Below are 230,686 nucleotides of genomic sequence, written 5' to 3'. Positions count from 1 at the left end.
TCAAGGGCAACCGCAACTGGATGCGCGCCCGCGAGGCCATGTTGAAGACCGCCGCGCTCCCCGGTGACCTGTCGCGCCTGTTCCCGATCTGCGACCCGGACGGCTCCGACACCGCCTCCTTCGACGAGACGCTGGAGCTCCTCCACCTCGCCGGGCGCAAGCTGCCCCACGCCGTGCTGATGATGATCCCCGAGGCGTGGGAGAACAACACCGAGATGGACCCCGCGCGCCGGGCGTTCTACGAGTTCCACTCCACGCTCATGGAGGCCTGGGACGGCCCCGCCTCGATCACCTTCTCCGACGGCACCCTCGTCGGCGCGGTCCTCGACCGCAACGGCCTGCGCCCGGGCCGGTTCTGGGTCACCGCCGACGGCCTCGTCGTGCTCGCCTCCGAGGCGGGCGTCCTCGACATCGCCCCGCAGGACGTGGTCCGCAAGGGCCGCCTCCAGCCCGGCAGGATGTTCCTGATCGACACCGAACGCGGCAAGATCATCGAGGACGACGAGATCAAGGCCGAGCTCGCCGCCGAGCTGCCCTACGCCGACTGGCTGCACGCCGGGCTGGTCCGCTTCGAGGAACTGCCCGCCCGCTCGCGCGAGATCCCGACCCACGAGGCCCTGATCAAGCGGCAGCAGACCTTCGGCTACACCGAGGAGGAGCTGCGGATCATCCTGTCGCCGATGGCGGCCACCGGAGCCGAGCCGATCGGCTCCATGGGCACCGACACCCCGGTCGCGGTGCTCAGCGACAAGCCCCGGCTGCTGTTCGACTACTTCAGCCAGCTGTTCGCGCAGGTCACCAACCCGCCGCTGGACGCCATCCGTGAGGAGCTCGTCACCTCCCTGGCCAGCACGCTCGGCCCCGAGGGCAACCTGCTCGACCCGGGTCCCGCCTCCTGCCGCCAGCTCGTGCTGCCCTACCCGGTGATCGACAACGAAGAGCTCGCCAAGATCATCCACATCAACGACGAGGGCGCGCTGCCGGGCTTCCACCCGTACGTCGTCTCCGGCCTCTACGAAGTGCGCGGCGGCGGCGAGGCCCTGCTCCACCGCCTCGAGGAGATCCGCGCCGAGGTCTCCGAGGCGATCCGGGGCGGGGCGCGGATCATCGTGCTCTCCGACCGGGGCTCCTCCGACGTCCTGGCGCCGATCCCGTCGCTGATGCTCACCGGCGCGGTCCACCACCACCTCATCGCCGAGAAGACCCGCACCCGGGTCGGCCTGGTCATCGAGACCGGCGAGGCCCGCGAGGCCCACCACATGGCCCTGCTCATCGGCTACGGCGCGGGCGCGATCAACCCCTACCTCGCCATCGAGACCGTCGAGGACATGGTCGACTCCGGCGTCCTGGGGACCGACAGGCGCAAGGCCGTACGCAACCTCATCAAGGCGTACGGCAAGGGCGTCCTGAAGGTCATGTCCAAGATGGGCGTGTCCACCGTCGCCTCCTACACCGGCGCGCAGATCTTCGAGGCCCTCGGCCTCGACGACGACGTCATCGGCGCCTGCTTCGCCGGAACCACCTCCCGCCTGGGCGGCGTCGGCTTCGACGTCCTCGCCAGGGAGGTCGCGCTCCGCCACGAGCGCGCCTACCCCCGCGCCGAGAACGCCCACCGGCGCCTGGAGGTCGGCGGCGAGTACCAGTGGCGCCGCGAGGGCGAACCGCACCTGTTCAACCCCGAGACGGTCTTCAAGCTGCAGCACGCCACCCGCTCGCGCCGCTACGAGATCTTCAAGGAGTACACCTCCCTCGTCGACTCCCAGGCCGAGAGGCTCATGACGCTGCGCGGCCTGTTCACGCTGCGCGAGGGAGTCCGCGAGCCGGTCCCGATCGACGAGGTCGAACCGGTCGGCGAGATCGTCAAGCGCTTCTCGACCGGCGCCATGTCCTACGGCTCCATCTCGATGGAGGCGCACGAGACCCTCGCCGTCGCGATGAACCGGATCGGCGGCAAGTCCAACACCGGCGAGGGCGGCGAGGACCCCGAGCGGCTCTACGACCCCGCCCGCCGCTCGGCCATCAAGCAGGTGGCCTCCGGCCGCTTCGGCGTCACCTCCGAGTACCTCGTCAACGCCGACGACCTGCAGATCAAGATGGCCCAGGGCGCCAAGCCCGGCGAAGGCGGCCAGCTGCCCGGCCACAAGGTCTACCCGTGGATCGCCAAGACCCGGCACTCCACCCCGGGCGTCGGCCTCATCTCGCCGCCGCCGCACCACGACATCTACTCCATCGAGGACCTCGCCCAGCTCATCCACGACCTGAAGAACGCCAACCCCGCCGCCCGCGTGCACGTCAAGCTCGTGGCCGAGGTCGGCGTCGGCACGGTCGCGGCGGGCGTGTCCAAGGCCCACGCCGACGTCGTGCTCATCTCCGGCCACGACGGCGGCACCGGCGCCTCCCCGCTGACCTCGCTCAAGCACGCGGGCGCGCCCTGGGAGCTCGGCCTGGCCGAGACCCAGCAGACGCTGCTGCTCAACGGCCTGCGCGACCGGATCGTCGTACAGGTCGACGGCCAGCTCAAGACCGGCCGCGACGTGATCGTCGCCGCGCTGCTCGGCGCCGAGGAGTACGGCTTCGCCACCGCCCCGCTGGTCGTCTCCGGCTGCGTGATGATGCGCGTCTGCCACCTGGACACCTGCCCGGTCGGCGTCGCCACCCAGAACCCCGAGCTGCGCAAGCGGTTCAGCGGCAAGCCCGAATTCGTGGTCAACTTCTTCGAGTTCATCGCCGAGGAGATCCGCGAGTACCTCGCCGCCCTGGGCTTCCGCAGCCTGGAGGAGGCCATCGGCCACGCCGAGCTGCTGGACACCGCCCCGGCCGAGCAGCACTGGAAGGCCTCGGGCCTGGACCTGGCGCCGATCCTGCACCGGCCCGAGCTGCCCGAGGGCACCGCGCTGCGCCGTACCCGGGAGCAGGACCACGGGCTGGAGGCGGCGCTGGACCACACGCTGATCCAGCTCGCCGAGGGAGCGCTCGAGAACGGCCGGCGCGTCACGCTCGAACTGCCCATCCGCAACGTCAACCGCACGGTCGGCACCATGCTCGGTCATGCGGTGACCAGGCGGTACGGCGGCGCGGGCCTGCCCGACAACACCATCGACGTACGCTTCACCGGTTCGGCGGGCAACTCCTTCGGCGCCTTCGTGCCGAAGGGCGTCACGCTGCGCCTGACCGGCGACGCCAACGACTACCTCGGCAAGGGCCTGTCCGGCGGCCGGATCACGGTCCAGCCGTACGACGAGGCCCCGCTGGACGGCCACATCATCGCGGGCAACGTCGGCCTGTACGGCGCGACCTCCGGTGAGGCGTTCATCCGCGGCGTCGTCGGTGAGCGCTTCTGCGTCCGCAACTCCGGCGCGACCGCCGTCGTCGAGGGCGTCGGCGACCACGGCTGCGAGTACATGACCGGCGGCAGGGCCGTCGTCCTCGGCCCGACGGGCCGCAACTTCGCCGCGGGCATGTCCGGCGGCGTCGCCTACCTGCTCGACCTCGACGCCGCGCGGGTCAACCGCGAGATGGTGGAGATCGAGGAGCTGGACGAGGCCGACTCCGAGGAACTGCGGGAGCTCGTCGAGACGCACCTGACGGAGACCGGCTCCACGGTCGCCAAGGCGCTCCTGACCGACTGGGACCCGTCCCGCTTCCGCAAGATCATGCCGACCGACTACAGGCGGGTACTGCGCGCCGCCGAAGCCGCGCGACTCGAAGGCCGCGACATCGACGAGGCGGTCATGGCCGCCGCCGTCCAGGGGTGACGCCGATGCCGACAAACCGAGGCGACCAAGGTCGGCTGCGCCGTTCGGGCGGTCCGATGACGCAGCTGCCGACGCACGTCCACGCGGTCACCGCCGACCGCGCTCACCAGGCCGTTCACCAGGCTGTTCAGGGATAAGGGGGGTACACCGATGGCTGACCCGAAGGGTTTTCTCACTCACGGCCGCGAGCTGCCGGCACGCCGCCCCGTGGACGTGCGCATCCGCGACTGGCGGGAGGTCTACGAGGACTTCCCCAGGCCCGCCCTGACCAAGCAGGCCTCGCGCTGCATGGACTGCGGCATCCCGTTCTGCCACAACGGCTGCCCGCTGGGCAACCTCATCCCCGAGTGGAACGACCTGGTCTACCGCGACGACTGGCGGGAGGCCGTCGAGCGCCTGCACGCCACCAACAACTTCCCGGAGTTCACCGGACGCCTGTGCCCGGCGCCCTGTGAGGCGGCGTGCGTGCTCGGCATCAACTCCGACCCGGTGGCGATCAAGCGGGTCGAGGTCGAGATCATCGACCGCGCCTTCGACGAGGGCTGGGTCACCCCCCAGATCCCCGCGTCGAAGACCGGAAAGCGGGTCGCGGTCGTCGGCTCGGGCCCCGCGGGCCTGGCCGCCGCCCAGCAGCTCACCAGGGCCGGGCACGACGTGGTGGTGTTCGAACGCGCCGACCGGATCGGCGGCCTGCTCCGCTACGGCATCCCCGAGTTCAAGATGGAGAAGCGGCACATCGACCGCAGGCTCGCGCAGATGCGGGCCGAGGGCACCGAGTTCCGCACCGGAGTCAACGTCGGCGTCGACATCACCGGCGCCCGGCTCCGCGAGGAGTTCGACGCGGTCGTCCTGGCCGGCGGCGCGACCCAGTGGCGGGAACTGCCCGTCGCCGGACGCGACCTGAAGGGCGTCCACCAGGCGATGGAGTACCTCCCGCCGGCCAACAAGGTCCAGGAGGGCGACCACCCGGTCTCGCCGATCAACGCCGAGGGCAAGCACGTCGTCGTGATCGGCGGTGGCGACACCGGTGCCGACTGCATCGGCACCGCGATCCGCCAGGGCGCCGCGTCGGTCACCCAGCTGGAGATCATGCCCCAGCCCCCGGCGGAGCGTCCCGGCAGCCAGCCGTGGCCCACGTTCCCCATCCTGTTCAAGACGGAGAGCGCCCACGAGGAACTGGCCGGGGGCGGCGGCGACCGTGTCTACGCGGTCTCGACCACCGAGTTCGTCGGGGACGCCGACGGCAACGTCAGGGCGCTGCGCCTGGTCGAGGTCGAGGGCCCGGCGACCGGCTTCAAGCCGATCCCCGGAACCGAGCGGGAGATCCCCGCCGACCTGATCACCCTGTCGATGGGCTTCGTCGGCCCCGAGAAGGCCGGTCTGCTGGAGGAGCTGGCCTCGGTCGCCGACGGCGAGTTCTTCGACGCGCGGGGCAACGTCGCCAGGGACAAGGGCTACATGTCGTCGCTCGACGGCGTCTTCGTCGCCGGTGACGTGGGCCGGGGCCAGTCGCTGATCGTCTGGGCGATCGCCGAGGGCCGCTCGGCCGCCTCCGCGGCCGACCGTTACCTCACCGGCCGGACGGCGCTGCCGGTGGCGATCCCGCCGACGGCCCGGCCGCTGGTCTGAGTGTCGAGCCGGGTTTTCCGGTACGGCTTCCGCCTGCCGTACCGGAAAACCCGGTCAAAGTATGATCAGGTTGCTTTGACGGTTTTATGGCTGAAAGATGATCCTCCTGGTCTGGACAGGTATGGAGGATCAATGAATCGCTGGAGCAGACGCCTGGCAGGGATGGCGACCGCAGCCGCCCTGACCGCCGGCCTCACCGCGGGAACCCCCGGCGGGGCGGCGGCCGACAGCGGAACGCTCCGCGACTACCTCGTCTTCTACGCCCCCGGCGCCCAGGCCCGCGCCGTGGACGCCGTCAGGGCGGGCGGGGGCACCCCGCTGTCCACCGAGACCAAACTCGGCTACGTCGTCGCCAGGGGGCCGGAGAACGGCTTCGCCGAAACCCTGGCGGCCGACGCCGCCGTCGCGGGAATCTCCTCCGACCGCAGGATCGGCTACGCGACCGCCGCCCAGGCCGCTCCCGCGGCCCTGGCCGCCGTCCCCCGTACCACCGTCACCCGTACCGCCGCCGCCCGCACCGGCACCTCCGACATCCGCGCCCTCACCGTCGAGGGCGAGGAACCCCTCGCCGGTCGGCAGTGGGACATGAAGATGATCGGTGCCACCGCGACCGGCTCCCACACCACCGCCCCCGGCAGCCGCAAGGTGCTGGTCGGCGTCATCGACACCGGCATCGACGGGAAACACCCCGACATCGCGCCGAACTTCAACCGCGAGCTCAGCCGCAACTTCGTGACCGACCGGCCGAAGGACTCCAGGGGCCGGGAACTCGACGGTCCCTGCGAGTTCAAGAGCTGCAAGGACCCCGTCGACTGGGACGACGACGGTCACGGCACCCACGTCGCCAGCACCATCGCCTCCCCGATCAACGGCCTGGGCGTCGCCGGCGTCGCCCCCGGGGTGTCCCTGGTCAACCTGCGCGCCGGCCAGGACGCGGGCCTGTTCTTCCTCAAGCCCAGCCTCGACGCCCTCACCTACGCCGCGGACCACGGCATCGACGTGGTCAACATGAGCTACTACGTCGACCCGTGGCTGTTCAACTGCACCGCCAACCCGCGCGACTCCAAGGCCGAGCAGCTCGAACAGCGCGGCGTCATCGTCGGCATGCAGCGCGCCCTGGACTACGCCCGCAAACACGGCGTCACCCTGATCAGCGCCATAGGCAACGACTCGATCGACCTCGGCAAGCCCAAAGTCGACATCACCAGCCCCGACTACCCCCTCGATTCGCAGCGCGTGCGCAGGATCGACAACTCCTGCCTCAGCGTCCCCTCCGAGTCGAAGGGCGTCATCTCGGTCTCGGCCCTCGGGCCCAGCGGGCGCAAGGCCGCCTACTCCGACTACGGCATCGAGCAGACCGACCTGTCGGCCCCCGGCGGCGACCCGGAGGACGGCGACGGAGCCGAGATCACCAGGGCCGTCCTGGCCGCGGCCCCCGAACACATGCTCCGCGCCAAAGGCCTGATCAACGCCGACGGCGAGCCGCAGAGCGCCTCCGTCGTCCGTGACTGCCAGGCCGGGACCTGCGCCTACTACCAGTACCTCGCGGGCACCTCCATGGCGGCTCCGCACGCCGCCGGCGTCGCCGCCATCCTCATCAGCCGCTTCGGCAAGCGCTCCAAGGACGGCGTCACCATGCCGCCCGCCGACGTCGAACGCCTGCTCTACGCCACCGCGACCCGCAAACCCTGCCCCGCCCCGCGCGCGTACGTCTACCGCTCCACGGAGGGCAAGAGCGTCCACGTCTGCGAGGGGTCCAAGTCGCGCAACGGCTTCTACGGCAGGGGCGTCGTCAACGCCGCCAAGGCCGCCACGACCCCCCGCTGACCCCGGGAACCCACCGGCGCGACCGCCCCGCCTCCTCACCGTGCATCGTGCTCACCTCCTGCCCGTGGCACCGGTACGGCGAGCGGCGGGGCGGGTGCGACCGGCGCCGGTGTGCGGCGCGTGACCCCCGGGTGCCCGTGGCGTCGCACTACGTGCCGCAGCGGCGCAGGTCTGTGACGCCCTCCAGGGGGACGAGGGAGCAGTTCGCCTCGATCCAGGCCAGGCGGGGATCGGAGTCCGCTCCCTGACCGGTGAAACCCGACAGCTGGACGAACCGCAGCTCGCCCGCCCCGACCAGGCGTTTCAGTTCTTCCAGGCTCACCGCCTGGTCCGTCGCGTTGTACCCGCCCATCGCGATCACATCCTCGCCCGTCGCGATGATGTACGGCGCGGCGCCCGTCGCCGACAGCGTCGCGAGCAGGATCCGGGCTCCGTCTCGCCGGGCGATCACATAGTCCAGCACGCCGCGCTGCCCGGCCGTCAACGTCCCGGTCGCCACACCCCACGTCGACAGACCGCCACCGCCACCGCCACCGGAATCGCCGTCGCCCGCCCGGCGGCCTCCGCCCGAACGGCTGTCCTGCCCCGGAGTGCCTTGCCGGAGACCGTCCTGTCCGGAATTCCCCGGCGGGGGAGCGCCCCACCCGGAGCCGTCCTGTCCCCGGCCGTCCGCCCCGGGACCGCCGCCCTGTCCCGGAGCGCCCATCCGGAAAAGGCCACCGGACGTGTTCCCGCCGCCGGGACCACGCCCGCCGCGCCCCTGGCCGCCGAACCCCGAATCCGGCCCGGCCGCCGGGTTCACCCCGCCCGTGCCGCCGGGCCCGTCGAGGGGCTCCGCCGCCGACCACGCCGCGGGCGCGGCCATCACCGCCACCGCCGCCGTCGCCACCGCCACCATGGAGAACACCGATACGGATGAGGGAGCCCGCAGCCGCCGTACCCCGCCCCGCGAGGCGCGCAACGGTAGCCGCCCCGCCGACAACCCGGCCACTCCCAGCGTCCCCGTGATCCCGATCATCGGAGACAGCCACGGCAGCCAGTCCGGTGTCCGCTCCACCACGATCACGGCCCACACCGCAGACGCCGCCAGGGCCACCGGCAGCAGTGCCCACGACCACCCCGTCGGCCGCAGGTACAGCCGCCACATCGTCACCGCCCCCGCCCCCGTCACCGCGGCCACCGCGGGAGCGAGCTGCGTCGTGTAGTACGGGTGGAAGATCCCCTCGGAGAAGCTGAAGACCGCCCAGCACAGCACCAGCCAGCCGCCCCACAGCACCCAGCCCGCCACGTCCCACCGCTCGGCCCCTGCCGCCGCACCGTGCCATGCCCGGCCACGACGCGCGTTCCGCCGTCCGCGGACGGTGACCGTGACGGCCGCCGCGACCATCGCCACCACGCAGAACGGCAACAGCCAGCTGATCTGCCCCGCCACCTGCTCGTTGAACAGCCGGCCCAGGCCCGGATCCCCGCCCATGCTCGGCCCCGCGTTGCCCAGCCCCGTCCCGGCCCCGTCACGCGTCCCCAGCAACCGCCCGAAACCGTTGTAGCCGACCACCAGGTCCCACGCGCCGCCGTCCCTGCTGCCTCCCACGTACGGCTTGGCCCCCGGCCACACGTCGACCGCGACCACCCACGCCAGCGACGTCACCAGCATCACCGCCCCCGAGGCCACGGCCACCCACAGCCGCCGCCACGAGAGACCGGCCACCAGCCACGCCCCCAGCATCGCCGGGACCACCACCCAGGCCTGCAGCATCTTCACCGTGAAGGCCATCCCCACGAAGGCCGCGGCCAGCACCGGCCAGCGCGCCCGGCCGCCGCGCACCGCCCGCGTCATCGCGTAGGCCGCGCACACCAGCAACAGCACCAGCAAGGTGTCGGGATTGTCGTTCCGGTTCACCGCCACCGTGATCGGCGTCAACGCCAGCACCGCGGCGGAGAGCGACGCCGCGGCCGGACCCGCCCACCGCAGCACCGCCCGGTGCAGCACGGCGACGGCCAGCACCCCCTCGACCACCTGCGGCACGATCAGGGCCCAGCCGTGATACCCGAAGACCCGCACCGACAGCGCCTGCACCCACAGCGCGCCGGGCGGCTTGTCCACCGTGGAGACCCCCAGCGGATCGAACGCCCCGAAGAAGAAGTTCGACCAGCTCAGGCTCATCGAGCGGACCGCCGCCGCGTAGTAGGAGTTGCCGTAGCCCACCGAGTCGAGCGCCCAGCCGTACAGCACTCCGGCCACCCCGCAGGCGGCGGCCAGAGTCCACCTCGACCATCGCGGTTCCCTGCGCACATCCATGCGCCACACCCTCGAACCGCCGCCTCAACACCCTCTTGGCGCTCCATGAAGATCTGATGAGAAGGCCTCGGCCAAGGGCGTCCCCGCCCGCGCGCGCAACACCGCGCAACCGCCCGTGTGCCGGCCACCCGAGCCGCGTACCTGGCGAAGCGCGCGATTCACGCCGAGCCGGACGGCGGCGGTAGCGTGATGTCACCGAGTTTTTCATCCCCGCTCCGGTCAACGTAACGACCAAGTGGTCTGTACCAATTAGGGTGGGACCCGTGACTCGTCGCGCGAAAATCGTCTGCACTCTAGGCCCCGCCACCTCCTCCCCTGAACGCCTCCGCGAGCTCATCGCCGCAGGCATGGATGTGGCTCGTTTCAACCTCAGCCACGGCAGCCACGAGCTGCACAAGGAGGTTTACGACAGGGTGAGGGAGGTAGCCGCCGAGCTCGGCCGCGGTGTGGGCGTGCTCGCCGACCTGCAGGGTCCCAAGATCCGCGTCGGCAAGTTCGAGGAAGGCCCCGTCCGGCTGGGCTTCGGCGACGTCTTCACCATCACCACCGAGGACGTTCCCGGCGACCGGGAGCAGGTCTCGACCACCTACCTCGGCCTCCACAAGGACGTCCGCCCCGGCGACAGCATCCTCGTCGACGACGGCAGGGTCCACCTCGAGGTCACCCGCATCGACGGCCCCCGCGTCACCACCCGCGTGATCATCGGCGGCATGATCTCCGACAACAAGGGCCTCAACCTGCCCGGCGTCAACGTCAGTGCCCCGGCCCTCACGGACAAGGACGAGACCGATCTCCGCTGGGCCCTGCGCACGGGGTTCGACCTCATCGCCCTCTCCTTCGTCCGCCGCCCCTCCGACGCCGACGTCGTGCGCAACATCATGGAGCAGGAGGCCGTCCGCCTCCCGCTGCTCGCCAAGATCGAAAAGCCCCAGGCGGTCGAGCGGCTCCCCGAGATCATCGAGGCCTTCGACGGCGTCATGGTCGCCCGCGGCGACCTCGGCGTCGAGTTGCCCCTCGAAGACGTGCCGATCGTCCAGAAGCGGGCCATCGAGCTCTGCCGTGAGAAGGCCCGCCCCGTCATCGTCGCCACCCAGATGCTCGACTCGATGATCTCCGCTCCGCGGCCCACCCGCGCCGAGGCCTCCGACGTCGCCTACGCCGTCATGGACGGTGCCGACGCCGTCATGCTCTCCGGCGAGACCTCGGTCGGCAGCTACCCCGTCGAGGCCGTCCAGACCATGAGCCGCATCGCGGGCGCGGCCGAGAAGACCTCGCTGCAGGCCACCCACAGCCTCGACCGGCTGCCGGAGACCACCGGCGGCGCCATCGCCCGCGCCGCCGCCGAGGTGGGCGCCATCGTCGGAGCCAAGGCCCTCGTCGCCTTCACCATGTCCGGTGAGACCGCCCGCCGTCTGGCCCGCTACCGCTCGCCGATCCCGCTGCTGGCCTTCACCTCCTCCCCCCACGTCCGCAACCAGCTCGCGCTCACCTGGGGCGTGGAGACCTTCGAGGTGCCGTTCGTGCACCACACCGACGACATGGTCCGCCAGGTCGAGGCCTCCCTGCTGGCCAACGCACGTCTGGAGAAGGGCGACAAGGTCGTCATCGTCGCCGGGTCCCCGCCCGGAACCGCGGGCTCGACCAACGCCCTGCGCGTCCACACCATCGGCGCGGCCGTCTCGCACCCCGCCTGACCCCGCCTTCTCCATCCGGCTCCGGGCCCACCCGCCCGGTCTCGGTCTCCGTGGATACGGCCGGCGCCCTCCGGTGCCGGCCGTACCGGCGTTCCGGGCACTCCTCGGGTACGGCTCACCTCACCGGTGGATGCCTCCGGCGGCCTCCACACGCCGGCCGCTCACCGGGTCGTTTCCCCCGCTCCCGGCTCGACCTCCAAGCCTTCGAGCGCTCGCCGCTCACCGGGCCGTTTCCCAGGCTCCCGGCTCGACCTCCAAGCCTTCGAGCGCTCGCCGCTCACCGGGCCGTTTCCCAGGCTCCCGGCTCGGCCTTCCAAGCCTCGGCGCCGGTCACCGGGCTGTTTCCCCCGCTCCCTGCTCGACCTCCGAGCCTCGGCGCCGGTCACCGGGCCGTTTCCACCACCGTCGGCGGCCTCTCCGGCTCCCGGACGCGCTCGGGACGGGAAGGGGCCTCCTCCTCGGCCTGCGAGTTCCGTGTCGGCCTACGATCCTCCGTACTCCCACGTGCGCAGCGACAGCGTCCTGCCCTTCTCCTCAGTCAAGATCGGCGGAGCGTCCGTCAGGTAATAGCCCGCCGCCCCCGCGACCGTGGCGCTCGCCGTGTTCTCCGCCTCGATCTCCAGCAGCAACCGTTTGATCCCCAGCGCGCCGCGCGCGAACTCGGTCATCACCCGCACCGCCCGGGCCGCCAGTCCCCGGCCACGGTAGGCCGCGCCCACGCTGTAGCCGATCTCCGCCACCTCCAGGCCGGACCCGCTGCGCATCAGCAGCACCTCTCCCATCGCCTCGCCCCCGTCCACGGTGATCGCCAGCTGGATCCGCTGCTCCGCCGCCCGCCTCTCCCGCGCCCGTTTCAGGTAGAGCCTCGCGGCCTCCAGGTCGAACGGTGAGACCAGCGGCGTCCAGTAGGCCACCTTCGGGTCGTCGAACAGGGCGGCCATCGTGGCAAGATCGTCGTCCTCCCACTCCCGCAACACCACTCCGTGCCCGCTCAGCCGGAGCTCGGCGGGGACGATGTCACAAGTCATGGCTGCCTCTCACTTCGAAGGACCCGAACGGGCCGGGTGCCGCCGACTCTTCCGGATCCCACCCTCCGGGGGCAACCCGCCCCGTCATCCGGCGCTCCGCCCCCATCCCGGCCCCTCACGCTCCGTCCCCCGGCCCCTCATGCCCCGTCCCTCTCGACTCCTCCCACTCCTTCCGTCCTTCGCCGCTCCGGCCCTTCTCAGTGCTTCGGTCCGACGAACTCGTCCAGCCGCGCGACGGCCTCCCGCCGCGCGACGGAGATGGTGTTGGGCTGCGCGTAGCGCCACTCGACGCCGAGCATGTCGAGGGCTTGACCGCACAGCTCAAGAATGTCCTTCGACTCGTTCTTGAAGAGATAGCGCGGATACTCGTACCAATGATCACTTCCGTTGAAGCGGCGGCGTACCCGGTTCGTCCCGCGATAGCCATCGGAATGGATCAAACCCTGGACGAAGAGGCCCGGATGTTCTTCGGTGATCTCACGCTGCCACTCGGCCAACGCGATCTTTCGCTCGTGTTTCCGTCCGGGACCGTGCTGTGGGAACAGACAGGTCCAGTGTTTGGAGTAGCTCTTGATCTCCACGCACCCCCGTAGTTGACGGCGGCTGACCGATGAGGTCGGCATGACCGTCGCCATGGCTTCGGCTGCGGCCTCCATCAGGCCGGGCCAGTCGTCGCAGCACGCCAGGGAGAGCTGATAGACGCCTTTTCTGCACAGCACGATGTGGCCGTCGCCCAGATAGAGCCCGAGCAGGTAGGCGTAGGCACTGTGGTCCAGCGTCCGGCCATGACATCGGGGACAGGAATGAAAATGCCGACGATCTTGCTCCTCGTGGACTCTGCGCGTTCCGGTGCGCCATTTCTGGACCGCACTGAGGGAAACGCCGCAGAGTTCCGCCACCTGACGGTCGAGGAGCCCTTGAGCGGAGAGTCGGAGTGCGCGCTCAACGGTTTCGCGGGGGTGCATGGGGTGACCATGTCATGGGTCACCGACAGTTTTCGGATGACTACTCAATGTGTGCCGGAAGCGGGACTCGAACCCGCACGCCCTTTCGGGCAGACGCTTTTGAGGCGTCCGTGTATGCCATTTCACCATTCCGGCTTATATTTCCGGACTTGTCCGGATTGTGTGCCGGGGTCGAGCTTACCCAGAACTGGATCAGCTGTGGACACCGGCGTGGTCCTAATCTAGCGGACATCGGTACTCTCTTGCTCGTGAGTACGCAGCGGCGAGTGGTGATCGCGGAAGACGAGGCCCTGATTCGCCTCGATCTCAAGGAGATGCTGGAAGAGGACGGATACGCGGTCGTCGCGGAGGCCGGAGACGGGGAGGCGGCGGTCAAGCTGGCCGCCGAGCATCGGCCCGATCTGGTGATCCTGGACGTGAAGATGCCCATCCTGGACGGGATCTCGGCCGCCGAGCAGATCGTGTCGCAGCGGATCGCGCCGTGTCTCATTCTCACCGCCTTCTCGCAGCGTGACCTGGTCGAACGTGCGCGGGACGCCGGGGCGATGGCGTATCTCGTGAAGCCGTTCACGAAGTCGGATCTGGTGCCCGCGATCGAGATGGCGGTGAGCAGGCACGAGGAGATCGCGGCGCTGGAGCGGGAGGTGGGAACGCTTTCCGAGCGGCTGGAGACTCGCAAGCTGGTCGAGCGGGCGAAGGGGCTGCTGATGTCGGAGCACGGCTGGAGTGAGCCGCAGGCGTTCCGGTGGATCCAGAAGGCGTCGATGGACCGTCGGCTGAGCATGCGCCAGGTGGCGCAGGTCGTGGTCGACGGGGTGTCCGCTCCGGGGGGGCTGGAAGGGGCCGGTGGGTGAGGTCCGGCGCTTCCAGCCCGGTGATCGCTTAGGAAGGTTTCCTGTTTGTGAAGCTCGCGCGGCCCCGTGTCAAGGGGGTTCGCGCGAGCTTTCGTGCGTCTTCGGGTGATCTACGTGATGGGGGTGATGCTGCCGGTGACCATGGCTTTTGTCGCTTATAGCCGAAAAGGATCGGTGTAATAACGAAACGGTTACGGTGGCCTGTCCTGTATCGACCCGTGACATCCGCTGGCTGTACTAACCGACACAACCCCCTGGCCACTCCCGCCAGGGAGTGCATCTGTGAACCCGCTCCCTTGTGAGGGGTCGGGCGAAAGGAAGGCAACCTTGCGGCCTAAGACTGCTCGCCTGGGTGGAGTGTTCGCCGCCGGTGTGGCGCTCACCCTCGGTCTCGCTGCCTGTGGTAACGGTGGTGGCACCGAGGCCAAGCCGACGGACGGCGGCTCCAGCGCTGCCGCCCCGGGAACCGTCAAGATCGGCTTCATGGGTGACCTGACCGGCCAGAACTCCGGTATCATCATCCCCCCGCGCAACGGTGCGAAGCTCGTCTTCGACGAGTACAACAAGACCAACCCGCCGGTGAAGATCGAGTTTGTTCCCTACGACACTCAGGGTGACGCTTCCAAGGCCGTCGCGCTGGCCCAGCAGGCCATCAAGAGCGACAAGATCGTCGGTCTGATCGGACCGGCCTTCTCGGGCGAGTCCGCCCAGGTTTCTCCGGTGCTGGAGGAGGCGGGGATCCCCAGCGTCACCGCCTCGGCCACGAACACCAAGCTCGCCGAGAACGGCTGGAAGTTCTGGCACCGTGTGCTGCCGAACGACGGCGTGCAGGGCCCCGGCATCGCCGACTTCATCGCGGGCGCCGCCGCCGCGAAGAACGTGTTCGTGATCGACGACAAGTCGGAGTACGGCAAGCCGCTGGCCGACGCCGTCCGGGGCCAGCTGGCCACCAAGGGCGTGAAGGTCACCGACGACTCGCTGGACCCGAACGAGAGCGACTTCTCCTCGGTGGTGAACAAGGTCGCGGCCGCCAAGCCGGACGCGATCTTCTTCGGCGGTTACTACGCGGCGGCCGGCAACCTGCTCAAGCAGCTGCGTGACAAGGGCGTGAAGGACGCGAAGTTCTTCTCCGGCGACGGTTCGCTGGACAAGGGCCTGATCGACGGCGCCGGTGCCGCCAACGCCGAGGGCGCCCTGATCGGCTGCCCGTGCTACATCGCCACGCCGGACGTCACCGACGCCAAGGTGAAGGGCTTCGCCGACGCCTACAAGGCCGCCTACAGCACCGACCCGGCGATCTACGCGGCCGAGGGCTACGACGCGGCGACGGTCTTCGTCGAGGCGATCAAGGCGGGCAACACCACCACGGACAAGATCAACGAGTTCATGAAGACCGTTGACTTCGCGGGTGTCTCCAAGCAGGTGAAGTTCGCCGCCAACGGTGAGGTCGAGGCGAAGGACATCTACATCTACCAGGTCAAGGGCGGCGCCATCACTTTGCTGGGCAAGGCTGCCGAGGCCAAGCTGGGCTAGGTCACGAGCGCGAGAAGAGAAGGTAGTTGGCGCGCGAGGAGCGGGGTCGCCAGGGTGCGGTCCCGCTTTCCGCGTACTTCCACCAGAGTCCACGAGGTTCTGCTGGAAGCGGTGTGCTACCGGCAGTGCAGGCGACCCCCGCTAGAAGTGGTAAACCCTAGTGCTCAATGACTTCGTCAATCAGTTCTGGCCGGCCACGATCGACGGCCTGGCCTTCGGATCGATCTATGCCTTGATCGCGCTCGGTTACACCATGGTGTACGGCGTGCTCCGGCTGATCAACTTCGCCCATTCCGAAGTGTTCATGATCGGAACCTTCGGTGCGATGTTCGTCCCTTTCGTGTTCGGCATCAACTCGCCGTTGACCGGCATCGCGCTGGTCGGCGTGATCGCGCTGATGATCCTGGCCGGGGTGCTGGCCTCGGCGGGCACGGCGGTGGCGCTGGAGCGGATCGCCTACCGGCCGCTGCGTAAGCGTGGCGCGTCCAGGCTGGCGGCGCTCATCTCGGCGATCGGTGCCTCGATCTTCCTGCAGGAGTTGTTCGCGCTCCTGGTGATCCCGAACGTCTTCAACCGTCCGCAGCAGGGCCGCATCCAGATGGCCCTGCCCCGGCTGATGGAGAAGAGTGAGCTCTTCTCGCTCTTCGGCTACTCGGTCCGGGCGGATCAGGTGCTCGTCATTGTGGCGGCGATCGGCATGATGATCGTGCTCGATGCTCTCGTGAACCGCACGAAGATCGGCCGGGGTATTCGCGCTACCGCGCAGAACCCCGAGGCGGCCGTTCTCATGGGCGTCGACATCAACAAGATCGTCCGCATGACCTTCCTGATCGGCGGCGGCATGGCCGGTGTGGCCGGAGCGCTGTACCTCATCTCGTATGAGAACACGAATTACTATCTCGGCTTCCTCTTCGGGATCAAGGCGTTCACCGCGGCGGTTCTGGGAGGCATCGGCAACCTGCGTGGCGCCCTGGTCGGTGGTATCGCGCTGGGTCTGGCGGAGAACTACGGAGCGATCTTCGCGGGCTCCGACTGGAAGCACGTGATCTCCTTCAGCATCCTCGTCTTGGTCCTGATGTTCCGTCCCACCGGAATCCTCGGTGAATCACTCCAGCAGGCGCGCGCATGAACGAGAAGAATTCCCTGGCAGCTTTCCGCCATGGCCTCAGCCGGTACGGCGACGCCCTGCACGACCGCTGGCTGAACACGCCCGGCTGGCAGCGCTGGATCGTCTACGCGCTCCTCGTCGTCGGGGCACTGCTGCTGCCCTCGGAGAGCATCGGCTCCTTCATGTCGCCCTACACCGACTGGGCGAGCATCCTGTTCTTCCCGATCGGCGCCTACGTGGTGCTGGCCATCGGCCTGAACGTGGTGGTCGGCCAGGCGGGCCTGCTCGACCTGGGCTTCGTCGCGTTCTACGCGGTGGGCGGCTACGCGATGGCGTTGATCGGCACCAGGCTCGGCTGGAACTTCTGGCTGATCCTGTTGGTGGGCATCGGCCTGTGCGCGCTGTCGGGCATCACGCTGGGCGCTCCGACGCTGCGGCTGCGCGGTGACTACCTGGCGATCGTCACGCTGGGCTTCGGTGAGATCATCCGCATCACGGCGCGCAACACCGACTCGATCGGCGGCCCGAACGGCATCCGCGGCATTCCGCACCCGCCGAGCCTGCCGGACGTCGAGCTGTTCGGCGTGCAGATCTTCAAGTACGGCGTGCTGGACCCGCGGCCCTACTACTACCTGCTGGTGGCGCTGGCCGTCATCGTGATCATCCTGGTGAAGCGCTGGGAGAAGAGCAGGGTGGGACGGGCGTGGGCGGCGATCCGCGAGGACGAGGACGCCGCCGAGGTCATGGGTGTGCCGACGTTCCGCTTCAAGATGCTCGCCTTCGCGATCGGCGCCTCCATCGGCGGCGCGATGGGCGTGCTGTGGGCGGCGAAGGCCATCTCGATCAACCCGAACGACTTCCAGTTCCTGCTGTCGGCGACGATCCTGGCCGCGGTGGTCATGGGCGGCGCGGGCAACCTGCCGGGCGTCATGCTGGGCGCGTTCGTGGTGGCGTGGCTGCCGGAGCGGTTCCGCGGCCTGCAGGAGTACCGCATGCTGATCTTCGGCGCGGTGCTCGTCGCGCTGATGATCTTCCGTCCGGAGGGCCTGCTGCCGTCGAGACAGCGCAAGGCCGAGTTGCAAGAGGGATCCGGCGGGATGGGGACGCTCGGGGCCGAGGTTCCCGGTCCCGAGTCGCAGGGTGAGGAGGTGGCCTCCAAGTGAGCACCGAGGTGAGCGGGGCGGTCCGGGAGCAGGGTGCCCGGCCGTTGCTGGAGCTGCAGGGTCTCGTCATGAGGTTCGGCGGCGTCACGGCGCTGCGCGAGGTCGACCTGACCGTCAACGAGGGGGAGATCTTCGCCCTCATCGGCCCGAACGGCGCTGGCAAGACCACGGTCTTCAACGTGGTGACCGGTGTCTACCAGCCGACGGAGGGCCAGGTCCGCTTCGAGGGCGAGAAGATCAGCGGCATCAAGCGCTTCAAGATCACCAAGCGCGGTGTCGCCCGTACCTTCCAGAACATCCGGCTGTTCCACAACATGACGGCCATCGAGAACGTCATGGTCGGCGCGGACGCCCACCACAAGTCCGGCATGTTGAGCGTGGCCCTGGGGCTCCCGTTGCACCGCAGGGCCGAGCGTGACGGCCGCGCGCTGGCGATGGAGTTGCTCGACTTCGTCGGCATCTCGCACCGGGCCAACGACCACGCCAAGAACCTGCCCTACGGTGACCAGCGCAGGCTGGAGATCGCCCGCGCGCTGGCGACCAGGCCGAAGCTGCTGCTGCTGGACGAGCCGGCCGCCGGTATGAACCCGGCGGAGAAGGTCGCCCTGCAGCAGCTGATCCGCGACATCCGCGACGCGGGCCGGACGATTCTCATCATCGAGCACGACATGAGCCTCATCATGGGCATCAGCGACCGCATCGCGGTGCTGGACTTCGGCCAGAAGATCGCCGACGGTCTGCCGGACGAGGTGCGGAACGACCCCCGGGTCGTCGAGGCGTATTTGGGGGCTCCCGCAGATGCTTCTTGAGGTCAAGGACATCCACGTCCACTACGGCAAGATCGCGGCGATCAAGGGCATCTCGGTCGAGGTGGACGAAGGCGAGATCGTCACACTCATCGGGGCGAACGGGGCGGGTAAGACCACGACCCTGAAGACGATCTCCGGCCTGCGCGGCCTGACGTCGGGGAGCATCGTCTTCGACGGCCGGGACATCAGCAAGATGCCGGGGCACCAGCGGGTCATCGCGGGCCTGGGGCAGGCACCGGAGGGCCGTGGGGTCTTCCCCGGCATGACGGTGCACGACAACCTGCTCATGGGTGCCTACACCCGCTCCGGTGACTTCAGCGCCGAGCTGGCGGAGGCCTACGAGCTGTTCCCCAGGCTGGCCGAGCGCAGGACCCAGGCGGCCGGCACGATGTCCGGCGGCGAGCAGCAGATGCTCGCGATCGGGCGCGCGCTGATGGCCAAGCCGAAGGTGCTGCTGCTGGACGAGCCGTCGATGGGCCTGGCGCCGCTGATGGTCCAGCAGATCTTCTCGATCATCGAGGAGATCAACCGGCGCGGCACCACGGTGCTGTTGGTCGAGCAGAACGCCCAGCAGGCGCTGAAGCTGGCCCACCGGGCCTACGTCCTGGAGACCGGCAAGGTGGTCAAGAGCGCTCCCGCCGCGGAGCTGCTCAACGACCCCGCCGTGCAGGCCGCCTACCTCGGTGGCGATCTCGGGCACGACGTGCCGGAGGGGCAGGCGTAGGCCGTCTCCGGAAAGTCCTCCGCGTCCCCGTCGCGCCCGTGTGCGGCGGGGACGCGTGTTCCCTGGCCCGATGCCGGGGCGACGCCGCCGGGCGGGTGCCGGGACGAGGCTGGGCGGTGCCGCTGGGCCGGTGCCGGGAGCGGGGCCGTTTCAGGGCAGGGGGACCGTGGCGCCGTCCGTGGTGCCGCCGACGCCGAGCGGCGGGTCGCCGTACAGCCGGATCGCGGTGACCTTCGCCGTCTTGGGGATGTCGAACCACAGGTCCATCTCGATCCTGACCTCGGCGCCGAGCGGGAGGGTGTCCGGCTGGCGCTTGATGGCCTGGGCGAACCTGTCGACGCCGTACGCCGTGCCGTCGGCGGTGAGGAGCCTCTGCCGCTTGGCGTCGAACCGGGAGTTGGTGCGGCCGGGGTTGTCGGCGACGATCCGCACGACCACGTACTGGCCCTTGGCCTGCCACTCGCCGTGGCTGCCGACGAACTCGCTCAGGCCCGTCCGCAGGCCGATCACCTGGAAGCGGGTGTCGCCGTCCGTCACCGGCGCGGCGTCGATCGGGCGCTCGCCGGGGCGCACCGGGCGCGGTGTCAGCCGGTAGGTCGGCGTGGAGGAGGAGGCGGCAGCCGGTCCGGCCGGGGCGTTCACCGAGCAGCCGGTGAGGAATGTCCCGGCCAGGACGGCACCGGTGAACCGTAATAGGGGGTTGCGCACATCGGGCAACGTAACCGAGGCGGGGGATCGGGCTCAATGCCTTTCGCCGCGCCTTTCCGCGTGTTCTTCGCCAGATTTCCGTCCGGCTCCTCGCCGTTTTACGGCCGGCTCGGCTCCCGGTCCGTCCGGGGCGGCCCCGGCGGTTTTCGAGGGGGCGGGTGTCCGGGGGGTGCGGGCGTTCGCCGGACGCCGCCGTGGGTATGTTGCCGATCACCTTCGGGCGGCAGCCGGCCCGCCCGGTTGGCGAGGTCACCCCACTTGAAGTGCATATATAGAATATTTTCACCGTTTCGGTGTCAGACTGTGCCGGTCCGTGACCCGTGAAGGTCTCCGGCGAACCGAGGCGTTGACCGTCCGATGAGCGGGGGTGTCAGATTTTACGCCGAGGCAGGATAGCGATCCAGCAACTCCGAAAGCGGTTGTTGTCCGAATTGTGTCGTAGCGGTGATCTGCATCGCCATGCGGGCGGGGCAGCATACCCAGCACTGAGGTAACTGTCCGAGATGCGACATTGACTGTAAGGAGGCCTTTGTGGGCCTGAGTTTTGTTTCCCGCCGTACGCTCGCGGCGGGCGCGGTGGTGATCGCCGGAACGCTCGGTCTCGCGGCCTGTGGCGGCGGCGACACCGGCGCGAGCACGAGTGACGGTGCCTCGTCCAACGCGCCGGCCGCCGCGGGCGGTGCCAAGCTGGTCCATCCCGGAAAGCTGACCACCTGCACGAACGTGCCCTACGAGCCCTTCCAGTTCAAGGAGGGCGACAAGGTCGTCGGGTTCGACGTCGACATCGTCGACCTGGCGGCCAAGAAGCTCGGTGTGACGCAGGACGTCGTCGACATCGACTTCGCCGTCATCAAGAGCGGTGCGGCGATGGCCGCGGGCAAGTGCGACGTGGCGGCCGCGGGCATGACCATCACACCCGAGCGCCAGGCCAACATCGACTTCTCCGTGCCCTACTTCGACGCCACCCAGGCGCTGCTGGTCAAGAAGGGCCTGGGCGTCAAGTCGCTGGAGGACGTCAAGGCCAAGGGGCTCAAACTCGGCGCCCAGGCCTCCACCACGGGCCTCGACTACGTCAAGAAGCAGGGATTCAACCCCAAGGAGTTCGCCGACTCTCCCAAGGAGCTCCTGGGACTGCAGTCCGGCCAGGCCGACGTGATCGTCCAGGACCTGCCCGTCGTCCTGACCTGGCTGAAGAAGCCGGAGATCGCTGAGAAGTTCGAGCTCGCCGCCAGCCTCGACACCGGCGAGCAGTACGGCATCGGCCTGAAGAAGAACGCCGATCCCGTCCTGCTCAAGGCCATCAACGACACGATCACGACGGCGAAGGCCGACGGGACCTACGAGCAGATCTACGTCAAGTGGTTCGGCAAGAAGCCCGGCGAGCTCGGCTGATCCATGACCGATCAGTCAACGACGATCAAGCCGCCCGGCCCCGTCGGAGCCCCTCCGGGCCGGGCCAGGTTCAGTCCTCGAAAGAGACAGCGGATCAGCCGGGCCATCCAGTACGTCGTGCTGGTGGCCGTCGCGGTCTTCCTCGTGCTGCGCATCGACTGGGGGGCTCTCGGGCAGAACTTCGCCAAGTCGGAGGTCGCGGCGGAGGCGTGGCCCGAGGTGATCACGGTCGCCCTGAAGAACACGATCATCTACTCGGTCGGCGGCTTCGTCTTCGCGTTCCTGTTCGGCCTGTTGTTCGCCCTGATGCGGATGTCGTCCGTGCTGCCGTACCGGTGGATCGCGACCGCCTACATCGAGATCTTCCGGGGTCTGCCCGCGCTGCTCATCTTCCTGCTCATCCTGTTCCTGCCACAGGCCCTGCCGGGCTTCCAGGTACCGGGCGACACCTACGGGCAGGGCATCCTGGGCCTGACCGTCGTCGGGTCCGCCTACATGGCCGAAACGCTCCGCGCCGGCCTGCAGGCGGTTCCGAAGGGGCAGATGGAGGCGGCGCGCTCGCTGGGCATGTCGTATTCGCGGGCCATGGTCAGCATCGTCATCCCGCAGGCGATCCGCATCGTCATCCCGCCGACGACCAACCAGTTCGTCGCCCTGCTCAAGGACTCCTCGCTGGTGCTGTTCCTCGGCGTCACCAGTGAGTACGTCGAGCTCACCAAGTTCGGCAACGACCTGGCGTCCACGCACGCCAACGCCACGCCCATCCTGGTCGTCGGCGTGACCTATCTGCTCGTCACGATCCCGCTGGGCTACCTCGCGAACCGGCTGGAGAAAAGCCAGGGGAGGGGGCGGTGATGGCGACCTCGGAGACTCCAGAGACCTCGGAGGCCCCGGAGACCTCGGAGACCTCGGAGGCCCCGGAGGCCCCGGAGGCCCCGAAGACCGCGGCGATGGAGGCGGCTCCGAGAGTCCACGCGGTCGAGATCAGGGACCTGCACAAGTACTTCGGCAGGCTCGAGGTGCTCAAGGGCATCGACTTCGCGGTCGACCCCGGCCAGGTGGTGTGCGTCATCGGCCCCTCGGGATCGGGTAAGTCGACGCTGCTGCGCTGCGTGAACCTGCTGGAGCAGCCGACCTCGGGCAAGGTGATCCTGGAGGGCGTCGAGCTGACCGACCCCGACGTCGACATCGACGCGGCCCGCCGCCGCGTCGGCATGGTCTTCCAGCAGTTCAACCTCTTCCCGCACATGACCGTGCTGCAGAACGTGGTCATCGCCCAGCGGAGGGTGCTGAAGCGGGGCGCGGCGGAGGCCGCGCGGATCGCCAGGGAGAACCTGGAGAGGGTCGGCGTCGCGGAGAAGGCGGACTCCTATCCCGCGCAGCTGTCCGGAGGTCAGCAGCAGCGCGTCGCCATCGCCAGGGCGCTCGCCATGAACCCGGCGCTGATGCTCTTCGACGAGCCCACCTCGGCGCTCGACCCCGAACTGGTCGGCGACGTGCTCGCGGTCATGCGCAAGCTGGCCGAGGAGGGCATGACCATGCTCGTGGTCACCCACGAGATGGCCTTCGCCCGCGACGTGGCCGACCGGGTGGTCTTCATGGACGGCGGCGTGATCGTCGAGGACGGCCCGGCCGCCCAGGTGATCGGCGCGCCGCGGCACGAGCGCACCAGGAGTTTCCTGCGCCGGGTGCTCGACCCGACGCACACCGACGTCTGAGGCGCTCCGGGCCCCGCCGCCCGGTCTCAGGGCTCCCGCCGTCCGGCGCGGTCCGGTGTCCAGGCCTCCGCCGTCCGATGTACGGCGGAGGCCCGTCGCCGCTGGGCAGGGGGCGCATGTCGTACGACCGGGCGGCGGCGTTTCACGCCGGGGACCCGGCGCCCTCTCCCCGCGGGCCGGGCGGGGCCGTCGGTGGAGGCCGGGCCGAGCCGCTCAGCGCGCCTGAGAGGGGCCGGCCTGTCGACGCGGAACCCTTGTGCGCCCGCGTGCCGAGCGCGGCGGAGAGGGCGGCTGAGGAGTCCGCGGGGGGCCTTCCGGGCGAACGCCTCCCGCGCCGCGGCGAGGCGGCCGGGAGGGGCGTGAGTGAGGCGGAGCCGGAGGGCACGAGCCCGGGGGAGACCTTTGGCGCCGCACAGAGCTTCCCCGACCCTGTGCGTTTTCTACTCGGTCCCCCCGCGGGCGTCGATGTCACCCACCGTAGCGACTCGTGTGGCACGAGTGCAAAAGCCCCTGTGGCAAGAGTGCAGAAAGGGGAGGTCCGAATATGATCGAATGCGTGAGAGGCGGGGGCGGGTGAGAGGTCAGCGGTCGCGCAGCATGCAGGTCAGGCGCGAGGTGCACACCCTGCGGCCCTGCTCGTCGGTGATCTCGATCTCGTAGGTCGCGACCGTCCTGCCGCCGTGCACCCGGGTGGCCACGCCGGTGACGTGGCCGGAGGTGGCCGAGCGGTGGTGGGTGGCGTTGATCTCGATGCCGACGGCCAGGCGCCCGGGCCCGGCGTGGACGGCCGCGCCGATCGAGCCGAGCGTCTCGGCGAGCACGCAGGAGGCGCCGCCGTGCAGCAGGCCGTACGGCTGGGTGTTGCCCTCGACCGGCATCCGCCCGACCACGCGCTCCGGGGTCGCTTCGGTGATCTCGATGCCCATCCGCTCGGCGAGCGTGCCGTGGTGGCTCACGCCGAGCCGCTCCTCGATGACGCGGGCGACTTCCTCGGGGTCTGTCATGGTCAAGGGGACGTCTCCTACTCGTGCGGTACCAGCTTTTCTGTCGCACCAGGAGACTAGGCTTCCGTTGTGCCGAAGAACGAAGCGACCCCCTCGCGTCCGTGCCTGCTCCTGCTGGACGGCCACTCCTTGGCCTACCGGGCTTTCTACGCCCTGCCCGAGGAGAACTTCTCCACGACGACGGGTCAGACGACAAACGCGGTCTTCGGGTTCACCTCGATGCTGGTCAACGTGCTCCGTGACGAGCGGCCCACGCACGTGGCGGTCTGCTTCGACCGGTCCGAGCCGACGTTCCGGCACGAGGAGTACCCCGAGTACAAGGCCAACCGCAGCGCGAGTCCCGACAGCTTCCGCAGCCAGATGAGCCTGATCCACGAGATGCTCGACGTCCTGCGCGTCCCGCACCTGTCGCTGGCGGGCTACGAGGCCGACGACCTGATCGCCACGCTCGCCACCCGCGCCGCAGCCCAGGGCATGGACGTGCTGGTCGTCACCGGCGACCGCGACGCGCTGCAGCTTGTCGACGAGAACGTCACGGTGCTGATGACCAGGGTCGGCATCAGCAACATGACCAGGTTCACCCCCGCGGAGGTGATGGAGAAGTACGAGCTCACCCCCGCCCAGTACCCCGACTTCGCGGCCATCAGGGGCGACAGCAGCGACAACCTCAAGAACATCCCGGGCGTCGGGGAGAAGACGGCGGCCAAGTGGATCCGCGAGTTCGGCTCGCTGGAGGAGCTGGTCAACCGGGTCGGCGAGGTCAAGGGCAAGGTCGGGGACAAGCTGCGCGACCACCTCGGCCAGGTGCTGATGAACCGCCGTCTCACCCAGCTCACCCGTGACGTCCCGCTGGAGCAGGAGATCTCCGCGCTGACGATCGGCCAGAGCGAGCGCCACGAGATCGACAAGATCCTCGACACGCTGGAGTTCAGGGGCGAGCTGCGCGACCGGCTGTTCAAGACGCTCGCCTCGGCCGAGCCGGAGACGGGGGAGGGCTTCGAGGTCGAGGCCGTCGTGCTCGGCCCCGACGAGGTGGGCCCGTGGCTGCGGAGCCTGCCCGAGGGCCGGGCCGGTCTCGCCTTCAGGGGCGCCTACGGCAGCGGCACGGGCCGGATCGACAGCATCGCGATCGCCGCGCCGGACGCCGGTGCGGGCACGGACGGCGGGGGCGGAGCCGCCTTCGTCGACCCGGCCACGCTGACCGAGGCCGACGAGGCGGCACTGCGCGAGTGGCTGTGCGACGCCTCCAGGGCCAAGGCGGTGCACGACGCCAAGGGGCCGATGCTGGCGCTGTGGGCGCAGGGGATGGACCTGCGCGGCCTGACCTGCGACACCGCGCTGGCGGCCTACCTGGCGATGCCGGGGCAGCGTTCCTTCCCGCTGGAGGACCTCGTCCGGGTCTACCTCCAGCGGGAGCTGCGCGGCGAGGCGGAGACCGGCGGCCAGGCAAGCCTCTTCGACGACGAGGAGACCGACGTCGCCCGCGACCTCGGGCTGCGGGCGATGGCGGTGCGGGAGCTGGCCGACGCCCTGGAGGCCTTCCTGGAGCCGCGCGGCGGCACCCACCTGATGGGCGACGTCGAGCTGCCGCTGGTGACCGTCCTGGCCGAGATGGAGCGGGCCGGGATCGCCGTGGACGCCGAATACCTCAGCGGCCTCGAGGCCGAGTTCGGCGCCGCGGTGAAGCAGGCGGTCGAGGCGGCGCACGCCGCCGTCGGGGAGCAGTTCAACCTGGGCTCGCCCAAGCAGCTGCAGGAGATCCTGTTCGTCAGGCTCGGGCTGCCCAAGACCAAGAAGACCAAGACCGGCTACACCACCGACGCCGACGCGCTGGCCTGGCTGGCCGCGCAGACCGAGCACGAGCTGCCGGTCATCATGCTCAGGCACCGTGACCAGGCCAAGCTGCGCACCACGGTCGAGGGGCTGATCAAGGAGGTCGGCGACGACGGGCGCATCCACACCACGTTCAACCAGATCGTGGCGGCCACCGGGCGGCTCAGCTCGGAGAAGCCCAACCTGCAGAACATCCCGATCCGCACCGCCGAGGGCCGCCGGATCCGGCAGGGCTTCGTGGTCGGCCCGGGTTACGAGACCCTGCTGACCGCCGACTACAGCCAGATCGAGCTGCGGATCATGGCGCACCTGTCCGGAGACGCGTCGCTCATCGCGGCCTTCGAGTCGGGGCACGACTTCCACCAGGCCACCGCCGCCCGGGTCTTCGACATCGAGCCCGGTCAGGTCACCGGGGAGATGCGGGCCAAGATCAAGGCGATGAACTACGGCCTGGCCTACGGCCTGTCCGACTTCGGGCTCTCGGGGCAGCTCGGCATCCCCGTGCAGGAGGCCAGGGCGCTCAAGGAGGAATACTTCGAGGAGTTCGGCGGGGTCCGCGACTTCCTCAACGCCATCGTCACGCAGGCCCGGCAGGACGGTTACACCGAGACCATCATGGGCCGCCGCCGCTACCTGCCCGACCTCAACAGCGACAACCGCCAGCGCCGCGAGATGGCCGAGCGGATGGCGCTCAACGCGCCGATCCAGGGGTCGGCGGCCGACATCATCAAGGTCGCCATGCTCAACGTGCAGGGCGCGCTCAAGGAGGCGGCGCTGGGTTCCCGGATGCTCCTGCAGGTCCACGACGAACTCGTCTTCGAGGTGGCGCCGGGAGAGCTGGAGACCCTGCGTGAGCTGGTCGTCGACCGGATGAACGCCGCCCACTCGCTGCGGGTCCCGCTTGAGGTGTCCGTGGGCGTCGGCCGTACGTGGGAGGACGCCGGTCACTGAGGGGTCACCGAGGGGTCATCGAATCGGCAACTGGTTGATTGCCCGGCCTGCCCAAGTCTGTTCTAGGGTTGGTAATCCAGCGGATATCTCGATGGATACGGGAGTTTTGTGCGGAGCTCGGCCCCACTCACGCAGGTCATCATGCTTACCAACGTGGTGGTTGTGATCACCGCGGTGACGGTGCTTCTGGTGCGCCCCGGTGCCGCACCACCGACCTCCGCCCTGCTGGCGGGGACGGCGCAGGTGCCCCCCGCCGGGGGTGCGGCGCCACCGTCCCCGCCACCGCTCTCCCCATCGGCCTCGCCGACCTCGTCCCCGTCCCCGGGGTCGCCGTCGGCTTCGCCGTCCCCGGTGGCCCTGCCCTCGGCCGACCTGCCGCCGCCGGTCGTGGCCTCCCCGGAGTTCGCGCGCCAGGTCAAGGCGAACGAGGCGGGACTGGTCCCGGTGCTGATGTACCACCGGATCATGAAGAAGAGGCTGGCCTCCATCGACCGCACCCCCGCCCAGGTGCGCCAGGAGCTGGAGAGACTGGCCCGGGACGGTTACGTGCCGATCACCGCGCGCGAGTTCGTCACCGGCAGGATCGACATCCCCGCGGGCAAGCACCCGGTGGTGCTGACCTTCGACGACGGTCATCCGAGCCACTTCGCGCTGGACGGCGCCGGCATGCCAGCCAAGGACACCGCCGTCGGGATCATCTACGACGTGGCGAAGAGGTATCCGGACTTCCGCCCGGTCGCCACCTTCTGGGTCAACCGGCAGCCGTTCGGGCTGCGCGCCGAGCGGGACCAGGAGAACGCCGTGCGGTGGCTGACCTCGCACGGCTTCGAGGTGGCCAACCACACCTGGGACCACCCCTACCTGCCGGGCCTGTCGAAGAAGAAGGTCGCCGAGCAGATCGTCAGGGTCGAGCGGCTGCTGACGAAGTTCGGCGCGGGCCCTTCCGAGACGCTCGCGCTGCCCTTCGGCGCGATGCCGCGCAAGAGGTCCACCGTGCAGAGCGGCAAGTGGGACGGCGACCGCTTCGCGTTCAAGGGCGTCTTCCTGGCGGGCGCCCAGTCGTCGGTCTCGCCTTTTACCAAGGATTACGACTGGCGGGCCATCCAGCGGATCCAGAGCAACGGCAAGAAGGGCGAGTGCCGCAAATGGTGCTCGCAGTACTGGCTGGAGTGGCTGAACAAGCATCCGGGCCGGCGATACACGGCGGACGGAGATCCCGAACGTATCTCCGTTCCGCAGGCACTTCGCGGTACTATCAGCGCCCAGTGGAGGCAGCGGATCAACGCCTACTGAGGAAGTTGATCTGCAGCCTTACGTCGGCGTGTCGCGCTACCGGATTGACCAGGCTCGTCTGGTCTCATATGCTGATCGCTGCGCTGTGGGCTCGCGTGTGTCTCGGACGGAGTGGGCTCGCGCTCGATCAAGCCGGTGTAATCGCTTCCTGATGTGGTCGCTCCGGCTGGACGATAAGGGGCCTGCTGCGTGTTCGCCACATCGACATCTGTCCGCGTTCGGAGCAATTCCACACATGACGAGCAGCACTGAGGCCACCTCGAGCACCCCGCAGGTAGCGGTCAACGACATCGGCTCCGAGGAAGAGTTCCTCGCAGCGATCGACCTGACCATCAAGTACTTCAACGACGGCGACATCGTCGAGGGCACCGTCGTCAAGGTCGATCGAGACGAAGTTTTGCTCGACATCGGCTACAAGACCGAGGGCGTCATCCCCTCGCGTGAGCTCTCGATCAAGCACGATGTCGACCCGGCGGACGTCGTCGAGGTTGGCGAGCACGTCGAGGCCCTGGTTCTCCAGAAGGAGGACAAGGAAGGTCGCCTCATCCTGTCCAAGAAGCGCGCCCAGTACGAGCGCGCCTGGGGCACGATCGAGAAGATCAAGGACGAGGACGGCATCGTCACCGGCACCGTCATCGAGGTCGTCAAGGGCGGTCTCATCCTCGACATCGGCCTGCGCGGCTTCCTGCCGGCGTCGCTGGTCGAGATGCGCCGTGTCCGCGACCTGCAGCCCTACGTGGGCCGTGAGCTCGAGGCCAAGATCATAGAGCTCGACAAGAACCGCAACAACGTGGTTCTCTCCCGTCGCGCCTGGCTCGAGCAGACCCAGTCCGAGGTTCGCCAGACGTTCCTCAACACCCTGCAGAAGGGTCAGGTCCGCAAGGGCGTCGTCTCCTCGATCGTCAACTTCGGTGCGTTCGTGGACCTCGGCGGCGTCGACGGACTGGTTCACGTCTCCGAGCTGTCCTGGAAGCACATCGACCACCCCTCCGAGGTCGTCGAGGTCGGCCAGGAGGTCACCGTCGAGGTTCTCGACGTCGACATGGAGCGCGAGCGGGTCTCGCTGTCGCTCAAGGCGACGCAGGAGGACCCCTGGCAGCAGTTCGCCCGCACCCACCAGATCGGTCAGGTCGTCCCGGGTCGCGTCACCAAGCTGGTGCCGTTCGGTGCGTTCGTCCGCGTCGAGGAGGGCATCGAGGGCCTGGTCCACATCTCCGAGCTGGCCGAGCGCCACGTCGAGATCCCCGAGCAGGTCGTCCAGGTCGGCGACGAGATCTTCGTGAAGATCATCGACATCGACCTCGACCGTCGCCGGATCTCGCTGTCGCTCAAGCAGGCGAACGAGGGTGCGATGGGCGCCGACGTCGAGTTCGACCCCACGCTGTACGGCATGGCGGCGACCTACGACGAGTCGGGCAACTACATCTACCCCGAGGGCTTCGACTCCGAGACCGGCGAGTGGCTCGAGGGCTTCGACCGCCAGCGCGAGGAGTGGGAGCGGCAGTACGCCGAGGCCCAGACCCGCTTCGAGGCGCACAAGAAGCAGGTCGAGGAGGCCCGCAAGGCCGAGGCCGAGGCCGGCGAGGCGGCTCCCACCTCCTACTCCGGTGAGACCGCGACGTCCAGCTCCAGCGGCTCCTCCGCTCCGGCGGGTGGCGCCCTCGCCTCGGACGAGGCGCTGGCGGCCCTGCGTGAGAAGCTGGCCGGAGGCCAGAGCTGACGCTTCGGCGGTGAATGTGGCGATCTGAGATCCAGAAAAGGGCCCCGCTCCGGCGGGGCCCTTTTTCGTGGTCGCATGCCGGTTTTTTCACGGTCCCTTGCCGATCCTGTGCCGGGTTTTTATCGTCGTGTGTCTGGCTCACGCCTTCCGTGTCCGGTCTCGCGTCCGGGTCCACGGGGCAGTGCCCTCGGTGCCCTCGGTGCCCGGCGGTCCGGCGTCCTTCGGACCCGGTCCGTCTCGTTCTCGGTTCACGCGGCCACGCGTCGTAGGCGCGGCGTTCACGCGTTAGGGTTACGGCGTGGCGGTGATCGAATGGGCGGAGCCCGAGGACGCGGGCGAGATCCTGACCGTGCAGCGGGCCGCCTACGTGAGCGAGGCGCAGCTCTACGGAGACCCGTTCATCCCGCCGCTGGTGGAGTCGGCGGGGCAGGTCCGCAAGGCGGTGGAGACGGGTGCCGTGCTCCTTGCCCGCGAGGGGACGCGCGTCGTCGGCGCGGTCCGGGGCCGCATGTCCGGCACCACCTGCCTGGTCGGCCGCCTGGTGGTCGCGCCGGACGCGCAGGGCAGGGGGACCGGCGGCGCGCTGCTGGCGGCCCTGCACGACGAGATGGCCTCCGCCCTGGCGTTCGACCTGTTCACCGGACACCTGTCGGAGGGCAACCTGCGTCTGTACCGGCGTCACGGCTATCGGGAGACCCACAGGGAGCGGATGAGCGATCACCTGACCCTGGTCCACATGCGCAGACAGGTGTAGCCGGGGCCGGGACCGCGGTACGGGCGGGATCGTGGACGCCCGCACCGGGGAGGGGGCGGTGGAGAACGAGGTGACCTCCGATCCGGGGCCTTGGGCGGTGAGCCGTACCGCGTATGCTGCGGATCATGTTGAAAGTGGGCCTTACCGGCGGGATCGGTTCCGGCAAGAGCGAGGTGTCGCGACGGCTGACGGCCAGGGGCGCCGTGGTGATCGACGCGGACAAGATCGCCCGTGAGGTGGTCGAGCCCGGGACCGGGGGACTGGCGCGGATCGTCGCGCTGTTCGGGAGCGGAGTGCTGCACGAGGACGGCTCGCTCAACAGGGAGAGGCTCGGCTCGATCGTCTTCACCGACTCCGAGAAACTGGCCTCGCTCAACGCCATCGTGCACCCGCTGGTCGGGGCCCGGGTCGCCGAACTGCAGAGCCAGGCGGACGAGGACGCGATCGTCGTCTACGACGTGCCGCTGCTCGCGGAGAACAACCTGGCCCCCATGTACGACGTGATCGTGGTCGTCGACGCGGCCGACGAGACGCGCCTCGACCGGCTGGTCCGGCTGCGGGGCATGAGCGAGCAGGACGCCAGAGCCAGGCTCGCCGCGCAGGCGAGCCGCGAGGACCGGCTGAAGATCGCCGACATCGTGGTGCCGAACGAGGGCTCCCTGGAGGAACTGGAGACCCGGGTGGAGGAGGTCTGGGCCGAGCTGGTGGCCCGCGCCGGTGCCTGAGATCCGGCCTCCGGAACGCGGTCTCTGAGATCCGATGCCGGGGTCCGGAGTGGGACCCGGTTTTCGGGCGCCGGTGTCCGGGATCCAGTGTGTGGGACCTGGTTCGCGGGGTTCGGCCTCCGAAGGGTGTTCGGGAGGGGCACAGAGTCTGGCGAGGCGGATCCGGGACCGTGGGGGTCGGAGAGAGGCCCGGTGGGGGCCGCCGTCATGGCTCCGCCGGGCACGGCAGGGGGACGATGGTCGTATTCCGCTATCCGCCTCGCGGATGACCTCACCCTGCTAAAGATCATCCGATCAGTCGTTTGATCGGGCAATCCCGCCATCTACTGTCGAGGTAAATCTCGACATCGGCGGGGGTCGGCATGCGAGGCGTGCGAAGCATGGGCGCGGTCGTGGCTGTGGCGACCATCGCGACCGTCGTTCTTCCGCTGGTGCTGCCACTGGCCCGCATTCCCGGCCCCGGGACACTGCTGGCGGGCGGGGTTCCCGCGGGGCTGTACCTCCAGGTGGCCGCCCATCCCGACGACGATCTGCTGTTCATGAGCCCCGACCTGCTGAAGCTGATCGCCCGCGGCGCGAGCACCGTCACGGTCTACCTCACGGCGGGAGAGTCGGTCGCGGGGATGCGCGACGACCACCCGCCGAGGGGTTACGCCATCGACCGGCAGCGGGGCATCAGAGCCGCCTACGCCTGGGTCGCCGGGGCCCGCGACCGGTGGCGGCGCAAACTGATGGTCGCGGGCCGGATACCGGTCGAGGTGGACACCCTGACCGACGCGCCGCGCGTCCAGCTGATCTTCGCCGGGCTGCCCGACGGAGGCGACCCCCGGGCGGACGGCGGACGCGGTGCGCTGACCCGGCTGTGGGCCGACAGCACGGGCCGGGCCTGCGTGCACGCCTTCCTACGCCGTGACGCCTGCCTGTCACACGACGACGTGCTGGACATGCTGCGCACGCTGATGCGCACCTTCCGGCCGACCGTGCTGCACATCCTCGACCCGGCCCCGCCACCGGCCGGCCCGGACCATCCCGACCACGTCGCCGCCGCCCGGTTCGCGGCCGAGGCCGCGGCCGTATCCGCGGACGTCGAGGTGATCGCCTACCGGGGATACACGATCCAGCCCCTCCCGCCCAACCTGGGACCCGCGGAGCGCGAGGTCAAACGCAAGGCTTTCGCCATCTACCGGCAGCATGACTACCGGGCGGGCTCCGGCTACCGCTACGACGCCTGGATCGAGCGGATGTATCGCCGCTGGCCGGATAAATCCATGGCTTCGAATCAGCTGATCGCGAGATCATGAGCCATGGCCGTGACGCGAGAACTCCTCGCCTACTACGAGCGGGGCGGTGAGCACGACCGGCTCCGCCGGGGCCGGGGCAGGCTGGAATTCTGGCGGACCCAGGACGTGCTGCGCAGGGTGCTGCCGGAGGCTCCCGCCCGGGTGCTGGACGTGGGCGGCGGGACCGGGGTACACGCCGAGTGGCTGGCGGCCGACGGCTACCTGAATGCGGGCCAGTGCTCCTGCCTTCAGGCCGGGGGTGAAGGCCCGCGAGAGGGCCATCGGACCCGGGCGTGATCCGGGCCGGACGGCTTTCCGGAGGGGGCCGGTGAACACCCGATGCCGATGTCCGGTGACGAAGACCAAACGGGCGTGCAGGACAAAAGCGCCATGCCTGCCGGTTTCGGCGTCTCCGTGATCCAGCCGTGACCCAGCGTTAGAGTCATGGTGTGCAGTTGCGGTACAACGTCCGTCTCTATCCGATCTATCCGACGCCGGGTCAGTGTCAGGCGCTGGCGCGGGCGTTCGGGTGTGCGCGGACGGTGTTCAACGACGCCCTTCGCGCCCGGGTCGAGGCTCGCGAGCGGGGGTTGCCGTACCTGTCGGACGGGGAGTTGTCCAAGCGGGTCATCACCCGGGCCAAGACGACGCCGGAGCGCGCCTGGCTGGGCGAGGTGTCGGCCGTGGTGCTGCAGCAGGCGCTGGCCGACCTGAACGCCGCCTACCGCAACTTCTTCGCCTCGATCACCGGCAGGCGCAAGGGGCCGAAGATCGCCGCTCCCCGGTTCCGGTCCCGCAAGGATGCCCGGCAGGCGATCCGCTTCACCCGCAACGCCCGCTTCGCGATCACAGCGGGCGGAAGGCTGCGGCTGCCGAAGATCGGGGAGGTGCCGGTCCGCTGGTCCCGTCCCCTGCCGTCCGAGCCTTCCAGCGTGACGGTGATCAAGGACGCGGCCGGGCGGTACTTCGCCTCCTTCGTGGTCGAGACCACCGACGCGCCGCTGCCTGAGACGATCGGCGAGATCGGCGTCGATCTGGGGCTGACGCATTTCGCGGTCACCTCCGACGGCCGCAAGATCGACAATCCGCGGTTCCTGCGCCGGGCGGCCAAGAAGCTGCGCAAGGCGCAGCGGTCGCTGTCTCGTAAGGCGAAGGGGTCGAACAATCGCAGGAAGGCCGTGGTGAGGGTCGCCCGGGCGCACGCCCAGGTGGCCGACACGCGCCGGGACCACGCCCACAAGCTCTCCACGAGCATCATCCGCGACAACCAAGCGGTGTACGTGGAGAACCTGTGCGTGTCCGGCCTGGGCCGCACCAGCCTGGCCCGGAGCGTGCACGACGCCGGGTGGTCGCAGTTCACCGCGATGCTGGAGTACAAGGCCGCCCGGTACGGCCGCACCTTCGCCAGGGTGGACCGCTTCTTTCCATCGTCGAAGCTGTGCTCGGCCTGCGGGACGGTCACCGCGTCGCTGCCGTTGAGCGTCCGATCGTGGAGTTGCCTCTGCGGGGCCGTCCACGACCGGGACGTGAACGCGGCGAAGAACATCCTGGCCGCCGGACGGGCGGACAGGCTAAACGCCCGTGGAGGGACGGTAAGACCGGGGCCTGCCCCGGCGCGGCCCGGTGAAGCAGGAACCCCCTCCAAGCTGCCTGCCACGCTGGCGGTGTAGCAGGGGAGAATCCCCGCCCTTCGGGGCTGGGAGGACGTCAAGAGGTCGGGCTCTTCGACCCGGTCCCCGCCCACGTGGAGCGCGCCGGCGAACTGGCCGGGGTGACCGCCCGGCCCGGCGACGCCAGGGCGCTTCCCGTGCGGGACGCGGGGGCGGACGCCGTCCTGCTTCTGGGGCCGCTGTACCACCTGGCCGAACACGCCGACCGGATCCGCGCGCTGAGCGAGGCCCGGCGTGCCCTCGAATCGGTACCCGCACTGCTGGGGGTGAGCGGCCACATGCTCACCGTCGCCCACCGGGCCGGATAGGCCGCGAACCCCGCGGCCATGTGCGGCAGTGCGTCACGGCAGACGTCGGAGCGGGGCGTCGCAGTGGGACGTCACGGTGGGGCGTCACGGTGGGGAGTGGCGGGCCCGGGGGGCGTGGGGAACGAGGGGCCGCCCCGGTCGGCGGGTGGCGACGACCGGGGCGCAGCCGTACGGCGGGGGCGGTCAGAACCAGCCGCGGCGCTGGGCCATCGCTTGGAGAGCGGCGCGCAGCGACTGCTCCACCTGGCCCGGGTGGTCGTTGTAGCGGACCGTGAACCGGTTGTAGGTGTCGTGGCTGGAGCTCAGGAAGCCGCCGCGCTTGTCGGCCTCCAGGACGACGTCCATCGCCTGCGGGCCCGAGATGAAGGTCAGTTCCAGCTCGTTGAAGTGCCGGGCGTACTCGTGGCCCGCGTAGTACTCGATCTCCTGGAAGAACGGCATCTGCGAGCCGTGCAGGGTGCCGCGCTCCAGGTCGGCCTTCTTGAAGCGGAAGCCCATGTGGTCCAGCGCGCCCAGCACGTGGTCCTGGGCGGGCAGCGGGTTGACGAACAGCGGGTCGAGGTCGCCCTTGTCCAGCGCGCCCGCCAGGGACAGCTCGGTGGCCACGCCCAGCTGCATGCCGCGCAGCGGGTGACCGCCGATGGCGCTGATCGGGGTCTCCCACGGGACGGGGATCTCGAAGGGGGCCGACTGCGGGGCGCCCGCCGCGAGGTGGAACGGGCCGGTGATCTGCCTGCGCAGGAAGCTGTAGGTCGACTTGTACTCGTTGTCGCCGCTCTCGACCTCGACGACCGCGGTGAAGTCGATGAAGATGCCCTCGACCCTGTAGTCGGAGCCGCCGCCGCGGAAGTTGACCTGCCCGCGCAGGATCTCGCCGGGGCGGACGTTGGAGTTCTGCAGCACCGTGTCGACCTCGACACCGGCGCCGAAGGCGGCCATGAGTTTACGGAACACCATAGGGGGACTCCCGGGTTGGAAAGGTTTCAGTTGGGTTCAACGGGCGGTCTGACCTGGCCGTTCCCGGCGCTGAGCTGCGGCAGGAGGTGGGCGAGGAGCATGGTCGACAGGGGGGAGGCCTCACCGGACGCGCCGCCGGTGCGCACGACGACGGGACGGGGCGCGTTCTCCGCCAGTCTGGCACCCACGTCGAGACGGCGGCGGGCCAGTTCGTACTGGAGCACGGCGCGGTTGTCACGGTAGGAGTCGGCCAGCCTGCGCAGGCCCCTGGCCTCGTTCTCCGCGGAGGTGAGCTCGGCGCGGCCCTTGGCCTCGATCTCCCAGCGCACCCGCTGCGCCTCGGTCTCGTGCTCCTCCAGCATGCGGGCGACGTCCTTGCGCGCGGTGTTGGCGGCGGCCCTGACCTCGACGATGCGGGCGTCCCTCGTCTTCTTGGCACGCTCGATCTCCATCAGCAGGGTGTCGATCCGCCGCTTGCGGGTCAGCTCCCACTCGCGCTCGAAGGCCGACAGCTCCTTGGCGACCTTCTCACGGGTGGCCAGGTGCTGCTGGTACTGGTCGGGCAGCTGGACGTCGGGGATGTTGGCGCCGGTGATGCGCACGCCGTAGCGGCCGAGCTGGCGGGTCAGCAGCTCCTGCATGTCACCCACGTCGGAGCCGCGCAGGTCGTAGGCCCGCTCGGTGTTGACCCTGCGGCTGCGCTGGCGGATGGCGTCCTGTACGGCACTGCTGAGCACGAGGTCGAAGTTGCCCGCGCCGATCGTCCTGACGAAGGCGACCGGGTCGACGATGCGGAACTTCAGGAAGAACTCGATCGACTTCAGCGGCACGTTCTCCGCGGTCGGGCAGGCCGCGATCGGGGCGGAGTAGGGGATCTCGGTCGAGGTGTCCACCACCGCGTCCACCCGGTCCCACGGCAGCCACAGGTAGTGGCGTCCGGGGGACAGGATGCCGGTGATCGCGCCCCACCGGCTGCGCACGCCGGTCGTCCCCTCCTCGATCTCGACGATGGCCCGGCGCCACAGCCAGACCAGCGCCGTGAGCAGGGACAGCAGCGCCCCCGCGGCCGCCAGGGCGGAGAGGATCCCGCCGCCCAGCAGGGCCGTGCCGGTGAGATAGAGCGACAGGAACAGCAGCGCGACCCAGGTGAAGCCCCGGCGGTCCTTGGGGATGACGACCGGGACGAGCTGCCCGGACTCGCCGCCGCGCAGCAGCTGGCGGATCTCCGACCAGGAGGCCAGGGATTCCTTGATCTTGGAGAACTCTCGGCTCATCTCAGATGTCTTCCTGCGCGGTGGGCACGACGGGCTGTGCGGTGGCTCCCGTGACCGCCGAAACCTCCGCGGCCGGGTTGAGCAGGGCGGCGATCTCGGCCTCCCGGCCCTCGACGCGCAGGCCGATCTCGGCGATCCGCGCCCTGATCGCCGCCATGTCCGCCTCGGAGAACAGCTGCGTCTCGCGGCCGCCGACGAGCTGCGTGGCCAGGGTGAGCAGGTCGACGTCCGTCGTCTCGCCGACCTGCACCACACGGGGCAGGTGGGAGGCCACGGCCTCCAGCTTGTCGAGCAGGTCCTGCTGGAAGCGGTACTCCAGGATCTCCGGCGCCTCGGCGGCGCTCAGCGCCCGGATGTCGAGTGCCTGGGCCTCCAGCAGGGCCGCGTTGGCCCTGGCGGTCGACTCCGCCTCGACCAGCCGCTGGCTCGCCTGGGCCTTGGCCTGGTGGGAGGCGCGTTCCAGCGCCGTGTCCATCCGCGCCTGGTATCCGGCGATCTCGGCGTGGATGGCCGACAGCTGCTCCTGGAGCCCGGCGAGCTCCTTGACCAGGTCGCCCTCGTTCTGCTCCTTGCGCAGCTGGAGCTCGTACCCGTAGGTGTAGGCCTCCTTGGCGACCCTGATCATCTCCGGGGCGGCCAGGTCCATCCGATACTCCTGGCTGGACGGCTCGGCGTGGGTGATGTTCACGTCGGTGAGCCGTACGGCCGGCAGGAACTGCTGGTTGAGGTTGTCCAGCATGCCCAGGGTGCTCTCCCCGACCAGGTCGTAGATGTCCTCGGCGCGCTGGGCGTAGATGAGGGAGCGGGTGACCTCGCTGATCGCGTTCTGCAGTTTGGCCTGGAAACCGCCGACCGAGCCGAGGACGAAGATGAACTCGGCCGGGTCCTCGATCCGGAACTGCAGGAACAGGTCGACGCTGGCCTTGACGCCCTGCTGGGTCGGGGCCTCGCGGATGGGCGCGTTGAAGGGATACTCGCGGGTGGTGTTGACGATGTAGCTCACCCGCTTCCACGGGTTCAGCAGCGTCACCCGGCCGGGCTCGGCGATCTGCACGAGCTTGCCGAACTTGGTGATCAGCGCCTTGCAGCCCTCGGGCACCATGACCACGCTCCGCCGCCACCACAGGAACGCGGCGGCCAGCACCAGCACGGCCCAGTAGTGCGGGCCGAAGAGCACCCGCGCGCCCTCGGGCAGGCCGGTCGCGACCAGGCCGACCAGGCCCAGCGCCGCCAGCACCACCAGGGGGAGGACGATCCGCGCCGTGGTGCCCTTGGGGATGACCACGGGCGAGATCACATGAACCGTCTCGCCGTTCTGGCCGTTGCCGGTGAAGCTGCGGCTGACGATCTCTCCGGCCTCGTTCAGCGAGGCGGTCCGGGCCTCGATCAGCGTGCCGACGGACGCGCCCTGCTCGCGTGCGGCGAGGAAGTCGCCGGGGTTGAGCGCGAACCCCTTCTCGGCCGTCTGGCCGGACACCTGCCCGGCGATCTGGCCCGCGACCTGCCCCGCGACCTGGCGTAGGTCGGCCCCCTGGCTGTATGCCTGGGCGGCCGCCATCGCCGACTGGATGGCCTCTCTTGGCCGGGACATCACACCTCCGGTGGATCCGTTTATCGAAAGCCCCGTATATCACGCTTGGTGACCGCACGCACGAGTGAAAGTAAAGGACATGTGGCTTGCGATCGGCTTGACAGACAGTTGAACGACGTGCTGACGGGCGGGTGACGGGGGTGGCGGGTGAGGAAGAACGAAGAGGGCGGTGGTCCGGCGATCGGGAGCGGGAATGTCGGTGGCGCCGCCTACAGTGGTCAGGGTGAGGCCGGTAACAGATTTGCAGCGCAAGGTGGCCCCCTTCGAGGTCGTCACCGCCATGACCCCGTCGGGCGACCAGCCGACCGCGATCGCCGAGCTCGAGCGCCGTGTGAAGGCGGGTGACAAGGACAACGTCCTGCTGGGCGCGACGGGCACGGGCAAGACGGCCACGGTCGCGTGGCTGATCGAGCGACTGCAGCGGCCGACCCTGGTCATCCAGCCCAACAAGACGCTCGCCGCCCAGTTCGCCAACGAGCTGCGCGAGATGCTGCCCAACAACGCGGTCGAATACTTCGTCTCCTATTACGACTACTACCAGCCCGAGGCATACGTCCCGCAGAGTGACACCTACATCGAGAAGGACTCCTCGATCAACGAGGAGGTCGAGCGGCTGCGCCACTCGGCGACCAACTCGCTGCTGACCCGCCGTGACACGGTCGTGGTCGCGTCGGTCTCGTGCATCTACGGCCTGGGCACCCCCCAGGAATACGTCGACCGAATGGTCGCGCTGAAGGTCGGCCAGGAGATCGAGCGCGACACGCTGCTGCGCCGCCTGGTCGACATGCAGTACACCCGCAACGACCTGGCCTTCACCCGGGGCACCTTCCGGGTGCGCGGCGACACGATCGAGATCATCCCGAAGTACGAAGAGCTCGCCGTGCGGATCGAGATGTTCGGCGACGAGATCGAGAAGCTCGCCACCATGCACCCGCTGACCGGTGAGGTGATCTCGGAGGACGAGGAGCTCTACATCTTCCCGGCATCCCACTACGTCGCGGGCGCCGAGCGGATGGAGAAGGCCATCCGGGGCATCGAGGCCGAGCTCGCCGAGAGCCTGCAGACGATGGAGCGGCAGGGCAAGCTGCTCGAGGCCCAGCGGCTGCGCATGCGCACCACCTACGACCTTGAGATGATGCGCCAGATCGGCACCTGCTCCGGCATCGAGAACTACTCCCGCCACATGGACGGCCGTGCCCCGGGAAGCGCGCCCAACACCCTGCTCGACTACTTCCCCGAAGACTTCCTGCTGGTTCTGGACGAGTCGCACCAGACGGTCCCGCAGATCGGCGCGATGTACGAAGGAGACGCCTCCCGCAAGCGCACGCTCGTCGACCACGGCTTCCGCCTGCCCTCGGCCCTGGACAACCGCCCGCTGAAGTGGGAGGAGTTCCTGGAGCGGATCGGCCAGACCGTCTACCTGTCGGCCACCCCCGGCTCCTACGAGCTGGGCCGCTCGGGGGGCGACGTCGTCGAGCAGGTGATCCGGCCGACCGGCCTGGTCGACCCCGAGGTGATCGTCAAGCCCACGAAGTCCCAGATCGACGACCTGGTCCACGAGATCAGGACCCGGACCGAGAAGGACGAGCGGGTCCTGGTCACCACGCTGACCAAGAAGATGTCGGAGGACCTCACCGACTATCTCCTGGAGCTGGGCATCCGGGTCCGATACCTCCACAGCGAGGTCGACACGCTGCGCCGCATCGAGCTCCTGCGCGAGCTGCGGATGGGCGAGTTCGACGTCCTGGTCGGCATCAACCTGCTCCGTGAGGGCCTGGACCTGCCCGAGGTGTCGCTGGTCGCCATCCTCGACGCCGACAAGGAGGGCTTCCTGCGCTCGGAGACCTCGCTGATCCAGACCATCGGCCGCGCGGCCCGCAACGTCTCCGGTCAGGTGCACATGTACGCCGACCGGATCACCCCCTCCATGGAGCGGGCGATCGAGGAGACCAACCGGCGGCGGGCCAAGCAGACGGCCTACAACGAGGCCAACGGCATCGACCCCCAGCCGCTCCGCAAGAAGATCGCCGACATCCTCGACTCGCTCACCCGCGAGGACGCCGACACCGCCCAGCTCCTCGGCGGCAGCGGCCGCCAGCAGTCACGCGGCAAGGCCCCGGTTCCCGGGTTCGCGGTCAAGCAGGTCGGCCAGCACGCCAAGGCGATCGCGGGGGAGATGCCCAGAGCCCAGCTGGAGGCGCTGGTCGAGTCGCTCACCGAGCAGATGCACCAGGCCGCCGCCGACCTCCAGTTCGAGGTGGCCGCCCGGCTGCGCGACGAGATCAAGGAGCTCAAGCGGGAGGTCCGCGACATGCGCGAGGCCGGAGTCTCCTGAGCGCGATGCCCCCGGCGGAAGTCCCGCCGGGGGTGTCATGGGACGCTCAGCCGGGGAAGTCGTCTTCTCCGGTCCGGCTCTCCCCGCCGATCAGCGTTCACCGTTCTCCGCGCCGACGGTCCGCGTGATCCGGTGAACGCGACCTGCTCCCGATCGCGGTACGGGCGGAGCGGAAGCTCGATCACGGGACGGGCGAGGGCGACCGTACGGGCGGGGTGTGCGCCTGCCCGCTCGGTCGTGCTTTCGGGGAAGGGGCGGTCAGCGGATGAACGCGCCCAGATCGAGGTCGATGTCGACGTCGAAGCCGATGTTCGTCCACAGGCGGTTCCGGTGGATGCCGGTGGGGACGTAGGCCTTGACGGAGGGCTCCAGCTCGAAGGTGTAGACGACGGGCCGTGAGTCCTCCTGCTCGACACGCCAGAAATGTTTGATTCCTGCGTTCGAGTATTTGATCGGCTTGGTGGTGCGGTCTCTGTCGAGGGATTCGGCGGACACCACTTCGACCGCCAGGTGCACATCCTCGGGTTTGAAGGACGTCGTCTTCATGTTCACCAGGGCGGAGCTGTTCACCAGCATGATGTCGGGTTCGGGCCGTTGCCTGAGTCCGAGGGTCACCGTCATCTCCCGGACGACGGCGAGGTGGGCGGGGGGAAGCAGTTGCTGTTCGAACCGTCTCAGGACGAACATATGGAACGCCGTCTGCGGCGACATCATGACAAGTGACCCGTCGATCAGCTCGACGTGCCTGGGCGCGTCGGCGGGGAGATGATCGAGCATGTCGGCGGTCCACCCGCCGGGCGGTCCCGGATAGAACCACTCGGGAAGCGCGGTGCTCATCAGGAGACCTCCTTCGGAAACACGTTCCGGTGCTCACATGGCATGACCATCTTGCCACTTTCCGTAGTCGATCCGTGTGCGGAGATGGATTTTTCGATGGGCTGCATCCGCCGGACCCCGCGATGGACGGCCGCGTGCCGGGAACCGTGGGCGGAACCGGAGCCGATACGGTGGCGGCTGCCCGGACCGCCTCCGGAGTTCCCTGGGGCGCCGGGGCGGCCGAGGGGAGTGACGGTGGTTTCGGGGGAGGCCGGTGTGGCGACCGGCGTGTCCGTGCCGAGGCGTCCGGGATTTTCTATGCTGCCGCTGCCGGTGTCGGTGCGGCGGGGAGCCGGGGGCGGTTCAGCGGAGGTCGTCGCGGTGTGAGCGGTGAACCGTCGTGCGCTTGTAGAGCTCGTCGATCTCGTCCAGCGGGTCCGGGGCGCGGCGGCGCGCCTCGATCTCCAGGTCGGTCCGGTTCTGGATGTCGGCGATCCCGGTCGCCGAATGCGTCATCTGGTCGTTGAGAAGGTCGGCGCGGATCCGGGCGCACGACGTGGTCAGCTTGGAGTGGTGCTCGCGCAGCCGGTGCAGGGAGGCGTGGTCGACGTAGGCGGAGATCCGGCTGTGCTGGGCGTAGAGGGTGAGATGGCCGTCCAGTTGCTCGGCGTGCGCGCCGATCTCGGCCATCAGCTGGGGCAGGTCGCCCAGCCCCCATCCGTCGCGCAGCGCCTGGTCGACGGCCTGCCGGGTCAGGGAGACCTCCCGGCGCAGGTCGAGGCGCATGCGTTCGGTCTCGCCGGCCTCACCGGGGTTCATCGCCGCGACGTGGGAGGCCACCCTGTCGGTCACCTTGCGCGCCTTCTTCGTGGCCTTCTTACCGACCTTGACCAGGAGATAGATGCCCGCGGCGCCCGCGAGGAGGAAGAACAGCAGGATCACCAGCACGATGGTGAGGAAAGTGCCGATCGGAACCACCTCCCGACGGGAAAAACAGGGTGTTTTGAGCATAGCCCGCGTGCCCGGGGGGCGCGGGCCGCCGGTCGGAGAGTACCCGCCGGACGGGGCGGACGCCGCCTCGGCGGGCGCGGGCGCCGGTCAGGCCGGACTTCGCCGGAGCGCGCGGCGGCGCCGTACTCTGCGGAGGGCCCACCAGGCGAACAGCGCCAGCGCGGCCACCGCGACCACGACCAGGAGCGGGAGGAAGATCGCGATCAGGCTCATCCCGAGCGCCCCCGCGTCCTCCATGGTGCTGACCACGGGGGCGCCGATCCCGGCCGTCGTCGCGTTGACCACGGGCCTGGCGGTCGTCTTCATCAGGTGTACGGCCAGCGCGATGCCGATGCCCAGCACCCAGCCGACCCAGGGGTTGTGGCTCATCCAGCTCGAACCGTCGAGGCGGGCGGCCGCCTCGGTGGCGCTGAAGACCACGCCGCCCGAGGCGGGGCGGACGACGGTCTGGATCATGTCGTTGACGCTGTCGACCACCGGGACCTTGTCGAGCACGATCTCCGCGAGCAGCAGCACGCCGATGATGACGAGCACCCAGCCGTTGGACAGCCAGGCGAACTCCTGCGGCAGCCGTATCTGGTCGGTGAGGTTGGCCAGCACCCCGACGACGAGCAGGGGGATGTAGGCGTTCAGCCCCGCCGCGGTGGAGAGTCCCAGGCCTGTCAGTGCCGCGAGCATCGCACCTCCGTTGTGTCTCGCCCCTTCTCCAACGGTTTCCCGTCGCCGATGGATCCCACCATGCCGCGTCGATTCCGCGATGTGGTCTCGCGAAGGCGTTTTTCTGGAGATACGAGTCGCCGGACATGAAAAAACGAGGGGCGCACTCCGCAACACGGTGCGCCCCTCGTCGTTCCCCGGGGGGTTACTCCGGGACGGGGACCCGGAGCACCTCCCCCTTTCCGGGCGCCATGGCCTTGTCGGCCACGTAGACGGCGCCGTCGGGGCCCACGGCCACGCCGAGCGGGGTGGTCAGCGTGCCGGGCTTGAGAAGCTCGGTGCGGGTGCCGTCGCTCTCGACCCGGTAGACGGTGCTCTTGCTCATGCCCTCCGCGGGAAGCGGTCCCACCGAGCCGAGGACGATCAGCCTGCCCTTGGCGTCGAAGGCCACGTCGGCGACCGTGGTGAAGCCGCTCGCCGCGGTGGTGACCTTGCCGTTCTTGAGACGGAACACCCGGGCGAAGCCCTCAGGGTTGGGGAAGCCGCCGTGCTCGGCGACGTAGTAGGCGCCGTCCGGACCTCGGGTGATGCCCATGGGCACCGACTGCATCGGGATCTTGCTGCCCTTGGGCATCTTGAGCGCCGGCGGGGCGGCGACGGACCTGGCGTGGAAGACCGCCTCGGTGCTGACCTTGCCCTTCTTGCTCACCCGCAGCACGGAGTTGCCTCCGGTGTCCGCGACCAGCGCGCCGCCACCGGGCAGCGGGGCGACCCCGAACGGGTAGGAGTCGACGGCACTGCCCTTGTCCTTGCGGTCGGGGTTGTGCTTGGTCTCGTACGCGACCAGGTCGGCGATCGAGATCCGCCTGCCGTTCTTGGAGAGCGTCAGCAGCGTGCCCAGGGTGCGGGCCTTGGGGCCGAGTTTGGCGCGGAAGGCGGTGTCGCCGGAGAAGCCGATGGTCACCAGCAGGTCGCCCTTGTCATTGCGCGCCACGTCGTGCGGACCGAGTGCGAACGGGCCGCTGGCGGCCGAGGGCAGGCCGTCGATCAGCACCTTGGTCTTGCCGTCCTTGAGTGTGCTGATCCGGCCGGTGAGGCCCAGGCACATCTTCTCCGCCTTCTCACCGTTCTGCGCGGGAGGCGTGGCGCACTTGATCTTGCCGCCGTGGCCCGACTCGGCGATGTACAGCGTGCCGTCGGGACCGAAGGACAGCCCGCGCGGGCTGTCGAGCCCCTTGGCGACGACCGTGGGCCCCTCGGCGTCGGCGTGCGCCGTCGCGGCCGGACCCGCCGCCACGGCCAGCACCGCGACTCCTCCCGTGGCAGCCGCGAGCAACCGGCGACCGATACGAACTCCGCTCAACGTAATCCCCTCCACAACCTCCCGCCGTATCCGTCGGCGGAAGCGAACATGGGAAAGGTATGAGCGGGACTTGGCCCCTCACAAGGGAAAACGTTCGCAATCCACCCTGGTCGGCGACGATTTCCGTCCAGCGGGTGACCGCGCGTCCGTCCCCAGGCGGACGACGGGCCGACCGGATCACCTGCGTCGAGCCCGTCCGGGGCCGGGGGCGGAACCGTCTCCGCCGTCCGCTGCTCCGAGCCTCCTGGACGGCTCCCTGAACCGGGGGCTTCATATTTATCTCGTATTAAGAGCTAATATTTCTGTATGAGCACCAAGGACCTTCCCGAGGCCCTGGCGGACGTCCTGGCCGGGGTCCAGCGGCTCATCCGGCGCAGGCTGCGTCAGGGCCTGACCGAGCCGAGGCTGCGCGGTGCCCAGGTCGAGCTGTTGCGGCTGGTCTCCGCCAATCCCGGCATCGGCGTCTCGGCGGCGGCCAAGGAGCTCTACCTGGCGGGGAACTCGGTCTCCACGCTGGTCAACCAGCTCACGGCGGCCGGCCTGCTGCGCCGCGAGACCGATCCGGCCGACCGCAGATCCGCGCTGCTGCTGCCCACCGCCGAGGCGGAGGCGCGGCTGCGCGCCTGGCAGGAACGGCGCGCCGTGCTCGTCCGACGGCACGTGGAACGGCTCGGCGAGGACGATCGGGCGGCGCTGGCAGCCGCGCTCCCCGTGCTGCGCAGGCTCGCCGAGGGGCTGCGCGAGGAGGCGGAGGACACGCTCGGGGAGGCCGGGACCGCGCGTGCGGAACGGGAGAGATCACATGAGTGAGGACGCGTGGACGACCGCCGGCTCGCGGGCGCCGGTGGACGGTACCGCCCGGGACGCGCTCCGGAGGCTGTCCGGGAACCGTGAGGACCACGGGAGCCACGGGAGCGACCACGGGAGCCGTGAGGACCACGGGGACACCGGTGGCGCCGGTGGCGCGATCACGGACGCCGTCACCTGCAGCGGGCTCCACTACTCCTTCGGGCAGACGAAGGCCGTGGACGGCCTGGACCTGTCGGTCGTCTCCGGGGAGGTGTTCGGCCTGCTGGGCCCGAACGGCGCGGGCAAGACCACCGTCATCCGCTGCGTGACCACGCTGCTGCCGGTACCGCCCGGCACTGTACGGGTCTTCGGCCATGACGCGGCCAGGGAGCGGATGGCGGTGCGCCGCCTGCTGGGCTACGTGCCCCAGCAGCTCTCCGCGGACGCGAGCCTCACGGGGCGGGAGAACGTCGCCCTGTTCGCCCGCGTGTTCGACGTCCCGCGCCGCGAGCGGCGGGCCCGTGTCGCCCAGGCCCTGGAGGCGGTCGGACTCGCCGACGCCGCCGACCGGATGGCGGGGACCTACTCCGGCGGCATGGTGCGCCGCCTCGAACTCGCGCAGGCGCTGGTCAGCGCGCCACGCCTGCTGATGCTCGACGAGCCGACGATCGGCCTCGACCCCATCGCCCGCACCGGCGTGTGGGAGCAGATCATGGCTGTGCGGGCCGCCACCGGGATGACGGTCCTGGTGACCACGCACTACATGGACGAGGCGGACCAGCACTGCGACCGGGTCGCGCTGATGCACCAGGGGCGGATCCGGGCGATCGGCGCGCCGGAACAGCTCAAGACCGACCTGCGCGCCCGCCGCGACGACGGCTCGGAGCCAACGCTCGAAGACGTCTTCCGGGACGTCGCGGGCAGCGGCCTGCACGAGGAAGGGGGAGAGTTCCGCGATGTCCGCCGTACCCGCAGCACCGCCTCCCGCGTCGGCTGACGGCGCGGCAGTCACGGGGCTCGGCCTGCTGTCGACCCCGCCGCGCGTCCGCCCGGGATGGCGCCTGCTGCCCGCCAGAGTCGCCGCGATGTGCGTCGTGGAGCTGCAGAAGCTGCGCCACGACCGCACCGAGCTGTACACGCGCGCCATCCAGCCCGCCCTGTGGCTGCTGATCTTCGGGGAGACCTTCACCCGCATCAGGGCGATCCCGACCGGGGGCATCCCGTACCTGGACTACCTGGCCCCCGGGATCATCGCCCAGTCGGCGATGTTCATCGCCATCTTCTACGGCATCATGATCATCTGGGAGCGCGACTCCGGAGTCCTCACCAAGCTGCTGGTCACGCCGACCCCCCGTGCCGCGCTGGTCACCGGCAAGGCGTTCGCGGCCGGGGTCAAGGCGCTGATCCAGGCGGTCGTCGTCGTCCTCATCGCCGCGGTGCTGGGCGTGTCCATGACCTGGAACCCGCTGCGCCTGCTCGGCGTGGCCGCGGTGGTGATCCTCGGCTCGGCGTTCTTCTCGTGCCTGTCGGTGACGATCGCCGGGATCGTGCTGACCCGTGACCGCCTGATGGGCATCGGCCAGGCCATCACCATGCCGCTCTTCTTCGGCTCGAACGCGCTCTACCCGGTCGCCGTGATGCCCGGCTGGCTCCAGGCGATCAGCGCGGTCAACCCTCTCAGCTACCAGGTCGACGCCCTGCGAGGGCTGCTGCTCGGCACACCCTCCCACCTGGCGCTGGACTTCGCGGTCCTGGCCGCGGCCGCGGTGATTGGCATCACGGCGGCCTCGCTCCTGCTGGGAAGGCTGGCGCGGTGACGGCTCACCGGACGCGGGCCTGACCCGGCCGCCAGGCCCTCAGGCGGGCTCAGGCGGGCTCAGCCGGGCTCAGCCGGGCTCAGGCGGTGCCGCCGGACCCGGCGGGCTCGGCGGGTACGGCACCCGCCCCCGGAACGCCGGGGGGCTCCTCCCCGGAAACCGGGACGGCGGCCGGGGCGGGCCGGCCTCCCCCGGAGCCCGCGGCCGGATCGACGCGGGCGCCGCCGAGGTGCGGCGGCAGCCACCCCTCCCCGGGCACGTAGTGGCGCACGACCCGCGCGGGCACACCGGCGATCACGCTGTGGTCCGGGAACTCGCCGCGGACCACGGCCCCGCCCGCGACCACGCACTGCCTGCCGATCCGGGTGCCCGGCAGGATGATCGCGCCGGTGCCGAGCCAGGAGCCCGAGCCGATGACGACGGGGTTGTTGCGCGGCCACTGCCGGCCGATCGGCGTCTCCGGGTCGTCGTAGACGTGGTTCTGGTCGGTGATGTAGACGTACGGGCCGGTGAACACGTGGTCGCCGATGTCGATCGACTGGTGTCCGACGATGTGGCTGCCCCTGCCGATCGAGCAGCTTCCGCCGATCCGCACGATCGAGTCGGGGCCCAGGTCGACCCCCGGCCCCATGCCCGCGGAGATGGACACCCGCTCGCCGATCAGGGTGTGCGAGCCGATCTCGATCCACGCCTCGCCGAATACGGCTCCGCCGGGAAACGCCAGGCAGGCGCCCTCTCCGAGGTGGCGGAACCGGTAGCCGGCGGGACTGGCGGAGCTCACGGTGCCGGCGGCGCGGACCGCGGCCCAGACACGGTGTACGAGGCTGCCCACGGCACGCCGTACCACACCACGAAGTGACATAACGGCCCAAGTTACCGCCTGGTCATATCCCGGCGAAATGCGGGTCAGGGGATGTACGGGCAGATCGTGGTAACCGTTTGATATTCTGAGAGCCCGTGGACATGTGGGCCGCCATCAGGGTGCGCCTACTGATCTATGACGACCACGGGAGACTTCTTGCGCAGCGCCGCACACACCAAGCATCTGTTCGTCACCGGCGGCGTCGCCTCCAGTCTCGGCAAGGGACTGACGGCCTCCAGCCTCGGGCGCCTTCTGAAACTGCGGGGCCTGCGGGTCACCATGCAGAAGCTCGACCCCTACCTCAACGTCGACCCCGGGACGATGAACCCGTTCCAGCACGGTGAGGTCTTCGTCACCGACGACGGCGCGGAGACCGACCTCGACGTCGGCCACTACGAGCGCTTCCTCGACACGGAGCTGCACGGCTCGGCCAACGTGACCACCGGACAGGTCTACTCCAACGTCATCGCCAAGGAGCGCCGCGGGGAGTACCTCGGCGACACCGTGCAGGTCATCCCGCACATCACCAACGAGATCAAGGACCGCATCCGCTCCATGGCGGGCCCCGACGTCGACGTGGTCATCACCGAGGTCGGCGGGACCGTCGGCGACATCGAGTCGCTGCCCTTCCTGGAGGCCGTCCGCCAGGTCCGCCACGAGGTCGGCCGTGACAACGTCTTCTTCCTGCACGTCTCGCTGCTGCCGTACATCGGGCCCAGCGGCGAGCTGAAGACCAAGCCGACCCAGCACTCGGTCGCCGCGCTGCGCAGCATCGGCATCCAGCCCGACGCGATCGTGTGCCGCTCGGACCGGCCGATCACCAACTCGCTCAAGCGCAAGATCAGCCTCATGTGCGACGTCGACGAGGACGCGGTCGTCTCGGCCATCGACGCGGCGAGCATCTACGACATTCCCCGGGTGCTGCACTCGGAGGGCCTGGACGCCTACGTGGTGCGCCGTCTCGGCCTGCCCTTCCGCGACGTGGACTGGAAGGAGTGGGAGCAGCTCCTGCGCCGGGTGCACCGCCCGGCCAAGGAGGTCACGATCGCGCTCGTCGGCAAGTACATCGACCTGCCCGACGCCTACCTGTCGGTCACCGAGGCGCTGCGCGCGGGCGGCTTCGCCAACGACACCCGCGTCAACATCCGCTGGGTGAAGAGCGACGACTGCGAGACCCCCGAGGGCGCGGCCCGCGAGCTGGACGGCGTGGACGGCGTGCTCATCCCCGGCGGCTTCGGGGTGCGCGGCATCGAGGGCAAGCTCGGTGCCGTCCGGCACGCCCGCGAGACCAAGATCCCGCTGCTCGGCATCTGCCTGGGCATGCAGTGCATGGTCATCGAGGCCGCCCGCAACCTGGCGGGCATCGAGGACGCGGGCAGCACCGAGTTCGACCCCGAGACCACGCACCCGGTCATCTCCACCATGGCCGACCAGGAGGACGTCGTCTCCGGCGAGCGCGACATGGGCGGCACCATGCGCCTGGGCCTGTACCCCGCCAAGCTCACCGAGGGCTCCCTCGCCCGCCAGCTGTACGGCACGGCCAAGGTGGACGAGCGTCACCGCCACCGCTACGAGGTCAACAACTCCTACCGCGACCAGCTGGAGAAGATCGGCATGGTCTTCTCCGGGCTGTCGCCGGACGGCCGTCTCGTGGAGTACGCCGAGCTGCCCGTCGACGTCCACCCGTTCTTCATCGGAACCCAGGCGCACCCCGAGTTCCGCTCCCGGCCGACCCGCTCGCACCCGCTGTTCAAGGGCCTGATCGGGGCGGCCCTCACCTACGCCGACATCCGCGGCAACGCGGCCAAGGCGGGCCGGGGAAAGTGAGCGCCTCCGAGCAGGTCCCCGCGTCCGCCGGGCCCGCCGAGTCCGAGTCCGCCGGGCCCGCCGGGCCCGGCGGCCCCGGCCCCGGCCCCGGCTCGGACTCCGGTTCCGTGCCCGACGTCGTCGACGTCCCCGAGCGCTGGGAGGTCGTCTCCTCCGCCGAGCACTTCAGCGGGCGTGTCATCCGCGTGGTGACCGACGCCGTCGTCATGCCGGACGGGGAGGTCGTCAACCGCGACTACGTGGCCCACCCCGGATCGGTCTCCGTGGTCGCGCTCGACGACCGGGACCGGGTGCTCATGATCCGGCAGTACCGCCACCCGGCCGGGCGTCTGCTCTGGGAGCTGCCCGCGGGGCTGCGGGACGTCGAGGACGAGCCGCTCCACCTCGCCGCCGCCCGCGAGCTGGCCGAGGAGGCGGGTTACCGGGCGGCCACCTGGCACACCCTGGTCGACGCCCTCACCTCGCCCGGCATGACCGACGAGCGGACCCGGATCTTCCTCGCCAGGGACCTCACCCCCATCCCCGAGGGGGAGCTGGACTTCGTCCGGCGACACGAGGAGTCCGACATGCCGGTGGTCTGGATTCCCCTGTCCGACGCGGTTCGGCGTGCCCTGGAGGGAATGATCCACAATTTCCAAGCCGTGGCCGGTATTCTCGCCGCATACGCCGCTTCGGCGGATGCTTTCGCCTCACTGCGGCCCGCCGACGCACCGGAGGCATGATCAGGAGGAGACCCTGAGCGAGACGGAGGCCGTCCTGTCCAGCTACCTCGCCCATCTGGCGGTGGAGCGGGGCCTGGCCGCCAACACACTGGCCTCCTATCGCCGTGACCTCCTGCGGTACGTGGAGCACCTGAAGAGCCGTGGCCGCGTCACCTTCGCCGAGGTCGTCGAGACCGACGTCACCGCCTTCCTCGCCGCGCTCAGGGAAGGGGACGGCGAGCACCGGGCCCTCGGGGCCGGCTCGGCGGCGCGCGCCGTCTCCGCGGTGCGCGGCCTGCACCGCTTCGCCCTGCGGGAGGGCGTCTGCGGCCACGACCCCACCCGCCAGGTGCGTCCGCCGCGCCAGCTCAGGCGGCTGCCCAAGGCGATCAGCGTGGACGACGTGGAACGGTTGATCGCCGCCTCGGGCCCGGAGGGCTCGCCGCTGACGATGCGCAACCGCGCGCTGCTCGAACTGCTGTACGGCACGGGCGCCCGCATCTCCGAGGCGGTGGGGCTCGCGGTCGACGACGTCGATCTGGGCCCGAGGCGGCAGCAGGTGAGGCTGCGCGGCAAGGGCGGGCGTTCCCGCCTCGTGCCGCTGGGCCGCTTCGCCCGGGAGGCGCTCGGGGTCTATCTCACCCGGGCCCGCCCCGGCATCGCCGCCCAGGGGCGGGGCAGCTCGGGGCTGTTCCTCAACGCCAGGGGCGGGCGGCTCACCCGCCAGGGAGCCTGGGAGGTCCTCCAGGCCGCGGCCGAGCGAGGGGGACTGGCCGGAATCTCGCCGCATATCTTGCGACATTCGTTCGCAACGCACCTCCTGGACGGGGGTGCGGACGTTAGGGTGGTTCAGGAACTACTCGGCCACGCCTCGGTGACCACCACCCAGGTGTACACCCTGGTCACGGTCGACAAACTTCGCGAGGCCTGTGCCGCCGCGCATCTGCGCGTGCGTCATTGACCTCGCCGTGTCCGGGCGTGCCGCCTTGCCGCATACGTGTTGACGCCATAGTGTCCGTCCGGACGGTCCGGTTCGAGGCCGTCAGGGAGGTTCGACTGGTGACTGTGACCGCCGACGGTTCTGTCCGGGGGACGACCCCCGGAAACCCCGAGAATCCCTGGGGGGACACCAAGACCGCCGGGACCCCTCGCAGTGGGGGGGCTCTCGGCCCGACCGGGCGACCCCGCCCGGTGTTCCCCGACCCGCCCCCGCGAACCGTGCACGGACCGGCCCGCGTCGTGGCCATGGTCAACCAGAAGGGCGGCGTCGGCAAGACGACCACGACCATCAACCTGGGCGCGGCTCTGGCCGAGGCCGGGCTGAAGGTCCTGCTGGTCGACTTCGACCCGCAGGGCGCCCTGTCCGTGGGCCTGGGCATCAATCCCCACCAGCTCGATCTGACGGTCTACAACCTCCTGATGGAGCCGCAGATCACCGCCAGAGAAGTGCTGATGGAGACCGGCGTCGAGGGCATGGACCTGCTGCCCAGCAACATCGACCTGTCGGCGGCCGAGGTCCAGCTCGTCACGGAGGTCGCCCGCGAGCAGGTGCTCGGCCGGGTGATCAAGCCCCTCCTTCCCGAGTACGACGTCTGCCTGATCGACTGCCAGCCCTCCCTGGGCCTGCTCACGATCAACGCGCTGGCCTGCGCGCACGGCGTCATGGTGCCGCTGGAGTGCGAGTTTTTCGCGCTGCGCGGGGTCGCGCTGCTCATGGACACGATCATCAAGGTTCAGCAGCGCATCAACGAGGACCTGGTGATCGAGGGTCTGCTGGCCACCATGTACGACGCGCGCACCCTGCACGGCCGTGAGGTGCTCGCCCGGGTGGTCGAGGCGTTCGACGACAAGGTGTACCACACGGTGATCAACCGGACGGTCCGCTTCCCCGACGCCACCGTGGCCGGAGAGCCCATCACCAGCTTCGACTCCTCCTCACTCGGCGCCAGCGCCTACCGGGAGCTGGCCCGCGAGGTCCTGGCCAGGTGGAACGCCGAACAGTCCTGACGCGTCAGCCGTGACCACGGTCCCCGGTGCGGGACAATGGCGGGATGACCGAGCAGCCGCAGACGGCCGACGACACCTTCAGAGTGCACCTGGAGGTCTTCGAGGGCCCTTTCGATCTGCTGCTCGGTCTGATCTCCAAGCACAAGCTGGACATCACCGAGGTCTCGCTCAGCCAGGTCACCGACGAGTTCATCGCCTACATCCGGGCCAGGGGCCCGCAGTGGGACCTGGACCAGACGAGCCATTTCCTGCTCGTCGCGGCCACCCTGCTCGATCTCAAGGCGGCCCGGCTGCTGCCGTCGGGAGAGGTCGACGACGAGGAGGACCTCGCCCTCCTGGAGGCCCGTGACCTGTTGTTCGCCCGCCTCCTGCAGTACCGGGCCTACAAGGAGGTCGTGAAGGTCTTCTCGGCGAGGATGGCGGAGGAGGCGCTGCGCTTCCCCCGGATCGTGCCGATGGAGGCCCGGTTCGCCAACCTGCTGCCCACGCTGATCCTGGGCATCGGTCCCGAACGCCTCGCCGAGCTCGCCCGCCGCGCCTTCGCGCCCAAGATCCCTCCCTCGGTCTCCGTCGCCCACATCTACCAACCGCTCGCCAATGTCCGCGACCAGGCGGCTATCCTTGTCCAGCGGCTGCGGCGGATGCGCCGGGCGACCTTCCGGGCCCTCACCGCCGACTGCGCCGGCACCTTCGAGGTCGTCGCGCGCTTCCTGGCGGTTCTGGAGCTCTACCGGGAGGCGGCCGTCTCCTTCGAGCAACTGGAGCCCCTCGGAGAGCTGCACGTGATCTGGACCGGCAGCGACGACGGCGACGTCACCGTCGCCGACGACTACGACGAGAGCATGGGGAAAGAGCCTTCCGATGACTGACGTGGCATCCGCGCCGGACCTCCGCGCCGGCCTCGAGGCCATCCTGCTCGTGGTCGACGAGCCGGTCACCGAGATGGCCCTCGCCCAGGTGCTGGAGCGGCCCGTCCACGAGATCGCCGGAGCGCTCCGCGAGCTGTCGGCGGAATATACCGGTGAGGGCCGGGGTTTTGACCTCAGAGAGGTGGCGGGCGGCTGGCGGTTCTACACGCGGGCCGAGTGCGCGGCCCTCGTGGAGCGGTTCGTTCGCGACGGCCAGCAGGCGCGGCTCACCCAGGCGGCGCTGGAGACCCTGGCCGTGGTCGCCTACCGGCAACCGGTCAGCCGGGCCCGGGTGGCGGCCATCCGAGGCGTCAACAGCGACGGCGTCATGCGCACGCTGGTGGCGAGGGGGCTGGTCGAGGAGGCCGGCACCGACCCGGAGAGCCAGGCGCTGCTCTACCGGACAAGTTCGTATTTTCTTGAGCGGATGGGCCTGCGGGATCTCGACGAGCTTCCCGAGCTGGCACCGTTCCTTCCCGATGTGGAAAACCTAGAGGAGCAGAAGTAGTGAACAGCAGGCGTAGCACCCCGTCCGGTGATGGACGCGGTCGAGGCCGTGGCGGCGCCCCGCGCGGTGGTACCTCTCGCGGGGGCGGTAACTCCGGAAACGGGCCTCGCGGCGGGTCGCGGGGCGGCTTCCGCTCCGAGGGACCGCGTCGTGACGACCGCGGCGGCTTCCGCGCCGACCGTGACGGTTCGCGTGCCCGGTTCGGCGGGCCGGAGGGCGGGTCGCGGGACGACTCCCGCTCCGAGCGGCCGCGCCGGGACGATCGTGACGGTTTCCGGTCCGAGCGGTCGCGTGACGATCGCGGTTTCCGTTCCGAGGGGCGTTCCGAGGGGCCGCGTCGTGACGACCGCGGTGGTTCCCGGTCGGAGGGGCCGCGTCGTGATGACCGCGGCGGTTTCCGCTCCGAGGGGTTCCGTGCAGACCGTGGCGGTTCGCGCGGGGACGAGCGCGGTGGTTCGCGGGGCGGTTTCCGTGCCGAGGGGCCGCGTCGTGACGAGCGGGGCGGTTTCCGTGCCGAGGGGCCGCGTCGTGATGACCGCGGTGGTTTCCGGTCGGAGGGGCCGCGCCGTGACGAGCGGGGCGGTTTCCGTGCCGAGGGGCCGCGCCGTGATGACCGCGGTGGCTTCCGTGCCGAGGGGCCGCGCCGGGACGACCGTGACGGTTTCCGGTCCGAGCGGTCGCGTGACGATCGCGGTTTCCGTTCCGAGGGACCGCGCCGCGATGACCGCGGCGGTTCCCGGTCCGAGGGGCCGCGCCGCGATGACCGCGGCGGTTTCCGGTCCGAGGGGCCGCGCCGGGACGGGGGTGGTTTCCGTTCCGAGGGGTTCCGTGCAGACCGTGGTGGTTCGCGCGGGGACGAGCGCGGTGGTTCGCGCGGGCGTCATGGTGCCGACCGCGGCCGGGGAGAGGCACCGGGCGGCGGTTCGCGCGCCCGGTACGGCAAGACGGGCAGGCGTGACGCGGTCCAGACGATCGGCGGCGGCCGAGCCGGCTCCTACGGCGAGCGCCGTGCCCCCGCCGGCCGCGGCCCCGCGGCGAAGGCCGACCTCAGGCCGGGCGCGATCGAGAACGACCGTTTCAAGACCGCCCGTCAGCCCCGTCGTGACTCCGACTTCTACGACAACGACTACGTCGACGAGCGTGACACCACCGAGGTCCCGGACGGTGTCCGGCTGCAGAAGGTCCTCGCCCAGGCGGGCGTGGCCAGCCGCCGGGCCTGCGAGGAGATGATCGGCGCCGGCAGGGTGACGGTCGACGGCCAGGTGGTCCGCCGCTTCGGCGCCCGGGTCGACCCCGCCAAGCAGGTCATCCACGTGGACGGCAAGCGCCTGCCCACGATGCCCGACCTCGTCTACCTCGCCATCAACAAGCCCATCGGCGTCGTCAGCACCATGTCCGACCCCGAGGGCCGTCCCTCGCTGGCCGACTACGTGGCCGATCGCACCGAGCGGCTGTTCCACGTGGGCCGCCTGGACACCGAGACCGAGGGGCTCATCCTGCTCACCAACGACGGCGAGCTGGCCAACAGGCTCACCCACCCGAGCTACGGTGTGCAGAAGAAGTACTGGGCCAAGGTGCCCGGGAAGATCGAGCGTGACCTGGGCCGCCGCCTGAAGAAGGGCATCGAGCTGGAGGACGGCATCGCCAAGGCCGACTCCTTCACCCTCGTCCAGGAGCACGGCCAGCAGGCCCTGGTGGAGATCGTCCTGCACGAGGGACGCAAGCACATCGTCCGTCGCATGCTGGAGGAGGTCGGGCACCCGGTGATCGACCTGGCCCGCATCGAGTTCGGTCCGGTGAAGCTCGGCCGTCTCAAGCCGGGGACGGTCCGCGCGCTGACCCTCAAGGAAGTCGGCGACCTCTACGCCGCCGTCGGCCTGTAACCTTCCTGGACATATACGTTCAGGACACGCCGGACCGCCTCATGAGCGGTCCGGCGTGAACGATACGGAGGAACGACAATGGTGCGGGCGATCCGCGGTGCGATCCAGGTCGAGGGCAACGACAGGGACGCAATCCTGGCCGGGGTGACCGAGCTGGTCACCGAGGTGATGGGGCGCAACAGGCTCACCACCGACGACGTGATCAGCGTGATCTTCACGGCGACGCCCGACCTGACCGCCGAGTTTCCGGCCCTGGCCGCCCGCAAGCTCGGCTTCCACGACGTTCCACTGATCTGCGCGTCCGAGATCGACGTCCCGGGCGCCCTGCCCCACGTCGTTCGGCTGATGGCCCACGTGGAGACCGACCGGCCGCGCGAGGAGATCCAGCACGTCTACCTGCGGGGTGCGACGGCTTTGCGCGTGGACATCGCCCAGTGAGCCCGTCATGTGCCGCGTCAGCCGTCATGTCCGAGGAGCGGGTGTGAGCCATCCCGAGAGCGTTCTCGTCGTCGGTACCGGCCTGATCGGCACCTCGGTCGCCCTGGCCCTGCGCGGGCACGGGGTGACCGTCTATCTGTCCGACCGTGACGCGGGGGCCGTACGGCTGGCGCGGGAACTGGGCGCGGGCACCGAGTGGACCGAGGGGCGGACCGCGGAGATCGCGGTCATCGCGGTCCCGCCGCACCTGGTCGCCGACCGGCTCGCCGCGCTCCAGCGGGCCGGCGCGGCCCGGTTCTACACCGACGTGGCGAGCGTCAAGGCGCTCCCGCTGCGGCTGGCCGCCGCCCTCGGCTGCGACCTGACCACCTACGTCGCCGGGCACCCCCTGGCGGGCCGGGAGCGCTCGGGGCCGGCGGCGGCCCGGGCGGACCTGTTCCTGGGCAGGCCGTGGGCGCTGTGCCCGACCGAGGAGACCTCGCCGGACGCGGTCGAGGCCCTGCTCGGCCTGATCAAACTCTGCGGCGGCGAGGCCGTCACGGTCGACGCGGCCGAGCACGACAGGGCCGTCGCGGTCGTCTCGCACGCCCCGCACGTGGCGGCCTCGGCGGTCGCCGCCCGGCTCGCCGAGGCCCCGGCCACCGCGCTCGGCCTGGCCGGTCAGGGAGTCCGCGACGTCACCCGCATCGCGGCCGGAGACCCGGACCTGTGGACCGGGATCCTGTCGGGCAACGCGCTGCCGGTCGCCGACGTGCTGGAGGCGGTGGCGGCGGACCTGGCCGCCGCGGCCGCCGCGCTGCGCGCCTCCGCCGACCCGGACGCCCTGGACGACGTCACCGCGCTCCTGCGGCGCGGTGTCACGGGCACGGGCAGGATCCCCGGCAAGCACGGCGGTCCCGCGCGCGCCTACGCGACCGTCCAGGTCATCATCGGCGACCGTCCCGGCGAGCTGGCGCGGCTGTTCCAGGTCGCCCAGGCGGCGGGTGTCAACATCGAGGACGTCCGCCTCGAGCACGCCCCCGGCCTGCCGCTGGGCGCCGCAGACCTGCTGGTCCAGCCCGAGGCCGTGCCGGCGCTGGCGGAGGCGCTGCGGGCCCACGGCTGGCAGCTGCCCTGAGAACGCGGCGGTGGCGGCCCGCTCCGGCGGGCCGTCCGGCCGTTCGATGCGTGACTCCCTCGTCGTTCCCGGTAGCCTCGTACGGACAACTGAAGCGGGCTGCAAGGGAGAGGCTTCGTGACCGGACTGGTCGTCGCCATGGACGGTCCTTCGGGGTCGGGTAAGTCGAGCGCGTCGCGCGGGGTCGCGCGGGCGCTGGGGCTGCGTTATCTCGACACCGGGGCGATGTACCGCGCGATCACGTGGTGGATGCTCCAGCGGGGCGTCGATCTCTCCGATCCCGAGGCGATCGCCGCCCGGGCTCTCGACCCCGTGCTCGTCATCGGCACCGACCCCGACGCCCCGTCGGTGTCGGTGGACGGCGCCGACGCCGTCGCCCCCATCCGCACCGCGGAGGTCACCGCCGCGGTCTCCGCCGTCAGCGCGGTGGCCGAGGTCAGGCGCAGGCTGGTGGCCGAACAGCGTGAGATCGTCGGCGCGGGCGACATCGTCGTCGAGGGGCGGGACATCGGCACGGTCGTCGTGCCCGACGCCCCGGTCAAGATCTATCTCACCGCGAGCGCGGACGCCAGGGCGCTGCGCCGTACGGCGGAGCTGACCGGCACCACGGTGCAGGTGCAGAAGGCCGCGATGGCCAGGCGCGACACCCTGGACTCGACGCGCAAGGCCGATCCGCTGGCGATGGCGGCCGACGCCGTCGAACTGGACACCACGGCGCTCAACCTCGAAGAGGTCATCGCCGAGATACTGCGTTTGATTAAGGAAAAGGCGTGACGGAGGAATACGCGGAAGACAGCGGCTGGATCGAGGCTGAGCTGGCCGATCTGGGTACCGAAGACAGCTCTTACGAGGGGGAGGCCGACGCGGGCCCCCAGCCGGTCGTGGCCGTGGTGGGCCGCCCGAACGTGGGCAAGTCCACACTGGTCAACCGGATCATCGGCCGCCGGGAGGCGGTCGTCGAGGACGTGCCGGGCGTGACCCGCGACCGGGTCACCTACGACGCCACCTGGCGCGGGCGGCGGTTCACGGTCGTCGACACCGGAGGCTGGGACCCCGACGCGACCGGCATGGCCCTGAAGATCGCCGAGCAGGCGCAGGTGGCGGCCGAGCTGGCCGACGTGATCCTGTTCGTCGTGGACGCGATCGTGGGCGTCACCGACGCCGACGAGATCGTCGGGCACGTGCTGCGCAACTCCGGCAAGCCGGTCATCCTCGCGGCCAACAAGGTCGACAACCAGCAGATGGAGCTGGAGGCCGCCGGGCTGTGGTCGCTCGGCCTGGGCGAGCCCCAGCCGGTCTCCGCGCTGCACGGCCGCTCCAGCGGCGACCTGCTCGACGTGATCCTCGAAAAGCTGCCGGAGACGCCGCCGCAGCGCTTCGGCGCCGAGCGGGGGCCGCGCAGGGTCGCCCTGCTCGGCAAGCCGAACGTGGGCAAGTCCTCGCTGCTGAACAGGCTGGCGGGCGAGGAACGCGTCCTGGTCGACCCGATGGCGGGCACCACCAGGGACCCGGTCGACGAGCTGATCCAGCTCGGCGGCAAGACCTGGCGTTTCGTGGACACCGCGGGCATCCGCAGGCGCGACCGCGAGCTGAAGGGCGCCGACTTCTACGCCAGCATGCGCACCCGGGCCGCCCTGGAGCGCTCGGAGATCGCGGTCGTGCTCATCGACGCCAGCGAGGTGCTGACCGAGCAGGACCTGCGGATCATCTCCCTGGTGATCGAGTCGGGCCGTGCCATGGTGGTGGCGTTCAACAAGTGGGACCTCCTCGACGAGGACCGCCGCTACTACCTGGAGAAGGAGATCGACCGCCAGCTCGTCCGCGTGCCGTGGGCGCTGCGGGTCAACATCTCCGCCAAGACCGGCTGGCACGTGGAAAGGCTCGTCCCGGCGCTGGAGAAGGCCCTCGACTCCTGGGCGACCCGGGTCCCCACCTCCCGCCTCAACGCCTTCCTCACCGAGCTGGTCGCGGCCACCCCGCCCCCGGTCAGGGGCGGCAAGCAGCCCAAGATCCTGTTCGCCACCCAGGCGACGACCGAGCCGCCCCGGTTCGTACTGTTCACCTCGGGCTTCCTCGAGGAGACCTACCGCCGCTTCATCGAGCGCCGGATCCGCGAGGAGTTCGGCTTCGCGGGCTCTCCGATCGAGGTCACGATGAAGATCCGCGAGAAGCGGCAGGCACAGAAGAAGAAGTGACCGGCGCCGCGGCCCGGCCGGGACGGAGGCCCGATCCGGACGCCCGGTTCGGGCGTTCCGGTCAGGAGTCCAGGCCGGGCGTCCGGGGCGGGAGCCCGGATCAGGAGTCCGGGCCGGGCCCTTCGGTCAGCGGCTCGGCCCGGGCGGCGGGTGCGTTCTCGGGGCGGTGCGGCAGCAGCAGCGCCGGCAGCGCCCCGGCCGCGCACAGCACCGCGGTGAGCAGGAAGATCTCGCCGTACTCGGTGTGCAGCGCCGCCCGCACCGCGCTCTCGTAGCCGGCCAGGCGCCGGGCGTACTCGGCGGGATCGACGCCGAACGGCAGCGGTGTGTCGAGATGCGCGGTCAGCATCTGGAAACGGTGGAAACCCCACGCCGACAGTCCCGCGACGCCCAGCAGCATGCCCATCATCCGGGCCACGACCACCGCCGCCGAGATCACGCCGTGCCGCGCCGCCGGGGTCACGCGCAGTGCGGCGGACGAGACGGGCGCGATCACCGCGCCGAGGCCGAGCCCCGCGACGACCAGGTCGACGTCCAGCCGGTACCCGGCCGTGCCGAGATCGAGGGGCCACTGTCCGATGCGGACGTAGCCGGCCGCGGCGACCACCAGCCCGGTCACCGCCACCGCCCGCTCGCCGTACCTGCGGGCGGCGACCCCGCCCAGCAGCGCGGCCACCGAGAGCGCGAGCAGGAAGCGGGAGAGCACCAGCGCGCCGTCCAGGGCACCGAGGCCGAGTAGCGTCTGCGCGGACAGCTGCACGTCGACCAGGGTGACCAGCAGCGCCGCGCCGCTCACCAGGCTCACCCCGAGAGCGGCGAGGAACGGGCCGCGCCGTACTCCGGTCATGTCGATCAGCCGGGTCTTCGCCCGTGACTCCCACACCGCGAACGCCACGCACGCCGCCGCCCCGGCCGCCACCGTCGGCGGGCCCCACGAGGGCAGGACGGAGGCACCGGGATCGGGGTTGTGGAGCCCGGCGACCAGCAGGCCCAGCGCGAGGGCCAGTAGCAGGCCGCCCACCACGTCGACGGGGGGCCGCCCGCCCGTCTCGCCGCCCGCGCCGCGCCCCGGAGGCACGGAGCGCTGTACGGCGACCGCCGCGGCGGCGACCAGGGGGACGTTCAGCCAGAAGATCGACCGCCAGCCGCCCAGCTGGACGCCGCCCACCTGCAGGGTGACGGGGACCAGGGTGGCCAGGGCGGCGCCGTACAGGGGGCCGATCACGCTGCCGAGCTCCTGGGCCGCGCCGACCGCGCCGAGCACGACCGGGCGGTCGCGCCCGTCCCACAGGTCCCTGACCAGGGCCATGGTGATGGGCAGCAGCGCGCCTCCCGCGACGCCCTGCAGGGCGCGCCCCGCGACCAGCCAGGCGACCGTCTGGCCCAGGGCGGTGACGACCGAGCCGGCCGCGAAACCCGCCAGGCAGAGGTGGATCAGGGGGCGCCTGCCGTACCGGTCGGAGAGCCGGCCCAGCAGCGGCATGGCCGCGATGTAGCCCAGCAGGAAGCCGGTGACGATCGGGGTGGCCCGTTCCAGGTGGTTCAGCGGGACGTCGACGTCCCTGGCGATGTCGACGAGGACGGTGACCACGACGTAGGCGTCCAGGGCCGCCAGCAGCACCGCGGTGCCACCGGCTCCGAGGACGATCCGCCGCCGGGCCGCCCGGCCGTGCCCGGCCGAGGGGCCGCTCTCAGGGGCCGGAACGGTCACCGGGTCACTCCGCGGGGGCGGTGATCTGGACCGGCGCGTCGTAGTCGTGGAAGGCGACGATCACCTTGCCGCCGGTCAGCGGCAGATCGGCCTTGAGCAGGCGGCTCGTGGCCCTGTCGATCCAGAGCCTGCCGTCGACGTTCTCCTTGAGACCGGGGACCACCGTGGACAGGACCTCCTGGGGGAGCGTGGCCGCGACCCGGTAGGCGTCGGTGCCGTCGATCTTCTCCGCGGCCTCGGTCCTGGGGTTCAGCGCGCTGCCCAGGAGCCGGACGACGCCCTTGTCGGGGTCGAGGACGGCCGACGGATCGTAGATCGCGGCCAGCTGGCCGCGCGACATCTTCTGGAAGCCGCCGGTCACGCCCTTGAAGTGGACGGTCTCCCCGATCAGGACGAAGCTGATCTCCTGCAGGCTGCCCATCACGTCGAGCTGGATGGTGCCGTCGGCGTCGCCGGTCCCGCTCAGGCGGCCGGAGGCCTTCCTGACCGGTACCGGCGGAGTGCCCTCGGTCTCCAGGCCGAAGGTCACGGTCTTGACCGTCCGCATCGCCTCGGCGGCCTTCCTGACCAGCTCGGCGCCCGCGGGCGGGGCCGCCCCGTCCGAGGCGTCACCGCCGCCGCACGCGGTGATCAGGAAGAGCGTGGCGGCGACCGCCGCTGTGAGGATCCGGCGAGGAGACATGGGCGGATCGTAGCGATCGCCCGGTCACCCGAGGGGGATCCGCCGGTATCGGTTTCGCTTCAGCGCAGGCTCTTGAGATGGTTCACCACGGGGGCGTAGGCGGCCTCGAGCTCGTGGAGCTGGTCGTCGGTCAGCAGGTCGATGAAGTGCTGCCGGACGCTGGCCACGTGGTACGGCGCGACTCGCTGGATCGTGGCCCAGCCGTGCTCGGTGAGCACCGCGTAGGTGCCGCGCCGGTCGTCCACGCAGGTCTCCCTGGCCACCAGCCCGGCCGCCTCCATCCGGGAGATCTGGTGGGACAGGCGGCTGCGGGACTGGATCGTGGCGTCGGCGAGGTCGCTCATGCGCATGCGGTGCTCTGAGCTCTCCGAGAGGTTGACCAGGATCTCGTAGTCGTTGACCGACAGCCCGAAGGTCTGCAGATCACGGTCGAGACGGTGCTCCAGGAGTTTGTGGGCGGCCAGGTGGGCACGCCAGGCCCGCTGCTCCATCGAAGTGAGCCAGCGGGGCTCCTCGTCGTCCACCGGTCGTATCACCTGTTTCCTGTTCGCTCTGTGAGAGGTTCTCGCCGGTCGGCCACTTCGCTCGCTGTGTCGCGTTCGCTCCCGGCTCATAGAGCAGAACCTACCTCAGACGGTGGTCACGACCTCTTCGTAGGTCAGCCGGGGGAGGCGGTCGAACCACGCGTCCTCGCCGGGCCTGCCGATGTTGACGACGGCCAGCACGGTGTGGGCGTCGTCGAGGAACTCCTTGTCGATGCCGTCCGCGTCGTAACCGGCCATCGGGCCCGCGGCCAGACCGGCGGCGCGGACGCCCAGGATGAAGTAGCCGACCTGCAGGGTCGCGTTGAACCTGGCGCTGTGGGCGCGCAGGGCCTCGTTCTCGGCGAACATCTCCCTGGCCCCGGCGCTGTGCGGGAAGACCTTGGGAAGCTCCTCGTGGAAGTCCAGGTCGGCGGCGAGAACGGCGACCAGCGGGGCGGCGGCGGTCTTGGCCCGGTTGCCCGGCGCCATGAGGCCGAGCAGGCGCTCGCGGGCCTCGGGGGAGCACACCAGGACGACCCGCAGCGGCTGCTGGTTCATCGCGGTCGGGGCGTACTTGACCAGGTCGTAGATGGCTCGCACCTGTTCGTCGCCGACCGGCTCGTCGGTGAAGGTGTTGGCGGTCCGGGCCTCCCGGAAGAGCAGGTCCTGGGCGGCGGAGGAGAGTGTGAGAGCCATTTTCATCCTTTATGGGTGATATGTGCGGTTTGTCGGTGACTTTCGTTCCCAACATGAGTGAAGATTCAACTATTCCGGGAGGGGAAGGAGACGTGGGTCACGGCCGGGTGAGGTGAATCGCCGGCCTGCTCAGCGGTTCGTCGGCGATGCTGTCGGAGTCCATGCACTCGGCGGCGGACACGGTCACCGAGGCCCTGCTGCTCCTCGGCGTCGCGCTCGACCTCATCCGCGCCAACGCGTCCCTGCTGATCGGTCAGGCCGCGCCGGTGCGGATCGCGCAGGAGATCAGGACCGAACTGCTCGCCCAGCCCGAGGTCGAGGCGATCGTGGAACTGCTGACCATGATGCTGGGGCCCGACGAGATCCTGGTCGCCGCCCGCGTCGACTTCGTGGACGAGACCACGGGGGCGGCACTCGAGCGGGCCGCCGACCGGGTCGAGCGCAGGCTCGTCGAACGCCTCCCGGCGATCTCACAGGTCTTCCTCGGCCCGACTCCCCGCGGACCGGCCCAGCCTGGCCGGGTGGTCGGTGACGACGCCGACCACGACGCCTGAGCCGGTCCGCCACTCCATCAGGTGCCGTCCCTCCCACTGGAGGCGGCGCGGCTCGTCCTCCCCGTGGGATCCGCCGAGGGGGAGCGCGGACAGGTCCGTCGTGCGCAGGCCGTCCATGGTGAGCTCGCCGCGCTTGATGAGCGCCTCCTTGCGGACCCAGAAGCGGATCAGCGTCTCGTTGTCGGGGACGAGGGGCCGTTCGGCGGGGGAGAGGGCCTGCGCGGCAAGGGACTCGTCCAGCGGGCCCGGGGGAATGTGCTCGGCGTCCACGCCGACCCGCCCCGGGCCCGCCGCCGCGCACACGTAGCCCCTGCTGTGGGTGAGGCTGACGCCGAGCCTGGGGATCTCCGCGATGGACGGCCTGCCGTGTCCGGGGCCGCACCGGTCGCAGTACTGCAGCAGCGTCAGCCGCTCCTCGGGGACGCCGGTGACCCGGGCCGCGCAGCGCCGCGCCAGCAGGTGCGCGGCGACGAAGTCGCGCCGGTGACTCTCGTGGCGGAACCTCGCCGCACGCTCTCGCTCCACGTCGGTGAGCAGGTCCAGCGCGGCGGGGGAGTAGATCTCGTCGGTGGGGCCGGCCAACACCAGGCAATCGGGCATTTGTCTAGATTAAGTGGATTGAGTGCTTCCGGAGGGGAAGTGGCACCCCTTTCCGGGGGCGAGAATGATCTTCTGGGGGCTTCTCCGGGGGAGGAGACCCGGGTGCGCTCTCCGGAGGGCCGAGGTGCCCTCCCCGGGCGTGGGTGTCCTCGGAGAGCGCGGGTGGTCTCGGGAGTACGTGTCCTGGGGAAGGCCGGGGACCTCCGAGAGACGGGGCCGGTGAGGGGCCCTCGTCTCCCGGAGGTGTGCGGCCTTCCGGCGGTCAGGTGGCGATCGCCTCCATCCAGCCCTCGACCTCGTCGGGGTGGCGGGGCAGCCCGGCCGACATCAGGCGGGCGCCGTCCGCGGTGATGACGAGGTCGTCCTCGATGCGCACGCCGATGCCGCGCAGTTCGGGAGGGAGCGTCAGGTCGTCGGGCTGGAGATAGAGGCCGGGCTCGACGGTGAGCACCTGGCCCTCCTCCAGCACGCCGTCCAGGTAGACCTCCGCGCGGGCACGGGCGCAGTCGTGCACGTCCAGGCCGAGCATGTGGCCGCTGCTGCACAGCGTGTAGCGGCGGTACAGGCCGTTGCCGGCCTCCATGGCCTCGTCGGCGCCGATCTTCAGCACGCCCCAGTCGTGCAGTCCCTCGGCGATGACCCGCATGGCCGCCCGGTGGAAGTCACGGAACCTCGCGCCGGGCCGCAGGGTGGCGATCGCCGCGTTCTGGGCCTCGTAGACCAGCTCGTAGACCTGGCGCTGGATCGGGCTGAAACGTCCCGACAGCGGCAGGGTCCTGGTGATGTCGGCGGTGTAGAGGTTGTCGGTCTCCACGCCGGCGTCGAGCAGCAGCAGCTCCTGGCGGTTCAGCCGGCCGTCGTTGCGGATCCAGTGCAGGACGCACGCGTGCGCGCCGGAGGCCACGATGCTCTCGTAGCCGACGGCGTTGCCCTCGAGACGGGAGCGCAGGCCGAAGACCCCCTCCAGGTAGCGCTCGCCGCGCCGGTGGGCCAGGGCCGCCGGCAGGGCCCGCACCACGTCCTCGAACCCGCGGACGGTCGCGTCCACGGAGAACTGGAGCTCGGCGACCTCCCACTCGTCCTTGATCAGCCGCATCTCGGACAGAAACATCTCCAGCTCGCCGTCGCCGTCGTGCGGCGCGACCCGGGCGTCCACCGAGGCGTCCACCCCGCGCAGCACCCTGGCGGGTCCCGTGAACACGTCGTCGAGCCGGTCGATCGGCGCGCAGTCGATCAGGTAGAGCGACTCGGCCTCGGCCAGGTCGGGGCGGCGGCCCACCCAGAACTCGCCGTAGCGGCGGTCCCGGTAGAACTCCTGCCCCGCGGTCCCGGGGGCCGAGCGCGGCGAACGGGGGCGCATGAACAGCGTGGCCGCGCCCGAGGGATCGACGACCAGGACGTCGTCCGGCTCCTGGTCGCCGGTGAGGTAGGTGAACGCGCTGTGGGCGCGGAACCGGTAGTCGGCGTCGTTGCTGCGGACCTTGAGCGTGCCGGACGGGATGATCAGCCGCTCGCCCGGGAAACGCGCGGCGAGGGCGGCGCGGCGCTTGGCGGTGTAGACGGCCAGCGGCAGGGAGGTCAGGTCGTCGCGATGGGTGTCGGCCCAGCCGGTGCGCATGAACGCGGCCAGGGCGTCGGAGACCGGCAGGTCGTGGCTGCCGGTGTTGAGTTTGTCGGTCATCGTGTCCCCGGAGGCGGAGGGCAATGGCATTTCACACACTACTTTTGATCGGTGTGACGCGCAGCCCGGAGTCCCCACTCCTCCCCTCGGTCGCCTTCCGTGATTTTGCGGTCACGGGACCCGCCGTCACCCGTGCTTAGAGACCTACCCCGCGGGGCAGAACCTAGGGATACCCCAGCCAGGCTGAACTGAGGTGGTATCGATGCTGATCGGGGCGATTCTGCAGGCCAAAGGGTCGAACGTGGCGACCGTGCATCCCGGGGCGACGGTGACCGAGCTGCTGGCCGTACTCGCCGGGAACAACATCGGCGCCGCGGTGGTCTCCGAGGACGGCTTCTCGATCGTCGGCATCGTCTCCGAACGCGACGTCGTGCGGCGGCTGCACGACCGCGGCGCGGGCGTGCTGGGCGCCTCGGTGGCCTCCATCATGACGACCGAGGTCCGCACCTGCGCGCCCGACGCCCAGGTCGAGGACCTGCGCCAGACGATGACGACGCACCGCATCCGGCATGTCCCCGTCGTCGCCGAGGGGCGGCTGGTGGGCATCGTGAGCATCGGCGACGTGGTCAAGAGCGCCATCGAGACGCTGGAGACCGAGAAGGCCTACCTGGTCGACTACCTGCACCGCTGATCACGCACTGCTGATCACGCACCGCCGGCCGCGCGGGCTCCCGCGGGGAACACGTGGGCGTCCGCCCGGTGCCCGGGGGCCTTCCGCCCGGCAGCCGGGGTCCGCGTGACGCCCGCGTGGGCCCGGCACCGGCCGGGCCCACGGGGTCTTGTCTCCTCCGCGGTTTCTTCCGCGGTCTTCCGTGTCTCCGTCGGGGCGCGGGGCGCCGCCTACTGCACGGTCACCTTGTCGGCCTCGATGGTGATGCCCTTGACCTGCGGTGTCGACGTCCCCGTCGTCACCGTGCCGACCCCGGGGCTGACCCCCTTGACCTTCAGCGTGTAGGTCAGGGTGCCGCCGGGAGTGCCGGGCGTGCTGGCCACCCGCAGGTCCCCGGCCGGGGCCCCGGTGATCTGTCCGCCCGCGGTGCCCTCGTCGTTCTCGGCGCCGACGGTCAGGCCGTAGCTCGCCGGCGGAGTGCCGGGCAGCCTGGCCGGGTCGTAGGTGTAGGTGATGTCCTCCTCACCGTTGAGGCCGATCCACTGCTGGAACACCTTGGTGTCCGAGGTGTTGTAGAGGTTGAGCCGCCACTCGACGACCAGCCACCTGTTCACGCCGTCGGTCAGCGTGCCGACGTAGACGCCCGGCGCGCCGGTGCCGTCCAGGTCGGTCCAGTAGGGGGCGAGCACGTTGTTCGGGGGCGACGGATCGGGCAGGGACTGCGGCCTGGGATTGATGTCGGCCGAGCCCGAGGTGCCTCCCGCGACCGTGTAGCCGTCGGAGACGACTCCGATCCGGGTGTAGGTCTTGCCCGCGTACTTGAAGGCGGGCACGGTGAAGTTCAGCGCCTGCTCGTCGCCGATGGCCGTCGGCGTGAGGCCGAAGGCGTCCAGCGGCAGGTACGGCGCGGGCCCGCTGCCAGGGGTGATGCCCGGCCTGTCCGGCTGCCTGGCGGCGAGGGTGGTCTTCACGGTCGCGATCTGCGAGCCGACCTTCGTGGCGCCGGTCACGGAGTTCAGCCGCAGCCTGCCGTCCAGCGTGGTGACCGCGGTCACCTCGGCGTCCTTGAAGGTGGTGTTCTGCACGCTGACCGTACAGGTGGACTCACCGGTGTTCCGCGGGATCGTGGCGGGCACGCAGGTCTGCTCGACCGGCACGGCGCCCTCCCTGCGGAAGAACGCCACGGGCAGGTGCAGGTCGCGGTCGCCGCCCACCTGCTTGAGGTTCACCTGGCCGAAGTACTGCCCGTCGGGCAGCTCCGGCGCGGTGATCACCACGCTGACGGTCACACTCTTGCCCGGCTTGACGGTGAACAGCGGCGGCAGCACCGCGATGTTCGCGCCGCTCACCGTCGTGCCACCGGCCTGGTAGGTGAGCGTCTTGCCGGTGACGTTGGTGAACGTCCGCTTGGCCGTGATGAGACCCGGCATGGTCGGGGCGTTCACCGACGGCAGGTTGAGGTCGATGCGGTTCAGCTCGTCGTTCGCCGAGGCGGCGAAGTTCTGCGCGGTCTCGTTCAGGGTGAGACCGGGGTCACCGGCCTTGGTCAGGTCGATGCGGCCGCCGCCGAGGTCGAAGGGGTCGGCGGGGGTGACACGGTCCTGCTTGGTGACCGAGGTCTTGGCCGTGGTCTCCAGCGCGGACTTGACCTGGCCGGGGGTCCAGTCGGGGTGCAGCGCGAACACCAGGGCGGCGGCGCCCGTGACGTGCGGCGCCGCCATCGAGGTGCCCGCGATGACCTGGTACAGGTTGCCCGGCGGGCCGCCCGCCGGGCTTTCCAGAGTCGGCGTCTGCCCCGCCAGGATGTGCAGGCCGGGCGCGGCGACGTCGGGCTTGAGGAAGTCGCCGCGGGGGCCGCGCGAGGAGAACGTGGTGATCACGTCGCCCTGCCAGGTGGCCTTGGTGCCCTGGGTGAAGCGCGCGGTCGCGTCCGGGTTGGCGGCAAGGAAGGCCAGCAGCGCGTCGCTCTCCGGCTTGTCGATGTGGACCGTGGGGAGCCAGTGGTTGTCGGTCATCACGTCGAGCGGCGTGGTGTTGTAGAGGATCATGCCCGCGGCGCCGCCCTGGCGCACGTTGAAGCCCTTGAGCACCCGGTCAGGTCCGCGCTGGCAGGCGACGATCTTGCCGGAGAACAGGCCGGCGGGCGCCGGGGTCGTGCACAGCGGGTTCGAGTACGGCGGCGCGGAGGCGAGCACCACCCGCTGCGGGGAGGCGACGCCCCCCGTGACGGAGGCGCCCTTCAGCGTCGCGGTGGCGGTGCCCGTACCGGCCAGCGTGATCGTCGACTGGAACGTCCGGTTCTGCGTGGAGGCCGCGACCGTGGTCACCCACGGGCTGACGTGGTCGACGGTCGCGGCGCCCGGTCCCGAGTTGCCCGCGGAGGCGGAGACGAGCACGCCGGCCGCGTAGGCGTCGAGGAAGGCCAGCTCCACCGGGTCGCTGTAGGGGGAGCTGCCTCCTGAGATGGAGAAGTTGATCACGCGGACGCCGTCGAGGATCGCCCGGCCGACCGCCTGCGCGGAGTCGGACGGGAAGCAGCCCTGCTGGCCGCAGACCTTGTAGACCGACACGTGCGCCGCGGGGGCGATGCCGTGGATCGGGCCGCGGCTGATGCCGAGCGGGTTGGCGTCGGCCACCGGGCCGCCGGCCGAGGTGGTCGCGGTGTGCGTGCCGTGGCCGTTGGAGTCACGGGCGCTGTCCGGATACACCTCTCCCGGATAGACGGAGTTGTAGGTGTCCATGAACGGCGCCCCGCCGATCAGCTTGCGGTTGCAGACGAACGGGTCGGCCGCCGGGGTCAGCGGGTTGTCCCCGAAGTTGCAGACACGCGGGGTGCCGTCCTTGGTCGGGGGGACGGCGGGCAGCGTGCCGGGGTCGGCGAACTGGGGGTGCTCGGGCCAGGCACCGGAGTCCAGGACGCCGACGATGACGCCCTTTCCGGAGGAGGAGCTGCCGCCCAGCTTGCTGTAGATCGCGGGCGCCCCGATGAAGGAGGCGCTGGAGTCGGTCTGGAGCTGCTCGGGCTTGTCCTCCTGGACGGCGGCCACCCCCGGCAGCTTCAGCACCGTGGCCGCCTTGTCGGCGGGAATCCTCAGTGCGATGCCGCCGTAGACGGTCCGCAGTCTCTGACCCGCCTTGGCGCCCGGCACGTTCTTGGCCAGCGCGGAGAGGAAGGTGTTCTCGACGTCCTCGATGTGCTTTTCGTATTTCCGGGCGTCAGGGCTTTTGATATCGAGAGCTCTGCCGGTTTTGGCGGGGCTCGTGGCGGGGAGGCCGTCAAGCTCACCCTGATACGCGGAGTAGGAGTCGTAGTCGAGTTTGACCATCACGCTGACGGTCGCGCCGGAGGTGGACTTCAGCAGCGCCTGGTCGCTCTGCGCGAGTTTGCCGGTCTGTGACTTGGCGCCCTGCACCAGTTCCCCACCGGTCAGCGGAGTCGCCGTCCACTTCTCCCCCGAGGCCGGGGTCGGGGCCGGATCCGCGCTCGCCGGCGGCGCCATCGCCGCGACGAGTCCAGCGGTCGCGGCGATCGCCGCCGCGCGCCGAGCCCTCGATAAGTAGGACTTACCTGACAAATGGACCTCCCTGTAGGACGCATGACCGTGTCACGCCGTCAGGAGGTGCCAGGTCACCCGCGCACGCCCGAGTCAGGGCATGGCTGAGGAGGACTCGGCCCTCCCCGTTGGGTGACGAGAGAACGGCCGCCCGAAGGGCGGCCGATCATGATTGGGAGCCTAACCAGAGGCCATTTATTTGCCTAGATCCGGAAATTGCCACAATCAACATGGGAATTGGTCAAATCTAATTACCTGAGCCGCCCGCCGGGCCGCCAGGTCCGTCTCCCTCTTCCGTGGTTCCGCCGTCCCGGCTTCCGCGGTTCCGCCGTCCCGGGCCGCCCGCCGTCTCGCGGGGCCGTCCGGCCGTCCGGCCGTCCGGCGGTCCGCGGGACACGGGGCTCGCCCGCGGCGGCGGAGGATGAGAGGCTTGGACACGTGAAACTGAAGCTGGATCTCCATCCGATCTTCAATCGCGGCGGTGAGATCGACAAGGCGCTGCGGGACATCATCGACGAAGCCATCAGGAAGAAGGCCACCGAGGTCGAGATCATCCCGGGGAAGGGCTCCGGCCAGCTCAAGAAGAAGGTGCTGCGCTTCCTCGACCAGAAGGAGATCAAGGCGCTTTACCACCGCATCGACAAGGACTCCAAGAACCACGGCCGCCTGTTCGTCTACTTCCGGCACAAGTGAGAAGGGCGGGTTTCCTGTCTGCGGAAACCCGTCAAAACCCCTTCCGAGCTGGGGTTTTTCGTCTCGCTATATCTCGTTAGACCTCATCCCGTCCCGGCGTGATGTGCCCTGAGTGTGCCCTGGGATAGGGCGCAACTATCTTCCTGCTTCACCTCGCGGCTTCACCTCGCGGCTTCACCTCGCGGCTTCGCCTTGATTCCGTTCTCTCTCGCGAGCTTGCGTACGTACGCGTCAGTGAACGGCGAGTGCGCCACAACGTCTGTGGGCCGCTCTCCTGCCCTCAGTGCTTCGAGCACGCTGGCGACCACCGCTTTGCGCGACTCCTCGTGTGCGGCTTCTGTCTCTCGATACCGGCGCGTGCTCTCGTCGAGTGTGCCCAGCGGATCGATGTCTCTCGTCATGCGAAACAGGCTAGCGCAACTCACTTGCGCTATCCACTGGCGATCGCTACCGTTGACCGCAACAGACAACCGCAACAGAGATGCGCTAGGGAAGGCTGACCCCCGCGACTGTCTGAAAGCAAAACGGGCCTGCCCGGTGCAGCAACACCGGAACAGGCCCTAAATCGCCCCACCTGCACAACCAGGAGGACCGACCTATGGGTCACCCTATCCAGCCGTGCCTGCGTAACGACAGGTCCGGAATCGTCCACCGCGCCATTGACGGCGTCCCCGCCTGCCCGGCCCGCACCCGTACCGGCGCCTACACCGCCACTGACGCGCCGGTCACCTGTAAGCACTGTCTCAAGGCCAGCGCCGAACCGCAGGCCGACATCATCGCCCTGTCCGACGCCCAGCTCGACGGGATCGCGTGCGTCCGCTGCGGCGACACCGGCGCCCCCATGGTGCCCGCCGGCCACGCCGAGCGGGGCCAGTTGTTCGAATGCACTCGCCACCGTGAGCCGGCCGCCCCGGTCGAGGCGCCCAGCCCCCGTGAGCTGTCCGACAGCGAACTCATGGTCGGCTACTACGCCGGTTACTTGTCGGCCGTGACGATCTTGAGGGACGTCATTGCCGAGATCGGCCTTAACCCCGATGAGTGGGCGCTCGACGCACGGCAGGGGCTCACCTCCGACGAACACGACGAGATCGCGCACGCTGCCAGGCTCGTGCTGTGGCGTCGCCGCGGCGTCAAGGTGCCCGCCGACCCGATGAGCGAGGCGGCCATGTCCGCCGGGGTCCTGCTCGGCGTCGAGCTCGCCGAGCGGTACGGCGTGGTCGAGGCGAGGCGCCGGGCGACGCGCGGCGCCGATGGCCTGACCCGCCTGCAGACGGAGAAGACGGTGCGGTTCGTGCGGGGCCTGGTCAGGCCGTCCTACGTCGAGGATCCAGAGGGTTCGCCGTGCGGGGATCTGCGGTGCGGCATCTGCTACATCACGGCGGTGGCGGCATGAGCATCTGCCCCACCTGGTGCGAGTCGACGCACACCCCGGGCGGCGTTCCCGGGCACTCCAAGGTCGTGTTCGCCGGTCCGCCGTCCGCGATCCTGCTGCAGGACGGCGACGAAGCGCCGTTCATCAGGTTCGTCTACCCGGTGGGCGACCGGTCGCGTCTGCTGGACACCACGGTGCAGCTGTCCGCGGACTTCGGCGACGTCATCGACACGTTGACGATCCACAACGCCGGCGACTTCGCCGCGGCACTGCGCAACGCCTACCGGCTGACCGGAGGTGAGGTGTGAGCCAGCGCCGAGACTGGACTGTCCTTGCCTGTGTTGCCCTGGTCGCCGTCGCTACCGTCGTGGCGTCGTTCACCGCTCAGGCCGGGCTCGGCGAGCTCGCCGGGTGGGTGAAGAATCTGCACCTCTTCGGCGTCGAGGTGTCGATGTCGTGGCTGTTGCCGGTCACGGTCGACGCCTACGGAATCGCCGCTACGAGGATCGCGACGAACAAGCGCCGGTATTCGGCGGAGGTGCGCGCCCACGCGTTCGGGCATGCTCTCGCCGCGGTGGTGGTGTCGGTGCTGGGCAACGCCATGTACCACCTGCTTGAGGCGCGCGTGATCGTGCTGGGGTCCGCGGCGTGGGTGTTGGTGGTTGCCGTGTCGGTGGTTCCGCCGATCGCTCTCGGCGGTCTGGCGCATCTGCTGGGCATCGCCGCCCGGGACGAGGTCGAGGCGGTCGCCGTACCCGCAAATCCGGCACATGTGTCGGATTTGGTCGAGGTCGAGCCGGTAGCCGTACCTGCAAATCGCGCACATGTGCGCGATTTGGTCGAGGGGTCCGGGGCCGAGGTCGTCGAGGAGGTCGAGCCGGGGACGCCGAATCGTTTTCACGGGAACGATTTGCCTGCCGACGTACCCGACGTACCCGCCTCGTCACCTGCACCGACACCGGTTCTCACACCCGCCCCTGATGAGCTGTTCCCGGTCGCCGCCGAGAGGTACGCCGACGCTCTCGCCGAGGGCCAGGTGCCCGCGCTGACCCGCATCAAGAAGGAGTTGCGGGTCGGTCAGCCGAGAGCCGCACGGATCCGCGGCTATCTGCTCCAACTCGCTCAGCCCTGACCCCGTTCCGCCCCGGGCGCGGTGTTCGCGCCCGGGGCCACACCACGAAGGAGACCCCCATGGTTCAGCTCAGGCTGATGCACACGACCGACGCGGCCCGGGTCGCCGAGGTGCTCGACATCCTGTTGCCGTGGATCGCCCAGTGCCCCGACCTCATCGTCGGCGACCCGGTCGAGCTCGGCACCCGCGGCGGCACCGGGTCACGGGTCGCCGTCGAGGTCATCCCCGCTTCCCGGGCGGCCCGGCCGGAACCGGTGCGGGTGCGTGCCGAGCGAGTCGACGGCGACGAGCGGAGTCCGGCCCGGCGCCGTACCGGTAGCCGTCGAGCGCTACCGCCCGGCCGGTAGGTTCCCGGCGCTGGAAGCCGTTCCCTGCACACCCAGGGCGGACAAATCGGACAGCGACTATGGAACAATTTCCACAGTCGCTGTCCGTTATGTTCCGTTCGCTCCCCACGTCCCGGGGTGGACCACCTCGGCCAAGTCAAGACGTAAATTTGCGTCTTGACCTTCGCTCCCGCGCACCCGGGGCGGACGCGCCGCTGTCATGAATTGTCGAAATTTCGACATTTCGTTCCCCGCACGCCCCGGGCGGACCGGCAGCGGGAAACTGCTCGGGATCCCGAGCAGTTTCGTTCCCCGCACGCCCGGGGCGGACAGGCGTTCAACTGTCGGATTTCCGACAGTTGCCGTCTCGCTCCCGCACGCCCGGGGCGGACTCTCGGTGACCTGCTACGCCTTGTCGGCCGGCCAGTTCTCCCGGTCGGCGACGAAACTTCCTCTTTGCGGCAACGTGATCACAAGGCCCTCTTCTCGCAGCAGGGCGACGGCCGCCCGCGCGGTGTCCCTGGCCACGCCGTGATCAGCGACCATCGACGACTCGGACGGGATCGGATCGCGCGGCTGGAGCTCACCGGACAGGATCCGGTCGCGGATCACCTTGGCCACCTGGCGATAGATCGGCTCCGGGTCGAAACGGTCAATGGTCATCATGCGCTGACCGTACGGACGTCTCCCACGCTGCTCATATGGGCAACGTGGTAGACGAGCTAGACAAGGGCAACGTATGGTCAGAGCATGACCACCCCCACCAGCGAAAACGACACGTCCACTCCGCCGACGGACGCCCCATATGTCGGCCCTCTCGACTGGCGCACCGGTCACCCCGACTCACCGGAAATCCGGGCCGCGGTGGTCATGGGCGCCCTCGCCATATGGCACAGGACCTGGACGCCATGAGCGGTGACGGTCTGCCCACTGACCCGTTTTGGCAGGCAATCATGGGCATCCACGACAACGCCTACCTGACTCCCCGGGCACAAGCGGCGGTCGAGCACGACGACCTCACCCGCTGCGCTCACTGCAGGCAGATCATCTACCAGGTAGAAGACACACCGGATGCGCCATGGATGGCGCGCAGCAGGAGTAGAGCCTGCCGTAAGGGTCCTGACGGCGTACACGCCCCCTGAGACTTCCCGGCCGCGCGTCGCCTGCGTTACCAGGCTGGCCGGGACGGTGGCCCCGTCTCTTCTGGAGGGGAGAGGACGGGGCCACCATTGATCACCCCCGCGACCGTAGACCGGTCCCCATGACGAACCGCAACTCCCGCGCAATCGCATACGGCGACTGCTCCGGGGTGGTGTGGAACCCGCCGTTGATCGTGACCAGCGAACCATCGCCGCCCGACGTGTTGCGGGAGACGTTCTGCCACTGCCGGTCCGTCAACACCGGTTCGGGCCTGCCGGTGCCGTTGTGCACCAGCGAGGTTCCGGGCATCAGGTAGCCGCCGGAATCGTAGGCGGGCGGCTTACCGATGACCTGAGCGGCGCGGGCGGCCACCTCCCGCACCTTCAACCCGGTCTGCGGCGCCTCGATGATGGTTTTCGGTCCCGAGTACATCCACACGTGGCCGCTGTGGGGGAAGCCGAGATAGCCGGGCTGCGGCTTGTCGACCCGGTCCACCCAGTTGATTTGGTCCTGCGTCACCCGGGGCACGTTCGTGTAGCCAGCGGCCTGCAAGGCGCGCATCACCAGGCCGGAACAGTCGAACGAGTCAGGGCCGGTGGCCCCCCACTTGTAGGGCTTGCCGATCTGGGCGCGGGCGTAGGCGACCGCCTTACCGCCGGACAGTCCGCCGGTCTTGGCGTCCTGGGCGGTCAAGAAGTTCACCACGTCGGCGACCATCTTCTTGGGGACGCCGACAAGGAGTTTCGCCCACTGGCTGTTGCCCATCGCCGCGGCGGCCTGGTCGAGCAGCGGGTTGAGGAACTGCTCGGCGCCGGCCTTGACGCCCTTGGCGAGCAGGTCGCCGATAATGCCGCCGTCAGCGTAGCCGCCCACGAACTTCGCCGCACCGGCCACCCCGCCCGACCTGGCGGCGGCGTTGGCGCCGTGCACGTAGTCGGCCCCAACCGCCCGCGTCCACTCCGGCCTCATGATGGCCTCACCGCCCGACACCGCGGCCAGGCTCACGTCACGGCCCGGCGTGTAGCCGGGCATGATGCCGCCCGTGGCGAGCTCGGGAATCTTGTCCAGCTTCAAATCAAGGCCGAGGGCGTCGGCGACCGTGTTCCACAGCTTCACAATGCCGCCGTTATAAACGGTGCCGATAATGAAATTGACCGGCTTCTTGGCGTACTCCTTGACCTTTTCCCACGCGTCCCGGATCAGGCCGACGCCCTTATCGAACGCGGTCGGGATCGTGTCGGTGATGAACGTCTTCAACGAGTCGAACGCGGGCTTGATGACCTTCGTCCACGCCGTGTCGATCGCCTCGCCGATGCCCTTCCAAGCAGGCTTGATGACGTTCTCCCACAGCCAAGAGATCTTCGGCGCCAGGGTCTCGGTGATGAACGTCCACAGCGCCTTCAACGCGGGCAGGATGACCGTGTCCCACGCCGTCTTGACCGCTGCTGAAATGCCCTTCCACGCGGGAACGATGACGTTCTCCCACAGCCACGAAATCGCCGGTGCCAGCACGGTTTTGATGAAATTCCACAGCGCTTTCAGCGCGGGCTGAATCACGTTGGTCCACGCCCACGACACGACTTCGCTGATGCGTTTGAACGCTTCGTCGACGACCCGCCGGAAGTCCTCGCTGTTGGTGTAGGCCGTGACGAACGCCGTCACCAGCAGCCCGATCGCCGCGACGATCAACCCGACCGGGTTCTCCGACATGGCCACGTTCAAGACCTGCTGGGCGATGCCCCAGGCTCGGACGGCCAACACAATCGAGCCGATCGCGCCGGCGATAGCGGCCAGGACCGGCGGCGGAAGCTGGGCGATCAGCGACGCCAGACCGGCCAGACCCGTCAACGCGGTCGGCCCGAACGGCGCCAAGGCGGAGATGATGGATCCGACCGCCTTACCGACGTTCTTCAACGCCTCGATCAGCAGCGGCGCGTTGGCCTTGGCGTAGGCGATGAACGACTGGAACGCCTGGCTCTTGCCGAACCCCTGGCCCCACTGGGCGAACGCACCCGCGGCCTTCTGCAGGCCACCGACGATCGTCGGGACGAACGGCAGAAACGCCTTGATCAGACCGGCCACACCGGTACCGACCCCGCCCAGCGCCTTACCCAGACCAGTGATCGCGGTCGGGGCCTGCTTGGACAGGTCAGCGAAGAACGACGTCCAGAACTTGCCGCCGAGGGCCTTGGAGGCGGCCTTCTCCAGCCCCACGATGGCCTTCGCCGACCCGGTGATCAGCGGCTCAAGCGGCTTGAACACCCCCTGTAGGACCTTCAAGGCGCCCGTCACCGCGGGAAGCACCGCGGGCTCCAGCCGTTCCTGCCAGGCGGTGTAAGCGTTCTTGAACGCGTCGATCTGCCGGGCGGCCTTCGAGGCGGCCGGCGACAGCTTCACCATCTGCGACGTGACGCCGCCGGTTGAGGACGCCTGCTGTTTCGCCGCGGCGGCCTGCTGCAGCTGCACCGTCTTGAGTTGCCGCTCGGCGTCCTCGACCTGCTTGTTCGCCGCCGTGATCTTGTCCTTGGCGGCCTTGACCTGAGCCGACCCCTCAATACCGGCCTTGTCGGCGGCCTTCTGTTCCTGGCGCAGCTTCTTCGTCCGGGAAACCGACTCCTCATAGCGCTGCTCGGCTTCCCGCACCGACAGATCAGCCCGGCGCAGCTCCAGATCAGTCACCCCTGAACCGGGCTTCTGAGACTCGGCTTGGAGCTTGGCCAGGCGGTCGCGGGCCTCCTCGACCGACAACGCCGCCGACTCCTCGCCCAGCGCCGCGTTCTCCACCGACCTGGCCAGGTCGTCAACGGCCTGTTTCGCCGCCCGCCTCGCCTCTGTCAGGCCTTCCTCGGCGAGCTTCGCCGCCGCTTTGGCATCCGTGATGCGCCGCTCGGCGTCCTCCAGCTGCATGGCCTGTAGCGCAGCCTGAGCAGCAGCGGCCCCCGCCGACGTCGTGGCGCCCGCCGACGACTTCACCGCCTGCTCCTGCTGCTTGGCAGCCTCAGAGATGCGCTGCAAGCTCGGCACCGCCACCGCGGCCAGACCGGCAAACCCGGCGCCAGCCGCAACCGCAGCGCCCGCCACACCAGCAACCCCCAGCGACACAGCCGCGGCGGCCGGCAACGCCGCCAAGGCCGCCGTCACCATGGCGATACCGGTAAGAGCGCCGGCCACATCCGCATCCACCCGGACCCGGGCCGTACGGCCATCGACCCTTGACGCTTCGGCGTCCACCACACCCAGACGCGCCAAAGCCGACGCCACATCGGCCCGCACATCCACCGACACCGCGTCACCATCGATCGCCGACAGCTCACGCTGCACCGCGGCGAGCTCCGCCTGAGCCGGGCCGGCGTCGATGTCGATCCCGATCGTCTTGGCTGACAGCGTCTCCAGCCGAGTACGCAACTCCTGAATCCGCGTCTGAGCAGGCGAGGTGTCCGCGTCCACGTCGACCTTCGGGAGCGACTTCAACGCCGCGTCCACCGTCCGCTTAAACCCCTGAGCGAACGCTCCGCCGACCTGCTCGCCGTCCCGTGGCGCCTGCTGACGCTGACGGCGCGTCTGCTCCTGCAACGGGTCATAGACCCCGGTCAAAGCGGACTTGATGCCGCGCTGAATGTCCTTGCCGAGTTCCTGCCCCAGTGCGTAGGCCCCAGGCAGCAACTGCCTCTTGAGGGTCTTGATGAAATCATCCGCTGATGGGACGACTGGAACGACAACAGTGCCCGCTACGAATTCCGCCATGCCCTACCCCCTCCCGGGTGACCCCTGATCGATGCCAAAAGGCACCCGATTCCGTTTAGCGCCGGGCACCTTGTACGGGCTACGACGAGTTTCACGACCCCCAAACCCGTACAGAGGGTCAGGTGCTAAACGGAATCGGGTGCCATAGAAACGGACAAAGGGGGCATCCGCCACACATATGGGACAAATGACCTGCTTTTCGTGACCTGAGCACCTAGGAGAAGCGCCAGGCGTAGGCACGGAACGGGTGCCAGAGTTACGCGCGGCGCGATTCGCTATACGAGATCGGGTGCCTTTTCTCCGCGAGGCGGGGTCACTCGGGAGGGGGCCTGTCACAGCAACCCCGGGTGCTTCTCGGATGGCCGCCTCTTGGGGATCCGCTTGGCTGCTGATGCCTGGCCTGCTTCGGTCGCGGTCTTGTGCCGTTCGTGCGGGTCACACAGCAGCCAGAGGTTGGTGTCGTCGTCGGTGCCACCGAGGTGAGCAGGCACCTTGTGGTCGACGTTGCGGCCAGGCGTGCCGCACATGTGGCCGGTGTGGTCGATCCACTGGCATACGCCGTTGTCGCGTCTGATGATCCGCTCTCGGATCTTCTTCCACCCCTTGGGCCGGGGTGCGCTGCGCCGAGAGGTCTTGTCCTGCCAGTAGGCGTTACTCACTGCTGTTCCTGCCTCTCGGCTAGCTGCTGACGCTGGAGCTCTTCGAACTCGGCACGCCATATGCGGTTGGTGTGGCCCCACGCGTCTTGGGCCTGGCGCCATTTCTCGCGTGCTCGGAGGATGGGGATACAGATGCCGTCCTCGACCAGGGGCATCCATCGGGCCTCCTCGAAGATGAGGAGGTGATCAGGGATCGTCGGCATGGGTCCTCGCTTGGTGTGTGGCCCCGGCCCGGCCCGACGCCGGGCCGGGGCCGTACGGTGCCGCTGCTGCCCGGGTAGGAGTGACCACTGACAGCGGCGCCGAGTTCATCGGATGCTGTCCCACCATTCGCGGATGGGGTCTTGCGGTTCTGCGTCGGCGATCGGGAGCGCTCCGGGGTGGAGTGACTCGACCGGGGCGGCCGGCTCGTCGAGCTCGTCGCCGGGGCCGGTTTCCGCGTCGGACCATGCCTGGTTGAGTCCGCGGAGTCGGGCGGCATTTTGCGTGAGGCGCTCAGTGTGGGCCAGGCGGACAGGGTCGGGGCTCACTGGGCTTTCTCCTGCCGTGGCCGGGCTTTGCCGTGAACGTGGATGAGGGGGGCGAGGTAGCCGCGCTGTACACCTGCGTCGGCGAGTGCTCCGGCGAGTGCGTCGGCGATGGCGGGGCCGGGGGGCAGAATGCCGAGACGGCGGCCGTCGAGAATGACGGCGTCACTGGTGCCCATTCCTGCGTTTCGCCACTGGGCGCCGGCGACTTCTTCGCTCTCGGCAAGGCGGAGTCTGCGGAGGTTCGCCATGCCGTAGTTGATGGCGGACTGGCGCCCTTTGGCGCGGGTGATGAGGCGTGCGGCGGCCTGGCGGATGAGGTCGGCGTCCGCGGCGTCGTCGTCGAGGTCGCCGTACTGGGCGAGAACGTCGGCTTTGATGCGTTCGACTTCGGCGAGCCGGTTGGCTTCTGCCTGCCGGGCGGCGGCCTGGGCGTCGGCGAGCTTCTGCAACTCGTCGAGCTCGGCGAGGGTGCGCGCTTTGGCGTACTCGTCGGGGGTGACGTCCTGGCCGTCGAGGATGCGCTGTCGCAGCTCCTCAAGGGTGGGCGCTGTCTCCTGCCCTGTGGTCTTCCCCATCGGTCCTCTCCACGGTGATCAGCCAGTCACGGCCTGCCCGGCGGGCGGCGAGTCGACCGGTCCGGCATAGGCGCCGGATGTGCCGCACGGTGTAGCCGGTTCGTTCGGCCATTTCGGTGCTGCTGATTTCCATGGTTTCAGGCGATTCGAACATATGTCCGCTAGAGGGCGTGGGCGCGGGGTTGAGGAGGTCGCGGAGGTAGGTGGTGAGCCAGGTGGGGACTGGGCGCCCACGGTCGGCGTCCTCGCGGGCATGGGACAGCAGCCAGGCCGCCAACTCCGGTGGCGGGTTGACGGCCTGGCCGTGGTGCTGGGTGGTCACGGGCTACTCGGCGGCCTGCTCGGCGAGCCAGTCGAACAGCTCCTTCTGGTTGGGCATGTAGCCGAGACGGGCGGCGGCTTCCCGGTGAACGCGCCGGATGTTGCGTGTCCAGTCGGCTGGCGGTTCGGTACGTCCGCGGGCCTGGGCGCGTACCTGCTCGACGGTGGCGCCGAGAAGAGCGGCGGTGCCTGCGGTGGTGACGACGAACTCGCCGTCGAGGTACCGGTAGTAGCCGGCCTGCCAGCCGGGGCCGTAGGGGTCTAGTTCCATCGGGCGGCCCACTGCTTGGCTATCTCGGCGGCGTCCTGGTCGAACTCGGCGAGGTGTCCCGGACAGTAGTAGTGGCACTGCTCGGGAACCTCGCACACGTGATCGCACCCGCACCCATAGCAGCCCTGCTCCATGAAGTCTTCGGCGTTCACTTGGCCCCCTTCTTGCTCGCTCGGCTGGCGTTCTGTCGGCAGTTTTTAGAGCAGTAGGCGGCGTTGCGGGCGGGCGTGAATGCCTTCTTGCACCATCCACAGCGGGGCCTGACGTTCCTGGTTCGCTTGATCGGGACGACATCGGCGACCGGCTCGGGTGAGTCGTTAAGTGGCTCGGGATCGAGAGGCAGACCGCCAGACCGCCAAAGTTCCGACGCGTCGGTCTGGTTGGCGGTCTGGCGGTCTGCCCTGGTCAGAGAAGTGACCGTGGCGGTCTGCTCCTCGCTTTGTGACTCAGTGGCGGTCTGCTTCTTTGGCTTAGGCAGGGTGGCGACCTGCTCGGGCAGGGTGATCCACCACTCGTTCTTGCCGCGCGGATCGGTGGGGAACTGGTCGGCGTGAACGGCGACAGCCCTACGTGCCCGCTCCAGGGTGCGAGCGCTGATCCCGTGGACCTCTCGGGCTTCCTCCTTGATCTCGTTGCTGCGTCGCCAGCGGCCAGCTAGAGCCTTACGGAGGTAGTCCGCAGCGTCCGCCTTGTCCTGCAGCTGGTCTCCTTCGCTGCTGCCAGCGGACAGGATGTCCTGGACCGAGCGGGGAGATTCACCGCAGAAAACGAACTTGCCGACCTCGGCGTACTCTCCGGTGTCGGTGAGGATCTTCGCGGACTCAATGTTGTAGGCCAGCGACGGCAGATCCAGGCGACCGAGAGAGTTCTTCGTCTGGGTCATGACCCGTGACCCATCCTCAGGGTCCACGGCAAAGCCGAAGATCGCCCGGGGGACGTTCTTGAAGGCGCCTGACGCTGTGATCAACGATGACGGGTCGCTACCCGCCCCCTTGTTGAAGTGGGCGATACCCAGCATCGTGCATCTGGTCCGGTCGGCCATCCGTGCGAGCGGGTCGAGGACCGTCCGCACCGATCGTTCCTTGTGGGTGTCGATGCTCGCCCCGATGGTCGAGATCAGCGGGTCGAGGACGACGAGCTTCACGTCGTACTCGACGATCACTTCTTCGAGGATGTCGAAGTCGTAGGGCAGGTTGATCGTGCTGAACTCGTCTTCGCTTACCTCGACGTCGAGGCGCCACACGCGGTTAAGGTCAGCGCCCGCGGCCTTGAGGCGGCCAGCGATGGTGTGCTCCCAGCTGTCTTCCACCGCGACATAGATCACGTCGTAGGGCTTGCCGTACAGCGTCCCCGGCAGAGTGCCCGTGGTGACCCCTGCTGTCTGCCAGATGCCAAAGCTCGACTTGCCGGTTCCTTCGCGGCCAGCGGCGACAACGAGGGATCCGGAGGGGATACGGCCGGCTCCTTCCTCCTCCCACATCCACACAACCGGCTTGATCGTGATCTCCGACGCACGGGTGAGCTTGCGGCGACGCGTGAACGGCTCGGCGGGGACGGTCTTCTCGCTGGGCTCACACGTGCAGTGCTCAGGCTTCTTGCTGCACCCGGCGCACGCGTCGAAGGAGCCGTACCCCTCGACCTTGTAGGACAGGGAGATGATGCGGGCACCGCAGCGCGGGCAGGATGTCACGCGGCCTCCCCGCGGTTCTTGAGGATCTCGACCCACGTGCGCATGCGGGCGTGGTTCTTGACGTGCTCGGCGAGATCGGCCCACATCTGGGCTTCCTCAGCGCAGCGGCGCCCGTAGCCGATCTCTTCGCCGTCGTGGAAGCCGATCTTGAACCCCTCGGCGAATGCCTGCTGTTCGCGGCGGTGCTGGGCGTTGAGATCGGCCAGCAGTTGCTGCATCTGGGTGAGGTGAGCGAGGTGGTCGCACATCAGGCGGCCACCTCGCCCCGGTAGGTGCGGGCCACGACGAGCCAGACGAGTCGGCCGCACCCGGAACGGCGGATGCCCTCGACGGACTCTTCGCTGTGGACCCTGCCGAAGTGCCCGAAGTTGCACCAGGGGCACCGGTAGGCAACCCACCACATGCGGCGGCGGCCGTACGGGCTGTAGAGGCTGACGTACGCGGCCGGGTGACGGAGCGGAAGCTCAGTCTGCCCGACTACGTGACGCGAGCTCGTACGGCGGTTACCCTTGGGCGTGACGTGGGCGCCCTTCTGGGTGACCTCGGCCCCGCTGGGAGCGCCAACTCCCACGGGGCCATTCTGCTTTTCGGGGGTCATCAGGCCGCACCGCCGTGGGCCTGCTGGTCGAACCAGGCTTCGACGTCACGCCAGTCGTAACGGACGAAGCGTCCAACCTTTCCGTAGCGCGGCCCCTTCCGGAGGTAGCGCCACTGGGTGAGCGTCTTCTCAGGTACGCCCAGGAACTCCGCGACTTCGGACGGCTCGGCGAGGCTTCGCCTGGCCTGTCCGCTCCACTTAATAGTCACCGATCTCTCCCAATTAGGGGATGTTCTCATCTTGTCTGGGAGGGTCTCAGGGTGTCTTGCTTCTGTCAACTAGGTATGCAACGCTCCCTATATGGAAGAAGTGGAGAAGGTTAGGCGACGGACCAACGAAGTTGGCCCCATCGGCGCCCGGGTAGCTGAGAACGTGCGACGCCTGCGGGCCAACAGGGGGCTGTCGACGACCCAGATATCCAGGCTCTTGGGAGAGGTTGGCCGGCCGATTCAGCCAACAGGCATTACCAAGATTGAGAAGCAGGAGAGGAAGGTCGACGCCGACGATCTCATTGCTTTGGCAGTTGTTCTAGGCGTGAATCCGAACGCCTTGTTGTTGCCGCCCGTGGCAGACATGACCGAGGTTGAGGTGACGGCCGCAGGCGTCTTCCCGGCGGAGAAGGTGTGGAACTGGGTAGACGGGCGTGAGCCACTCAAGGCCGCGTTTGACGAAGACGACTTGGCGGACTTCCAGATCCATGCACGCCCCAAGGGTCGGCGACGCTATTACCTTCCGGGTGAGCGCAGCGAGGAGGAGCTGGCGAAGAAGCGGGCGGCTGATCGGGAGATCGCTCGCCGGATGAACCCGGGTGATCCCGAGGGCGAGGCGGCGTCACTCGCTGTGTTTCGCAGGCTTGATCGTGAGGCGTGGGCGGAGGGGGAGTGATGGCGGTTGCGGATCGTTGGCACAAGTCCCGACCGAAGCCGGGCGAGGAGAGGTGCTCGTGTCGGCCTGCGAAGGTGCCGACCGCCGAGCACGGCCAGGGTGACCGCTGGCAGGTCCGATACCGTGACGATGCCGGCAGACAGCGCAAGCTCAACTTCGAGCGGCTGCCCGATGCGCAACGCAAGGACGCCGAGATCAAAGCCAGTTTGGATCGGGGCGACTACATCGACCCGACCGCCGGTCAGGTCACCCTCGCCGAGCAGGCGAAGGAGTGGCGCAAGGGGCTGACATCGGACCCGGGCACGCTGATGCAGCTCGACAGCCGCCTGTCGAAGTGGGTGTACGGCAAGTCGATCGGTGGACGCGCTATGGCCAGCCTCGCCAAGCGCCCGTCCATCGTGCAGCAGTGGATCAAGGATATGGAGACGTCCGGTCTCCAGCCATCCACGATCAAAGGCATCGTCGGGGACGTCTCGGCTATCTTCGACGCGGCGGTGGATGACCAGATCGTTGCCCGGAACCCGTGCATGTCGAGGTCTGTCAAGGCTCCACCGCCCGCGCCGCGTAAGGCGGTGCCGTGGACACTCGACCAGGTGACCGCGATGAGTGCAGCGTTACCAGAGCGGTGCGCGGTTGTGCCGTACCTGGGCGCTGGTTGCGGGCATCGCCAGGGTGAGCTGTTCGGTATTGCACTCGATGACATCGACTTCCTCGGCCGCGAGGTGCATGTCCGTCGACAGGTCCGGTTCATCAAACAGGATGGGGCGTACCGGCTGGTCTTCTCCCCGCCGAAGAGGCGGAAGACGCGTACGGTCCCGCTTCCGGAGTCGGTCGGGTTGAAGTTGAGTGCGCACATCGCCAACTTCCCGCCGGTCGAGGTGACGTTGCCGTGGGTCGAGCGTGGAAAGGTCGAGGAGCCGCACACGGCGGAACTGTTGTTCGTCACAGCGCGCGGCGTGGCGATGAACCGCAACTCTTTCAACGACATCTGGCGTCAAGGGTTGAAGACGGCGGGGATCGTGCCGCCGCTGGCGGAAGGGGAGCGGCGCCGGTCGTACCGGGAGCATGGATGCCATGTGCTGAGGCACACCGCGGCGTCGGCGTGGCTGGCGGCTGGCGTGGACATCCGTACGGTGGCCGACTACCTCGGCCACAGCGACCCGGGGTTCACGCTCCGGACGTACACCCATCTGATGCCGGACGCAGCGGATCGGGCGCGGAGGGCAATGGATGCGTTCTTCGCGGCCAAGATCGAAAATGTGTCGAGTGCCCTGGTTGTGCCCTGACGAAGATCGTTATGGGCGTTGAGCCTGGTTAACGCGTTCCCACCTTAATACCGGCACAAGTAGACCGCGTACGTTCCGTCCAGGTGGACCGTGCACGTCGACCGGTGTGGGCGGCCCTCAAGGGCATACCGGGGCGCACCGGGGGTGTACCGGCCCGTCCCGATGGGGCCGGTGCCGTTCCGGGCCGGGGCGGCTTCCGTGAAGGTCCGCCAGGGGGCGACCCGGCCGCCCGATCCGGCCGCTCTCTCCGGGGGATCCGCCGACGTCGCAGGGGGGATCCACGGCGGATCCTCCCTGTCAGCGAGATGTACCTCTCCGAAACCGTGCCTGCTTGTGTAATGAGAGGAGCGGCCCAACCGAAGAGGAAATATGTTCAGTACCCCCCATGTACGCAAAATGAACGCGGTGATCTTCACCGGAATGCTAGCCGTCTCCCTGGTCGCCTGCGGGAGTGAGCCGACCACCAGCCTGGACGCCGCCGGCGTGGTTCAGACGCTCGCCAAGCAGGGCATGCCCGTCACCCTCACCGTGACCTTTGACCAGTCAAGCGACCCGGAGAAACTGCTCGGCAGAGCGAACGGTTACAGCTCGAAGGCCTCCTTCACCGACCAGCGCGTCGACACCTCCAAGGTGTCCGGAGCCAAACAGGGCGATGTGAACCTCGGCGGCACCGTCGAGGTCTTCGGCAGCGCCGGCGAGGCGGAGGTGAGAGCCGCCCAGCTCAAGGAGCTGAGTAAGAAACCCCCGGCGCTCGGTGAGTACAACTACGTGAAGGGCCCGGTCGTGGTCCGTGTGTCGAAGGAGTTGATGCCGGGAGAGGCCCTGGAGTACGAAGGGGCGCTCGGCAAGATCGTGAAGTGATCCACCTGTCCGATATGGCCCCCGTTCTTCCGGGCGGGGGCCTTTCGGTGCCGGGAACCGGGGGCGGGGGCGGGCGCCGGGGGACCGGGGATTGTGCCGAGGGAGCCGGGGACGAGTGGCGGGGGCTTCGGCGCGGGAGGCGGTTTTCCAGGGAGGGGCCGCGCTGCGCGCGGGCCGTCAGGCGTGCGCGGGCGCCGGGGACGCGCAGGGGCTGAGCGTCACCGGGACCCCGTTGAACACGGCGTTCCCCGAGGGGAGGTCGAGCACGGAGTCGTCCGTCAGGACGTTGGCGTTGACCCCCGCGTGCCTGGCCGCGACCGGTTGCCGGGTTCCGGCGTGTCCCCACCCGTGGGGCAGGCTCACCACCCCCGGCATGATCGTGTCGGTCTGCTCCAGCGGGACGGTCAGCTCACCGGCGGCCGAGCGGATCACGGCGTGGTCCCCGAGCCCGAGCCTGGCCGCGTCCGCGGGGTTGATCTGCAGGGTGCACCGGTTGCTCCCGCCGACCAGCGGCGCCACGTTGTGCAGCCAGCTGTTGTTGGAGCGCATGTGACGCCGCCCGATCAGCACGATCTCCGCGGGCGGTACGGCCAGCCGCTCGCGCAGCCGTGCGACGTCCTCGACCAGCCGCGGCGGCGCCAGTTCCATCCGCCCCGAGGCCGTGCACACCAGGTCCTCCAGCCGGGGCTCCAGCGCGCCCAGGTCGATGCCGTGCGGGGCGGCCAGGAGATCGGGCAGCGACAGTCCGTAGGGGCCGAGCCTGAGCATGGCGTCCAGCATCAGCTCGGGGCCGCTGTCGCCCCGCAGCGAGGCGCGCAGCTCCGCCGGGTCGCGGCCCTCGACCGGTGAGCCCGGTGTTCCCACGGCGGTGCCGATCACCTGTCCGATGATCATTTCGTCGAGGGCGGCCGGGTCGGCGTCGGCCCCGTACCCGGAGGCGATCATCGTCAGCCGCGCCATGATCTCGGCCTCGGAGCGCTGTCCCGGCTCCAGGGGCAGCAGCGGCGGGGAGAACCTGGTGTAGTTGCGCACCGCGATGGTCAGGATCAGGAAGTCGTAGTGCGGCATCTGCAGCATGCGGGGCGGCGGCAGGATGACGTTCGCGTGCCTGGTCGTCTCGTTCAGGTAGGGGTCCACGCAGACCATGAACTCCAGGTCGCGCAGGGCCCTCTCCAGGCGGATCCCGTTCGGCGCCGACAGCGCGGGGTTGCCGGCCACCGTCACCAGCGCCCTGACCCGCCCCTCGCCCGGGGTCTCGATCTCGTCGGCGAGGGTGGCGACCGGCAGCTCGCCGAGCGCCTCGGGCAGCCCCCGGACACGGCTGTGCCAGCGTCCCGTGGTGTACGGCTCGCCCGTGCGGAAGATCTCCAGGGCGGCGGTCCTGGTGAACATGACCCCGCCCGGCCGGTCGAAGTTGCCGGTCAGGACGTTGATCACGTCCACCAGCCACTGCGCGACGGTGCCGAACGCGGCGGTGCAGGTGCCGATGCGGGCGTAGACGGCGGCGGTCGGCGCGGCGGCCAGCTCGCGGGCCAGCCGTACGATCGTCCCGGCGGGCACCCCGCACACCCCCGCCACGACCTCGGGGGCGAAGTCCCCGGCCAGCCGCCGGACCTCCTCCAGCCCGTTCAGCGGGATGTCGATCTTCGTGAGGTCCTCGGCGAGGAGGGTGTGGACGATGCCGAACAGCAGGTAGGCGTCGGTGCCGGGCCGTACGAACAGGTGCTCGTCGGCGATCGCGGCGGTGCGGGTGCGGCGCGGGTCGACGACCACCAGCCTGCCGCCGCGCTCGCGCAGAGCCCTGAGCCGGCCGGGGAAGTCGGGGGCGACGCAGAGCGAGCCGTTGGACTCCAGCGGGTTGGCGCCGAGGATCAGCAGGTGGTCGGTGCGGTCCAGGTCGGGCACCGCGACCGCCATCGGGTCGCCGGACATCAGCCCGGAGGCGACGTGCTTCGGCATCTGGTCGACGGTGCTGGCGGAGAAGACGTTGCGGGTGCCGAGCGCCAGGGTGAGCGGCGTCCGGTACATGAAACCGGCCATGGTGTGGAAGGTCGGATTGCCGAAGTAGACGGCCAAAGCCTGGCGGCCGTGGGCGGCGGCCACGCCCGTCAGGCCCTCGTCGACCGCCTGGAAGGCCTCCTCCCAGGAGACCTCCCGCCACTCGTCGCCCTTGCGGATCATCGGAACGCGCAACCGGTCGGGGTCCTCGTCCAGGCGGCCGAGGCTCGCGCCCTTGGGGCAGAGGTATCCCCTGGAGAACGGGTCGGCCGAGTCGCCCTTGACCGATGTGACGTGCCCGGTCTCGTCAAGGGTGAGCCGCAGGCCGCAGACGGCCTCGCAGAGGGGACAGGTCCGGTGCGCGGTTCTCATCGGTACTCCCGGGTTCGGCGAGACCTCATCATGACCCGCGGGCGACAAGGGGGTGATCTCCTAAAATGCTGACATCCGCCCCGCCGTCCCGGCACGGGCCCGAGCCCGTCGGCCGGAGCCCACGGTTCAGGCACGGGCCGGAGCCCGCCGTCCCGGCACGGGCCGGAGTCCGCCGGCGGGGGCCGGTCAGAACTTGCGGAAGCCCCTGGACTCCTCGGCTGCGGCGAGCACCGCCTCCAGCGACGCCCCCGCGCCGGCCGAGATCACGGCCGCGATCGTGCCCTCCACGAACGGCACGTCGGCGACCACCACCTTCGGCGCCTCGAACAGCCGTGCCGTCAGCACCGAACCCCCCAGGTCGGGGATCAGGATCACCCCGTCCCCCTGGTTCACCCGCTGGATCATCGCGGCCACCAGTTCCGGGCTGCTGCCCAGGTCGCCGTCCTCGGTGCCGCCTGCGGGCGCCAGCGGGACGTCGACCTCGCAGATCCGCGAGGCCAGGGCGACGACCTCGGTGGCCAGCGGCCCGCTGTGGGAGATGAGGACGATGCCCACCACGGCCTACTCCGTCCCCTCGGGCCCCGCGTCCCCGGCGGGCCCGCCCGGCGACGCCGCGGCCGCGCACAGGGCGGTGAGGATGAGCGCGGTCGAGGCGGCGCCGGGATCCTCGTGGCCCACGCTGCGGGGGCCGAGATAGCTGGCCCGTCCCCGGCGGGCCTGCATCGGGATCGTGGCCTCCGCCCCGGCGCGGGCCGCCGACGCCGCCGCGCCGAGAGCCTCCGGCCGCCCGCCCCCCTCCCGTACGGCCCGCGCCAGCGCCCGGACCGCCGGGGCGAGCGCGTCCACCATGGTCTTGTCGCCCTCGACGGCCGCCCCCAGCCGCTGAACCCCCGCCAGCCCCGCCTCCAGCGCCTTCGCCAGATCGGCCAGGGACACCTCGGGGGCGTCGCCGAGCACCTTGCCCGCCTCCCGGAACGCCGTGCCGTACAGCGGTCCCGACGCCCCGCCGACCTTGCGGATCAGCGTGCTCCCCACCAGGCCGAGCAGGGCCCCGGGACTGCCGGGCGGGCCGTCCGCCAGCGCGCGGGAGACGGCCTCGAAACCCCGGTCGAGGTTGGCCCCGTGGTCGGCGTCGCCGATCGCGGTGTCCAGCCGGGTGAGCCACTCCCTGCCGGCGTGGACGGCCGTGACGACCTCGCCGATCCAGCGGGAGAAGACGGCGGTGTCCATCTCGACGGCGGTGTCCATCTCAGCGGCCCCAGCGCAGCGCGGGGGTCTCCACAGGGGCGTCCCACAGGCGCAGGAGCTCCTCGTTCAGCAGGCAGACCGTGACCGAGAAACCCCGCATGTCGAGGCTGGTGACGTAGCCGCCGACCAGGCTCCGCGTCACCCGCGCCCCCCGGCCCCGCAGATACTCCGCGACCTCCCCGAAAACGACGTAGAGCTCGATGAGCGGCGTCGCGCCCATGCCGTTCACCAGGACCAGGGTGTCGCCGGAGACCGGCATGTCGTCGTGCACGGCGTCCATCGCGACGGCGACCAGCTCGCGAGCCCCGCGCATCGTCGAGCGGGTCCGCCCGGCTTCGCCGTGGATGCCGATGCCCAGCTCGATCTCGGTCTCGCCCAGCTCGAAGGTCGGCCTGCCGGAGGCGGGCGTGGTGCAGGCGCTCAGCGCGATGCCGAAGGACCGGCTCCGGGCGTTGACCTCCTCTGCCACCCGCAGGACCTCCGGCAGCGGCGCACCGCCCTCGGCCGCGGCCCCGGCGATCTTCTCGACGAAGAGCGTGGCCCCCGTGCCCCTGCGCCCCGCGGTGTGCAGGGAGTCGCGCACGGCCACGTCGTCGTCGACGAGGACGCTCCTCACCTCCACCCCCTCCTCGGCGCAGAGGTCGGCGGCCAGCTCGAAGTTCAGGACGTCGCCGGTGTAGTTCTTCACCACGAACAGCACGCCCGCGCCGCCGTCCGCCCCCGTGGCGGCCGTGACCACCTGGCCGGGCACCGGGGAGGTGAAGATCTCGCCGGGGCAGGCCGCGTCGAGCATGCCGTACCCGACGAAACCGGCGTGCAGCGGCTCGTGACCGGAGCCCCCGCCGGAGACCAGGCCGACCTTGCCGGCGCGGGGTCCCGACGCGCGTGACACGACACGGTTCTCCTCGTCCACCCGGAGCCCGGGGTACGCGGCCGCCATCCCGCGCAGCGCGTCCGTGACGACGGAGCCGGCGCTGTTGATGAGCTTCTTCACAATTGCTAGCCTTTCCCGTTCGCGCGGCGGCAAGCACCGCCCCCGGGAACCTCTCGTCCCGCCCGCCCGGCGAATCCGGGGCGGGGGGATGGCGGGGGCCGACACCGTGTAGGAGGATCTGACCAGGTCTTTCCGGTGATGTTGGAGGCGTCGTGTCGGTGCTGCGGAACCTGGTCGACAGTGTGCGGAACGGCGGGATCGAGGTGGTCGACCTGACCGCGCCACTGTCGTCGCGGACGCCGACCCTGCGGTTGCCCGAGCCGTTCGGCAACACCGCCCCGTTCACGCTCAAGGAGATCAGCCGCTACGACGACCGGGGACCCGCCTGGTACTGGAACGACATCTCGACCGGCGAGCACACCGGGACCCACTTCGACGCGCCCGTCCACTGGGTCACCGGCAGGGACGGCGAGGACGTCTCGCAGGTGCCGCTCGACCGGCTGATCGCCCCGGCCGCGGTGCTCGACCTCACCGCCGAGACGGCCGAGAACCCCGACTTCCTGCTGGAGGTCGACCACGTCAAGGCCTGGCAGGCGGCCAACGGGCCGCTGCCGGAGGGCGGCTGGCTGCTCTACCGGACCGGCTGGGACACCCGCTCCCATGACCAGGAGACCTTCCTCAATGCCGACGAGAACGGCCCGCACACCCCCGGAGTCTCGGTCGAGTGCGCCAGGTGGCTGGCCGAGGAGACACCGATCGCCGGGCTCGGCGTCGAGACGGTCGGCACGGACGCGGGCGCGGCGCACGGCTTCGACCCGGCCTTCCCCTGCCACTCCTTCCTGCTCGGCGCGGGCAAGTACGGCCTGACGCAGCTGCGCAACCTCGACCGGCTGCCGGTCACCGGCGCGGTGGTCATCGCGCCGCCGCTGCCGATCGTCGGCGGCTCGGGCAGCCCGCTGCGTGTGCTGGCGCTGGTCGAGCGGTGAACGTCGCCCAGGCCGTCGGAACGGTCCTCGCCTCGCTCGGAGTGGACGCCGCCTTCGGGGTGGTCGGGAGCGGCAACTTCCACGTGACCAACGCGCTGATCGAGCACGGCGTGCGGTTCGTCGCCGCGCGCCACGAGGGCGGCGCGGCGACCATGGCCGACGCGTACGCGCGCACCGCGGGGCGCGTCGCGGTGCTCAGCGTGCACCAGGGGCCGGGCCTCACCAACGCGATGACGGGTATCACCGAGGCGGCCAAGAGCCGTACGCCGCTCATCGTGCTGGCCGGCGAGGTGACCGCGCCGAACTCCAACTTCTTCGTCGACCAGGCGGCCCTGGCCACCGCCGTCGGTGCGGTCCCGATGCGGATCTCCTCGGCCGGCACCGCCGTCGCGCAGGCGGCCGAGGCCTTCCGCGTGGCCCGCGACGAGCGGCGCACGGTCCTGCTCAACCTCCCGCTCGAGGTGCAGGGGCAGGCCGTCCCCGCCCCACCCCCGGCGCCCACGTCCACACCCACGCCCACACCCACGCCCACACCCACGCCCACACCCACGTCCACGTCCACGCCCGCGGACACGGACACCGACCGGCCGGACGCCTCCCCCCGAGGCGGCGAGCCCGCCGCACGGGAGGTCGCGAGGCTGGCGGAGCTCCTGGCCCAGGCGCGGCGCCCGGTGTTCGTGGCGGGCAGGGGAGCGCGTACGGCCCGGCGCGAGCTGGAGGAGCTGGCCGGGGCCACCGGGGCGCTGCTGGCCACCTCGGCGGTCGCCAAGGGGCTCTTCCGGGGCAGTCCGTGGGACCTGGACGTGAGCGGCGGCTTCGCCTCCCCGCTCACCGCCGAGCTCGTCCGCGACGCCGACGTGATCGTCGGCTGGGGCTGCACGCTCAACATGTGGACCATGCGCCACGGCACGCTCATCGGCCCGGACGCCAAGGTGGTCCAGGTGGACCTGGACCCCGGAGCGCTCGGCCTGCACCGCCCGATCCACCTCGGCGTGACCGGCGACGTCGCCCGCACCGCCCGCGCCGTCACGGGGCTGCTCGCCGGGGCCGGGCCCGACCACGCCGGATACCGCTCCGAGGAGCTGGCCCGGCGGATCGCCGGGGAGAACCGCTGGCGGGACCTGCCCTACGACGACGAGGGCGGAGACGGCCGCATCGACCCCCGGACCCTGACGATCGCGCTGGACGACCTGCTCCCCGCCGAGCGGGTCGTCTCCATCGATTCGGGGAACTTCATGGGCTACCCGTCGATGTTCCTCGACGTCCCCGACGAACGCGGTTTCTGCTTCACCCAGGCGTTCCAGTCGATCGGCCTGGGCCTGGCCACCGCGATCGGCGCCGCTCTGGCGCAGCCGCACCGGCTCCCCGTGGCCGCGCTCGGCGACGGGGGCGCGCTGATGGGCGTGTCCGAGCTGGAGACCGTCGTGCGCCTCGGCCTGCCCATGCTGGTCGTGGTCTACGACGACGAGGGCTACGGCGCCGAGGTGCACCACTTCGGCCCGGACGGCCACCCCCTCGGCACGGTCACCTTCCCGCCGGTCGACATCGCCGCGATCGCCAGGGGTTTCGGTTGCGAGGCGGTGACCGTACGGGATCGGCGCGACCTGGCGGCGGTGGCCGGCTGGCTGACGGGGGCGCGGGAGCGGCCGATGCTGGTCGACGCCAAGGTCAGCCGCGCACGGGGCTCGTGGTGGCTGGAGGAGGCCTTCCGCGGGCACTGACGACGGGCCCCGGACGCGGGCGAGGCGCGGGCGGCTCCGTTCCGGCCCTGTCCGTCCTCGTCCGTCCTCATCCGTCCTCGTTCAACCTTGTCCGACCTCACGGTCGGGGCTGAGAGATACGGGCGGCTGATGTACGGTTCAGCCTATGGCTGAGATCGTGTACCCCCCGGTCATCGGGGTGGCAAGGACCCTGTTCCGCGCGCTGGACCTTCAGATCCGCGTCGAGGGCGCGGAGCGGATCCCGCGGACCGGTGGCGCGGTGCTCGCCAGCAACCACATCAGCTATCTGGACTTCATCTTCGCCGGGCTAGCCGCCCTGCCCGCCAAGCGCCTGGTGCGCTTCATGGCCAAGAAGGAGGTCTTCGACCACCGCGTCTCCGGCCCGCTGATGCGCGGCATGCACCACATCCCGGTCGACCGCGCCGCGGGCGCCGCGGCGTTCGGCGCGGCGCTGAAGTCGCTCAAGGGCGGTGAGGTGGTCGGCGTGTTCGCCGAGGCCACGATCAGCCAGTCCTTCACGGTCAAGGAGATCAAGAACGGCGCCGTCAGGATGGCCGTCGGCGCCAAGGTGCCGCTGGTCCCGATGGCGCTGTGGGGCACCCAGCGGCTGTGGACCAAGGGGCACCCCAAGAAGCTCTTCCAGCGGCACGTCCCCATCACCATCCTGGTCGGCGAGCCGCTGCACCCCAAGCGCGGCGACGACTACGACGCGGTCACCGCCGAGCTGCGCGGCCGCATGGCCGAGCTGCTGGACCGGGCCCAGCGGACCTACCCGGAGATCCCGCCGGGCGCCTGGTGGCAGCCCCGCCATCTCGGCGGCAGCGCCCCCACCCCGGAGGAGGCCGCCAAGCTGGACGCCGCCGAGGCCGAGGAGAGGGCGGCCCGCCACAAGTCGTGAGCAGGTGAGCCGCAAGTGACGTGGTCCACGCTGGCGGCATGAGCGACGCACTTGAGAACCTCGTAGGGGCCTTCCAGCCGACCCCGACCCCGGGCCCGGGACGCACGCCGGGCCCCGTCGGCATGACCATCCTGATGATCTGCTGGCTGGTCACGGGCCTGCTGCCCTTCGTCTTCTCGACGTCGGATCTCAAGCTCGCGACCGGCGAGATCGGCTCTCCGGGCACCCTGGAGATCGTCTCGTGCAAGTCGCTGGGGCAGGGACGCTACGACTGCAAGGGCAGGTTCACCTTCGACCGCGACGGCGAGGTGGTGATGGTGGACGCCTCTCCCGACTCCACGGTGGGAGACGTCAAACGGGCCCAGCTCACCCCCCAGGGCGACCGTGCCGTCCCGACCGGCGCCACCGGTGTCCTCGCCGCGCTCACCCTGCCCTTCCTGGGCGTCGGGGTCCTGGCCTTCCTGCCGTACGTCCTCCTCTACGTCCTGAGGGTACGGCGAGGGCGCCGCGTCGCGGTGATCGCCGGGGCCGTGCTCACGGTCGTCTCGCTCTCGGGCGTCGTCGTCGGCATGGTCGCCGCCTACTCCTGACGGCCCGCCCCTGACGGCCCGTTCCTCGGTTTGCTCCACGGCCCGTTTCTCGGCCTGCTCCATGGTCCGCTCCGTGCCCTGGTTCGCGGCACGGTCCCGGCGGTGCGCGGCCGTGCCCGTCACAGCCGGTCGGCCAGGCGCTCCAGCAGCGGAAGCGCCTCGGCCGGCCTGCGCCGCTCCCCGGCGTCGAGGGTCTCGCCGAGCGCTCGCTCCAACTGCTCGGTGACGGCCTGGGTCCGGTCACCGAGGGCGCGCCGCCCGGCCTCGGTGAGGGAGGTGACGACCCGGCACCCGTCGTCGGGGTCCGCGGCGCGGACGACCAGGCCGCGCCGTACGCGCCTCCCGAGGGGCGGGGCACGCCCCCGGCCCGCGGGAGCGGCGCGGTCATCCGCGAGGCGCCACGGTCAGGTGCGGCTCAGCGCGACCTTCAGGGCGCCGCTGCGCGCGGGGTCGGCGAACACCTCGTAGGCGTGTTCGATGTCGTCGAGCGCGAAGCGATGAGTGATCATGTGTCCGGTGTCGAGCTGCCCGTTGCCCAGCATGGTGAGCAGGGTCGGGGTGGAGAAGGTGTCGACCAGCCCGGTGGTGATGGTGACGTCGCGGATCCACAGGTCCTCCAGGTGGAGCGTGGCGGGCCGCCCGTGGACGCCGATGTTGGCCACGTGCCCGCAGGGGCGGATCAGGGAGGCGCACAGCTCGAAGCTCTCCGGCACGCCGACGGCCTCGATCGCCACGTCGGCGCCCAGGCCGCCGGTCACCGACCGCACCACCTCCAGCGGGTCGTCAGCGGGGGCGACGGTGATGTCGGCGCCGAACCGTTCGGCGGCCCGCAGACGGGGTTCGGCCTTGTCGATCGCGATGACGCGCACCGGTGAGTACAGCCGGGCGGTGAGGATCGCGGCCAGCCCGATCGGCCCCATTCCGACGATGACCACCGTGTCACCGGGCCGGACGCGGCCGTTCAGCACCCCCACCTCGTAGGAGGTGGGCATGATGTCGGCGAGCATGACGACCGCCTCGTCGCCGATCGTCGGGGGAAGCATGTGGGTGGACAGGTCGGCGAACGGCAGCCGGGCGTACTGCGCCTGCACGCCGTCGACGAGGCGGCCGAGGATCCAGCCGCCGCCGCCCAGGCACTGGCCGTACCGTGACCGTCTGCAGTAGAGGCACCTGCCGCAGGCCGAGACGCAGGAGGCCAGCACGCGGTCGCCCGGCCGCAGCTCACTGATGGCGTCGCCCACCTCGACCACGGTGCCCACCGCCTCGTGGCCGAGGATCCGCCCGGGTTCCACCTCCGGGACGTCTCCGCCGAGGATGTGCAGGTCCGTTCCGCATATCGTCACGGTGTCGACCTGGATGATCGCGTCCCACGGGTCCATGATCGTCGGATCGGGCACCTCGGTCCAGGTCTTCCGGCCGGGGCCTTCGTACACCAGAGCCTTCATGTCCTCCTCCAAGCCTCGCTTCCGGGTGAGAACGCGGGACGACGCGGACGGCCGCCGCTCCGGTGGCACTCCGGGCGCGTCGCCCCCTTCCTCCAGCCTGCACGGGGGAGGTGAACGGCCGACAGGCGGGGGACCAAGGTCGGTGGCATCCGGGCCGAAGGGCACTCCCACGGCGGGGACGTTCGCTGGTGGACTGGCAGTGGGGCCGACGGGCCGACGCCGGGAAGGGGGCTCCGTGATGAAGGTGCTGGTGGCCTACGGGTCCAAGCGTGGTTCCACCCGTGAGATCGCCGAGTGGATCGGCCGGGTCCTCACCGAGGAGGGGCTCGACGCGGAGGTCAGGCCCGCCGCCGGAGTACGGGACGTCGACGCCTACGACGCGGTCGTCCTGGGCGGCGCGGTCTATTTCGGCCGCTGGCACCGGCACGCCCGCGCCCTGGCCCGGCGCTGCGCTCGGCAGCTGGCCGAACGTCCCGTCTGGCTGTTCAGCAGCGGGCCGTTACAGGCGATCGGCGGTCGGGACGTGCCCCCGCCGGCCGCCGCGGAGCGGGCCAGACGCAGGATCGGCGCCCGCGAGAACGTCACCTTCGGCGGCTGCCTGCGGGCCGACGCCAGGGGTTTTCCCGCCGCGACCATGGCCAAGACCGCGGCGGGTGACTTCCGCGAGCCGGAGCGGGTGCGCGCCTGGGCGCGCGACATCGCCTACGACCTGAAGGCCGCGGGCTTGGCGCGGTGACCGCCCGCCCGCGAAGCCGTGGTGAGGCTCCAGAGGTCACGGTGAGGCTCTAGAGGTCACACGGTGAGGCCAGAGGTCACGGTGGGGCTCCAGAGGTCACGGTGAGGCCAGAGGTCACGGTGAGGATCGGTGAGGATTCACGAGGCCGCGGTGAGGATTCACGGACGGGCCTCAGTGGCGGATGCGGCGGCCTGACACCTGTTCGGCCTGGACGACGATGAAGTGGTTGCGTTCTCCGGGGGCCCAGGCCGTCCCGACAGCCGGGCGATCTCCGCGGGGGCGGAGACCGCGCGGGCGCGGCCCACGGCGGTGACCGACCAGCCGGTGCGGGCGTGGGGGTTGAAGTCGTCGACCTCGAACGCCACCACGGTGTGGCGGGTGGCGGCGGCCAGTGGACCCAGTGGACCCAGTGGACCCAGTGGACACCGTCGGCGGCCCGCCGTTCAGCCCTCCTGCCCGCGGGTGGTGTCCTCCTGGTCGCAGGCAAGCTCGTCGATCACGTCGACGACCCCGTTGACCTGCTGGATCATCCGTACGGCGATCCAGGCCTCCTTGCGCAGGGTCATCCGCCCGCTCAGCGTGACCACGCCGTCCACGACGGAGACGCGGACACGCGCGGTGTCCATCCACAGGGACCGCGTCAGGACGTCCCGGCGGACCTCGCGCTCGATGTCGGCGTCGGAGCGGACGAACACCTTCAGCAGGTCATGCCGGCTGACGATGCCCGTCAGCCGCCCCCGCCCGTCCAGCACCGGCAGTCGCTTGACGCCGTGGCGCTCCATCAGACGGCCGGCGGCCACCACGGAGGCGTCCATCGGGACGGTGACGGCCGGAGCGGTCATCAGCTCCCTGGCCACCTCCCCCCTGATCCTGTCCGCGATCTTTCCCGGCCCCGGCGGGGAATCCCCGCCGCGGAACCGCTCCCCGCACTCCTCCGTGCGCAACAGGTCGGCCTCCGAGACGACGCCGACCACGTGGCCGTCGCCGTCCAGGACCGGTACGGCACTGACCGCGTGGGCGAGGAGCGTCCCGGCGATGTCCTTGAAGCAGGTCTCCTCGCCGACCGAGACCACTCGCCGGGTCATGACGTCCTTGACGGTGACGTGCATCTTCACCTCCGAACGGGCCGAGGACGGGACGGGCCGGTTCGCCCGCCGGGATCGGTCTCTCGCCGGATCGGCGTCACGGCCGGCGGGCCGGTCCGCCCCACACCTGCAGCGTCGGTCACCGCCGGGCCGCTCGATAGGGTCCAAATGCCCTCCCGGGCAGGGACTGTCGCCTCTAACAGGGCCGCCGGGCCCGGTGTGGGAGCGACGGGAGGGTCGGAAGTCCCTGCCGGTCGGGTCCTTCGGCCGATGCGGAACGGGCCCGGGAGACGGTCGGATGGAGAACAGGGAACCGAGGAGGACGACATGACAGCACATGTGGTGGTGGGCGTCGACGGCTCACCTTCCTCACTGGCGGCGGTGGAGTGGGCCGCGGGCGACGCGGTGCGGCGCGGGTGCGGGCTGCGGATCGTGCACGTGTGCGCGCCGTGGATCCACGACATCCCGCTGCAGACCCCGCCGGGGTTCCGTGACTCCATGAGCGCCTACTGCGGAGAGGTGCTGGAGACCGCGGCCGCCCTGGCCCGTGACCGCGCCCCGCAGCTGCGGGTGGAGGCGGTGCTGGAGACGGGGAAGGCGGCCGAGGTACTGCGGCGCGAGGCCGAGGACGCCGAGCAGCTGGTGCTGGGCGGGCGGGGGCTGGGCGGGTTCACCGGGCTGCTGCTGGGCTCGGTCTGCCTGGCGCTGGCCGGGCGGGTGGCCACCCCGGTGGTGGTGGTGCGGAACATGCCGCGGCACGTCTTCGACGAGATCGTGGTGGGGTTCGACGGTTCGCCCGGATCGGAGGCCGCGCTGGAGTACGCCTTCGAGGAGGCGGTGCTGCGCAAGGCACGGCTGCGGGCGGTGCACGCGCTGGCGGCGCCGGTGCTGGGGCCGTACGCGGCGGCCTACACCTCGCTGATCGACGACGCCTTCGAGATGGCCAAGCGGCTGACGGCCGAGGGGCTCGCGGGCTGGCGGGAGCGGTATCCGCAGGTGGAGGTGGAGCAGACCGTGGTCATCGGGCATCCGGTGGAGGTGATGCGCGAGGCCTCGGAGGCGGCCGATCTGGTCGTCGTCGGTTCGCGGGGGCTGGGCGGGCTGGGGGCGGTGGTGCTGGGGTCGATCGGTCACGGGGTGCTGCACCACGCCCGGTGCCCGGTGGCCGTGATACGCCCCGCGGGACAGGCGTGACCGACGTGCCGCCGATGACGGCCGGCCGGACTTCCCTGCGGTGGAGGGGAGCCGGACCGGTGCCTTCCCGGCACGGTGAAGATCTTGTGAGGGAGACGGTGACGGAGGTGACGTCATGAACGCGCACGCGACCGAGGAGATCACCTCGGCGGTCCACGCGGCGGTCCAGGCCGCGGTGTGGGCGCCGTCGGTGCACAACACCCAGCCGTGGTCGTTCGTCGTCGACGGCGAGGAGATCGCCCTGCGGGCCGACAGCGACAGGGGGCTGCGGACGGGTGACATCATGGGCAGGGAGCGGCTGGTCAGCTGCGGTGCCGCCCTGATGAACATACGGCTCGTGCTGCGCGGTCTCGGCCACGAGGCACGGGTGCGCGTGCTGCCCGACCCCGACCGTCCCGCCCTGCTGGCGACCGTACGGCTGGGCGAGTCCGCCGAAGCCGACGAGCACACCCGGACGCTGTGCGCCCGGATCGAGCACCGCCGCACCCACCGCGCCGGATTCACCGAGACGCCCGTCCCCGACCAGCTCGTCGACGAACTCGTCCAGCAGGCGGCCGCGGAGGGGGCGCGACTGACACCCGTCCGCTCCGAGGCCGCGGTGCGGGCGCTGGCCGCGCTCACCGAGGCGGCCCAGGAGGTGCAGTCCCAGGACCGGCTGTTCACCCTGGAGGTCCTCCGCTGGGCCCGGCCGCCGGGAAGCACCCGCGCGGAGGGGGTGCCGGCCGAGGCCTACCCCCGCGAACCGCGCAGAACCCGCCCGCACTTCGCCCAGCGCGACTACGCCCACGGCCATTCGTGGGGAGGCGAGAGCGACCGGTCCGCAGCCACCTCGACCGGGCTCGTGGCGGTGCTGACCACCCTGTCGGACTCCCGCGAGGACTGGATCACAGCAGGTCAGGCGCTGCAGCGTATCCTGCTGCACGCCGACGCCCACGGGGTTCGCGCGGCCTTCCACACCCAGCCGCTGGAGATGTTCCACCTGCGGGAGTTCATGCGTCAGGAACTGCTGTCGGGGGAGTATCCCCAGATGATCATGCGCCTGGGGTTCACCCCCGACGAGGGCAGGAGTGTCAGGCGGCCGATCGCCGAGGTGCTGGAAGAACGCGGGACGACCTGAAACGGGGTCCGGTACCCACCCCCTCAGCGGTGCCGTCGGCGGAGACCGGCGGTCCCGCCCGGCCGGGCGGGGAGAGACGGGCGGCGTGCCCCGTGCCGCCCGGAGATGTCACGGGGGCAGAAGGAGAACACATGATCGTGGTGGGAGTCGACGGCTCGCGGGTCTCGCTTGAGGCCGTGGGCTGGGCGGTACGGGAGGCCGGGCTGCGCGGCAGCGCGCTGCGCGTCGTGCACGCCATGCCGGCCGGGCCGCTGGAGATGTCCGACGACGCTCCGTACGCGGACGTGGGCCGGTGGATGCGCGACGGCGCCACGTCCACGCTGACCGACGCGCTGGAGCGGGTGCGCGAGGAGGACGGCGGCGTCGAGGTGGAGTCGCTGCTGCTGCCGGGCGACCCCCGGTCGGCCCTCATCGAGGCGGCGAAGGCCGCGGAGCTCCTGGTGGTCGGCAGCCACGGCCTGGGCGGTTTCCGGGGCATGCTGCTGGGGTCGGTCGCGCTGGGGGTGTCCGGGCACACCGCCTGCCCGGTCGCCGTCGTACGGCAGCCGCCCAAGCGCTCCCGCGGTGAGGTGGTCGCCGGGGTCGACGGCTCCTCCGTGGGTGCCGACGCCCTCGGGTTCGCCTTCGCCGAGGCGTCCCTGCGCGGTGTGGGCCTGCGCGCGGTACACGCCTGGAACAGGCCCGTCGTCGGTGGCGGGCCGTTCGCCCTCGCGGACGCCGAGGAGACCGCCCGGGGCGAGCGGCGCGTGCTGGCCGAGGCGCTGGCGGGCTGGGGCGAGCGCTATCCGGACGTCAAGGTCACCGAGCAGCTGGAGCACGGGCACCCGGTGGACGTCCTGCGGGAGGCCTCGGATCGGGCCGACCTGCTGGTCGTGGGATCACGCGGGCGCGGCGACCTGGCCGGGCTGGTGCTGGGCTCGGTGAGCCACGGCGTCCTGCAGCGCGCCGAATGCCCCATCGTCGTCGTTCCCCCCTCCGAGAGGGGTGTTCCCCTCCCCTAGAAGCCTCCTGGAAGGCCGTTCCCCCTCCGGGACGACGGCGTGAACCTCCCGGGGAGAGGCGGGATTCCTCCTCGCCGACCTCCCCGGCCTCGCCGACCTCCCCGGCGGTGCTGGCGGCGGGCGACGCGGCCGGCGGTGACCGCCGCGGCAGGCAGAAGGAGGGGCGTCAGCCGTACGGGGCTTCTAGGCGGGGCCCGTGGAGCCGCGGACGATGAAGCGGACCGGCAGTGTGACGACCTTCGGGGTGACCGATCCACTGCCGATCGCGTCCAGCAGGAGGTTCGCGGCCTCCACGCCGATGTCGCCGTTCGGGATGCGGACCGTGGTCAGCGGGGGGGCGAAGTGGTCGATGAAGGGCATGTCGTTGAATCCGACGAGGCTCAGGTCGTCGGGGCACACGATGCCCCGCTCGCGGAACACGCCGTAGCAGCCGAGCGCGATCATGTCGTTGCCGGCCATCACCGCGGTGAAGGCCCCGGCCTCGTTGCCGTCGAGCAGGCGGCGTAACCCCTTGGCGCCCTCGACCTCGGTCCAGGCGGCGCACTCGGTGATCAGCTCGGGCGCGACCCCGATGTCGTGCGCGGCCAGCGCGTGCTTGTAGGCGGAGAGCCGGCCCGCGCCCGTGGTGGTCGTCAGCGGCCCCGACAGGTACGCGATCCGCCGGTGGCCGAGCCCGACCAGGTGCGCGACGGTCTGCCGGATCCCGCTCACCTCGTCGCCGACGACGGCGAGGGTGGGATGGTCGTCGGTCAGCCGGTTGACGAGCACGAAGGGGATCTCGTCGGCGATGATCCGGGTCAGCAGCGGGTGGTGGCGCAGCGCCGTGCCGATGACCAGGCCGTCGACCTGGCGGTCGCGCAGCGCGCCGTACAGCCGCTCCTCGCGCTCGGCGTTGTTGTCGGTGTCGGCCAGGAGCAGGGTGTAGTCACGCTCGGAGAGCACCCGGTCGACGCCGCGCACCATCGGGGGGAACATCGAGTTGGTGAAGTCGGGGATGAGCATGCCGATCGTGTGGCTCCTGCTCGTGCGCAGGCTGCGGGCGATCGGGTTGGGACGGTAGCCGAGCGCCTTGGCCGCCCGCATGACCCGCTTGGCGGTCGCGGCGTTGACCTTGGAGGCCGTCTCCGGGTTGAGGGCGCGAGAGGCGGTGCCCGGATGCACCCCGGCTTTCTGTGCGACGTCTCGCAGTGTCGGTTTGGCGCCAGGCTCTGTCATGACCCCGCTCCCCGTGGGCTACCAGCCATTTTGCGGCAAAACAGTATTATACGATCACGGCAATCGCTCGCCGTTTCATTGAAAACGCATCCGTCGCGCGGCGCGAGGACCGCCGCCGCGCCCCCGGGCCGGGATCCTTCACCGGAGGCCCGGTGGGGTGCGTCGGTCCGGCCCGGCGGGGCGGCGGCGCCACGCGGATCGTCCCGATCGTCGTCATCGCCGTCACCGCCTCTCCCTTCGCACAGCAATCGATTGTATCCGCCAGCCGGAACTTCTTGACGACTGGATTTATGGCCCCATATGTTGGGCCTGCAAAGGATTGCATGTCAACATAAGGGAGCGGTCGAATGCATCGTCGCATCCAGCCTTCCGACGTCTTCGAGCCGGTCAAGGGTCTCTACTCGCAGGTCATCGCGGTCGCGGAGGGGCCGCGGTACGAGATCGCCGGAACCCTGCCCTACCATCCCGACGGCGGCCTCGACGAGCCGCTCGCCACGCAGGCCCAGGTGGTCATGGACAACCTGGGACGGTCGCTGGCGTCGGCCGGGCTGGAGCGTTCCGACGTCGTGCGCGTCCAGATCTACACGACCCGGATGGACGAGTTCCTGCGGACCGCGCTCGACGTCGTGTTCGGCTGGTTCGGCGACGCGCGCCCCACCTCCACGCTGGTCGAGGTCTCGCGGCTGGCCAACCCGAAGGTGCTCGTGGAGATCGACGCCAGCGCCGTCGGCGTCCCGCGCGGCTCGGCGGAGTAGGCGAACGTGAAGCTCATCAAGGGCGGCCGGCTGCTCACCGGCGAGATCCGCGACGTGCTGGTCGAGGACGGCGTGATCAGCCGGATCGGCGCCGACCTCCCCGCCGGTGACGCCGAGGTCGTCGACGCGGCCGGAAAGCTCGTGGTGCCCGGCCTGGTCGACACCCACCTGCACCTGTGGCAGACCCCGCTGCGCGGGATGACCGCCGACCTCTGGGCCCGCGAGTACTTCCACACCGTGCACCCGATGTCGGAGTACTACACGCCCGAGGACATGTACTGGGCGACGTACGCCGGAGGGCTCGAACTGCTCAGCCACGGTGTCACACAGGTCTTCGACTACTGCCACAGCGCGAACTCCCCCGAGCACGTGGACGCCTCGATCCGCGGCCTGCGCGACGCCGGCATCCGCGCGACGTACGGCTTCGGGCTCTTCGAGCGGGAGGGGGCGACCTACCGGGACCGCGCCCACCGGCTCGACGACCTCGCCCGCGTCGCCGAGGAGGTCCGCGACGACGCCCTGGTCGGCGTCGCGCTGGCGATCGACCACCGATACGACGAGAAGGCGGTCGCCCGGGCGCGCGAGCTGGGACTGGGCATCTCGGTCCACGGCAACCCGGTGGGCCTTCTCGCCGAGTTCGCCGACGCCGGGGCCCTGGCGCCCGACGTGCTCTGGGTGCACGGCAACTACGCCTCGGAGCGGGAGATCGCCGCCCTCGCCGCCTCCGGTGCGTTCCTGTCGTTGACCCCCGACATCGAGATGGGCATGGGCAAGCCCGTGGCCGTCTTCGACCGCGCGGTCCGGGCGGGCGTGCCGATCACCCTGGGCGTCGACGTCGTCAGCTACGCCTGCGCGGACCTGCTCACCCAGATGCGGCTCGCCTACGCGCTGCACCGGCTGCTCGACGGGGAGAAGGAGCGGGCCCGCGGTCACGTGCCGCCGCACCGCGACCTCGACGTCCCCCTGGTCTCGGCGCGCGACGTCGTGCGCTGGGTCACGGTCAACGGGGCCCGGGCGCTCGGCCGTACGGCGACCGGCATCGAGGAGGGCGCGCCCGCCGACGTGATCCTGGTCGAGACCGAGCCGTTCGGCCTGTCCATGGGCGACCCGGCCGGGCACCTCGTCCTGCAGACCACGTCGCGGGACATCGACACCGTGTTCGTCGGCGGTGAGGTCCGCTACACCGCGGGCGGCCTCGTCGGCGTCGACGGCCCGGAGCTCTCGGCCCGCCTGCGGGAGACGCGCGAGCGGCTGCTGAGGACGCGCGACCTGGGCACCACCGCGGGCTGACCACCGATCATTCACTTTGAAGGAGACATATCGTGCGTATCGACGTGCACGCCCACTACTTCCCGACCGAGTACCTCGACCTGCTGGAGAGGTACGGCAGCAAGGACACCGCCGTCGCGCGAGGCCTGTGCGCCGGTGACGACGAGGGCGACATCGACAAGCGCCTGAGGATGATGGACGACGCCGGCGTCGACATGCAGATCCTCTCGGCGACGCCGCAGCTGCCGACGTTCACCGACGAGGCGAACGCCGTCGAGGCCGCCCGGATGGCCAACGACATGTACGCCGACCTGATCAAGCGTCACCCCGACCGCTTCGACGGCTTCGCCGCCACGCCGCTCCCGCACGGCGAGGCGGCCGCCAGGGAGGTCGCGCGCGCGATGGACGACCTCGGCCTGATCGGCGCCACCATCGGTACGGCGGTGCTGGACAGGACCCTCGGCGACCCGTCGTTCGAGCCGCTGTGGGCCGCCCTCGACGAGCGCTCGGCCCCGCTGTTCATCCACGCCTCGGGCAAGGACGCCGACTCGCCGCTCATCTCGGAGCACGGCCTGACCTGGATCGTCGGCGCGCCGTTCGAGGACGCCATCGGCGTGCTGCACTTCGTGCGGGCCGGCATCACCGCCCGCTACCCCAACATCAAGGTGATCGTCGCCCACCTCGGCGGCCCGATCCCGTTCCTGATGCAGCGGATCGACGACAACTACAACCACTGGAAGCAGGCCTTCCCCGACCAGCCGAGCAAGGTCTTCGCCGGCATGTGGTACGACACCGCCAACTTTCACGCGCCCTCGCTGCGCTGCGCGGTCGACACCTTCGGCGAGGACCGGATCATGCTGGGCAGCGACTTCCCCTACTTCCAGAACGATCTCTACACGCGGGCGGCGACCTACGTCGAGAACTCCGGCCTCGGGGAGGGCGTGGCCTCGCGCATCCTCGACCGCAACGCCGTGGATCTCCTCGGCCTCGGCCGCTGACCGACTTCACGCCCGGCCGTTCCAACGAACGGCCGGGCATCTTTTCACCCCGATAGGCAATCGATTGCGAAGGCGGAGACAATGACCAACGTCGGATGGATCGGCTGCGGCCGGATGGGCGCGGCGATGGCGGGCAGGCTGGCCCGCGCCGGAGTGCCGGTGACGGCCTGGAACCGGACCCGGAGCAAGGCCGAGGCGCTCGAACCGCTCGGCGCCTCCGTCGCCGACACCATCGCGGACCTGCGCGACCGGGACGTCGTGTTCACGATGGTCTCGACCCCCGCGGACCTGAAGGAGGTACTGCTCGGCGCGGACGGCCTGCTCGCCGACCCGGAGCGCGTCCCCGGTGCGGTCGTGGACTGCTCCACCGTCTCGATCGAGGCGTCGGCCGAGGTCCGGGTGGCCTGCGACGAGCTCGGCGTCGCCTTCCTCGCCTCGCCCGTGAGCGGCAACGGCAAGGTCGCCGAGACCGGCGGCCTGAGCCTGGTCGTCTCGGGACCCGCCGGCACCTACGGGCGGATCGAGCCGCTGCTCGCCCTGATCGGCAAGTCCGTCACCTACGTCGGCGAGGGCGAGGGCGCCCGCCTGGTGAAGATCGCGCACAACCTGTTCCTCGGCGTGGTCACCCAGTCGCTCGCGGAGATCACCGTGCTCGCGGAGAAGGGCGGCGTCTCCCGCGCGGCGTTCCTGGAGTTCCTCAACGACAGCGTCATGGGCTCGGTGTTCACCCGCTACAAGTCGCCGGCGTTCGTGAACCTCGACTACCTGCCGCCGACGTTCACCCCGATCCTGCTGCGCAAGGACTTCGACCTCGGCCTCGCGGCGGCCCGCCGCCTCGACGTGCCCATGCCGCTGGCGGCCTCGACCGCCCAGCTCGTGCAGGCGTCGGTCGGCAGCGGCCGCGTCGACGAGGACTTCGCCATCCTCCTCGACCTGCAGGCGGCCGCGTCGGGCCTCGAACTCCGCCCCGAGAACGTCGTCGTGGACGACGGCCTCGGCGCGCCGGCGGAGTGACCCCGCCCATGACCGGCCTGCCTCTGCACGCCCCGGGCCACCGGGGCGTGGACTTCGAGACCCGCGTCGACTTCGACCGGCTGCGCTCCTACCGGCTGCGGCGGGCCAAGGAGGCGCTCGACGGCAGCGGGTGCGGGGCGTTCCTGCTGTTCGACGCCTACAACATCCGCTACACGACGCAGACGTGGATCGGCGGCGCGCTGCCGGACAAGATGACCCGGTACGCGTTGCTGACCCGCGGCGGCGACCCGATGCTGTGGGACTTCGGCTCCGCGGCACGCCACCACAGGATGTTCGCCCCCTGGCTCAAGCCGGACGACTGCCACGCGGGCATGCTCGGCCTGCGCGGCGCGATCGCGCCGACCGCCGGGCTCATGGCCGACGCCGTCCGCCAGATCAGAGGACTGCTCGAGGACGCCGGCCTCGCGGACGAGCCCGTCGGCGTCGACATCGTCGAGCCCCCCTTCCTGTTCGAGATGGAACGGCAGGGGCTCAGGGTCGTCGACGCCCAGCAGTCGATGCTCGACGCGCGGCAGATCAAGTCGCAGGACGAGATCATGCTGCTGACCCAGGCCGCCGCGATGGTCGACGGCGTCTACCAGGACATCGTCGAGGCGCTGAAGCCGGGCGTCCGGGAGAACGAGATCGTGGCGCTGGCGAACAAGCGGCTCTACGAGATGGGCTCGGAACAGGTCGAGGCGATCAACGCCGTGTCGGGGGAGCGCTGCAACCCGCACCCGCACAACTTCACCGACCGCATCATCCGCCCGGGCGACCAGGCGTTCTTCGACATCATCCACGCGTTCAACGGTTACCGGACCTGCTACTACCGCACCTTCAGCGTGGGGAGCGCGACGGCGGCCCAGCGCGGCGCGTACGCCAGGGCGCGCGAGTGGATGGACGCCTCGATCCAGATGATCAAGCCCGGTGTCGGCACCGACGAGGTCGCCCTCGTCTGGCCCGCCGCCCCCGAGTTCGGCTTCGCCGACGAGATGGCGGCGTTCGGCCTGCAGTTCGGCCACGGCCTCGGCCTCGGCCTGCACGAGCGGCCGATCATCTCGCGCCTCAACAGCCTCAGGGAGCCGATCGAGCTCAAACCCGGCATGGTCTTCGCGCTGGAGACCTACTGCCCGGCCGACGACGGGTTCTCCGCGGCGCGCATCGAGGAGGAGGTCGTGGTCACCGAGAACGGCGCCCGCCTCCTGACGCTGTTCCCGGCGCAGGACCTGTTCGTCGCCAACCCCTACTGATCACAGGGAGCACCGATGCCATCAACCGACCTCGCGACCGGCCTGTTCATCGACGGCGAGTTCGTCGACGCGGGTAAGGCCGGCCGCTTCGACGTCCACGACCCCGCTACGGGTGAGGTCATCGCCTCCGTCGCCGACGGGGAGGTGACCGACGCCCTCCTCGCCGTCGACGCGGCGGCCGCCGCGGCGGCCGCGTGGGCCGCCACCGCTCCCCGCGAGCGGAGCCGGATCCTGCTGCGCGCCTTCGACCTCACGACCGAGCGGGCCGAGGAGCTCGCCCGGCTGATCTCCCGCGAGAACGGCAAGGCGATGCCCGACGCCCGCGCCGAGGTCGCCTACGCCGCCGAGTTCTTCCGCTGGTACGGCGAGGAGGCCGTCCGGGCCCTGGGATCGCTTGCGACCGCGCCCGGCGGCACCAACAAGATCATGGTGACGCACCGGCCGGTCGGCGTCTGCGTCCTGGTGACGCCCTGGAACTTCCCGGCGGCGATGGCCACCCGGAAGATCGGCCCCGCCCTGGCCGCCGGATGCACGGTGGTGCTCAAACCGGCGAGCGAGACCCCGCTCACGGCGCTGGCCATGGCGGAGATCCTCACCGAGGCCGGTGTGCCCGCCGGGGTGGTCAACGTGGTGACCAGCCGCCGCTCGGGCGCGGTCGTCTCGGCGATGCTGCACGACCCGCGGGTGCGCAAGCTGTCCTTCACCGGCTCCACCGAGATCGGCCGGGTGCTGCTGCACGAGGCCGCCGACAACGTCGTGAACACCTCGATGGAGCTCGGCGGCAACGCGCCCTTCCTGGTCTTCGCCGACGCCGACCTCGACGCCGCCGTCGACGGCGCGATGATCGCCAAGATGCGCAACGGCGGTTCGGCGTGCACGGCGGCGAACCGCTTCCACGTCGAGGCGCCCGTCGCCGAGGAGTTCACCCGGCGCCTGGCCGCGCGCATGGCGGAGCTCAGGCTCGGGCCCGGCACCGACGAGGCCTCCCAGGTCGGCCCGCTGGTCAACGAGGACACCGTCGCCAAGGTCGGCGAACTGGTCGAGGGCGCGGTCGCGGCCGGGGCCAGGGTGGTCACCGGAGGCGGGCGCCCGGACCGGGCGGGCTGCTACTACGAGCCGACCGTGCTCGCCGACGTCTCCCCAGACGCGCGGATCCTCCGCGAGGAGATCTTCGGGCCGGTCGCGCCGATCGTCGTCTTCGAGACCGAGGCCGAGGCCGTCGAGGCGGCCAACGACACGGAGTACGGCCTGGTCGCCTACGTCTACACCGGGGACCTCGCACGCGGGCTCCGGGTCGGCGAGGCGCTCGAATTCGGCATGATCGGCCTGAACCGCGGCCTGGTCAGCGACCCGGCCGCGCCGTTCGGCGGCGTCAAGCAGAGCGGCATCGGCCGCGAGGGCGGGCACGAGGGGCTGATGGACTACCTCGAGTCGAAGTACGTCGCGGTGCGGTGGTGAGCGGGCTCCCCGGCCTCAGGAGGGTCGACCACATCGGCATCACGGTGCCGGACCTGGACCAGGCGTGCCGGTGGCTCGTCGACGTCCTCGGCTGCGAGTACATGTACACCCTCGGCCCGTACCGCGACGACGACGGGCCGTGGATGGAGGAGCACCTCAACGTCCACCCGCGCGCGGTGATGGAGGAGCTCCGCCTCCTGCGCTGCGGGAACGTCACGCTGGAGGTCTTCCAGTACGCCGCGCCCGCCCGGCGCCGCGTGCCGCCACGCAACAGCGACGCCGGCGGCCACCACGTCGCGCTCTACGTCGACGACCTCGACGCGGCGGTGGCGCACCTGAGGAGGCACGACGTCGCCGTCCTCGCCGGGCCGACGGCCAGCAGGGGACCGAGCGAGGGCCAGCGCTGGATCTACTTCCTGGCCCCCTGGGGGACGCAGTTCGAACTCGTGTCCTACCCCGGCGGCAAGGCGTTCGACCGGGGAGAGGGGAGACAGGCATGACCACGCGGGAGGACCTCACGCCCGAGGCGCCCTGGGTGCGGATCGGCACGACGGACGCCGACTGGGACGACGCGGACCCGGCGCTGCTGCGCACGATGCTCGACCAGATGACGCTGATCCGCTCCTTCGAGGAGTACGTCCTCGAACTGGCCGGCGCGGGACTCGTGCACGGCCCCGCCCACTCCAGCGTCGGCCAGGAGGCCGGCGCGGTCGGCTCGGTGCTCGCGCTCACCTCGGCCGACACGGTCAACGGCTCGCACCGCGGCCACCACCAGTTCCTCGCCAAGGCGATCCACCACGTCGCCCCCGGCCTCGACCTGCTCGCGCCGCTCACCGCGGACCTGCGGGAGGTACTGCTGCGCACGCTGGCGGAGATCTGCGGCCTGGCCCGCGGCTTCAGCGGCGGCCGGGGCGGGTCGATGCACCTGCAGTGGCTCGACGCGGGGGCGATCGGCACCAACGCGATCGTCGGCGGCGGCGTGCCCGTCGCCGCCGGCTACGCCTGGGCGCACCGCTTCGCCGGTACCCGGGACGTGTCCGTGACCTACTTCGGCGACGGCGCGGTCAACATCGGCTCGACGCTGGAGACGTTCAACCTCGCGGGAGCCTGGCGGCTGCCGGTCTGCTTCTTCATCGAGAACAACCAGTACGCCGTCTCCACGCACGTCAGCGAGGCGACCGCCGAGCCGCGCCTGTCGGCCCGCGGCCCGGCCTTCAACATCGCCAGCTGGAAGGTCGACGGGATGGACCCGCTCGCCGTCCACCTGACGATGCGGGCCGCGGTCGAGCACATGCGCGAGGGGCGGGGACCGGTGGTCGTCGAGGCCGACGTCTACCGCTACTTCCACCAGAACGGCGCCTTCCCCGGCAGCGCGTTCGGCTACCGGGGCAAGGACGAGGAGGCCGAGTGGCGCGCCCGCGACCCGATCGCGCAGGTCTCCCGCCACCTCCTGCGGCGCGGCATCCGCACCGAGCGGCAGATCGCCGAGGCGACTGCGGCCGCCAAGGCCGTGATGGCCGAGCTCGGCGACGTCCTGCTCGAACCGCTGCCCGGCGGCAAGCCGGGACAGCGGCGGATCAAACCGGCCGAGTGGCCCGATCCCGCGTTCACCGAGACCGGGATCCGGGGCGACCTGAGCGAGTTCGACGGCGCCTACGTCGCCGACACAGACTCCTTCACGGGCGAGATCGAGGAACAGAGGTTCATCGGCGCCGTGGCCGGGGTCATGCGGCGCCGGATGGAGACCGACCCGTCCGTCGTCGTCATGGGGGAGGACGTGCACCGCCTCAACGGCGGCACCAACGGGGCGACCCGCGGCCTCCGCGAGGCGTTCCCCGATCGCGTGCTCGGCACGCCGATCAGCGAGAACGCCTTCGCCGGGCTCGGCGGCGGCATCGCCCTCGACGGCCGCTACAGGCCGGTCGTCGAGTTCATGTACGCCGACTTCATGTGGGTGGCCGCCGACCAGCTCTTCAACCAGATCGGCAAGGCCCGGCACATGTTCGGCGGCCGTTCCGACGTCCCCCTGGTCCTGCGCAGCAAGGTCGCCATGGGCACCGGATACGGCTCGCAGCACTCCATGGACCCCGCGGGCGTCTTCGCCACCAACCCCGGCTGGCGGATCGTCGCCCCCTCCACGCCGTTCGACTACGTCGGCCTGATGAACGCCGCGCTGCGCTGCAAGGACCCGGTCGTCGTCCTCGAACACGTGGACCTCTACAACAGCACCGGCCCCGGACCGGTCGACGACCTCGACTACTGCCTGCCCGTCGGCAGGGCCGCCGTCCGCCGTACGGGCCGGGACCTGACGATCCTCACCTACCTGCAGATGACCAACTTCGTGCTGGAGGCCGTGGAGCAGGTGCCCGGCGTCGACGCCGAGGTGATCGACCTGCGCTGGCTCGACCGGGCCAGCATCGACTGGGACACCATCGGCGAGAGCGTCCGCAAGACGAACAACGTGCTGATCGCCGAGCAGGGCAGCGTCGGCGCGTCGTATGGCGGATGGCTGGGCGACGAGATCCAACGCCGTTTCTTCGACTGGCTCGACTCACCGGTCATGCGGGTGACCGGAGGCGAGGCCTCGCCGAGCATCAGCAAGGTGCTGGAGCGGGCCGCCATCGCCCAGACCGCCGAGGTGGTCGCCAGACTCGGCGAGTTCGAGGGAGGACGGTCCGATGGCTGAGCTGATGCGGATGCCCGAGGTGCTCGCCGGCTCCACCGAGGCGGTCGTGCAGGGCTGGAGCGTGCCGATCGGCCAGGAGTTCGCGGCCGGGGACGTCATCGCGACCGTGGAGACCGAGAAGGCCGTCGTCGACGTCGAGGCGGAGCGCGACGGCGTGCTGCTGAGGGTGCTGGTGCCCGACGGCGCCTCCGTCGACGTGGGCGCGCCGATCGCGGTGATCGGCGAGCGTGGCGAGACCGTCGCCGCCGCCGACGCGCTCGCCGCCGGATGGGGGATCGACGCCCCGGAACCGCCCGGGACTCCGGAACCGCCCGAGACCCGGGCCGCGGCGCCACAGCCGGATCCGGCGTCGCAGTCGCAGTCGCAGTCGCAGTCGCAGCCGCAGCCGCAGCCGGTGCCGGTATCGGCGCCGGCGCCGGTCCCGGAGCCCGGACCGGCCGGGCGTGTCCTGGCCAGCCCGCTGGCGCGCAGGCTGGCCAGGGAGAACGGGCTGGCCGTCGAGCGCATCGACGGCTCGGGACCGTACGGCCGCATCGTCCGGCGCGACGTCGAGGCCGCGATCGCCGCGGCCGGCGCCGCCGTTCCGGACGGTCCCGAGTCCGACGGTCCCGTCCGGGACGGTTCCGCCCCGGCCGGTCCGATCCGGGATCGTTCCGTTACGGACGGCTCCGCCTTCGTCGACGAGCCGCACTCGCGGATCCGGCGGGCGGTGGCCAGGCGGCTCACCGCGAGCAAGCAGGAGGCCCCGCACTTCTACCTGCGGGCCACCTGCCGGGTGGACCGGCTGCTCGAACTGCGGCGCGAGATCAACGAGCACGCCCCGGTGCGGGTGTCGGTCAACGACCTGGTGATCAAGGCCGCGGCTCGCGCGCACACGCTCGTCCCCGAGCTGAACGTGATCTGGACCGGCGACGCCGTACGGAGGTTCACCTCGGTGGACGTCTCCGTCGCGATCGCCACCGATCGTGGCCTGCTCACACCGGTCGTCCGCCGGGCGGACGAACTGTCCCTGACGGCCCTGGCGGCCGCGGTCCGGGACCTGCGTGACCGCGGAGAGCGGGGCCGGCTCAGGCAGGACGAGCTCGAGGGCGGCGCGCTGAGCGTCACGAACCTCGGCATGTTCGGCACCGAGGAGTTCACGGCCATCCTGAACCCGCCGCAGTCGGCGATCCTGGCCGTCGGCGCGGCCCGCCAGGAGGCGGTCGTCGAGGACGGCCGGCTCGTGGCGGCCACCGTCATGCGGGTGACGCTCTCGGTCGACCACCGCCCGGTGGACGGCGTCGTGGCGGCCCGCTGGCTCCAGGCGTTCGTCCGTTCCGTGGAACACCCGCTCACCCTGCTCATCTGACGTTCACCCGACCGGCAAGACTGGTACGGCACAACCCGAAGGAAGAGGAACATGACAGAGACGAACGAGCTGGTCGACCGGCTGGAGGCGCTTGAGGCGCGCGTGCGGACGCTCGACGCCGAGGCCGCGATCACCAAGACGCTGTACCGGCTGGCGATCACGCTGGACTACGGCGACCACGAGGCGTGGATCGACTGCTTCGCGCCCGACGCCGTCTTCGAGATGGTCGAGGTCAGCGAGACCGACCGCGTCGTGCGGGTCCGGCATGACGGCCGCGACGCCCTGGCGGCGTTCATCCCGGGCCACTCGCACGCGCCCCAGCACTTCCACAAGCACCTGGTGGGCGATCCGCTCATCGAGATCACCGGCGACGGCGGGGACACCGCCACCAGCACCTCCTACCTCACCCGCCTCGACAAGGGCGAGGCAGGGCCGTACCTGTGGTCCTTCGGCCGCTACCTCGACACGTTCGTCAGGGGCGACGACGGCAGGTGGCGGGTCGCCAGGCGCACCATCGAGGTCGAGTCGCGCGCGGTCCCGGTGAAGGCGAGCGACATCGGCGCCCGCTGACCCACGGCGACGCGAAGGCCGCCCTCCCGGACCGGGAGGGCGGCCTTCGCCGTTCAGGCGCGCTCAGGCGGTGGGGGTGAAGTGGCAGGCGGCCGTACGGCGCGGCACGTCGGTGGCCCGCAGCGCGGGACGCTCGCTCGCGCACCGCGCCCGAGCGGCCTCGTCCAGCTCGCGGTGGAGCGGGCAGCGGGTCCGGAACCGGCAGCCGCTCGGCGGGTTCGCCGCGGCGGGGATCTCGCCGGTGAGCGTGATGCGCTCACGGGCGTGCTCGGCGCGCGGGTCCGGGACCGGAACGGCGGACACCAGCGCCCGCGTGTACGGGTGCGCGGGCCGCGAGAGCACGTCGTCGACCGGCCCCACCTCGAGAAGGCCGCCGAGGTACATCACGGCGACCCGGTCGGCGATGTGCCGCACCACGCCGAGATCGTGCGTGACGAAGACGTAGGCGACCCCGAGCCGGCACTGCAGGTCGCGCAGCAGGGCCAGGACGTCGGCCTGCACGGAGACGTCGAGCGCGGAGACCGGCTCGTCGAGGATCAGGACCCTGGGCTCGACCGCCAGGGCCCGCGCGATCGCCACCCGCTGGCGCTGCCCGCCGGACAGCTCGCCGGGGAACCGGTCGGCCGCGGTGTCCGGCAGGCCGACGAGGCCGAGCAGCTCGCCCACGCGGCCCGGGCGGCGTCCGCCATGGATGGTGAGAGGCTCGGCGATCAGCGCGCCCACGGTCAGCTTGGGGTTGAGCGAGGCGGTCGAGTCCTGCAGCACCATCTGCAGCGTGCCGCGGTGCGGGCGGAGCCTGCGCTGCGACAGGCCGGTGATGTCCGCGCCGCCGACGGTGATCGTGCCGGAGGTGGGCTCCTCCAGCCTGGCCAGGGTGCGGTTCAGCGTGGTCTTGCCGCTGCCCGACTCGCCGACCACGGCGAGCGTCTCGCCCGGCCCGACCTCCAGGGAGATGTCGCAGACGGCGTGCACGAGCCCGCGCCCGCGGACGGGGAAGTGCTTGACGAGCCGGTCCACCTTCAGCACCGGCTCGGTCCCGGCCGGGACCTCCGCCCTCGCCCCCTCGGGCGCGGTGCTCGGGAACAGGTCCAGGGGCGTGCGGCCGCGCAGCTCACCGGCCCGCAGGCAGGCGACGGAGCGGCCGTCCCCGGCGTCGCCGAGGACCGGCGTCGTGACCCGGCACTCGTCCAGCACCGCCGGGCAGCGTTCGGCGAAGGCGCAGCCCGTCGCGGGGAAACGTCCCGAGGCGGCCGGCATGCGCACCAGCGGAGCGTCCCCCGGGGTGTCCACGCGGGGGATCGCGCCGAGCAGGCCCATGGTGTACGGCATGCGCGGCCGCGCGAAGACCGTCTCGGTGGGGCCGGACTCGACACAGCGTCCGGCGTACATCACCTGGACGCGGTCGGCGTGCCTGGCCACGATGCCCATGTCATGCGTGATCAGCAGCAGGCTCGCCTCCGACAGGCTCCGCGCCCTCTCCAGGGCCTCGAGCACCTGGGCCTGCACGGTGACGTCGAGCGCGCTGGTCGGCTCGTCGGCGATGATCAGCGAGGGGCGGTTGGCCAGCGCCATCGCGATGACCACCCGCTGCCGCATGCCGCCGGAGATCTGGTGCGGGTAGGCGTCGAACCGCGCCGCGGGGTCGTCGATCCCGACGGCGTCGATTAGGTCGAGCGCCTCGCCGCGCGCGGCGGCGGCCGACAGGTCCCCGCGGTGCGCGCGGAGCCCCTCAACGATCTGCTCTCCCACGGTGTAGACGGGGTTGAGCGAGCCGAACGGGTTCTGCGGGACGTACGCGATGCGCGTGCCGCGCACCTTCCGCCAGTCCCGCTCGCCGCGCCCGAGAAGCTCCTCGCCCTCGAAGACGGCGCTTCCGGTGACCGTGGCGTGCTCGGGCAGCAGGCCCAGGACGGCCAGGGCGGAGGTCGACTTGCCCGATCCGGACTCGCCCACGATGGCGAGGGTCTCCCCGGGACGGACGTCGAAGCTCAGGTCGCGCACGGCCTGCACGCCGTGCCCGGCCGGGCCGAAGGAGACGCCGAGGTTCCGCACCGTCAGCAGCGGTGTCGGCAGAGGGTCAGTCATAGCGCACTCTCGGGTCGAGGTATCGGTGGATGAGGTCGGCCGCCAGGTTCAGCACGGTGATCAGTACGGCGGACAGCAGGAGGAAGGCCAGGACGGTGTTGGTGTCCTGTTTCTGCACGCCCTGGACCAGCATGGTGCCCAGGCCGCGCCAGCCGAAGATCGACTCGATCACGACGAGTCCTCCGACGACCCACGGCAGCCGCAGCGCGATCATCGTGACGACCGGCGTCAGGGCGGTGCGCAGGCCGTGTCTCACCAGCACCCGCGTGTTCGTCAGCCCCTTGGCCCTGGCCATCTTGACGTAGTCGCTGTCGATGACCTCCAGCATCGCCGTGCGCTGGTACAGCGCCCACACGGGGAACATACCGAGCACCAGGACGGCGGTCGGCAGGACCAGGTGCCCGGCGTAGTCGCCGAGCCGTTCGCCCAGCCCGGCGCTCGCGATGCCCGGTGTCGAGTCGCCGACGGTCGCGAGGAGGTCGGTGCCGGTCCGCTGGTTGAACCAGATCGCCAGCTGTTTCATCACGACCGCGACCCAGAACTCCGGCGCGGTGAGCATCAGGATGGTGAAGGCGGTCAGCAGCCGGTCGGCGGGGCGGCCGCGCCGCACCGCGCCGTAGAAGCCGACGGCCACGGCCGCCAGGATCGCCAGGACGACGGCGATCGCGATCAGCCGGAGCGAGACGAGGCTCCGGTCCAGCAGCTCCTGGCCGACCGGTACTCCCCGGTCGTTGAGGCCGAAGTCGCCCCGGACGGCGTGGCTGATCCACTCCCAGTAGCGCACCGCGATCGGCCGGTCGAGGCCGAGCTCGGCCGCCTTGGCGTCGAGCGTCGACTGCGGGACGTTGGGCTGCCGGTAACGGTCCAGCGGGTCTCCGGCCAGGCTGACGGCGAAGAATATGACCATCGTCGAGACGACGATCAGGGGGATCGCCTGCAGCAGGCGCAGGAGGACGACTCTTCTCATCGATGGTCCGATCCGGAGCCGCGGTTGAAGGCCGCCTGGAGCCCCTCGCCGACGAAGTGGACGAGCAGCACGATGGCGATGATCGTGGCGCCGGGAAGGTAGAAGAGCCACCACGAGGTCGTGGCGAAGCCGAGCCCCTGGCCGACCAGGAGCCCCAGCGAGGTGTCGGGTGGCTGCACGCCGAGGCCGAGGAACGACAGCGTCGACTCCAGCCCGATCGCCGCGGCCACGTACGTCGTGGTGACCACGGCGATCGGGCCGACCAGGTGGGGGAGCAGGTGCCTGGTGAAGACGCGGGCCGTGCCGGCGCCGATCAGGCGTGCCGACTCGACGAAGTCGGCCTCCTTCAGGCTCAGCACGCTCGCGCGGATGACCCGCGCGGTGGGGGTCCAGAACAGCAGCGAGATCGCGAGCGAGACCACGAGCCATCCGTCCTCGGTCCCGCCGACCCGTACCGCCACCAGGCCGAGCACCGCCAGCAGCGGCATCATCAGGACCAGGTCGACGAACCGCATCAGCAGGTTGTCGACGATCCCGCCGAAGTATCCGGCCAGCATGCCGACCACGGTGCCCAGCAGCGTGGACAGCACCGCGACGATGAGGGCGACGGTCAGGGACCGCTGCGTGCCGCGCATCACCAGCGCCAGCATGTCGTGCCCGACCGGGTCCGTGCCGAACGGATGGGCCCGGGACGGTCCCTGTAGCACGTCCTGGGTGATCTCGGCGTGGCCGTACCTCCACAGCAGCGGGCCGGCCACGGCGGCCAGCACCATCAGCACCAGCAGGGTCAGGGAGACGGCCGAGAGCCGGTTGCGCACAAACCGTCCGGCCACGACCCATCCGCCGGCCGTCCGGGATCCGTCGGCCGGCGGGGGCGCCGGGATCGCGGATCCCGCCGGACTCTCCGCCGTGGTCTCCGCCGTGGTCTCCGTCACGGCCGGTCCTCCTCTCGGGTTCGGTTGCCTCACGCCGGCCTCAGCCGGCGACGTTCCACTGGGCGGCGTCGAGCAGCTGGTACTCCCTCGGGAGCTGGGCCCGGACCCCGGTGATGCCCGAGGAGCGGGTCACGACCTGCGGGGCCTCCCACATCGGGATGTTGGCCACGTCCGCCCAGAGCCGCTTTTCGATCGTGTTCATCAGCTCGGCCCGCGCCTTGGGGTCCAGCTCGGCGTAGGCGGCGTTGTAGTCCCTGTCCACCTCCTCGTCGCAGTACTTGACGAAGTTGTAGCCGCCCTTGCAGGTGTACAGCGCGCTGTACCACGAGACCGGGAACGGGTGAGCCGGGTAGTTGCCCAGGCCGAGGTCGTAGTCGCCCGAGCCGAGCACCTTGAACCAGTCGGCGCTGGCCGGAGTCTTGATCTTGATGGCGATGCCGATCTTCTTCAGCTCGTCCTGGAGGATCACGCCGACCTGCTTGGCGAGCTGGTCCTCGGCACGGGCGATGTAGGTCAGCTCCAGCTTCCTGCCGTCCCTGGCGTACACGCCGTCGGAGCCCTTGGCGTATCCGGCCTTCTCCAGGATCGACGTCGCCGCTGCCGCGTCGCCGCTGCCGAAGCCGGCGGGGCGGTTGTCGACGTAGTACGGCGAGCTCGGCGCGTAGACGTGGTGGGTGGTCAGCAGCTTCGTGACGTCGCCGCCGAAGACCGTCGAGGCGACCTTTCCGGGGTCGACCACGGTGGCGATCGCCTGGCGCACGGCGAGGTCGTCCGCGCCGGGGCGGGAGAACTGCGTGTTGATGTACTGCTGGTTCGTGGTGGGCACGATGTCGGTGGTGACGTTCGGCAACGCCCTGATCTGGTCGATCAGGGCGCGCGAGGCCGCCAGGTTGAAGGCGTAACCGGCCTCACCGCTGGCCAGCGCCTGCACGACGGCCTGGTCGTCGCCGAAGAAACGGACCGTCATCTCCTCGACCTTGGGCTTGGCGCCGTACCAGGCGGGGTTGGCGGTGAGCCGCAGATACTCGTCGGGCCTGTTCTCGGCGATTCGGTAGGGGCCGCCCGACGGGGGCGGGGCCGAGGCCAGCCCGGTGTTCCAGGCCTTGGTGTCGTCGCCGAGCGAGGCCATGTGATGCGCGGGCAGCAGCATGGAGAACAGCGACTGCCAGTCGGCGAACGGCGAGTCGAACACGACCTTGACGGTCTTGGGGTCGCCGTCGGCGGCGACGGAGGAGATCTGCTTGTAGCCGATCGCCGACGAGACCAGCAGGCCGGGGTCGCTGCCGTTGAGGTGCTTCCACAGGAAGACGAAGTCGTCGGCGGTGATCGGGGTGCCGTCCGACCAGGCCGCCTTCTGGCTGATCTTGTAGGTGACCGTCTGCGGCTTCTCGCTCGTCACGGTCGCGCTCTCCAGCAGGTCCGTGTTCAGGGCCGCGGTCTGGTCCGGCTGCGCGTCGAAGGCCGACGGGTAGATCGCGTGGGCCAGCCCCAGGCCGATGGTGTTGCCCTGGTCGGGCACGTAGGGGTTGAAGCCGTTCCAGGACTGGACGGTGGCGACGGTGAGCTTCGCTCCGCCGCCTGCTCGGGCCCCGGGCGCCGGGGTGTCCGAGCCGCAGGCGGTCAGCGTACACATGGCCGCGGCCGCCAGGACCGCCAGCACACCGCGTGCACTCGTCATCTCGATGTTCCCTTCAAAAGTCGGACGGTGCGGTCTGGGCCCCCATCGCAACCGATTGCAGCATCTTGGGTCCGGCAAATGCCGAGAGTCAATACTTTCTGCGGATATCTGATGGGTAAGGCTGTTAACAAACGGTTGCGCATCATCTGGGAGGGATGCCAGAGTCATTGCTGGATGTGGCCCGGCTCCGGCGGGCGGCGGAGGGGCCTGCCGGGCCGGTGACGATCACCTGAGGAGGAACAGAGCATGTTCGTTGGCAGCGTCGAGACCGTCGGGCCGATCACCGTCGAGCGTGATCGCGAGGTCGTCATGCGCGACGGCGTCGTACTGCGCGCCGACGTCTACCGGCCCGGGAACGCGGCGGACCTTCCGGTGCTGGTGCAGCGCACGCCGTACGACAAGTCCGTCTACACCGAGCTCGGCGTGTACTACGCGAACGCCGGCTACATCTTCGTCATGCAGGACGTGCGTGGCCAGTTCGCCTCCGGGGGCGTGTGGGAGCCCTTCGTGAACGAGGCCGACGACGGGTTCGACACCGTCGCCTGGGCGGCGGCGCTCCCGGGCTCGGACGGGCGGGTCGGCCTCGTCGGCACGTCGTACCAGGGGTACTCCGCGTGGCGGGCCGCCCTCCTGCGGCCCCCCGCGCTGGCGGCCATGGCCTGCGCGGTGACCCCCGTGGACCCGTACGACTGGTTCTTCCCCGGCGGCGCGTTCTCACTGGCCTTCGCCGTCACGTGGCTCACCCGGAACGTCGCCAGCAGCGCCGTGGCGAAGCTCCCCGACGGCGCGGAGCTGTCGGAGGCGATGACGAGGGCCTACGACGCCCTCGGCGAGCGGTGGTACCGCCACCTGCCGCTCAACGAGTTCCCGCCGCTCCTGCCCGACCGGGCCGACGTGGCGCCGTACTTCTTCGAGTGGATCAACGAACACCCGATTCGCGACGACTACTGGCGGGACCTGTCGCTGCGCGGGCGGCTGCCGGAGGTCCAGGTGCCGGTGCTCACCATGGCCGGCTGGTACGACGTGTTCGTGCCGGCCGGTGTGGAGACCTTCCGGGCGCTGCGCGGTGCGGGGGCGGGCGACGTCGCCGAGGGCAGCAGGCTCGTCATCGGCCCCTGGGCGCACAACGGCTGGTCGCGCGAGCTGGGCGAGGTGGACTTCGGCGCGGACGCGGCGCGCTCGTTCCCGGGCGCCGTGGTCGCGTGGATGGATCACCGGCTCAAGGGCGTGACGCCCGAGTCCGAGGAGACGCCGGTCCGCTACTTCAGCATGGGCGACCGGACCTGGCGCGCGGCGGAGACCTGGCCGCCGGAGGGCTTCGAGCCCACGCGGTTCCTCCTGCGCGCCGGAGGTGCCCTGGCGGAGAGCGGGCCGGGGGAGGACGGGCCGGGGGAGGAGCCGGACCACTTCGTCTACGACCCGTCGAACCCGGTGCCGAGCGTCGGCGGCCAGAGTTGCTGCTACACCCCGCAGTCCTCGTTCGGCCCCTACGACCAGCGGGCCGTCGAGTCCCGCCCCGACGTCCTCGTCTACGCCACGCCGCCCCTGACGGAACCTCTGGAGGTGGCCGGCGGCGTGCGGGTCGAACTGTTCGCCTCGTCCTCGGCGCCCGACACCGACTTCACGGCCAAACTCGTCGACATCGGCCCGGACTCCCGCGCGATCAACCTCTGCGAGGGCATCGTGCGTGCCCGTCACCGCGACGGCACCGGCACGGAGAGGTTCCTGGAGCCGGGCAGGGCCGAGCGCTTCGAGATCGAGCTCCAGCCGACGGCGAACGTCTTCGGCGTAGGTCACCGCGTCGGGGTGGAGATCTCCAGTAGCAACTTCCCCACCTACGACCGCAATCCGAACACCGGTGCCCCCTTCGGCCGGTCCGCCGCGCTCCGGACCGCCCGTCAGACGATCCTCCACGACGCGGGCCACCCGTCCGCGCTGATCCTGCACGTGCGCCGCTGAGCGGCGCAGGGGAGGGCGGGGAGGGGACGGGTCTGCCGTCCAGGTGGGGGCCCACCTGGACGGCGGGCGGATGTCCCGGTGGCCCGGCCGCTCAACGCGTGGCGGTGGGAGCCGCCGGGGTGTCCGCGGGGTGGGCCGTCTCCCTCCGCGAGGGCAGGGTGGCGGCGATCATCAGCGTCCCGGCGATCAGGACGAGGTTCTTGACGACGAACTCGCCCTCCATCGTGAGCAGGAGGGGGTTTCCGTTCTTGAACGCGACGCTGGGGTGGAGTGCCAGGACCAGGAACGTCCCGATCAGGTGAAGCAGCAGCGCGGGCAGGAACGGACGCATCCACCGGCCGCTGATCAGCGCCAGGGCGGCGGCGATCTCGAACACGCCGAGGGCGGGGACCACGAACGACGCCGGGAGCGGCACGAAGGCGAGGGTGTCGGCGACCAGATCGCTGACGGGACTGACGTCCGCCACCTTCAGCGCTCCGAACCAGAGGAACACCAAGCCCAGTGTCACTCGCATAATGACCGGAAAACGCTTGCGGAGAATGGCGGAGGCCTGGGACTTGACGGCAGTCAGGGAACCGGGTAGGCGAGATTGGTGGAAGTGTGTTCTGTTCGTCCGATACATGACTATCTCCGTTGGCTGGGGGGTTTGCCGGTTCTAATATAGCTTGCACCTTTCTTGTGGTGATTACGGGAATTGGTGCCATGGTCATACCATTTGTCCTTGGCTTTGGGGTGCAGCCGCAATGGCTCCGCCGCGGGCTGCGATTCATGGAAAGGATGATGAGGTTCGTACGGCTCCGGCGGAGAATGTTCTCCGGCCGGACGGCGCGGAAATTCCGCCGGAGGACGGCTGACTGCCCGCTCCGATATCCGGCCGGCCGGCGCGGTGAATTCGATTCCCGTTCCCGGCGCGGGGAAAGCGGTTTCCGGCGGCGCCGGGTGTCGCCGGGTGTCGCCGGGTGTCAAGGCGAGTCCCGGGCCGGAAACCACGCCCGGCCTCTCCCCTCGCAGCGCTAGGCGGGGGAGGCCGTCCGGCGGGTGCGTGCGGCGGGGTGGGGGATGACGGCCACGGGCGCACGGGTGTGGTGGAGCAGGGAGTGCGTGGTCGATCCGAAGATCGCCCCCGGGCCGGGGGCGCCCACGACGATCAGTTCGGCGGTGGCCGAGAGGTCGGCGAGCGCCTTGGCCGGATGCTCGTGCACGACGTGCTCGCCGAAGGAGACGTCGGGGAACCTCTCCCGCCGGCCGGCGAGCGACTCGGCCAGCAGGCGCGCCTCCTCCCGGCCGACGCCTTCGACGTCGTAGACCAGGGGTTGCATGTCGCCGGGGCCTCTGAGCGCCGGGCGGGTCCAGGCGTGCACGGCCCGGAGCGGAAGTCGCCGCAGGGCCGCCTCCTCGAAGGCGAAGCGCAGGACGGGCTCCTGGTCGGGGTGCCCGGACACGCCGACGACGATCTCGGTGCCGGATCCGGCCCCCGACCGGCCCGCGACCACCACGGGGCAGGGAGGCCGGGCGGCGAGGTCACGGCTGACCGAGCCCAGCAGCAGCCCCGCGAACCCGCCGCGCCCCCGGCTGCCGACCACGACCAGCTGCGCGGTCTCGGCGACGGCGGCGATCGCCTCGGCGGGGGCGCCGTCGACGATCTCGGCGGTGACCCGCACCGCGGAGGCGACGGCGTGCGCCCGCTCGGTGGCCTGGCGGAGCAGTTGCCGGCAGGCGGCCTCCGCCGCCGGTCCCCAGTGCGCGGGCTGGGGGACGAGCGGCACGTCATAGGCCCAGCGAAGGGCGGCGTGCACCAGGTGGAGCGGCGCGTTCCGCAGCGCGGCCTCCTTCGCCGCCCAGGCCACCGCCTCCAATGAGGACGCCGAGCCGTCGACGCCGACGACGACGGGTTCTGTCATGGTCATCACCTGGGATCCGTCCGTGTCACGCCGGCGCTCCGATCGCCGCAGCGCGAGACCGGTATCGCCTCCCATGCCCGTGAGCACGGGCGATCTCCTTTCATCCTTCCCAGAACCGCGCCCGCCCAGTAGGGGCGAAGGTCCCGCGCGGTGAGATCCGGCGCCCCGCCCCTCCTCACCCGCCGGGGCGGCGTCTCCACCGGTGGGCGGGCGACGCCGCGCCCGTGCGTCGCGGAGTGTTCCCGGCCGGGCTCCGTCCGGCATGCTCCCGCCGCAATCTAGGTTGTATTCCTAACTAGCTTGCTCTACGGTCTAGGTAGCTGAGCACCCATGGAGGTTTCCCGTGTCGTTCACTCCCCTGACGCTCGTCCTGTCGGGCGCCCTGGTCGTCTACCTGGCCGTCGTCAGCCCCCTGCTCGGCAGGCGCGCGTACGACAGGCTGGCCCGCACCCGTGACCGGGACCCCACGGCCTACCGCCGGATGTTCACGCTCTGGAGCGCCGAGCTGTGGGCGCTGGCCGCCGTGGCGCTGCTCATCGTCGCCGTGGAGCCACGCCTCGACGCCGCGGCCGTCGGCCTGGTGATCAACGAGTCACCGGACACCGTGCTCGGCATGATCGTCGGCTTCCTGGTCGCCGCCGCGGCCGGTGTGCTCGTCCTCCGGCGCCTGGCCGCCAAGGGCAGGGCCGTCCCAGGCCAGGAGGCCTACAGTCACCTGCTGCCGCGCACCGCGGCCGAGCGCTGGTACGCCGCGGGCCTGTCGGTGACCGCCGGTGTCACCGAGGAGATCGTCTACCGGGGCCTGCTCATCGCGGCCGGCACGGGCGCGCTCGGCCTGAGCAAGGAGGTCGCGGCCCTCGGCGCGCTGGCGGTGTTCGTCGCCGGCCACCTCTACCAGGGTGGGCGCGGCATGCTCATGGTCACCCTGGCCGGCCTCGGGCTGACCGTGCTCTACCTGAGAACCGGCAGCCTGCTCCTGCCGATCCTGCTGCACGCGCTGATCGACCTCCGCGGCCTGCTTCTCTCCCCGCAGCCGCGACGCGAGCCGGTCGGGAACGCGGCCTAGATAGGATCGCTACCATGACGAGCGACCGACGCGCGAGCTGGCTCAAGGGCGTGCTCGACCTGCTGGTCCTCGCCAGCCTGACGGCCGGCGAGAACTACGGTTACGAGATCGCCAAGGACCTCGCCGAGTCGGGCCTCGGTCAGATCAAGGGCGGCACGCTCTACCCGGTGCTCAACCGGCTGGAGGAGGCGGGGCTGGTCACCGCCGAGTTCCGGGTGGCCGAGCGCGGGCCCGGCCGCCGCTACTACCGGCTCACCGACCGGGGCAGGCAGACGCTCGCCGAGCAGGGCGGACTCTGGCTGAGCTTCGACGAGTCGGTGCGCACCGTGCTGGCCGGAGGAGGCGCCGCGGCGCCCCGGCCGGGGAACACGCCCGAGGGGAGTCATCGATGAGCGGCCGTGCCGACGAGAGGGCCGACGGCTACTTCGGCGAGCTCGCCGCGGCCCTGGCCGAGGCGGGCATGCCCGCCGACCGGGTCGGGGCCACGCTCGACGACCTCGCGGGATATCTCGTCGAAAGCGGCGGCGACCCCGAGGAGGAGTTCGGCCCGGTGGCCGAACTGGCCCGGGAACTGGCGGTTCCCCCGGCCCCGCCCGCCGCGGGCGCCCGCACCTGGTCCTGGACCGCCGACCTGTTCCACGACGTCAAGATGCTCAACGAGTACGGCGCCCAGGGCTGGGAGGTCGACAGGGTCGACAGGAAGGGCCTGTTCGTCAGCGCACGCGACCCCGAGCATCCCCAGCAGTGGGAGTACAGGAGGGAGCCGATCACGCCCGGCCGCCGCCAGAGTGTGCTCGACCTGCTCGCCCCCGACGGCTGGGAGCCGTGCGGCACCTGGGTGTGCTTCGAGTACTTCAAGCGGCCCAGAGCCGCCAGCATGGGGCCCGCCGCGGAGCTGACCGCCCCGCCGCGGCCGCCGGGGCGCGCCGTCTTCCTCAGCCCGAAGTTCTACGCCCTGATCGCCGTCGTGCTGGTGCTGACGGTGGTGGCCCTGCTGCTGACGCTGCGGGCCGGTACGGCGGAGCCCGGCGGCTGGGATGGTGGCCTCGACACCCTCCTGGGGCTGCTCACCGGAGCGGCCGTGGGCGCGCTGGGTGCGACGGTCACGCTGTGGCTGATCGCGCGGGGCCGCGGCGGGAGGCGCTGAGCGCCGGGCCTCCCGGCGCGGGACCCGCCGATTTCGAGAGGTCTCCCTCACCTGGCGCGACTGCCAGTTCTTCCCGCCCGCGGGTGCGAATCTTGTATCCCCGAGGTGGGAGCGCTACGTGTTTACTCTGTTACATGCTGTGACGGCGGTTCTTTGAGAGCCCTCTGGGAAGCTCGAGACGAGGAGAGACCAGCATGATTTCGACGACACACGGCACGCGGATCGCAACGGCCGCGGCCGCCATCGGATTCGCCCTTCTGGCCTGCGCCGTTCCCGCCTCGGCGGCTCCGCGCGCGGCCTCGCAGGGGGCGCCCGCGAGCAGCGCGGCCGGTGACATCTGCCTGTGGAGCGGCCGGGACTTCACCGGCGCCTCGTGGTGCTGGAACCCGGGCAACGGCTACGTGGACGTGCCGCCGGCCCTGCACGACAACGTGGGATCCTTCAAGGCCCAGGCCAACGGCTGCTTCATCAACTGGATCCACGTCCCCGACCGCAAGGAGACGCGCGTCGTCCGCAGCGGTGACTACCGCAGGGTGTACGACAACGACTTCGGCGGCAAGATCGACGCCGTGGCGCCCTCCTGCTGACTTCGCGCGCCTTCGGCGTCCGGCCCCTCCCCGGCGTGAGCGCCGGAGGCGGGGGAGGGGCCCGCGGTTTCCGGAAGGACCGCGGGCCCTTCGCCGTGACCCGCATCCCGTCAAGGAGCCCGCATCCCGTCAGGGGCCCGTGCTCTGTCAGGGAATCCGCCCCGTCAAGGCGCCGCGGCCTCCGCGGTGTGAAGCCGGAAGGTGATCTCCGGCGGCAGCAGCAGGGAGTTGTACACCGCACTGTGCTCGACGGCCGAGACGAGAGAGTCCCGGAGTCCCGCCGGGACACCGGGGGCCTCGACGACCAGCTCGATCCGGCTGACACGAGCCGGACGCAGTCCCAGGTCGTAGTGGACGGTGACCGTGACACCGGCGGGCAGCTGGCAGCGGTGCAGGTAACGCTCGGCGCGATGGGCGGCGCAGGCGGCGAGACTTCCGACGAACAGCTCGACCGAGTCGGGGCCGGTGTCGCCCCCGCCGAAGTCCCTGAGCTGGTCGACGCGGATGATGTGGTGGCGCGCGTGGATGTCGAAGCGGTCGCCGCCGTGCCAGACGACCTTCACGGTGCCGTTGTGGTTGTGCTCCATGGGTGGCCCCCCGGGTGTGTTCGGAGCTCGGGCGCCCGGATGCGAGACGGCTCGCGGGGACGTCCCCCCGTCTTTCGGCGCGGCGGCCGCGGCCCCTCCTCGCCGTCCTCCCTTCTCCCCACCCTGCATCCGCCCGTGCCGGTACGCCAGGGTCCTAAGCCCCTGACCCTCTTGACCAGGGGGTTCCGGCCGTTTCCGGGCGGCGGCCGCGGTGCCCCCGCCTGCCGGAGAGTGCCCGGCCGGCCGTACCGCGCCGGGGCGGTTCGGCCCTCCTCCTCGGGACCTTCGGCCCTATGAACCGGCGGACGCTCCCGTGAGGATGCTCGTGACGATGCCTTCCACCGGAGATCCCTGATGGAGACGAACGAACCCGGCCCCGGGCCGAGCGGGCCTTTCGCGAGCGAGGCCGAAGTGCCGCCCGCCGTTTGGGAGCCGTTTCACGTGGTCGCGCGGACGGGACTCGACGGCATGGCCGCGCTGGCGGTATGGGGCGAACTGGACATCACCGCGGAGAGATCGCTGCGCGAGGCGGTGGGCACGGTCATCTCCCGTGACGCGCCGGATGTGCTGCTCGACCTGTCCGCCGTCACCTTCTGCGACACCTCGGGGCTGAAGGTGCTCCACCTCTGCGGCGAGGACGCGCGGACGCTGGGCGGTACGGTGGTGCTGACCGGCCTGTCGGAGCGGATGCTCTGGCTCCTGAAGGTCAGCGGCCTCGAACGCGTCTTCACCCCCGTCGTCCGCGTGCCCGGCCGATCCGGCCTCCCGTACCGGGCACCGTCCGGCCGTGGAGGGCCGTTTCCCTCCTCGCCTCCGGCGGCACCGCGCTCCCCGTCACGCTGGACGGTGCTGCGCCCGCCGCCCTGGGGGGCCGGGCAGAGCCCGAACTGACCGGACACCGCCACAGGCGTCCGGAGGGTGACGCGCGGGCGTGAAAGGCCGGGACGTCGCCGCGGAGCACCCGCCGATGGGCCGGACGCCGCCGCGGTGCCGCCGCCGGGGCCAACGTCCCTGCCGGTTCGGGACGATCGCCTCTGGGAGAACCACCTGCTCCGCGCTCCGATGGAGGGGGAGAAACAGGAGGAAAAGCCATGGTCGACTCGATTGTCGCCGCGACCGACGGCTCACCCGCCGCCGCGGCGGCCGTGAGGTGGGCGGCGGACGACGCGGGGCGCAGGGAACTGCCTCTGCGGATCGTTCACGTCGTGGAGCACTGGCCGTACGGCATCTCGGCGTTTCCTCCGCCCGGCTGGCAGGACGCGACGGCCCAGGCCGGTGAACAGGTGCTCGCCGAGGCGGTGAAGACCGCCACGGGACGCCGGCCGGGCATCGACGTGACGACCGGGCTGGCCGGGGGAACACCGGCCGAGATCCTGCGCGATCTGGCGGGGACGGCCACCGAGCTGGTGATCGGCGGCCGGGGGCTCGGCGGCTTCGCCGGAGCCGTGCTGGGGTCGGTGACCCTGCGGGTGGCGGGTCACGTGCCCGGCGCCGTCGTGGTCGTCAGACCCGGCGGGGGCGAGACGCGCGACGAGGTCGTCGTGGGCGTCGACGACTCCCCGGAGTGCGGGCCCGCCGTGGGCTTCGCCTTCGAGCAGGCCCGGCTGCGCGGGGGCGGGCTGCGGGCTCTGCGCGCCTGGCAGGTGCCGCTCCACGCGTTCATGCCGGAGACGGTCCATGACATCGCCGGGATACGGCAGGAGCAGCAGCGGCTGGTCGCCGACGCGCTCGCGCCCTGGCGGGAGAGGTTCCCCGAAGTCGAGGTCGTGCAGGAGGTGACGTGCTCCCACCCGGTACCGGCCCTGGTGGACGTCTCGGCGCAGGCCGGTCTGCTGGTCGTGGGGTCCCACGGCAGGGGTGCCCTCGGCGCGATGGTGATGGGCTCCGTCAGCCGTGGCGTGCTCCACCGCGCGCACTGCCCGGTGGCCGTGGTCCGGGCGTGATCACCCGTGGGACGGTCCGGGCCGCCGGCCGCCGGCCGCCGCGATCCGTGACCGGGGAGACCGGTTCACCGGCCGTGACCGGGGGAGGAGTCAGGCAGGGGGGAAGCCTGCCCCACCCGAGACCACGCCGGGGACGGCCCCACCCGTTCGTCCGGTGTCTCGGTCGCCTGGAGCGGGCCGGAGCACGGAGGCACCGTCGATGAGACCGTGGGCGCAGATCAAAGAGACGCATATCGCCGTCGTGGTCCTCATGGGGGACCACGCGTTCAAGCTCAAGAAGCCGGTGGACGTGGGTTTCCTGGACTTCACCACCCGTCAGGCCAGGCAGGCCGCCTGCCACCGGGAGGTGGAGCTCAACAGGCGGCTGGCCCCGGACGTCTACGAGGGGGTCGCCGACGTGCTGGGGCCGGACGGAGAGGTCTGCGACCACCTCGTGGTGATGCGGAGAATGCCCGAGGATCGCCGCCTCGCCGCCCTGGTCCGCGCGGGAAAACCGGTCGAGGAGCACCTGCTCCGGATCGCCCGGATGGTCGCCGGCATGCACGGACGGTCACGCCACGATCCGCGGATCGATCGGGAAGGAGGACGGGAGGCCCTGCGGTCCCGCTGGACCGCGAACATCGACCAGGTCCGGGCGCTCGCCGGTGCGGCGCTCGATCCCGGGACCGTCCAGGAGATCGAACGGCTCACCACACGCTTCCTCGACGGCCGTGAACCCCTGTTCGCCACCCGCGTCGCGGAGGGCCGCGTCGTGGACGGCCACGGCGATCTGCTCGCCGAGGACGTCTTCTGCCTGGACGACGGCCCCCGCATCCTGGACTGCCTGGAGTTCGACGAACGGCTGCGCTTCGTCGACGGTCTCGACGACGTCGCCTTCCTGGCCATGGATCTGGAACGGCTGGGCGCGCCCCGGCTGGCCGAGGTGCTGCTGCACCGCTACGTCGAGTTCACCGACGATCCCGCTCCGCCCGCGCTGTGGCACCACTACGTCGCCTACCGGGCCTTCGTCCGCGCCAAGGTCGCCTGCTTCCGGCACGAACAGAACAACTCGGATGCGGCATGGGAGGCCCGCCGCCTCGCCGAGCTCACGCTGCGTCACCTCCAGGCGGCCGCGGTCACCCTGGTCCTCGTCGGCGGATCACCCGGGACCGGCAAGTCGACGCTGGCCGCCGCGCTGGCCGACCGCCTGGGCTACACCCTGCTGAACAGCGACCGCGTCCGCAAGGAACTGGCCGGCATCGCGCCCGAACAGCCCGCGCCCGCCCCCTTCGGCGAGGGCCTCTACAGCCCCGAGCACACCGAGCGCACCTACGCGGAACTGCTGTCGCGAGCCGGGACGCTGCTTCAGCACGGCGAGTCCGTCATTCTCGACGCCTCCTGGATCGACGAGGAGCGCCGGGCGGCGGCCGGACACCTCGCCCGGCGAACCTCCAGCGACCGCGTCTCCCTGCTGTGCACCGCTCTGCCGCAGGTCACGGTCGAACGCCTGGCGGCCCGTACCGGCGGGGTCTCCGACGCCGACCGGGCGATCGCCGAGATCATGACGGAGCGGATGGCCCCCTGGCCCGACGCGATCGAGATCGACACCAGCGCGTCCCCGGAGCAGGCGCTGGAGCGGGCGCTGGCGGTGATCCACGCCCGCTGGGCCGAGGCGCCCCGCCGGTTCCGGCGCCCCCAGATGGAACCCGGCTGATCGGGGCGCGGACCGGCGGCGTACGGTTCCACGGGTGCCGCCGCCGGTAAGCGCCTCCCCGGTGCCTCCCCGGCGCCGAGACAGACGGCGGCTCACCACACCCGTCCCGGGACCGCGACGCCCGCCCGCCGAAAGGGCGGGCGCCGTCATGCGTCGGTGCCGGACGTCCACAGAATGCCAACCCCTTCAAGGAGAAGATGTGAACAGCACACGGAAGCGGTGGCGGGACCTGTCGGAGCGGCAGCGCGCCGCGATCCTGGTCCTCGCCTCGGTCGAGCTCTCCCTCACCGCCACGGCCGTCGTCGACCTGTGGCGCAGGCCCGCGGACGAGGTGAAGGGGGCCAAACCGCTGTGGTGGCCGGCCCTGTTCGTCCAGCCCGTCGGTCCGCTGGCCTACCTGCTGTTCGGCCGCCGGCGCCGCTCGTGACGCGGTGACGTTCGTGACGCGGTGACGTTTGTGACGGCGGCCCCGGCCGGCGCCCGCTGACCGGCCCACGATCGCCGATCACCGGGGCGCCGGCGGGGGCCGCCACGCGGGTCTCGCACGCGGCGGGCGTAGCCTGACGGGAGAGGAGCACATCCCCGTTCCGGGACGCCCGCGCCTCGGGGACACCCGCCGGTCATGGAGGGAGAAGCCGATGCCGATCGAGGTCGAGAGGCTCTCGGGCGGGACCGCCACGCTGGACGACGAGAAGCTCGCGGAACTCCGGACGACCTTCCACGGTTCCCTCCTCACGCGGGAGGACGACGGCTACGACGAGGTGCGGGCGGTCCAGAACGCGCTGATCGACCGCCGGCCCGCCCTCGTCATGAGGTGCTCGGGCGCGGCGGACGTCATCGACGCCGTCGATCTGGCCCGCGAGCACGGCCTGCTGGCGGCGGTGCGCGGCGGCGGCCACAGCGTCGCCGGTCACAGCGTCCGCGACCGCGGCCTGCTGATCGACCTGTCCGGGATGCGGGGCGTCTGGGTCGATCCCGGCTCCCGGACGGTCCGTGTCCAGGGCGGCGCGACGTGGGGGGACGTCGACCGGGAAACCCAGGTCTTCGGCCTCGTGGTCGCCGGGGGCATCGTGTCCACGACCGGTGTCGCGGGGCTCACGCTGGGCGGCGGCATCGGATGGCTGCACCGTAAATACGGCCTGTCCTGCGACAATCTGCGGGCGGCCGAGATCGTCACCGCCGACGGGCGGCTGCTGCGGGCGAGCGAGTCGGAGAACGCGGACCTGTTCTGGGGGCTGCGCGGCGGCGGCGGCAACTTCGGCGTGGTGACGGCCTTCGAGTTCACCGCGCACCCCCTCGGGCCGGTCGTCATGTGCGCGGTGCCGATGTACGCCGACGACTTCGGCGAGGTCTTCCGTGCCTGGCGCGACTGGGCGGACACGGTGCCCGACGAGGTCACCACCAGGGCCATGTTCTGGACGGCGCCGGAGGACCCCCACATGCCGCCGCAGGTCCACGGCCGGCAGCTGCTCATCACCGGCGCCGTGTACGCGGGACCTCCCGAGGAGGGGGAGGAGGTCCTGCGGCCGGTCCGGCATCTGGGCACCCCGCTCGCCGATCCGAGCGGCCCGATGCCGTACCGCATGTTCCAGTCGGCCTTCGACTTCTTCTTCGCGAAGGGCGCGCTGGCCAGCTACTGGAAGTCCCTTTTCCTGAAGGAGCTGACCGGCCGGGCGGTGGATCTGATCGTGGGCGGCGGGCTCGCGCGGACCACGCCGCAGAGCATGGTCCACGTGCCGTTGCTCGGCGGGGCGGTGAGCCGCGTGGGCCCGCACGACACGGCGTTCGGCGATCGCGACGCGCGCTGCATGCTCAGCGTGGACGGCAACTGGGTCGACCACCACGGCGCGGCGGACCATGTCGCCTGGGTGCGCCGGACGATCGGCCGGGCCGAGGAGCTCTCGACGGGAGGAACGTACCTGAACTTCGACGGTGAGGAGCCCGCGAAGACGCCCGAGCTCGTCTCCGCGGCCTTCGGGGAGAACCTCCGGCGGCTCACCGAGCTCAAGGGACGCTACGATCCGCGGAACCTGTTCCGGCTCAACGCCAACATCCCGCCCGCGTAGCCTCCGGCCCTCTACGGGCGTCTTCGGGTACGGCCGTGGACGGAGGGGACGTCCCTTCCGCCCGCGACCGCGGCGTTGGATCGGGCTCAGCGGACCTGGAGGTCGACGCAGTTGTAGAACGCGTTCCCGGTGTCGGCGACGTTCCAGACGGCGAGGATCTTGTGGCGCCCGCTGGGCAGCCCGCTGAGGGAGTGCGAGATGTTCGACGGCGGCTGGGTGTTGCCCTGGTTGAAGGTCTTGAACAGGGTGCCGTCGACGTAGTACTGCCAGGTGCTGGTGCGGTGCGCCGCGCTCAGCCGCCACTGGAAGGTGACCGTGCTGGAGACCGTCGTCGTCGGCCAGCCCTTGCTCTCGTTGTCGAGCACCTTCCAGCGGCTGCCGCCGCTGCACAGGCGGGATCCCTTGGGGGCCTCGACGCTCTGCGGTTCGTACTCCAGTCCGCCGCAGCCGGTGACCTTCTTGTTGGCGCACATGTCCTGCCGGCTGGGCGGGGAGGTGATCCAGCCGTGGGCGCTGGCCGGGCTCGCGGGGGAGAGGGTCACCGCCAGGGGGGCGGACACGAGGAGGGCGAGAGCTGTGAGCAGCCGTTTCCTGACGCTCATCTGAGCTCCTTTCACCCGACGCGCCAGGGGGGTTGTGGCGCGCGGAGTCGGTGCCGGGTCGTACGGCGACGCCGGGGTGGCGCGCCGTCGGCAGCATAACTCGACCCCTGCCTAACTGTTAAGAAGATTGTCAGTTAAGTTTCTTTATGGTTCTCTTCCGGTCGCCACGTTCCCTGTCCTGGCGCCGGGGTCCCGGCACCGGCGGCGCATCTCAGGCCGGTCCGCCGATCCTGCGCCATCTGCGGCCGGCGGTACCCGGTTCCGGGGGCATGATGACCCCGCGGCTGCGATAGACGACGAACGGCCGCCACAGGTACCACAGCGGGAAGCTCCAGGCGTGGACCAGGCGGCTGAACGGCCAGACCGCCCAGATGGCCCAGGCGGCCGTCGCGTGGAGCTGGTAGATCACCGGGGTGGTCGTCATGGCCCTGACGTCGGGCGATCCGATGAACAGGCCGCGGAACCACGGGGCGACGGTGAGCCGGTAGTCGTAGCCGGAGCCCAGGAGGTTCCAGCCGACGGTTGGGGCGATCCCGGTGAGCACGATGATCAGCAGCAGGATCAGCGCGACGTAGTCGATCTTCGCCGTGGTGGCCCTGACCCGTGCGACGAACATCCGGCGGCTCGCGAGGATCGCGATGCCGACGATCACGACGACCGCGGCCAGCGCGCCGCCCACCGCCGAGAACCACCGGTAGACGCCCTCCGGGACGCCGAGGGCGCGGGTGACCGAGACGGGGACGAGGATGCCCATGACGTGACCGAGGATCGCGGCGAACGCCCCGTAGTGGAACAGCGGCGCGCCCCACTTGAGCAGGCGGTGCTCCAGGAGCTCGGTCGAGTAGCAGTCCCAGCCGAACCTGTCGTAGCGCCACCGCCAGACGTGACCGACGACGAAGACGGTCATGGCGACGTACGGCAGGATGACCCACCAGAACACATCCAGGGTGCTCGGCTCGGTCATGACCGCCTCCCCGGTTCCGGAGGCCGTCCCGACAGATACTCGGGCGGTGCGAACGGTTCCAGGCCGACCTCCTCGGTGGGCGGCCCGTTCTCCCACAGCGCCCGCACCGTCCGGAGCTCCTCGCGCCGCAGTCTCGGAAGCAGCGCGCAGACCGCCTCGACGACGTGCGCGTACGGCGTGCCCGCCGCCTCGAGCGCCCGGCGGAGCAGGTCGAGGTCGGTACGGCGGCGGCGTAGCAGCCCCACCCCCTCCCGGCTGAGCGCGGCGAACTCGAGCACCAGCGGCAGGAAGTCGGGCAGTTCGTTCTCCGGCGGCCGGAATCCCGCGCGGCGGTAGGCGGCCTTGTAGGCGAGCATCGCCATCCCGCGTTTGCGCGTGTCGCCGTACCGGTGGTAGCTCAGGTAGAGCGCGCAGCGGTGGTGCAGGTCGAAGGTCTCCACGTAGTGCCGGGCGACCTCGCCCGGCGGGGTCGCCCGCAGCCAGGCGAGGAAGGCGGCGAACTCCGCGCGCGCCGCCCTGGGCGTGGCGCGCGCGGCCTCGTCGAGCCGGTCCACCCCCTCAGAGAGGGCCGGGACCGGATACTGCAGCAGCACCGACGCGAGTTTGAAGGCCGTCTCCGTCCCGTTCATGCCGTGTCCTGCCCGGGGAACAGGCGTGAGGGGTCGCCGGTGCCGTCCCAGCCGAGCAGGTTGGCGTGCGTCCGCCCGTCGTTCCCGCGGAACATGGGAGGTCCCTCGGACGAGGACGGGCTTCCGGCCGGGGGCGGATACCCCTGGCCGCCCATGCCGGGCCCGCCGTCGCCGTCGAGGCTGCAGAACAGCTGCTGGTGCTGGGCGGTCAGCGCCCCGGCCTCCTCCGCGTGGACCCGCGGGATGACGTAGCGCTCCTCGTACTTGGCGATCGCCAGCAGCCGGTACAGGTCGTCGACGTCGTCCGCGGTCATGCCGACCGAGCGCGGCAGGTCCTCGCCGGGGTCCCGGCCCAGCTGTACGGCCCGCATGGTCGCCCTGACCGCGGCGAGCCTGCGCAGCACCAGGCGCACGGTCTCCACCCTGCCCGCGGTGAAGAGGTTGGCCAGATACTCGACGGGCACGCGCAGCGAGTCGATGGTGGCGAAGACCCGGTCGGGGTCGGCGGGGTCGTATCCCTCGGCGTGCACCACGTCGGCGACCGGCGACAGGGGCGGGATGTACCAGACCATGGGCAGCGTCCGGAACTCGGGATGCAGCGGCAGCGCCACCCGGTGACGTACGGCCAGCGCGTGCACCGGGGAGCGGCGGGCCGCCTCGATCCAGTCGTCCGCGATGCCCTGGCGCGCGGCCTCCGCCCGGATCGCCGGGTCCTCCGGGTCGAGGAACACCGACAGCTGCGCCTCGTACAGGTCCTGCGGGTCCGGGGCCGACGCGGCGCCGAGCACCGCGTCCGCGTCGTAGAGGAGCAGCCCGAGGTAGCGCAGCCGCCCGACGCACGTCTCCGAGCAGATCGTCGGCTCACCCGACTCGATCCTGGGGAAGCAGAACGTGCACTTCTCGGCCTTGCCGGTCTTGTAGTTGAAGTACACCTTCTTGTACGGGCAGCCCGACACGCAGAACCGCCAGCCCCGGCACCGGTTCTGGTCGACCAGGACGATGCCGTCCTCGTTCCGCTTGTACATCGCCCCCGACGGGCACGAGGCCACGCACGAGGGGTTCAGGCAGTGCTCGCAGATGCGGGGCAGGTAGAACATGAAGACCTGCTCGAACTCCATCCGCACCCGCTCTTCGAGCCCGGCGAGGTTCGGGTCGTCCAGGGCGTGCTCCGGCGCGCCCGCCAGGTCGTCGTCGAAGTTGCTGCCCCACCGGATGCGCATGTCCCTGCCGGTGAGGGTGGAGATCGAGTGCGCGCTGGGGTTGGGCGTGCCCAGCGGCGCGTCGATGACGGTGCCGTAGTCGTAGGTCCACGGTTCCCCGTAGTCGTCGATCGACGGCAGATCGGGGTTGTAGAACATCTCCAGCAGGCGCCGCAGCCGGCCGCCCGCCTTGAGGCGGAGCCGTCCCTTCCCGTCCAGCGTCCAGCCGCCCCGCCACTTCTCCTGGTCCTCGTAGCGTTTGGGGTAGCCCACGCCGGGCTTGGTCTCGACGTTGTTGAAGTAGACGTACTCGAGGCCGGGCCGGTTGGTCCAGGTCTGCTTGCAGGTGACCGAGCAGGTGTGACAGCCGATGCACTTGTCGAGGTTCATCACCATCGCGACCTGCGCCATGATGCGCATCAGAACCGCACCTCCTGCGATCGTCTGCGGATGACCACGAACTCGTCGCGCTGGAACCCCGCGGGGCCGTAGTAGTTGAACGCGAACGACAGCTGGCCGTACCCGCCGATCATGTGGGTGGGTTTGACGAGCACCCGGGTCAGGGAGTTGTCCGCGCCTCCGGGCCAGCCGGAGATCTCCGTGTAGGGGGTCAGCAGGTTGCGGTCCTTGGCGTGGTACATGAAGACCGTCCCCTCGGGCATCCGGTGGCTGACCACGGCACGGCAGGCGACCACGCCGTTGCGGTTGTACGCCTCGATCCAGTCGTTGTCCGCCACGCCGATCTTCGCGGCGTCCCGGTCGCTCATCCAGATGACCGGGCCGCCGCGGAACAGCCGCAGCATGTGCAGGTTGTCCTGGTACTCGGAGTGGATCGACCACTTGGAGTGCGGGGTGAGATAGCGCACCGTCACCTCCGGGCGGTTCTCCTCCCCGAGCCCCTGGGCTCCGAACAGCCGGGCGTAGTTGAGCGGCGGCCGGTAGTTCGGCAGGATCTCGCCGTACTCGGCGAGCCAGTCGTGGTCGAGGAAGAAGTGCATGCGCCCGCTCAGCGTGTGCCACGGCTTCCCGCGTTCGACGTTCAGCGTGAACGGCGAGTAGCGGCGCCGGTCGCTCTCCATGCCCGACCACTCCGGGGAGACGAACACGGCCCTGGGCTGCACCTGGGTGTCGGCGAACGTGATGCGGCGCTCGGCGCTCTCCTCCGCCAGATCGTCGAAGCCCACCCCCGTGCGCTCCCGCAGCGCCTCCCACGCCTGCGCGGCCACCTGCCCGTTGGTGCTGCAGGAGAGCGTCATGATCGCCTCGGCCATGTGCACGTCGCGCGTCAGCGAGGGACGGCCGTCGCCCGGCCCGCCGCGCACCCGGCCGTTGTCCCGCCCGAGCTGTTCCACGGCGGCCGACGGCACCCACGAGATCCCCTTCACCGCGGTGCCGAGGGTGTCGACGAGCGGGCCGAGCGCCGCCATCCTGGCGGCCACGGCACCGTAGTCCCGCTCGATCGTGACCAGCTTCGGCATCGTCACGCCCGGCACCGGCTCGCACTGCCCGGCCTTCCAGTCGAGGACCCGGCCGCCCGGCTGGGCCAGCTCGTCCGGGGTGTCGTGGGTGAGCGGCGCGGCGACCACGTCCGTACGGGTGCCCAGGTGGACGGCGCCGAGCCGGGACACCTCCTCGGCGATCGCGGTGAACGCCTCGAAGTCCGAACGCGCCTCCCACGGCGGGGCGATGGCCGGGTTGAAGGAGTGGATGAACGGGTGCATGTCCGTGGTCGACAGGTCGTACTTCTCGTACCAGGTCGCGGCGGGCAGCACCACGTCCGAGTAGGTGCAGGTGCCGGTCATCCGGAAGTCGATCGTGACGAGCAGGTCGAGCTTGCCGCGGGGCGCCTCGGCGTGCCAGGTCACCTCGGCCGGGCGCACGCGGGGCGGCGACTCCCCGGCCCGGATCGCGTCGTCGGCGCCGAGCAGGTGCCGCATGAAGTACTCCATGCCCTTGCCCGACGAGCCGAACAGGTTGGCCCGCCAGAGGGTGAGGACACGCGGGAAGTTGCGCGGATCGTCGGGATCCTCCGCCGCGAAGCGCAGCCGTCCCGCCTTCAGCTCGTCCACGATGTGGTCGGAGACCGGGCGGCCGGCCCGCGCGGCCTCGTCGGCGAGGTCGAGCGGGTTGCGGTCGAAGGTCGGCTGCGCGGACGTCCAGCCCAGCCGCTGGGCCTGGACGACGCAGTCGGCGAAGGACCGGCCCGTGAACAGCCCGCGCCCGAGCGGGCTGGCGAGCTCCTCCGCGCCGAACAGCTCGTACCGCCACTGGTCGGTGTGCATGTACCAGTACGGCGTGGCGGCCGTCTGCCTGGTGGGGCGCTGCCAGTCGAGCGCGAACGCGAGCTGGGTCCAGCCGGTGAGCGGGCGGATCTTCTCCTGCCCGACGTAGTGCGCCCAGCCCCCGCCGTTCACCCCCTGGCAGCCGCACAGCATGATCAGGGTGAGGAAGGACCGGTAGGTCTGGTCGGAGTGGCACCACTGGTTGGTGCCGCCGCCCATGCAGATCATCGACCGGCCCCGGGAGACCTCCGCGTTGCGGGCGAACTCCCGGGCGACCCGGACGGCCGCGGCGGCCGGTACGGAGGTGATCGTCTCCTGCCAGGCCGGGGTGAACGGCACGGGGTCGTCGTACCCGGAGGGCCACCGGCCGGGCAGCCCGTCGCGCCGTACGGCGTAGTGCGCCATCACCAGGTCGAAGACCGTCGTCACCAGACGGCCGGCGATCCGCGTCACCGGTACCCCGCGGCGCACGGTCGTGCCGCCCTCGGTCGCGCCGACGTCGAAGCGGGGCAGGTCCACCGGGACCGCCTCGGTGTGCCTGCCGTACAGCGTCAGCAGCGGATCGATCCCGCCCAGGTCGAGGTTCCAGCGGCCCTTGCCCGACTCGCCGAAGCGGAAGCCGAGCGAGCCGCCGGGCACCTTCGGCGCACCGTCCGCCGCGTCGAGCAGCACCTGCTTGTGCGCCGCCCCCTCACCGGTGTCGCCGAGGTCGGCGGCGGTCAGGAAGCGGTCCGGCACGTACGTCTCGCCGCGCTCGGCCAGCGTCACCAGGAGCGGCAGGTCGGTGTAGGACTTGACGTAGCCGGTGAAGTAGGGGACCTGGCGGTCGCGGAAGAACTCCGACAGGACGACGTGCCCCATCGCCATGGCCAGCGCTCCGTCGGTGCCGGGACGGGCCGCCAGCCAGTCGTCGGCGAACTTGGTGTGGTCGGAGTAGTCAGGGGAGACCACCACGACCTTCTGGCCCCGGTAGCGCGCCTCGGTCATGAAGTGCGCGTCCGGGGTACGGGTGATCGGCAGGTTCGTCCCCCAGACCATCAGGTAGGAGGAGTTCCACCAGTCGCCGGACTCGGGCACGTCGGTCTGGTCGCCGAGGACCTGCGGCGAGGCGATCGGCAGGTCGGCGTACCAGTCGTAGAACGACAGGATCGTGCCGCCGATCATCGACAGGAAGCGCGTCCCCGCCGTGTAGGACACCAGCGACATGCCCGGGATGGGGGAGAACCCCGCGACCCGGTCGGGACCGTACTTCTTGATCGTGTGCACGTGGGCGGCCGCGATCAGCTCGCTCACCTCCGGCCAGGAGGAGCGGACGAATCCCCCCTTTCCCCGCGCGCTCTTGTAACGGCCCGCGCGTTCCGGATCATCGGTGATCTCCGCCCAGGCGGTGACGGGGTCGCCGAGCCGTTCGCGCGCCTCCCGCCAGATCTCCAGCAGGGGACCCCGGACGTACGGATAGCGCACCCGTGCGGGGGAGTAGGTGTACCAGGAGAACGACGCTCCCCGCGGGCAGCCCCGCGGCTCGTACTCGGGTGAGTCCGCCCCGACCGAGGGATAGTCGGTCTGCTGGGTCTCCCAGGTGATGATGCCGTCCTTGACGTAGACCTTCCACGAGCACGAGCCGGTGCAGTTCACGCCGTGCGTGGAGCGGACCACCTTGTCGTGGCGCCAGCGTTCACGGTAGAACTCCTCGGCCTGGCGGCCGTTGTCGTGCTGGACCTCGCGGTAGTCCCGCGACGGTGTGCCCGCGGTGAAGAACTGCGCGGCACGCAGCAGTGCCTCCACCGGCTCGCCGCCGGGCCGCGAGGGGGTCAACGGTTCTGCCATAGGATCACCCCGCTTCAACACGATATCCGGCAAAGCGAATATTGATTGCCGCATTTGATGAAATGTGGTGATTTGATTGCTTGATATCTGGAGGGGGAGCGCCCGCGGTGACGCCGGAATCGACCCGGCGAATCAGATGAAAACGGTGAGGGCGTTCTTTGTTTTCTCGTTCGGAGAAAATGGCGGCGAAGTTGCACGGATCCGGGTGTGGGCGGTCCCGGCGCGGGCAGGCGGGATCACGGGCAGGGAGAACCGAGCTGGGCGAACAGCTCCGCCTGGTCGAAGTAGAGGCGCAGGCTCACGATGAGCCGGTTCTCGATCGTGCAGACATAGCAGCAGCGCAGCGACACGGGACGGCCCGTCGCCGGGATCACCTGGCCGTCGGGCAGGAGGTACGGTCCCTTGTGGGTGCCCACCATCACCACCTCGTCGACCGTCACGTCGTCGCCGACGTCGAACGACTCCACGACCACCGCGCGGATGTCCGGAAACGCCTCCCAGAACTCCTCCAGGTACGAGGCGAGCTCCTCGTGTCCCTGGGACAGGCCTTCGGGGCTGACGGTTACCCCGGCCGGGCTGACGGTGCGCAGCAAGGCGTCCATGTCGTGAAGGTTGAACGCGGCGGTGTAGCCGTCGCGAACCTCCCGGGCGTCGGTCATGGTGTCGCCCTCCTCCCCGCGAGCGGACGCGTGCGACGCGGCTGCCTTCCCTCCGGCCGGTCACCTCCGAGGAGGGCCGCTGTGCCGATCGCCACGGCTGAGGCGAACATCTCGCGGAAACCCGCTAATCCCGAGCATATGACCAGGCCGGTTCCGCCGGAACCGGCCGGTCGCCGTCCCGGTGGGTGAGATCTCCGGAGCGGCGTCCTCCGGCCATGACCGCTCCCGGAGCCGGTCCGCCGCCGCGCCCGGAATCCGGTCGACGTCGTTTCCGTGCGGAAACGGAGTTTCCCTCGAAACGGGACTCGGGCCGCGGTCCGAGTTCGCGCGGGCGCGCCGCGGCTGTACACGAGCGTCGGGATCGAGCCGGGCGACCGCGAGGCGTCGGCCGCGCAGACGATGAAGAACTTCGGCCTCTTCGGCGCGCCGCACGTGGCGATCATCACCGTCGACGAGGCACTCGGCGTCCACGGCGCGATCCATCTCCCGCCGGCGGCCGGTGACGGGGCCGCCCGGGGCGGCCGTCTCGGCGCCCGCGCCGCCTCACGCACGGCGGCGTCGAGGAGTCCGGGGCGGGCGTCCTGAGGGAGGCGACGCCTGGAGTTCCGATCCCGGCCTCCGACATGCACCAGGACGGTTAAGATGAGTCAAGACGGTCGTAAGATCCTTAATCCTTGCCGTATATCGTCAAATAATTGCTGATTCAGAGCAATAAATATCTCCTTGTCGGACAAAGCGTTTGGTGAGAGGTTTGGAGAACGGTCCGCCGTCGACTTCAGGGGGTATCTCTCGGCCATGGGCGATTATGGCAAAGATTTTATGGATCCCGTAGACCTGCCCGAACTCCCCTTTGAGCGGGGCAACCCTCTCGATCTTCCGCAGATGTACCACACGCTGCGGGGCAGCGAGCCGGTGACCCGGGTGCGAACCCAGGCGGGCGACGTCGCCTGGCTGGTGACCGGCTACGACGAGGCCAGGGAGGCCTTCGCCGACCGGCGTCTCGGCCGCGCGACCCCCGTCCCCGAACGGGCCGCCAGGATCTCCAGCTCGGTGCTGCTCGGCGGCCCGCGCAAGGAGAGCATCGAGGTGGAGAAGGCCAAGCACGAGCGGATGCGCCGGATCTTCGCCCCCGCCTTCTCCGCCCGCAGGATGGTGGCCCTCACACCGCGTGTCCAGGAGCTCGTCGACGGGCTCCTCGACGACATGGCCGAGCTGGGACCCCCGGCCGACCTGCGGGAGCAGCTCTCCCTGCCGCTGCCCATACTGGTGATCTGCGAACTGCTCGGCGTGCCGTACGGCGATCGCGAATACTTCAGGAAACTGGCCGAGACGGTGGCGGACCTGCGCGATCCGCAGCGGGCCCAAGCCGCGATGGACGCGCTGGGCGAGTACACCGGGAAGATCGTCGCCGACAAGCGGGCGCACCCGGCCGAAGACGTGTTCTCCGATCTGGCGATGGCCGGCGACGTGTCCGATGAGGAGGCCGCCCTGCTGTCGGCGGGGCTGTTGTTCGCGGGCCACGAGACGACCGTCAACCAGATCGACTACGGCGTGCTCCTGCTGCTGTCCAATCCCGGGCAGCGCGACGCCCTGGTCGCCGACCCGTCGCTGGCGGAGGGGGCGGTCGAGGAGATCCTGCGGATGTCAGCGCCGAGCAACCACGGCATGCCCCGCTACGCCCACGAGGACGTGACCATCGGCGGTGTGGAGATCGAACGCGGAGATGCGGTGATCATCGCCATGACGGCGGCCAACCGCGACGAGCGGGCCTTCGCCGACCCCGACCGCTTCGACATCGCCCGCGACCTCGGCCACCAGCACCTCGGATTCGGCTACGCGGTCCACTACTGCATCGGGGCGAGCCTGGCCAGGGTGGAGCTGCGGACGGTGTTCGGCAGCCTGTTCCGGCGCTTCCCCACGCTGGCCCTCGCCGTACCCGTCGAGGAACTGGTCGAGCACAAGACCGCACTCGGCGGAGGGGTCGAGCGCGTCGCGATCACCTGGTGACCCGGGACGGCGCCTCTTCCCCCGGCCCCGGCCCCGGCCTCGTGCCGGAAGCCGGGGGAGGGGCGCCGTGGCCCGCGGATCGTGGGGGAGGCGCTCACCATCGCACGGCGGAGAAGTCGATGGGACGAGGCCGGAGCGTCCGCACGCGTGCCGTGAGTTCGCCCAGCCGCCGGGCCATCTCCGGGGCCGGAAGCCGTTTGCGGCCACCGTGCCCCGGCAGGAGCCACTCGAAGCGGAGCCGGCCGGCCGTGCGGGTCAGGGAGGCGGCCAGTTCCGCTATGGAGTACCACGTGACGCTCTCGGCCACTTCGAGGTCCTCCGTGGTACGTGACCAGTAGAAGCTGTCGCCGCTGAAGCAGTATCGCTCGTCGGCGACGTAGAGCACGCTCCCCCGGGTGTGCCCGGGGAGGGGGTACGCCACGACGTTCTCGGCGATCTCGACCGGATCGACGCCCCGGATCACCTGGTCGGCGTCCGGCGCGGCGTCGAGGTCGCCTTCGTGGATCCACAGGCGGGCGCCGAATCGGTCGGCGTAGCGGCGGCCGTGCGCGGCGTGGTCGCGGTGCGTGAGCAGCACGTCGGTGACGGGGCCCAGCGTTTCGTACCGCGAGGCCAGTCCCCGGTCCCAGCGTGGGGTGTCGATCATCATCACGGTCCCGGACGGGCGGCGCAGTAGGTAGGAGTTGGCCCCCGCCGTGCGCCGGGAGTTGTGCCCGCACAGCAGGACGGCGTCGTCGAGGCCGATCGGGAAGGGATCCGTCTCCGGGCCCGGAGGCCGGGAGGAGTGACGGATCGACCGGGTGGGGCAGGCGAAGGCGGCCGCCCGCACCTGCTCGGTCTCCGCCGCGCCGTACGGCTGGCGGAGCATCACCGAACGGCCGCCCGCCTCGCCGATCAACCCCGGCGCGAGCTGCCGGGCGACGTCGCAGTTCGTGCAGCGGTCGTCCACGTACCAGCCCCCCTCCTCCCCGCCGGTACGCTCCGCCGCCGCGCTGATCCTCTGCCCCCGTACGGAGGCGGCAGACTCGTTCATCGATGTCCCTTTCCCGGGTGGATCACTGGAATCTGGCCGCTTCTCCTTTCCAGGAATATCGCGCGGTACGCGGAAAAAGAAAGAGGGGCCGCTTCTTGTGATTTTCCGGCGATTCGGATCTCACCGGCGGCTTCCGCGACGGCGGTGACGATGGCGGGTGACGGCGGCGACGGCGACGCTGACGGCGCTGATCGGCGATTTCGGGCGGCGGCGACCGGCGCCGATCCGGTCCGGTCGTGCTCGGCCCGAATTCCCGCTCCGGCGAGCGGATCGCCCGTCACCGGCGTTTCCCGGGGAATCTTCGCCCGCCGCCGATCTCCGTACCCGGCCCTCCCGAAGGCCGAAATCCCTATGCGAGGGGCATCTGTTCCGGATATTCGGCGCGGGGCCGCGCCGTGACCGGTTTCACGCGTGGAGCGCCTCGTGCGGCAGGGCGGCGGCCACGCGGCCGTTCGGCGCGTGAACGGTCCGTGCGGCCAGCAGAGCGTCGACGACCGCTTCCTCCACCGACTCCAGGACGGCGGCGAAGACGGTGTCGAGCTCGGCCGGGGGCAGCGTCCTGGGGGCGTCGGAGGGCTCGGCGGAGAAGGCCAGCCCGTAGTCGCCGCTGCCGTGGCTGTAGGAGGCGCCGACCCTGCCCAGGGCGAAGACGCCCCTGGCCGCGATCCGGGACAGCTGCAGGGCGCCGCAGGCGATGTCGAGGGCGACCACCACGACGCAGGAGCCGCGCTCGCCCGAAGGTCCCGCCCTTCTCAGCCCCAGGCTCTCCGGGGTGATCGTGCGGCCCAGGAGCCGCAGGTCCCCGCCCATGTTCGCCTGGACCAGCACGCCCACCGTCGTCTCGCGGCCGCACAGGGACACCCGGCGTGAAGCCGTACCGATGCCCGCCTTGAAGCCGAGCGCGCAGGCCCCCGTGCCGCCGCCGACGTTGCCCATCGCCACCGGCCCGCCGGATGCCCGGTCAAGGGCGGCGTAGACGTGCCCGGTGGTGACCGGGCGCGGGTCTCCCGTCGACAGCCAGCCGTTGTTGACCTCGCCGACCACCGGGTTCACCGAGACGACCGGCTCGCGGCGGCGGTCGATGAGCCAGCTCAGCAGGCTGTCGGCGACCCCGAACGTGGACAGCGTGGAGGTCAGCAGGACGGGCGTCTCCAGCTCGCCGAGCTCCATGATCTGTGTGGCCCCCACGAACTTCCCGTAGCCGTTGCCGACGTGCAGCCCGGCGGGGACGGTACGGGCCCGGTCGTCGGTCAGCGCGGCCGGCACGACGGCGGTGACGCCCGAGTAGACGCCCCTGCCCTCGTCGACGACGGTGGTCTGCCCCACCAGGACTCCCGCCACGTCGGTGATGGCGTTGAGCGGTCCCGGATCCAGGTGGCCGACCGGGTGCCCGAGGTCTCGCAGGCGTCGTCGCTGCATGTGGGTCGGCCCTCCCGTGGTGCGGTCCCTTGGATTGTGCCGCCTCGCGCGTGCCCGTGCCTGGTCGCGGAGACCGAAAGACGGCGCGCGAATTGGGCGGTCACCCGAATCCGGGCTGCGCGGCGGCGTCGCCGCCGGATCGCCGGGCGCCGACATGACCTGTCCGGTCATACCCGGTGATCTACGACGTCGGGTCTCACGAATATACATGTCGTGATCGAAGAGGGATCACGACATGACCGGTTCCACCATGATCCACGACGCTCCCGCTCCGTAAGGGAGATTCGCGACAAGGAACGGTGCACGGACGTCCACCGTCGTTTTCCGCCGGCCGGAGTTCTCCTCGACGCCGAACCCTTGGCCTGGGAAAAGAGCGGCGCATTGTGGTCGCCGCCGGCGATCACACGGGATTCCGGAAATCGGCGACCCGTTTTCGAGTGAAGGTCCCGTGATGGCCGGAGTTGCATGACGGTCACCGTCGGTATTCGGTGCCCGGCCATTCGGCGCGGCCGGAAACAAGGAGAGATCAACTACGCTGGAGCCACCGCGTGATAACCGGTCTCCGTGTTCGGGAGGAAATCCTGTGGCGAATGCGACGCACCGATATGGAGGATATCTTGTCCCCGCTCGTATACGTCGATCACGCTTCCACCGTCACGCGATCGCCGGGGTGGGCCCGTACATGGAACCGCGTGATCATGGTGGCGGCCGCGGGCGTGACGGCCCTCGCCGGATGGCAGAACCGCTGGATCAGCGACGACGGCCTGATCGCCGTGCGGACCGTCCGGCAGCTGCTCGCGGGTAACGGACCCGTCTTCAACGTCGGTGAGCGCGTAGAGGCCAACACCGGCACCGCCTGGACCTATCTGGTCGCGCTGGTCTCCTGGGTGAGCCGGGGGGACGTGGCCTATGTCTCGGTGCTGCTCGGCCTGGTCTGCACGGTCGGCGCCGTGGTGTTCGCCGTGCACGGCGCCACGCTCCTGCACGGCGGCTCGCGCCGGCTCCTGCCGGCCGGAGTACTGGTCGTCCTGGCGCTGCCGCCGTTCTGGGAGTTCGCGACCTCCGGCCTGGAGACCGGGCTGGTGTTCCTGTGGACGGGGGCGTCGTGGTGGTCGCTGGTCCGGGCGGCCTGGGGCGGCCCGGTGCTCCCGCTGGTGTTCGTCCTGGGGCTGGCGCCTCTCGTCCGCCCGGAGCTGACCCTGGTCTACCCGGTCTTCTTCGGCGCGTTGCTCGTACTGCGGTGGCCGGGACGGTGGGCCGCCGCTCGCTGGTTCGCGATCTCCATGGCCCTGCCGGTCGCCTACCAGATCTTCCGGATGGGCTACTACGGGCTCCTCGTGCCCAACACCGCGCTGGCCAAGGAGGCCGGCCAGAGCCGGTGGGCGCGTGGTCTCCTCTACGCCGGGGACACCGTGCTGACCTACCAGCTCGTCGGCCCCATGCTGGCGGTCATCCCGCTGTCGCTGTGGGCCTGCCGCACGCGCCGCGATCTCGTCGCCGCGGCGGCCCCGCTCGCGGCCGGGGTCCTGATGCTGCTGTACGTCCTGCGGGTCGGCGGCGACTTCATGCACGGCCGGATGATGCTGCCGGTTCTGCTGCTCCTCCTGCTTCCCGCCATGGTCCTGCCGCCGCACATCATGACCGCGCTCGCGTGCACGGCCGTGACGCTGTGGGCCGTGGTCTGCGCCACGACGTTCGGCGTGCCGTACGGACAGACCACCGGGCCGGACGGGATCGCGGACGAGCGCGGCTTCTACGTGGCCTGGACTCACGATCCGCATCCGGTGACCGCCGAGGCCTATGCCCGCGCCAGGCCGGCCCCGGTGAACGCGGAGAACGCCACCGGCCTGTACCTGCCGGACATGGGGCTGGGGCCGGTGCCGCTCCGCGCCGACCGGCCCGCCCGCCTGGCCGTGGGGGGCAACGTTCTGGGCACGCTGGGGGCGTCGCTCCCGCTGGACGTCCTCGTCGTCGACCAGCTCGGCCTGGCCAACCCCCTCGGCAGTCACATGGCGCTGGCGTGCGGGCAGCGGGTCGGACACGAGAAGCCGCTTCCCGCCGAGTACATCCTCGCCGACCACATGGCTCCGGGAACCCCGTTGCCGGACGGGCGCCTCCAGGCGGAGGTGGGGCGGATCAGGGGTGAGCTGGCCACCGGCCGCTTCCGGGACCTGCTGGAGGCCACGAGGGCCCCGCTGACCCCACGCCGGTTCTGGGACAACCTGGTGGGCGCCCTCGCCCGCACGGCCTTCCGGTTCCCCGCCGCGAACGCCTCCTGCACGCCGTGAGCGTTCACCCGGTGTACGGAGGGCTCGGCGCCGGACACATCGGATGCATCGGACACACCGGGTGGCTGGGCACGCGGCCCGCGGACGCGGCCGGTTTCTCTCCGGTGCCCTCGCCGCGCGAGGACGAGGTTCCGGGGGCCCGGCCTTGTCCTTCCCGTTTCCGGGGATAGTGGTAGACGGGGGTCGGAACCCACGACCCCGGAACGGGGAGGTCACCGGGACAGGCGGCGCCGAGGGGGCGGTGTGCTCGCACGCGTGGGGGAGCGGATCCTGCGGCGGCTGGAGGTCGTCGTGGGCGGTCCCGCCCGCTTCCAGGTCATAGCCGTGCTCGGCTGCGTGCTCGCCCTCGACTCCGCGGACAAGGGAACCATCGGGGCGGTGGGCGAGGAGATCGAGCAGAGCCTGGGCATCACCAACACCGAGCTGGGCGCGCTGATCACCGTGTCCTCGGGCATGGGAGCCCTGGGTGTCCTGCCCATGGGGGTGCTGGCCGACCGGGTGAACCGCGTGCGGATCCTGGCCGTGAGCATCGCGGTGTGGAGCGTGGGCATGCTGATCAGCGGCGCGGCCGATTCGTACATGTGGCTCCTGGTCTCCAGGATGGCGCTCGGCGCCGTGACGGCCGCCGCCGGGCCGGTGGTCGCCTCGCTCACCGGCGACTTCTTCCCGCCCGCCGAACGGGGCCGGATCTACGGCTTCATCCTGAGCGGTGAGTTGCTCGGCGCCGGGTTCGGGCTGGTGGTGGGCGGCGATCTCGCGAGCCTGCTGTCGTGGCGCTTCGCGTTCTGGTTCCTGGCCCTGCTCGGGATGGCCCTCGTGGTCGTGATCGTGCGAAAGCTTCCCGAGCCCGCGCGCGGCGGCCAGAGCCGGCTGCTTCCCGGGGCGGACACCCCGCTTCCCGGGCCGGGCCGCAGGGGCGGCGGTCCGCCGGGCCGTGGGGACGGCGGCGGTCCGCCGAGCCGGGACGACGTGGTGCGGGCCGCGGTGCGGGGCCGGGGGGTCACCCCCGACCGGGCGCTGCTGCCGCGCAGGAACCCGGCACGGATGTCGATGTGGGAGGCGGCGCGTTACATCCTGCGGATCCCGACGAACGTCGTCCTGATCGTCGCCTCCTCCATCGGATACTTCTTCTTCGCCGGTCTGCGGACCTTCGCCGTCATCTTCGTCAGCCGGCAGTACGGCATCGGCCAGGCGGCGATCAGCGGCCTGATCCCGCTCCTCGGGGCCGGTGCCCTGCTGGGGGTGCTCACCGGCGGGCGGAGCGCGGACTGGCTCACCCGCCACGGGCACGTCAGCGCGCGCGTGACGGTGCCCGCGGTCGCGTACCTGGCCGCCGCGGTGTTCTTCGTCCCGCCCCTGCTCACCACGTCGGTGCTGTTCGCGCTGCCGTTCTTCGTCATCTCGGCCGCCGCGCTGTCGGCCGCCAACCCCCCGCTGGACGCCGCCCGCCTCGACGTCGTCCACTTCCGGCTGTGGGGGCGCGCGGAGAGCGTCCGGACGTTCCTGCGGATGGGGGGAGAGGCCGTCGCCCCCGTGACCTTCGGCTTCCTGGCGGACATCCTCGGTTCGGGCGAGCCGGGGGGCGCGCGGGGCCTGCAGTACACCTTCCTGATCACGCTGGTGCCGCTGGCGGCGAACGCCGTCATCCTCCTGCACGGCCGGCGCACCTATCCGCGCGACGTCGCCACGGCCGCCGCCTTCGAACGGCTGACCGAGCGAGGCCGCGGAAGGCCCGGCCGCTGATCAGGCCGGCGCCCACCGCGTCCCGGCCCTCACGGGGATGCCGTCCGTTCGCGCCGGATTGACCGAGATGGCCGGATTGGCCCAGGTGAGGGCGGGCATCGTCACCTCGGGGTTCCGTTTCCGGCGGGCCAAACGAGACGCCGTCCGGCATCCACACGGGGGAGACACAGTGGTTTCCGTGATACTGGCGTTGTTCGCCGCGGGCTGCAACGCCGTCGCCTCGGTGCTGCAGCGGCGCGCGGCGCGTTCCGTGCCGTATCTGAAGGGGTTCCGCCTCGTCCTGGCGCTGGTCCGTAAACCGGTGTGGCTGGGCGGGATCGCCGCGCTGATCGGCGGGTTCGTCTTCCAGGCCGCCGCGCTGAACGCGGGCGCGCTGGCGCTGGTGCAACCCGTTCTCATCATCGAGCTGCCGTTCACCATGGTCCTCATGTCATGGATGTTCGGCGTGGCGCTCGACCGGCGGTCGTGGCTCGGGGTGGGGGCGATGACGGGCGGGCTCGCCGTGCTGCTGGCCTCCGCCTCCCCCAGCCCGGGGGACCGGACGCCGACTCCGCTGGAGTGGGCGCTGGCCACCCTCGTGACGATCGCCGTCGTCACCGGGCTCGTACTGGCGTCACGGCTGGTCACCGGCGCCGCGCGGGCGGCGGCGCTGGGGGTGGCCGCCGGTGTGGGCTTCGCCTTCACCGCCACCTTCATCAAGGAGAGCACCGTCGTCTTCCAGGAGGATTCCGCCCGGCTGGCCACCTCCTGGCAGCTCTACGCGATGGTGGCGGCGGGCCTCGTCAGCCTGTTCCTGCTGCAGAGCGCGTTGCAGAGCGGGACGCTGGTGGCCGCGCAGCCGGCGTTGACCACCAGCGACCCCGTGGCGAGCATCATGTACGGCACCACGATGTTCGGAGAGGACATCCGGACGGGTGTGTGGGTCCTGCCGGAGACGCTGGGCATCGTCTCGATCATCTGCGGGAGTCTCCTGCTCGCCCAGTCGCCTCTCGTCCGGGACCGTCCGCGGGCCTCGCCGGCGCGGAGATGAGAACGGTCTCGGCCGGAGCCGCCGCGAACAGGGCCGCCGCCCGGGCGATCCGGCGGCCGCGCAGCCGTTCGTCCCCCAGCCGGTCCAGCGCGTCGAGCAGCGCCGCGCCGTCCCGCGCGTACTCGCCCATCCCGGCCCGCGCCATCGCCAGCGCGCCGTCGCGCCCGTGCCCCGGAATGGGCCGGTACAGGATGACCGGCAGGCCGGCGGCGAACGCCTCCTGGCACGTCAGCCCGGCGCTGATGTCGACCAGCGCGTAGGCCGCCGCCATCAGGTCGGGCACGTCGTCCCTCCAGCCGAGGACCGGCATGGTTCCGGAACCGGCCAGACGGCGGTGAAGGCCGGCGTCGCGCCCGCACAGGACGACCGGCGTGTACCGGCCGGACCGCGCCAGGAGACGCGCGGTCTCCTCCGGACGGCCCACTCCCCACGACCCTCCGGACACCAGCACCAGCCGGGCACCGGGGTCGGCGCCGATCCGGACGGCCGTGCCCGCCCGATCGGCGGCGGGAGCCAGGAAGGCGGGTCGCACGACGGGTGCGCAGGCCAGGGCGGGCCGCCCGGTGGCGGCGGTGATGTGTGCCAGGACGGCGGGGTTCGGGCACAGGTGCCGGTCGTTGCCGGGGTGCAACCAGAGCCGGTGCACGGCGAAGTCGATGATCAGCACCGTGCACGGAGTCCGCAACCGGCCGCGCCGCCTCAGCAGCCCCGTCATCTGGGCGGCCAGATGGAAGGTCGAGACGATCTCGTCCGGCGGGTGGCCGCCGATCAGGCGTCTCAGGCGGGCCGCCATCAGGATCGTCAGCGGCGATGCCGACGGCGCCCGTTTGGCGGTGAAGAAGACCTGGTAGATGACCTCGTAGAGCCACGGCGCCCGTTTGATCGTCCAGTGGTAGCCCCGGCGCAGCGCGTGGCCCAGCCGGAACGGGACCAGATGGAGGACATCGATGATCTCCACCTCCGCGCCGTCCGCGGTCAGCCGCCTGGCGAGCTCCGCGGCGACCCCGTCGTGTCCGGAGCCCATGCTCGCGCTCAGGATCAGCAGGCGCCGCGCGGCGGTCACGAGTCCCCCTGCCCGGGGATGAGATGACGAGGCGGGCCGTGCTGCCGATGGCGCTGACCGGGCTGGCGTTGCTGCACGCGGCCCCGGCCGCGACCTGGCTGCCCGCCGTACGGCGCCTGCTGCCCGCCCTCGGCGGTGAGGGAAGCGGTGACCACGTGGCGCTGACCTTCGACGACGGCCCGGACCCGCGCTCGACCCCGCGCTTTCTCGACGAGCTCCGGCGGCTCGGGTGCCGGGCGACCTTCTTCGTCCTCGGGGAGGCGCTCCAACGCCATCCGGAGCTGGGGCGCCGCATGGCCGAGGAGGGGCACGAGGTGGGCGTCCACGGCTGGTGGCACGTCAACGCCCTGCTGACACGGCCGGGCCGCGCCGCCGGGGAGATCGCCAGGACGGCCGATCTCGTCGAGGCGGTCACCGGTGTGCGCCCCGTCTGGTACCGCCCGCCGTACGGGGCGCTCGCCTGCGAGTCCCTGGTCGCGGCCCGCCTGCGGGCGCTGCGCCCGGTGCTGTGGACGGTGTGGGGCAGGGACTGGACGGCGTCGGCCGATCCGGCCTCGGTGCTGGCGACCGTGACGCCGGGGCTGCGGGGCGGCGCGACGCTCCTGCTCCACGACTCCGACCGCGCGGCGGCCCGCGACTGCTGGCGGTCGGCGCTCGGTGCGCTGCCCGGGATCGTGGACCGCTGCCGCCTCCTGGGACTGCGGGCGGGGCCGCTGCGCGACCACGGCGTCGCCGGGGCGGTCGCGGACCCGCCGGGCCGGGGGACACTGCGGACTGGTCACGATGCTCCTCCTCGATGCGGCCGGTCGCAGGCCGTCGTTTCCGCCCGCCCACGCCGCTAAAACAGCGGGTGTTTCAATTCTTGACCTGGTGGCGGGCCCGGAAAGGGCATGGCCGTACCGCCGGGGATGGGAGAGTCTCGGCGGTCCGTAAATTATCCCTCGATTTACCACAATGGATTTCGCCGGATGGGAAATCGGCGTTTGCATCGCCTTTCTACGGAAACCATGAATTGGTGTCCTTACAGGAAGAGTGCATGAGGGAAATTCTCTCGAAGGCGAACCGTGAGAATTTCCCGGTGGGGTTGCGGCTTTTGCCGCGCGGATATCGAGAACATCTTCTGGCGGTTTACGCGTTCGTGCGGTTCGTGGACGACATCGGGGACGAGGCCGAGCGGGGAGACCGGCTGCGGCTGCTCGACCTCGTCGAGTCGGACCTGATCCGCCTTTACGGCGGATCGGCGCCGCACCTGGCGCCCACCAGGGCACTCGGCCGGACGGTCGAGGCGTGCTCGATTCCGGCCGAACCGTTCCACCGGATCGTGGAGGCCAACCGGCGCGACCAGTCGGTGACCCGCTACGCCACGTTCGACGATCTGCTCGGCTACTGCGAGCTGTCGGCCAACCCCATAGGGCACATCGTGCTGCACCTCTTCGGCGCGGCCGACCGCCGGCGGCTCCTGCTGGCCGACCATGTGTGCTCCGCGCTGCAGGTCATCGAGCACTGCCAGGACGTCGGCGAGGACTACGCGCGCGGCCGCGTGTACCTGCCGGAACAGGACCTGCGCCGGTTCGGCTGCACCGAGGACGATCTCGCCGCCCGCACGGCTTCGCCGGGACTGCGCCGGGTGGTGGCCCTGCAGACAGGGCGGGCCGCGCGGCTGCTGGAGCGCGGGCGCACGCTCACCGCCTCCCTGACCGGGCACGCCCGCGTCGCCGTCGCGGGCTACGTCGCGGGAGGCCAGGCCACCCTGTCCGCGCTCGAACGGGCCGGCCACGACGTTCTCGGGCACGCCGTCCGCCCGCGCCGCGGCCGGTGGCTGGCCGCCTGGCTGCGTCTCCTGGCGGCGAGAGGAGGAAGCCGGTGATCGTCTCCCAGGCGTACCGGCGCTGCGAACGGATCGTCCGCTTCCGGGCACGGAACTTCTCCTACGGGATCCGGCTGCTGCCCGCCCCCAAACGCCGGGCGCTCAGCGCCGTTTACGCCTTCGCCCGCCGCATAGACGACATCGGTGACACGGACGGGCCCGCCGAGTGGCGGCTGGCCCGGCTGGCCGAGGCACGCGCCTCGCTCCACCGTCCGGTCCCGGACGCCGACGACCCCGTCATGGTGGCCCTGGCGGACGCGGCCCGCCGCTACGCCATCCCCCTCGCGGCGTTCGACGAGCTGATCGACGGCTGCACCGCGGACGTGCGCGGCGCGACGTACGCGAGCTTCGACGACCTGCTGCCCTACTGCCGGTGCGTCGCCGGGTCGATCGGCCGCCTCTCGCTCGGCGTCTTCGGATCCTCGGACCCCGAGGCGGCCGTGCCGCTGGCCGACGCCCTGGGCGTGGCACTGCAGCTGACGAACATCCTGCGCGACGTGCGCGAGGACCGCCTGGCCGGACGTGTCTACCTGCCGGCGGAGGATCTGGAGCGCTTCGGGTGCACCCTGAACCTCGACTCCTCCGGCAGGTTCACCGACCCGCCGCGGAGTCTCGCCGGACTCGTCCGGTTCGAGGCGGACAGGGCGCACGACTGGTACCGCAGAAGCATGGATCTGATGCCCCTGCTCGACCGGCGCAGCGCGGCGTGCGCGGCGGCGATGGCCGGCATATACCGCTCCCTGCTGGAACGCATCGCCGCCCACCCCCTCCAGGCGCTGGCCACGACCTCGTCGCTCCCCCTGTGGCGGAAGGCGACCGTGGCGGCGTACGCACTGGCGGGAGCCGGCAGGTGAGCGGCTCGCCGGCGGCGCGGGTCGCGATCGTGGGCGGGGGGCTGGCGGGCATCGCAGCCGCCGTCGCCCTGGCGGAGACGGGATGCGCGGTGACGCTGTACGAGGCGCGCCCCCGGCTGGGAGGCGCGGCCCACTCGTTCACCCGCGGCGGGCTGACGGCGGACAACGGCCAGCACGTGTTCCTGCGGTGCTGCACGGCCTACCGGGGCCTGCTCGACAGGATCGGCGTGGCGGACCGGGTACGCCTGCAGGACCGTTTCGACGTCCGGGTCCTCACCCCGCGGGGCCGGACCGGGCGCCTGCGCCGGGCGGCACTGCCCGGGCCCTTCCAGCTGATGCCCGCCCTGGCGACCTACTCCCTGCTGGGAGCGGCCGACCGGCTGCGCGTGATGCGCGCCTCGCTCGCGCTGGCCAGGCTGGACCCGGGCGACGCGGCCCTCGACCGGATCGACCTGGCGAGCTGGCTGGCCGCGCACGGCCAGCGCGGGCCCGCCCGGCGCGCGCTGTGGGGACTGTTCACGGTGGCGGCCCTGAACGCGGACATCGAGGAGGCGGCCCTCGGGGCGGCGGCGATGGTGTTCAAGACCGCCCTGCTCGGCAGGGCGGACGCCGCCGACATCGGCGTTCCCACCGTGCCCCTGGGGGAGTTGCACGACACCGCCGCCCGGGCCGCCATCCGGCGGGGCGGCGGTGAGATCCGCCTGTCGGCGAAGGTCACGGCCATCGCGCCGGGGCCCACGGTCGTCGTGGACGGCGTCGGCGTCCCGGCGTCCGCCGTGATCGTCGCGACGCCCCACCAGCAGGCCGCGAAACTCCTTCCCCCGCAGGCCGCGCCCGACCGGGACCGGTGGAGCGGCCTTTCGGCGAGCCCGATCGTCAACGTGCACGCCGTCTACGACCGCCCGGTGACCGACATGCCGTTCGCCGCCGTCGTGGACTCGCCCGTGCAGTGGGTCTTCGACAAGACCCGCGCCGCCGGACTGGACGAGGGACAGTACCTCGCGGTCTCGCTGTCGGCGGCCGGACGGTGGATCGACGTGCCGGCCGCGGGGATCCGCGCCGAGTTCGTTCCCGCGCTCGAACAGCTGTTCCCCCGGGCCCGGCGGGCGACGCTCAGAGACTTCTTCGTCACCAGGGAACGGCGCGCCACCTTCCGGCAGGCGCCGGGCAGCGGCGCGCTCAGGCCCGCGGCCGTCACCCGATGGCCCGGGGTGTATCTCGCCGGCGCGTGGACCGACACGGGCTGGCCCGACACGATGGAGGGCGCCGTGCGCAGTGGGCTCCACGCGGCCCGCCTGGTCAGGCGGGAACTACGACAGGGAACCGGCCGGGATCCGCGACAGGGGGCGGCGTCATGACCACGCCCGTTCCGCCGCGGCTGACGGCCGCCCGGGAGCTGATCGATCCGGTCCTGCGCGAGGCGGTCGCCAGGCTGGATCCGGCCACGGCACGCGCGGCCGCCTACCACCTCGGCTGGTCCGACGCCTCGGGCCGGGCCGTCTCGACGGGAGGCAAGGCCCTGCGGCCCGCGCTGGCCGTACTGTCGGCGGAGGCGGCGGGAGGAGACGCCGAGCGGTACGCGCTGGCCGCGGCGGCGGTGGAGCTCGTGCACGCCTTCTCGCTTCTCCACGATGACATCATGGACGGCGACCGGACGCGCAGGCATCGTCCCGCCGCCTGGACGGTGTTCGGCTCCTCCACCGCCATCCTCACGGGGGACGCCCTGCTGGCGCTGGCCGGGGAACTGCTCGTCGAGCGCGAGGGGTGCGTCGGCGCGGCACACTCGCTGAGCACCGCCACCCGCGGCCTCATCGCGGGTCAGGCGCTGGACATGGAGTTCGAGCGGCGCCACGACGTCACCCTGGACGAGTGCCGGCGGATGGCGACGAGGAAGACCGGCGACCTGATCGCCTGCGCCTGCTCGATCGGGGCGAGGACGGCGGACGCGCCGCCCTCGACGATCTCCGCGCTGGCGGCCTTCGGAGCCGAGCTGGGCCTCGCCTTCCAGCTGACCGACGACCTGCTCGGAATCTGGGGCAACCCCGAGACGACGGGGAAACCGGCCGGATCCGACCTGCGGGCCCGTAAGAAGACGCTCCCGATCGTCGCCGCCCTGACCGGCGGTACCGCGGCGGCCGGCCGCCTGGCCGCCCTGCTGGCGCGGCCCGAGCCGCTGTCGGAGGCCGACCTGCTGCTCGCCGCGGAGCTGGTCGACGAGGCGGGCGGCCGAGCCTGGGCCGAGAAGGAGGCCGTACGCCGCCTCGACGCCGCCGAACACCACCTCGCCGCCTGCGACATGCCGGACCACGTCCGCGCGGAGTTCCTGGACATCGCGCGATTCATCACGACCAGGGACCGCTGACATGCTCATCGCAGACACCCTTCCGTCAACGTCCGGCGCCGCGCTGGCCCTCGACAGGGCACGCGACCACCTGATCGGCCTGCGCTCCCCGCAGGGATGGTGGAAGGGCGAGCTGCAGACCAACGTGACCATGGACGCCGAGGACCTGCTGCTGCGGGAGTTCCTCGGCATCCGGACCCCGGAGGACACCGCCGAGGCGGCGCGCTGGATCCGCTCCCAGCAACGGGCCGACGGGACGTGGGCCAACTTCCACGGCGGTCCTCCCGATCTGTCCACCACCGTCGAGGCCTACACGGCGCTGCGGCTCGCCGGCGACCCGCCCGGGGCCGCCCACATGCGCGTCACCGCCGACTTCGTCCGGCAGGCCGGCGGCATCGAGGCGGCCCGGGTCTTCACCCGGATCTGGCTCGCCCTGTTCGGGCAGTGGCCGTGGGACCGGCTGCCGGTCCTCCCACCCGAGATGATCTTCCTGCCGCCCTGGTTCCCGCTCAACGTCTACGACTGGGCGTGCTGGGCCCGGCAGACGATCGTCCCGCTCACGATCGTGAGCGCCTGCCGGCCCGTGCGTCCTCTGCCGTTCGACCTGGCCGAGCTGCGCACCGGCCGCCCGGTACGGCGGGCCGCGCGGCAGGGCTGGGAAGTGGCCTTCGGCCGCCTCGACGCGCTGCTGCACCGCTACGGGCGGCACCCGGTGAAGGGGCTGCGAAGGGCGGCGCTCAGGCGCGCGACCGAGTGGATCGTCACGCGCCAGGAGCTCGACGGCTCCTGGGGAGGCATCCAGCCCCCCTGGGTGTACTCGCTCATCGCGCTCGACCTGAGCGGCTACCACCTCGACCACCCCGTCATGGCCAGGGGGATCCGGGGGCTCGACCGGTTCACGATCCGGGACGACACGGGGCGCAGGCTGGAGGCCTGTCAGTCGCCGGTGTGGGACACCGCGCTCGCGATCAACGCGCTCCTGGACGCCGGCGTCTCCCCCGAGCACCCCGCCGTCACCGAGGGCGCCGACTGGCTGATCGGCCAGGAGGTCAGGGGGCCGGGGGACTGGGCGGTCCGGCGCCCCTCGCTGCCGCCCGGCGGCTGGGCGTTCGAGTTCGACAACGACATCTACCCCGACGTCGACGACACCGCCGAGGTGATCCTCGCGCTGGGCCGGGCGGGCCGTCCCGGCACCCGGCCGGCGATCGACCGCGCCGTACGCTGGATGACCGGCATGGCGTCGCGTGACGGCGGATTCGCGGCCTTCGACGCCGACAACACCCGCACGCTCTGCACCAAGCTGCCCTTCTGCGACTTCGGCGCCGTCATCGACCCGCCGTCGGCCGACGTGACCGCCCACGTCGTGGAGGCACTGGCGCACGAACGGCCCCCCGGCCACCGGCACACCCTGCGGCGGGCGGTCACCTGGCTGCTGAAGGCGCAGGAGGCGGACGGGTCGTGGTTCGGCCGGTGGGGCGCCAACCACGTCTACGGCACCGGCGCCGTCGTCCCCGCCCTCGTCGCGGCCGGTGTGCACCCGCGGGCCGGTTGCGTGCGCCGGGCGGTCGCCTGGCTGGAGGGCTGTCAGAGGGACGACGGCGGCTGGGGCGAGGACCTGCGCTCCTACCACGATCCGGCCTGGATCGGCCGCGGGGAGTCGACGCCGTCCCAGACGGCCTGGGCGCTGCTGGCCCTGCTCGCGGCGGGGGAGTCCTCGGCCGCGGTGGAGGGGGGCGTGCGCTGGCTGGTCGAGCACCAGCGCCCGGACGGCTCGTGGGACGAGCCCTACTACACCGGGACCGGCTTCCCGGGCGCCTTCTACATCAACTACCACCTCTACCGCCTGGTGTTCCCGATCAGCGCCCTCGGGCGCTACCTGCGCGCGCGAACCGGCGACGCGGCGGGCACGGGAAGGGGGACCCCGTGACCGGCCTGCTGATCTGCACCGCCCTGGGCATCGAGGCGTGGGCGGTCAAACGCGGTCTCGATCCCTCGGCGGACGCGCGGGTGCTCAGGACCGGGGTGGGCCCGCGCCGCGCCGCACGCGCGGCGGCGGCCCTGCCGCGGCACCGCGCCCTGGCCGTGGTCGGCTTCGCGGGCGCGCTCGACGCGAGCCTCCGGCCGGGGGAGGTGCTGGTGGCGAGCGAGATCCGGTTCGGGGCACGGGTGTTCTCCTGCCCGTCGGCACGGCCGCTCGCCGGCGAGCTGGCGCGCGCCGGTCTGCCGGTGCGCACGGGCACGCTGCTGACCTCGGACCACGTGGTGACGGGGGCGGAACGTTCGCGCCTCGCCGCGGGGGGAGCGCACGCCGTCGATATGGAGACCGGTCCGCTCACCGTCGCCGCGGTGGCGGCGGGCCGGCCGCTGGCGGCGGTACGGGTCATCGTCGACACGCCGCACGCCCCGCTCGCCGGGCCGGCCACCCTGCGCGGCGCCGACCTGGCCCGTCGCGCGCTGCACCGCCTCGGATCGGTCCTGACGCGCTGGGCCGCGGGCACCGGCCCCCGAGACGCGCCGGTGGGAGCCCAGGAACGGCGCGTCATCAGAGAGACAGTCCGGTTCACGCCTCTCAGAGAAGTACGGTCATGACGATTCCAATCCGCCAGAGCCTGCGCGTCGGCGGCTACATCATCCGCCAGAAACTCCGGCGGCGGGTGAGGTTTCCCCTGCTCGTCGAGCTGGAGCCGCTGTTCGCCTGCAACCTCAAGTGCGCCGGCTGCGGGAAGATCCAGCACCCCGCCGACGTGCTGCGGCAGCGCATGCCCGTGGAGCAGGCCGTGGCCGCCGTCGAGGAGAGCGGCGCGCCGATGGTGTCGATCGCGGGCGGGGAACCGCTCATGCACCCGCAGATCGGGGAGATCGTCGGCGAGCTCGTCGCCCGCAGGAAGTACGTCTACCTGTGCACCAACGCGCTGCTCATCTCCAAGAAGATCGACCAGTTCCGGCCGTCCAGGTACTTCGCGTGGACGGTGCACATCGACGGCCTGCGGGAGCGCCACGACGCGTCCGTGTGCAAGGAAGGAGTGTTCGACGAGGCGGTCGCGGCCGTCCGGGAGTGCCGGCGGCGCGGTTTCCGGATCACCACCAACACCACCTTCTTCAGCACCGACAGCCCGCAGACGGTCGTCGACGTGCTCAACTACCTCAACGACGACCTGGCCGTGGACCAGATGATGCTCTCTCCCGCGTACGCCTACGAGAAGGCGCCGGACCAGGAGCACTTTCTCGGGGTACGGCAGACGCGGGAGCTGTTCCGCCGGGCGTTCGCCGGTGGGAACCGCCGCAGGTGGCGCCTCAACCACTCGCCCCTCTTCCTCGACTTCCTGGAGGGGAAGGCCGACTTCCCCTGCACCGCCTGGGCGATCCCGTCCTACTCGGTGTTCGGATGGCAACGGCCGTGCTACCTGATGGCCGACGGCTACGCCCGGACCTACCGGGAACTGGTCGAGGAGACCGACTGGGACTCCTACGGTCGCGGGCGTGATCCGCGCTGCGCCAACTGCATGGCCCACTGCGGATACGAGCCCACCGCCATCTTCGCCACCCTCGGCTCGCTCAGGGAGTCACTCCGGGCGATACGGAACTCCTGACCCTCCCAGGGAGCTCCTGTCCCTTCCACGGGAGTCCCGTTCCTCCCACGGAGCTCCCCGCCTTTCCCGCGGGAGTCCCGTCCCTCCCGCGGGACTCCGCGGCGCTCATCCGCGCCGTCGTACGAGCCTGCGGAACGGGCCGGGGGCGGCTCCCCGCAGCCGCGCCGGAAGGCGGAGCCAGCCCGGCACGTACGACTCGGCCCGCCCGCGGCGGACCGCCGTCACGATCGTGCGCGCCACCCGCTCGGGCGGGATCGGCGCCGGCCACCGGCGGTCGTATCCGGCGCCGCGCCGGTCGAAGAAGGGCGTGTCCACCACGCCGGGGAGCACCGTCGACACGCCGATCCCCGGGAAGCCGCGGAGCTCCTCGTGGAGAGCCTCGGCGAAGCCCAGCAGCCCCGCCTTGGCCGCCGAGTACACCGCCTCGTTCCCCACCCCGACCGCGCCGGCGATCGACGCCACGAAGACGACGTGTCCCTCGCCCGCCTCCATCATGCCGGGCAGGAACAGCCGGGTCAGCCGGATCGGGGCGGTCAGGTTGACCGCCACCAGTTCCTCCAGGCTGTGCCAGGGCATCACCGCGAGGGGACCGGCCCATCCGGCTCCGGCGTTGCTGACCAGGACGTCGACGGGTCCGGCGCGCGAGGCGAGCGTCCGGACGCCGGTCGTGACGTCGCAGACGACGGCCTGCCCGCCCGTCTCGGCGGCGACCGACTCCAGCCGCGCCCTGTCGCGTCCCGTCAGCACCAGGCGGGCGCCGGAGTCCGCCATCGCCCGCGCGGTCGCCGCGCCGATCCCCGAGGAGGCGCCCGTGATCAGGACCCGGGCGCCGGCGAGCCTCATGCCGTCCCCCACCCCCTCCACCGTGGCCGATGCGATCCCGGACCTCTCCGCGCCGCCCCCATTGTCGCGCCGCCGCCGGTGGCGCCGCCGTCCGCCGCGCCGGTCGGCCCCGGTCCGGGTGGCGGTGGCCGACCGGCGGCACGGCGGCCGCCCCCGTGGTGCTCGCGCGGTGCCCGCGTCAGCTCCGGACGGTGTACCTGCGGCGGGAGGAGAGCTCCCGATGCATGTGCTCGGCGCTGCGGAGTGCGAGGGCGGCCATCGTCAACGACGGATTGGAGGTGCCCAGCGAGGGCATGCTGCCGCAGCCGACCGCGTAGAGGTTGGGATGGTCCCAGCACTGCTGCCACTGATTGACGACGGAGTTCGCCGGCGAGGACCCCATGATGTGCGTGCCGGCCCCGTGACCGGCACCCCGGTAGGAGAGGCGCTCGCCCTGGAACTCGAAATAGCCGGGCATGCCGGCGACGGGCCGGTGGTCGGTGTGGTCCTCGGCCCGGAGCAGGGCGAAGATCTGGTCGGACACGCGCCTGGCCGCCACCATGCCGCGCTTGACGTGATCGGAGAGCCGGTAGTGGACGACCGGCCGTGGATTGCCGAGGCTGTCGCGCCTGCCGGGGTCGATGGTCAGCCGGTTGCCCGGGTCGGCTTCCTGCTCGATTTCGAACTGCAGCGTGAACTGGCGGCCGACACGATCGCCGAGGAGCCGGCGCAGTCCGGCGCCGAAGACGCCTCTGCCGTTCGGCGTGGCGGGGTCGCCCACTCGAAGGGCCTCGGCCGTGTCCAGGTCCGGCGGGCCGAGCGCCCATACCCAGCCCCAGTTTCCGATCTCGATTCGGAACGGCGCGCGGACTCCACGGGCGGCGCCGAACCGGAAGCCCTCGATGCCCGATGTCGAGTTCGGGCCCCGGTACGGACCTATCGGTTCGGGCATCAGCCCCCAGGTCAGCAGGGCCGGATGGTCCATCAGGTTGCGTCCCACCTGGTCGCTGCGGTTGGCCAGGCCCGAGATGAGCAGCAGCTTGGCGTTCTCGATCGCGTGCGCCGCGAGGACGACGAGGTCCGCCTCCACCTCGTGACCGGTGTGCCGGGCCGTCGTGTCGTCGAGATACGACTGATAGCCGACGCGTGTGATCCGTCCGTCGCCGGTGGCGTACACCCTGTTGACGACGGCACGGGTCTTCAGTGTGACGTTCGCCGGCCAGTGTCCCTGGGTACGGCGCGGAGTGTACTTAGCCCTTTCCGGGCAGATGGGCGTGCAACTGGCGTAGCCAACACATCGATGGCCCTCCGGCGTGTAACCGGCGCCTCCGTCGTAGCGCGCGTCGGGCACACCGTTACGCGCCTGCGGTGTGCCCACCACGTCGAGGTGCCGGGTCTCGCCGGCCCGGTACGGATCCCGTACCGGGTGCCCCTCCAGCGCCTCGGCGACGACCAGGTCGAGGTAGCTGGGGGGAAGACCGCGCATGGGATACGTGTAGCCGCCGGCGAAGGGCAGGCCGACCTGATCCCGCTGCTCGTCCACGTCGCCGGCGACCCCGATCTCCCGCTCGGCCGAGCGGTAGTACGGCTCGAGCGCGGCGTAGTCGACGGGCCAGTTGCGCCCCACCCCGAAGTCCCCGGCGCGGAAGTCCTCCGGGTGCATCCGCAGAGCGGCACCGGTCCAGGCCATCCCGCTGCCGCCGTTGACCCGGACGTACGCGCTCGCGTACGGCAACGGGCCACGCTGTATCAGGTAGCCGTTGGCCTGGAAGCCGCCGGGGCCGCCGACGAGGTCGGGTGTGTCGGGCGACGGTGCCGCGACCGTGGTGGGATACGGGGACGTGGTCGTGCGGGTGAGCGCCGTCTGGAAGGCGTGCACGGCCCTGCGGTGTTCCTCCCACGAGTCCGCCGCGCCGGCGCCGGCCTCGAGCACGAGAACCCGCCAGCCGTGATCGCCGAGTGCCTTCGCCACCAGCGACCCGGCGAATCCCGCACCGACGACCACCACGTCGTACCGCCGGACCGTCCGGCCGGACGCGTCCCGGCCCATCAGGTCGCGGCCCTTCTCCCGGTGTCGGCTCTCCCGGTGCCGGCCGGACGTTCTCCGGCGAGCGCGCGAGCGCCTTCCGGCGGGTCACTCCAGCTCGCGAACCCCGGGGCCGCCGTCCCCGGCGCGTTCCCGTGAAAGCATTTCCACACCAGACCCTCCGCGTATCCGCGGGCGGAGACGGTGAAGGCCGCGTTCCGGCGCCCCGGACGGCCGATCGCGGCATGTGCGGCCTCCGGCAGGCGCGGCCACGTTCCGACGTACCAGAGATAGGTGACGGCCCGCGCGAAGTCGAGGACGTCCTGGTCGTCCGCCGCCAACGGATCACCGCCGAACTTGAGCAGGGTTTCGACCAGCCGCTCGTATTGCGATTCGTCGATCTCGTCCGTCACCGTGGCGTGATAACCGGGCGCCATTTCGGTTGCCCGTAACTCGCTTTCGTCAAACCCCGTCAACCTGGCCGACAGTTCAACGAAGGTATCCAGGGAGATGGTATGTCCCACCGTTCGTTTCACCATGTCGGCAGATTCTAGTGCGGCGGCGCCCGGCCGCTCAACGCAAATGGAATTCTGGCCTCATATCGCTCTCCTCCGATATTTTCAGGGGAAGTACGCTTCGAAGCCGGACGGTGATCCGGCGGTCCGCGGCCTCTCGCCCGTCCGGTGCGTTCTCCGGGGCCGGCGCCGGGTTCCGGCCCGCCGGTCCGCAGCGTGACCGGCGTGATCGGCCGGTTTCCCGGTGGCCGACTCGGCCGGGCGGGGAGGAGGGGGCGGTGTCGCGGGGCCCGGCGTGCCGTACGGCGAAATGACCCGTGCGGCCGTTCCGCGGGCGGCCGATTTCTTGATCGGCCCCGATCGTCGCGGAACATTCCGTTCCATCGCATAATTATCCCATAGCCATGGAAATCGCCCCATAATAATCAACGTCAACGTGGGATTTTCGCCATCCGTGACCGTGGAACACACTTCGCGACAGAGCCGGATATCGTTGACAACCGGTCTGACCTGTTGAAGGATCGGGCGCTGTGACGACGCTGCCAACTCTGTCCGCCGCTGTCACCGAGCCGGACCCGTTCCGGGCCTGGTGACCGGAGAGCGCGCCGCGCGGGCCGCGCGGCGGATCGACGTGACCCGCCTCCCCGAGGACGTCGTGGCACTCATCGACGCCCTCGAGCCCGGTGAGGACCTGGTCGTCACGCGGGACGGCCGGTCGATCGCGACGATCTCCAGCACCCTCCGGGTGCTCCACGGCGCCGTCGTCGATCCCGGCACGCCGGAAGAGGCCGACGAACGACCACCGGTCGACTACGACGGCGTGACGGTCGTCGCCACCGCGATGAAGCTGTCGGCGGCGGCTCGGATGTCGCTGTCCACCCAGCTCGGCGCGGGTTACGTCGTGCTCGACATGAACGCGGCTCCCGCGACGGCCGACGTGCTGCTGGCGCCGCCGATCAGCCCGCAGCTGATCGCGAGCCTCCGATCGATGTTCCCGAAGGCCCGTCTCATCATCACCGAGATCGAGGACGACGAGCTCGGCGTCAGCTACCACGGCCCGGTCCGGCGCCTGCTCGACGCCGGCGCCGAGGCGTATCTGCCCCCGGCGACCGTCCCCCGCCTGGCGAGGCGGCTCGACTACACCCTCACCCACTGGCGCCAGATCACCGGCGACGTCACCGCGCCACCGGAGATCGGACCGGCCGTGACGGCAGCGGATCCCGAGGACGAGCCGGGGAGCGACGGGCCGGAGGAGTAGGACGCGACGCGAACCTCCGCGTGGCGGTGAGGGGCGTTCCGGTGCCGGGACGCCCCTCCACCGGCAGGGTCTCCGGTGATCACCCGGCCGTCCGTGCCGCCGGTCCGCCGTCAGTCCGTGCCGAGCCGCACGCAGGTGCGGGCGAGTTCGAGCGAACGCTCCAGGTCGCCGTGATCCCACGTCCTCGTGGTGTCCGCCCCCCTGCGAGCCTCCAGCACCCGTTCGAGATGCGGACCGAACTCCGGGAACCTGCCGGCGGCCAGTTCCCCGCCCTCCGACTTCGAGACGATGCGCCCGGTCAGGACGGTCGCCAGCAGGCGGGCCGGCCCCAGGGACATCCACTCGATCTCGAACGCGGGCACAGGCTGGTCCGTTCTGTTCTGCAGATATATCTGCTCGGATAGGTTGACCCTGTTACGCCAATACTCGTCCAGATTGGTGCGGGAGAACCCGACGGCCCCCTCGCGCAGGATTTCCCCCCGGATGGGGATCCCGCTGTTCTCCGGATCGACCGCCGTCATCACACCGTCTTCGGTGAGCGGGACGCTCACCCCGGACTGCACGATGTTGAGCCAGGTCACCCAGTTCAGCGGCCCGTCCGTCGATTCGGCGTGCAGGGTTCCGGCGATCGACGCCACGACGGACGGGATGCCCTCGGGGCCCTTGGCCAAACCCTCGCTCGTCACGTACATCGCGTCGATCGTGTGACCGTATTCGTCCCGGGAGTTCCCGTGCAGCGGTGAGACGGCGTCGCGCGCCTGTGCGTCCAGTTCCCTTTCGACGGTGCAGACGAGGTCGATGTCGCTGCTCGCCTGCCAGTCCCCGAGCGACGCGGATCCGATCACCACGACGTCGCGGAGAGCGCCGTCCAGGACGCCGGCCAGCCGATTCGCGAAGCGCCGCGCGAGACTCCACGGCTCCCGCCCGGGGTCGATCCCACGTGAAGAAGTCAATGTCCGCCTTCCTTCCTGCTGTCGGTCGTGCCGCACGTGGCGGCGCTTGCCGGAGCCGACGGCACCCCGCTGCCGCGGGCACGATCCTGCCAGCCGCAGGGCTCGTACCGCCTCCCGGGCGAGGCTGACTTTGCGTATGCCGCACCTTCTCCGGGAGTTCTCACCCGGCCCGGGATCCGGGCGGCGCCGATCACCGTAGGGGCGGGCGGGGTCCACTTCCGGACGGAGCACCGTCGACTGCCCTGATTAGGTGGTTTTCGGAACTTGATTGTGCCTCGGACGTCTCCCGATGTTCCCGCCCCTCCCGAACAACTCTGCGCCGGAGGCCAATCGTTCGGTCGTGTCCTGTCAATGACAGCGGTATTCGCCGACGGCAAGCTGGGACGGAGTGGTCATGGAAGGGGAATGTCCGCACACGTCATGAAGTGGGCCGTGGTGATGGCCGGTCAAAGGGGAGTCATGAGCCAACCGACGGTTTCGACACCGCGATTCAACGATGAGGCCGCGACGCGGGCCGTACGTCTCTCGATCCGCCCGACCGCCGGGGAGCGCGCGGCCGTCGTGGATCGGATGAGGCGATATCGGTTCGTGTTCGTCACCCTGGGCGAGGCCAGGGGAGCCGCCGAGACGCTGGAGTTCCTGGCGGAGACCTTCGAACTGGGGGAGCCGTTCGTCCCGGAGGCCTACCGCAGCCGCCGGTTCGACAGCCCGCTTTCCGACATTCGCAAGGACGCGTCGAGCGCGCACCCCGGGTTCGCGACCGACGCCGGCCAGCCGATGCACGTCGACGGGTTGCTCGAGTCTCTGGGAACCGTCCGGACCTCCCTGCTTCACTGCGTCCGGCAGGCCGTGACCGGCGGGCGCACGATCCTCTTCGACGCCTGCGGGGTCTTCGACCGGCTGCGGGCCGAAGACCCTCCGGCCGCGGACGCGCTCCTCGCCGGAGACGTGCTCGAGCGATTCGCCACGATCCCCGGCGTCCACGAGTCCTCCGTCGGCCCGGCGTTCGAGGTCGATGAGAGCGGCCGTACGCTGTGCCGCTTCTCGGACGGCCCGACGGAGCGCTGGCACCCCGGACCGGGGCACGAGGACGATCTCGAACGAGGCCTGTCGGTACTGCGCCGCGAGGCCGCCTCGGACGGCCCCTACCGGATCTCCGTGCCGCTACGGCCCGGTGAGACCCTCATCTTCGCCAACGACCGCCTCTCACACGGCCGTGAGGCGTTCGTGGACGACCCCCGGAACCCCCGGCACCTCGTGCGCGCTCTTCACACGACGCCGTTCCCGGCGGCGTGAGCGACGGGAACGGCGCGTTGGCCGGGAGTGTGACGCTCGTCGTACCGTGCGCCGGAAGGGGCGCACGCTTCGGTGCCCCGTACCCCAAGGAGCTTCACCGGACGGGCCCCCGGGGAAGCGTCGTCGATCGCGCGCTCGCCCCCTTCCTCGACTGGGCACGGCGCAGTGAGGTCCGGCCGCGTCTCGTCGTCCCGATCGCGGCCGATCGGGCGGCCACGGTGGCTCACCTCCACCGGTACACCGACGTCGCCGACTTCGCCTTCACCTTCCAGGCCCCGAGACACGGCGCCGGGCTGGCGGGCGCGATCCGGGCGGGGCTCGACCTCGCCGCGGGCCTGACCCTGCTCGTGCTCCCCGACCAGTACTTCGGCTGGGACGGAAAGGCGAATCCGGTCGACGCCCTGGCCCGGCGGGGAACGGACGGGGTCGCCGTCCTGGCGGCTCGGCTGCCCCGGGAGCGGCTGGGTGACGAAGGCGCCCTCGCGGTGGAGGGCGTCGGTTCGCGGCGGCCCACGGTCGCGCGAGCGAAGGAGAAGCCGGCGGACCCGACCGGCTACAACGCCGCCTGGGTCGCCGTCGCGGTGCCCCCGGCACGGTACGGCGCCCTCGTCGACCTGGCCGAGGGCCGGGACCCGAGCCCGTTGCTCGGAGCCCCGGTGGAGTGGGTCGAGGACTACGTCAACGCCACGAGTCCGGGCGATGTCGGCTGACCCCGGGCGGCTTCGGGTCGTCGTCGACGCCGGGACCTACGCGGTGGCGCCGGAGCGGTGCACCGGCGTGGGCCTGCGCGCCCTCGAACTGGCGGAGGTGTTCGCGGAACGCTTCGACGTCCTGCTTCTCTCCGGGGACGTCGCGGACGCCCACGACCGGGGGCTGCGCGTTCCCGAGCCACCCGCCCCCGGCACCTGGACCGACGTCGTGGCGGACGCCGACGTCGTCGTCTTCTTCGACTCGCCCGTGCGCGACCGGCTGGAGGCGGCCCTCGACGGGCGGCCCCGTGTCGTCTCCGAGACGACCCCGCCCATAGAGCATCTCCAGTACCGGAGTGTGGCCGGTGCCGCGGACCCGGTCGCCGCCTACGCCCCCGAGCGCGGCGTGTTCCAGCTCCAGGTGGACCGCTCCGACCACTTCGTCTGCCGTTCACGGGTCGAGCGCGCCACTCTGGCCGCCGCGCTCGTGTCGCGGGGACGGGTCGAGCCCGGTGACATACCCCGCTCGCCCGAGCTCGCGCACCTCCTGTCGCTCGTCCCCGTCGGGTACGCCCCGTCGAGCGCGGCCTCCGCGGCGGCCGGGCGAGCGCGGCGGCTCGCCGACTTCGTGTGGACGGGCGGGCTCTGGCCGTTCTACGACCCGGAGTCGCTCGTCCGGGCGGTGCGGCGGTGTCACGACATCGGCCACCCCGTGACCGCCGCGTTCCTCCACGCCGTGCCGCACGAGGACACCCGTGAGGTCCTCGGCCGAATCCGCGGCCTCGTCGCCGAGCTGGACCTGGGGGAGGCGGTCCTCCTCGTCGACCGGCCGCTCCCGCCCGGGGAACGTGACGCGGCGCTGCGGGGGGCCGCGGCCGCGGTGTGCGTCGGACGTCCCGGCGTCGAGAACGACACGTGCGTGCGGCTGCGGATCCGCGACACCCGCCTTCACGGCATACCGCTGCTCGTCGACCCGTACGGTGCGACGGCTGACGAGGTGGCGCGTGACGGCTGCGGCGTCGTCCTCCCGTCGACCGACCCGCGGGTCATCGCCGACGCGCTCGTGGAGGCGGTCGCCCGTCCACTCCCGCGGCGGGCCCCCGACGGCCGCTTCGATTACGCCCAAACCACGAAGGAGTTCCAGCAGTGGATGCTGCGGTCAGCGTGAGCATGACGTCCGGTGCGGTCGCCGAACGCGACGACGCGCATGTCTGGCACCCGTGGTCCCCGGTCGGCCCGAGCTCCGGCCTCATGATCGCGAGGGCCGAGGGATACCGGCTGTGGGACGTCGACGGGCGAGAGTACGTCGACGGCGCGTCGGGTGCGATGAACTGCTCATGCGGGCACGGGCGCGCGGAGCTGGTCGCCGCCGTCGGCGACCAGCTCCGCACGCTGGCCCACGTCGACCTCAGCTTCGGGGCGCACGAACCGTCCGGCCGGCTCGCCGAGCGGCTCGCCGGTCTGCTCGGGCACGGCCTCACCCGGACGTTCTTCGCCAACAGCGGCTCGGAGGGCATCGAGGCCGCCTGCCGGATCGCGCTGAACCACTGGTCCAACCGGGGCGAGCCACGGCACCGGATCGTCAGCTTCGAGCGTGGCTACCACGGATCCACGGCGCTGTGCCAGTCGCTGTCCGGCCTTCCGGCGGCACTGCCCGACCTGCCCAGCGCGGTGCCCGTCGCACGGGTCGCTCTGACGGACGAACCCCGGGCGCTGACCGATCCCGCGGCCTGCGACCGGCTGCTCGGGGCCTGGGAACGGGCCCTCGACGAACCCGGCGCGGGCGAGGTCGCGGCCGTCGTCGTCGAGCCGCTGCTCAACGCCGGTGGGGGCGTCGTGTTCCACCCGTCGTTCCTGGCCGGGCTGCGACGGCTCTGCGACGAACGTGGCGTCCTCCTCGTCGTCGACGAGGTCTTCACCGGCTTCGGACGCACCGGCGAGATGTTCGGCTTCCGGCACAGCGGGATCACTCCGGACGTCGTCGTCATGAGCAAGGGGATCACCAGCGGTTATGTGCCGCTCTCGGCGGTGACGACCACCGACGAGGTCTACCGCGGGTTCGCGTCCGACCCCGTCTACGGAGGACTGCGGTACGGACACACGACCTCGGGCCACGCCGCGGCGTGCGCCGTGGCGCTCGCGACGCTCGACGTCATCGAGCGTGACGAACTCGTCGCCAACGCCCGGGACCGCGGCGCCGAGCTGCTGCGCGGGCTTGGCGGGCTCGCCGGCCACGCCGGCGTCGTCGACGTCCGGGGCCTCGGGCTCACGGTCGTCGTCGAGTGCTCGTCGGCGGGCACGGCGGCCCGGCTGCGCGAGGAGATCGGCCGTCACGGCGTGCTTCTGCGCCAGCAGATGTCCTCCCTCCTCGCCGTCCCGCCGCTCGTCATCGACGCGGCCGGGGTGCGCGAGCTCACCTCCCGCGTCCTCGGCGCGTTCGCCGTGGCGGGAGGGCACGCCGGATGAACGCGATCGGCGCCGCGTGGGCGGAGGGCACGAGCGAGCGGGTCATACGGCTCCTGACCGACAAGCGCCGCGGCCTGCCGATGCGCGGGGCCGACATCGAGGGCCTGGTCAGGGACTTCACGGCGGGCGGCGTCCCCGACTACCAGATGGCCTCGTGGCTCGCGACCGTGGCCTGCACCGGGCTCTCGGCCGAAGAGCTCACGGCGCTCACGGCCGCGTACGCCGACAGCGGGGAGCGGCTCAGCCTGAGCGGTTCCGGGCGGCCCGTCGCCGACAAGCACAGCACCGGCGGGGTCGGCGACAAGACCACCCTCGTCGTCGCCCCGGTGGTCGCCGCGTGCGGCGTCGGCGTCGGCAAGGTCACCGGGCGCGGCCTGGGCTACATGGGCGGTACGGTCGACAAGCTCGAAAGCGTCCCCGGTCTCGACCTCGAGCTGTCCGGGAGCGCGTTCGCGGCCCAGGTCGCCGACCTCGGGCTCGCCGTGACCGGGCAGAGCTCCAGCCTCGTCCCCGGGGACCGGATAACGTACGCCCTGCGGGACGTCACGGGAACGGTCGACAGCATCCCCCTCATCGCGGCGAGCATCATGAGCAAGAAGATCGCGGTCCGGTGCGACAGCGTCGTCCTCGACGTCAAGTACGGAGACGGGGCCGTGCTGCCGGACCGGGCCGTCGCCACGGAGCTGGCCCGGACGATGCTGGAGCTGGGCAGGTCGTTCGGTCTTCCGACGGCCGCGGTCCTCAGCTCGATGGAGCAGCCGCTGGGGTACGCGGTGGGCAACGGGCTCGAGGTCCGCGAGGCGATCACGGCGCTCTCCGGCACCCATGTCGAGGGGCTGACGGAGCTCGCGACCACGATCAGCGCGCTGATGATCTCGACCGCGGACCCGGGGGTCGGCGAGGACCAGGCCCGCGACCGGGTCCGCGAGGTGCTCTCCGACGGGTCCGCCCTCCGGATGTTCCGTGCCTTCGTGGCGCGTCAGGGGGGCGACGCCGGAGTCGTGGACGACCCGTCCAGGCTGGAGACCGCGCCGTACCGGCTCGTGGTGACCGCGGCGGAGGCCGGATACGTCGCCCGGGTGGCCGCGCGCCGGATCGGGGAGGTCGCGCTGCGCGCCGGCGCCGGTCGCCTCACCTACGGCGCGCCGATCGACCACGGTGCCGGCGTCGTCCTCTCGCGGCGCGTCGGCGACGCCGTCGCCGAGGGCGAGCCGCTCGCCACACTCCATGGATCCAATTTCGACCGGCTCATGTCTTTGGTGGATGTTGTTAGGGGATGCATTGATATATCCAGGCAGCTTCCTAATCGTCCAGACGTGATTGGTGATGTTCTGCGGCAGAAGGATGTCGTGTGAACATCCGCCGGCGGTGCCGGATCGTCCATAACGGAGCGGCCGGCGCCGCGCCGGTCCGGAATACGGGAACGGATCCGGGATTAGGGTCGGGGGAATATTTGGATTCCAAGCGCCTTTTCGGAATTTCCGTGTGTGACGAGATGTGAGATCGGCGGGAAGGGGGCGGAGGCCGTACCGGCGATCGCGGTGACCCGCGGCGGTGGCCCCCACCAGGCCAGGACCGTCATCGGGGATCCGGCCGGGCGAAATGCCCGGAAATGGCGTCGACGGGCGCGGTGACGATCCGCCGTCGATCAACGTACCGCCGAGCTCCGGATCCAAAAACGAAGGGACCGTTTGCCGGAATTTATATTATCGTGGTACGCGGTACTGAAGCGCCGGGGTGCGCGAATATCCCGCATTGGATGGTGACTATCACACCGATCCATGCCATATCGAGTGGCGGGCGAGATGTTCGGGCACTTTCGGGGGTCAGATCACGTGGTCTTCGGTGTTGAATTTGTGAGATTTCTTCGCGCTGTGGGCGTTCGCCGGCGACGCGCGGGTTCACTCCCCGGACGGCCACGGCGGGCTGATCCGCGACTGCGCACGGTGGAGGGACTGACGAACCGCAGCATCTGCTGGAATTGGGGATCTCCGATGTCGACGCAAAGCAGCGGGAAGGCGCCGCTGGACGGCCGGATCTGCCGGGGGAACAGGTGGGCGGACGGCGGGACGGTGTGCACGCCGACGCGGCTCACGGGTGAACCCGCGCATCAGGACCCGGCACCCCGCGGCGCCTGCCCGGTCCTGCACACCACTGAGCTGGGCAGCGTCACGGTGTGCCGGATAGAGTTCCGCGCGGCCGGCGCCGGTCCGCACGTGCTGGAGGCCGATCCCGGGCGGCACGCCCTCGTGCTGAGCTCGCTCGGCGTGATCGGGGTCGCGGGCGCCGGGCGCGAGCTCGTCATCCGGGACGAGGCGGTGGCGCTGTGCGACACCCGGATCCCGCTGGCCATCGGTCCGCGCTTCAGGAACCAGGTGGCCGAGGCGGTCGTGATGGTCTTTCCCGGCTCGGCGGTACCGACGGTCCTGCCGGACGCCGACGAGCCGCAGCACGAGGTCTGCGACGTCGCCGGCTCGGGAACGGTGCTCCGGCGTTTCCTCGTCGAAGCCGCCACCCAGGCGTCGCGGCTGTGCGCACCGGAGGTGGCCAGGTTCGGCGACGCCGCCCTTCACCTGGCCGCGGCGGTGCTGGAGCGGCACTTCGTCGACGCCGGCGAGCTGAGCCCGCTGACCCAGCAGCACGAGCTGATGACGCGCGTTCGCGGATTCATCGACCGCAACCTCGGCGATCCCGACCTCACGCCGGGCCGGATCGCCTCGGCGCATCACATATCGATTCGCTACCTGCAGCGGTTGTTCAAGGTGGAGGGCAGTACGCCGTCGGTCTGGATCCGCCAGCGGCGGCTGGAGACCTGCCAGCGCGAGCTGTGCGACCCGGAGCTGCGCTCGGTTCCGATCCGTGAGATCGGCATGCGCAACGGGTTCGCCCAGGCCTCCGACTTCAACCGGGTGTTCCGCGCCAGATACGGCGTACCGCCGGGCAGGTTCCGCGACGAGTGGTTCCGCCGGGACGCGGCCGGCTAACCAGGTGGTCGCACCAGGGCAATGACAGGCCCTGTGAGGGCCGGAAAAATCAAGTCGGCGGGAGAATCCGGCCCCCCGTGCCGTGGGCGGATTCGGCTGATCCATCACGCAGAAGGAACCGATGACGAAAGGCATGGGACGCGCGCCGCCACGTCCGGCCACCGGAAGGGATGCCTCGTGACACCACTGACGTCCAGGATCGAGCTCGACATCGACCCCGGCAGACTTCGCGAATCGGTGGCGAGTCTGCTGGAGAGGCATCCGCTGGTCTACGAGGGCACGCGGCAGCTCGCGCTCCAGCACCGGCCTGGGGCGACGGATCCGTGGCACGAGGGGTGCCTGAGACAGTCGTTGATCTCCGCGGACTCCGACTTCACCGAGGTGCATCCCGAACTCCGGGACGGCTACCTGGGGGAGGTGTTCGACCGGCTCCCGTTCAGGCCCGTCCGAACGAGGATCATGGCGCTGGACCCGAGGTACTGCTATTCGGTGCACCGGGACCAGACGCCGCGCTACCACCTCGCCGTCACCACGAGCGAGCACGCGCGGTTCGTGTTCGTCGAGCACGACAAGGTGCTGAACATCCCGGCCGACGGAAACCTGTACTACGTCGACACCCGGCACCTGCACAGCGCGTTCAATGGCGGGGACGAGATGCGCGTCCACCTGGTTTTCGGGACGGATCCCGAGCAAGAGTAGGGGCGGGGGAGTCGGGGCGTGAGCAACTTGGTGGCGCATTGGGACCGCCGCGCCGAAAGTCATGACGAAACACCGGGGAACTCTCTGACGGCCGAGCAGACGGAGGCGTGGAAGTCGCTGCTGGCGGAGGTCTATCCCATCCGCTCGGGGAGACTCCTCGACATCGGCTGCGGCACGGGCACCTACTCGTTGCTGCTGGCGGAGCTGGGATTCGACGTCCACGGCGTGGACACGTCCAGGCGGATGATCGCGCACGCGCGGAGAAAGGCGCTCGGCCGGGGAGGCCCCGGCGGCGGGCTCACCGCCACGTTCTCGACGCTCGCCGCGCAGGACGTCGACGGCCGGTACGACGCGGTGTTCTCCCGGAACGTGCTGTGGACCGTCGAGAACCCCGGCCGGCTGGCCGACGTCGTGCGGGAGCACACGACGGAGTCCGCGCTGTGGGTCGCCGTCGAGACGATATGGGACGGCCGCCCGCACGGCGCCTACCGGGAGGTGGGAAAGAGCCTGCCCGGCTTCGGCGGCTGGCATCCGAACGTGCTCCGCGACGTGTTCGCGCGGCACGGATTCGCCCGCACCACGTGGTCGAGCATCTCCAACAGGGCGGAACTGGTGACCGCGGACAAGGACGTCCACGTGCTGTTCCGGGTGAGCCGATGATCACCGTCATCACGGGCCCCTGGGCGCTGCCGAGGATGCGGATCGCGCGATCGGCCGCCCGCCGGATCGGCGGCGCCGAGGTCGTCGACGGAGAACAGCTGGGATTCGCGCTGATGGAGTTCCGCGACGACCTGCCGGACAACTTCCAGGAGGACGCGGTCTGGGAGGGGCTGTTCACGTCGTTGTGCGTGCACACCGCCCGGCGTGGCGGCGGCACCGGCGTCCTGGCGCCGATGAACATCCATTCGAGCGAGCGCCTGTCCAGGATCCGGGCCGGCATCGCGGGCCACGGAGAAGCGGTCCACGTCGTGGGCCTGCGGTCGACCCGGGATCACTGCGAGCGTCTGGCGGACTCCTACACGTTCTTCGAGCGCGAGTCGCCCGACTACCACCGGGTGCGGAACTGGCAGCTCGAACGGCTGGGCGAGTACCTGGAGTTCATCGATGACCCGAAGGCACCGGTGGACCACTGGATCGACCTGGAGGCGGACGCGCCGGAGGAGTGGGTGGCCTCGTCGATCGCGGCGGCGTCCGGGAAGCCGGCCGCGGCCGTCCGGCGGTACCGGAGTGGTGAGCGGCGCCCATGACGACCTGTTCCGGGGAGGTCATGACGGAGATCCGCGACACGGAATGCGTGGTCGCCTACCGGCGTGTCCGGCACGGGGTCTCCACGTCACGCCAGATCGGCTACGGCCGCAACATGTATCCGGCCTCACCGGACCTCGTGGCGCAGATCCGGGCGATGATCTCGGTGCTGTTCGAGCAGCGGCGCATGACAGACTACTCGACCGAGTTCGACGGAACCGACCGGCGCCTGATCAGCGGGCTGGTCGCGGAGTGGCTGGGGCGCCCGGACGTCGGGCCGGGCGACGTGTTCGTCATGTCCGGGGCGACGGAGGCGATCAGCGTCGTCACCGGGTACCTCGCCGGACGCGGATACGGATACGTCCTGCCGCTGCCCTGCTACTACGCCTTCGAGCAGTCCGCCCGGAGGTGGAAAATGCCGGTCGACGCCCACTACAACGGTGACGGCCTGCTGTACGGAACCCGGCAGGGCTCGCGGCCGGCTCTGGTCGACATCGTGCCGAACGGGGTGACCGGCCGGCGTTTCCGGCTGCCCGCCGGTGTCGGCGACGACTTCCGGATCGTCGATTCGGTGTTCCAGGTGTCCGCGACGGCCACTCCCGGGTCCGGTGTGGACGATCGGTACCTGCGCGAGGCGGTCCGGGACATCGACCTCGGCAGGGGCTGCGTGATGCTGACCGCCAGCAAGGACCTGTCGATCCCCGGGCTGCGCGCGGGCCTGCTGGTCACAAGGGATCCCGGCCTCCGGCGGTACCTGGAGGCGGACCGGTTCGAGCGGTGCTTCTCGCTGAACCCGTTGTCCACCGGCATCGTCGCGCTGTACGTCGCGCTGATGTGCGCGCGGGCGTCGAGGACGAAGGGCGCCGTGGCGCCGGGGCGCCCGCTGGTCCCGCCCCGGGTCCCGCCGGGCCTGCCGGTCGCCGAGGACCCGCTGGCGCGGGTGCTGTGGGAATCGCCGATCGTCGACGACCTCGACCGGCACATGCTCGGCATGGCGCGGCACTACGACTCGGTCCTGGAGATCTACGGGAACCGGCTCGCGCCGTCGGGGATCGATCTCGCCCCGTGGCGGCCGGAAACCGGCTATTCGCTGTTCCTGCCGTTGCCGGTCCGGGTCGACGGACCGGAGGGCGCCGTCACGTGGTGCAACCGGGTCGGCCGGGAGCTGGGACTCAAGCTGAATCCGGCGGTGATCTTCGGGGGAGGCGACAGGCCGTGGGCGGCCCTGTACGACTGCGCGCGTCCGTGGGTGCGGTTCAACTGTTCGGTCGCGGAGACGGACGCCGTCGGCACCATGGACATCCTTGATTCGGCGCTGAGGTGATGCTGAGGTGATGAGGTGGACGGTGGGAGCTAGCGGAAAGACATCCCCGGGCGTTGACCCGCTGACCCTGGGCAGGGCGATAGCCGACGCCGACCGGCGGGCCGCGCACGCCCTCAACCTCGTGCCCAGCGAGAACCGGATCTCCCCGCTGGCCGCGCTGCCGCTGGGTTCCGACTTCTACAACCGGTACTTCTTCAACACCGCAGGCGATCCGCTGTTCTGGGAGTTCCGCGGCGGGGAGGAGATCGCGCACATCGAGGCGCTCGGGATCGACGCGCTCCGGCGGATGGCCGCGGCGCGGTACTGCAACGTGCGCCCGATATCGGGGATGAGCGCGATGATCATCACCATCGCCGCCCTGTCGCGGCCCGGTTCGGCCGTGGTGAGCGTCGACCAGAACTCCGGCGGCCACTACGCCACCTCGGCGCTGCTCGGGCGCCTCGGCCGCGAGTCCCGCCTGCTCGGCGGCAAGACCGGCGAGGTCGGCGGGCCGGAACTGGCGGACCTGCTCGCACCCGGCGACGTGGACCTCGTGTACGTGGACGTGCAGAACTGCGTGAGGACACCGGACTTCCGGGCGATGGCGGCCGTGGTGAGGGACGTGAGCCCCGGCACGCGGCTGTACGTCGACGCCAGCCACTACCTCGGCCTCGTGCTCGGCGGCCACGTGGTGAACCCCCTGGCGTGCGGGGCCGACGCCTTCGGTGGATCGACCCACAAGTCGTTTCCCGGGCCGCACAAGGGAGTGATCTTCACCAACTCCGACGACGTCGACGAGAGGCTGCGGGCCGCGCAGTTCGACCTGCTCAGCAGCCACCACTTCGCGGAGACGCTGGCGCTGGCCCTGGCCGCGCTGGAGGTCGAACAGCACATCGGCGAATACGCCCGGGCGACGAACGACAACGCGCGGCGGCTCGCCCGCGCGCTGGCCGACGCGGGGTTCCGGGTCTACGGCGACAGCGGCGCCGGATACACCGACACGCACCAGGTGTGGGTGGAACTGGACGGCACGGCGGATGCCTACGCGCTGTCGAACAGGCTGGCCGAGGTGGGCATCCGGGTCAATCTGCACTCGACGCTGCCGGGAATGCCCGGCGTGCACCTGCGCCTCGGCTCGAACGAGGTCACCTTCGAGGGCGCCGGTCCGCGAGCGATCGAGAAACTCGCCGACGCCCTGGTCACGGCGAGGGAACGGGCGCTCGGACCGCGGACGGTGAGCGAGATCCGCCGGCGGTTCGGTGCGCCCTTCTACACCGATCCCGGGAAGCTGAGAGGGGAGGCCGGGCTGTGAGCGTCCACGCGCACCGACCGGGGATCGCCGGGTCCGGCGGGATCACCGCTCCCGAGTCCGAGCGGGACGTGCGGGAGTACCTGTCGGAGATGCTCCGATGGCATTTCGACGAGGAGACGGGCTCGCGGTTCTGGGTCGGCCACCGGGACGCGCTGCCCTTCGACCCGGTCACCGACATCCGCACCTGCGACGACCTGCGCCGGTTCCCGTCGCGCGTGAACGAGCTGCGGGACGTCAGGGTCGAGGACCTGATCCCCCGGGGGCTGGCGGACGAACCCCCGCCCTACGTGGTGGAGTCCGGCGGCACGACCGGCCAGCCGAAGCGGGCGATCCTGTCGCGGATCCAGATCGAGCGGCTGGTCGACATGTACTGCGGCTACGTGCCGGAGGCCGCCGGGCACACCATGTTGTCGCTGTTCCCGACCGGTCCCCACCTCGCCGGCAACTGGCAGCGGCGGTGGGCGCGGCGGCTGCGCGTGCTGTACCTCCAGGTGGACATCGATCCGCGGTGGGTGAAGTCCGGGATCGGGACGGAGCTCCAGGACCGCTACGCGGCGCACGTCCTGGCCCAGGCCCGGGACGTGCTCTCCACGCAGCGCGTCGGGCACCTGCTGGTGACCCCTCCGCTGCTCCGCAGGATCGCGCGGTCGGACGAGCTGCGGGAACTGGTACGCGCCACGGTGCGGGTCATCACGTGGGGCGGTGCGCGCATGACGCGCGAGGAGCTGTACGAGTACTCGCAGCTGGTCTTCCCGGACGCCGCCTTCGTCGCCACCTACGCGAGTTCGATCACGGGCACCCGGGCGCTGCTCCGGCGGACGACGGGATTCGACGATCTCCCGGTGTTCGACCCGGCCGGTCCCGAGCTGTTCGTCCGCGTCGTGGATCCGGGCACGCGGACGCCGGTGCCGTACGGCGTCCGCGGCCAGGTGCTGATGCACACGATCACGCGGGACATGTTCCTGCCGAACAACCTCGAACGGGATCTGGCCGTGCGCGTGTCCCGGGGCGAGGACTGGCTGGGCGACTCGGTCGCGGACGTCGTCCCGCTGCCGGAGTTCGAGGGCAGCCGCGTCGTCGAGGGGATCTACTGATGGCGAACGGCCGAGACGGTCAGAAGATCCCGGTGGTGCGCCCGACCACGGCCGGGAAGGTCGGCGGGGTGCAGTACGCCTCGTCCGGTTTCGCCGCGTGGCGGGGCATCCCGTACGGCGGGCTCCCGGCCGGCGGCGGCCGGTTCGCCGGTCCGGTGCGGCCGGATCCCTGGGAACGCGTGCGGCCGGCGCTGCGCCACGGCAGCGTCTCCTGGCAGCTCGCGCCCGTCTACGACAGGGCGTCCGGCGTCATGCGGGAGTTCGACTTCGCGAACACCGCCGACCCGGAGCACGAGGACTGCCTGTACCTCAACGTGTTCACGCCGGACCCGGGACGCGCCGCTCTTCCCGTCCTCGTCTGGTTCCACCCGGGCCTGCAGGTCGCGGGGTCGGGGAACATGCCGGGGCGGCGCCCGGAGGTGCTCGGCCGCAACCACGGCGTCGTGGTGGTGACGGTGAACTACCGGCTGGGGTGCTGGGGTCACCTCTACCTGGACGACGTGGCCGGGCGGGACACCGCGAACCTCAGGATGCGCGACCAGCTCCTCGCCTTGAGGTGGGTGAAGGAGAACATCGCGGCCTTCGGCGGCGACGACGCCGGCGTCACCCTGGTCGGGGAGTCCGCCGGAGCGCGCAACATCGGATCCCTCCTGGGGTGCGGCCCCGCCGACGGGCTGTTCGAGCGGGCCGCGCTGTACAGCGGCGGGTGCGACAACGTGGTGCCGCGAGAGGAGGCGACCGAGTTCGCCCGGCGGTTTCTCGAGTGCGCCGGCCTGTCCGGCGACCCCGAGCGGGTCTTCTCCGTCCCCAACGTGCACCTGAAGGTGGCGCACGAGCGCCTGCTCAGACGGCACGAGATCGTGTACTACCGGGATGTCGTGGACGGCGTGTACCTGTCCCGCACGCCGATCGAGGCCATCAGGGCGGGCGTGTCCGGCAAGGTCGACCTTCTGGTCTCCAACACCGCGAACGAGGCCGGCCTGTGGGACCGCCTGATGCCCGGCGGGGCCCGGGTGGTGGCACAGGGGTCCGGCATGGAGACCGCGGCGGCGCGGTACGGAACCGACTACGAGGGGTTCATCAACGACGAGCTGTACCTGCGGCCGTCGCGCGACCTGCTCCGGGCGAAGACCGCGGCGGGCGGCGGCCGATGCTGGTACCAGGTGTACGACCACGTCCCGTCGAATCACCGTTTCGCCGACGCGGACCGCGCGCTGCACGGAATGGACCTCGCCTCGCTGCTGCTCGACCTCTCGGCTCCCGGCGGCGCGTCGGAGGCGGACGTCGCGGTCGCCCGGAACGTCCAGTCGGCGCTCGTGGACTTCGCGAGCGGCAGGGTTCCGTCGACCGGCGGCGTCACATGGCCCGTGTACGAGAGCGACCCCGTGCACGAGAGGGACAGGGAGAGGGCCGTCCGCATCGGCCGGAGGCCGAGCGTGGACACCGCGGTGTGGCCCCTGGACGACGACGCCGCGGCAGCGGGCCGGTAGAGATGATCACGGAGTCGCGGACGTCGCCACCGTGGATGACGCGGCTGATCACGTCGTGGGCGGCCGACAGGTGGCCGGCGGTCCGCACCGTGACTCTCGCGCTCGCCGGAGTCGGGATCGATCTCGCCACGCCGCTGGTGATCAGGTCCGTGGTCGACGGGCTGTCCGCCGGCCAGGCGGTCGCGACCGGTGCGCTCGTCCTGCTCGCGGTCGCGGCCGTCCTCAGGTTCGCCGTCCAGTTCGGCCAGCGCGCGACGGCGAGCCACCTGGCGACCCGGGTCGAACACGACCTGCGAGTGGCGCTGTTGTCCGCGGTGTGCCGCTACTCCGGTGAGAAGCAGGACTCGTTGCGGCGGGGCGAGGTCGTGTCGAGGTCGATCGTCGATCTGCAGGTGGTCCAGTCGTTGCTCGCACTGGCTCCGCAGGCGGCCGCGGCGGTGCTCCACGTCGCGATCCAGATCGTGATCATGTTCTGCCTCTCCCCGGTGCTCGCGCTGGCGACGCTCGTCACCATCCCGCTCGCGGGCGCGCTGGTGGTCCGCTCCCGCCGGCGCATCTACGCGGCCACCTGGCTCTCCCAGCAGGCGGCCGCCGACCTGACCTCGTTCACCGGGGAGGCGATAGCCGGGCTCCCCGTCACCAAGGTCTTCCAGCGGGAGGACCTGATCGAGGAACGCTTCCGGAATCTGGCCGCCGGGCTGTTCGGCCGGCGTCAGCGGGTCGCCCGGCTGAACGCCGTGTTCAGCCCGTGCCTGACCGTCCTGCCGCAGTTCGCGCTCGTCCTGGTCATCGGCGTCGGCGGGATGCTGACCCTGAGGGGGGACATCAGCGTCGGCACGTTCATCGTGTTCGCCACATACCTGCTCACCCTGACCGGGCTGACCCGGCTGCTGGCCGGCGTGGTCTCCGCGGTCGCGCTCGCCAGGTCGTCCGCCGACCGGATCCACACGATCATCGACGGCGCCGACCGCGCGCCCGGTGCGGCCGGCGACGAATCCCGGACGGGCACCGGAGGCGGTCTCGGCGTGGTGCTGTCCGACGTCGGGCTGACGCTCGGGCCGGACGCGCGGGAGGTGCTGCGGGGCGTGAGCCTCCGGATCGCGGCGGGGGAGTGTCTCGGCGTCGCGGGCAGGGCCGGCGCCGGGAAATCGGCCCTCGGGCTGGTGCTCCAGGGACAGTACCGGCACGGCGCGGGCACGGTCGAGCTCGTCGGCGGCTCCGGAACGACGACCTGGAGCGATCCCGACGTCGTCCTGGTGACGGAGGAGCCGTTCCTGTTCTCCGGCACCGTCAGGGACAACATCCTCCTCGGCCGGACGTTCGACGACGGCAGGTTCGCCTCGGCGGTCGCCGACGCGGCCGTGGACGCGATGCTCGACCGCATGCCGGACGGAGACCGGACCCATGTCGGGGAGGGCGGGGCTCGGCTCTCCGGCGGCGAACGGCAGCGGATCGCACTCGCCAGGGCGCTGTACAACTCACCGCGCCTGCTGGTGCTCGACGACGCGACGTCCGCCCTGGACACCCTGACGGAGGCGCGGGTGCTGGAGGCGATGCGGCGGCGACTCCGGCGCGGGTGCACCGTCGTCGTGACCGGCAGGCGGCGCGCCGTGCTGTCGCTCGCCGACCGGATCGCGATCGTCGAGGGCGGTCGCGTCGTCGAGCACGGCGACGCCCCGGAGCTCCTGCGGCACTCCGTACGGCTGAAGGCCCTGATGGGCGAGGAGACGGAGACGCCGACACTGGGCACCGACGACCTTCCGGGCGGCGGGCGGGACACGCGCGACGTGCCGCCGGCGGACGACGGCCGCGGCCGGGTGCGAGCCGGCCCGGGGGACCCGGCCGAGGTGCTCGGGAAGTACGTCACCGCTCTGCCTCCGGTCGTGGACGAACCGGCCGCCTCCGACATCGAGAGCGGCCGGGCGGACGGCCCGGTCGGCTTCCGCCAGGCACTGCGCCCCGTCCGGTCCCCGGCCGTCGCGGCGATCGCGTGCGTCGGGATCGAGGTCGTCGCGGCCGTGGCGCTTCCGGCGGTGGCGCGCGGCGTGCTCGGGCGTTCGGCGGACGGTGACGCGACGGCGGTCGGGCTGTTGTCCGGGCTGGGGCTCGCGATCACCGCGGTGAGCTGGATCGCGGGGTGGGGAACCGTCCGGACGACCACGCGTGTGTGCGATCGCGTGCTGTTCGCCGTCCGCCTGCGATGCTTCCGCCACATCCAGCGCCTTCCGCTGTCCTACGCGGACCAGGTGCGCTCGGGGAGCCTGCTGACCCGGATGACGACGGACGTCGACTCGCTGTCGGCGTTCCTGCAGACCGGGCTCCTGTCCCTGATCGTCAATCTGTCGCTGGTGCTCGGCGTCGTCCTGATGACGGTGCTGATCGCGCCCGGCTACTGGCCGGTCCTGGCGGTGGCGGGTGTCGTCGTCCTGGCCGGCGGCGGCGCGTTCCAGCGGATCGTCTCCCGGTCGTACCCGCGGGCGAGGGAGCTGCTGGCCGCCGTCAACTCCGACCTGCACGAGAAGGCGCACGGGGTCCGCGCGGCGCAGACATTCCGCTGCACCGGGTGGATCGTCGCGGAGTTCGCGGAGAAGTCGGCGGCGTACCGCGACGAGCGCCGGGCGGGGCAGACGGCGGCGGCGTGGTTCTTCCCGCTGGTGGCGCTGACCACCGACATGGCGCTGCTGTGCGTGCTGCTGCCGGCCGCGGTGGACGGACTGCCCTGGGCGGTCGGCGGCGGCGGTACCGTCGCCGCCCTCATCCTGTACCTGTCCATGCTGTACTACCCGATCCAGCAGATCGCCACGGTCTACGACGGCGCCCAGCAGGCCAGGGTGGGGCTCGGGCGCGTCAACGGGCTGCTGTCGGAACCGGCGGAGGAACCGACCGAGAAGGCGGCCAAGGAGGCGGCCAAGGAGGCGGCCAAGGAGGCGGCCAAGGAGGCGACCGAGGAGCCGACCGAGAAGGCGGTCGAGAAGGCGGTCGAGAAGGCGGTCGAGGAGACGGCCGGTGGCACGCCGGCCGGTGCCTCGCGCGCCGGCGGTGGCATCCGGTTCGACCGGGTCGGCTTCAAGTATCGGGAGGACGCCCCGTACTCGCTCCTGGACGTCGTCCTCGACATCCCGCCGGGGGCGTCCGTCGCCGTCGTCGGCCCGACGGGCGCCGGGAAGTCCACGATCGTCAGGCTGCTGGCACGGTTCTACCGCCCGCAGCGGGGGACGATCCGCGTCGGCGGTGTGGACGTCGACGAGATCCCGCTGCGCGACTACCGACGGCGGATCGCCATCGTGCCGCAGGAGGCACACCTGTTCAGCGGTTCCGTCGGCGAGAACATCGCGTTCGGCCGTCCGGACGCGTCCACGGCGGAGATCGCGGAGGTCGTCCGGTCGTTCGGCGTGTCGGAGCTGATCGGCTCCCTGCCCGGCGGGCTGGACTACGACATCGGCCCCCGGGGGGCCGCGCTGTCGGCGGGGCAGAGGCAGGTGGTCGCCGTGCTGCGGGCGATCGTGTCGGACCCCGACCTCCTGCTGCTGGACGAGGCGACCGGAGCGCTGGACCTGGAGTCGGAGCGAAGCGTCGTCAACGCGTTGCGCGACGCCAGGGGCGGGAGGAAGACCGTACTGGTCGCCCATCGGCTCGCGACCGCGTCGCAGGCGGACGTCATCGCCGTCGTCGAGCGCGGCCGTCTGCTGGAGACGGGCGGGCACGAGGCCCTGCTGCGATCGGGCGGGCTGTACGCGGATCTGTGGGCGGCCTCAGACCGTGACGGGGCAATGATCAATCCGGGACGAGGAGGCATGGCGTGAAGTCGTTGACGTGCGAGAAGGAGTTCAGGTTCAACGGGGCGGTGTCGTTGCAGCACGGCGATCGCTGGACGGCCCCGTGGCGGGTGCCCTTCGACCGGGTCCGGCTGTACTTCCCGGAAGGCGGCATCGGGCGTGCCGCGATGCCGTCCGGGGTGGCCGTCACGCTGGTGACGGACGCGGCGCGCATCGAGATGGACTACCTGTGCTCGCGCTGCCCGGACAACATCATCGACCTCGCCGAGGACGTCGAGCAGCTGGAGTCCGTCGACGTGGCGGTGGACGGGCGGTATCTCGGCAGGCACGCCCTGTCGGCGACGAAGACCGAGGAGACCCTCTGCCTGGACCTCGGAGACGCGGGAGGCGGAGAGCGGCTGGTCGAGATCTGGCTGCCGCTCTACTCCCAGTTCCGGTTGATCGACCTGCGGGTCGACGAGGGCGTGACGGCGTCGCCGCCGGCCCCCAACCCGCGGCGGTGGGTGCACTACGGCGGCTCGCTGTCGCAGGGCATGGGGGCGAACTCCCCGTTGACCAGCTACGTCCAGTCGAGCCGGTGGCGCACCGACCTGGACCTGGTGTCGGTGGCCAGGGGCAAGGGCACGCACATGGAGCCGGTGTTCGCGGATCTGATCGCCGACCTGCGGCCGCGGTACGTGACCATGGCGGTCGGGGGAATGGTCTACATCACCGGCTCGCTGAACCGGTACACCTATCTCACCAACATGCTCGGGTTCGTGAAACGCATCGTCGACTCCGTTCCCGCCTGCGAGGTGGTGGTGCTCGCGCCGCCGATGAGCCCGCGGTTCAGCGGGTGCCGTGGACCCAACGGGATGACCCCGGAAGAGATGCTCCAGACGCACTACGCCGCCGTGGAAACGGTGACGAAGTGGGGCGACGGCAGGGTGCACCGTGTGCGCCAGTGGCCGGACGTCGTCGAGTCCGACTTCCTCGCCGACGGCATCCACCTGACGTCGGACGCGCACCGCCGGTACGGGGAGTACCTGGCCGAAGGCATCCGGGCGTGCGTGGGGTAGCGCCCGCGGGCCTCGTGACCGGCGGGCGGTGCGACGACGACCAGACGACCCTCTGGGAAGACAACCATCTGAGAAGGAGAATCGCCGTGACAGAGCAGACGAACGACGGCACGCCGACGGAGCCGGTCGCCGCGGACGATCTCGACTGGTTCGAGGACGTGCCGGACGAGAACATCGGCAACGTGCTCTCGCTGGACGAGATAGCCCCGCACGCGGGGATCTAGAGACCCGTGGGGATCGACGTGGGTTCACTTCACCGGTCCGCGGTCGTCCAGGCCGGCGAGAAGCGGCGGGATGTGCTGCGGTGGTACGAATCCCGGTTGAGCGGGCCCGAGGCCGGCCGGGCGTGGCCCGAGGGCGCGGTCGTGGTCGTGGGGCGTGATCTTCTTCCGCGCGTCGACGACCTGGCCGCGCTCGGGTGCCGCGTGACCGGGGAGACCTCCCCCGAGGGCCTGCGGCACGGACCCGTCGAACGGTGGGTGCCGGCGTCGGCGAGGTACGTTCTGGTGGTCGCCGCCCGGGAGGAGTTCGACATCCGGCTCGCCGGCGGCGTCGTGGACCTCGGGCGCCGGATCGGGCTGCCGGTGGGCGCGCTGCCGGCCGGTTCCGCCGGGGAACTGGGCTTCATGCTGAGACGCATGGCGCTGGCCAGACGGGTGCGGGAGGGGAGGCACGTCGTCGTCGACGCCGCCGACTCCTCCTCCGTCGTGGGCGACGCGAAGGCGTTCGCGGATCCCGGCGCGCGGGACCTGCACAGCGTCTCCGTGTACGGGCACGGCAACGAGTCGCACGTCAAGGTCGGGGACAGGTTCATCTGCTCGCACAGCGCGAGCAGGTTCCCGGAGCAGGACTGCGGATGCGTGAAGCACGATCTCAGGCTGTGCAGGCTCGACGAGATCCGCTGCGTGTGGATCCACCTGGGATCGTGCGGGGCGCTGGTTCCGGACTGGCGCCGGAGCACGCCCGCGACGAATTTCGTCGACTCCTTCGCGAGTTCCTACGCGGCGACGGTGTGCGGATCGCTCTACCGCATGCCGACGTCGCGTCAGGCGATCGTCGGCCACGAACTGGACCAGCTCGACGACTCCGGGCCGGGCGGGGACGACCCGTCGGCGGGAACCGTGTGCCTCGGCGACCCGATCCTGCTGAAACACACACGCGGTGTCCTGGACAGGCGGGCGACCGTCGCGTACCTGCGCGGTGAGCTCAAGGACATCGAGACCGGGCTGGCACGCCTGTCCGAGGACCGGGAGCGGTTGCCGGCGCTGACGCGCACCGTCGAAGACGCGCGTGAGAAGGTCAACGCGCTGCGCCTGGTGGGAGGTCCCGGCGCGCGCGAGGCGCTGGAGGCCTGCGCGAGCCGGATCGACGGCGCCGCGGGCTGGGCGGCACGGGCCGCCACGGTGCTGTCGGCGGCGAACGAACGGAAGGTGTACGGCGAGGCAGGGCGGGCCGAGTTCTCCCGCTGTCTCGGCAGGATGAGGGACTTCGCCGAACGGTTCGAGCGGGAGCTGGTCCCGTTCGTGGCGAGTGCGCGCGCGATCGGCGCCCGAGACGTCGAGCGCGCCATGAAGAGCGGGTTGATCTTCGGATCGACACGGTCGGAGGTGCTGTGCGCCTGCCGGCTGTGCGGGCTTCCGGTGTACGTGAGCACCGCTCGGGGGGTGGCGAACGGCCGGGAGTGCTGCTGGGCGCGCTGCGACGTCTGCGGGCACCTGGCGAGATCGCCGGACGGGGTCCGGTTCCCGTTGATCACCGTACCGGCGGCGGGTCACGTCGGGGTGCGGTTCTTCGGCTGTGAGCCGGTCGAGCCGGTCGAGCCGGCCGAGACGGCCGAGCCGGTCACGCGGGTGGCCGCGCGGGTGGTCGTGGACGTCGACGACGGCGTGGGGGGCCTGCACACGAGGAGCGTTCATGAGATCGCGGTAGGTGATGAGGTGTGCGTGCGTTGTGACGTGAGCAGGGCCGGTCCCTCGGTACGGGTGAGGGCGCTGGTGGTGTCCGGGTTCGCGGTGGGGTTCGCGCGCGCGACCGTGCCGTCGGCCGAACTGCTCGGCTCCCCGTCCTGACGGCACGTGCGCGAGATGCTCTGTCGGTCGAGCTGGAAAGAAGTCACATGCGTTGGAATGGCATCGGACAGCTCAAGGGTGAGAGCCCATGAGGGCCGTGTACGCGAGCGCCCCCGATCCGGAGGATCCGTTGTCCGCCCTCGTGGTCGGGCATCGCCCCGACCCCGAGACGCCGCCGGGCTGGGTGCGGGTGCGGGTGCGGGCGGCGTCCCTGAACCACAAGGACCTCTGGACCCTGCGCGGCGTCGGGATCAACCACGACCAGTACCCGCGCGTCCTCGGCTGTGAGGCGGCGGGGGAGGGACCGGACGGCGGGAGGGTGGTGCTGTACCCGCTTCGGGAGTCCCCGCCGGGTACGAGCGACGAGACGCTGGTGATGCCGGAGGCCCAGCTCGCCGGCGCCCGGCCCGGCACGCTCGCCGAGTACTTCGTCGCGCCGCCCGCGAGCCTGCTGCCCGTCCCGGAGCACCTGTCCTGGGAGGAGGCGGCGTGCCTGGTGTGCACCTGGCTTCCCGCCTACCGGATGCTGTTCACGAAGGCGGCGCTGTCCCCCGGGGACACCGTGCTCGTCCAGGGTGCCGCGGGCGGGCTGTCCACCGCGTTGATCAGCCTGGCCGCGGCCGGTGGCCTGCGTACCTGGGTCACCGGCCGGACCGCCGACAAGCGGGACCTGGCCCGCGGGCTGGGGGCGAACGCCACGTTCGAACCGGGGGCCGCGCTGCCCGAGCCGGTCGACGCGGTGATCGACAGCGTGGGCAGGGAGACGTGGACGCACTCGCTGCGCAGCGTCCGGCACGGCGGCACGGTGGTGGTCGCCGGTGCGACGACGGGAGACGTGCCGCCGGCCCGGCTGCACCGGATCTACTTCCACCAGATCAAGATCGTCGGCTCCTTCAGCGGCACGCGGGAGGAGTACGGGCGGATGCTGACGTTGATGCGCACCACCGGCATCAAGCCGCTGGTGGACCAGGTGCTGCCGGCCGCGGAGGCGCGCGTGGCGTTCAAGCGGCTCGCGGACGGCGACGTGCGCGGCAATCTCGTCCTGACCTGGTCGTGAGCGGCGCCACCTGTCGCGCCAGACGAGGAGATGACGGTGATCCATCACAGGGTCGCGGGCCGTTCCCCGGAGGGACGTGGCGCCTCGCGCGGTCACCCGCCCGGCGGCCGCCGGGGGGACGCGCTCCGGGAGGCGCCCGTCGACGGGCGGGGTGGCGGGTGAAGAGCGCGATCGACCTCCTGCGCGAGGCCGGCGACGGCGTCGCCCTTCCGCCGTGCGACAGCCGGTTCCACTACGTTCCACCGTGGACGGCCGCGAGTCTGGAGGCGCTGACGGAGGAGGTCCTGCCCCCGGTCGCCGCCATCGCGGCGCGGTACTCGGCCGCCGGCCGGGCGGACGAACCGGTCACCGCGGACGAGACGGCGGCACTGATCGGCGCGTGCGAGTACGTGCGGCTGCGGGGCGGCGGTGACGGCTGCGTCCTCGCCTTCGGCGGCCTGCCCGCGGAGCTGGCGGAGTACGCGCGTCTCGACCGGATGACGGTGCGGGCGGCGCTGGAGTGCGCCGGCTGGTTCAACGCGAGCCAGCGCGCTCTCACCGGCGTCGACATCGAAGTACGGCGGCCCGCCGGAACGCCCGCTCTCGATGGCGCGCTCTACGGACCGGAACTGGCGCGGCGCTACAACCCCGCACGGCGGGTGAGCGAACGGTTCAACGACGTGGTGCGCGGATTCGCCAGGGAGTTCCTCGGTTCGTGCCGCGTCCTGGAACTGGGCGCCGGCACCGGCAGGGTGGCACGCAACATCGCCCCCTTCGCGGGCTCCTACGTCGGGATCGAGGCGTCGCTCGCGATGATCGGCGAGGGCCGCCGAGACGGCCTGGACGTGCGGCACGGCGACATGATGGCGATACCGCTCGACGCGGGATCGGCCGACGCGGTCGTCGAGCACGAGAGCATCGACTTCTGCGGGGAGCCGTTGCTGGCCGCCGCCGAGATCGAACGCGTGCTCACCCCGGGCGGCCACTTCTACCGCGTCGAACTGGAGACCGCGCCTGTCGCCGCGATCGGTCACCTGCAGGAGCGGATCGTCACGCGGCTGGCGGAGATCTCCGGCGGGGTCTTCCCGTACTGGACCAAGAGGCAGCGGCAGCGCCTGCACGGATGGCTGGTGCGCCGCGGATTCGCGGATCGCAGGATCGAGCTCGCGCGGTGGGAGGAGGAACGGACGCTGCGCGACTGGCTGCAGGGGCTGGTGAACGCGAGCTATCCGTCGTTCTCGGGCGTCGACGAGCGGACGGCGCTGTCCGTCTGCGTGGAACTGGCGCGAGAGGCGTCGCTGGGAGACCTCGACGGGTGGTGGCCGGGACACGTCGGCATGGTCGTGGATCAGTACGAGCTCGTTGGGCGGTGTCCGTGACCGGCCGCGCGGGAACAGGCTCGGGAGGAGCCCGGTGAGGGCGTTCGGCGCCGTCGTCCGCCGACCGGCGTCGATGTCGTTCAAGCAGCCGCCGTTCCGGCGAGCCGTCGCGCGTCGATCACGAGAACGTCGATCACAAGAACGTCGATCGCAAGAACGTCGATCACAGGAACGTCGATCACAGGAACTCAGGATGGAGACGGACTTGCTCGTGTGGATCAACGGCCCTTTCGGGGCCGGCAAGACGAGTATCGCCGAACAGCTGACGCGGATCGTCGACAAGATCATCGTTTTCGATCCGGAGGAGGTCGGATTCCACCTCCGCGAGTGGGTGCCGCTGCCGGCGTCGGGCGATTTCCAGGACCTGCCGTGCTGGCGCGACGTCGTGGGGCAGTCGTGCGCGGCGTTCCTGCGGCACCATCCCGACCATCTTCTCGTCGTGCCGATGACCGTGGTGAACGACGCCTATCGGCAGGAGATCATCGACATCATCCGCAAGGACACCGACCGGATCCTGCACTTCTGGCTGTCGGTCGGCAGGGAGACCCTGGCACGGCGCATATCCGATCAGGTCGTGTGGCCGGACGACCCCGCCAGGGACGCCGAGGTGAGGAAGTGGCGACTCGCGCAGATCGACGGCGCGATGGCCTGCGAGGAACGGCTGGGCGCCGACACCGTCGTCCTGCCGGCGGATGAGGCGAGCCCCCGGCGACTGGCCGAACGGGTTCTCGCCGAAGTGGACAGGTACGGAACGCGCGGCCGATCCGCCGAAGCCGGGACGTCGATTCCGAACCGCCGTACGGCGGAGCGCTGATCGGCCGAACTCCGACGCGCCGGGCGACCGGGGCACCCACCCGAACGACATCGACCCCAGGGAATGGCCATGACGACCGCCGGGCCCGAGACCACCGACAACGACGCCAGGGACGCCTATCTCGACCTGTTGAAACGCTGCCTGACCCGATACTCCGGCGGGCGGATCTTCCTGGCCCCGCCGCTGGCGAAGGCGCGCACGATGGAGCAGATCCAGCGGGGCAGGTTCGCCCATCAGGACGCCGACACCATGATCGGGTGGCCGCGCCTCGACAACGTCCGGCACTGCGTGGAGACCGTGCTCCGGGAACACGTGCCGGGAGACCTGCTCGAAGCCGGTGTGTGGCGTGGCGGCTGCTGCATGTTCATGCGCGCGATCCTCAGAGCGTGGGGCGTCACCGACCGCAGGGTGTGGGTGGCCGACTCGTTCGCCGGGTTCCCTGAGCCGGACACCGGCCGGTATCCGGACGACGCCGTCTTCGACAGCGCCATCGCGCGGGAGATCCTCGACGATTTCGGATACCCGATCGCCGTCGGCCTGGACGAGGTGAGGTCCAGGTTCGCCTCCTACGGACTGCTGGACGACCAGGTCCGCTTCCTCGCCGGGTACTTCGCCGACACCCTGCCGCAGGCCCCGGTCGAGCGCCTGGCCGTCATGCGGCTGGACGGAGACATGTACCAGTCGACCTTCGAGTCCCTTGAGCATCTGTACCCGAAGCTGTCGGCGGGGGGTTTCTGCATAGTCGACGACTATGTCCTGGACGGCTGCCGTAAGGCGGTCGACCGTTTCCGTGACACGTACGGGATATCGGATCCGATCGAGAGAATCGATTGGACCGGGGTTTTCTGGCGCAGGACGACAGGGGAAACCGGCGTGGATCAGCGGTAGGCGAGGCGGCGCAGGAGGATCTCGGCCGGGCCGCGGTACCCCGCCCGGCGCATCAGGTCGGCACCGGCGACCGACACCGCCCAGGTGAGCACGGCGACCACGACCGCTCCCGCGAAGCCGAGGTCGTCCTGGAGGTTCAGGCCGTACGGGTAGAACACGGCGACGAACACGACCGACTGGAACAGGTAGAAGGTCAGCGACCGCCGGCCCAGAGCCTGCACGGCTGTGGTGAGGGGGCCGCGGCGGCGGTCCGCCCGCAGCGCGACGAGGGCCACCAGGCCCGCCACGCCGATGCCGCCGAAGTAGCCGGTGAGTGGCTGGGCTCCGGCTGCGATGATCATCGCTGTGCCGGACGGGTCGGGCCACAGGTTCGACTCGATGAGCCAGGCGGGCAGGGAGCCCGCCACCGACAACGCCGTCGTGACGATCGTGGCGCGGACCAGGAACGGGCGGTGTGCGGCGGGGTCGTCCAGGACGCGGCGGCGGGCGGCCCACATGCCGAGGGCGGTACCGGGGACGACCAGGAGAAGGCAGAGCCCGGTCCTCGCCGGCAGGCTCGTGACCCGGCTGACGAACATCTCCCACGGTGTCCGGTCACCGGCGGCGGCGCTGAGGACCGCGAAAAGGGAGGTGTCCCGCGTCATCGGCTCGTACATGCCCACCGCGACCGCCACCGTGCAGGGGATCAGGACCAGGCCGGCCGTCCACAGCAGGACCGCGTCGCCGCGTCGCAGCAACCCGACCAGCAGGACGGAACACAGGCCGTACGCGGCGAGGATGTCCACGGGGGCCAGCAGCGCCGTGTGCGCCAGGCCCAGGACGATCAGCCACCACCCGCGGCGGCGCAGCAGCTTCCTGGCGGACGTCCAGTCGCCGCCGCGCTCCCGCCGGCGGTGCAGGAGCTGCACCAGGGCGTATCCGAAGAGGAACGCGAACAGCGGCCGGGCGTGGTTGAGGACGAACACCGTCTGGAGCAGGCCGCCGACGACGCCGGGGTCGGTCCCGGTCACGAACAGCGGGGCGTGGGTCAGGGCGATGGCCAGCAGCATGACCCCCCGTGCCAGATCCGGCGCCGGCGCCCTGGCCGTGGAGGCCGGGGAATGACCGTTGGCCGGCGGCGGGCTGTTCCGGCGCGTCATGGTATCGATGCTAGGGAGCGTGCGACATGTGATCAATGGAATCGAATGATTGGCCGTGGTGCGACGAGCCGCCTGACGGGGCGATCGCGGATCGAGTCGTTTCCCGCGTTTCCAGCGGGGCCGGGAAAGCCGTCTCCGCCTATTCGAGTGTTTCGGGTGACATGGTCCGCCGGGTTGTTTCGGGCCGCCGGATATCGACGCCGCGGGCCGCTCCGGAAGGCTCGGGCAGGGCAGGGGTTCTGGAACACGTGCCCGGCGGCGCCGTGCCGGGCACGTGCGCCCGTGTCCGGCGGGCCCGGGCCTGAAATGCGGGAGAAAGCCGAATTCCGGCGGCGGTTCGGCGGAGGAGAACGGAATGGCGGGAGGCTGCCGCGTTCCGCCGGCGGGAGCCGGGGAATGAGATTTCCCGGGGGGCCCGTTGTGCCCGCGTCGGTATGCCGCGCCGATACGGTGCAGGATTACGGCGGTCTTATGTCGTAGCCGAATCAGCCACGCCATTGACATTCAAGAGTCGCACAATAAGCTCCTGCTCGTAGGTGATCCTGTTTCAGAGGAGGCGCCTGTGGTGGCGAACGACATCGCCAGAGTGATCTTGGCGGCGGGTTGCCGTGACGAGGAGATCGCAGCCGTCATCGAGTCCGTGGGGCCCGCGCGGATCGCCGGGATGCTGGTCGACGAGATCGCGTACAGATGGGAGCGGCCGCCCGTCGAACTGGGAGAGGAGGTCGTGGTCCAGCTGTGTTTCGGGCACGACGCCGGTGAGATCTCCTATCTGGTGAGGGTCGGCTCGGCCGGTGTGGCCTACGAGCCGGGCGTCGCGGAGAAGCCCCACGCGAGGGTCGAGCAGGATCTGCGCGAGGCGGTGCGGGCGGTGTTCGGGCCGGATGACGGCCGCGCCGCGGCCGGCAGACGGCTGGAACTATGCGTGTCGGACTCCCCGACGGCGTTCGTGCAGCCGCCGGCGGCGTTCTGGGTGGCGCAGCGGTTGCTGGCGACCACGGACGACCGCGACCGGTCCGGCCTGACGGAGCTGGCCAGCCGGTATGGCTCGGACAAGTGGGGGATCCACCGTTACACCCCGCACTACCGGCACCATTTCGAGCCGCTGCGCGACAGGCCGCTGACCATCCTGGAGATCGGCGTCGGCGGCTTCAGCCTCAGCGCGAACGGCTACGGCGACCCGGCCCGGGGCGGTGAGTCGTTGCGGATGTGGAAGCACTACTTCCCGCGCGCCCTGGTCTACGGGATCGACATCGTCGACAAGCGGGCGCTGTCCGAGCAGCGGATCACCATTCTGCACGCGGATCAGTCGAATCCCGCCGAACTGGACGAGGTGATCAGGGAAACGGGCCCCCTGGACATCGTGATCGACGATGGAAGCCACCGCAGCGAGCACGTCCTGACATCCCTCAGAACGCTGTTCCCGCATCTCCGGAACGGCGGCCTGTATGTGATCGAGGACCTCCAGACCTCCTACTGGCCGAGGTTCGGCGGGAACAGCGATGTGTTCGACAGCCCGTCGACGAGTGTCGGGTTCCTGAAATCCCTGGTCGACGGCCTGAACCACGAGGAGATCCTGGATTCCAGCGATCGCGTCCCCGGTGACTTCGACCGGTCCGTCAGGGGCCTGCACTTCTACCACAACATCGTGTTCATCGAGAAGGGCCTGAACGTCGAGGGCGGTGGCCCCGTCTGGCTCAGGTACCCACCCGATCATCAGGGGTGACCGGACCACCCGCCGGCACCCGGCGCTTTCGCGCGCGGACGGCCTACCGGTCGCATCTCTGCGAACGACCGAGGTGAGCCATGCGCGTGTTGTTCACGACCTCCCCCGGGCTGGGGCACATGTTCCCGGTCGTCTCGCTGGCCTGGGCACTGCGGGCGGCCGGGCACGAGATCCTCGTCGCCACCGCCGGCCGTCGTGAGGGCCACGTCCAGGCGATGGCCGACGCCGGCCTGCCGGTGGTGGAGGCGCTGACCGCCGTCGAGGCGAACAAGGCCTTCGCCGCCGGGATCGTGTCCTGGATGAGGGACGAGGGCAGGGGCGTGGCGGGAACGCGGGAGTGGCCCCGGACGGTGGGCAGGGAGCTGGCGCGCAACGGCGGCAGGCTGGAGACCGTCGCGCGGATGTACGGCCCGCTCTCCGCGTCCATGGCGGGCGAGGTGGTGTCCGTCGCCGAGCGGTGGCGGCCGGACCTGGTCGTGCACACCCCGTTGGAGGGGGCCGGTCCGCTGGCCGCGGCCAAGCTCGGGGTGCCGGCCGTCGAACAGCCCATCGGGTTCAGCCGCAACGAGGGGGTCGCACCCGTGCTGCGCGGGGCGATGGACGAGGTCTACCGCGCGCACGGCGTGTCCGGGCCGCCCGAGCGGAGAGCCGCCCTGTCCGTCGCTCCACGGAGCATGACCGGCGAGGTGACCGGGGTGTGGCCGATGCGGTACGTGCCCTACAACGGCGGTGGGGTGCAGGCCGGCTGGCTGCGTGTACGGCCGGACCGCCCGCGGGTGGCGCTCACCCTGGGCTCCGTGGTGGTGAACTGGCACGAGGGGCTCGGCCCGCTGTCCTGGGTGGCGGAGGTGGCCGGGAACGTGGACGCCGAGTTCGTGCTCGCCCTCGGTGACGACGTCGACCCGGCGCGGCTCGGCAGGCTGCCGGAGAACGTATGGCCGGCCGGTTATGTCCCGCTCACCCAGCTGTTGGCGACCTGCTCGGCGAGCGTCCACCACGGTGGGTCCGGCAGCACGATGGCTTCCCTGGACGCCGGGATCCCGCAGCTGATCCTGCCGCGGTCGGCGGACCAGTTCGTCAACGCCGACGCGGTGGTCGGGCGGGGGTGCGGCCTGGCGACGGAGGACGTCGTGGACACCGGCCTGATCGTCCGGCTGCTCTCCGACGAGCGGCCGGCGACGGCCGCCGCGCAGGTGCGGGCCGAGATGCGAGCCATGCCCTCGCCGGCCGAGGTGGTGCCCAGGCTGGTCGAGCTGGCGGGATGAGGGTCTCCGGTGCGCGGAATGACGCCGGTGAAAGGCCGGGGGCTTTCCGGAGTGCGCGCCTCCGTGCCCCGCCCGGCTGAGCAGCCGGGAGGCCTCGGGCGCGCGGCGGACGTCCCAGGCGGTGACCGGAAGCGGCGCCAGCGCGCCGCGTTCCACCAGCCCGACCACGTCGGCCAGCATCTCCCGCACCCGGTCCGGGCCGGGATCGAGCACGGTCTCGCCCGCCTTCGCCCCGGCCAGCTCGACCAGCCCGTAGTAGGCGGTGAGGAACACCGTCGGCAGCGCGGCCGCCTCGGCCCAGGTCAGTCCGGGCCGGGACGCGGGCGAGCAGCCGGTGGTCCGTGACGGTGACCGGGCCCGCTCCGCCGGTCATCATGCCCAGCACCCGGTCTCCCACCGCGAAGCCGGTGACGCCGGGACCGAGATTCCGGCGCCCTCGCTCCAGCTGGTGCCGTCGGCGTCGGCGCTGAAGGGTTTGCACCGGCCGTCCGGGGCGAGACCGCGCTGCCTGCTGAACTCGATGTGCGTCCGCGGAGTGGACATCACGGTCGCCCCGCCGACCACGGCGAGATCGCACTCGCCCGCGCGCAGGGCCCGGATCGCGAGGTGCAGCGCGACCAGCGATGAGGAGCAGGCGGTGTCGACGGTGAGGGCCGGGCCCTCGAAGCCGAAGGTGTAGGCGATCCTGCCGGACGCCACGCTCCCGGCGCTGCCGATCCCGAGATAGCCCTCGTGCTCGGCCGGCATCGGCGACAGCCGGCCGCCGTAGTCGGCGTACATCACGCCGACGTAGACGCCGGTGCGGGTGCCGCGGAGGGTGGCGGTGTCGAGTGCGGCGTGGTCGAGTGCCTGCCAGGTGGTTTCGAGGAGAAGGCGTTGCTGGGGGTCGGTGGCGGCGGCTTCGCGGGGGCTGATGCCGAAGAAGGGGGCGTCGAAGTGGGCGGCGGTGGGGAGGAATCCGCCGCGGGTGGTGTAGGTGGTGCCGGGGTGGTCGGGGTCGGGGTGGTAGAGGGTGTCCAGTGGCCAGCCGCGGTCGGTGGGGAAGGGGCCGATGGCGTCGCGGCCGTTGACGAGGAGGTCCCAGTACTGTTCGGGGGAGTCGGCGCCGCCGGGGAAGCGGCAGCCCATTCCGATCACCGCGATCGGTTCGCCCGCCGTTCCGGCGAGTTCCGCCTCGGCGGCGTGCAGCCGCTGCCGGGTCCGGTGCAACTCGGACGTCGCCCGCCGGAGATAGTCACGCAGTCTGTCCTCACCGGTCGCCATGCCTCACCTGCCACCGCCTTCGCCAGCCGAGACGGTCGAAGGCGTGCCGTCACGACGGCCGGGCCTTCCGTGCCAGGCTCATCGGGTTGCCTGAATGGCGGCTTGCTTGTCGCTAAAGCGGTATGGCGTCCGGAATGAGGTTAGTTGCGGTCGTCGTACCGGAATCCGGAGATCACCAGGTCGATCAGGTAGTGGGTCTCCTCCCGGCTGTCGCCGACCTGGCCCGAGGCCAGCACCACGGCGTTGACCAGGGTCAACGTGCGTTCGGCGTCGACGTCGGGGCGGATGGCGCGGGCCTGCTGCGCGGGCCGCAGCAGCGAGTCGACGGCCAGCGACAGGCTGCGCCGGCAGCTCTGGAACAGCTCGGCGTCGCCTTCGTATCGGCCGGTGATCAGGCCCTTCATCCCGCGGTGCTCGGTGAGCAGACCGGCGAACTCGTGCAGCCAGCCGACCAGTGCCCGCAGCGGGTCCTCGCAGGAGACGGCGAGCTCGTCGGCGCGGGAGGCGAGTGCCTGGACGTGCCCGACGTACACCGCGGCGAGCAGGGCCTCCCTGGTGGGGAACCTGCGGTACAACGTGGCCGTGCCCACGCCCGCGGCCCGCGCGATCTCGCTGAGCGGGGCCTCCGGCCCCTGTTCGGCGAAGACGTGCGTCGCCACCTCCACCAGACGCTCGACGTTGCGCTGGGCGTCCGAGCGCAACCCCTTCGCGTGGTCCGTGGTCATCGTCGACCTCCGAGAAATGGGCGGGTCGCCCGTTTACAAAGTGGGCGGGTCGCCCATATCGTAGTGCACGCCTGACGCGCCCTGGGGAGCAAGCCCGGTGGCGCCGGCCCGACCAGGACGTGGCCATGCCTGGGGCACCTTGCCCGTTCCCTGTAGAAGAGGCTCACATGACTGAGCGGACCACGACCCCTGGTGGCAGACACTCGGCGATCGTGCTTGCCGTGGTGCTCGCCTGCCAGCTGATGGTCGGTATCGACGCCACCATCGTCAACATCGCCCTGCCCGAGATCCAGACACAACTGCACTTCTCGCAGACCGGCCTGGCATGGGTGTTCAACGCGTACACCCTCGCGTTCGGCGGGTTGCTGCTGCTCGGCGGCCGCGCGGGAGACCTGCTCGGCCGACGCCGGATGTTCGCCTTCGGCGTGCTGCTGTTCACCGCGGCGTCGCTGCTCGGCGGCCTCGCGACCCAGTCGTGGTGGCTGGTCGCGGCCCGTGCGCTGCAGGGCATCGGCGGCGCGATGGCCTCGCCGAACGTGCTGTCGCTGATCATGTCCAACTACGAGGACGGCCCCCGGCGGACCCATGCGCTCAGCGTGTTCGCCGTGGCCTCCAGCGCCAGCCTCGCCCTCGGCCTGCTCGCCGGCGGCGCGCTGACCTCGGCCGGCTCCTGGCGCTGGGTGTTCTTCGTGAACGTGCCCATCGGCGCGGCGATCCTCATCCTCACGCCGATCTTCGTGCACGAGACGGAGACGCACCGCGGCCGGTTCGACCTCGTCGGCGCGATCACCGCGACCATCGGCGTGGCCGGGCTGGCCTACGGGGTGATCCGCACCGCGACCTCCGGCTGGGGTGATCCGATCACCATCGCGGTCTTCGTCGCCGCGGTGCTGGTGCTCGTCTGCTTCATCCTGGTCGAAAAGCGGGCCGAACAGCCGATCATGCCGCTGCGGCTGTTCGCCGACCGGCGCAGGGCCGCGGCGTACGTGAACACCCTGCTGGTGCCGAGCACCATCTTCGCGGTCATCTACTTCCTCACCCAGTACCTGCAGGAAGGCTTCGGGTACGGCCCGCTGGCGACGGGTGTCGCGTTCCTGCCCATGACCGTCGTGCTGATGGGCGTGGTCCGGCTGGTCGGCAGACTGATCAAGAGATGGGGCACCCGCCCGGTGATGGCGGTCGGGATCGCGTTCGTCACCGCCGCGTTGCTGTGGCTCACCCGGCTGACCAGCGGCAGCGGCTACCTGGCCGACGTGCTCGGTCCGCTGGTACTGCTCGGCGTCGGCGCGGGGCTCACCACCGTCGCGCTGAGCGTCACCTCACTGTCCGGCGTGCGCCGGGAGGACTCCGGCGCCGGCGCCGGGCTGTTCCAGACACTGCAGTGGACCAGCTGGTCCCTCGGCCTCGCGGTGCTGGTCACCGTGTACCACCAGGCCGCGACCGAGGGCGGCGGCGTGGCGGAGTCGCTGGCACGCGGCACCGCGTCGGCGTTCGCCGGCGCGTCGGTGATCGCGGTGATCGCCCTGATCAGCACGCTGATCTTCGTGCGCAGCGCGATCCAGCCGGGCGCGCCCGCCGCCCCGGCGGACCCCCCGGCCGGCAAGGTGCCGCCCGAGCAGGCCGAGGCCGGTGCCCGCAGCCGGGACTGAGAATCCCGCCCTCGGCTTAGATCCGCTTGAGAGCCTCCGACGACACTCGCTGCCGTGGGAGGCACTCAGTGGAGGAAACCGAGAACATGACCAAGACCAACACCGCCCGTCCACTGCGCGGGACCGTCGCGCGGCTCGTGGAGCTGCACGAGGAGAAGCTGCCCGTTCTCGACCAGCACCGCGGCCTCGATCGGGTCGCCCAGCGCGGTGCCGGTACCGTGCAACTCGACGTACTGCACCTCGCGCGGCGCCACCCCGGCCCGCCGGCACGCCGCCAGCAGTACTTCGCGCTGCGCGTCCGGGCTCGGCACGGTCAGCCCGCCGGTCGCGCCGTCGTTGTTGATCGCGCTGCCGCGGACGACGCACAGCACCTCGTCGCCGTCGGCGAGGGCGGTCCGCAGCGGCTTCAGCAGCATCGCCACGCCGCCCTCGCCGCGGACGTACCCGTTGGCGGCGGCGTCGAACGTCGCGCACCGGCCGTCGGGCGAGAGCCCGCCGAAACGCTCGGCGGCGATCGTGCTGTCCGCCGCCAGCATCAGGTTCACGCCCGCGACCAGGGCCGCGTCGCATTCACCGGCGTGCAGGCTCTCGACGGCGAGGTGCACCGCGACGAGCGAGGAGGACTGCGCGGTGTCCACGGAGATGCTGGGCCCGCGGAGGCCGAGCGTGTAGGACACGCGGTTGGCGAGGACACCGCGGTTGAGTCCGGTGAGCGTGTAGGGCGTGATCGCCGAAGGACCCGCCCGGTGGGCCAGCGTCGCGTAGTCGTCGGCCATCGCGCCGACGAACACGCCGTACGGGGCGCCACGCGCCGCCGCGGGCAGGATCCCGGCCGCCTCGAACGCCTCCCAGGCCAGTTCGAGCAGCAGCCGCTGCTGCGGGTCCAGTGCCGCGGCCTCACGCGGGGAGATCGCGAAGAAACCGGCGTCGAACTCGTCGACCGTGTCGAGAAAACCGCCGCGCGCGGGCGCTCCCTGGCGGTCCGCCGGGGCGTCCCGGACGGCGTCCCGGCCGTCGGCGAGCAACATGCGGGTGCCCCAGGTGTTCGACCAGGACGAAGACGGGGTCGTGATCCTGCTGACCACCCGGCCGGCCGACGCGGACGTCGACGCGGTGCGCCGGTCGGCCCGGGGCTGCCCGGCGGTCGCCATCACCATCGACGAATGACATCCCGGAGGAACTGAGATGACGGAGACCACGACCGCGCCGGCGGCGGCGCTCGATCAGCCCTTCCGTGGCCCCGCGCGCTGTTCGACCCGCCGCAGCTGTATGCCCGGTTGCGGGCCGAACGGCCCGTGACTCGGGTGACCACGGCTGAGGGACAGCCGGTGTGGCTGGTCACCCGGTACGACGACGTGCGCGCCGTTCTCATCGACCCCCGGGTGAGCGCGGACTCGCGCGACCCGGGCTTCCCCCGGATCGGGGCCCGCCCGCCGAGCGACGCGGAGCGGCCGTTCCTGCGGATGGACCGGCCCGAGCACACGGTGTTCCGCCGGCTCCTCGTCAGGCATTTCACGGTCAAGCGGATGCAGGCGCTGGAGCCGAGGATCCAGCGGCTGGTGGACGAGACCGTCGACGCGATGATCGCGGGCGATCGCCCGGTGGACCTGGTCGAGGCGCTGGCGGTGCCGGTGCCCTCGACGGTGCTGAGCTGGATCCTCGGGGTGCGCGCAGGACTGGCAGTTCTTCAACACCGCCTCGCAGCACCTGCTGAACGGCCATGACGTCAGCGACCCGGCCGCGCCCGGCCGCGCCCGGCCGCGCCCGTCCGCGCCAGGGAGGCCGGTGCGGCACTGCGCGGCTACCTCACGATCTCGCAGCTGGTGGTGCTCCGCGTGGCCACCGAGGACATCGAGGTCGGCGGGGTGGTCATCCCGGCGGGTGAGGGGATCGTGCCACTGACGGTGTCAGCGGACCGGGATCACCCCCAGTTCGCCGACGCGGACCGGTTCGACCTGCACCGGCAGACCCAGGGCCACCTCGCCTTCGGCTACGGCGTGCATCAGTGCGTCGGCCAGGCACTGGCCCGCATCGAACTGCAGGTGATCTTCAGGACGCTGCTGCGCAGACTGCCCGGCCTGCGGCTGGCGGTGGACCCCGGTGAGGTGCCGTTCCGGCTGTACTCGCAGGTCAACAGCGTCGTCACGCTGCCGGTCACCTGGTGACTCCGTACACCTGCGAGAAAACGGCGATGCCCGGGACCCGGATTCACGAGTCCCGGGCATCGTTGTCCTCAGCCGTTGCCATCGGTCGGGCGCACTCAACCGATCGGCGCAACATCCCCTCGTCCGGCAACCGTCCTCCGGTATCCCCGCGGGCCGGAAGTGACATGGATGTCACATATCTGACTCTTTACTTGGCGACCCGTCAACCTTTATCGTTCCGGGTGAATGCTTTGTTGATCATGGCCGCGTGAAAACGTCGTGCCGAGCATTTGCTTTTTCACCTCCGTGCGGCGTTCGGTTGGGCGTTCTTGCTGGCAATATCCACTGGAGGCAAAGGTTTGCAGGAGAACGGCCGCCGCAGTGCCTCCCGCCGCGGCTGATCCCCGAAAACGATCACCAAGATTCCTGATCGCGTACTGCCGGCGATGACCGCCGCCGTGAAGACCGCCCGTCCAGGGCTGTTCAGAGTGCCTGCGTCGTCGGGCCGACCGCTCCGATGACCTAACGGGAAGAGTCGCCACTTGTTGTACGACTATCCTTATGACGTAGGGAGCGAGCATCACTTTCTCGGCCTTCCTGGACTGCTTCCCGGGAGCGAGACATATCTCAAGCTGGAGGGTGTCAATCTCGCTGGATCGATAAAACTCAAGGCCGCCCTCGGAATGGTCGAGGCCGCCGAGCGCAGCGACCGGCTGCGACCCGACGGACACATCATCGAGTCTTCGTCCGGAAGTCTCGGCGTGGCCCTGGCGCTGATCGCGGCCGTCAAGAGGTACACGTTCACCTGCGTCGTCGATCCTCACATCTCGCGCACCTCGCTTGCCGCGATCCGTGCGTACGGGGCTCGCGTCATCTGCGTCGACCAGGTGGACGCGAACGGCGGCTACCTGCAGTCGAGGCTGGAGACCGTCCAGTGCTGCGTCGAGGCCGACCCGTCGATCGTCTGGCTCAACCAGTACAGCAACCCGGCCAATCCTGCGGCGCACATCACGGGCACAGCGGCCGGCATTCTCGACCAGTTCCCCCGGATCGACTACCTGTTCGTCGGGGTGGGCACGGCCGGGACCTTCATGGGCTGCGTCGAGCACTTCCGCAGGCATTCGCCGAGTACCCGGGTCATCGCGGTCGACGCCGTGGGCTCGGTGACCTTCGGCGGCGAGGCGCAGACTCGTCGTATCCCCGGGCTGGGCGCCAGCAAGACGCCTCCGCTCTTCAAGAGCGGTCGCGCTTACCGGCAGATCCAGGTGGCCGAGACCGACACGATCCGATGTTGCCGGATGCTCGCACAGAGTTACGGCTATCTCGCCGGAGGATCGACCGGGTCCATCATCGCGGCCGTCCTCGCCATGCGTTCCACCATCGAGCCCGGATCGCTTGTCGTCGCGCTCTCACCTGACATCGGCGATCGCTATGTCGACACCGTCTACGACGACGACTGGGTCCGGTCGCGGTACGGAGCCGAGGCACTTGAGCCCATGAGAGCGGATACCGAGCCGAGATCGCACCGCGGACGAGTAACCCACCAGCGGGTCTACGGAGGAGAAACCACGTGCGCTTCACCCTAGTCAGTGGCCCGACCGTGCGTCGGATCATCGACAGTCGGCGTTCGGACATCGTCGACGTCGTCCGGGCGACCTACATCGAGCACCACCGAGGCCGTTCGGTCAATCCGCGCAGTCACTTCCTGCGGTTTCCGGAAAAGCCTGACGCGCGCATCATCGCGCTGCCCGCGTTCCTGGCGGATCACGACCTGGCCGGAATCAAGTGGATCAGCAGCTTCCCGCAGAACGTTGAGCGCAATGTGGCCCGCGCCTCTTCGGTGCTGGTCCTCAACGACTATGCGACGGGTTATCCCTTCGCCTGTCTCGAGTCGTCGCACATCAGCGCTGCGCGTACCGCGGCCTCGGCGGTGCTGGCGGCCGAGTGCGTCGTGGGATCCAGAGCGGTTGAACGAGTTCTCTTCGTCGGGGCAGGCGTACTCGCCAGAACGATCGCCGACTTCCTCCTTGACCAGCAGTGGGAGATTGCCGAGTGCGAAATGTTCGACCTCGAAACACGTTACGCTCAGGCACTGTCGTCCCACGTCGGCAGTGCGGGTGTCGAGGCGAGGGCCGTGACCGATGTCTCCGCGGCGCTCGGTCGAGCCGATCTGGTCGTGCTCGCGACCACGGCGGCGAGCCCCTGGCTCACCGATCCGTCCTGGTTGCGCCCGGGGCAGTGCATCCTCAACATCTCGCTCCGGGACCTGGCGCCGGAGGTGATCCTGGAGGCTCACAACTTCGTGGACGACATCGACCACTGCCTGACCGCGAACACCTCGCCGCATCTTGCCGAGCAGGCCGTCGGGCACAGGCGGTTCATCGACGGGACGATCGCGGAGATGCTCCTGGGCGAGGTCAAGACAGAGGCCGACCGGCCGCGGATCGTCTCGCCGTTCGGACTCGGTGTGCTCGATCTCGCGGTGGGCGAACATGTCCATCGGGTGGCCTCGCTCGACGGAGCCGTGACATCCGTACCTGACTTCTTCGGCCCTGTCGAGCGTTGGGAGGGCGCGTGACGGATCTGATCTCCGATCGCCCTCGCACCGATCGGTCACCGGCGGTACCGGACTGTGTGAGCACGGGGCGTCGCGGTGGTCACCGTGTGAATGCGCCTGAGACGACCTCGCCTTCGGCGACGACGACGGCCGGTCCGCTCAGGTGGCTGCTCCGGTCGTCGAGCATGATCGTGAGCCGTCCACCGGGAACGTCCACCCGCCAGCAGCTCTTTGGCAGGATGCCCGCGGGCGAGGCTGAAGAGGTCAAGGCCGCCGCGACGGCCGCGGCGACCGCACCGGTCCCGCACGAGCGGGTCTCTCCGACTCCCCGCTCGTGGACGCGCATGGCGATGTGGCGGTCGCCGAGGAACTGAAAGAACTCGACGTTGACTCCGTCGCCGAAGACCGACGCGTCGAAGCCCGGGGGGCTGGTCAGATCGAGGTCGGCGATCGGGATGTCCACCGGACAGGCCAGGTGCGGATTGCCCATGGAGACCCGGTGGCCTCGGTGCTCGCGTCCGGCGAGGACCACCGTGCCGGGACCGAGGATCTCGGGCGTGCCCATGTCGACGGAGATGTCGCCGGAGGAGGCGACGGTGACGCGGCGCGGTCCGGCCATCGTGGCGATCGACCACGTTCCGGGTGCGGCCAGTCCCGTGTCGACCAGGAAACGGGCGAAAACGCGGGCACCGTTGCCGCACATCTGGCCTACGCTGCCGTCGGCGTTGCGGCAGTCCATGAACCACTCCGCCGTACCGGCGAGCGCCTCGATCTTCGGGATACCGGAGGCCAGGCTGCGGACCACGCGGAGCACGCCGTCCGCGCCGAGCCCGGTGCGCCGGTCGCACAGGGCCGCGGCGGTCCCGGACGTCAGTTCCATCCGGCCGTCGGGATCGGGAATGAGGAGGAAGTCGTTCTCGGTGCCGTGTCCCTTCGCGAATCGCATCCGGTGATCTTACGGCGCGCCCGGCGTTTCAGCGCGGCGAAGTCCACTCGAGAGACAGGTGGCTCGCCGCGCGGCCGGTGCGGATCTCCATGCGCTCGCCGACGATGGTCGCCTGGTCGAGGACGGCGACGAGATCTCGGGCGTCGTAGGTGATGGCCGGGTGCCCGGCGGTGGCGTTCAGCGTGCATCAGGGCGGACCGGAATGGCACGGTCTCCCTGCGTACATTGAGAGTCGCCGAGTGTATGAGACTGATGGGCATGTGAATCCTCTGGTGTGAAGTTGATCTCCGGTCAAGCCCCGCCGAGCGCTACGCAGGGCGACGAATGGTTACGGAGATTGATGCGCCGGAAAGGCTTGTGGAAGGGCCTGAACGACGTCGAGATCACCACCGTGAGTGGGTCGGTTGGTAAAATAACCGCCGCCTGAAAAGTGTCCGCGGTGGCCGCCTTTCCGTCGAACTCGAAGCCCTCTATCGCACAACAATGAGGGGCTCCGAACCTCACGGACATCCGGCTGAATGATCTGCTTTACACCGCCCGATTGTTCGTCGACTGCTCATCGAGGACTTCCGTTCGCGGGCGACGTCACGATGGGCGAATGCAATCGCCGTTGATTGTGGAAACCCTCGATAAACCGTATGACTTCCCGTCGCGCATCCACACGGGGCGGGAACGTCATGTGATGGATCAGGTCCGTCTTCGGTTTGTCGAAGAACGATTCGGCCATGGTGTTATCATGGCATACGGCGGCGTGACCGATGGATTTTCCGATGCGGTGCCTCCGCAGAGTTCCGTCGAACGGATGTGACGTGTACCGGCTGCCCCGATCGTTATGAAGAATCGCGCCGGAGACGGGACGAACCCGCGCGACGGCCATGGCGAGGGCGGCGCACACCGGCTCCGCGGATAACTCGTGCCGACCGACAGGTCGATAACGGCCTTGCTTTGACAATGGATCGCCGTCGCCAAATGCGACGGTTCTTCTCCGGTGTCGATCCGCGTGATGTCGCCGAGCGGTTTCACCTCTGGCGCCTCGGCGCCGAAATCCCGCTCCGCCAGGCCGGGGATCGGCTCCGCCCGCCGATCCTGCCGGGTCAGGCCCGCCCGCCGCCGCTTGCCCTGCACCGGCACCAAGCCAATCTCCCCCGTCGCCCCCCACGCCCGTCCGCCGCGGCCCGGTATGGACTCTCGGATATCCATACGTGTGCTGCGATTCGACGTGACCTTTCTGATCATCGACTTCAGGTCCTCCTGTCACTGCCGGTTATCCGGCAACGGGTGATCTCTCCGGTCGTAATGGCGCGGCCGCGACACCTCCATGACGGGAAACCAATAAATTAGCCTTCTCGGTATCAACGAGCCGGTACGGCTCGGCTGCTCGACGTCCCCGGCGAAGAAGGTGGCCGCTTTTTTCGGGGGGGAACGTGTTCTCCTGCCCGGGCCTCCGAATGTGCTGTTCCGTCTCACGCGCTCCGGCTCGCTCGACGGCGTCCCGCACCTCCTCGGTGATCCCCGATCGCCGGCGCCTTTCTTTCTCGATCCACGTGCGAACGGTCTCACGTGACACCCCGAATGACAGGCATGTCTGACTTGACGTCACCCAATCGTTCAAGATCATCTTGACTGCCTCGATATTGACCACCTCGGCCTTGAACTCGCCGGAGTAATTCTTGTCCGCAATTTCCTTCCCTTCCCGGTTCGCCTCGAGCTCTGCCGGGCGCTGTGTCCGGAAGGTTTGGGGCATCTCAATAGCGCCTTCTGGGAAGGCTCGTTGCAGGTCGATTGCCTGGGACCGGCCTCGCCTCCGGTGCTCTCGGAGCAATCTGCTCACTTTGTGGAGGGGGTTGACGTGTCTTGGGTGTCCGTTTTAGTGTTCCTTTCGGTTCGCGATAATCATCGGGGGCCATCCACGGAAAACTCGATTGAGGTGTGGCGAGGAATTCCCGGTCTTTGTAGCCGTGGCAGGAGCCTGGCTCGGTGTCGAAACGAAGGGGGCGCAGGGTCAATTCATCTCTGTGCATCCGTTTATGGCCATTGAGGACTGTCCGGATCGGCGGCGACAGCGCACGTCTTCTCCTCGGAGTGGATTTTGGGTGCGCAGTTAAGCCGGGCACTGTTCCGTCTACGGCAATCGCCGGTCAAGCCCAGGAGCTTCGGTTAACGGTGGTTGTGTGCTTCTGAAACCTCGCATGTCCATGTCCGAAACCTGAACCGCGGCGCACGGTTGTTCTCGAACCGTGCGCGCCTCCCCCCGCCGTTTCTGTTTTGCAGCCGTGTGCGTGGCCATTCGACGGCCTGGACGGCTGTTCTGTCTGTCCGACCGACGAATTTCTGGCGGCACATTCCCGTGCCTAGTGGACAGGAACGATCGACGACAAGAGGTGGTGTCCAGTGCCCCCCAGGGCTGTGGTGACTGGAGCGAGCAGCGGAATCGGTGCGGCGACCGTCCGCCGTCTGACGAAGGAAGGGTTCGACGTCGTGGCCGTGGCCAGGCGCGCGGACCGGCTGGACGCTCTGCGCGAGGAGACCGGCGCGCGGGTGCGGACCCTGGACGTCACCGACGAGGACGCGGTGCGGGACTTCGCGGCCGGCCTGGACGGCTGTGAGCTGTTGGTCAACAACGCGGGCGGCGCCTTCGGCGCGGAGCATGTGGCGGTCGCCGACAGGGCCGACTGGCAGCGGATGTTTTCGGTCAACGTGCTCGGCACCCTGTGCGTGACGCAGGCGCTGTTGCCCCTGCTGCGCGCGGCCGAGGGCGGCGGGACGATCGTGAACCTCACCTCCACCGCCGCGTTCGTCAACTACGAGGGAGGCGGAGGGTACAGCGCGGCCAAGCACGCCGAGCACGCGCTCACCGAGACGTTGCGGCTGGAGTTGAACGGGGAGCCCGTCCGCGTCATCGAGATCGCCCCTGGGATGGTGCGGACGGACGAGTTCGCCGTCAGGCGGTTCCACGGTGACCGCGAGAAGGCCGCCGCCCTGTACGAGGGCGTGGACCGGCCGCTGACGGCCGAGGACGTGGCCGAATGCATCGTCCTGGTCATCGGGCTCCCTCAGCACGTCAACGTTGATCAGATGGTGGTGCGGCCGCTCGCGCAGGCTGCCCAGCACCGGCTGCACCGGGGGCCGCTGTTCGGGCCCTGACTCTCCTTTCACGCTTCGTTCCGACCACCCACCGCAGGCGGCCCGCTCGCCCCGTGACGAACAAGGGATGAACGCCAGTGACACTCTTCCGCGACGAACTGACACCGCAGATGCGGGACTACGACCGCTTCGACGACCCCGGACAGCGGAACTACCAGCCCTATGTCATGTACTTCCACCAGACGAACTTCACCTCGCCGGTGATCAACACCGACCGGTCCGGCTTCCGTCTGTCGCGAGGCCCGGACGGGGAGTCGGCGTCGGCGAGCTCAACCGTGCCCAAGGGGCCGGTGCGGGTGCTGAGCGGCGGCTCCACGGCCCTGGGCGTCGGGGCCACCAGCGACGCCCACACGCTGACCTCGTTGCTGTGGAGTCGCTACGCGCCCTCCCACCCATGGCTCAACTTCGCCGGCCGCTGCTACAACTCCACGCAGGAGGCCCTGATCTTCACGCTGTACCGGCACCAGCTTCCCGAGATCGACGAGGTCGTGATCTTCTCCGGGCTGAACGACCTCACCGTCGGCCGCCTGCCCGAATGGCAGCAGGGGGACCACGGGGCCTTCTTTTTCTGCGGCGAGTACTTCGAGCAGATGGACGAGCTGCGCGAGCGAAACCGGAAGAGCTCGAAGATCTTCGGGCGGCGGGCGGAGCGGGCGCGCACCATCGTCACCCATGATGACGTACGACGGGACATCCCCAAGGTCATCGAGAACGCCGCCGAACTGACGCTGCGCCAGCTCGACGTCTGGCGACGCATGGCCGGGCCGCAGACTCGGATCAGCTACGTCCTGCAGCCGATGGCGCTGTGGATGCGCGATGTCAACGCGCCGGAGGAACAGCGTCTCTTCGACGAGATCGACCGCATCTCGAAACTGGGCACCTGGAAGGAGCTGTACGGGGACATCTCCACCAAGGAGGCAGCCCGGGCCTACGCCGACGCGCTCCGGGTCGGCTGTGAGAAGCAGGGCGCGCGGTTCTTCGACCTGAACCCTGTGGTGGCCGAGACGGCGAAGGCCGACGACTGGCTCTTCGTCGACCGGGCTCACTACACAGACCGCGGGCACGATCTGGTCGCCCGCGTGCTCGCGGAACAGCTCGGGCTCTCCTGAGCCCGACCACCGTTCGATCACTTGGCTCCGCCTCCTGAAAGGGGCTCGGCATGACCTTCCTGCGAAAGATCGTCGACAGAGTGTTCCGGCGCAAGAAGAACAAGCGAAAGAACGACGCATCGATCTACCCGATGTTCTGAGGGTGCAGGTCGTAGTTCCACCACTGTCACCAGTGCTCAGGCCATGGAAGTGAGGTGAGTGAGAACCATGGGGACGAACGCTGCCGCCGGCACGGCCGCAGGAACCGGTCCCGGGACACGACGGTCCGACGAGGGCGGGTCGGCTGCCCGCACGCTTTACGCGTGGTGCGTCGCGCCCGAGGTCATGGTGCCCGGAGGCGTCCTCCTCGACGAGATCCGGGACGAGCTGCGCCGCCCTGCCACCGATGACCGGGCGTCGCTCGGTGATCTGGTCCTGGAGGCCACCGGGTGGGCGAACGAAGCGAGAGCGCGGTTCACGAAGCTGGTCGATCGGGCGGATGAGAAGGGCGACCGCCAAATAGTCGTCCGCAGGGCGGTACTCGGCTGTGCACCGCTGTCCCTGGCATCCGGTGCGTGGCTGCAGTGGCTGAGCGCGCCGGGCAACGCCGACGACCCGCTCGTGCTGCGGATCCTCGCGTTGTACGCCTCAGACGTCGGCGTCGGGCACCCGGGGGCCTCGCGCGGGAGCGCCTACCTGGAACTGCTCCGGCACCTGAGGCTCGCCGAGAACGCCGTGCCGCTGACGCGGCTCGCCGGAGACCGGCGTATCGCGGACAAGGCGTACCTGCTCCCGGCCGTGCTGATGGTCATGAGCCGCCGCCCCGACGACTTCCGCGGCGAGCTCGTGGGCGCCGACCTCTGCCTGCGCACCGTGGGGCTGCTGCCCCCGCTGGCGATGGTCAGGGAGGCGCTGCCCACGGCGGCCGTCTGGAACGTCATCGACCCCTCCTGGGCCAGGGAGGAGGAGCCTTCTCCTGCGGAGGAGAGCCGTTCCGTCGCGGAACTCGTCGGATCGGAAGGCGCGGAGGCCAAGACCGCCGTACGCCTCGGGTTCTCCTGGGCGCTGGGGGTCCTGCGCGACCACATGGACGCCCTGTACGGAGAGCTGGAGGAGTCGCTCGACCCGGCGTACGAGATGGTCGAGCTGATGCGGCTGCGTGCGCGGGAGGGCTCGGTCTACCACCACCAGTTCGAGCTGGAGGGCCGTTCGCTGGCGGCCTGGTTGCAGGACTGCCGGACCGATCCCCGTCCCCTGCTGGCGGTCCTGGCCCGGAGCAAACTGGTCAAACCAGGCCGTTCTGGAGCGAGCTCCCTCGTCCGGGGGCTGGTCAGCGAGCGTGGCCCCATGTTCCGGGTGTTCTCACCGGAGGACCTCGCCGTCATCCGCCGCTGGATCGACTCGCTCCCGTCGACGCCTCCGGAACGGACCGGACCGGCACCGGGCCGGGTGTCCGGCGACGACCGGCTCGCCACAGCGGCGAGCCTGCTCAGAACGGGGCCGCGGCTGGACGGCAGGGAGCCGGCCGACAACCGGGAGGCCTACCACCTCCTGATGACGCGAACCGACACCCCGGTGCTGCGCTCCTGGGCCCTGAACTACGTGGCGGGCTGGCTGGCGCGCTCGGGGCACGGCATGGACGACAGGACGATGCCGCTTCCGCGGACCTGGGACCGGAACGGACTGCGGCCCTGGCTCCAGGCACAGCATGACCGGCACGGGGCCGAGTTCGAGGGGAACGCCGAGGTCCCGCTGCCCTCCCGCGAGGAGGTCATCGACGACACGGTCCAGACCGCGCCGCTGACCCTGATCGACGGGAGCTGGCTCCAGGGCTTCACCGACTACGAACTGGCGTCCTCGGAGATCGGTCACTCGCTCTTCGAGACCTACTGGGACGAGCTCGGCAACGGCGAGGCCAAGCTCAACCACCCGCTCATCTACCGCGAAGTGCTCAAAGAGATGGAGATCGAGCTTCCCCCTACCGCGTCGCTGGAGTTCGCCCGCTGGCCGGGCTTCCGGGACGCCTCATTCGAGCTGCCCGTCTACTGGCTGAGCATCGGCCGGTTTCCCCAGACGTTCCTGCCGGAGGTGCTGGGACTGAATCTGGCCATGGAGCTGTCCGGAGTGGGGGGCACCTACCGGAGGGCCCGCCTCGCCCTGAAGAAATACGGCTTCAACACGCGCTTCGTCGACATCCACAACACCATCGACAACGTCGCCACCGGTCATTCGGCGTGGGCCGCCGACGCGGTCGACACTCTTCTCGCGGGACGGCCGGAGACCACCGGTCCCGGGGCGCGGGCCGAGGTCTGGGAACGGGTGCGGGTGGGATACCGGTCGCTCAACCCGCCCAACGGATTCGGCGCCCGTCGCGCCGCCCGCCGCGCCCGTCTTTCGGGAAAGCGCCGATGAGTCGGTCCGGCGCGCTCGGTCGCGCCCCCGGGCGTACCGGCGGCGGACGCATGGACTCAGATCAACCCACGGTCGCAGGTGAGCACAACCTCGAACACGATAGGGGAGAACACCCGTGTCTGACCTGGTTCTCGGTATCTCGGCCTTCTATCACGACAGCGCGGCGGCGCTCGTCGCAGACGGCGTTCCCGTCGCCGCGGCGCAGGAAGAGCGCTTCAGCAGGAAACGACACGACTCCTCGTTCCCCGCGCAGGCGGTGCGGTACTGCCTGGACGAGGTGGGCGTGGATTTCAAGGACATCTCCGCGGTCGCCTATTACGAAGACCCCCGCCTGAAGTTCCGCAGGGTTCTCGCCACCTTCCTGGGGGCGGCGCCCACGGCCTTCCCCGCGTTCCGCGACACCATGCCCGGTTGGATGGCGGCCGGCGGGAAGCGGCACACCGACCGGACGGTCCGGCGTGAGCTCCAGGCCCTGACCCGAGGCGCGGTTCCGGAGGTGGAGGTCCGGCGCCACCATGAGTCGCACGCGGCGTCGGCGTTCTTCCCCAGCCCGTACGAGTCCGCCGCCGTGCTGTGCGTGGACGGCGTGGGGGAGTGGGCGACCACCACTCTGTGGCACGGTCGCGGCAACCGCCTGAAGCCCTTGGCCGAGCTGCGGTTCCCGCACTCGCTCGGGATGCTGTACTCGGCGTTCACCTATTTCTGCGGGTTCAAGGTCGACTCCGGCGAGTACAAGCTGATGGGCCTGGCGCCTTACGGGAAGCCTCGCTACGCCGACCTCATCCGGAACACGCTCATCGACATCAAGCCCGACGGTAGCTTCCGCCTGAACATGCGCTATTTCGAGTACCTGCGCGGTCAGGTGATGACGGGCAAGGGGTTCGAGAAGCTCTTCGGCGGACCCCGGCGGAGCCCCGAGGGCAAGCTCACCGAGCGTGAGTTCGACCTGGCGGCCTCGGTACAGCAGGTCACCGAGGAGGTCATGCTCCGGCTGGCCCGCACGGCCCGCGCCCGCACCGGTGAGTCCAGGCTCTGCCTGGCCGGGGGCGTCGCGCTCAACTGTGTGGCCAACGGAAAGATCATCGATGCGGAGGTCTTCGACGAGGTCTGGGTCCAGCCCGCCGCGGGTGACGCGGGCGGTGCCCTGGGCGCGGCGCAGCTGGTGGCCATGGACCGCGGTGCCTCGCGCGACCATCTGGGCAGCGGGCGCGACGCGATGTCCGGGTCGCTGCTCGGTCCGGCCTTCGACGATGACGCGATCGCCGCCTATCTGGAGGCCAACGCGATCCCGCACCGCCGCCTGAGCGAGGACGAACTGGTAAAGCAGGTCGCGGCGGGACTGGCCCAAAGCAAGATCGTCGGCTGGTTCCAGGGACGTATGGAGTTCGGCCCGCGCGCGTTGGGAGCCCGCTCGATTCTCGGCGACCCGCGCGATCCGCAGATGCAGTCCGCGATGAACCTGAAGATCAAGTTCCGGGAGTCGTTCCGGCCCTTCGCCCCCGTCGTGCTGGCGGAGGACGCCAAAGACTACTTTGACCTGCGCCAGGAGAGCCCGTACATGCTGGTGGTCGCGCAGGTGGCGGCCGCGCAGCAGGTGGAGTGGAACGCCGCCGGCGCGGCGGGCCTGGACCTGCTGCGGGTGCAGCGCTCCACCATCCCCGCCGTCACCCATGTCGACTGCTCGGCGCGTGTGCAGACCGTCGACGGCAAGGACAACCCGCGCTACCACCGGCTGCTCACCGAGTTCAAGGCCCGCACCGGCTGCCCGGTGCTGGTCAACACCTCGTTCAACGTCCGCGGTGAGCCGATCGTGAAATCACCGGACCAGGCCTACGCCTGCTTCATGCGGACCAACATCGACATGCTCGCCATGGGCTGCTTCCTGCTGGAGAAGAGCGAACAGCCCGCCTGGTCGGAGGAGTCCGACTGGCGTGAGGAGATCCCGCTCGACTGAGCGTTTCCCGCCCCGACCACGAATGGAACAGCATGCGCACGCTTCTGCTCCTCGCCTTCTACTGCCTGGTGATCACCCCTGCGGGGCTGCTCGGCAGGCTGCTCCGAGACCCCCTCGCACGCCGCTGGGACACGAACGCGGCGACCTACTGGATCCTTTCCCAAGAGCACTGAGCGACAACGAGGTCCCAGCCCCAGATTGGAGGCATTCGATGGCCAGCTTCCGCCGAATCATGCGATACCGGATCGAGGACAGCGTCCGTGATCTCCTGGGCAAGGAGGTCTTGGAGCGGGTCTCGGTCACCCGGCTCGACTCCGACATCGACGACACCATTCTCGCAGGAATCGGCGCACACGCTCTCCGCCGTTATCTGCCGGGCGAGATCCTGCACGGGATCGACGCGTTCACCTCGACCGGCAGCCACGCGATCATTCTGAGAAACCTGCCCATGCAGGAGGACCTGCCGGCCACCCCCGTGGACGGGTTCGGCGATGAGCTCGAGCTTGCCGTGATGAACGCGCTCCACCTGGGCCTCATCCGTCTGCTGCACATCACCCCGTTCGCGGTCAGCTTCGAGAACGACGGACGCCTGATCAGGAACGTGGTGCCGAATCCGGTCGCCCTGGGCACGACCAGCTCCTGGGGGTCGGACTCAGAGTTCTTCTGGCACACCGACAACCCCCACCAGCCGTTCGGCTTGCCCGGCTCGGACCCGCGCCTCTACGTGCCGCAGTTCCTGACGTTCGTGGGCATGCGGAACGAGGAGCGGGTGCCGACCGACATGGCGGCGGTCGAGGACGTGGTCGTCCTCCTCGACGAGGACACCCTTGGGCGCCTGATGGCTCCCGAGTTCGAAATCGGGGCGCCCGCGTCCAACGACGGGGCAATGACACGACCTCTCAGGGACACCCCCATCCTCGACTTCGACGCTGAGGGCCGTTACCGGGCGCGGTACGACTCCGGTACCACGGTCGGCCGGACCGACTCCGCGACGGCGGCACTGGAGCGCTGGTACGAACTGCTCCAAAAGGTGCCGATGGAGGAACTGGTGCTGGATCCGGGAGTGTTCCTGGCCTTCGACAACTACCGGCTGCTCCACCGCAGGCGCGCCTTCACCCCGGGGCCGGCCGCCGCGGCGCGCTGGCTGCGCCGCTGCTACGCCGCCTGAACCAGACCGATGAGCGACTATCCGAGGAGATAGAGATGACGGGCAAGTACCGAGTGGCGGTCATCGGCGGCAGGCCGGCCCCCGTGACGGGGGCCAGGGAACTGGGCATTGACGTGGTGCTCGTACACGAGAAGGGCGCGTACGAGGAGTCGGTTCTGCAGCACTGTGAGCGGGTCGTGCACGCTCCGATCGCCGACGGCCAGGCCCTCCTCGACGTGCTGAAGCCCCTGCACGCGGAGCGCCCGTTCGACCGGGTGCTCACCACGACCGAGCCCGCGGGCGAGTCCACCGGGTTCGTGGTGGACTCGCTGGGGCTCCCGGGCGTCACCGAAGCCGCGGCGCGCGCCCTGAAGGACAAGGTCGTGATGCGCCAGGTCCTCGACGAGCACGGGCTCAGCCCGGTGCGCTACCGGCATGTGACCAGCGTGGAGGACATCGAGCGGTTCCGCGCGGAGGTCGGCGACCGGATCATCGTCAAGCCCGCGGACGGCGTGGCGAGCCTGCACATCCACCCGATCGACTCCGCCGACGACGCCGAGCGGGCCTGGCGGGCGCTGCAGGGCGCCGAGGTGGCCACGGTGATCGCCGAGGAGTTCCTGGAGGGCCCGGTCGTCAGCGTGGACTCCTTCTCCTACGCGGGGCGCCACCTGCCGATCGGCTACTCCGAGTACCGGATGAACGACCGGTACGTCGAGTGGGAGGTCAGCACGCCCAGCCGCGTCGCCGTGCCGCACCTCGACGCGCTGTTCGAGCTGACGCCCAGGCTGCTGAACGCCGTCGGGCTGACCGAAGGGCCCTCGCACAGCGAGTTCGTCCTCACCGACAAGGGCCCGCGGGTTCTGGAGTCGCACGCGCGGCTCGCGGGCAGCGGCGCACCCGAACTGGTCCGGCGCGCCTTCGGGCTCAACCTGAACCGCATGTTTTTGACCGTTCCGCTCGGGATCGACGAGCTGCCGGAGCACTCGCCCGCGCCGCGAGGCGGCGCGGCGGTCCGCTTCTTCACGCCCGAGCCCGGCACGGTCGAGTCCGTGGAGGTGGAGGACGGCGCGGCCGACGCGGTACGGACGGTTCCCAAGGGTGAGACGCCGCTGGTGTTCCTGCCCTACCTGGACGAGTTCACCGACCTCGAGGTCGCCGCGGTGATCGGCAAGAGCACCGGGGACGTCGTGCCGCCGCTGCTGACCGTCGCGGACTGCGTCTCGGGCTACGTGATCGCCTCCGGCACGGACGCCGTCGACGCCGTGGCCAAGTGCGACCGCGCCAACGACATGATCCACTTCAGGATGCGCTGACCCAGGGAACGGAATCGACTGTGACCATGATCAGTTCTGCGGTGACCGAGCCCCTCGGCGCCGTCGCGGTGGCGGAGCCGGTCGCCCAGCTCAGGAACGTCCGCAGGCTCGTGGCGGAGGGCCTCGCCTCGGACGAGCCGCTCACCCTGGCGGCCCTGTACCTGATCGACTGCGCCGCCGACATGGTCGGCTGTCTTGAGGACGGCGACCTGGAGTCGGCCCGCGACGCGCTCGGATCGGCCAGGGCCGCCGTCGTCTCGGCGACGTACGCCGTGCGCCGGATCCACGACCTCTCCCGGATGGAACAGGGGGAAAGGATGGTATGAGCGATCACATTCTGGTCATCCACCGATGGCGCGACCGGCACGCGCTCTACGAGGACTACATCGATCACGACGTTCACCGGGTCACCTACGTGAGCACCGACCTGGGCATGCGCTCCGTCCCCGAACGGGCGGCCGCGGTCCGGGTCGTACCGGCCACCGACGACCTCGCCGAGGTGATGGAGGCGGTGACCGAACTGTCCGGGGCCTTCGGCGCCCCGGACCGGGTGGTCGCGCTGAACGAGGGCGACCTGGACACGGCGGCGGCGGTGCGCGAGCAGCTGGGATGCGCCGGGCAGGATCCCGGACAGCTGGCGCGCTTCCGCGACAAACTGGTCATGGTGGAGACGGTCACCGGAGCGGGGGTCGCCACCCCGGAGTTCGCCGATGCGCCGGACGAGGAGGCCGTCCTGGCGTTCACGGCGCGGCACGGGTGGCCGGTGATCGTCAAACCCCGGAGAGGGACCGCCAGCCGCGGGGTCGTCCGCCTGGACTCCGAGGACGACCTGCCCCTGCTGCGCCATCTGCCCGCCGAACCGAGGCTGGTTCAGCGGTTCTGCGACGACGCCGTCTTCCACGTCGACGGGCTCTGGACCGGGGATCGGCTGGGGCCCTGGCGGGCGTCGCGCTATCTCAACACGTGCGTGGACTTCACCCAGGGCGAGGCGCTCGGCTCCGTCGAGATCGACGACGCCGTTCTCCTGGCGGAGCTGGAGAAGTTCACGGCTGCGGCCGCCGGGGCCATGAGCGGCGACCCGTGGGTGTTCCACCTCGAGGTGTTCGCCGGCACGGCCCCCGGCGGGGGCCACCGGTTCACCTTCCTGGAGGCCGGCTACCGGGTCGGTGGCGCGGAGATCCCGTTCGTGTGGCGGGAGGTGCACGGCATCGACCTGATGCGCGCCGCCGCGGACGTCCAGCTCGGCCGCCGCCCGGACCTGCCCGTCCCCGAAGAGTGGCGGACGGGCGGGTGGCTACTGGTCCCGACGCCCGTCCCGGCCCCGTGCCGCGTGACGGCCTGGGACCTGCCCGAGCCGTCCGTACCCGACGAGGGCCCGTACGCCGTCGTGGTCCCGCCGGTCGGTACGGTGATCCCCCGGATCGGCGGATACGAGCACGTGGGCGCGCGCTTCCGGTTCCAGGGCGCCTCCAGCGGCGAGGTCGAGAAGACCATCGTCAGCACGGCTGCGCGCTTCCGGCTCGAATGCGCGCCGCAGGTGACGGCCGGTACGGGCGGCCCCCGAGAGGCGTGCGCGTGGTGAGGGCGGCGGGGCCCGGCGCGAGAGGCGCCTGTGTTCCGGCCGTGCTCGTGCTGGAAGACGGCCGTTCGTTCCGAGGGGACGCCTTCGGCGCGGTGGGCGACACCTTCGGCGAAGCGGTGTTCTCCACGGGCATGACCGGTTACCAGGAGACGCTGACCGATCCGTCCTATCACCGTCAGATCGTGGTGATGACGGCGCCGCACGTTGGCAACACCGGGATGAACGACGAGGACCCGGAGTCCGCGCGGATCTGGGTGTCCGGTTATGTCGTGCGCGACCCGGCCCGGACGCCCTCCAACTGGCGGTCGCGGCGGAGCCTGCAGGACGCCCTCGTGGCGGAGGGCGTCGTCGGGATCAGCGGCGTCGACACCAGGGCGCTCACCCGACATCTGCGCGAGCACGGCGCGATGCGGGCGGGGATCTTCTCCGGCGCGGCGATCGCGGACGACGCCGCCATGCTCGGCAGGGTCAGGAGCATGCCCAGCATGGTCGGCGCCGACCTGTCGGCCGAGGTCTCGACGGTCGAGCCGTACGTGGTCCCCGCGCTCGGCGCCCGCCGGTACACGGTGGCCGCGATCGACCTGGGCGTCAAGTCGATGACACCGCGGCGGATGGCCGAGCGGGGTATCGAGGTCCACGTGCTGCCCGCGACCGTCACCGCGGAGGAGGTCGACGCGCTCGATCCCGACGGGATCTTCCTGTCCAACGGCCCTGGCGACCCCGAGACGGCGGACCTCGGCGTGGTGACGTCGGCGCTCGAGCGCGGCACGCCGCTGTTCGGCATCTGCCTCGGCCACGAACTGCTGGGACGCGCGCTCGGCTTCGCCACCTACAAGCTCAAGTACGGCCATCGCGGTATCAACCAGCCGGTCCAGGACCGTACCACCGGACGAGTCGCGATCACCGCGCATAACCACGGCTTCGCCGTCGAGGTCCCGCTGGACGGCCCGACCGAGACGCGGTTCGGCAGGGCCGAGGTGACCCACGTGTGCCTGAACGACGGTGTGGTGGAGGGGATCGCGCTGCTCGACCGGCCGGCGTTCAGCGTCCAGTACCACCCGGAGGCCGCGGCGGGCCCCCACGACGCCGCCGACCTGTTCGACCGTTTTTGCGGACTGATGAAGGAGGCCCGGGGCTGATGTTCCGGCGTTCAGCGTCCACCGTGGAGGGACCGCGTGCCTAGGCGTACCGACATCCAGTCCGTGCTGGTCATCGGCTCGGGGCCGATCGTCATCGGGCAGGCAGCCGAATTCGACTACTCCGGCACCCAAGCGTGCCGGGTGCTCAGGGCCGAGGGCCTGCGAGTGATCCTGGTCAACTCCAACCCGGCCACGATCATGACCGATCCGGAGATGGCCGACGCCACCTATGTCGAGCCCGCTACCCCGGAGTTCGTCGAGAAGATCATCGCGCTCGAACGGCCGGACGCGCTGCTGCCGACCCTGGGCGGCCAGACCGCGCTCAACACGGCTATCACGCTGCACGAGACGGGCGTGCTCGGCAGGTACGGCGTCGAGCTGATCGGCGCCAGTGCCGAGGCGATCCGCAGGGGCGAGGACCGTGAGCGGTTCAAGGGCGTCGTGGCGGCGGTCCGGGCGAAGATCGGACACGGCGAGTCGGCACGTTCGGTGATCTGCCGTTCGATGGCCGAGGTGCTGGCCGGGGTCGACCGGCTCGGCGGCTATCCGGTCGTGGTGCGCCCATCGTTCACCATGGGCGGCGCGGGCTCCGGCTTCGCGCACGACGAGACCGAGCTGCGTCGCATCGCCGATGTCGCGCTGGCCCTGTCCCCGACCACCGAGCTGCTGCTGGAGGAGTCGGTCTTCGGGTGGAAGGAGTACGAGCTGGAGCTGATGCGCGACCGCAACGACAACGTCGTGGTCGTCTGCTCCATCGAGAACCTCGACCCGATGGGCGTGCACACCGGTGACTCGATCACTGTCGCGCCCGCGATGACGCTCACCGACCGCGAGTACCAGACCATGCGCGACATCGGCATCGCGGTGATCCGCGAGGTCGGGGTGGACACCGGAGGCTGCAACATCCAGTTCGCGGTGAACCCCGAGGACGGCCGGATCGTCGTCATCGAGATGAACCCGCGGGTGTCGCGGTCCTCGGCGCTGGCGTCCAAGGCCACCGGCTTCCCGATCGCCAAGATCGCGGCGCGGTTGGCGGTCGGGTACACGCTCGACGAGATCCCCAACGACATCACCGGGGAGACCCCGGCGTCGTTCGAGCCGACCCTCGACTACGTCGTGGTCAAGGCGCCGCGCTTCGCGTTCGAGAAGTTCCCGGCCGCCGACCCGACCCTCACCACCCACATGAAGTCGGTGGGGGAGGCGATGGCGATCGGCCGCAACTTCACCGAGGCGTTGCAGAAGGTCCTGCGGTCCTTGGAGAAGAAAGACAGCCAGTTCACCTTCGTGGGCGATCCGGGGGACAAGGATCGGTGGCTGGCGGCCGCCGCGCGTCCGACCGACGGCAGGATCAACGCCGCCATGCGGGCCGTCCGCGCGGGCGCCTCACCCGCGGAGGTTGTCGCGGCGACCCGGATCGACCCCTGGTTCGTGGACCAGCTCTTCCTGCTCAAGGAGGTCGCCGACGAGCTGGCCGAGGCACCCGGGCTGACCCCCGAGCTGCTCCGGTACGCCAAACGGCACGGCTTCTCCGACGCCCAGATCGCCGCCATCCGGAGGCTGGAGGAGGCGGAGGTGCGCAGGACGCGCCACCGTCTCGGCATCCTCCCGGTCTACAAGGCCGTGGACACCTGCGCCTCCGAGTTCGCGGCGCGGACGCCGTACCTCTACTCCTCCTACGACGAGGAGACCGAGGTGCCGCCGCGCGACCGGCCCGCGGTGATCATCCTGGGGTCGGGCCCGAACCGGATCGGGCAGGGCGTCGAGTTCGACTACTCCTGCGTGCACGCCTCGTTCGCGCTGGCCGAGGCGGGCTACGAGACCGTGATGATCAACTGCAACCCCGAGACGGTCTCGACCGACTACGACACCTCCGACCGGCTGTACTTCGAGCCGCTCACCCTGGAGGACGTGCTGGAGATCGTGGCCGCCGAACAGCGGGTCGGCGAGGTCGCGGGCGTGCTCGTCCAACTGGGCGGGCAGACCCCGCTGGGCCTGGCGCAGGAGCTGAAGAACAACGGCGTGCCGGTGGCCGGCACCTCGCCCGAGGCGATCCATCTCGCCGAGGACCGAGGGGCCTTCGGCCGGATCCTGGCCGACGCCGGGCTGCCCGCCACCGAGCAGGGGACCGCGACCACCTTCTCCGAGGCCAAGGCGATCGCCGACCGGATCGGCTACCCGGTGCTGGTCCGGCCCTCGTACGTGCTCGGCGGGCGGGGCATGGAGATCGTGTACGACGAGGACCGGCTGGCCGCCTACATCACCGAGTCCACGGAGATGTCCCCGGACCGCCCGGTGCTCATCGACCGGTTCCTGGACGACGCGATCGAGATCGATGTCGACGCCCTCTACGACGGGCGCGAGCTCTACCTCGGCGGCGTCATGGAGCACATCGAGGAGGCCGGGATTCACTCGGGCGACTCGGCCTGCGTCCTGCCGCCGATCACGCTCGGCGGGAGCGACATCGAACTGCTCCGGGAGTCGACCGAGACCATCGCGCGCGACATCGGCGTGCGCGGGCTCATCAACATCCAGTTCGCTCTGGCCGGGGACGTCCTCTACGTGCTGGAGGCCAATCCCCGCGCATCGCGCACGGTGCCGTTCACCTCCAAGGCGACCGCGGTGCCTTTGGCCAAGGCGGCGGCCCGGATCTCCCTGGGGACGACGATCGCCGAACTGCGCGCGACCGGTGTCCTGCCCGCGCGGGGCGACGGCGGCATCCTGCCGCCCGACGCGGCGATCTCGGTCAAGGAGGTCGTGCTGCCCTGGTCGCGGTTCCGTGACGCCTCCGGGCGAGGCACCGACACCGTGCTCGGCCCGGAGATGCGGTCCACCGGTGAGGTCATGGGCATCGACCCGGTCTTCGGCGTCGCCTACGCCAAGTCACAGATCGCCGCCTACGGCGCGCTGCCCCTCAAGGGGCGGGTGTTCGTGTCGGTCGCCGACCGCGACAAGCGGGCCGTGATCTTTCTGGCCCGCGCGCTCGTCGAGCACGGCTTCGAGCTGCTGGCCACCGCCGGCACCGCCGAGGCTCTGAGACAGAACGGTGTTCAGGCGACCACGGTCCGCAAGCACAGCGAGGGCCCCGGCCCGGCCGGTGAGCCGACGATCGTGCAGCTGATTCACGAGGGGGGCGTCGACCTGATCGTGAACACCCCGCTTGGCGCCGACGGCCGCGCCGACGGATACGAGATCCGCACGGCCGCTGTGGTGCGCGATGTGCCCTGCCTGACCACCGTCCAGGCATTGGTCGCCGCCCTGCAGGGCATCGACGTGCTTGCCTGCGGGGAGGTGGGAGTGCGGGCCCTGCAGGAGCACACCCGGCACCTCGTCGCAGCCCGGTGACGGCCGCAGCCCGGTGACGGCCGCCGCCGACGTTCCGGCCGAGACGGGGATGACGGGCGGCGGCCGGGCGGTCGGCGCGGTCGCCGTCCTCCTGGTCGTCATCGTCGGGACCAGCCGTGCTGTGCGTGCCGAGCCGCACCCCCGCCACGGAATGAACCGAGGTCGTTTTATGTAGTGCTCCGAGCCGCCGTCACTCGGCTATGAGGTCATCCGGTGTGGACCGGGCGAGGTCGGCGAGCGTGGCCAGCGCGCGCGAGAGGGCGTCGGCGGGCGGGGAGGCGAGGCCGAGGCGGATGGCGTTCGGGGCGCGGTACTGGCCCACGACGAAGGCCGCCGCCGGGGTGACGGCGATGCCCTGGCGCGCGGCGGCGGCCACGAAGGTGTCGGCCCGCCACGGGCGGGGCAGCTCCCACCAGCAGTAGTAGGAGCATGGGGCGCTGTGCACCGCGAACTCTCCCAGGTGCCGGGCGACGATTTCCTGCCTGACGGCCGCCTCACGCTGCTTGGCGAGCGTCACCTTCTGCACGACGCCGTCGCTCAGCCATCGGACGGCGGCGTCCAGTGCGAAGTGCATCGCCGTCCAGCCGCCGGAGCGCAGGGCCGTCGCCACGTTCGACACGAGGGCCTCGGGGACGACGGCGAACCCGAGCGTCAGCCCGGGGGCGAGCCGTTTGGAGAGGCTGTCGACCAGGATGGTCCGCTCGGGGGCCAGCGCGGCGAGCGGCGGGAGGTCGGTGCTGAGGAACGACCAGATGGCGTCCTCGATCGCGTGGATGTCCAGCCGCTCCAGCACCTCCGCGAGCTCGGCACGGCGTTCCATGGGCATGGTGAGCGACAACGGGTTGTGCAGCGTCGGCTGGAGGTAGATCGCGTTGAGCGGTGCCTTGCGCGTGGCGGACTCGACCGCCTCGGGCACCAGTCCGGCCTCGTCGACGGCCAACGGCACGAGGGTGATCCCGAGGCGGCTCGCGATCGCCTTGACGACCGGGTAGGTGAGCTTCTCCACTCCGATCCTGGTCCCCGGAGGCGCCAGCGTGGCCATGGCCCCGGCGATCGCCTGCCGGCCGTTGCCCGCGAAGAGCACGCGCGCGGGGGCCGGCCGCCAGTCCCCGCGCGCGAGCAGGTCGGCGACGCGGGACCGTGCCGGGGGTGTGCCGGCCGCGCCGACCGGCCGTAGGGACGACTCCAGTACGTCGGGGCGCAACAGGGGGCCGATGCCCCGGGCGAGCAGGTCCGCCTGCTCGCGGACGACGGGGTAGTTGAGCTCCAGGTCGATCCTGGTGCCGGTCGGCTCGGTGAGGGCCGGGGTGGGCAGGGGCACGGCGGCGCGGACGAAAGTGCCACGGCCGACCTCTCCGACCGTCAGGCCGCGGCGGATCAGCTCCTTGTAGACGCGGGCGGCGGTGGAGTTGGCGATGGTGCGCTGCCGGGCGAACTCGCGTTGCGGGGGCAGCGGGTCGCCGGGGCGCAGCCGTCCGGCCGTGATCTCCGCGGCCACCTCGTCGGCCACCCGCAGGTAGTCCTGCATGGTCCCCTCCTGTACGTCCAGTGGTGATTGGTGGTTGATCGTCGCCGGGGCCCGGCGATCTGCTGGTGATGTGCAAGTCCCGGCAGCCGCCGAAGGCCGAAGCCGCCCTCGCGAAGCTTCGGCGGCTGCCGGCCGAACTCGGTTCGGAACCGAAGCAAGCCAAGACCCGCATCGTGCACTTGACCGGGAAGGCGAGGGGTTTGGTTTCCTCGGCCTTCACCGTCGGATGGTGCGCTCGCGTGGATTCCGGGGCCTGCCCGGCGTCGCACCCAGGGCCAATAAGCCCAGGTGGGGAAAACCGCATGCCGCCGGTGAACGGCATCGGTGAGCCGTGTGCGGGAGAACCGCATGCAACGATTCGAAGTGGCGGGAGCAGGAGAAGGGAAGAACCGCCCACAGAGACCGGGAGTGGCACAGTCGACCCGGAAACCGGCAGAAGAAAGGCCCTGGGCCCTGCCGTCGGACATCATTCACTTCGCCTGCTCTCGACCCTTGGCGAAATTCAAACACAAAATTACCCTGAGAGCAATTATGGATATTGCCTCCGAACGCACCGAGAGATAGCTTCGAAACGCACGGATCAATCGGTACGAGTCGCTGTTCGTGGCGTGGGCGCACGGCCACGTCGGCGTACGTTCGCCTTCCTCTGTGGCGACGGCGCGGGGATCAGGGTTCGTCTGGACCTGCGATGTCCCATACAGCTCGAGTGTGAAAGGTGGGCGACGATGCTGGTCGAACAGAGCGCGTTGCTGGGTGTGGTGTCCGTCGCGCTGGGAATGGTGTTGTCTCCAGGGCCGAACATGATGTACCTGGTGTCGCGGAGTACCAGTCAGGGGCGCCGGGCGGGGGTCATCTCCCTGGGCGGTGTGGCGGTCGGGTTCCTGGTCTACCTGGTGGCCGCGAACCTGGGACTGGCGGTGCTGCTCGCTGCTTTCCCTCAAATTCTCACCGTCATCAGGATCGGCGGCGCCCTCTACCTGCTGTGGCTGGCCTGGAAGACCATCAAGCCCGGAGGGGTGTCGGTCTTCACCGTTCAGGACGTTCCGGCCGACTCTCCGAAGCGGCTTTTCCTCATGGGGTTGATGACCAACCTTCTCAACCCGAAGATCGCCATCCTGTACGTTTCGATCATTCCGCAGTTCATTGACCTCCACAAGGGAAACGTGCTACTGCAAGGAATCATTCTCGGGGTATTCCAGATCGTGGTGGCCCTGTCGGTCAACCTGACGATCGTGCTGGCGGCCGGCGCCGTTGCCGGATTTTTATCGAACCGTCCCACCTGGTTGCGAGCCCAGCGGATCGCCATGGGCAGTCTGCTCGGAGTGCTGGCCATTATGCTTGCTGTCGGTCAGTCCATAAACACGATGTAACCGCTCCGCGCGTCGATGGTACCCCCGGCACGCTGGCCTAAACCGGTCAAGTTTTCCGTCGTGTCCGCCGGTTTAAACGGGCCTGTAAAGACATTCTCCATAGGATCCTCGCCGGGACGAACCGATGTCGTTCCAGCTCAGCGGGCTGCTCCGATTGATCCTGCCGGTAAATCCGAAGGTATTCGCCCATCAGGGTATTGACGGATCTGCTAAAAGGTCGATAGCTTTCTCAGTGCGTCAACGATCTTGTTCTTCCAGGGAGCGGCGCGAACAGATGCCCCAGTTCGGGGTTAATTGAGCACGGGTGCGTCGACGGGCAGTCCGCGATCCGAATCATTCATGGACCGTCCGCTGCAAACGGTGTGCGGGCGGTCATCGAAGACGGCCCTTTCTGTCAGCGACGGAGGCCGGCCGCCTCCTTTCATGAATGGAATCGGTGTCGATGTCGGAGCCGTCGATCCTTGCCCTGTGGAGCGCACCGCGCAGCCGCTCGACCGCGTTTCTTCGGATGATGGTCGAGCGCGGTGACCGCATGATAGTCCACCATCCGTTCTCCGATGTGACCGAGCGGGGAAAGGCCGTGCTGGGGGAACGGGAGGTGACGGAGGAAGAGGATCTGATCGAGCTGCTGCGGTCGGTCGCCCACGAACGCCCGCTCTTCTTCAAGGACACCACCGACGCGCCACACCCCACCCTTCTGCGGGAAGAGCATTTCCTCCACGGCCAGGTCGAGCACACCTTTCTGATCCGCGACCCCATGGAGACAATCCCTTCGCACTACGCCCTCAACCCGGACGTGCGCAGCGAACAGATCGGGTTCGGTCACCTCTACGCCCTGTTCGCCGCGGTACGCCGCGCGAGCGGGCGCACTCCGGTGGTCATCGACGCGCGGGACCTGGTCAAGACACCGGACCGGATCGTCCGCGCCTACTGCGAACAGGTCGGCATCCCCTACATTCCCGCTGCGCTGCGCTGGGCGCCCGGCGAGCGTCACGAATGGCGGCAGACCCGCACCTGGCACCTGGACGTCAGCAGGTCTTCCGGGATCGAGCAGGTGAACCCCTCCCACGCCATGGACCTGTTCGAGCATCCGCATCTGGTCGACTACCTCGACCAGAACCAGCCTTTCTACCGCGAGATGCACCGGTGCCGGATCCAGGTGTGACCGCACCCGACCCCGCCGGCCACGGACCGCCCTCAGGAAGAGCCGAGATGACCGTCCCAGCACACGTCGAGGAACGCCTGACGCCCCACCACACGCTGCCCGCACTGGAGATCTCCGCCGCCGAGACCACCCGCGCCAGGACCTGGGCCGCCCGCAACGGAATGACCAGGGAACTCGAGGTGAACCTGGCCGATCCCGTGATCAACTGGGTGGAGCGCGCGGCAGGCGGGCGCGACCGCCTCGCTGTGACCGACGCGCACCGGGCCCTGTCGTACGCGGAACTGGCTGTCGAGGCCCGGCGGCTCGCCGCACTGCTGGAGCGCGAGGGGGTGACTTCCGGCACGGTCGTCGGTGTCGGCGGTGAGCGCTGCGCGACCGTGATCGTCGCATTCCTCGCCGTCGAACTGCTCGGTGCGCTGTACGTGCCCGCCGACGCGGGCTGGCCCGCGGCGCGCGTCCGCGACGTGCTGGTCCAGGCCGGGGCGGCGGTGCTGTTGACGGTCGATGCCGGAAGGAGCGCCACCGCGCTGCTGGAGGGAGCGGCCGAGGCGGGGACGCGCGTCGTGCACGCGGCCGACGCCGCGGGGCTGGCGCCCTGGGCGGGCGCGCCACGGCTGGAATCGCCGGACCAGCCTCGGTACGTGCTGTTCACCTCGGGTTCGACCGGTCGGCCCAAGGGCGCGGTGGTCGAGCACCAAGGCATGCTCAACCACCTGCACGCCAAGATCGTGGATCTGGAGTTGTCCGAAATGGACGTGGTCGCGCAGACCGCGCCGCTGGGCTTCGACATCTCCATTTGGCAGATGCTGTGCCCGTTGCTGACCGGCGGGCGGGTGGACGTGATCGGCGACGAGGTCACCCACGATCCCGTATCGTTCGCGTCGGCCGTGGACAATCAGGGCGTCACCGTGGCCGAACTGGTTCCGACCATGGTCCGGCACCTTCTGGACGGCCTGTCGGCGCCAGGCGCGCCGGAGCACGGGCTGACGGGACTGCGGTGGATGATCGCCACCGGTGAGGAACTTCCGGCCGAGCTGGCACGGCGATGGCTGGCGGCCCGGCCCCGGACGCGGCTGCTCAACGCCTACGGGCCGACCGAATGCTCCGACGACGTCACCCACCACACCGTCACGGCCGACGAACTCGGCCTGCTCCGGCTCCCCATCGGAACCCCGATCATCAACACCCGGCTCTACGTGCTGCGACAGGAGGACGGCACCGCCGGCCACCCCGGCGGACAGGACGACACGGGTGTGAGCTGGGTGGTCTGCGAGGCGGGGGAGACCGGGGAGCTGTTCGTGGGCGGGATCTGTGTCGGACGCGGCTACCTCGGCGACGACGAACGGACCCGCGCCGCCTTCTACCGGGATCCGTTCGCCGACGCGCCGACCGCACGGCTCTACCGCACCGGCGACGCCGTCCGGCTGCTGCCCCCCGGAACCGCGGGCCACGGCCGGCCCACCCTGCAGTACCTCGGCCGCGTGGACCGGCAGGTGAAGATCTCCGGCGTTCGGATGGAACTCGGCGAGATCGAGGCCGTCCTGCAGCGCCACCCAGAGGTCGCCGCCGCCGCGGTGGTCGTGCACACCTACCCAAGCGGCTCGGCCGTCTAGCCCCCTTCTCCTCCTCCTGACCAGAACAGGGACAGCGCTCATGACCAACCCCTTCGACGGCCCCGACGGTCGTTTCCTCGTCCTGGTGAACGACGAGGGCCAGCACTCGCTGTGGCCCGCGTTCATCGACGTCCCCGCTGGCTGGACGGTGCGCCACGGCGACGCCGACCGCCAGGAGTGCCTGGACTTCGTCGAGGAGCACTGGACGGATATGCGGCCGACGAGCCTGAGAAAGGCCATGGGGGAGACGGCATGAACCCGTCGACCACGCGCGAACTGCCGCTGTCGGCCGCGCAGCTCGGCTTCTGGTACGCCAGCCTGCGGAGCGGCGGGCAGCGGAACGAGACCGTCGCGGAGTATCTCGACATTCGCGGCCGTGTCGACCGCGAGCTGATCGGCGCGGCCCTCCGCAGGGTCGTCAACGAAGCCGACGCCGTGAGAGCACGGATCGTCGAATGCGACGGCGAGCCGGTCCAGCTCATCCCGGACGAGGTCGAGCCGGAGATCGAGTTCCTCGACCTCTCCACGGCGGACGCCCCAGAGTCCGCGGCGGAGGAGTGGATGCGACGGGCGCGCAACGAGGAGATGGACGTCACCGGCCCGGTGCTCTCCTCGTTCGCCCTCATCAAGCTGGCCGACGACCGATACTTCTGGTACCAGCGCGTTCACCACATCGCACTCGACGGCTACGGCGGCGCAATCTTCACCGCACGGCTGGGCGAGGTCTACACCAGCCTGGTGAACGGCGAACAACCCGCGCAGAGCGAGTGGGAGCCCCTGGACACGCTGGTCGCCGAGGACGCCGCCTACCGCGGCTCCGATGAGTTCACCGCCGACCGGGAGTTCTGGCTCGACCGCTTCCACCACCGGGACGAACCGGTCCGGATGGCCGCCGGCGCGCACAAGGGACCTTCGTGGGACTTCCTGCGCGAGGCCGCCACGCTGTCACCGGAGACGGCGGCCGAACTGAACGCCGCGGCGCGGCGCATGAAGACGAGCTGGTCCGCGCTCGCGATCGCCCTGGTCGTGGTCTACGTCCACCGCGTCACCGGGGCAGAGAACGTCACCATCGGCCTCACCGCCACGGGCCGCAAGTCGGCGGCGGCACGCCGGTCGCCCGGAACCGCCGCCACCATCATGCCGGTGCGCTGTGAGATCCGGCCCGAGACGAGCCTGGCCGAGGCCGTCCGGCTGATCTCCCGGGAGGTACGCCAAGGACTGCGCCACCAGCGGTTCCGCCACGAGGACCTGCTACGCGAGCTGGGACGTGTCGGCGGCGGGCCGCTGTACGGCCCCCTGGTCAACATCGCCAGCTTCGGGCAGACGCTGAGCTTCGCCGACCACGAGGTCACCTCGCACAACCTCCTGAACGGACCCGTCGAGGACCTATTCGTCTCGATCTATGACATGGGCGCCGAGCGCGGGCTGACCCTGCACGTGAACGCCAATCCGGCGGCCTACTCCGAGGCGGAGGTGGCGCTTCACCGCGATCGGCTGGTGGAACTGCTCACCCAGATCGCCACCGCCGACCCCGACCTGCCCGTCCGGGATCTGGAACTGCGCGGGGAGGCGGAGCAGCAGGCGCCGCCGCCAGGCCACGACGGCGCGTTCAAGGAACGCCGTCGGTCCACGATCCCGGAGCTGTTCGCAGCGGCCGTCGCCGCGACCCCCGAGGCATCCGCCCTCACCTGCGGCGCGGAAACGGTCTCCTACCGGGAACTGGACGCCCGCTCCAACCGGCTCGCCAACCATCTGCTCGCGGGCGGCGCGGGCGGCGCGGAGAGCGTCGTCGCGCTGGCCTTTCCGCGTTCGGTCGAACTGGTGGTCGCGATCCTGGGGGTGCTGAAGTCGGGCGCGGCCTACCTGCCGCTCGACACGGCTCACCCCGAGGAACGCGTCTACGACGTGCTCGACCAGGCACGGCCCACCTTGGTGCTGCGGCCCGAGGACCTGGCCGAGAGCGATCGCTTCCCCGACACCGCCCCGGACGTGCGGGTCGCCCCCGAGAACACGGCGTACGTGATCTACACCTCCGGTTCGACGGGACGGCCGAAGGGCGTGATGATCCCGCACCAGAACCTGGTACGGCTGCTGGACGCGACCGAGGACTGGTACGGGTTCGGGCCGGGCGACGTGTGGACGCTGTTCCATTCCCCGGCGTTCGACTTCTCCGTCTGGGAGATCTTCGGGGCGCTGCTGACGGGCGGGCGGCTCGTGGTGGTGCCGTTCGAGGTCAGCCGCTCACCCGGTGATTTCCTGACCCTGCTGGAACGCGAGCGGGTCACCGTCCTCAACCAGACACCGTCGGCGTTCTACCGGCTCATGGAGGCCGATCGGGAGCGGGGCGGGGCCGACCTGGCGCTGCGGTCGGTGGTCTTCGGCGGGGAGGCGCTGGAGCCGGGCGTGCTGGAAGGCTGGTACGAGCGGCACGCCGACGACGCCCCGGTCCTGGTCAACATGTACGGGATCACCGAGATCACCGTGCACGCCTCGTACGCGGCGTTCGACCGCGCCTCGGCCGCCGGGGCCCGGGGCAGCGTGATCGGCACCGCCGTTCCCGATCTCGGCCTCCAAGTGCTGGACGCGGCCTTGAGGCCGGTGCCGGTGGGTGTGGCGGGTGAGCTGTATGTGTCCGGTCCGGGGCTGGCGCGCTGCTATCAGGGACGTCCCGGCTTGACGGCGGAGCGGTTTGTGGCGTGTCCGTTCGGTGCGCCGGGTGAGCGTATGTACCGCAGTGGTGATCTGGCCCGCTGGAGGCCGGACGGAGGGTTGGAGTATCTCGGTCGTACCGATGACCAGGTGCAGTTGCGTGGGTTCCGTGTTGAGCTTGGTGAGGTGGAGGCCGTGCTGGTGCGGCATCCGGCTGTCGTGCATGCGGTGGTGGTGGTGCGTGAGGATCGGCTGGGGGA

202 protein-coding genes and 1 tRNA gene (1 of these 203 cut by a window edge) are annotated in these 230,686 nt (G+C 70.6%); 136 read left to right on the top strand and 67 right to left on the bottom strand.

Features of this window, described 5'->3' with window-relative positions; translation table 11 throughout:
* The 3 genes from gltB to AB0N02_RS13905 form a co-directional block, all read left to right on the top strand.
* Positions 1-3,755 carry the 3' portion of a glutamate synthase large subunit gene (gene gltB / locus AB0N02_RS13915; RefSeq protein WP_363945729.1) on the top strand. It extends 751 nt beyond the left edge of the window, so the window shows 3,755 of its 4,506 coding nt (coding positions 752-4,506); its start codon lies beyond the left edge, outside the window; the stop codon is at positions 3,753-3,755.
* Between the two features lie 150 nt (positions 3,756-3,905).
* Positions 3,906-5,384: a glutamate synthase subunit beta gene (locus AB0N02_RS13910; RefSeq protein WP_363945727.1), complete on the top strand. Its 1,479-nt coding sequence runs from the start codon at positions 3,906-3,908 to the stop codon at positions 5,382-5,384.
* 132 nt (positions 5,385-5,516) lie between these two features.
* Positions 5,517-7,211, top strand: a complete 1,695-nt coding sequence (locus AB0N02_RS13905; RefSeq protein ID WP_363945726.1) for a S8 family serine peptidase — start codon at positions 5,517-5,519, stop codon at positions 7,209-7,211.
* 148 nt (positions 7,212-7,359) lie between these two features.
* On the opposite strand, the gene AB0N02_RS13900 is transcribed toward AB0N02_RS13905, so the two are convergent.
* The gene (locus AB0N02_RS13900; RefSeq protein ID WP_363945724.1) at positions 7,360-9,510 is read right to left on the bottom strand and encodes a glycosyltransferase family 39 protein; all 2,151 of its coding nucleotides are present in this window, start codon (positions 9,508-9,510) and stop codon (positions 7,360-7,362) included.
* A 263-nt stretch (positions 9,511-9,773) separates the two neighbouring features.
* Between AB0N02_RS13900 and pyk the strand changes: the two genes are divergently transcribed.
* The gene (gene pyk / locus AB0N02_RS13895; RefSeq protein WP_363945722.1) at positions 9,774-11,204 is read left to right on the top strand and encodes a pyruvate kinase; all 1,431 of its coding nucleotides are present in this window, start codon (positions 9,774-9,776) and stop codon (positions 11,202-11,204) included.
* Between the two features lie 482 nt (positions 11,205-11,686).
* On the opposite strand, the gene AB0N02_RS13890 is transcribed toward pyk, so the two are convergent.
* From AB0N02_RS13890 to AB0N02_RS13880, 3 genes are all read right to left on the bottom strand, one after another.
* The gene (locus AB0N02_RS13890; protein ID WP_363945720.1) at positions 11,687-12,232 is read right to left on the bottom strand and encodes a GNAT family N-acetyltransferase; all 546 of its coding nucleotides are present in this window, start codon (positions 12,230-12,232) and stop codon (positions 11,687-11,689) included.
* Between the two features lie 197 nt (positions 12,233-12,429).
* A complete protein-coding gene (locus tag AB0N02_RS13885) occupies positions 12,430-13,197 on the bottom strand; it encodes a helix-turn-helix domain-containing protein (protein WP_363945719.1) in 768 nt (255 codons plus the stop codon).
* A 52-nt stretch (positions 13,198-13,249) separates the two neighbouring features.
* Positions 13,250-13,332 (bottom strand) — tRNA-Leu (locus AB0N02_RS13880).
* 113 nt (positions 13,333-13,445) lie between these two features.
* On the opposite strand from AB0N02_RS13880, the gene AB0N02_RS13875 reads away from it, so the two are divergent.
* The 6 genes from AB0N02_RS13875 (at position 13,446) to AB0N02_RS13850 (ending at position 19,388) form a co-directional block, all read left to right on the top strand.
* Positions 13,446-14,051, top strand: a complete 606-nt coding sequence (locus AB0N02_RS13875; protein WP_363945717.1) for a response regulator — start codon at positions 13,446-13,448, stop codon at positions 14,049-14,051.
* 327 nt (positions 14,052-14,378) lie between these two features.
* Complete coding sequence (locus AB0N02_RS13870; protein WP_363945715.1) at positions 14,379-15,584, top strand: branched-chain amino acid ABC transporter substrate-binding protein; 1,206 nt, start codon at positions 14,379-14,381, stop codon at positions 15,582-15,584.
* 160 nt (positions 15,585-15,744) lie between these two features.
* Positions 15,745-16,713 carry a branched-chain amino acid ABC transporter permease gene (locus AB0N02_RS13865; protein ID WP_363945713.1) on the top strand — a complete coding sequence of 323 codons (969 nt, stop codon included), beginning with the start codon at positions 15,745-15,747 and terminating at the stop codon, positions 16,711-16,713.
* Positions 16,710-17,855 carry a branched-chain amino acid ABC transporter permease gene (locus tag AB0N02_RS13860; RefSeq protein ID WP_363945711.1) on the top strand — a complete coding sequence of 382 codons (1,146 nt, stop codon included), beginning with the start codon at positions 16,710-16,712 and terminating at the stop codon, positions 17,853-17,855. Before AB0N02_RS13865 ends, AB0N02_RS13860 begins: the two co-directional genes overlap by 4 nt.
* Positions 17,852-18,664: an ABC transporter ATP-binding protein gene (locus AB0N02_RS13855; RefSeq protein WP_363945709.1), complete on the top strand. Its 813-nt coding sequence runs from the start codon at positions 17,852-17,854 to the stop codon at positions 18,662-18,664. The genes AB0N02_RS13860 and AB0N02_RS13855 overlap by 4 nt, the downstream gene beginning before the upstream one ends.
* Entirely contained in the window at positions 18,654-19,388 is a 735-nt protein-coding gene (locus tag AB0N02_RS13850; RefSeq protein ID WP_363945708.1) for an ABC transporter ATP-binding protein, read from the top strand. The genes AB0N02_RS13855 and AB0N02_RS13850 overlap by 11 nt, the downstream gene beginning before the upstream one ends.
* Before the next feature lie 150 nt (positions 19,389-19,538).
* On the opposite strand, the gene AB0N02_RS13845 is transcribed toward AB0N02_RS13850, so the two are convergent.
* Complete coding sequence (locus AB0N02_RS13845; protein ID WP_363945706.1) at positions 19,539-20,096, bottom strand: DUF4352 domain-containing protein; 558 nt, start codon at positions 20,094-20,096, stop codon at positions 19,539-19,541.
* 531 nt (positions 20,097-20,627) lie between these two features.
* On the opposite strand from AB0N02_RS13845, the gene AB0N02_RS13840 reads away from it, so the two are divergent.
* From AB0N02_RS13840 to AB0N02_RS13830, 3 genes are all read left to right on the top strand, one after another.
* Positions 20,628-21,488 carry a transporter substrate-binding domain-containing protein gene (locus AB0N02_RS13840; RefSeq protein ID WP_363945704.1) on the top strand — a complete coding sequence of 287 codons (861 nt, stop codon included), beginning with the start codon at positions 20,628-20,630 and terminating at the stop codon, positions 21,486-21,488.
* Positions 21,489-21,491: 3 nt separating this feature from the next.
* Entirely contained in the window at positions 21,492-22,343 is an 852-nt protein-coding gene (locus AB0N02_RS13835) for an amino acid ABC transporter permease (RefSeq protein ID WP_363945702.1), read from the top strand.
* 95 nt (positions 22,344-22,438) lie between these two features.
* Positions 22,439-23,206 carry an amino acid ABC transporter ATP-binding protein gene (locus AB0N02_RS13830; RefSeq protein WP_363945929.1) on the top strand — a complete coding sequence of 256 codons (768 nt, stop codon included), beginning with the start codon at positions 22,439-22,441 and terminating at the stop codon, positions 23,204-23,206.
* A 581-nt stretch (positions 23,207-23,787) separates the two neighbouring features.
* Here the strand turns inward: AB0N02_RS13830 and AB0N02_RS13825 are convergent.
* Positions 23,788-24,210, bottom strand: coding sequence for a hotdog fold thioesterase (locus AB0N02_RS13825; protein WP_363945927.1), 423 nt, complete (start codon positions 24,208-24,210; stop codon positions 23,788-23,790).
* A gap of 69 nt (positions 24,211-24,279) precedes the next feature.
* Here AB0N02_RS13825 and polA point away from each other — a divergent pair, with 69 nt between their 5' ends.
* The 9 genes from polA (at position 24,280) to AB0N02_RS13780 (ending at position 34,744) form a co-directional block, all read left to right on the top strand.
* Positions 24,280-26,994: a DNA polymerase I gene (gene polA / locus AB0N02_RS13820; protein ID WP_363945700.1), complete on the top strand. Its 2,715-nt coding sequence runs from the start codon at positions 24,280-24,282 to the stop codon at positions 26,992-26,994.
* Between the two features lie 141 nt (positions 26,995-27,135).
* Positions 27,136-28,287, top strand: a complete 1,152-nt coding sequence (locus AB0N02_RS13815; RefSeq protein ID WP_363945699.1) for a polysaccharide deacetylase family protein — start codon at positions 27,136-27,138, stop codon at positions 28,285-28,287.
* Positions 28,288-28,522: 235 nt separating this feature from the next.
* Entirely contained in the window at positions 28,523-30,007 is a 1,485-nt protein-coding gene (rpsA, locus tag AB0N02_RS13810) for a 30S ribosomal protein S1 (RefSeq protein ID WP_363945697.1), read from the top strand.
* A gap of 298 nt (positions 30,008-30,305) precedes the next feature.
* Complete coding sequence (locus tag AB0N02_RS13805) at positions 30,306-30,761, top strand: GNAT family N-acetyltransferase (RefSeq protein ID WP_363945695.1); 456 nt, start codon at positions 30,306-30,308, stop codon at positions 30,759-30,761.
* Positions 30,762-30,886: 125 nt separating this feature from the next.
* Positions 30,887-31,486 (top strand): dephospho-CoA kinase, encoded by a 600-nt coding sequence (coaE, locus tag AB0N02_RS13800; protein ID WP_363945694.1) that lies wholly within the window; start codon positions 30,887-30,889, stop codon positions 31,484-31,486.
* A gap of 362 nt (positions 31,487-31,848) precedes the next feature.
* Positions 31,849-32,787, top strand: coding sequence for a PIG-L family deacetylase (locus AB0N02_RS13795; protein ID WP_363945692.1), 939 nt, complete (start codon positions 31,849-31,851; stop codon positions 32,785-32,787).
* Positions 32,788-32,796: 9 nt separating this feature from the next.
* Entirely contained in the window at positions 32,797-33,063 is a 267-nt protein-coding gene (locus AB0N02_RS13790; RefSeq protein ID WP_363945690.1) for a hypothetical protein, read from the top strand.
* Positions 33,064-33,215: 152 nt separating this feature from the next.
* Positions 33,216-34,436: an RNA-guided endonuclease TnpB family protein gene (locus AB0N02_RS13785; protein WP_363945688.1), complete on the top strand. Its 1,221-nt coding sequence runs from the start codon at positions 33,216-33,218 to the stop codon at positions 34,434-34,436.
* A 26-nt stretch (positions 34,437-34,462) separates the two neighbouring features.
* The gene (locus AB0N02_RS13780; protein ID WP_363945925.1) at positions 34,463-34,744 is read left to right on the top strand and encodes a class I SAM-dependent methyltransferase; all 282 of its coding nucleotides are present in this window, start codon (positions 34,463-34,465) and stop codon (positions 34,742-34,744) included.
* A gap of 183 nt (positions 34,745-34,927) precedes the next feature.
* On the opposite strand, the gene AB0N02_RS13775 is transcribed toward AB0N02_RS13780, so the two are convergent.
* From AB0N02_RS13775 to AB0N02_RS13765, 3 genes are read right to left on the bottom strand one after another with little or no spacing between them, the layout of a single operon-like run.
* Entirely contained in the window at positions 34,928-35,701 is a 774-nt protein-coding gene (locus AB0N02_RS13775) for a sporulation protein (protein WP_363945687.1), read from the bottom strand.
* Between the two features lie 26 nt (positions 35,702-35,727).
* A complete protein-coding gene (locus AB0N02_RS13770; protein ID WP_363945685.1) occupies positions 35,728-36,975 on the bottom strand; it encodes an SPFH domain-containing protein in 1,248 nt (415 codons plus the stop codon).
* A 1-nt stretch (position 36,976) separates the two neighbouring features.
* Entirely contained in the window at positions 36,977-38,566 is a 1,590-nt protein-coding gene (locus tag AB0N02_RS13765) for an SPFH domain-containing protein (protein WP_363945684.1), read from the bottom strand.
* 223 nt (positions 38,567-38,789) lie between these two features.
* Here AB0N02_RS13765 and uvrB point away from each other — a divergent pair, with 223 nt between their 5' ends.
* Complete coding sequence (gene uvrB, locus AB0N02_RS13760) at positions 38,790-40,901, top strand: excinuclease ABC subunit UvrB (RefSeq protein ID WP_363945683.1); 2,112 nt, start codon at positions 38,790-38,792, stop codon at positions 40,899-40,901.
* A gap of 258 nt (positions 40,902-41,159) precedes the next feature.
* Here the strand turns inward: uvrB and AB0N02_RS13755 are convergent, their stop codons facing one another.
* The 4 genes from AB0N02_RS13755 to AB0N02_RS13740 all read right to left on the bottom strand — a co-directional run bounded on the left by AB0N02_RS13755 (position 41,160) and on the right by AB0N02_RS13740 (position 44,748).
* A complete protein-coding gene (locus AB0N02_RS13755; protein WP_363945682.1) occupies positions 41,160-41,738 on the bottom strand; it encodes a Uma2 family endonuclease in 579 nt (192 codons plus the stop codon).
* 342 nt (positions 41,739-42,080) lie between these two features.
* Entirely contained in the window at positions 42,081-42,695 is a 615-nt protein-coding gene (locus AB0N02_RS13750) for a hypothetical protein (protein ID WP_363945681.1), read from the bottom strand.
* A 120-nt stretch (positions 42,696-42,815) separates the two neighbouring features.
* Positions 42,816-43,406 (bottom strand): DUF4126 domain-containing protein, encoded by a 591-nt coding sequence (locus AB0N02_RS13745; RefSeq protein ID WP_363945680.1) that lies wholly within the window; start codon positions 43,404-43,406, stop codon positions 42,816-42,818.
* Positions 43,407-43,590: 184 nt separating this feature from the next.
* The gene (locus tag AB0N02_RS13740; protein ID WP_363945678.1) at positions 43,591-44,748 is read right to left on the bottom strand and encodes a ScyD/ScyE family protein; all 1,158 of its coding nucleotides are present in this window, start codon (positions 44,746-44,748) and stop codon (positions 43,591-43,593) included.
* A gap of 306 nt (positions 44,749-45,054) precedes the next feature.
* Here AB0N02_RS13740 and AB0N02_RS13735 point away from each other — a divergent pair, with 306 nt between their 5' ends.
* The 3 genes from AB0N02_RS13735 to AB0N02_RS13725 are packed head-to-tail and all read left to right on the top strand — an operon-like array spanning position 45,055 to position 47,354.
* The gene (locus tag AB0N02_RS13735; RefSeq protein WP_363945677.1) at positions 45,055-45,558 is read left to right on the top strand and encodes a MarR family transcriptional regulator; all 504 of its coding nucleotides are present in this window, start codon (positions 45,055-45,057) and stop codon (positions 45,556-45,558) included.
* The gene (locus tag AB0N02_RS13730; RefSeq protein ID WP_363945675.1) at positions 45,551-46,534 is read left to right on the top strand and encodes an ATP-binding cassette domain-containing protein; all 984 of its coding nucleotides are present in this window, start codon (positions 45,551-45,553) and stop codon (positions 46,532-46,534) included. Before AB0N02_RS13735 ends, AB0N02_RS13730 begins: the two co-directional genes overlap by 8 nt.
* On the top strand, positions 46,494-47,354 hold the full coding sequence (locus AB0N02_RS13725) for an ABC transporter permease (protein ID WP_363945673.1): 861 nt from the start codon (positions 46,494-46,496) through the stop codon (positions 47,352-47,354). The genes AB0N02_RS13730 and AB0N02_RS13725 overlap by 41 nt, the downstream gene beginning before the upstream one ends.
* A 79-nt stretch (positions 47,355-47,433) precedes the next feature.
* Here AB0N02_RS13725 and AB0N02_RS13720 read toward each other — a convergent pair whose 3' ends face one another.
* Positions 47,434-48,216 carry an acyltransferase gene (locus tag AB0N02_RS13720; RefSeq protein ID WP_363945671.1) on the bottom strand — a complete coding sequence of 261 codons (783 nt, stop codon included), beginning with the start codon at positions 48,214-48,216 and terminating at the stop codon, positions 47,434-47,436.
* A gap of 156 nt (positions 48,217-48,372) precedes the next feature.
* Here AB0N02_RS13720 and AB0N02_RS13715 point away from each other — a divergent pair, with 156 nt between their 5' ends.
* The 11 genes from AB0N02_RS13715 (at position 48,373) to der (ending at position 59,800) form a co-directional block, all read left to right on the top strand.
* Positions 48,373-50,043: a CTP synthase gene (locus AB0N02_RS13715; RefSeq protein WP_363945670.1), complete on the top strand. Its 1,671-nt coding sequence runs from the start codon at positions 48,373-48,375 to the stop codon at positions 50,041-50,043.
* 107 nt (positions 50,044-50,150) lie between these two features.
* On the top strand, positions 50,151-50,765 hold the full coding sequence (locus AB0N02_RS13710) for an NUDIX hydrolase (protein WP_363945923.1): 615 nt from the start codon (positions 50,151-50,153) through the stop codon (positions 50,763-50,765).
* Complete coding sequence (locus tag AB0N02_RS13705) at positions 50,722-51,705, top strand: site-specific tyrosine recombinase XerD (protein WP_363945669.1); 984 nt, start codon at positions 50,722-50,724, stop codon at positions 51,703-51,705. The genes AB0N02_RS13710 and AB0N02_RS13705 overlap by 44 nt, the downstream gene beginning before the upstream one ends.
* 98 nt (positions 51,706-51,803) lie before the next feature.
* Complete coding sequence (locus tag AB0N02_RS13700) at positions 51,804-52,751, top strand: ParA family protein (RefSeq protein ID WP_363945668.1); 948 nt, start codon at positions 51,804-51,806, stop codon at positions 52,749-52,751.
* 44 nt (positions 52,752-52,795) lie between these two features.
* Positions 52,796-53,620: a segregation/condensation protein A gene (locus AB0N02_RS13695; RefSeq protein WP_363945667.1), complete on the top strand. Its 825-nt coding sequence runs from the start codon at positions 52,796-52,798 to the stop codon at positions 53,618-53,620.
* Complete coding sequence (gene scpB, locus AB0N02_RS13690) at positions 53,613-54,167, top strand: SMC-Scp complex subunit ScpB (protein ID WP_363945666.1); 555 nt, start codon at positions 53,613-53,615, stop codon at positions 54,165-54,167. The genes AB0N02_RS13695 and scpB overlap by 8 nt, the downstream gene beginning before the upstream one ends.
* Positions 54,167-56,050, top strand: coding sequence for a pseudouridine synthase (locus AB0N02_RS13685; protein WP_363945664.1), 1,884 nt, complete (start codon positions 54,167-54,169; stop codon positions 56,048-56,050). The genes scpB and AB0N02_RS13685 overlap by 1 nt, the downstream gene beginning before the upstream one ends.
* A gap of 78 nt (positions 56,051-56,128) precedes the next feature.
* On the top strand, positions 56,129-56,488 hold the full coding sequence (gene aroH / locus AB0N02_RS13680) for a chorismate mutase (protein ID WP_363945662.1): 360 nt from the start codon (positions 56,129-56,131) through the stop codon (positions 56,486-56,488).
* 43 nt (positions 56,489-56,531) lie between these two features.
* Positions 56,532-57,605, top strand: coding sequence for a prephenate dehydrogenase (locus AB0N02_RS13675; RefSeq protein ID WP_363945660.1), 1,074 nt, complete (start codon positions 56,532-56,534; stop codon positions 57,603-57,605).
* A gap of 117 nt (positions 57,606-57,722) precedes the next feature.
* Positions 57,723-58,379, top strand: coding sequence for a (d)CMP kinase (cmk, locus tag AB0N02_RS13670; protein WP_363945659.1), 657 nt, complete (start codon positions 57,723-57,725; stop codon positions 58,377-58,379).
* A gap of 41 nt (positions 58,380-58,420) precedes the next feature.
* On the top strand, positions 58,421-59,800 hold the full coding sequence (der, locus tag AB0N02_RS13665; RefSeq protein WP_363945921.1) for a ribosome biogenesis GTPase Der: 1,380 nt from the start codon (positions 58,421-58,423) through the stop codon (positions 59,798-59,800).
* A 100-nt stretch (positions 59,801-59,900) separates the two neighbouring features.
* Here der and AB0N02_RS13660 read toward each other — a convergent pair whose 3' ends face one another.
* From AB0N02_RS13660 to AB0N02_RS13645, 4 genes are all read right to left on the bottom strand, one after another.
* Positions 59,901-61,511 carry an MFS transporter gene (locus tag AB0N02_RS13660; RefSeq protein WP_363945657.1) on the bottom strand — a complete coding sequence of 537 codons (1,611 nt, stop codon included), beginning with the start codon at positions 61,509-61,511 and terminating at the stop codon, positions 59,901-59,903.
* A 4-nt stretch (positions 61,512-61,515) separates the two neighbouring features.
* Positions 61,516-62,193 (bottom strand): LppX_LprAFG lipoprotein, encoded by a 678-nt coding sequence (locus AB0N02_RS13655; protein WP_363945656.1) that lies wholly within the window; start codon positions 62,191-62,193, stop codon positions 61,516-61,518.
* A 59-nt stretch (positions 62,194-62,252) separates the two neighbouring features.
* On the bottom strand, positions 62,253-62,717 hold the full coding sequence (locus AB0N02_RS13650) for a MarR family transcriptional regulator (protein ID WP_363945654.1): 465 nt from the start codon (positions 62,715-62,717) through the stop codon (positions 62,253-62,255).
* A 105-nt stretch (positions 62,718-62,822) separates the two neighbouring features.
* Positions 62,823-63,413, bottom strand: a complete 591-nt coding sequence (locus AB0N02_RS13645; protein ID WP_363945652.1) for a malonic semialdehyde reductase — start codon at positions 63,411-63,413, stop codon at positions 62,823-62,825.
* Positions 63,414-63,559: 146 nt separating this feature from the next.
* Here AB0N02_RS13645 and AB0N02_RS13640 point away from each other — a divergent pair, with 146 nt between their 5' ends.
* Positions 63,560-63,967 carry a hypothetical protein gene (locus AB0N02_RS13640; RefSeq protein WP_363945651.1) on the top strand — a complete coding sequence of 136 codons (408 nt, stop codon included), beginning with the start codon at positions 63,560-63,562 and terminating at the stop codon, positions 63,965-63,967.
* Here AB0N02_RS13640 and AB0N02_RS13635 read toward each other — a convergent pair.
* Both AB0N02_RS13635 and AB0N02_RS13630 read right to left on the bottom strand, forming a co-directional pair.
* Entirely contained in the window at positions 63,884-64,567 is a 684-nt protein-coding gene (locus tag AB0N02_RS13635) for a 4'-phosphopantetheinyl transferase superfamily protein (RefSeq protein ID WP_363945649.1), read from the bottom strand. The two genes, AB0N02_RS13640 and AB0N02_RS13635, sit on opposite strands and share 84 nt — an antisense overlap.
* A gap of 262 nt (positions 64,568-64,829) precedes the next feature.
* Positions 64,830-66,248: an aminopeptidase P family protein gene (locus AB0N02_RS13630; protein ID WP_363945647.1), complete on the bottom strand. Its 1,419-nt coding sequence runs from the start codon at positions 66,246-66,248 to the stop codon at positions 64,830-64,832.
* Positions 66,249-66,450: 202 nt separating this feature from the next.
* On the opposite strand from AB0N02_RS13630, the gene AB0N02_RS13625 reads away from it, so the two are divergent.
* The gene (locus tag AB0N02_RS13625) at positions 66,451-66,879 is read left to right on the top strand and encodes a CBS domain-containing protein (RefSeq protein ID WP_363945646.1); all 429 of its coding nucleotides are present in this window, start codon (positions 66,451-66,453) and stop codon (positions 66,877-66,879) included.
* Between the two features lie 209 nt (positions 66,880-67,088).
* Here the strand turns inward: AB0N02_RS13625 and AB0N02_RS13620 are convergent, their stop codons facing one another.
* Positions 67,089-70,433: a S8 family serine peptidase gene (locus AB0N02_RS13620; RefSeq protein ID WP_363945644.1), complete on the bottom strand. Its 3,345-nt coding sequence runs from the start codon at positions 70,431-70,433 to the stop codon at positions 67,089-67,091.
* 417 nt (positions 70,434-70,850) lie between these two features.
* On the opposite strand from AB0N02_RS13620, the gene AB0N02_RS13615 reads away from it, so the two are divergent.
* Positions 70,851-71,105 carry a Smr/MutS family protein gene (locus AB0N02_RS13615; RefSeq protein WP_363945642.1) on the top strand — a complete coding sequence of 85 codons (255 nt, stop codon included), beginning with the start codon at positions 70,851-70,853 and terminating at the stop codon, positions 71,103-71,105.
* A gap of 161 nt (positions 71,106-71,266) precedes the next feature.
* Here AB0N02_RS13615 and AB0N02_RS13610 read toward each other — a convergent pair whose 3' ends face one another.
* Complete coding sequence (locus AB0N02_RS13610; protein ID WP_363945640.1) at positions 71,267-71,506, bottom strand: hypothetical protein; 240 nt, start codon at positions 71,504-71,506, stop codon at positions 71,267-71,269.
* A 197-nt stretch (positions 71,507-71,703) separates the two neighbouring features.
* Between AB0N02_RS13610 and AB0N02_RS13605 the strand changes: the two genes are divergently transcribed.
* From AB0N02_RS13605 to AB0N02_RS13590, 4 genes are read left to right on the top strand one after another with little or no spacing between them, the layout of a single operon-like run.
* Positions 71,704-72,498, top strand: coding sequence for a hypothetical protein (locus tag AB0N02_RS13605; protein ID WP_363945639.1), 795 nt, complete (start codon positions 71,704-71,706; stop codon positions 72,496-72,498).
* Positions 72,495-72,785, top strand: a complete 291-nt coding sequence (locus tag AB0N02_RS13600) for a hypothetical protein (RefSeq protein ID WP_363945637.1) — start codon at positions 72,495-72,497, stop codon at positions 72,783-72,785. The genes AB0N02_RS13605 and AB0N02_RS13600 overlap by 4 nt, the downstream gene beginning before the upstream one ends.
* Complete coding sequence (locus AB0N02_RS13595; RefSeq protein ID WP_363945635.1) at positions 72,782-73,609, top strand: hypothetical protein; 828 nt, start codon at positions 72,782-72,784, stop codon at positions 73,607-73,609. Before AB0N02_RS13600 ends, AB0N02_RS13595 begins: the two co-directional genes overlap by 4 nt.
* A gap of 59 nt (positions 73,610-73,668) precedes the next feature.
* Positions 73,669-73,956, top strand: coding sequence for a hypothetical protein (locus AB0N02_RS13590; protein WP_363945634.1), 288 nt, complete (start codon positions 73,669-73,671; stop codon positions 73,954-73,956).
* A gap of 384 nt (positions 73,957-74,340) precedes the next feature.
* Here the strand turns inward: AB0N02_RS13590 and AB0N02_RS13585 are convergent, their stop codons facing one another.
* Entirely contained in the window at positions 74,341-74,601 is a 261-nt protein-coding gene (locus AB0N02_RS13585; protein WP_363945632.1) for a winged helix-turn-helix domain-containing protein, read from the bottom strand.
* An 84-nt stretch (positions 74,602-74,685) separates the two neighbouring features.
* Between AB0N02_RS13585 and AB0N02_RS13580 the strand changes: the two genes are divergently transcribed.
* Positions 74,686-74,847 (top strand): hypothetical protein, encoded by a 162-nt coding sequence (locus AB0N02_RS13580; protein ID WP_363945631.1) that lies wholly within the window; start codon positions 74,686-74,688, stop codon positions 74,845-74,847.
* A 321-nt stretch (positions 74,848-75,168) separates the two neighbouring features.
* On the opposite strand, the gene AB0N02_RS13575 is transcribed toward AB0N02_RS13580, so the two are convergent.
* The 10 genes from AB0N02_RS13575 to AB0N02_RS13530 all read right to left on the bottom strand — a co-directional run bounded on the left by AB0N02_RS13575 (position 75,169) and on the right by AB0N02_RS13530 (position 83,672).
* A complete protein-coding gene (locus AB0N02_RS13575) occupies positions 75,169-78,819 on the bottom strand; it encodes an NlpC/P60 family protein (RefSeq protein ID WP_363945629.1) in 3,651 nt (1,216 codons plus the stop codon).
* Positions 78,820-79,151: 332 nt separating this feature from the next.
* Complete coding sequence (locus tag AB0N02_RS13570; protein WP_363945627.1) at positions 79,152-79,478, bottom strand: hypothetical protein; 327 nt, start codon at positions 79,476-79,478, stop codon at positions 79,152-79,154.
* The gene (locus tag AB0N02_RS13565; protein WP_363945625.1) at positions 79,475-79,681 is read right to left on the bottom strand and encodes a hypothetical protein; all 207 of its coding nucleotides are present in this window, start codon (positions 79,679-79,681) and stop codon (positions 79,475-79,477) included. Before AB0N02_RS13565 ends, AB0N02_RS13570 begins: the two co-directional genes overlap by 4 nt.
* Positions 79,682-80,004: 323 nt before the next feature.
* Positions 80,005-80,583: a hypothetical protein gene (locus tag AB0N02_RS13560; protein WP_363945623.1), complete on the bottom strand. Its 579-nt coding sequence runs from the start codon at positions 80,581-80,583 to the stop codon at positions 80,005-80,007.
* Positions 80,584-80,908: 325 nt separating this feature from the next.
* Positions 80,909-81,175 carry a hypothetical protein gene (locus AB0N02_RS13555; RefSeq protein WP_363945622.1) on the bottom strand — a complete coding sequence of 89 codons (267 nt, stop codon included), beginning with the start codon at positions 81,173-81,175 and terminating at the stop codon, positions 80,909-80,911.
* Positions 81,166-81,327, bottom strand: coding sequence for a hypothetical protein (locus AB0N02_RS13550; RefSeq protein ID WP_363945620.1), 162 nt, complete (start codon positions 81,325-81,327; stop codon positions 81,166-81,168). Before AB0N02_RS13550 ends, AB0N02_RS13555 begins: the two co-directional genes overlap by 10 nt.
* Positions 81,324-82,865, bottom strand: coding sequence for an AAA family ATPase (locus AB0N02_RS13545; RefSeq protein ID WP_363945619.1), 1,542 nt, complete (start codon positions 82,863-82,865; stop codon positions 81,324-81,326). Before AB0N02_RS13545 ends, AB0N02_RS13550 begins: the two co-directional genes overlap by 4 nt.
* Complete coding sequence (locus AB0N02_RS13540) at positions 82,862-83,113, bottom strand: hypothetical protein (protein WP_363945618.1); 252 nt, start codon at positions 83,111-83,113, stop codon at positions 82,862-82,864. The genes AB0N02_RS13545 and AB0N02_RS13540 overlap by 4 nt, the downstream gene beginning before the upstream one ends.
* Positions 83,113-83,436, bottom strand: coding sequence for a hypothetical protein (locus AB0N02_RS13535; protein ID WP_363945616.1), 324 nt, complete (start codon positions 83,434-83,436; stop codon positions 83,113-83,115). The genes AB0N02_RS13540 and AB0N02_RS13535 overlap by 1 nt, the downstream gene beginning before the upstream one ends.
* Positions 83,437-83,462: 26 nt before the next feature.
* Positions 83,463-83,672 (bottom strand): helix-turn-helix domain-containing protein, encoded by a 210-nt coding sequence (locus AB0N02_RS13530; RefSeq protein WP_363945614.1) that lies wholly within the window; start codon positions 83,670-83,672, stop codon positions 83,463-83,465.
* 91 nt (positions 83,673-83,763) lie between these two features.
* Between AB0N02_RS13530 and AB0N02_RS13525 the strand changes: the two genes are divergently transcribed.
* The 3 genes from AB0N02_RS13525 to AB0N02_RS13515 all read left to right on the top strand — a co-directional run bounded on the left by AB0N02_RS13525 (position 83,764) and on the right by AB0N02_RS13515 (position 86,495).
* On the top strand, positions 83,764-84,348 hold the full coding sequence (locus tag AB0N02_RS13525; protein WP_363945612.1) for a helix-turn-helix transcriptional regulator: 585 nt from the start codon (positions 83,764-83,766) through the stop codon (positions 84,346-84,348).
* A 74-nt stretch (positions 84,349-84,422) separates the two neighbouring features.
* Positions 84,423-85,634 (top strand): site-specific integrase, encoded by a 1,212-nt coding sequence (locus AB0N02_RS13520; protein WP_363945610.1) that lies wholly within the window; start codon positions 84,423-84,425, stop codon positions 85,632-85,634.
* 396 nt (positions 85,635-86,030) lie between these two features.
* Complete coding sequence (locus AB0N02_RS13515) at positions 86,031-86,495, top strand: hypothetical protein (RefSeq protein WP_363945608.1); 465 nt, start codon at positions 86,031-86,033, stop codon at positions 86,493-86,495.
* A gap of 177 nt (positions 86,496-86,672) precedes the next feature.
* On the opposite strand, the gene AB0N02_RS13510 is transcribed toward AB0N02_RS13515, so the two are convergent.
* The 4 genes from AB0N02_RS13510 to dhaK all read right to left on the bottom strand — a co-directional run bounded on the left by AB0N02_RS13510 (position 86,673) and on the right by dhaK (position 91,107).
* Positions 86,673-88,865, bottom strand: a complete 2,193-nt coding sequence (locus AB0N02_RS13510) for a molybdopterin-dependent oxidoreductase (RefSeq protein ID WP_363945606.1) — start codon at positions 88,863-88,865, stop codon at positions 86,673-86,675.
* A 186-nt stretch (positions 88,866-89,051) separates the two neighbouring features.
* The gene (locus AB0N02_RS13505) at positions 89,052-89,423 is read right to left on the bottom strand and encodes a phosphoenolpyruvate--protein phosphotransferase (RefSeq protein WP_363945604.1); all 372 of its coding nucleotides are present in this window, start codon (positions 89,421-89,423) and stop codon (positions 89,052-89,054) included.
* Between the two features lie 3 nt (positions 89,424-89,426).
* Complete coding sequence (dhaL, locus tag AB0N02_RS13500; RefSeq protein ID WP_363945603.1) at positions 89,427-90,113, bottom strand: dihydroxyacetone kinase subunit DhaL; 687 nt, start codon at positions 90,111-90,113, stop codon at positions 89,427-89,429.
* A gap of 1 nt (position 90,114) precedes the next feature.
* Positions 90,115-91,107 carry a dihydroxyacetone kinase subunit DhaK gene (gene dhaK / locus AB0N02_RS13495; RefSeq protein WP_363945601.1) on the bottom strand — a complete coding sequence of 331 codons (993 nt, stop codon included), beginning with the start codon at positions 91,105-91,107 and terminating at the stop codon, positions 90,115-90,117.
* A gap of 152 nt (positions 91,108-91,259) precedes the next feature.
* Between dhaK and AB0N02_RS13490 the strand changes: the two genes are divergently transcribed.
* The 4 genes from AB0N02_RS13490 (at position 91,260) to AB0N02_RS13475 (ending at position 95,242) form a co-directional block, all read left to right on the top strand.
* Positions 91,260-92,033: a cyclase family protein gene (locus AB0N02_RS13490; RefSeq protein ID WP_363945599.1), complete on the top strand. Its 774-nt coding sequence runs from the start codon at positions 91,260-91,262 to the stop codon at positions 92,031-92,033.
* A complete protein-coding gene (locus tag AB0N02_RS13485) occupies positions 92,030-93,754 on the top strand; it encodes a thiamine pyrophosphate-binding protein (protein WP_363945598.1) in 1,725 nt (574 codons plus the stop codon). The genes AB0N02_RS13490 and AB0N02_RS13485 overlap by 4 nt, the downstream gene beginning before the upstream one ends.
* A gap of 145 nt (positions 93,755-93,899) precedes the next feature.
* Positions 93,900-94,652, top strand: a complete 753-nt coding sequence (locus AB0N02_RS13480; RefSeq protein WP_363945596.1) for a lysophospholipid acyltransferase family protein — start codon at positions 93,900-93,902, stop codon at positions 94,650-94,652.
* A gap of 38 nt (positions 94,653-94,690) precedes the next feature.
* Positions 94,691-95,242, top strand: a complete 552-nt coding sequence (locus AB0N02_RS13475; protein WP_363945594.1) for a hypothetical protein — start codon at positions 94,691-94,693, stop codon at positions 95,240-95,242.
* 404 nt (positions 95,243-95,646) lie between these two features.
* Here the strand turns inward: AB0N02_RS13475 and AB0N02_RS13470 are convergent, their stop codons facing one another.
* A complete protein-coding gene (locus AB0N02_RS13470; protein WP_363945592.1) occupies positions 95,647-96,687 on the bottom strand; it encodes an alcohol dehydrogenase catalytic domain-containing protein in 1,041 nt (346 codons plus the stop codon).
* A gap of 238 nt (positions 96,688-96,925) precedes the next feature.
* Between AB0N02_RS13470 and AB0N02_RS13465 the strand changes: the two genes are divergently transcribed.
* Entirely contained in the window at positions 96,926-97,423 is a 498-nt protein-coding gene (locus AB0N02_RS13465; RefSeq protein ID WP_363945591.1) for a flavodoxin domain-containing protein, read from the top strand.
* 158 nt (positions 97,424-97,581) lie between these two features.
* On the opposite strand, the gene AB0N02_RS13460 is transcribed toward AB0N02_RS13465, so the two are convergent.
* Positions 97,582-97,788 carry a hypothetical protein gene (locus AB0N02_RS13460; RefSeq protein WP_363945919.1) on the bottom strand — a complete coding sequence of 69 codons (207 nt, stop codon included), beginning with the start codon at positions 97,786-97,788 and terminating at the stop codon, positions 97,582-97,584.
* 78 nt (positions 97,789-97,866) lie between these two features.
* A complete protein-coding gene (locus AB0N02_RS13455) occupies positions 97,867-98,532 on the bottom strand; it encodes a CBS domain-containing protein (RefSeq protein ID WP_363945590.1) in 666 nt (221 codons plus the stop codon).
* Between the two features lie 303 nt (positions 98,533-98,835).
* On the opposite strand from AB0N02_RS13455, the gene AB0N02_RS13450 reads away from it, so the two are divergent.
* The 3 genes from AB0N02_RS13450 to AB0N02_RS13440 all read left to right on the top strand — a co-directional run bounded on the left by AB0N02_RS13450 (position 98,836) and on the right by AB0N02_RS13440 (position 101,820).
* The gene (locus tag AB0N02_RS13450; RefSeq protein WP_363945589.1) at positions 98,836-99,702 is read left to right on the top strand and encodes a universal stress protein; all 867 of its coding nucleotides are present in this window, start codon (positions 98,836-98,838) and stop codon (positions 99,700-99,702) included.
* A 115-nt stretch (positions 99,703-99,817) separates the two neighbouring features.
* Positions 99,818-100,819, top strand: coding sequence for a nitroreductase family protein (locus AB0N02_RS13445; RefSeq protein WP_363945588.1), 1,002 nt, complete (start codon positions 99,818-99,820; stop codon positions 100,817-100,819).
* A gap of 131 nt (positions 100,820-100,950) precedes the next feature.
* Positions 100,951-101,820: a universal stress protein gene (locus tag AB0N02_RS13440; protein WP_363945587.1), complete on the top strand. Its 870-nt coding sequence runs from the start codon at positions 100,951-100,953 to the stop codon at positions 101,818-101,820.
* A gap of 183 nt (positions 101,821-102,003) precedes the next feature.
* On the opposite strand, the gene AB0N02_RS13435 is transcribed toward AB0N02_RS13440, so the two are convergent.
* A complete protein-coding gene (locus AB0N02_RS13435; protein ID WP_363945586.1) occupies positions 102,004-103,035 on the bottom strand; it encodes a LacI family DNA-binding transcriptional regulator in 1,032 nt (343 codons plus the stop codon).
* A 347-nt stretch (positions 103,036-103,382) separates the two neighbouring features.
* On the opposite strand from AB0N02_RS13435, the gene AB0N02_RS13430 reads away from it, so the two are divergent.
* The 10 genes from AB0N02_RS13430 (at position 103,383) to AB0N02_RS13385 (ending at position 114,383) form a co-directional block, all read left to right on the top strand.
* Complete coding sequence (locus AB0N02_RS13430) at positions 103,383-103,790, top strand: Rid family hydrolase (RefSeq protein WP_363945585.1); 408 nt, start codon at positions 103,383-103,385, stop codon at positions 103,788-103,790.
* 6 nt (positions 103,791-103,796) lie between these two features.
* Complete coding sequence (locus AB0N02_RS13425) at positions 103,797-105,080, top strand: amidohydrolase family protein (RefSeq protein WP_363945584.1); 1,284 nt, start codon at positions 103,797-103,799, stop codon at positions 105,078-105,080.
* Between the two features lie 32 nt (positions 105,081-105,112).
* On the top strand, positions 105,113-106,057 hold the full coding sequence (locus AB0N02_RS13420; RefSeq protein ID WP_363945583.1) for an amidohydrolase family protein: 945 nt from the start codon (positions 105,113-105,115) through the stop codon (positions 106,055-106,057).
* Between the two features lie 81 nt (positions 106,058-106,138).
* Complete coding sequence (locus AB0N02_RS13415; protein ID WP_363945582.1) at positions 106,139-107,071, top strand: NAD(P)-dependent oxidoreductase; 933 nt, start codon at positions 106,139-106,141, stop codon at positions 107,069-107,071.
* Positions 107,072-107,079: 8 nt separating this feature from the next.
* On the top strand, positions 107,080-108,321 hold the full coding sequence (locus tag AB0N02_RS13410; protein WP_363945581.1) for a Xaa-Pro peptidase family protein: 1,242 nt from the start codon (positions 107,080-107,082) through the stop codon (positions 108,319-108,321).
* A gap of 15 nt (positions 108,322-108,336) precedes the next feature.
* Positions 108,337-109,779 carry an NAD-dependent succinate-semialdehyde dehydrogenase gene (locus tag AB0N02_RS13405; protein ID WP_363945580.1) on the top strand — a complete coding sequence of 481 codons (1,443 nt, stop codon included), beginning with the start codon at positions 108,337-108,339 and terminating at the stop codon, positions 109,777-109,779.
* On the top strand, positions 109,776-110,279 hold the full coding sequence (locus AB0N02_RS13400) for a VOC family protein (RefSeq protein ID WP_363945579.1): 504 nt from the start codon (positions 109,776-109,778) through the stop codon (positions 110,277-110,279). The genes AB0N02_RS13405 and AB0N02_RS13400 overlap by 4 nt, the downstream gene beginning before the upstream one ends.
* The gene (locus tag AB0N02_RS13395; RefSeq protein ID WP_363945578.1) at positions 110,276-112,465 is read left to right on the top strand and encodes a thiamine pyrophosphate-dependent enzyme; all 2,190 of its coding nucleotides are present in this window, start codon (positions 110,276-110,278) and stop codon (positions 112,463-112,465) included. The genes AB0N02_RS13400 and AB0N02_RS13395 overlap by 4 nt, the downstream gene beginning before the upstream one ends.
* The gene (locus AB0N02_RS13390; protein ID WP_363945577.1) at positions 112,458-113,813 is read left to right on the top strand and encodes a dihydrolipoamide acetyltransferase family protein; all 1,356 of its coding nucleotides are present in this window, start codon (positions 112,458-112,460) and stop codon (positions 113,811-113,813) included. Before AB0N02_RS13395 ends, AB0N02_RS13390 begins: the two co-directional genes overlap by 8 nt.
* A 51-nt stretch (positions 113,814-113,864) precedes the next feature.
* Complete coding sequence (locus AB0N02_RS13385; protein WP_363945576.1) at positions 113,865-114,383, top strand: nuclear transport factor 2 family protein; 519 nt, start codon at positions 113,865-113,867, stop codon at positions 114,381-114,383.
* 63 nt (positions 114,384-114,446) lie between these two features.
* Here AB0N02_RS13385 and AB0N02_RS13380 read toward each other — a convergent pair whose 3' ends face one another.
* The 4 genes from AB0N02_RS13380 to AB0N02_RS13365 are packed head-to-tail and all read right to left on the bottom strand — an operon-like array spanning position 114,447 to position 120,048.
* Complete coding sequence (locus AB0N02_RS13380; RefSeq protein WP_363945575.1) at positions 114,447-116,468, bottom strand: ABC transporter ATP-binding protein; 2,022 nt, start codon at positions 116,466-116,468, stop codon at positions 114,447-114,449.
* The gene (locus AB0N02_RS13375; RefSeq protein ID WP_363945573.1) at positions 116,461-117,435 is read right to left on the bottom strand and encodes an ABC transporter permease; all 975 of its coding nucleotides are present in this window, start codon (positions 117,433-117,435) and stop codon (positions 116,461-116,463) included. The genes AB0N02_RS13380 and AB0N02_RS13375 overlap by 8 nt, the downstream gene beginning before the upstream one ends.
* Positions 117,432-118,370, bottom strand: coding sequence for an ABC transporter permease (locus AB0N02_RS13370; RefSeq protein WP_363945571.1), 939 nt, complete (start codon positions 118,368-118,370; stop codon positions 117,432-117,434). The genes AB0N02_RS13375 and AB0N02_RS13370 overlap by 4 nt, the downstream gene beginning before the upstream one ends.
* A 40-nt stretch (positions 118,371-118,410) precedes the next feature.
* Positions 118,411-120,048 (bottom strand): ABC transporter family substrate-binding protein, encoded by a 1,638-nt coding sequence (locus tag AB0N02_RS13365; RefSeq protein ID WP_363945570.1) that lies wholly within the window; start codon positions 120,046-120,048, stop codon positions 118,411-118,413.
* A 246-nt stretch (positions 120,049-120,294) separates the two neighbouring features.
* Here AB0N02_RS13365 and AB0N02_RS13360 point away from each other — a divergent pair, with 246 nt between their 5' ends.
* Positions 120,295-122,007, top strand: a complete 1,713-nt coding sequence (locus tag AB0N02_RS13360; RefSeq protein ID WP_363945569.1) for a CocE/NonD family hydrolase — start codon at positions 120,295-120,297, stop codon at positions 122,005-122,007.
* A 91-nt stretch (positions 122,008-122,098) separates the two neighbouring features.
* On the opposite strand, the gene AB0N02_RS13355 is transcribed toward AB0N02_RS13360, so the two are convergent.
* Both AB0N02_RS13355 and AB0N02_RS13350 read right to left on the bottom strand, forming a co-directional pair.
* Positions 122,099-122,521, bottom strand: a complete 423-nt coding sequence (locus AB0N02_RS13355; protein WP_363945567.1) for a DoxX family membrane protein — start codon at positions 122,519-122,521, stop codon at positions 122,099-122,101.
* Between the two features lie 499 nt (positions 122,522-123,020).
* Positions 123,021-123,908 carry a universal stress protein gene (locus AB0N02_RS13350; RefSeq protein WP_363945565.1) on the bottom strand — a complete coding sequence of 296 codons (888 nt, stop codon included), beginning with the start codon at positions 123,906-123,908 and terminating at the stop codon, positions 123,021-123,023.
* Between the two features lie 343 nt (positions 123,909-124,251).
* On the opposite strand from AB0N02_RS13350, the gene AB0N02_RS13345 reads away from it, so the two are divergent.
* From AB0N02_RS13345 to AB0N02_RS13330, 4 genes are all read left to right on the top strand, one after another.
* Complete coding sequence (locus AB0N02_RS13345; RefSeq protein ID WP_363945564.1) at positions 124,252-124,974, top strand: CPBP family intramembrane glutamic endopeptidase; 723 nt, start codon at positions 124,252-124,254, stop codon at positions 124,972-124,974.
* A 14-nt stretch (positions 124,975-124,988) separates the two neighbouring features.
* Positions 124,989-125,366, top strand: coding sequence for a PadR family transcriptional regulator (locus AB0N02_RS13340; RefSeq protein WP_363945562.1), 378 nt, complete (start codon positions 124,989-124,991; stop codon positions 125,364-125,366).
* The gene (locus tag AB0N02_RS13335; RefSeq protein ID WP_363945561.1) at positions 125,363-126,121 is read left to right on the top strand and encodes a hypothetical protein; all 759 of its coding nucleotides are present in this window, start codon (positions 125,363-125,365) and stop codon (positions 126,119-126,121) included. Before AB0N02_RS13340 ends, AB0N02_RS13335 begins: the two co-directional genes overlap by 4 nt.
* A 194-nt stretch (positions 126,122-126,315) precedes the next feature.
* Complete coding sequence (locus AB0N02_RS13330; RefSeq protein ID WP_363945559.1) at positions 126,316-126,708, top strand: peptidase inhibitor family I36 protein; 393 nt, start codon at positions 126,316-126,318, stop codon at positions 126,706-126,708.
* A gap of 164 nt (positions 126,709-126,872) precedes the next feature.
* Here the strand turns inward: AB0N02_RS13330 and AB0N02_RS13325 are convergent, their stop codons facing one another.
* Positions 126,873-127,295, bottom strand: coding sequence for an OsmC family protein (locus AB0N02_RS13325; protein ID WP_363945557.1), 423 nt, complete (start codon positions 127,293-127,295; stop codon positions 126,873-126,875).
* 354 nt (positions 127,296-127,649) lie between these two features.
* Here AB0N02_RS13325 and AB0N02_RS13320 point away from each other — a divergent pair, with 354 nt between their 5' ends.
* The 5 genes from AB0N02_RS13320 to AB0N02_RS13300 all read left to right on the top strand — a co-directional run bounded on the left by AB0N02_RS13320 (position 127,650) and on the right by AB0N02_RS13300 (position 132,997).
* Positions 127,650-128,186: an STAS domain-containing protein gene (locus tag AB0N02_RS13320; RefSeq protein ID WP_363945555.1), complete on the top strand. Its 537-nt coding sequence runs from the start codon at positions 127,650-127,652 to the stop codon at positions 128,184-128,186.
* A gap of 200 nt (positions 128,187-128,386) precedes the next feature.
* Positions 128,387-129,238 (top strand): universal stress protein, encoded by an 852-nt coding sequence (locus AB0N02_RS13315; RefSeq protein ID WP_363945554.1) that lies wholly within the window; start codon positions 128,387-128,389, stop codon positions 129,236-129,238.
* Positions 129,239-129,437: 199 nt separating this feature from the next.
* The gene (locus AB0N02_RS13310) at positions 129,438-130,931 is read left to right on the top strand and encodes an AAA family ATPase (RefSeq protein WP_363945552.1); all 1,494 of its coding nucleotides are present in this window, start codon (positions 129,438-129,440) and stop codon (positions 130,929-130,931) included.
* Between the two features lie 199 nt (positions 130,932-131,130).
* Positions 131,131-131,358, top strand: coding sequence for a PLD nuclease N-terminal domain-containing protein (locus AB0N02_RS13305; RefSeq protein WP_363945550.1), 228 nt, complete (start codon positions 131,131-131,133; stop codon positions 131,356-131,358).
* Positions 131,359-131,569: 211 nt separating this feature from the next.
* Entirely contained in the window at positions 131,570-132,997 is a 1,428-nt protein-coding gene (locus AB0N02_RS13300; RefSeq protein ID WP_363945548.1) for an FAD-binding oxidoreductase, read from the top strand.
* 86 nt (positions 132,998-133,083) lie between these two features.
* On the opposite strand, the gene AB0N02_RS13295 is transcribed toward AB0N02_RS13300, so the two are convergent.
* From AB0N02_RS13295 to AB0N02_RS13270, 6 genes are all read right to left on the bottom strand, one after another.
* Positions 133,084-133,599 (bottom strand): lytic polysaccharide monooxygenase auxiliary activity family 9 protein, encoded by a 516-nt coding sequence (locus AB0N02_RS13295; RefSeq protein ID WP_363945546.1) that lies wholly within the window; start codon positions 133,597-133,599, stop codon positions 133,084-133,086.
* Positions 133,600-133,810: 211 nt separating this feature from the next.
* Positions 133,811-134,563, bottom strand: a complete 753-nt coding sequence (narI, locus tag AB0N02_RS13290; protein WP_363945545.1) for a respiratory nitrate reductase subunit gamma — start codon at positions 134,561-134,563, stop codon at positions 133,811-133,813.
* Positions 134,560-135,192, bottom strand: coding sequence for a nitrate reductase molybdenum cofactor assembly chaperone (gene narJ, locus AB0N02_RS13285; RefSeq protein ID WP_363945543.1), 633 nt, complete (start codon positions 135,190-135,192; stop codon positions 134,560-134,562). Before narJ ends, narI begins: the two co-directional genes overlap by 4 nt.
* On the bottom strand, positions 135,189-136,811 hold the full coding sequence (gene narH / locus AB0N02_RS13280; protein WP_363945541.1) for a nitrate reductase subunit beta: 1,623 nt from the start codon (positions 136,809-136,811) through the stop codon (positions 135,189-135,191). Before narH ends, narJ begins: the two co-directional genes overlap by 4 nt.
* A complete protein-coding gene (locus AB0N02_RS13275) occupies positions 136,811-140,500 on the bottom strand; it encodes a nitrate reductase subunit alpha (protein WP_363945539.1) in 3,690 nt (1,229 codons plus the stop codon). The genes narH and AB0N02_RS13275 overlap by 1 nt, the downstream gene beginning before the upstream one ends.
* A gap of 236 nt (positions 140,501-140,736) precedes the next feature.
* The gene (locus AB0N02_RS13270; RefSeq protein ID WP_363945537.1) at positions 140,737-141,159 is read right to left on the bottom strand and encodes an ester cyclase; all 423 of its coding nucleotides are present in this window, start codon (positions 141,157-141,159) and stop codon (positions 140,737-140,739) included.
* Between the two features lie 273 nt (positions 141,160-141,432).
* Between AB0N02_RS13270 and AB0N02_RS13265 the strand changes: the two genes are divergently transcribed.
* Together AB0N02_RS13265 and AB0N02_RS13260 are read left to right on the top strand one after the other, a co-directional pair.
* Positions 141,433-141,744 (top strand): hypothetical protein, encoded by a 312-nt coding sequence (locus AB0N02_RS13265; RefSeq protein ID WP_363945535.1) that lies wholly within the window; start codon positions 141,433-141,435, stop codon positions 141,742-141,744.
* Positions 141,745-141,978: 234 nt separating this feature from the next.
* Positions 141,979-143,166, top strand: coding sequence for a cytochrome P450 (locus tag AB0N02_RS13260; protein WP_363945533.1), 1,188 nt, complete (start codon positions 141,979-141,981; stop codon positions 143,164-143,166).
* Between the two features lie 94 nt (positions 143,167-143,260).
* Here AB0N02_RS13260 and AB0N02_RS13255 read toward each other — a convergent pair whose 3' ends face one another.
* Both AB0N02_RS13255 and AB0N02_RS13250 read right to left on the bottom strand, forming a co-directional pair.
* The gene (locus AB0N02_RS13255; protein ID WP_363945531.1) at positions 143,261-144,199 is read right to left on the bottom strand and encodes an MBL fold metallo-hydrolase; all 939 of its coding nucleotides are present in this window, start codon (positions 144,197-144,199) and stop codon (positions 143,261-143,263) included.
* Between the two features lie 405 nt (positions 144,200-144,604).
* Positions 144,605-145,618: a P1 family peptidase gene (locus tag AB0N02_RS13250; RefSeq protein ID WP_363945529.1), complete on the bottom strand. Its 1,014-nt coding sequence runs from the start codon at positions 145,616-145,618 to the stop codon at positions 144,605-144,607.
* Positions 145,619-146,310: 692 nt separating this feature from the next.
* Here AB0N02_RS13250 and AB0N02_RS13245 point away from each other — a divergent pair.
* The 3 genes from AB0N02_RS13245 (at position 146,311) to AB0N02_RS13235 (ending at position 150,679) form a co-directional block, all read left to right on the top strand.
* Positions 146,311-147,906: a hypothetical protein gene (locus AB0N02_RS13245; protein ID WP_363945528.1), complete on the top strand. Its 1,596-nt coding sequence runs from the start codon at positions 146,311-146,313 to the stop codon at positions 147,904-147,906.
* A gap of 243 nt (positions 147,907-148,149) precedes the next feature.
* Positions 148,150-149,649: an MFS transporter gene (locus tag AB0N02_RS13240; RefSeq protein ID WP_363945526.1), complete on the top strand. Its 1,500-nt coding sequence runs from the start codon at positions 148,150-148,152 to the stop codon at positions 149,647-149,649.
* Between the two features lie 169 nt (positions 149,650-149,818).
* Positions 149,819-150,679 carry a DMT family transporter gene (locus tag AB0N02_RS13235; RefSeq protein WP_363945525.1) on the top strand — a complete coding sequence of 287 codons (861 nt, stop codon included), beginning with the start codon at positions 149,819-149,821 and terminating at the stop codon, positions 150,677-150,679.
* Here AB0N02_RS13235 and AB0N02_RS13230 read toward each other — a convergent pair.
* Positions 150,603-151,742: a hypothetical protein gene (locus tag AB0N02_RS13230; protein WP_363945523.1), complete on the bottom strand. Its 1,140-nt coding sequence runs from the start codon at positions 151,740-151,742 to the stop codon at positions 150,603-150,605. The genes AB0N02_RS13235 and AB0N02_RS13230 overlap by 77 nt on opposite strands.
* Positions 151,743-151,765: 23 nt before the next feature.
* Between AB0N02_RS13230 and AB0N02_RS13225 the strand changes: the two genes are divergently transcribed.
* The 8 genes from AB0N02_RS13225 to hpnH are packed head-to-tail and all read left to right on the top strand — an operon-like array spanning position 151,766 to position 160,394.
* Complete coding sequence (locus tag AB0N02_RS13225; RefSeq protein WP_363945522.1) at positions 151,766-152,584, top strand: polysaccharide deacetylase family protein; 819 nt, start codon at positions 151,766-151,768, stop codon at positions 152,582-152,584.
* Complete coding sequence (hpnC, locus tag AB0N02_RS13220) at positions 152,539-153,609, top strand: squalene synthase HpnC (protein WP_363945521.1); 1,071 nt, start codon at positions 152,539-152,541, stop codon at positions 153,607-153,609. The genes AB0N02_RS13225 and hpnC overlap by 46 nt, the downstream gene beginning before the upstream one ends.
* Positions 153,606-154,463: a presqualene diphosphate synthase HpnD gene (gene hpnD, locus AB0N02_RS13215; RefSeq protein ID WP_363945520.1), complete on the top strand. Its 858-nt coding sequence runs from the start codon at positions 153,606-153,608 to the stop codon at positions 154,461-154,463. The genes hpnC and hpnD overlap by 4 nt, the downstream gene beginning before the upstream one ends.
* Positions 154,460-155,821, top strand: a complete 1,362-nt coding sequence (gene hpnE, locus AB0N02_RS13210) for a hydroxysqualene dehydroxylase HpnE (RefSeq protein WP_363945519.1) — start codon at positions 154,460-154,462, stop codon at positions 155,819-155,821. The genes hpnD and hpnE overlap by 4 nt, the downstream gene beginning before the upstream one ends.
* Positions 155,818-156,825 carry a polyprenyl synthetase family protein gene (locus AB0N02_RS13205; RefSeq protein WP_363945518.1) on the top strand — a complete coding sequence of 336 codons (1,008 nt, stop codon included), beginning with the start codon at positions 155,818-155,820 and terminating at the stop codon, positions 156,823-156,825. Before hpnE ends, AB0N02_RS13205 begins: the two co-directional genes overlap by 4 nt.
* 1 nt (position 156,826) lies before the next feature.
* Positions 156,827-158,731 (top strand): squalene--hopene cyclase, encoded by a 1,905-nt coding sequence (shc, locus tag AB0N02_RS13200; protein ID WP_363945517.1) that lies wholly within the window; start codon positions 156,827-156,829, stop codon positions 158,729-158,731.
* Positions 158,728-159,393: a hypothetical protein gene (locus AB0N02_RS13195; RefSeq protein ID WP_363945515.1), complete on the top strand. Its 666-nt coding sequence runs from the start codon at positions 158,728-158,730 to the stop codon at positions 159,391-159,393. The genes shc and AB0N02_RS13195 overlap by 4 nt, the downstream gene beginning before the upstream one ends.
* Positions 159,390-160,394, top strand: coding sequence for an adenosyl-hopene transferase HpnH (gene hpnH / locus AB0N02_RS13190; protein ID WP_363945513.1), 1,005 nt, complete (start codon positions 159,390-159,392; stop codon positions 160,392-160,394). The genes AB0N02_RS13195 and hpnH overlap by 4 nt, the downstream gene beginning before the upstream one ends.
* 105 nt (positions 160,395-160,499) lie before the next feature.
* Here the strand turns inward: hpnH and AB0N02_RS13185 are convergent, their stop codons facing one another.
* From AB0N02_RS13185 to AB0N02_RS13175, 3 genes are all read right to left on the bottom strand, one after another.
* Positions 160,500-161,249, bottom strand: a complete 750-nt coding sequence (locus tag AB0N02_RS13185) for an SDR family NAD(P)-dependent oxidoreductase (protein WP_363945511.1) — start codon at positions 161,247-161,249, stop codon at positions 160,500-160,502.
* 166 nt (positions 161,250-161,415) lie between these two features.
* Positions 161,416-163,266 (bottom strand): GMC family oxidoreductase, encoded by a 1,851-nt coding sequence (locus tag AB0N02_RS13180; protein WP_363945510.1) that lies wholly within the window; start codon positions 163,264-163,266, stop codon positions 161,416-161,418.
* The gene (locus AB0N02_RS13175; protein ID WP_363945509.1) at positions 163,266-163,781 is read right to left on the bottom strand and encodes a hypothetical protein; all 516 of its coding nucleotides are present in this window, start codon (positions 163,779-163,781) and stop codon (positions 163,266-163,268) included. Before AB0N02_RS13175 ends, AB0N02_RS13180 begins: the two co-directional genes overlap by 1 nt.
* 565 nt (positions 163,782-164,346) lie before the next feature.
* Between AB0N02_RS13175 and AB0N02_RS13170 the strand changes: the two genes are divergently transcribed.
* Positions 164,347-165,015: a hypothetical protein gene (locus tag AB0N02_RS13170; RefSeq protein WP_363945508.1), complete on the top strand. Its 669-nt coding sequence runs from the start codon at positions 164,347-164,349 to the stop codon at positions 165,013-165,015.
* A gap of 110 nt (positions 165,016-165,125) precedes the next feature.
* On the opposite strand, the gene AB0N02_RS13165 is transcribed toward AB0N02_RS13170, so the two are convergent.
* The gene (locus AB0N02_RS13165) at positions 165,126-165,968 is read right to left on the bottom strand and encodes a nucleotidyltransferase domain-containing protein (RefSeq protein WP_363945506.1); all 843 of its coding nucleotides are present in this window, start codon (positions 165,966-165,968) and stop codon (positions 165,126-165,128) included.
* Between the two features lie 459 nt (positions 165,969-166,427).
* On the opposite strand from AB0N02_RS13165, the gene AB0N02_RS13160 reads away from it, so the two are divergent.
* The 21 genes from AB0N02_RS13160 to AB0N02_RS13060 all read left to right on the top strand — a co-directional run bounded on the left by AB0N02_RS13160 (position 166,428) and on the right by AB0N02_RS13060 (position 191,566).
* Positions 166,428-167,264 (top strand): TauD/TfdA family dioxygenase, encoded by an 837-nt coding sequence (locus AB0N02_RS13160; RefSeq protein WP_363945505.1) that lies wholly within the window; start codon positions 166,428-166,430, stop codon positions 167,262-167,264.
* Entirely contained in the window at positions 167,261-167,974 is a 714-nt protein-coding gene (locus AB0N02_RS13155) for a hypothetical protein (protein WP_363945503.1), read from the top strand. The genes AB0N02_RS13160 and AB0N02_RS13155 overlap by 4 nt, the downstream gene beginning before the upstream one ends.
* Positions 167,964-169,121 (top strand): hypothetical protein, encoded by a 1,158-nt coding sequence (locus AB0N02_RS13150; protein ID WP_363945501.1) that lies wholly within the window; start codon positions 167,964-167,966, stop codon positions 169,119-169,121. The genes AB0N02_RS13155 and AB0N02_RS13150 overlap by 11 nt, the downstream gene beginning before the upstream one ends.
* Positions 169,100-170,419: an aminotransferase class III-fold pyridoxal phosphate-dependent enzyme gene (locus AB0N02_RS13145; protein ID WP_363945499.1), complete on the top strand. Its 1,320-nt coding sequence runs from the start codon at positions 169,100-169,102 to the stop codon at positions 170,417-170,419. Before AB0N02_RS13150 ends, AB0N02_RS13145 begins: the two co-directional genes overlap by 22 nt.
* Positions 170,416-171,774 (top strand): thymidine phosphorylase, encoded by a 1,359-nt coding sequence (locus tag AB0N02_RS13140; protein WP_363945497.1) that lies wholly within the window; start codon positions 170,416-170,418, stop codon positions 171,772-171,774. The genes AB0N02_RS13145 and AB0N02_RS13140 overlap by 4 nt, the downstream gene beginning before the upstream one ends.
* A 639-nt stretch (positions 171,775-172,413) precedes the next feature.
* The gene (locus AB0N02_RS13135; protein WP_363945495.1) at positions 172,414-173,403 is read left to right on the top strand and encodes a helix-turn-helix transcriptional regulator; all 990 of its coding nucleotides are present in this window, start codon (positions 172,414-172,416) and stop codon (positions 173,401-173,403) included.
* A gap of 177 nt (positions 173,404-173,580) precedes the next feature.
* Positions 173,581-174,102, top strand: a complete 522-nt coding sequence (locus AB0N02_RS13130) for an aspartyl/asparaginyl beta-hydroxylase domain-containing protein (RefSeq protein ID WP_363945493.1) — start codon at positions 173,581-173,583, stop codon at positions 174,100-174,102.
* Positions 174,103-174,120: 18 nt separating this feature from the next.
* Positions 174,121-174,762, top strand: coding sequence for a class I SAM-dependent methyltransferase (locus tag AB0N02_RS13125; protein ID WP_363945492.1), 642 nt, complete (start codon positions 174,121-174,123; stop codon positions 174,760-174,762).
* Positions 174,759-175,349, top strand: a complete 591-nt coding sequence (locus tag AB0N02_RS13120; protein ID WP_363945490.1) for a hypothetical protein — start codon at positions 174,759-174,761, stop codon at positions 175,347-175,349. Before AB0N02_RS13125 ends, AB0N02_RS13120 begins: the two co-directional genes overlap by 4 nt.
* Positions 175,346-176,671: a hypothetical protein gene (locus tag AB0N02_RS13115; RefSeq protein WP_363945488.1), complete on the top strand. Its 1,326-nt coding sequence runs from the start codon at positions 175,346-175,348 to the stop codon at positions 176,669-176,671. Before AB0N02_RS13120 ends, AB0N02_RS13115 begins: the two co-directional genes overlap by 4 nt.
* Positions 176,672-176,693: 22 nt before the next feature.
* Positions 176,694-177,962, top strand: a complete 1,269-nt coding sequence (locus AB0N02_RS13110; RefSeq protein ID WP_363945486.1) for a hypothetical protein — start codon at positions 176,694-176,696, stop codon at positions 177,960-177,962.
* On the top strand, positions 177,959-179,056 hold the full coding sequence (locus tag AB0N02_RS13105) for a phenazine antibiotic biosynthesis protein (protein ID WP_363945484.1): 1,098 nt from the start codon (positions 177,959-177,961) through the stop codon (positions 179,054-179,056). Before AB0N02_RS13110 ends, AB0N02_RS13105 begins: the two co-directional genes overlap by 4 nt.
* Positions 179,056-180,546 (top strand): carboxylesterase family protein, encoded by a 1,491-nt coding sequence (locus AB0N02_RS13100; RefSeq protein ID WP_363945483.1) that lies wholly within the window; start codon positions 179,056-179,058, stop codon positions 180,544-180,546. Before AB0N02_RS13105 ends, AB0N02_RS13100 begins: the two co-directional genes overlap by 1 nt.
* 35 nt (positions 180,547-180,581) lie before the next feature.
* On the top strand, positions 180,582-184,349 hold the full coding sequence (locus AB0N02_RS13095) for an ABC transporter ATP-binding protein (protein WP_363945481.1): 3,768 nt from the start codon (positions 180,582-180,584) through the stop codon (positions 184,347-184,349).
* Complete coding sequence (locus tag AB0N02_RS13090) at positions 184,346-185,380, top strand: hypothetical protein (protein WP_363945479.1); 1,035 nt, start codon at positions 184,346-184,348, stop codon at positions 185,378-185,380. The genes AB0N02_RS13095 and AB0N02_RS13090 overlap by 4 nt, the downstream gene beginning before the upstream one ends.
* Before the next feature lie 86 nt (positions 185,381-185,466).
* Entirely contained in the window at positions 185,467-185,604 is a 138-nt protein-coding gene (locus AB0N02_RS13085; RefSeq protein WP_363945477.1) for a hypothetical protein, read from the top strand.
* Between the two features lie 18 nt (positions 185,605-185,622).
* On the top strand, positions 185,623-187,449 hold the full coding sequence (locus AB0N02_RS13080) for a hypothetical protein (RefSeq protein WP_363945476.1): 1,827 nt from the start codon (positions 185,623-185,625) through the stop codon (positions 187,447-187,449).
* A gap of 88 nt (positions 187,450-187,537) precedes the next feature.
* Entirely contained in the window at positions 187,538-188,506 is a 969-nt protein-coding gene (locus AB0N02_RS13075; protein ID WP_363945474.1) for a zinc-binding dehydrogenase, read from the top strand.
* A 158-nt stretch (positions 188,507-188,664) separates the two neighbouring features.
* Positions 188,665-189,864: a class I SAM-dependent methyltransferase gene (locus AB0N02_RS13070; protein WP_363945472.1), complete on the top strand. Its 1,200-nt coding sequence runs from the start codon at positions 188,665-188,667 to the stop codon at positions 189,862-189,864.
* A 193-nt stretch (positions 189,865-190,057) separates the two neighbouring features.
* Positions 190,058-190,678, top strand: a complete 621-nt coding sequence (locus AB0N02_RS13065; protein ID WP_363945471.1) for a tunicamycin resistance protein — start codon at positions 190,058-190,060, stop codon at positions 190,676-190,678.
* Between the two features lie 69 nt (positions 190,679-190,747).
* Positions 190,748-191,566: a TylF/MycF/NovP-related O-methyltransferase gene (locus AB0N02_RS13060; protein ID WP_363945469.1), complete on the top strand. Its 819-nt coding sequence runs from the start codon at positions 190,748-190,750 to the stop codon at positions 191,564-191,566.
* On the opposite strand, the gene AB0N02_RS13055 is transcribed toward AB0N02_RS13060, so the two are convergent.
* A complete protein-coding gene (locus tag AB0N02_RS13055) occupies positions 191,557-192,705 on the bottom strand; it encodes a DUF418 domain-containing protein (RefSeq protein ID WP_363945468.1) in 1,149 nt (382 codons plus the stop codon). The two genes, AB0N02_RS13060 and AB0N02_RS13055, sit on opposite strands and share 10 nt — an antisense overlap.
* Positions 192,706-193,270: 565 nt before the next feature.
* Between AB0N02_RS13055 and AB0N02_RS13050 the strand changes: the two genes are divergently transcribed.
* Positions 193,271-194,431: a class I SAM-dependent methyltransferase gene (locus AB0N02_RS13050; RefSeq protein WP_363945466.1), complete on the top strand. Its 1,161-nt coding sequence runs from the start codon at positions 193,271-193,273 to the stop codon at positions 194,429-194,431.
* An 80-nt stretch (positions 194,432-194,511) separates the two neighbouring features.
* Positions 194,512-195,696: a nucleotide disphospho-sugar-binding domain-containing protein gene (locus AB0N02_RS13045; RefSeq protein ID WP_363945465.1), complete on the top strand. Its 1,185-nt coding sequence runs from the start codon at positions 194,512-194,514 to the stop codon at positions 195,694-195,696.
* A gap of 372 nt (positions 195,697-196,068) precedes the next feature.
* Here the strand turns inward: AB0N02_RS13045 and AB0N02_RS13040 are convergent, their stop codons facing one another.
* Positions 196,069-196,959, bottom strand: coding sequence for a beta-ketoacyl synthase N-terminal-like domain-containing protein (locus tag AB0N02_RS13040; RefSeq protein ID WP_363945464.1), 891 nt, complete (start codon positions 196,957-196,959; stop codon positions 196,069-196,071).
* A gap of 140 nt (positions 196,960-197,099) precedes the next feature.
* Positions 197,100-197,684, bottom strand: coding sequence for a helix-turn-helix domain-containing protein (locus AB0N02_RS13035; RefSeq protein WP_363945463.1), 585 nt, complete (start codon positions 197,682-197,684; stop codon positions 197,100-197,102).
* A gap of 167 nt (positions 197,685-197,851) precedes the next feature.
* Between AB0N02_RS13035 and AB0N02_RS13030 the strand changes: the two genes are divergently transcribed.
* Positions 197,852-199,333, top strand: coding sequence for an MFS transporter (locus tag AB0N02_RS13030; protein ID WP_363945462.1), 1,482 nt, complete (start codon positions 197,852-197,854; stop codon positions 199,331-199,333).
* Between the two features lie 65 nt (positions 199,334-199,398).
* On the opposite strand, the gene AB0N02_RS13025 is transcribed toward AB0N02_RS13030, so the two are convergent.
* The gene (locus tag AB0N02_RS13025) at positions 199,399-200,361 is read right to left on the bottom strand and encodes a polyketide synthase (protein ID WP_363945461.1); all 963 of its coding nucleotides are present in this window, start codon (positions 200,359-200,361) and stop codon (positions 199,399-199,401) included.
* Between AB0N02_RS13025 and AB0N02_RS13020 the strand changes: the two genes are divergently transcribed.
* From AB0N02_RS13020 to sbnB, 5 genes are all read left to right on the top strand, one after another.
* The gene (locus AB0N02_RS13020) at positions 200,360-200,500 is read left to right on the top strand and encodes a ferredoxin (RefSeq protein ID WP_363945460.1); all 141 of its coding nucleotides are present in this window, start codon (positions 200,360-200,362) and stop codon (positions 200,498-200,500) included. The genes AB0N02_RS13025 and AB0N02_RS13020 overlap by 2 nt on opposite strands.
* Before the next feature lie 137 nt (positions 200,501-200,637).
* Positions 200,638-201,057 (top strand): hypothetical protein, encoded by a 420-nt coding sequence (locus tag AB0N02_RS13015; RefSeq protein ID WP_363945459.1) that lies wholly within the window; start codon positions 200,638-200,640, stop codon positions 201,055-201,057.
* Between the two features lie 99 nt (positions 201,058-201,156).
* Positions 201,157-201,498 (top strand): cytochrome P450, encoded by a 342-nt coding sequence (locus AB0N02_RS13010; protein ID WP_363945458.1) that lies wholly within the window; start codon positions 201,157-201,159, stop codon positions 201,496-201,498.
* Between the two features lie 521 nt (positions 201,499-202,019).
* Positions 202,020-203,063 (top strand): 2,3-diaminopropionate biosynthesis protein SbnA, encoded by a 1,044-nt coding sequence (gene sbnA / locus AB0N02_RS13005; RefSeq protein WP_363945457.1) that lies wholly within the window; start codon positions 202,020-202,022, stop codon positions 203,061-203,063.
* Positions 203,048-204,055: a 2,3-diaminopropionate biosynthesis protein SbnB gene (gene sbnB / locus AB0N02_RS13000; protein WP_363945456.1), complete on the top strand. Its 1,008-nt coding sequence runs from the start codon at positions 203,048-203,050 to the stop codon at positions 204,053-204,055. Before sbnA ends, sbnB begins: the two co-directional genes overlap by 16 nt.
* A 79-nt stretch (positions 204,056-204,134) precedes the next feature.
* Here the strand turns inward: sbnB and dapF are convergent, their stop codons facing one another.
* A complete protein-coding gene (gene dapF / locus AB0N02_RS12995; protein ID WP_363945455.1) occupies positions 204,135-204,980 on the bottom strand; it encodes a diaminopimelate epimerase in 846 nt (281 codons plus the stop codon).
* Between the two features lie 598 nt (positions 204,981-205,578).
* Between dapF and AB0N02_RS12990 the strand changes: the two genes are divergently transcribed.
* The 12 genes from AB0N02_RS12990 (at position 205,579) to carB (ending at position 222,101) form a co-directional block, all read left to right on the top strand.
* Positions 205,579-205,788, top strand: a complete 210-nt coding sequence (locus AB0N02_RS12990) for a hypothetical protein (protein WP_363945454.1) — start codon at positions 205,579-205,581, stop codon at positions 205,786-205,788.
* Positions 205,789-207,371: 1,583 nt separating this feature from the next.
* A complete protein-coding gene (locus AB0N02_RS12985) occupies positions 207,372-208,124 on the top strand; it encodes an SDR family oxidoreductase (RefSeq protein WP_363945453.1) in 753 nt (250 codons plus the stop codon).
* A gap of 77 nt (positions 208,125-208,201) precedes the next feature.
* The gene (locus tag AB0N02_RS12980; protein ID WP_363945452.1) at positions 208,202-209,233 is read left to right on the top strand and encodes a hypothetical protein; all 1,032 of its coding nucleotides are present in this window, start codon (positions 208,202-208,204) and stop codon (positions 209,231-209,233) included.
* A gap of 207 nt (positions 209,234-209,440) precedes the next feature.
* The gene (locus AB0N02_RS12975) at positions 209,441-211,624 is read left to right on the top strand and encodes an iron-containing redox enzyme family protein (RefSeq protein WP_363945450.1); all 2,184 of its coding nucleotides are present in this window, start codon (positions 209,441-209,443) and stop codon (positions 211,622-211,624) included.
* A 115-nt stretch (positions 211,625-211,739) separates the two neighbouring features.
* Positions 211,740-213,578, top strand: coding sequence for a carbamoyltransferase (locus tag AB0N02_RS12970; RefSeq protein ID WP_363945448.1), 1,839 nt, complete (start codon positions 211,740-211,742; stop codon positions 213,576-213,578).
* A gap of 32 nt (positions 213,579-213,610) precedes the next feature.
* A complete protein-coding gene (locus tag AB0N02_RS12965; RefSeq protein ID WP_363945446.1) occupies positions 213,611-213,751 on the top strand; it encodes a hypothetical protein in 141 nt (46 codons plus the stop codon).
* 38 nt (positions 213,752-213,789) lie between these two features.
* Positions 213,790-214,746, top strand: coding sequence for a hypothetical protein (locus AB0N02_RS12960; protein WP_363945445.1), 957 nt, complete (start codon positions 213,790-213,792; stop codon positions 214,744-214,746).
* A 35-nt stretch (positions 214,747-214,781) separates the two neighbouring features.
* The gene (locus AB0N02_RS12955; RefSeq protein WP_363945443.1) at positions 214,782-216,038 is read left to right on the top strand and encodes an ATP-grasp domain-containing protein; all 1,257 of its coding nucleotides are present in this window, start codon (positions 214,782-214,784) and stop codon (positions 216,036-216,038) included.
* Between the two features lie 26 nt (positions 216,039-216,064).
* Positions 216,065-216,364, top strand: a complete 300-nt coding sequence (locus tag AB0N02_RS12950) for a hypothetical protein (protein WP_363945441.1) — start codon at positions 216,065-216,067, stop codon at positions 216,362-216,364.
* The gene (locus AB0N02_RS12945; protein ID WP_363945439.1) at positions 216,361-217,620 is read left to right on the top strand and encodes a hypothetical protein; all 1,260 of its coding nucleotides are present in this window, start codon (positions 216,361-216,363) and stop codon (positions 217,618-217,620) included. Before AB0N02_RS12950 ends, AB0N02_RS12945 begins: the two co-directional genes overlap by 4 nt.
* 41 nt (positions 217,621-217,661) lie before the next feature.
* On the top strand, positions 217,662-218,759 hold the full coding sequence (gene carA / locus AB0N02_RS12940; RefSeq protein ID WP_363945438.1) for a glutamine-hydrolyzing carbamoyl-phosphate synthase small subunit: 1,098 nt from the start codon (positions 217,662-217,664) through the stop codon (positions 218,757-218,759).
* 36 nt (positions 218,760-218,795) lie between these two features.
* Positions 218,796-222,101: a carbamoyl-phosphate synthase large subunit gene (carB, locus tag AB0N02_RS12935; RefSeq protein WP_363945437.1), complete on the top strand. Its 3,306-nt coding sequence runs from the start codon at positions 218,796-218,798 to the stop codon at positions 222,099-222,101.
* Positions 222,102-222,291: 190 nt separating this feature from the next.
* On the opposite strand, the gene AB0N02_RS12930 is transcribed toward carB, so the two are convergent.
* Complete coding sequence (locus AB0N02_RS12930) at positions 222,292-223,629, bottom strand: PLP-dependent aminotransferase family protein (RefSeq protein WP_363945436.1); 1,338 nt, start codon at positions 223,627-223,629, stop codon at positions 222,292-222,294.
* A 725-nt stretch (positions 223,630-224,354) separates the two neighbouring features.
* Between AB0N02_RS12930 and AB0N02_RS12925 the strand changes: the two genes are divergently transcribed.
* The 5 genes from AB0N02_RS12925 to AB0N02_RS12905 all read left to right on the top strand — a co-directional run.
* Entirely contained in the window at positions 224,355-224,999 is a 645-nt protein-coding gene (locus AB0N02_RS12925; protein WP_363945434.1) for a LysE family translocator, read from the top strand.
* 442 nt (positions 225,000-225,441) lie between these two features.
* The gene (locus AB0N02_RS12920) at positions 225,442-226,164 is read left to right on the top strand and encodes a sulfotransferase family protein (RefSeq protein ID WP_363945432.1); all 723 of its coding nucleotides are present in this window, start codon (positions 225,442-225,444) and stop codon (positions 226,162-226,164) included.
* A gap of 47 nt (positions 226,165-226,211) precedes the next feature.
* Positions 226,212-227,777: an amino acid adenylation domain-containing protein gene (locus AB0N02_RS12915; protein ID WP_363945431.1), complete on the top strand. Its 1,566-nt coding sequence runs from the start codon at positions 226,212-226,214 to the stop codon at positions 227,775-227,777.
* 40 nt (positions 227,778-227,817) lie between these two features.
* Entirely contained in the window at positions 227,818-228,033 is a 216-nt protein-coding gene (locus AB0N02_RS12910) for an MbtH family protein (protein ID WP_363945429.1), read from the top strand.
* On the top strand, positions 228,030-230,686 hold a 2,657-nt coding region (locus AB0N02_RS12905), incomplete at its 3' end, for an amino acid adenylation domain-containing protein (protein ID WP_363945427.1). The genes AB0N02_RS12910 and AB0N02_RS12905, both read left to right, overlap by 4 nt.

This window comes from Streptosporangium sp. NPDC051022 (assembly GCF_040683035.1).
GTDB lineage: Bacteria > Actinomycetota > Actinomycetes > Streptosporangiales > Streptosporangiaceae > Streptosporangium.
This window is presented reverse-complemented; position numbering and strand designations above follow the sequence as displayed.

Excerpts from the sequence above, each read along its gene's own strand:
- AB0N02_RS13910 (WP_363945727.1), top strand. The coding sequence starts at position 3,906 with ATGGCTGACCCGAAGGGTTTTCTCACTCACGGCCGCGAGCTGCCGGCA.
- AB0N02_RS13905 (WP_363945726.1), top strand. The coding sequence starts at position 5,517 with ATGAATCGCTGGAGCAGACGCCTGGCAGGGATGGCGACCGCAGCCGCC.
- AB0N02_RS13900 (WP_363945724.1), bottom strand. The coding sequence starts at position 9,510 with ATGGATGTGCGCAGGGAACCGCGATGGTCGAGGTGGACTCTGGCCGCC.
- AB0N02_RS13890 (WP_363945720.1), bottom strand. The coding sequence starts at position 12,232 with ATGACTTGTGACATCGTCCCCGCCGAGCTCCGGCTGAGCGGGCACGGA.
- AB0N02_RS13885 (WP_363945719.1), bottom strand. The coding sequence starts at position 13,197 with ATGCACCCCCGCGAAACCGTTGAGCGCGCACTCCGACTCTCCGCTCAA.
- AB0N02_RS13860 (WP_363945711.1), top strand. The coding sequence starts at position 16,710 with ATGAACGAGAAGAATTCCCTGGCAGCTTTCCGCCATGGCCTCAGCCGG.
- AB0N02_RS13850 (WP_363945708.1), top strand. The coding sequence starts at position 18,654 with ATGCTTCTTGAGGTCAAGGACATCCACGTCCACTACGGCAAGATCGCG.
- AB0N02_RS13835 (WP_363945702.1), top strand. The coding sequence starts at position 21,492 with ATGACCGATCAGTCAACGACGATCAAGCCGCCCGGCCCCGTCGGAGCC.
- AB0N02_RS13830 (WP_363945929.1), top strand. The coding sequence starts at position 22,439 with ATGGAGGCGGCTCCGAGAGTCCACGCGGTCGAGATCAGGGACCTGCAC.
- AB0N02_RS13825 (WP_363945927.1), bottom strand. The coding sequence starts at position 24,210 with ATGACAGACCCCGAGGAAGTCGCCCGCGTCATCGAGGAGCGGCTCGGC.
- AB0N02_RS13815 (WP_363945699.1), top strand. The coding sequence starts at position 27,136 with ATGCTTACCAACGTGGTGGTTGTGATCACCGCGGTGACGGTGCTTCTG.
- rpsA (WP_363945697.1), top strand. The coding sequence starts at position 28,523 with ATGACGAGCAGCACTGAGGCCACCTCGAGCACCCCGCAGGTAGCGGTC.
- coaE (WP_363945694.1), top strand. The coding sequence starts at position 30,887 with ATGTTGAAAGTGGGCCTTACCGGCGGGATCGGTTCCGGCAAGAGCGAG.
- AB0N02_RS13795 (WP_363945692.1), top strand. The coding sequence starts at position 31,849 with ATGCGAGGCGTGCGAAGCATGGGCGCGGTCGTGGCTGTGGCGACCATC.
- AB0N02_RS13775 (WP_363945687.1), bottom strand. The coding sequence starts at position 35,701 with ATGGTGTTCCGTAAACTCATGGCCGCCTTCGGCGCCGGTGTCGAGGTC.
- AB0N02_RS13770 (WP_363945685.1), bottom strand. The coding sequence starts at position 36,975 with ATGAGCCGAGAGTTCTCCAAGATCAAGGAATCCCTGGCCTCCTGGTCG.
- AB0N02_RS13765 (WP_363945684.1), bottom strand. The coding sequence starts at position 38,566 with ATGTCCCGGCCAAGAGAGGCCATCCAGTCGGCGATGGCGGCCGCCCAG.
- AB0N02_RS13755 (WP_363945682.1), bottom strand. The coding sequence starts at position 41,738 with ATGAGCACCGCGCTTCCCGAGTGGTTCTATCCGGGACCGCCCGGCGGG.
- AB0N02_RS13745 (WP_363945680.1), bottom strand. The coding sequence starts at position 43,406 with ATGCTCGCGGCACTGACAGGCCTGGGACTCTCCACCGCGGCGGGGCTG.
- AB0N02_RS13735 (WP_363945677.1), top strand. The coding sequence starts at position 45,055 with ATGAGCACCAAGGACCTTCCCGAGGCCCTGGCGGACGTCCTGGCCGGG.
- AB0N02_RS13730 (WP_363945675.1), top strand. The coding sequence starts at position 45,551 with ATGAGTGAGGACGCGTGGACGACCGCCGGCTCGCGGGCGCCGGTGGAC.
- AB0N02_RS13725 (WP_363945673.1), top strand. The coding sequence starts at position 46,494 with ATGTCCGCCGTACCCGCAGCACCGCCTCCCGCGTCGGCTGACGGCGCG.
- AB0N02_RS13720 (WP_363945671.1), bottom strand. The coding sequence starts at position 48,216 with ATGTCACTTCGTGGTGTGGTACGGCGTGCCGTGGGCAGCCTCGTACAC.
- AB0N02_RS13705 (WP_363945669.1), top strand. The coding sequence starts at position 50,722 with ATGCTTTCGCCTCACTGCGGCCCGCCGACGCACCGGAGGCATGATCAG.
- AB0N02_RS13695 (WP_363945667.1), top strand. The coding sequence starts at position 52,796 with ATGACCGAGCAGCCGCAGACGGCCGACGACACCTTCAGAGTGCACCTG.
- scpB (WP_363945666.1), top strand. The coding sequence starts at position 53,613 with ATGACTGACGTGGCATCCGCGCCGGACCTCCGCGCCGGCCTCGAGGCC.
- aroH (WP_363945662.1), top strand. The coding sequence starts at position 56,129 with ATGGTGCGGGCGATCCGCGGTGCGATCCAGGTCGAGGGCAACGACAGG.
- AB0N02_RS13655 (WP_363945656.1), bottom strand. The coding sequence starts at position 62,193 with ATGTCTCCTCGCCGGATCCTCACAGCGGCGGTCGCCGCCACGCTCTTC.
- AB0N02_RS13645 (WP_363945652.1), bottom strand. The coding sequence starts at position 63,413 with ATGGCTCTCACACTCTCCTCCGCCGCCCAGGACCTGCTCTTCCGGGAG.
- AB0N02_RS13640 (WP_363945651.1), top strand. The coding sequence starts at position 63,560 with ATGCTGTCGGAGTCCATGCACTCGGCGGCGGACACGGTCACCGAGGCC.
- AB0N02_RS13635 (WP_363945649.1), bottom strand. The coding sequence starts at position 64,567 with ATGCCCGATTGCCTGGTGTTGGCCGGCCCCACCGACGAGATCTACTCC.
- AB0N02_RS13630 (WP_363945647.1), bottom strand. The coding sequence starts at position 66,248 with ATGACCGACAAACTCAACACCGGCAGCCACGACCTGCCGGTCTCCGAC.
- AB0N02_RS13625 (WP_363945646.1), top strand. The coding sequence starts at position 66,451 with ATGCTGATCGGGGCGATTCTGCAGGCCAAAGGGTCGAACGTGGCGACC.
- AB0N02_RS13610 (WP_363945640.1), bottom strand. The coding sequence starts at position 71,506 with ATGACGAGAGACATCGATCCGCTGGGCACACTCGACGAGAGCACGCGC.
- AB0N02_RS13605 (WP_363945639.1), top strand. The coding sequence starts at position 71,704 with ATGGGTCACCCTATCCAGCCGTGCCTGCGTAACGACAGGTCCGGAATC.
- AB0N02_RS13600 (WP_363945637.1), top strand. The coding sequence starts at position 72,495 with ATGAGCATCTGCCCCACCTGGTGCGAGTCGACGCACACCCCGGGCGGC.
- AB0N02_RS13590 (WP_363945634.1), top strand. The coding sequence starts at position 73,669 with ATGGTTCAGCTCAGGCTGATGCACACGACCGACGCGGCCCGGGTCGCC.
- AB0N02_RS13585 (WP_363945632.1), bottom strand. The coding sequence starts at position 74,601 with ATGATGACCATTGACCGTTTCGACCCGGAGCCGATCTATCGCCAGGTG.
- AB0N02_RS13580 (WP_363945631.1), top strand. The coding sequence starts at position 74,686 with ATGACCACCCCCACCAGCGAAAACGACACGTCCACTCCGCCGACGGAC.
- AB0N02_RS13575 (WP_363945629.1), bottom strand. The coding sequence starts at position 78,819 with ATGGCGGAATTCGTAGCGGGCACTGTTGTCGTTCCAGTCGTCCCATCA.
- AB0N02_RS13565 (WP_363945625.1), bottom strand. The coding sequence starts at position 79,681 with ATGCCGACGATCCCTGATCACCTCCTCATCTTCGAGGAGGCCCGATGG.
- AB0N02_RS13560 (WP_363945623.1), bottom strand. The coding sequence starts at position 80,583 with ATGGGGAAGACCACAGGGCAGGAGACAGCGCCCACCCTTGAGGAGCTG.
- AB0N02_RS13555 (WP_363945622.1), bottom strand. The coding sequence starts at position 81,175 with ATGGAACTAGACCCCTACGGCCCCGGCTGGCAGGCCGGCTACTACCGG.
- AB0N02_RS13540 (WP_363945618.1), bottom strand. The coding sequence starts at position 83,113 with ATGTGCGACCACCTCGCTCACCTCACCCAGATGCAGCAACTGCTGGCC.
- AB0N02_RS13525 (WP_363945612.1), top strand. The coding sequence starts at position 83,764 with ATGGAAGAAGTGGAGAAGGTTAGGCGACGGACCAACGAAGTTGGCCCC.
- AB0N02_RS13515 (WP_363945608.1), top strand. The coding sequence starts at position 86,031 with ATGAACGCGGTGATCTTCACCGGAATGCTAGCCGTCTCCCTGGTCGCC.
- AB0N02_RS13510 (WP_363945606.1), bottom strand. The coding sequence starts at position 88,865 with ATGAGAACCGCGCACCGGACCTGTCCCCTCTGCGAGGCCGTCTGCGGC.
- dhaL (WP_363945603.1), bottom strand. The coding sequence starts at position 90,113 with ATGGACACCGCCGTCGAGATGGACACCGCCGTCTTCTCCCGCTGGATC.
- AB0N02_RS13480 (WP_363945596.1), top strand. The coding sequence starts at position 93,900 with ATGGCTGAGATCGTGTACCCCCCGGTCATCGGGGTGGCAAGGACCCTG.
- AB0N02_RS13475 (WP_363945594.1), top strand. The coding sequence starts at position 94,691 with ATGAGCGACGCACTTGAGAACCTCGTAGGGGCCTTCCAGCCGACCCCG.
- AB0N02_RS13470 (WP_363945592.1), bottom strand. The coding sequence starts at position 96,687 with ATGAAGGCTCTGGTGTACGAAGGCCCCGGCCGGAAGACCTGGACCGAG.
- AB0N02_RS13465 (WP_363945591.1), top strand. The coding sequence starts at position 96,926 with ATGAAGGTGCTGGTGGCCTACGGGTCCAAGCGTGGTTCCACCCGTGAG.
- AB0N02_RS13455 (WP_363945590.1), bottom strand. The coding sequence starts at position 98,532 with ATGCACGTCACCGTCAAGGACGTCATGACCCGGCGAGTGGTCTCGGTC.
- AB0N02_RS13450 (WP_363945589.1), top strand. The coding sequence starts at position 98,836 with ATGACAGCACATGTGGTGGTGGGCGTCGACGGCTCACCTTCCTCACTG.
- AB0N02_RS13445 (WP_363945588.1), top strand. The coding sequence starts at position 99,818 with ATGAACGCGCACGCGACCGAGGAGATCACCTCGGCGGTCCACGCGGCG.
- AB0N02_RS13440 (WP_363945587.1), top strand. The coding sequence starts at position 100,951 with ATGATCGTGGTGGGAGTCGACGGCTCGCGGGTCTCGCTTGAGGCCGTG.
- AB0N02_RS13435 (WP_363945586.1), bottom strand. The coding sequence starts at position 103,035 with ATGACAGAGCCTGGCGCCAAACCGACACTGCGAGACGTCGCACAGAAA.
- AB0N02_RS13430 (WP_363945585.1), top strand. The coding sequence starts at position 103,383 with ATGCATCGTCGCATCCAGCCTTCCGACGTCTTCGAGCCGGTCAAGGGT.
- AB0N02_RS13415 (WP_363945582.1), top strand. The coding sequence starts at position 106,139 with ATGACCAACGTCGGATGGATCGGCTGCGGCCGGATGGGCGCGGCGATG.
- AB0N02_RS13410 (WP_363945581.1), top strand. The coding sequence starts at position 107,080 with ATGACCGGCCTGCCTCTGCACGCCCCGGGCCACCGGGGCGTGGACTTC.
- AB0N02_RS13405 (WP_363945580.1), top strand. The coding sequence starts at position 108,337 with ATGCCATCAACCGACCTCGCGACCGGCCTGTTCATCGACGGCGAGTTC.
- AB0N02_RS13395 (WP_363945578.1), top strand. The coding sequence starts at position 110,276 with ATGACCACGCGGGAGGACCTCACGCCCGAGGCGCCCTGGGTGCGGATC.
- AB0N02_RS13390 (WP_363945577.1), top strand. The coding sequence starts at position 112,458 with ATGGCTGAGCTGATGCGGATGCCCGAGGTGCTCGCCGGCTCCACCGAG.
- AB0N02_RS13385 (WP_363945576.1), top strand. The coding sequence starts at position 113,865 with ATGACAGAGACGAACGAGCTGGTCGACCGGCTGGAGGCGCTTGAGGCG.
- AB0N02_RS13380 (WP_363945575.1), bottom strand. The coding sequence starts at position 116,468 with ATGACTGACCCTCTGCCGACACCGCTGCTGACGGTGCGGAACCTCGGC.
- AB0N02_RS13375 (WP_363945573.1), bottom strand. The coding sequence starts at position 117,435 with ATGAGAAGAGTCGTCCTCCTGCGCCTGCTGCAGGCGATCCCCCTGATC.
- AB0N02_RS13365 (WP_363945570.1), bottom strand. The coding sequence starts at position 120,048 with ATGACGAGTGCACGCGGTGTGCTGGCGGTCCTGGCGGCCGCGGCCATG.
- AB0N02_RS13360 (WP_363945569.1), top strand. The coding sequence starts at position 120,295 with ATGTTCGTTGGCAGCGTCGAGACCGTCGGGCCGATCACCGTCGAGCGT.
- AB0N02_RS13355 (WP_363945567.1), bottom strand. The coding sequence starts at position 122,521 with ATGCGAGTGACACTGGGCTTGGTGTTCCTCTGGTTCGGAGCGCTGAAG.
- AB0N02_RS13350 (WP_363945565.1), bottom strand. The coding sequence starts at position 123,908 with ATGACAGAACCCGTCGTCGTCGGCGTCGACGGCTCGGCGTCCTCATTG.
- AB0N02_RS13340 (WP_363945562.1), top strand. The coding sequence starts at position 124,989 with ATGACGAGCGACCGACGCGCGAGCTGGCTCAAGGGCGTGCTCGACCTG.
- AB0N02_RS13335 (WP_363945561.1), top strand. The coding sequence starts at position 125,363 with ATGAGCGGCCGTGCCGACGAGAGGGCCGACGGCTACTTCGGCGAGCTC.
- AB0N02_RS13330 (WP_363945559.1), top strand. The coding sequence starts at position 126,316 with ATGATTTCGACGACACACGGCACGCGGATCGCAACGGCCGCGGCCGCC.
- AB0N02_RS13325 (WP_363945557.1), bottom strand. The coding sequence starts at position 127,295 with ATGGAGCACAACCACAACGGCACCGTGAAGGTCGTCTGGCACGGCGGC.
- AB0N02_RS13320 (WP_363945555.1), top strand. The coding sequence starts at position 127,650 with ATGGAGACGAACGAACCCGGCCCCGGGCCGAGCGGGCCTTTCGCGAGC.
- AB0N02_RS13315 (WP_363945554.1), top strand. The coding sequence starts at position 128,387 with ATGGTCGACTCGATTGTCGCCGCGACCGACGGCTCACCCGCCGCCGCG.
- AB0N02_RS13310 (WP_363945552.1), top strand. The coding sequence starts at position 129,438 with ATGAGACCGTGGGCGCAGATCAAAGAGACGCATATCGCCGTCGTGGTC.
- AB0N02_RS13300 (WP_363945548.1), top strand. The coding sequence starts at position 131,570 with ATGCCGATCGAGGTCGAGAGGCTCTCGGGCGGGACCGCCACGCTGGAC.
- AB0N02_RS13295 (WP_363945546.1), bottom strand. The coding sequence starts at position 133,599 with ATGAGCGTCAGGAAACGGCTGCTCACAGCTCTCGCCCTCCTCGTGTCC.
- narI (WP_363945545.1), bottom strand. The coding sequence starts at position 134,563 with ATGACCGAGCCGAGCACCCTGGATGTGTTCTGGTGGGTCATCCTGCCG.
- narJ (WP_363945543.1), bottom strand. The coding sequence starts at position 135,192 with ATGAACGGGACGGAGACGGCCTTCAAACTCGCGTCGGTGCTGCTGCAG.
- narH (WP_363945541.1), bottom strand. The coding sequence starts at position 136,811 with ATGCGCATCATGGCGCAGGTCGCGATGGTGATGAACCTCGACAAGTGC.
- AB0N02_RS13275 (WP_363945539.1), bottom strand. The coding sequence starts at position 140,500 with ATGGCAGAACCGTTGACCCCCTCGCGGCCCGGCGGCGAGCCGGTGGAG.
- AB0N02_RS13270 (WP_363945537.1), bottom strand. The coding sequence starts at position 141,159 with ATGACCGACGCCCGGGAGGTTCGCGACGGCTACACCGCCGCGTTCAAC.
- AB0N02_RS13260 (WP_363945533.1), top strand. The coding sequence starts at position 141,979 with ATGGATCCCGTAGACCTGCCCGAACTCCCCTTTGAGCGGGGCAACCCT.
- AB0N02_RS13255 (WP_363945531.1), bottom strand. The coding sequence starts at position 144,199 with ATGAACGAGTCTGCCGCCTCCGTACGGGGGCAGAGGATCAGCGCGGCG.
- AB0N02_RS13250 (WP_363945529.1), bottom strand. The coding sequence starts at position 145,618 with ATGCAGCGACGACGCCTGCGAGACCTCGGGCACCCGGTCGGCCACCTG.
- AB0N02_RS13225 (WP_363945522.1), top strand. The coding sequence starts at position 151,766 with ATGACGAGGCGGGCCGTGCTGCCGATGGCGCTGACCGGGCTGGCGTTG.
- hpnC (WP_363945521.1), top strand. The coding sequence starts at position 152,539 with ATGCGGCCGGTCGCAGGCCGTCGTTTCCGCCCGCCCACGCCGCTAAAA.
- AB0N02_RS13205 (WP_363945518.1), top strand. The coding sequence starts at position 155,818 with ATGACCACGCCCGTTCCGCCGCGGCTGACGGCCGCCCGGGAGCTGATC.
- shc (WP_363945517.1), top strand. The coding sequence starts at position 156,827 with ATGCTCATCGCAGACACCCTTCCGTCAACGTCCGGCGCCGCGCTGGCC.
- hpnH (WP_363945513.1), top strand. The coding sequence starts at position 159,390 with ATGACGATTCCAATCCGCCAGAGCCTGCGCGTCGGCGGCTACATCATC.
- AB0N02_RS13180 (WP_363945510.1), bottom strand. The coding sequence starts at position 163,266 with ATGGGCCGGGACGCGTCCGGCCGGACGGTCCGGCGGTACGACGTGGTG.
- AB0N02_RS13175 (WP_363945509.1), bottom strand. The coding sequence starts at position 163,781 with ATGGTGAAACGAACGGTGGGACATACCATCTCCCTGGATACCTTCGTT.
- AB0N02_RS13160 (WP_363945505.1), top strand. The coding sequence starts at position 166,428 with ATGAGCCAACCGACGGTTTCGACACCGCGATTCAACGATGAGGCCGCG.
- AB0N02_RS13150 (WP_363945501.1), top strand. The coding sequence starts at position 167,964 with ATGTCGGCTGACCCCGGGCGGCTTCGGGTCGTCGTCGACGCCGGGACC.
- AB0N02_RS13140 (WP_363945497.1), top strand. The coding sequence starts at position 170,416 with ATGAACGCGATCGGCGCCGCGTGGGCGGAGGGCACGAGCGAGCGGGTC.
- AB0N02_RS13135 (WP_363945495.1), top strand. The coding sequence starts at position 172,414 with ATGTCGACGCAAAGCAGCGGGAAGGCGCCGCTGGACGGCCGGATCTGC.
- AB0N02_RS13120 (WP_363945490.1), top strand. The coding sequence starts at position 174,759 with ATGATCACCGTCATCACGGGCCCCTGGGCGCTGCCGAGGATGCGGATC.
- AB0N02_RS13115 (WP_363945488.1), top strand. The coding sequence starts at position 175,346 with ATGACGACCTGTTCCGGGGAGGTCATGACGGAGATCCGCGACACGGAA.
- AB0N02_RS13100 (WP_363945483.1), top strand. The coding sequence starts at position 179,056 with ATGGCGAACGGCCGAGACGGTCAGAAGATCCCGGTGGTGCGCCCGACC.
- AB0N02_RS13095 (WP_363945481.1), top strand. The coding sequence starts at position 180,582 with ATGACGCGGCTGATCACGTCGTGGGCGGCCGACAGGTGGCCGGCGGTC.
- AB0N02_RS13075 (WP_363945474.1), top strand. The coding sequence starts at position 187,538 with ATGAGGGCCGTGTACGCGAGCGCCCCCGATCCGGAGGATCCGTTGTCC.
- AB0N02_RS13065 (WP_363945471.1), top strand. The coding sequence starts at position 190,058 with ATGGAGACGGACTTGCTCGTGTGGATCAACGGCCCTTTCGGGGCCGGC.
- AB0N02_RS13060 (WP_363945469.1), top strand. The coding sequence starts at position 190,748 with ATGACGACCGCCGGGCCCGAGACCACCGACAACGACGCCAGGGACGCC.
- AB0N02_RS13055 (WP_363945468.1), bottom strand. The coding sequence starts at position 192,705 with ATGACGCGCCGGAACAGCCCGCCGCCGGCCAACGGTCATTCCCCGGCC.
- AB0N02_RS13045 (WP_363945465.1), top strand. The coding sequence starts at position 194,512 with ATGCGCGTGTTGTTCACGACCTCCCCCGGGCTGGGGCACATGTTCCCG.
- AB0N02_RS13040 (WP_363945464.1), bottom strand. The coding sequence starts at position 196,959 with ATGGCGACCGGTGAGGACAGACTGCGTGACTATCTCCGGCGGGCGACG.
- AB0N02_RS13035 (WP_363945463.1), bottom strand. The coding sequence starts at position 197,684 with ATGACCACGGACCACGCGAAGGGGTTGCGCTCGGACGCCCAGCGCAAC.
- AB0N02_RS13030 (WP_363945462.1), top strand. The coding sequence starts at position 197,852 with ATGACTGAGCGGACCACGACCCCTGGTGGCAGACACTCGGCGATCGTG.
- AB0N02_RS13020 (WP_363945460.1), top strand. The coding sequence starts at position 200,360 with ATGCGGGTGCCCCAGGTGTTCGACCAGGACGAAGACGGGGTCGTGATC.
- AB0N02_RS13025 (WP_363945461.1), bottom strand. The coding sequence starts at position 200,361 with ATGTTGCTCGCCGACGGCCGGGACGCCGTCCGGGACGCCCCGGCGGAC.
- dapF (WP_363945455.1), bottom strand. The coding sequence starts at position 204,980 with ATGCGATTCGCGAAGGGACACGGCACCGAGAACGACTTCCTCCTCATT.
- AB0N02_RS12990 (WP_363945454.1), top strand. The coding sequence starts at position 205,579 with ATGCAATCGCCGTTGATTGTGGAAACCCTCGATAAACCGTATGACTTC.
- AB0N02_RS12975 (WP_363945450.1), top strand. The coding sequence starts at position 209,441 with ATGGGGACGAACGCTGCCGCCGGCACGGCCGCAGGAACCGGTCCCGGG.
- AB0N02_RS12965 (WP_363945446.1), top strand. The coding sequence starts at position 213,611 with ATGCGCACGCTTCTGCTCCTCGCCTTCTACTGCCTGGTGATCACCCCT.
- AB0N02_RS12960 (WP_363945445.1), top strand. The coding sequence starts at position 213,790 with ATGGCCAGCTTCCGCCGAATCATGCGATACCGGATCGAGGACAGCGTC.
- AB0N02_RS12955 (WP_363945443.1), top strand. The coding sequence starts at position 214,782 with ATGACGGGCAAGTACCGAGTGGCGGTCATCGGCGGCAGGCCGGCCCCC.
- AB0N02_RS12950 (WP_363945441.1), top strand. The coding sequence starts at position 216,065 with ATGATCAGTTCTGCGGTGACCGAGCCCCTCGGCGCCGTCGCGGTGGCG.
- AB0N02_RS12945 (WP_363945439.1), top strand. The coding sequence starts at position 216,361 with ATGAGCGATCACATTCTGGTCATCCACCGATGGCGCGACCGGCACGCG.
- AB0N02_RS12930 (WP_363945436.1), bottom strand. The coding sequence starts at position 223,629 with ATGCAGGACTACCTGCGGGTGGCCGACGAGGTGGCCGCGGAGATCACG.
- AB0N02_RS12925 (WP_363945434.1), top strand. The coding sequence starts at position 224,355 with ATGCTGGTCGAACAGAGCGCGTTGCTGGGTGTGGTGTCCGTCGCGCTG.
- AB0N02_RS12920 (WP_363945432.1), top strand. The coding sequence starts at position 225,442 with ATGTCGGAGCCGTCGATCCTTGCCCTGTGGAGCGCACCGCGCAGCCGC.
- AB0N02_RS12915 (WP_363945431.1), top strand. The coding sequence starts at position 226,212 with ATGACCGTCCCAGCACACGTCGAGGAACGCCTGACGCCCCACCACACG.
- AB0N02_RS12910 (WP_363945429.1), top strand. The coding sequence starts at position 227,818 with ATGACCAACCCCTTCGACGGCCCCGACGGTCGTTTCCTCGTCCTGGTG.